The sequence below is a fragment of the Novosphingobium sp. FG137 genome (genome assembly GCF_057809735.1).
On the sequence record NZ_JBMDKN010000005.1, the window covers coordinates 112330 to 339061 of the forward strand.

Annotated in this window: 206 protein-coding genes and 1 riboswitch (2 of these 207 running past the window's edge); of the genes, 79 read left to right on the top strand and 127 right to left on the bottom strand. The window is 65.0% G+C overall.

Features of this window, described 5'->3' with window-relative positions; genetic code table 11:
- The 12 genes from ACODS2_RS15175 to ACODS2_RS15230 all read right to left on the bottom strand — a co-directional run.
- A protein-coding gene (locus ACODS2_RS15175) for a tRNA-binding protein (RefSeq protein ID WP_488999594.1) crosses the window boundary here: on the bottom strand, positions 1-152 show its beginning. The gene continues 220 nt to the left of window position 1, outside the view; only the first 152 of its 372 coding nucleotides appear in the window; its start codon is at positions 150-152; its stop codon lies beyond the left edge, outside the window.
- Positions 152-934 carry an enoyl-CoA hydratase-related protein gene (locus ACODS2_RS15180; RefSeq protein ID WP_488999595.1) on the bottom strand — a complete coding sequence of 261 codons (783 nt, stop codon included), beginning with the start codon at positions 932-934 and terminating at the stop codon, positions 152-154. The genes ACODS2_RS15175 and ACODS2_RS15180 overlap by 1 nt, the downstream gene beginning before the upstream one ends.
- Before the next feature lie 96 nt (positions 935-1030).
- Positions 1031-1996 (bottom strand): glucokinase, encoded by a 966-nt coding sequence (locus tag ACODS2_RS15185; protein WP_488999596.1) that lies wholly within the window; start codon positions 1994-1996, stop codon positions 1031-1033.
- 53 nt (positions 1997-2049) lie between these two features.
- Positions 2050-3870, bottom strand: a complete 1821-nt coding sequence (gene edd, locus ACODS2_RS15190) for a phosphogluconate dehydratase (RefSeq protein ID WP_488999597.1) — start codon at positions 3868-3870, stop codon at positions 2050-2052.
- The gene (locus tag ACODS2_RS15195; RefSeq protein WP_488999598.1) at positions 3870-4481 is read right to left on the bottom strand and encodes a 6-phosphogluconolactonase; all 612 of its coding nucleotides are present in this window, start codon (positions 4479-4481) and stop codon (positions 3870-3872) included. The genes edd and ACODS2_RS15195 overlap by 1 nt, the downstream gene beginning before the upstream one ends.
- Positions 4474-5922 carry a glucose-6-phosphate dehydrogenase gene (zwf, locus tag ACODS2_RS15200; RefSeq protein WP_488999599.1) on the bottom strand — a complete coding sequence of 483 codons (1449 nt, stop codon included), beginning with the start codon at positions 5920-5922 and terminating at the stop codon, positions 4474-4476. Before zwf ends, ACODS2_RS15195 begins: the two co-directional genes overlap by 8 nt.
- Positions 5923-6034: 112 nt before the next feature.
- Complete coding sequence (locus ACODS2_RS15205) at positions 6035-6913, bottom strand: alpha/beta hydrolase (RefSeq protein ID WP_488999600.1); 879 nt, start codon at positions 6911-6913, stop codon at positions 6035-6037.
- Positions 6914-6939: 26 nt separating this feature from the next.
- Positions 6940-9018 (bottom strand): glycoside hydrolase family 97 protein, encoded by a 2079-nt coding sequence (locus ACODS2_RS15210; RefSeq protein WP_488999601.1) that lies wholly within the window; start codon positions 9016-9018, stop codon positions 6940-6942.
- Positions 9015-10643, bottom strand: coding sequence for an alpha-amylase family glycosyl hydrolase (locus ACODS2_RS15215; RefSeq protein ID WP_488999602.1), 1629 nt, complete (start codon positions 10641-10643; stop codon positions 9015-9017). The genes ACODS2_RS15210 and ACODS2_RS15215 overlap by 4 nt, the downstream gene beginning before the upstream one ends.
- Positions 10640-12487: an alpha-amylase family glycosyl hydrolase gene (locus ACODS2_RS15220; RefSeq protein WP_488999603.1), complete on the bottom strand. Its 1848-nt coding sequence runs from the start codon at positions 12485-12487 to the stop codon at positions 10640-10642. The genes ACODS2_RS15215 and ACODS2_RS15220 overlap by 4 nt, the downstream gene beginning before the upstream one ends.
- On the bottom strand, positions 12484-14034 hold the full coding sequence (locus ACODS2_RS15225; protein ID WP_488999604.1) for a tryptophan halogenase family protein: 1551 nt from the start codon (positions 14032-14034) through the stop codon (positions 12484-12486). The genes ACODS2_RS15220 and ACODS2_RS15225 overlap by 4 nt, the downstream gene beginning before the upstream one ends.
- Before the next feature lie 213 nt (positions 14035-14247).
- A complete protein-coding gene (locus ACODS2_RS15230) occupies positions 14248-17055 on the bottom strand; it encodes a TonB-dependent receptor (RefSeq protein ID WP_488999605.1) in 2808 nt (935 codons plus the stop codon).
- 310 nt (positions 17056-17365) lie between these two features.
- Between ACODS2_RS15230 and ACODS2_RS15235 the strand changes: the two genes are divergently transcribed.
- Both ACODS2_RS15235 and ACODS2_RS15240 read left to right on the top strand, forming a co-directional pair.
- Positions 17366-18400 (top strand): LacI family DNA-binding transcriptional regulator, encoded by a 1035-nt coding sequence (locus ACODS2_RS15235; RefSeq protein ID WP_298172931.1) that lies wholly within the window; start codon positions 17366-17368, stop codon positions 18398-18400.
- A gap of 122 nt (positions 18401-18522) precedes the next feature.
- Positions 18523-20013, top strand: coding sequence for an MFS transporter (locus tag ACODS2_RS15240; RefSeq protein ID WP_488999606.1), 1491 nt, complete (start codon positions 18523-18525; stop codon positions 20011-20013).
- A 20-nt stretch (positions 20014-20033) separates the two neighbouring features.
- Here ACODS2_RS15240 and ACODS2_RS15245 read toward each other — a convergent pair whose 3' ends face one another.
- From ACODS2_RS15245 to ACODS2_RS15330, 18 genes are all read right to left on the bottom strand, one after another.
- The gene (locus ACODS2_RS15245) at positions 20034-20870 is read right to left on the bottom strand and encodes an SDR family NAD(P)-dependent oxidoreductase (RefSeq protein ID WP_488999607.1); all 837 of its coding nucleotides are present in this window, start codon (positions 20868-20870) and stop codon (positions 20034-20036) included.
- A gap of 11 nt (positions 20871-20881) precedes the next feature.
- On the bottom strand, positions 20882-21517 hold the full coding sequence (locus ACODS2_RS15250) for a hypothetical protein (RefSeq protein ID WP_488999608.1): 636 nt from the start codon (positions 21515-21517) through the stop codon (positions 20882-20884).
- 22 nt (positions 21518-21539) lie between these two features.
- Entirely contained in the window at positions 21540-22547 is a 1008-nt protein-coding gene (locus ACODS2_RS15255; RefSeq protein WP_488999609.1) for an alcohol dehydrogenase catalytic domain-containing protein, read from the bottom strand.
- Positions 22548-22559: 12 nt separating this feature from the next.
- Positions 22560-23318: an SDR family NAD(P)-dependent oxidoreductase gene (locus ACODS2_RS15260; RefSeq protein ID WP_488999610.1), complete on the bottom strand. Its 759-nt coding sequence runs from the start codon at positions 23316-23318 to the stop codon at positions 22560-22562.
- The gene (locus ACODS2_RS15265) at positions 23306-24193 is read right to left on the bottom strand and encodes an MBL fold metallo-hydrolase (protein WP_488999611.1); all 888 of its coding nucleotides are present in this window, start codon (positions 24191-24193) and stop codon (positions 23306-23308) included. Before ACODS2_RS15265 ends, ACODS2_RS15260 begins: the two co-directional genes overlap by 13 nt.
- Entirely contained in the window at positions 24190-25809 is a 1620-nt protein-coding gene (locus tag ACODS2_RS15270; protein WP_488999612.1) for an FAD-binding oxidoreductase, read from the bottom strand. Before ACODS2_RS15270 ends, ACODS2_RS15265 begins: the two co-directional genes overlap by 4 nt.
- Positions 25806-26123: a c-type cytochrome gene (locus tag ACODS2_RS15275; protein WP_488999613.1), complete on the bottom strand. Its 318-nt coding sequence runs from the start codon at positions 26121-26123 to the stop codon at positions 25806-25808. The genes ACODS2_RS15270 and ACODS2_RS15275 overlap by 4 nt, the downstream gene beginning before the upstream one ends.
- Positions 26120-26959: an SDR family NAD(P)-dependent oxidoreductase gene (locus ACODS2_RS15280; protein WP_298172956.1), complete on the bottom strand. Its 840-nt coding sequence runs from the start codon at positions 26957-26959 to the stop codon at positions 26120-26122. The genes ACODS2_RS15275 and ACODS2_RS15280 overlap by 4 nt, the downstream gene beginning before the upstream one ends.
- Before the next feature lie 31 nt (positions 26960-26990).
- Complete coding sequence (locus ACODS2_RS15285) at positions 26991-28061, bottom strand: Rieske 2Fe-2S domain-containing protein (protein ID WP_488999614.1); 1071 nt, start codon at positions 28059-28061, stop codon at positions 26991-26993.
- 13 nt (positions 28062-28074) lie between these two features.
- The gene (locus ACODS2_RS15290; RefSeq protein ID WP_488999615.1) at positions 28075-28608 is read right to left on the bottom strand and encodes a 2,4'-dihydroxyacetophenone dioxygenase family protein; all 534 of its coding nucleotides are present in this window, start codon (positions 28606-28608) and stop codon (positions 28075-28077) included.
- A gap of 11 nt (positions 28609-28619) precedes the next feature.
- A complete protein-coding gene (locus ACODS2_RS15295; protein ID WP_298172968.1) occupies positions 28620-29156 on the bottom strand; it encodes a 2,4'-dihydroxyacetophenone dioxygenase family protein in 537 nt (178 codons plus the stop codon).
- 14 nt (positions 29157-29170) lie between these two features.
- Positions 29171-29704 carry a 2,4'-dihydroxyacetophenone dioxygenase family protein gene (locus ACODS2_RS15300; protein WP_298172971.1) on the bottom strand — a complete coding sequence of 178 codons (534 nt, stop codon included), beginning with the start codon at positions 29702-29704 and terminating at the stop codon, positions 29171-29173.
- Between the two features lie 63 nt (positions 29705-29767).
- A complete protein-coding gene (locus ACODS2_RS15305) occupies positions 29768-32293 on the bottom strand; it encodes a TonB-dependent receptor (protein WP_488999616.1) in 2526 nt (841 codons plus the stop codon).
- A 151-nt stretch (positions 32294-32444) separates the two neighbouring features.
- Complete coding sequence (locus tag ACODS2_RS15310) at positions 32445-33377, bottom strand: helix-turn-helix domain-containing protein (protein ID WP_488999617.1); 933 nt, start codon at positions 33375-33377, stop codon at positions 32445-32447.
- Between the two features lie 72 nt (positions 33378-33449).
- Positions 33450-34691 (bottom strand): MFS transporter, encoded by a 1242-nt coding sequence (locus ACODS2_RS15315; RefSeq protein ID WP_488999618.1) that lies wholly within the window; start codon positions 34689-34691, stop codon positions 33450-33452.
- On the bottom strand, positions 34688-35236 hold the full coding sequence (locus ACODS2_RS15320; protein WP_488999619.1) for a VOC family protein: 549 nt from the start codon (positions 35234-35236) through the stop codon (positions 34688-34690). Before ACODS2_RS15320 ends, ACODS2_RS15315 begins: the two co-directional genes overlap by 4 nt.
- 77 nt (positions 35237-35313) lie before the next feature.
- Positions 35314-36327 carry a zinc-dependent alcohol dehydrogenase family protein gene (locus ACODS2_RS15325; RefSeq protein WP_488999620.1) on the bottom strand — a complete coding sequence of 338 codons (1014 nt, stop codon included), beginning with the start codon at positions 36325-36327 and terminating at the stop codon, positions 35314-35316.
- A gap of 121 nt (positions 36328-36448) precedes the next feature.
- Entirely contained in the window at positions 36449-37276 is an 828-nt protein-coding gene (locus ACODS2_RS15330) for an IclR family transcriptional regulator domain-containing protein (RefSeq protein ID WP_488999621.1), read from the bottom strand.
- Between the two features lie 143 nt (positions 37277-37419).
- Between ACODS2_RS15330 and ACODS2_RS15335 the strand changes: the two genes are divergently transcribed.
- Genes ACODS2_RS15335 through ACODS2_RS15355 form a run of 5 tightly spaced genes read left to right on the top strand, consistent with a single transcriptional unit; the run spans position 37420 to position 42770 of the window.
- Positions 37420-38649: a Tm-1-like ATP-binding domain-containing protein gene (locus tag ACODS2_RS15335; RefSeq protein WP_488999622.1), complete on the top strand. Its 1230-nt coding sequence runs from the start codon at positions 37420-37422 to the stop codon at positions 38647-38649.
- 13 nt (positions 38650-38662) lie between these two features.
- Complete coding sequence (locus ACODS2_RS15340; RefSeq protein ID WP_488999623.1) at positions 38663-39109, top strand: acetyl-CoA carboxylase biotin carboxyl carrier protein; 447 nt, start codon at positions 38663-38665, stop codon at positions 39107-39109.
- Positions 39110-39127: 18 nt separating this feature from the next.
- The gene (locus ACODS2_RS15345) at positions 39128-40462 is read left to right on the top strand and encodes an acetyl-CoA carboxylase biotin carboxylase subunit (RefSeq protein ID WP_488999624.1); all 1335 of its coding nucleotides are present in this window, start codon (positions 39128-39130) and stop codon (positions 40460-40462) included.
- On the top strand, positions 40459-41931 hold the full coding sequence (locus tag ACODS2_RS15350) for a biotin carboxyl carrier protein (protein WP_488999625.1): 1473 nt from the start codon (positions 40459-40461) through the stop codon (positions 41929-41931). The genes ACODS2_RS15345 and ACODS2_RS15350 overlap by 4 nt, the downstream gene beginning before the upstream one ends.
- A complete protein-coding gene (locus ACODS2_RS15355; RefSeq protein ID WP_488999626.1) occupies positions 41928-42770 on the top strand; it encodes an HAD-IIA family hydrolase in 843 nt (280 codons plus the stop codon). The genes ACODS2_RS15350 and ACODS2_RS15355 overlap by 4 nt, the downstream gene beginning before the upstream one ends.
- Here the strand turns inward: ACODS2_RS15355 and ACODS2_RS15360 are convergent.
- Both ACODS2_RS15360 and ACODS2_RS15365 read right to left on the bottom strand, forming a co-directional pair.
- Entirely contained in the window at positions 42767-43036 is a 270-nt protein-coding gene (locus ACODS2_RS15360) for an HNH endonuclease (protein ID WP_488999627.1), read from the bottom strand. The two genes, ACODS2_RS15355 and ACODS2_RS15360, sit on opposite strands and share 4 nt — an antisense overlap.
- Positions 43037-43038: 2 nt before the next feature.
- Entirely contained in the window at positions 43039-43941 is a 903-nt protein-coding gene (locus ACODS2_RS15365) for a DMT family transporter (RefSeq protein ID WP_488999628.1), read from the bottom strand.
- Positions 43942-44114: 173 nt separating this feature from the next.
- On the opposite strand from ACODS2_RS15365, the gene ACODS2_RS15370 reads away from it, so the two are divergent.
- The 5 genes from ACODS2_RS15370 to ACODS2_RS15390 all read left to right on the top strand — a co-directional run bounded on the left by ACODS2_RS15370 (position 44115) and on the right by ACODS2_RS15390 (position 50134).
- Positions 44115-45170: a glycosyltransferase family 2 protein gene (locus ACODS2_RS15370; protein ID WP_488999629.1), complete on the top strand. Its 1056-nt coding sequence runs from the start codon at positions 44115-44117 to the stop codon at positions 45168-45170.
- On the top strand, positions 45163-45873 hold the full coding sequence (locus tag ACODS2_RS15375) for a class I SAM-dependent methyltransferase (RefSeq protein ID WP_488999630.1): 711 nt from the start codon (positions 45163-45165) through the stop codon (positions 45871-45873). Before ACODS2_RS15370 ends, ACODS2_RS15375 begins: the two co-directional genes overlap by 8 nt.
- 76 nt (positions 45874-45949) lie before the next feature.
- Positions 45950-47506, top strand: a complete 1557-nt coding sequence (locus tag ACODS2_RS15380; RefSeq protein ID WP_488999631.1) for a hypothetical protein — start codon at positions 45950-45952, stop codon at positions 47504-47506.
- A gap of 154 nt (positions 47507-47660) precedes the next feature.
- Positions 47661-49178 (top strand): TadA family conjugal transfer-associated ATPase, encoded by a 1518-nt coding sequence (locus tag ACODS2_RS15385; protein ID WP_421838347.1) that lies wholly within the window; start codon positions 47661-47663, stop codon positions 49176-49178.
- 53 nt (positions 49179-49231) lie between these two features.
- A complete protein-coding gene (locus tag ACODS2_RS15390; RefSeq protein ID WP_488999632.1) occupies positions 49232-50134 on the top strand; it encodes a DMT family transporter in 903 nt (300 codons plus the stop codon).
- Here the strand turns inward: ACODS2_RS15390 and ACODS2_RS15395 are convergent.
- Positions 50131-51687, bottom strand: coding sequence for a long-chain-fatty-acid--CoA ligase (locus ACODS2_RS15395; RefSeq protein ID WP_488999633.1), 1557 nt, complete (start codon positions 51685-51687; stop codon positions 50131-50133). The two genes, ACODS2_RS15390 and ACODS2_RS15395, sit on opposite strands and share 4 nt — an antisense overlap.
- 128 nt (positions 51688-51815) lie before the next feature.
- Between ACODS2_RS15395 and ACODS2_RS15400 the strand changes: the two genes are divergently transcribed.
- A complete protein-coding gene (locus ACODS2_RS15400; RefSeq protein WP_298170202.1) occupies positions 51816-51950 on the top strand; it encodes an entericidin A/B family lipoprotein in 135 nt (44 codons plus the stop codon).
- Here the strand turns inward: ACODS2_RS15400 and ACODS2_RS15405 are convergent.
- Genes ACODS2_RS15405 through ACODS2_RS15430 form a run of 6 tightly spaced genes read right to left on the bottom strand, consistent with a single transcriptional unit; the run spans position 51947 to position 56482 of the window.
- Positions 51947-53149, bottom strand: coding sequence for a deoxyguanosinetriphosphate triphosphohydrolase (locus tag ACODS2_RS15405; RefSeq protein ID WP_488999855.1), 1203 nt, complete (start codon positions 53147-53149; stop codon positions 51947-51949). The two genes, ACODS2_RS15400 and ACODS2_RS15405, sit on opposite strands and share 4 nt — an antisense overlap.
- Positions 53150-53168: 19 nt before the next feature.
- Positions 53169-53495 carry a hypothetical protein gene (locus ACODS2_RS15410; RefSeq protein WP_421838350.1) on the bottom strand — a complete coding sequence of 109 codons (327 nt, stop codon included), beginning with the start codon at positions 53493-53495 and terminating at the stop codon, positions 53169-53171.
- Entirely contained in the window at positions 53495-54910 is a 1416-nt protein-coding gene (locus ACODS2_RS15415) for an NAD(P)(+) transhydrogenase (Re/Si-specific) subunit beta (RefSeq protein ID WP_488999634.1), read from the bottom strand. Before ACODS2_RS15415 ends, ACODS2_RS15410 begins: the two co-directional genes overlap by 1 nt.
- Positions 54910-55194, bottom strand: a complete 285-nt coding sequence (locus ACODS2_RS15420) for a proton-translocating transhydrogenase family protein (RefSeq protein WP_298170191.1) — start codon at positions 55192-55194, stop codon at positions 54910-54912. Before ACODS2_RS15420 ends, ACODS2_RS15415 begins: the two co-directional genes overlap by 1 nt.
- A 14-nt stretch (positions 55195-55208) precedes the next feature.
- The gene (locus ACODS2_RS15425; RefSeq protein ID WP_298170188.1) at positions 55209-56339 is read right to left on the bottom strand and encodes an NAD(P) transhydrogenase subunit alpha; all 1131 of its coding nucleotides are present in this window, start codon (positions 56337-56339) and stop codon (positions 55209-55211) included.
- A gap of 8 nt (positions 56340-56347) precedes the next feature.
- Positions 56348-56482: an aa3-type cytochrome c oxidase subunit IV gene (locus ACODS2_RS15430; RefSeq protein ID WP_298170130.1), complete on the bottom strand. Its 135-nt coding sequence runs from the start codon at positions 56480-56482 to the stop codon at positions 56348-56350.
- A 157-nt stretch (positions 56483-56639) separates the two neighbouring features.
- Here ACODS2_RS15430 and ACODS2_RS15435 point away from each other — a divergent pair, with 157 nt between their 5' ends.
- From ACODS2_RS15435 to ACODS2_RS15445, 3 genes are read left to right on the top strand one after another with little or no spacing between them, the layout of a single operon-like run.
- Positions 56640-58058 carry a sigma-54-dependent transcriptional regulator gene (locus ACODS2_RS15435; protein ID WP_298170126.1) on the top strand — a complete coding sequence of 473 codons (1419 nt, stop codon included), beginning with the start codon at positions 56640-56642 and terminating at the stop codon, positions 58056-58058.
- Positions 58059-58090: 32 nt separating this feature from the next.
- Positions 58091-58876 carry an SDR family NAD(P)-dependent oxidoreductase gene (locus tag ACODS2_RS15440; RefSeq protein WP_488999635.1) on the top strand — a complete coding sequence of 262 codons (786 nt, stop codon included), beginning with the start codon at positions 58091-58093 and terminating at the stop codon, positions 58874-58876.
- A 58-nt stretch (positions 58877-58934) separates the two neighbouring features.
- Positions 58935-60110 carry a CaiB/BaiF CoA transferase family protein gene (locus ACODS2_RS15445; RefSeq protein ID WP_488999636.1) on the top strand — a complete coding sequence of 392 codons (1176 nt, stop codon included), beginning with the start codon at positions 58935-58937 and terminating at the stop codon, positions 60108-60110.
- Here the strand turns inward: ACODS2_RS15445 and folP are convergent.
- The 3 genes from folP to rnhB all read right to left on the bottom strand — a co-directional run bounded on the left by folP (position 60091) and on the right by rnhB (position 63338).
- On the bottom strand, positions 60091-61203 hold the full coding sequence (folP, locus tag ACODS2_RS15450; protein WP_488999637.1) for a dihydropteroate synthase: 1113 nt from the start codon (positions 61201-61203) through the stop codon (positions 60091-60093). The two genes, ACODS2_RS15445 and folP, sit on opposite strands and share 20 nt — an antisense overlap.
- 127 nt (positions 61204-61330) lie before the next feature.
- The gene (locus ACODS2_RS15455) at positions 61331-62485 is read right to left on the bottom strand and encodes a site-specific DNA-methyltransferase (protein WP_298170113.1); all 1155 of its coding nucleotides are present in this window, start codon (positions 62483-62485) and stop codon (positions 61331-61333) included.
- A gap of 214 nt (positions 62486-62699) precedes the next feature.
- On the bottom strand, positions 62700-63338 hold the full coding sequence (rnhB, locus tag ACODS2_RS15460; protein WP_488999856.1) for a ribonuclease HII: 639 nt from the start codon (positions 63336-63338) through the stop codon (positions 62700-62702).
- Between the two features lie 98 nt (positions 63339-63436).
- On the opposite strand from rnhB, the gene ACODS2_RS15465 reads away from it, so the two are divergent.
- From ACODS2_RS15465 to ACODS2_RS15495, 7 genes are all read left to right on the top strand, one after another.
- Positions 63437-64114 carry a pyrimidine 5'-nucleotidase gene (locus ACODS2_RS15465; protein WP_488999638.1) on the top strand — a complete coding sequence of 226 codons (678 nt, stop codon included), beginning with the start codon at positions 63437-63439 and terminating at the stop codon, positions 64112-64114.
- A gap of 34 nt (positions 64115-64148) precedes the next feature.
- Complete coding sequence (gene dapD / locus ACODS2_RS15470; protein ID WP_298170107.1) at positions 64149-64985, top strand: 2,3,4,5-tetrahydropyridine-2,6-dicarboxylate N-succinyltransferase; 837 nt, start codon at positions 64149-64151, stop codon at positions 64983-64985.
- A 5-nt stretch (positions 64986-64990) separates the two neighbouring features.
- Positions 64991-65389: a DoxX family protein gene (locus ACODS2_RS15475; RefSeq protein ID WP_488999857.1), complete on the top strand. Its 399-nt coding sequence runs from the start codon at positions 64991-64993 to the stop codon at positions 65387-65389.
- Complete coding sequence (locus ACODS2_RS15480) at positions 65386-65691, top strand: alkylphosphonate utilization protein (protein WP_298170105.1); 306 nt, start codon at positions 65386-65388, stop codon at positions 65689-65691. The genes ACODS2_RS15475 and ACODS2_RS15480 overlap by 4 nt, the downstream gene beginning before the upstream one ends.
- A gap of 188 nt (positions 65692-65879) precedes the next feature.
- Positions 65880-66170 carry a hypothetical protein gene (locus ACODS2_RS15485; RefSeq protein ID WP_298170103.1) on the top strand — a complete coding sequence of 97 codons (291 nt, stop codon included), beginning with the start codon at positions 65880-65882 and terminating at the stop codon, positions 66168-66170.
- A gap of 184 nt (positions 66171-66354) precedes the next feature.
- Positions 66355-66492: a hypothetical protein gene (locus ACODS2_RS15490; RefSeq protein ID WP_298170100.1), complete on the top strand. Its 138-nt coding sequence runs from the start codon at positions 66355-66357 to the stop codon at positions 66490-66492.
- 46 nt (positions 66493-66538) lie between these two features.
- Positions 66539-67006 (top strand): YaiI/YqxD family protein, encoded by a 468-nt coding sequence (locus ACODS2_RS15495; protein ID WP_488999639.1) that lies wholly within the window; start codon positions 66539-66541, stop codon positions 67004-67006.
- A gap of 9 nt (positions 67007-67015) precedes the next feature.
- Here the strand turns inward: ACODS2_RS15495 and ACODS2_RS15500 are convergent, their stop codons facing one another.
- The 3 genes from ACODS2_RS15500 to thiC form a co-directional block, all read right to left on the bottom strand.
- Positions 67016-67405 carry a type II toxin-antitoxin system death-on-curing family toxin gene (locus ACODS2_RS15500; protein ID WP_421838363.1) on the bottom strand — a complete coding sequence of 130 codons (390 nt, stop codon included), beginning with the start codon at positions 67403-67405 and terminating at the stop codon, positions 67016-67018.
- 2 nt (positions 67406-67407) lie between these two features.
- Complete coding sequence (locus ACODS2_RS15505; RefSeq protein ID WP_298170092.1) at positions 67408-67635, bottom strand: AbrB/MazE/SpoVT family DNA-binding domain-containing protein; 228 nt, start codon at positions 67633-67635, stop codon at positions 67408-67410.
- A gap of 136 nt (positions 67636-67771) precedes the next feature.
- On the bottom strand, positions 67772-69661 hold the full coding sequence (thiC, locus tag ACODS2_RS15510; protein WP_488999640.1) for a phosphomethylpyrimidine synthase ThiC: 1890 nt from the start codon (positions 69659-69661) through the stop codon (positions 67772-67774).
- A gap of 38 nt (positions 69662-69699) precedes the next feature.
- Positions 69700-69806, bottom strand: a riboswitch (TPP riboswitch).
- Between the two features lie 133 nt (positions 69807-69939).
- Here thiC and ACODS2_RS15515 point away from each other — a divergent pair.
- Both ACODS2_RS15515 and ACODS2_RS15520 read left to right on the top strand, forming a co-directional pair.
- Positions 69940-71175, top strand: a complete 1236-nt coding sequence (locus ACODS2_RS15515) for a cytochrome P450 (protein ID WP_488999641.1) — start codon at positions 69940-69942, stop codon at positions 71173-71175.
- A 6-nt stretch (positions 71176-71181) separates the two neighbouring features.
- Positions 71182-72501, top strand: a complete 1320-nt coding sequence (locus tag ACODS2_RS15520) for a flavin-containing monooxygenase (RefSeq protein WP_488999642.1) — start codon at positions 71182-71184, stop codon at positions 72499-72501.
- A 61-nt stretch (positions 72502-72562) separates the two neighbouring features.
- Here ACODS2_RS15520 and ACODS2_RS15525 read toward each other — a convergent pair whose 3' ends face one another.
- Positions 72563-74074: a flavin-containing monooxygenase gene (locus ACODS2_RS15525; RefSeq protein WP_488999643.1), complete on the bottom strand. Its 1512-nt coding sequence runs from the start codon at positions 74072-74074 to the stop codon at positions 72563-72565.
- A 470-nt stretch (positions 74075-74544) separates the two neighbouring features.
- Between ACODS2_RS15525 and crtY the strand changes: the two genes are divergently transcribed.
- From crtY to ACODS2_RS15545, 4 genes are read left to right on the top strand one after another with little or no spacing between them, the layout of a single operon-like run.
- A complete protein-coding gene (gene crtY, locus ACODS2_RS15530; protein ID WP_488999644.1) occupies positions 74545-75735 on the top strand; it encodes a lycopene beta-cyclase CrtY in 1191 nt (396 codons plus the stop codon).
- Positions 75736-75744: 9 nt separating this feature from the next.
- The gene (locus ACODS2_RS15535; protein WP_488999645.1) at positions 75745-77229 is read left to right on the top strand and encodes a phytoene desaturase; all 1485 of its coding nucleotides are present in this window, start codon (positions 75745-75747) and stop codon (positions 77227-77229) included.
- A gap of 7 nt (positions 77230-77236) precedes the next feature.
- Positions 77237-77818 carry an LOG family protein gene (locus ACODS2_RS15540; RefSeq protein ID WP_421838370.1) on the top strand — a complete coding sequence of 194 codons (582 nt, stop codon included), beginning with the start codon at positions 77237-77239 and terminating at the stop codon, positions 77816-77818.
- 6 nt (positions 77819-77824) lie between these two features.
- The gene (locus ACODS2_RS15545) at positions 77825-78823 is read left to right on the top strand and encodes a phytoene/squalene synthase family protein (RefSeq protein WP_488999646.1); all 999 of its coding nucleotides are present in this window, start codon (positions 77825-77827) and stop codon (positions 78821-78823) included.
- Here the strand turns inward: ACODS2_RS15545 and crtD are convergent.
- Together crtD and ACODS2_RS15555 are read right to left on the bottom strand one after the other, a co-directional pair.
- Positions 78789-80306, bottom strand: coding sequence for a 1-hydroxycarotenoid 3,4-desaturase CrtD (crtD, locus tag ACODS2_RS15550; RefSeq protein WP_488999647.1), 1518 nt, complete (start codon positions 80304-80306; stop codon positions 78789-78791). The two genes, ACODS2_RS15545 and crtD, sit on opposite strands and share 35 nt — an antisense overlap.
- A 1-nt stretch (position 80307) precedes the next feature.
- Positions 80308-81069 (bottom strand): hypothetical protein, encoded by a 762-nt coding sequence (locus tag ACODS2_RS15555; protein WP_488999648.1) that lies wholly within the window; start codon positions 81067-81069, stop codon positions 80308-80310.
- A gap of 91 nt (positions 81070-81160) precedes the next feature.
- On the opposite strand from ACODS2_RS15555, the gene ACODS2_RS15560 reads away from it, so the two are divergent.
- The 4 genes from ACODS2_RS15560 to ACODS2_RS15575 all read left to right on the top strand — a co-directional run bounded on the left by ACODS2_RS15560 (position 81161) and on the right by ACODS2_RS15575 (position 85454).
- Complete coding sequence (locus ACODS2_RS15560; RefSeq protein WP_488999649.1) at positions 81161-82561, top strand: cytochrome P450; 1401 nt, start codon at positions 81161-81163, stop codon at positions 82559-82561.
- Positions 82562-82565: 4 nt separating this feature from the next.
- Positions 82566-83696 (top strand): ATP-grasp domain-containing protein, encoded by a 1131-nt coding sequence (locus ACODS2_RS15565; protein WP_488999650.1) that lies wholly within the window; start codon positions 82566-82568, stop codon positions 83694-83696.
- 124 nt (positions 83697-83820) lie between these two features.
- Positions 83821-84669 (top strand): cytochrome b/b6 domain-containing protein, encoded by an 849-nt coding sequence (locus ACODS2_RS15570; RefSeq protein WP_488999651.1) that lies wholly within the window; start codon positions 83821-83823, stop codon positions 84667-84669.
- Positions 84666-85454 carry a molybdopterin-binding protein gene (locus ACODS2_RS15575; RefSeq protein ID WP_488999652.1) on the top strand — a complete coding sequence of 263 codons (789 nt, stop codon included), beginning with the start codon at positions 84666-84668 and terminating at the stop codon, positions 85452-85454. Before ACODS2_RS15570 ends, ACODS2_RS15575 begins: the two co-directional genes overlap by 4 nt.
- A gap of 22 nt (positions 85455-85476) precedes the next feature.
- Here ACODS2_RS15575 and ACODS2_RS15580 read toward each other — a convergent pair whose 3' ends face one another.
- The 3 genes from ACODS2_RS15580 to gorA are packed head-to-tail and all read right to left on the bottom strand — an operon-like array spanning position 85477 to position 88642.
- Positions 85477-86493 (bottom strand): SDR family oxidoreductase, encoded by a 1017-nt coding sequence (locus tag ACODS2_RS15580; RefSeq protein ID WP_488999653.1) that lies wholly within the window; start codon positions 86491-86493, stop codon positions 85477-85479.
- 11 nt (positions 86494-86504) lie between these two features.
- Positions 86505-87227, bottom strand: a complete 723-nt coding sequence (locus tag ACODS2_RS15585; protein ID WP_488999654.1) for an SDR family oxidoreductase — start codon at positions 87225-87227, stop codon at positions 86505-86507.
- 59 nt (positions 87228-87286) lie between these two features.
- Complete coding sequence (gene gorA / locus ACODS2_RS15590; RefSeq protein ID WP_488999655.1) at positions 87287-88642, bottom strand: glutathione-disulfide reductase; 1356 nt, start codon at positions 88640-88642, stop codon at positions 87287-87289.
- A gap of 166 nt (positions 88643-88808) precedes the next feature.
- On the opposite strand from gorA, the gene ACODS2_RS15595 reads away from it, so the two are divergent.
- A complete protein-coding gene (locus tag ACODS2_RS15595; protein ID WP_488999656.1) occupies positions 88809-89000 on the top strand; it encodes a hypothetical protein in 192 nt (63 codons plus the stop codon).
- A gap of 12 nt (positions 89001-89012) precedes the next feature.
- On the opposite strand, the gene pgi is transcribed toward ACODS2_RS15595, so the two are convergent.
- A complete protein-coding gene (pgi, locus tag ACODS2_RS15600; protein WP_488999657.1) occupies positions 89013-90536 on the bottom strand; it encodes a glucose-6-phosphate isomerase in 1524 nt (507 codons plus the stop codon).
- 154 nt (positions 90537-90690) lie between these two features.
- Between pgi and lepB the strand changes: the two genes are divergently transcribed.
- From lepB to ACODS2_RS15625, 5 genes are all read left to right on the top strand, one after another.
- Positions 90691-91563 (top strand): signal peptidase I, encoded by an 873-nt coding sequence (gene lepB / locus ACODS2_RS15605; RefSeq protein ID WP_298170034.1) that lies wholly within the window; start codon positions 90691-90693, stop codon positions 91561-91563.
- Positions 91518-92237, top strand: coding sequence for a ribonuclease III (gene rnc, locus ACODS2_RS15610; protein ID WP_488999658.1), 720 nt, complete (start codon positions 91518-91520; stop codon positions 92235-92237). Before lepB ends, rnc begins: the two co-directional genes overlap by 46 nt.
- A gap of 7 nt (positions 92238-92244) precedes the next feature.
- A complete protein-coding gene (era, locus tag ACODS2_RS15615) occupies positions 92245-93153 on the top strand; it encodes a GTPase Era (protein WP_488999659.1) in 909 nt (302 codons plus the stop codon).
- Between the two features lie 62 nt (positions 93154-93215).
- A complete protein-coding gene (locus tag ACODS2_RS15620) occupies positions 93216-93923 on the top strand; it encodes a bestrophin-like domain (RefSeq protein WP_488999660.1) in 708 nt (235 codons plus the stop codon).
- A 22-nt stretch (positions 93924-93945) separates the two neighbouring features.
- On the top strand, positions 93946-94617 hold the full coding sequence (locus ACODS2_RS15625) for a spermidine synthase (RefSeq protein WP_488999661.1): 672 nt from the start codon (positions 93946-93948) through the stop codon (positions 94615-94617).
- A gap of 52 nt (positions 94618-94669) precedes the next feature.
- Here ACODS2_RS15625 and topA read toward each other — a convergent pair whose 3' ends face one another.
- The 4 genes from topA to plsY all read right to left on the bottom strand — a co-directional run bounded on the left by topA (position 94670) and on the right by plsY (position 100287).
- The gene (gene topA / locus ACODS2_RS15630) at positions 94670-97264 is read right to left on the bottom strand and encodes a type I DNA topoisomerase (RefSeq protein ID WP_488999662.1); all 2595 of its coding nucleotides are present in this window, start codon (positions 97262-97264) and stop codon (positions 94670-94672) included.
- 119 nt (positions 97265-97383) lie between these two features.
- Positions 97384-98382 carry a hypothetical protein gene (locus ACODS2_RS15635; protein WP_488999663.1) on the bottom strand — a complete coding sequence of 333 codons (999 nt, stop codon included), beginning with the start codon at positions 98380-98382 and terminating at the stop codon, positions 97384-97386.
- 118 nt (positions 98383-98500) lie between these two features.
- On the bottom strand, positions 98501-99640 hold the full coding sequence (gene dprA, locus ACODS2_RS15640; protein ID WP_488999664.1) for a DNA-processing protein DprA: 1140 nt from the start codon (positions 99638-99640) through the stop codon (positions 98501-98503).
- Entirely contained in the window at positions 99637-100287 is a 651-nt protein-coding gene (plsY, locus tag ACODS2_RS15645) for a glycerol-3-phosphate 1-O-acyltransferase PlsY (RefSeq protein WP_488999665.1), read from the bottom strand. The genes dprA and plsY overlap by 4 nt, the downstream gene beginning before the upstream one ends.
- Before the next feature lie 83 nt (positions 100288-100370).
- Between plsY and murI the strand changes: the two genes are divergently transcribed.
- The 4 genes from murI (at position 100371) to ACODS2_RS15665 (ending at position 106692) form a co-directional block, all read left to right on the top strand.
- Positions 100371-101189 carry a glutamate racemase gene (gene murI / locus ACODS2_RS15650; RefSeq protein ID WP_488999666.1) on the top strand — a complete coding sequence of 273 codons (819 nt, stop codon included), beginning with the start codon at positions 100371-100373 and terminating at the stop codon, positions 101187-101189.
- Positions 101161-102156, top strand: a complete 996-nt coding sequence (locus tag ACODS2_RS15655; protein ID WP_488999667.1) for an MBL fold metallo-hydrolase — start codon at positions 101161-101163, stop codon at positions 102154-102156. Before murI ends, ACODS2_RS15655 begins: the two co-directional genes overlap by 29 nt.
- A 183-nt stretch (positions 102157-102339) precedes the next feature.
- The gene (gene hemA, locus ACODS2_RS15660; protein ID WP_488999668.1) at positions 102340-103560 is read left to right on the top strand and encodes a 5-aminolevulinate synthase; all 1221 of its coding nucleotides are present in this window, start codon (positions 102340-102342) and stop codon (positions 103558-103560) included.
- 219 nt (positions 103561-103779) lie between these two features.
- Positions 103780-106692 (top strand): TonB-dependent receptor domain-containing protein, encoded by a 2913-nt coding sequence (locus tag ACODS2_RS15665; protein WP_488999669.1) that lies wholly within the window; start codon positions 103780-103782, stop codon positions 106690-106692.
- Between the two features lie 131 nt (positions 106693-106823).
- Here the strand turns inward: ACODS2_RS15665 and ACODS2_RS15670 are convergent, their stop codons facing one another.
- From ACODS2_RS15670 to ACODS2_RS15690, 5 genes are all read right to left on the bottom strand, one after another.
- Entirely contained in the window at positions 106824-108047 is a 1224-nt protein-coding gene (locus ACODS2_RS15670) for a type III PLP-dependent enzyme (protein WP_488999670.1), read from the bottom strand.
- 173 nt (positions 108048-108220) lie between these two features.
- Positions 108221-109453, bottom strand: coding sequence for a serine hydrolase domain-containing protein (locus ACODS2_RS15675; protein ID WP_488999671.1), 1233 nt, complete (start codon positions 109451-109453; stop codon positions 108221-108223).
- A gap of 49 nt (positions 109454-109502) precedes the next feature.
- Positions 109503-110699, bottom strand: coding sequence for a carboxynorspermidine decarboxylase (locus tag ACODS2_RS15680; protein WP_488999672.1), 1197 nt, complete (start codon positions 110697-110699; stop codon positions 109503-109505).
- 13 nt (positions 110700-110712) lie between these two features.
- On the bottom strand, positions 110713-111063 hold the full coding sequence (locus tag ACODS2_RS15685; protein WP_298169990.1) for a DMT family protein: 351 nt from the start codon (positions 111061-111063) through the stop codon (positions 110713-110715).
- A 4-nt stretch (positions 111064-111067) separates the two neighbouring features.
- Positions 111068-112273, bottom strand: a complete 1206-nt coding sequence (locus ACODS2_RS15690) for a saccharopine dehydrogenase family protein (protein ID WP_488999673.1) — start codon at positions 112271-112273, stop codon at positions 111068-111070.
- A 70-nt stretch (positions 112274-112343) separates the two neighbouring features.
- On the opposite strand from ACODS2_RS15690, the gene ACODS2_RS15695 reads away from it, so the two are divergent.
- Together ACODS2_RS15695 and ACODS2_RS15700 are read left to right on the top strand one after the other, a co-directional pair.
- Complete coding sequence (locus ACODS2_RS15695) at positions 112344-113357, top strand: threonine ammonia-lyase (RefSeq protein WP_488999674.1); 1014 nt, start codon at positions 112344-112346, stop codon at positions 113355-113357.
- Between the two features lie 68 nt (positions 113358-113425).
- Positions 113426-113866 (top strand): MAPEG family protein, encoded by a 441-nt coding sequence (locus ACODS2_RS15700; protein ID WP_488999675.1) that lies wholly within the window; start codon positions 113426-113428, stop codon positions 113864-113866.
- Here the strand turns inward: ACODS2_RS15700 and ACODS2_RS15705 are convergent.
- The 7 genes from ACODS2_RS15705 to ACODS2_RS15735 form a co-directional block, all read right to left on the bottom strand.
- Positions 113856-115067 (bottom strand): class I SAM-dependent RNA methyltransferase, encoded by a 1212-nt coding sequence (locus tag ACODS2_RS15705; RefSeq protein WP_488999858.1) that lies wholly within the window; start codon positions 115065-115067, stop codon positions 113856-113858. The genes ACODS2_RS15700 and ACODS2_RS15705 overlap by 11 nt on opposite strands.
- Entirely contained in the window at positions 115064-116461 is a 1398-nt protein-coding gene (locus ACODS2_RS15710) for an NAD(P)H-hydrate dehydratase (protein ID WP_488999676.1), read from the bottom strand. Before ACODS2_RS15710 ends, ACODS2_RS15705 begins: the two co-directional genes overlap by 4 nt.
- Entirely contained in the window at positions 116451-118319 is a 1869-nt protein-coding gene (ilvD, locus tag ACODS2_RS15715) for a dihydroxy-acid dehydratase (RefSeq protein WP_488999677.1), read from the bottom strand. The genes ACODS2_RS15710 and ilvD overlap by 11 nt, the downstream gene beginning before the upstream one ends.
- Before the next feature lie 112 nt (positions 118320-118431).
- Positions 118432-119163 (bottom strand): N-formylglutamate amidohydrolase, encoded by a 732-nt coding sequence (locus tag ACODS2_RS15720; RefSeq protein ID WP_488999678.1) that lies wholly within the window; start codon positions 119161-119163, stop codon positions 118432-118434.
- 90 nt (positions 119164-119253) lie between these two features.
- Positions 119254-120051, bottom strand: coding sequence for a 4-(cytidine 5'-diphospho)-2-C-methyl-D-erythritol kinase (locus ACODS2_RS15725; protein WP_488999679.1), 798 nt, complete (start codon positions 120049-120051; stop codon positions 119254-119256).
- Entirely contained in the window at positions 120052-120483 is a 432-nt protein-coding gene (locus ACODS2_RS15730; protein ID WP_488999680.1) for an endonuclease domain-containing protein, read from the bottom strand.
- Between the two features lie 72 nt (positions 120484-120555).
- Positions 120556-122202, bottom strand: coding sequence for an electron transfer flavoprotein-ubiquinone oxidoreductase (locus ACODS2_RS15735; protein ID WP_488999681.1), 1647 nt, complete (start codon positions 122200-122202; stop codon positions 120556-120558).
- A 97-nt stretch (positions 122203-122299) separates the two neighbouring features.
- Here ACODS2_RS15735 and ACODS2_RS15740 point away from each other — a divergent pair, with 97 nt between their 5' ends.
- The 3 genes from ACODS2_RS15740 (at position 122300) to moaB (ending at position 125443) form a co-directional block, all read left to right on the top strand.
- The gene (locus ACODS2_RS15740) at positions 122300-123088 is read left to right on the top strand and encodes a uracil-DNA glycosylase family protein (RefSeq protein ID WP_488999682.1); all 789 of its coding nucleotides are present in this window, start codon (positions 122300-122302) and stop codon (positions 123086-123088) included.
- A gap of 89 nt (positions 123089-123177) precedes the next feature.
- Positions 123178-124926: a lytic transglycosylase domain-containing protein gene (locus ACODS2_RS15745; protein ID WP_488999683.1), complete on the top strand. Its 1749-nt coding sequence runs from the start codon at positions 123178-123180 to the stop codon at positions 124924-124926.
- The gene (gene moaB, locus ACODS2_RS15750) at positions 124916-125443 is read left to right on the top strand and encodes a molybdenum cofactor biosynthesis protein B (protein ID WP_488999684.1); all 528 of its coding nucleotides are present in this window, start codon (positions 124916-124918) and stop codon (positions 125441-125443) included. Before ACODS2_RS15745 ends, moaB begins: the two co-directional genes overlap by 11 nt.
- Positions 125444-125486: 43 nt before the next feature.
- Here the strand turns inward: moaB and ACODS2_RS15755 are convergent, their stop codons facing one another.
- Positions 125487-126182 (bottom strand): methyltransferase domain-containing protein, encoded by a 696-nt coding sequence (locus ACODS2_RS15755; protein ID WP_488999685.1) that lies wholly within the window; start codon positions 126180-126182, stop codon positions 125487-125489.
- Positions 126183-126327: 145 nt separating this feature from the next.
- Here ACODS2_RS15755 and ACODS2_RS15760 point away from each other — a divergent pair, with 145 nt between their 5' ends.
- Positions 126328-127410 (top strand): PA0069 family radical SAM protein, encoded by a 1083-nt coding sequence (locus ACODS2_RS15760; protein WP_488999686.1) that lies wholly within the window; start codon positions 126328-126330, stop codon positions 127408-127410.
- Here the strand turns inward: ACODS2_RS15760 and ACODS2_RS15765 are convergent.
- The 9 genes from ACODS2_RS15765 to ACODS2_RS15805 all read right to left on the bottom strand — a co-directional run bounded on the left by ACODS2_RS15765 (position 127407) and on the right by ACODS2_RS15805 (position 137196).
- Positions 127407-127709 (bottom strand): hypothetical protein, encoded by a 303-nt coding sequence (locus tag ACODS2_RS15765; RefSeq protein ID WP_488999687.1) that lies wholly within the window; start codon positions 127707-127709, stop codon positions 127407-127409. The genes ACODS2_RS15760 and ACODS2_RS15765 overlap by 4 nt on opposite strands.
- Positions 127710-127713: 4 nt before the next feature.
- The gene (locus ACODS2_RS15770) at positions 127714-128037 is read right to left on the bottom strand and encodes a YbjQ family protein (RefSeq protein ID WP_298169951.1); all 324 of its coding nucleotides are present in this window, start codon (positions 128035-128037) and stop codon (positions 127714-127716) included.
- Positions 128037-128462 (bottom strand): DUF1330 domain-containing protein, encoded by a 426-nt coding sequence (locus ACODS2_RS15775; protein WP_488999688.1) that lies wholly within the window; start codon positions 128460-128462, stop codon positions 128037-128039. Before ACODS2_RS15775 ends, ACODS2_RS15770 begins: the two co-directional genes overlap by 1 nt.
- A gap of 1 nt (position 128463) precedes the next feature.
- A complete protein-coding gene (locus ACODS2_RS15780; RefSeq protein WP_488999689.1) occupies positions 128464-130068 on the bottom strand; it encodes a long-chain fatty acid--CoA ligase in 1605 nt (534 codons plus the stop codon).
- A 28-nt stretch (positions 130069-130096) separates the two neighbouring features.
- On the bottom strand, positions 130097-133690 hold the full coding sequence (dnaE, locus tag ACODS2_RS15785; RefSeq protein WP_488999690.1) for a DNA polymerase III subunit alpha: 3594 nt from the start codon (positions 133688-133690) through the stop codon (positions 130097-130099).
- A 179-nt stretch (positions 133691-133869) separates the two neighbouring features.
- Positions 133870-134571: a hypothetical protein gene (locus ACODS2_RS15790; protein ID WP_298169941.1), complete on the bottom strand. Its 702-nt coding sequence runs from the start codon at positions 134569-134571 to the stop codon at positions 133870-133872.
- Positions 134572-134728: 157 nt separating this feature from the next.
- Complete coding sequence (locus ACODS2_RS15795) at positions 134729-135217, bottom strand: glutathione peroxidase (protein WP_488999691.1); 489 nt, start codon at positions 135215-135217, stop codon at positions 134729-134731.
- Between the two features lie 70 nt (positions 135218-135287).
- Positions 135288-135962, bottom strand: a complete 675-nt coding sequence (locus tag ACODS2_RS15800) for an ABC transporter ATP-binding protein (RefSeq protein WP_488999692.1) — start codon at positions 135960-135962, stop codon at positions 135288-135290.
- Complete coding sequence (locus ACODS2_RS15805; protein ID WP_488999693.1) at positions 135955-137196, bottom strand: lipoprotein-releasing ABC transporter permease subunit; 1242 nt, start codon at positions 137194-137196, stop codon at positions 135955-135957. The genes ACODS2_RS15800 and ACODS2_RS15805 overlap by 8 nt, the downstream gene beginning before the upstream one ends.
- A 174-nt stretch (positions 137197-137370) precedes the next feature.
- Here ACODS2_RS15805 and purF point away from each other — a divergent pair, with 174 nt between their 5' ends.
- From purF to ACODS2_RS15820, 3 genes are all read left to right on the top strand, one after another.
- Complete coding sequence (gene purF / locus ACODS2_RS15810; RefSeq protein WP_488999694.1) at positions 137371-138861, top strand: amidophosphoribosyltransferase; 1491 nt, start codon at positions 137371-137373, stop codon at positions 138859-138861.
- Entirely contained in the window at positions 138858-139604 is a 747-nt protein-coding gene (locus ACODS2_RS15815) for an SDR family NAD(P)-dependent oxidoreductase (RefSeq protein WP_488999695.1), read from the top strand. The genes purF and ACODS2_RS15815 overlap by 4 nt, the downstream gene beginning before the upstream one ends.
- A 68-nt stretch (positions 139605-139672) precedes the next feature.
- Entirely contained in the window at positions 139673-140035 is a 363-nt protein-coding gene (locus tag ACODS2_RS15820) for a PilZ domain-containing protein (RefSeq protein WP_488999696.1), read from the top strand.
- Positions 140036-140354: 319 nt separating this feature from the next.
- Here ACODS2_RS15820 and ACODS2_RS15825 read toward each other — a convergent pair whose 3' ends face one another.
- From ACODS2_RS15825 to ACODS2_RS15840, 4 genes are read right to left on the bottom strand one after another with little or no spacing between them, the layout of a single operon-like run.
- Entirely contained in the window at positions 140355-141719 is a 1365-nt protein-coding gene (locus ACODS2_RS15825; protein WP_488999697.1) for a cryptochrome/photolyase family protein, read from the bottom strand.
- Positions 141720-141776: 57 nt separating this feature from the next.
- Positions 141777-142706: a metal-dependent hydrolase gene (locus ACODS2_RS15830; protein WP_488999859.1), complete on the bottom strand. Its 930-nt coding sequence runs from the start codon at positions 142704-142706 to the stop codon at positions 141777-141779.
- A 14-nt stretch (positions 142707-142720) separates the two neighbouring features.
- Positions 142721-143746, bottom strand: a complete 1026-nt coding sequence (locus ACODS2_RS15835; protein WP_488999698.1) for a 2-oxoacid:ferredoxin oxidoreductase subunit beta — start codon at positions 143744-143746, stop codon at positions 142721-142723.
- A gap of 13 nt (positions 143747-143759) precedes the next feature.
- Entirely contained in the window at positions 143760-145649 is a 1890-nt protein-coding gene (locus ACODS2_RS15840; RefSeq protein WP_488999699.1) for a 2-oxoacid:acceptor oxidoreductase subunit alpha, read from the bottom strand.
- A 247-nt stretch (positions 145650-145896) separates the two neighbouring features.
- Between ACODS2_RS15840 and ACODS2_RS15845 the strand changes: the two genes are divergently transcribed.
- Both ACODS2_RS15845 and ACODS2_RS15850 read left to right on the top strand, forming a co-directional pair.
- Positions 145897-146850: an alpha/beta hydrolase gene (locus ACODS2_RS15845; protein ID WP_488999700.1), complete on the top strand. Its 954-nt coding sequence runs from the start codon at positions 145897-145899 to the stop codon at positions 146848-146850.
- Positions 146850-147335, top strand: a complete 486-nt coding sequence (locus ACODS2_RS15850; protein ID WP_298169905.1) for an RNA pyrophosphohydrolase — start codon at positions 146850-146852, stop codon at positions 147333-147335. Before ACODS2_RS15845 ends, ACODS2_RS15850 begins: the two co-directional genes overlap by 1 nt.
- Positions 147336-147343: 8 nt before the next feature.
- Here the strand turns inward: ACODS2_RS15850 and ACODS2_RS15855 are convergent, their stop codons facing one another.
- The 4 genes from ACODS2_RS15855 to ACODS2_RS15870 form a co-directional block, all read right to left on the bottom strand.
- Entirely contained in the window at positions 147344-147850 is a 507-nt protein-coding gene (locus ACODS2_RS15855) for a tetratricopeptide repeat protein (protein WP_298169902.1), read from the bottom strand.
- A gap of 65 nt (positions 147851-147915) precedes the next feature.
- A complete protein-coding gene (locus tag ACODS2_RS15860; RefSeq protein WP_488999701.1) occupies positions 147916-149097 on the bottom strand; it encodes an RsmB/NOP family class I SAM-dependent RNA methyltransferase in 1182 nt (393 codons plus the stop codon).
- A gap of 21 nt (positions 149098-149118) precedes the next feature.
- Positions 149119-150576 carry an IMP dehydrogenase gene (guaB, locus tag ACODS2_RS15865; RefSeq protein ID WP_298169896.1) on the bottom strand — a complete coding sequence of 486 codons (1458 nt, stop codon included), beginning with the start codon at positions 150574-150576 and terminating at the stop codon, positions 149119-149121.
- 80 nt (positions 150577-150656) lie between these two features.
- Complete coding sequence (locus ACODS2_RS15870) at positions 150657-152159, bottom strand: M28 family metallopeptidase (protein WP_488999702.1); 1503 nt, start codon at positions 152157-152159, stop codon at positions 150657-150659.
- Between the two features lie 270 nt (positions 152160-152429).
- On the opposite strand from ACODS2_RS15870, the gene ypfJ reads away from it, so the two are divergent.
- Both ypfJ and ACODS2_RS15880 read left to right on the top strand, forming a co-directional pair.
- Positions 152430-153311 (top strand): KPN_02809 family neutral zinc metallopeptidase, encoded by an 882-nt coding sequence (gene ypfJ / locus ACODS2_RS15875; protein WP_488999703.1) that lies wholly within the window; start codon positions 152430-152432, stop codon positions 153309-153311.
- Between the two features lie 37 nt (positions 153312-153348).
- Entirely contained in the window at positions 153349-153957 is a 609-nt protein-coding gene (locus ACODS2_RS15880) for a hypothetical protein (RefSeq protein ID WP_488999704.1), read from the top strand.
- Between the two features lie 3 nt (positions 153958-153960).
- On the opposite strand, the gene ACODS2_RS15885 is transcribed toward ACODS2_RS15880, so the two are convergent.
- The 5 genes from ACODS2_RS15885 to sdhC all read right to left on the bottom strand — a co-directional run bounded on the left by ACODS2_RS15885 (position 153961) and on the right by sdhC (position 157579).
- The gene (locus ACODS2_RS15885) at positions 153961-154359 is read right to left on the bottom strand and encodes a hypothetical protein (protein WP_488999705.1); all 399 of its coding nucleotides are present in this window, start codon (positions 154357-154359) and stop codon (positions 153961-153963) included.
- Positions 154360-154480: 121 nt separating this feature from the next.
- Positions 154481-154891 (bottom strand): cupin domain-containing protein, encoded by a 411-nt coding sequence (locus ACODS2_RS15890; RefSeq protein ID WP_488999706.1) that lies wholly within the window; start codon positions 154889-154891, stop codon positions 154481-154483.
- Positions 154892-154893: 2 nt separating this feature from the next.
- Positions 154894-156720, bottom strand: coding sequence for a succinate dehydrogenase flavoprotein subunit (gene sdhA / locus ACODS2_RS15895; RefSeq protein WP_488999707.1), 1827 nt, complete (start codon positions 156718-156720; stop codon positions 154894-154896).
- Between the two features lie 3 nt (positions 156721-156723).
- Complete coding sequence (sdhD, locus tag ACODS2_RS15900) at positions 156724-157107, bottom strand: succinate dehydrogenase, hydrophobic membrane anchor protein (RefSeq protein ID WP_488999708.1); 384 nt, start codon at positions 157105-157107, stop codon at positions 156724-156726.
- Positions 157108-157153: 46 nt separating this feature from the next.
- Positions 157154-157579: a succinate dehydrogenase, cytochrome b556 subunit gene (gene sdhC, locus ACODS2_RS15905; RefSeq protein ID WP_488999709.1), complete on the bottom strand. Its 426-nt coding sequence runs from the start codon at positions 157577-157579 to the stop codon at positions 157154-157156.
- 157 nt (positions 157580-157736) lie between these two features.
- Here sdhC and ACODS2_RS15910 point away from each other — a divergent pair, with 157 nt between their 5' ends.
- Genes ACODS2_RS15910 through ACODS2_RS15920 form a run of 3 tightly spaced genes read left to right on the top strand, consistent with a single transcriptional unit; the run spans position 157737 to position 160238 of the window.
- Positions 157737-158450, top strand: a complete 714-nt coding sequence (locus ACODS2_RS15910; protein WP_488999710.1) for an SDR family NAD(P)-dependent oxidoreductase — start codon at positions 157737-157739, stop codon at positions 158448-158450.
- 10 nt (positions 158451-158460) lie between these two features.
- A complete protein-coding gene (gene bla, locus ACODS2_RS15915; protein ID WP_488999711.1) occupies positions 158461-159342 on the top strand; it encodes a subclass B3 metallo-beta-lactamase in 882 nt (293 codons plus the stop codon).
- Positions 159339-160238, top strand: a complete 900-nt coding sequence (locus ACODS2_RS15920) for a 50S ribosomal protein L11 methyltransferase (protein ID WP_488999712.1) — start codon at positions 159339-159341, stop codon at positions 160236-160238. Before bla ends, ACODS2_RS15920 begins: the two co-directional genes overlap by 4 nt.
- Here ACODS2_RS15920 and ACODS2_RS15925 read toward each other — a convergent pair.
- Genes ACODS2_RS15925 through recN form a run of 5 tightly spaced genes read right to left on the bottom strand, consistent with a single transcriptional unit; the run spans position 160216 to position 165469 of the window.
- Positions 160216-160710, bottom strand: a complete 495-nt coding sequence (locus ACODS2_RS15925) for a CinA family protein (RefSeq protein WP_488999713.1) — start codon at positions 160708-160710, stop codon at positions 160216-160218. The two genes, ACODS2_RS15920 and ACODS2_RS15925, sit on opposite strands and share 23 nt — an antisense overlap.
- Positions 160707-161027, bottom strand: coding sequence for a hypothetical protein (locus ACODS2_RS15930; protein ID WP_488999714.1), 321 nt, complete (start codon positions 161025-161027; stop codon positions 160707-160709). The genes ACODS2_RS15925 and ACODS2_RS15930 overlap by 4 nt, the downstream gene beginning before the upstream one ends.
- Positions 161028-161031: 4 nt before the next feature.
- Positions 161032-163086, bottom strand: a complete 2055-nt coding sequence (gene ligA / locus ACODS2_RS15935) for an NAD-dependent DNA ligase LigA (protein WP_488999715.1) — start codon at positions 163084-163086, stop codon at positions 161032-161034.
- On the bottom strand, positions 163083-163769 hold the full coding sequence (locus tag ACODS2_RS15940; RefSeq protein ID WP_488999716.1) for a GNAT family N-acetyltransferase: 687 nt from the start codon (positions 163767-163769) through the stop codon (positions 163083-163085). Before ACODS2_RS15940 ends, ligA begins: the two co-directional genes overlap by 4 nt.
- Positions 163770-163780: 11 nt before the next feature.
- A complete protein-coding gene (gene recN / locus ACODS2_RS15945) occupies positions 163781-165469 on the bottom strand; it encodes a DNA repair protein RecN (protein WP_488999717.1) in 1689 nt (562 codons plus the stop codon).
- Between the two features lie 193 nt (positions 165470-165662).
- Here recN and ACODS2_RS15950 point away from each other — a divergent pair, with 193 nt between their 5' ends.
- Positions 165663-166571, top strand: a complete 909-nt coding sequence (locus ACODS2_RS15950; RefSeq protein WP_488999718.1) for a UDP-2,3-diacylglucosamine diphosphatase — start codon at positions 165663-165665, stop codon at positions 166569-166571.
- Positions 166568-167632 carry a glycosyltransferase family 4 protein gene (locus tag ACODS2_RS15955; protein ID WP_488999719.1) on the top strand — a complete coding sequence of 355 codons (1065 nt, stop codon included), beginning with the start codon at positions 166568-166570 and terminating at the stop codon, positions 167630-167632. Before ACODS2_RS15950 ends, ACODS2_RS15955 begins: the two co-directional genes overlap by 4 nt.
- A 15-nt stretch (positions 167633-167647) precedes the next feature.
- On the opposite strand, the gene ACODS2_RS15960 is transcribed toward ACODS2_RS15955, so the two are convergent.
- The 7 genes from ACODS2_RS15960 to ahpC all read right to left on the bottom strand — a co-directional run bounded on the left by ACODS2_RS15960 (position 167648) and on the right by ahpC (position 174026).
- A complete protein-coding gene (locus ACODS2_RS15960) occupies positions 167648-168466 on the bottom strand; it encodes an outer membrane protein assembly factor BamD (protein WP_488999720.1) in 819 nt (272 codons plus the stop codon).
- A gap of 64 nt (positions 168467-168530) precedes the next feature.
- Positions 168531-168971 (bottom strand): RrF2 family transcriptional regulator, encoded by a 441-nt coding sequence (locus ACODS2_RS15965; protein WP_298166968.1) that lies wholly within the window; start codon positions 168969-168971, stop codon positions 168531-168533.
- 64 nt (positions 168972-169035) lie between these two features.
- Positions 169036-170334 (bottom strand): sugar MFS transporter, encoded by a 1299-nt coding sequence (locus ACODS2_RS15970; RefSeq protein WP_488999721.1) that lies wholly within the window; start codon positions 170332-170334, stop codon positions 169036-169038.
- Between the two features lie 215 nt (positions 170335-170549).
- Entirely contained in the window at positions 170550-170954 is a 405-nt protein-coding gene (locus tag ACODS2_RS15975; RefSeq protein ID WP_298166972.1) for a c-type cytochrome, read from the bottom strand.
- Between the two features lie 85 nt (positions 170955-171039).
- The gene (locus ACODS2_RS15980) at positions 171040-171522 is read right to left on the bottom strand and encodes a MarR family winged helix-turn-helix transcriptional regulator (protein WP_298166974.1); all 483 of its coding nucleotides are present in this window, start codon (positions 171520-171522) and stop codon (positions 171040-171042) included.
- Between the two features lie 169 nt (positions 171523-171691).
- Positions 171692-173248 (bottom strand): alkyl hydroperoxide reductase subunit F, encoded by a 1557-nt coding sequence (gene ahpF, locus ACODS2_RS15985; RefSeq protein ID WP_488999722.1) that lies wholly within the window; start codon positions 173246-173248, stop codon positions 171692-171694.
- A 214-nt stretch (positions 173249-173462) separates the two neighbouring features.
- Positions 173463-174026, bottom strand: a complete 564-nt coding sequence (gene ahpC, locus ACODS2_RS15990) for an alkyl hydroperoxide reductase subunit C (RefSeq protein WP_298166977.1) — start codon at positions 174024-174026, stop codon at positions 173463-173465.
- 291 nt (positions 174027-174317) lie between these two features.
- Between ahpC and ACODS2_RS15995 the strand changes: the two genes are divergently transcribed.
- The gene (locus ACODS2_RS15995) at positions 174318-175154 is read left to right on the top strand and encodes an AIM24 family protein (protein WP_488999723.1); all 837 of its coding nucleotides are present in this window, start codon (positions 174318-174320) and stop codon (positions 175152-175154) included.
- 4 nt (positions 175155-175158) lie between these two features.
- Positions 175159-175554, top strand: a complete 396-nt coding sequence (locus ACODS2_RS16000; RefSeq protein ID WP_488999724.1) for a GFA family protein — start codon at positions 175159-175161, stop codon at positions 175552-175554.
- A 50-nt stretch (positions 175555-175604) separates the two neighbouring features.
- Here the strand turns inward: ACODS2_RS16000 and ACODS2_RS16005 are convergent, their stop codons facing one another.
- From ACODS2_RS16005 to ACODS2_RS16030, 6 genes are all read right to left on the bottom strand, one after another.
- Positions 175605-178097, bottom strand: coding sequence for a TonB-dependent receptor (locus ACODS2_RS16005; RefSeq protein ID WP_488999725.1), 2493 nt, complete (start codon positions 178095-178097; stop codon positions 175605-175607).
- Between the two features lie 82 nt (positions 178098-178179).
- Positions 178180-178365: a YezD family protein gene (locus ACODS2_RS16010; RefSeq protein WP_298166984.1), complete on the bottom strand. Its 186-nt coding sequence runs from the start codon at positions 178363-178365 to the stop codon at positions 178180-178182.
- Entirely contained in the window at positions 178362-179366 is a 1005-nt protein-coding gene (locus ACODS2_RS16015) for a sulfate/molybdate ABC transporter ATP-binding protein (RefSeq protein WP_488999726.1), read from the bottom strand. Before ACODS2_RS16015 ends, ACODS2_RS16010 begins: the two co-directional genes overlap by 4 nt.
- Positions 179363-180199: a sulfate ABC transporter permease subunit CysW gene (cysW, locus tag ACODS2_RS16020; protein ID WP_488999727.1), complete on the bottom strand. Its 837-nt coding sequence runs from the start codon at positions 180197-180199 to the stop codon at positions 179363-179365. Before cysW ends, ACODS2_RS16015 begins: the two co-directional genes overlap by 4 nt.
- On the bottom strand, positions 180196-181038 hold the full coding sequence (gene cysT / locus ACODS2_RS16025) for a sulfate ABC transporter permease subunit CysT (protein ID WP_488999728.1): 843 nt from the start codon (positions 181036-181038) through the stop codon (positions 180196-180198). Before cysT ends, cysW begins: the two co-directional genes overlap by 4 nt.
- Positions 181039-181050: 12 nt before the next feature.
- Positions 181051-182106: a sulfate ABC transporter substrate-binding protein gene (locus tag ACODS2_RS16030; protein WP_488999729.1), complete on the bottom strand. Its 1056-nt coding sequence runs from the start codon at positions 182104-182106 to the stop codon at positions 181051-181053.
- 456 nt (positions 182107-182562) lie between these two features.
- On the opposite strand from ACODS2_RS16030, the gene ACODS2_RS16035 reads away from it, so the two are divergent.
- Together ACODS2_RS16035 and ACODS2_RS16040 are read left to right on the top strand one after the other, a co-directional pair.
- The gene (locus tag ACODS2_RS16035; RefSeq protein WP_488999730.1) at positions 182563-184776 is read left to right on the top strand and encodes an RNA degradosome polyphosphate kinase; all 2214 of its coding nucleotides are present in this window, start codon (positions 182563-182565) and stop codon (positions 184774-184776) included.
- Positions 184777-184780: 4 nt separating this feature from the next.
- The gene (locus tag ACODS2_RS16040; RefSeq protein ID WP_488999731.1) at positions 184781-186256 is read left to right on the top strand and encodes a Ppx/GppA phosphatase family protein; all 1476 of its coding nucleotides are present in this window, start codon (positions 184781-184783) and stop codon (positions 186254-186256) included.
- 60 nt (positions 186257-186316) lie between these two features.
- Here the strand turns inward: ACODS2_RS16040 and ACODS2_RS16045 are convergent, their stop codons facing one another.
- Complete coding sequence (locus ACODS2_RS16045; RefSeq protein ID WP_488999732.1) at positions 186317-187555, bottom strand: dipeptidase; 1239 nt, start codon at positions 187553-187555, stop codon at positions 186317-186319.
- Positions 187556-187590: 35 nt separating this feature from the next.
- Positions 187591-188229 carry a maleylacetoacetate isomerase gene (maiA, locus tag ACODS2_RS16050; RefSeq protein WP_488999733.1) on the bottom strand — a complete coding sequence of 213 codons (639 nt, stop codon included), beginning with the start codon at positions 188227-188229 and terminating at the stop codon, positions 187591-187593.
- Positions 188230-188353: 124 nt separating this feature from the next.
- Here maiA and ACODS2_RS16055 point away from each other — a divergent pair, with 124 nt between their 5' ends.
- Positions 188354-188668 (top strand): PilZ domain-containing protein, encoded by a 315-nt coding sequence (locus tag ACODS2_RS16055; protein WP_298173513.1) that lies wholly within the window; start codon positions 188354-188356, stop codon positions 188666-188668.
- A gap of 128 nt (positions 188669-188796) precedes the next feature.
- Positions 188797-190437: an NAD(P)/FAD-dependent oxidoreductase gene (locus tag ACODS2_RS16060; protein ID WP_298173511.1), complete on the top strand. Its 1641-nt coding sequence runs from the start codon at positions 188797-188799 to the stop codon at positions 190435-190437.
- On the opposite strand, the gene ACODS2_RS16065 is transcribed toward ACODS2_RS16060, so the two are convergent.
- On the bottom strand, positions 190413-191684 hold the full coding sequence (locus ACODS2_RS16065; RefSeq protein ID WP_488999734.1) for a cyclic di-GMP phosphodiesterase: 1272 nt from the start codon (positions 191682-191684) through the stop codon (positions 190413-190415). The genes ACODS2_RS16060 and ACODS2_RS16065 overlap by 25 nt on opposite strands.
- A 148-nt stretch (positions 191685-191832) precedes the next feature.
- Between ACODS2_RS16065 and ACODS2_RS16070 the strand changes: the two genes are divergently transcribed.
- A complete protein-coding gene (locus ACODS2_RS16070; RefSeq protein ID WP_488999735.1) occupies positions 191833-193026 on the top strand; it encodes an acyl-CoA dehydrogenase family protein in 1194 nt (397 codons plus the stop codon).
- Between the two features lie 3 nt (positions 193027-193029).
- Here the strand turns inward: ACODS2_RS16070 and ACODS2_RS16075 are convergent, their stop codons facing one another.
- The gene (locus ACODS2_RS16075) at positions 193030-193959 is read right to left on the bottom strand and encodes a LysR family transcriptional regulator (RefSeq protein ID WP_298173505.1); all 930 of its coding nucleotides are present in this window, start codon (positions 193957-193959) and stop codon (positions 193030-193032) included.
- Between the two features lie 129 nt (positions 193960-194088).
- Between ACODS2_RS16075 and ACODS2_RS16080 the strand changes: the two genes are divergently transcribed.
- From ACODS2_RS16080 to ACODS2_RS16090, 3 genes are all read left to right on the top strand, one after another.
- Positions 194089-194787 carry a pirin family protein gene (locus tag ACODS2_RS16080; protein ID WP_488999736.1) on the top strand — a complete coding sequence of 233 codons (699 nt, stop codon included), beginning with the start codon at positions 194089-194091 and terminating at the stop codon, positions 194785-194787.
- A 190-nt stretch (positions 194788-194977) separates the two neighbouring features.
- Entirely contained in the window at positions 194978-195376 is a 399-nt protein-coding gene (locus tag ACODS2_RS16085; RefSeq protein ID WP_298173501.1) for a PilZ domain-containing protein, read from the top strand.
- A gap of 103 nt (positions 195377-195479) precedes the next feature.
- Positions 195480-196844, top strand: a complete 1365-nt coding sequence (locus ACODS2_RS16090) for an FAD-dependent oxidoreductase (RefSeq protein WP_488999737.1) — start codon at positions 195480-195482, stop codon at positions 196842-196844.
- A gap of 118 nt (positions 196845-196962) precedes the next feature.
- Here ACODS2_RS16090 and ACODS2_RS16095 read toward each other — a convergent pair whose 3' ends face one another.
- The 8 genes from ACODS2_RS16095 to ACODS2_RS16130 are packed head-to-tail and all read right to left on the bottom strand — an operon-like array spanning position 196963 to position 206897.
- Positions 196963-197457 (bottom strand): sarcosine oxidase subunit gamma family protein, encoded by a 495-nt coding sequence (locus tag ACODS2_RS16095; RefSeq protein ID WP_488999738.1) that lies wholly within the window; start codon positions 197455-197457, stop codon positions 196963-196965.
- The gene (locus ACODS2_RS16100) at positions 197450-200215 is read right to left on the bottom strand and encodes a 2Fe-2S iron-sulfur cluster-binding protein (RefSeq protein ID WP_488999739.1); all 2766 of its coding nucleotides are present in this window, start codon (positions 200213-200215) and stop codon (positions 197450-197452) included. Before ACODS2_RS16100 ends, ACODS2_RS16095 begins: the two co-directional genes overlap by 8 nt.
- Complete coding sequence (locus ACODS2_RS16105; RefSeq protein WP_488999740.1) at positions 200212-200475, bottom strand: sarcosine oxidase subunit delta; 264 nt, start codon at positions 200473-200475, stop codon at positions 200212-200214. Before ACODS2_RS16105 ends, ACODS2_RS16100 begins: the two co-directional genes overlap by 4 nt.
- A 13-nt stretch (positions 200476-200488) precedes the next feature.
- On the bottom strand, positions 200489-201748 hold the full coding sequence (locus ACODS2_RS16110) for a sarcosine oxidase subunit beta family protein (RefSeq protein ID WP_488999741.1): 1260 nt from the start codon (positions 201746-201748) through the stop codon (positions 200489-200491).
- Complete coding sequence (locus tag ACODS2_RS16115; protein ID WP_488999742.1) at positions 201745-202965, bottom strand: NAD(P)/FAD-dependent oxidoreductase; 1221 nt, start codon at positions 202963-202965, stop codon at positions 201745-201747. The genes ACODS2_RS16110 and ACODS2_RS16115 overlap by 4 nt, the downstream gene beginning before the upstream one ends.
- 1 nt (position 202966) lies before the next feature.
- Positions 202967-204427, bottom strand: coding sequence for an FAD-dependent oxidoreductase (locus ACODS2_RS16120; protein WP_488999743.1), 1461 nt, complete (start codon positions 204425-204427; stop codon positions 202967-202969).
- Positions 204428-204430: 3 nt separating this feature from the next.
- Positions 204431-205696, bottom strand: coding sequence for a cystathionine gamma-synthase family protein (locus ACODS2_RS16125; protein WP_488999744.1), 1266 nt, complete (start codon positions 205694-205696; stop codon positions 204431-204433).
- Positions 205686-206897, bottom strand: coding sequence for an aromatic ring-hydroxylating oxygenase subunit alpha (locus tag ACODS2_RS16130; protein ID WP_488999745.1), 1212 nt, complete (start codon positions 206895-206897; stop codon positions 205686-205688). Before ACODS2_RS16130 ends, ACODS2_RS16125 begins: the two co-directional genes overlap by 11 nt.
- A gap of 559 nt (positions 206898-207456) precedes the next feature.
- Between ACODS2_RS16130 and ACODS2_RS16135 the strand changes: the two genes are divergently transcribed.
- The 6 genes from ACODS2_RS16135 to ACODS2_RS16160 all read left to right on the top strand — a co-directional run bounded on the left by ACODS2_RS16135 (position 207457) and on the right by ACODS2_RS16160 (position 217919).
- On the top strand, positions 207457-210141 hold the full coding sequence (locus ACODS2_RS16135) for a TonB-dependent receptor (RefSeq protein WP_488999746.1): 2685 nt from the start codon (positions 207457-207459) through the stop codon (positions 210139-210141).
- 123 nt (positions 210142-210264) lie between these two features.
- Positions 210265-212355, top strand: coding sequence for a tetratricopeptide repeat-containing sulfotransferase family protein (locus ACODS2_RS16140; protein WP_488999747.1), 2091 nt, complete (start codon positions 210265-210267; stop codon positions 212353-212355).
- 18 nt (positions 212356-212373) lie between these two features.
- Positions 212374-213684: a spinster family MFS transporter gene (locus tag ACODS2_RS16145; RefSeq protein ID WP_488999748.1), complete on the top strand. Its 1311-nt coding sequence runs from the start codon at positions 212374-212376 to the stop codon at positions 213682-213684.
- Positions 213677-215119, top strand: a complete 1443-nt coding sequence (locus ACODS2_RS16150; protein WP_488999749.1) for an aldehyde dehydrogenase family protein — start codon at positions 213677-213679, stop codon at positions 215117-215119. Before ACODS2_RS16145 ends, ACODS2_RS16150 begins: the two co-directional genes overlap by 8 nt.
- A complete protein-coding gene (locus tag ACODS2_RS16155) occupies positions 215116-216303 on the top strand; it encodes a mandelate racemase/muconate lactonizing enzyme family protein (RefSeq protein ID WP_488999750.1) in 1188 nt (395 codons plus the stop codon). The genes ACODS2_RS16150 and ACODS2_RS16155 overlap by 4 nt, the downstream gene beginning before the upstream one ends.
- Positions 216300-217919, top strand: a complete 1620-nt coding sequence (locus tag ACODS2_RS16160) for a GMC family oxidoreductase (RefSeq protein WP_488999751.1) — start codon at positions 216300-216302, stop codon at positions 217917-217919. Before ACODS2_RS16155 ends, ACODS2_RS16160 begins: the two co-directional genes overlap by 4 nt.
- Positions 217920-217975: 56 nt before the next feature.
- Here ACODS2_RS16160 and ACODS2_RS16165 read toward each other — a convergent pair whose 3' ends face one another.
- From ACODS2_RS16165 to ACODS2_RS16185, 5 genes are all read right to left on the bottom strand, one after another.
- Positions 217976-218929: an NAD(P)-dependent oxidoreductase gene (locus ACODS2_RS16165; RefSeq protein WP_421838479.1), complete on the bottom strand. Its 954-nt coding sequence runs from the start codon at positions 218927-218929 to the stop codon at positions 217976-217978.
- Between the two features lie 6 nt (positions 218930-218935).
- Positions 218936-220009, bottom strand: a complete 1074-nt coding sequence (locus ACODS2_RS16170; protein WP_488999752.1) for an alcohol dehydrogenase family protein — start codon at positions 220007-220009, stop codon at positions 218936-218938.
- Between the two features lie 151 nt (positions 220010-220160).
- Positions 220161-220880 (bottom strand): class II aldolase/adducin family protein, encoded by a 720-nt coding sequence (locus ACODS2_RS16175; RefSeq protein WP_488999753.1) that lies wholly within the window; start codon positions 220878-220880, stop codon positions 220161-220163.
- The gene (locus ACODS2_RS16180; RefSeq protein ID WP_488999754.1) at positions 220877-222013 is read right to left on the bottom strand and encodes a TauD/TfdA family dioxygenase; all 1137 of its coding nucleotides are present in this window, start codon (positions 222011-222013) and stop codon (positions 220877-220879) included. Before ACODS2_RS16180 ends, ACODS2_RS16175 begins: the two co-directional genes overlap by 4 nt.
- 132 nt (positions 222014-222145) lie before the next feature.
- On the bottom strand, positions 222146-223102 hold the full coding sequence (locus ACODS2_RS16185) for a LysR family transcriptional regulator (protein WP_488999755.1): 957 nt from the start codon (positions 223100-223102) through the stop codon (positions 222146-222148).
- A 95-nt stretch (positions 223103-223197) separates the two neighbouring features.
- Between ACODS2_RS16185 and ACODS2_RS16190 the strand changes: the two genes are divergently transcribed.
- Positions 223198-224208 (top strand): LysR family transcriptional regulator, encoded by a 1011-nt coding sequence (locus ACODS2_RS16190; RefSeq protein ID WP_298173438.1) that lies wholly within the window; start codon positions 223198-223200, stop codon positions 224206-224208.
- Positions 224209-224417: 209 nt separating this feature from the next.
- Here ACODS2_RS16190 and ACODS2_RS16195 read toward each other — a convergent pair whose 3' ends face one another.
- A complete protein-coding gene (locus ACODS2_RS16195; RefSeq protein ID WP_488999756.1) occupies positions 224418-225722 on the bottom strand; it encodes an alpha/beta hydrolase family protein in 1305 nt (434 codons plus the stop codon).
- A 232-nt stretch (positions 225723-225954) separates the two neighbouring features.
- Here ACODS2_RS16195 and ACODS2_RS16200 point away from each other — a divergent pair, with 232 nt between their 5' ends.
- Positions 225955-226732 carry the 5' portion of a glycerol-3-phosphate dehydrogenase gene (locus ACODS2_RS16200; protein ID WP_488999757.1) on the top strand. 743 nt of this gene lie beyond the right edge of the window, so only the first 778 of its 1521 coding nucleotides appear in the window; the start codon lies at positions 225955-225957; its stop codon lies off the right edge, out of view.

A 226732-nucleotide genomic window follows, 5' to 3' on the forward strand; every position in this document is an offset into this window, starting at 1 on the left:
CCGAAGTCGATCGCCAGCTTGAGACTGGGCTTGCGCGCTTCGGGGTAGGGCTCGGCACTCACGATCGTGCCCACGCGGATATCGACCTTGAGGAAATCGTCAAAGCCGATGAGGTCTGCCGCCGGGGCTGATGGATCGTGTTCGAGATGCATTATCGACCTTTGAATTCTGCTTTGCGCTTTTCGAGGAAGGCGCGGATGCCTTCCTTGGAATCTTCGCTGTCACCGGCCTTCCACTGGCCTTCCGCCTCGATCAGCAGCGCGGCGGGGAGATCGGTTTCAAGCGCGCGCGCGACATTCTGGCGCATCACGCCGAGGGCCACGGTCGGCCCGTTGGCGAGCCGGTCCGCCAGCGCCATGGCTTCGTCGGCCAGCGCGGCATCGTCGACCGCCTTGTAGATCATGCCCCATTCTTCAGCCTTTTCGGCGCCAACGCGTTCGCCAAGCATCATCATCTGCAGCGCGCGCGACTTGCCGATCAGGCGCGGCAGGACCCAGCTGGCACCGCCATCAGGCACGAGGCCGATGTTGACGAAAGCCTGGAGGAAATAGGCGCTTTTCGCCGCAAGCACGAAATCGCCCATCAGCGCGATCGAGCAGCCAACACCGGCGGCGGGGCCGTTGACCGCAGTGACTAGCGGAACGCCGAGGCGCGAGAGCTTGGCGATCATCGGGTTGTAATGCTCGGTCAGAGCCTTGTAGCTGCCCGCGCCGCCCGCAACGCTGCGCTTGCCGGTGGCGGCAAGATCGGCACCGGAGCAAAAGGCGCGCCCTTCGCCCGTGATGACAACCGCGCGCGCGCCTTCGAGATCATAGAGCGCGTCACCGATTTCGACGGCCATGTTGGGCGGGCAGGCATTGAGCCGCTCGGGCCGGTTGAGCACGATGCGGCGGACAAGGCCGACATTTTCGACGCGGATCGTTTCGTAGGACATCGCTCTTTCCCTTAATCGTTCGGTTAAGAGAATGGCTAAGCCAGCCTTGCCAGCTTGGCAAGCGGGTTCAGCCTGTCCTCATAAAAGCGCCAAGGTTCACGAATGAGCCTGTGCAAAGGCGGCCGCCGCCCCGAACAGGCCCGGTTGCGGGTGCGTGATCAGCTTGACCGGCATGGCCGCCATCAAGCCCTCGAAGCGGCCCTTGGCGCTGAAGCGTTCGGCAAAACCGGAACGCACGAGCGTATCCTTGATCCTGAGTCCAAGCCCGCCCGCCATGACGAGCGCGCTGGCGCCGTGCGCAAGCGCGAGATCGCCCGCAACGCTGCCGAGCGAAAGGCAGAACCGGTCGACCGCAGCGGCGGCAAGGCTGTCCTCGCCGCTGGTGCCCATCGCCCAGAGCTCCTTGTCGCTCAATGACGTGATCGCCCTGCCCTCGATGTTGGCCAGCGTTTCGTAGATATCGACGATGCCGGGTCCGGCCACGACGCGCTCGGCCGAAACCCGACGGTGCCGCCCGCGCAGCCGTGCGAGGATGGCATCCTCGATCTTGTCGAGCGGGGCATAGTCGATGTGGCCGCCCTCGGTCGGCTGAACATGGTAAGAGCCGCGCTGGCGCCAAAGCTGCGCCACGCCGAGCCCGGTTCCGGGGCCGACAATGCTGATCGTACCTTCCTCGGGCAGCGGCACATCGGGCCCGCAAAGATGGATGAAATGGGCGTCATCCGCCTGCGCCACGGCATGAGCGACGGCTGCGAAGTCGTTAACGACGACAGAGTCCGGCGCGCCCAGCTTTTCGGGGATCAGCGCCGGACGGATGATCCAGGGGTTGTTGGTGAAGCGGATCAGTTCGCCCCCGACCGGCCCCGCGACCGCGATGGCCACGGCGGGCGGCAGGGTGCCGCCGGAGAGGCGCGCGAATTCTTCCCATGCGAGCTGGAAACTGGGGTGATCGGCAGTCTTCAGCGTGACCGCTTCACCCAGCGAGACGACGCGCCCGGCCTCGACTTCGGCCATCGCAAAGCGGGCGTGCGTTCCGCCGATATCGACCGCGACCAGTTGCATGTCCCACTCCCCCTAGTGTGTGCGCTGCTCTGAGGCAGGCGCTTATCTATGCATCAAAGACCCGCGAGCGCCAGCATCGCCGAACCGCCGCGTTCAGCGGGATCGGCGAAGTGGCGCATCATGGCGAAAAGCTCGCGGCCGACGCCGATGGCTTCGTCCGGCGCCTCGGCGGGTGTGCGGGCGGCCCATTCGGCCTCGTCCACCAGAGCGACAAGTTCGCCGGACTCGGCGCAGACGCGTACCATGTCGCCATCCTTGAGAAGGGCAAGCGCGCCGCCCTTCTTTGCTTCGGGCGAGACGTGGATGGCCGCCGGCACCTTGCCCGATGCGCCCGACATGCGGCCATCGGTAACGAGCGCGACGCGGAAACCGCGGTCCTGCAGCACGCCGAGCGAGGGGGTGAGCTTGTGGAGTTCGGGCATGCCGTTTGCGGCCGGACCCTGGAAGCGCACGACGACGATCACGTCACGCTCAAGTTCGCCCGCCTTGAAGGCCTTCAGCACATCGTTCTGATCGGAGAACACGCGGCACGGTGCCTCGATCGTCCAGCGGCTGCGATCGACCGCGCTGACCTTGATCGTGCCGCGACCAAGATTGCCGTGAACGAGGCGGAGGCCGCCTTCGGGCTGGAACGGCTCCGCCACCGGGCGCAGCATCGCGGGATTGAGGCTTTCGCGCGGGGCAGGATTCCAGCGCAACGTATCGCCATCGAGCACCGGCTGCTGCGCGCCTTCGAGCAACGAACTGCCATAGACGGTGCGGATATCGCCGTGGGCGAGACCGGCCTCGACTAGCTCGCGGATGACATAGGGCATGCCGCCTGCTTCGGCGAAACCGTTCACGTCGCCCGAACCATTCGGATAGATGCTGGCGACGAGCGGAACGGCGCGGGAGAGTTCGTCCATGTCGTCCCAATCGATCTGCACCCCAGCGGCGCGGGCGATGGCCGGGAGGTGGATGACGTGGTTGGTCGAGCCGCCGGTAGCGAGCAGGCCGACGATGGCGTTGACGATGGCCTTTTCATCGACGCAGTGGCCGAGCGGGCGATAGTCGTCGCCATCCCACGTGATCTCGCTGACACGGTGGACGGCGGCGCGGGTCAGTTCTTGGCGCAGCTTGGTGCCGGGATTGACGAAACTGGCGCCGGGCATGTGGAGGCCCATCATTTCCATCATCATCTGGTTGGAATTGGCAGTGCCATAAAAGGTGCAGGTGCCGGCGCTGTGGTAGCTCGCGCTTTCGCTCTCGAGCAGTTCGTCGCGTGTCGCCTTCCCCTCGGCATAGAGCTGGCGGATGCGCTGCTTTTCCTTGTTGGCGAGGCCGGTCTGCATTTGGCCTGCAGGCACGAGGATCGTCGGCAGGTGGCCGAAGCGCAGCGAACCGATCAGGAGGCCCGGCACGATCTTGTCGCAGATGCCGAGCAGCAGCGCCGCCTCGTACATGCCGTGGCTGAGGCCGACTGCGGTGCCCATCGCGATGTTGTCGCGGCTGAAGAGCGAGAGTTCCATCGAGGCCTGACCTTGCGTCACGCCGTCACACATCGCGGGGACGCCGCCCGCAACCTGCGCTGTCGCGCCCACTTCGCGGGCGAAGATCTTGATCTGCTCCGGATAGCGGCCATAGGGCTGATGCGCCGAAAGCATGTCGTTGTAGGCGGTTATCACGCCGATATTGGTGCTCTTGCCGGTCCGCAGCGCAATCTTGTCGTCACCGGCGGCGGCAAAGCCATGCGCGAGATTGCCACAGGAAAGCACATCGCGATTGACGCCGGCATCGCGGGCGCGGGCGATCAGATCGAGATAGGCACTGCGGCTCTGAGCCGAGCGGGCGATGATCCGGTCAGTGACTTTGGCGACAACAGGATTGAGGGGCATCATTCGCTCCAGTAGATCGTGATGGGCGGGCCAAAGCCGCGCAGGAAGTCTGAGACGGGATAGGCGTCGGAACCGGCGAGAACTCGCTCGATCAACGCCTTCTTCGACGCGCCGGTAACGACGAGGATGATCTCGCGAGCGGCCTTCAATGCGCGCTTGTTGAGCGTGAGCCGGTCGAACGGGGCTTCCGGCGGCAGCGGGATCGGGGTGGTGGCGATCACCGTCGGGCCGGGGCGGACGAGCGCATGCATGTGCGGGAAGAGCGAGGCGACATGGCCATCCTCGCCCATGCCGAGCCAGACGAGATCGAAGGGCTGAACCTGCGCACCTTCTTCAAGACGCTCGAACACCGCGCCGGTTCCGGCGAGGGCAGCATGAAGCTTGCCGAAATTGCTCGCCGGATGATCATCGGGCACACGCCGATCATCGGTCAGCGCGATAGTCGCGCCGCTCCAGTCAAGATCTTGCCCGGCCAGAAGCGCGAAGACCTTCAGCGGCGTGGAACCGCCGGTGAAGGCGAGCCGCTTGGGGCCGGGCTGCGCCAGCACGCGTGCGATATGCGCGGCGACTGCAGCGGCATCGCCCGGATTGGCCCAGGTGACGTCAGTCATGCCAGCTGCGCCCGTCGCGCTCGGTCAGCGCGATGCCGGCATTGGGGCCCCAGCTGCCGGCGGCATAGGGCCGCACTTCAAGGCCCGTCTCCGCCCAGACGCGGCGGATCGCATCGACCCAGGTCCACTGCGCCTCGACCTCATCACGCCGCACGAACAGGGTCTGCTCGCCTTCGATGAGATCGAGCAGCAGGCGTTCGTAGGCGATGCGGCGGCGGGCCTTGGCAAAGGCGGTGGTGAGCGAGAGATCGAGGTTGACTTCGCGCAGCACGATCCCGCCGCGATCGAGCCCGGGCTCCTTGGCCATGACCTGAAGGCGCACGTACTCCTCCGGCTGCAGGCGGATGACGAGACGGTTGGCGCCCAGTTTGCCGCCGCGGCCCGAGAAGATGTTGTGCGGCACGCCCTTGAACTGCACGACGATCTCGCTGCGCCGCTCGGCCAGACGCTTGCCATGACGCAGGTAGAAGGGCACGCCCTGCCAGCGCCAGTTATCGACGTGCGCCTTGATCGCGACATAAGTCTCGGTGTCCGAAGGCTTGCCGAGATCCTCGAGGTAGCCCGTGACGGCACTGCCGCCGACCGCACCCGCGCCATATTGGCCGCGTACCATTTCCTCCGCTTTCACCGGGCGCAGCGCGCGCAGGACCTTGACCTTCTCGTCACGGATCGAGGTTGCGTCGAACTCGACCGGCGGCTCCATCGCGGTAAGCGCAACGAGCTGGAGCATATGGTTCTGCACCATGTCGCGTAAGCCGCCGGTATCGTCATAGAAGCCCTTGCGGCCCTCAAGGCCGACCGTTTCGCTCACCGTGATCTGGACATGGTCGATCCCGGCGCTGTTCCACAGCGGCTCGAACATCATGTTGGCAAAGCGCAGCGCAAGGAGGTTCTGGACCGTTTCCTTGCCGAGATAGTGGTCGATCCGGAAGATCTGCTTTTCCGAGAAACCCGCCGCGACCGCGTCGTTGATGCGGCGGCTCGAGGCCAGATCGTTGCCGAGCGGCTTCTCGAGGCCGATGCGCACGCCTTCGTGGGCGAGCCCGGCAAGGCGCAGGCCCTCGATGGTCGGCTCGAACAGTGCGGGCGCGGTGGATAGGAAGATAGAGAGGCCGCAGGAAGTATCGCCGAGCTTTTCGGCAAGACCGGCAAAGCCTTCGGGCTTCGAGGCATCGAGCGTCTGGTACTCGAGCCGCTCGAGGAAGCTGGCCAGCTTGCTGTCATCGCGGCGGTCGGCGGGGAGGAACTCCTCCAGCGCGGCGCAGGCCATTTCGCGAAATTCGCCGTCATCGTGGACCGAGCGCGCGGTGCCGACGATGCGCAAGGTGGGATCGATCAGGCCGTCTTCGTGCAACGCATAGAGCGAGGGCAGCAGCATGCGCCGCGAAAGATCACCGGTTGCGCCGAACAGGAGCAGGGCGGAACAGCTGGTGGCGGCCATGGGCGGCAAACTCCTCATCCGGGCCTTTTGATGCGGGGCCCGCAAGGCTCCCCTAGACCCGAATGCCCGGGGCTTCAGCACGCATAAGTATGCGAGTTGGAATGGACAAGCCTCAGCGCCGGAGGAGCCATGCCAGGATCTCCGGCAGGCGCGCGGCCCAGGCGTTCTCCTCGTGCTCGGCGCCGGGGTACACCCTGCTCTCGAAATCAGTGCCGCGCTGCCAGCCCAGCTTCACGAACTCGGCGTCGATGGGTTCCTGATAGGGCGCGTAGAAGGCATCGAGCGTGCCTGTGCCGTGGTCCATCCAGATGCGCCGGCCAGCGGCCGCGCCCAGCGTACGGTCGAAAAAGCCGGTCCACAGGCCCAGCGTTTCGGGATTGAAGCCCTTCACCGTATCGGGGCCGATGGCAGGCCAGTGCGAACTGACGCAGGCGGCTTGCCCATAGACATCAGGGCGCGCGGCGATGGCATAGCAGCTCATCAGGCCGCCCATGCTGGAGCCGGCGATGGCGGTATCCTCGCGGCCTGGGCGAGTGCGGAAGGAGGCATCGACCCAGCCTTTCAGCGGCCCTGCCAACCACGCAAGATAGGCATCCGAGATCACCGGCCCACCCGCGATCTCATCCATCTTCGCCTTCAGGGCCGGTGACGCGGCATTATAGGCCGGGCGCGGCAGATACTGACGAAAACGGTCCTTCCCGGGGGCCCAGATGCCGACAATGATGCGTGGTTCGATCCCCTGCCCCATGACCTTGAGCATGGCCTTGTCGGCCGCCCAGATCTTGTTGAAGTTGGAGTTCTTGAGGTCGAACAGGTTGTGCCCGTCGTGCATGTAGAGGACGGGATAGCGTTTGGCCGAAGTGTCGTAGCCCGGCGGCAGCCAGATCGTGAGGCGTTGGGGCGGGAGGCCCGCCGCCTGCACTTCGGTATATTCGATGCGGTGCCCCGTATCCTCCTGCGCTGCGGCGAGGCTCGGCACAAGCAGCGCCATGAGCAAGAGGAGGAAGCGCCGCACCATCACTTGCCCGGATGCAGCCGGATCGCCGCGCCGCCGCCGGGGGCGAGCCAGAGCGGGAGCTTGTCACCCTTCTTCACGGTGAGCGTCGCGTGGGCGATCCTGTGGCGGGCGTCGGTGGCGTAGGTCGCCCCTTCCCCATCCTTCCAGATGGTGGCGGTGTAAGTCTTCCCCCCGTCGAGGAAGTCCATCGACAGCGTGAGATCGCGCGCGGTCGCATCGTTGACGCCGCCGACATACCAATCCTCGCTATTGCGATCCTTGCGCGCGAAGATCGCGTAATCGCCCACTTCGCCCGCGATGAGGTGGCTTTCCGACCAGTCGGCCGGCACCTGCCGGATGAACTCCAGCTCCTTGGGATGCGCCGCGAGGCTTTCGATAAAGTCCGAGGCCATCTGGATCGGCGAATAGATCGCCAGATAGAGCCCGAGCTGCTTGGCAAGCGTCGAGGCCAGCGGCACGTGGTTCGCGCCCTCAAGGCTGAGCATACCGGGGGTGAAGTCCATCGGGCCCGAGAGCATGCGGGTATAGACCAGCGTCGGCTCGTGGTCCGGCCCATTGGCGAACTCGCCCCACGCGTTGTATTCCATCCCCCGCGCACCTTCGCGGTCGATCCAGTTGGGGTAGGTGCGGCGAAGGCCCGTGTCCTTGACCGGTTCATGCGCGTCGATTGCAACCTGATACTTCGCAGCAGTCTCGACCACCTTCATGTGGTGCCGAACGTTGCGCTGGCCTTCGTGCCATTCCATGCTGGTCTCACCCGGGACATCGCCGGGGGCCACGATGCCGCCAGCATCCGCAACATAGCCAGTCTTGACCGAATGCATGCCAAGCGACTGGTAGAGCTTCATCGCCGGTTCGAGCTGCACTTCGTAGTTGGCGATGTTGCCGCCGGTCTCGTTGTGGCCGATCAGCTGGACCTTGTTCTTCGCGGCATAAGCCGCCACCGCCTTGAGATCGAAATCGGGCACGGCCTCGGTAAAGCTGAAGTCCTGCCCGTGGCCGAACCAGTCACCGTTCCAGCCCTTGTCCCAGCCTTCGACGAGCAGGCCGCCGAACCCGTTTTTTGCAGCGAAATCGATATACTGCTTGGCGCGCTGCGTGGTGGCGCCGTGGCGCGGACCTTCCGCCCAGGTCCAATCGCCGCGGATCATGCCCCACCAGATGCCGATGTACTTCATCGGCTTGAACCAGCTGACATCACCGATCTTGTTGGGCTCGTTGAGATTGAGCTCGAGATCGTTCTCGACAAGGCCCGCCGCGCTATCGGCGATGCGGATCGTGCGCCAGGGGGTGTTGAACGGCAGATCGCGGATAACCGCCGCCCCGCGCGAGGATGGCGCAAGCGTCGTGCGGAACAACTGGCGTTCGGCGCGCTTGAAATACATCGCCGCGTAATCGACCAGCGCGGCTTCGTGGAACGAAAGGTGCGTGCCGTCGTCAAGCCGCATGGTGATCGGCGTCTGCGCCGTAGCGACGGCATCGATCGGCGTGCGCTGGTAGATCTGTTCCTCGCGGTTCCACTCAAGGCCCGCGACCCAGAACGCAGTGCCGGGCTGCGCGATATCGAACTCGGTCCATTCTTCTCCGATTTTCAACGTCTTGAGGCCGGGCTGCTCGGGCAGTTCGTAGCGGAAACCGAAGCCATTATCGAACAGGCGGAAGCGCACGTTCATCTTGCGGCCGGCGTAGTCCGCGTTCTGCTCCAGATGGACGAGCACCTCGTTATGATGATCACGCACGAAACGGCGTTCACCCCACGGCTGTTCCCATGTGCTGTCGGCACTCGCGGTTTCAGAACCGGTGATGCGGAAGCCGCGCACCAGATTGAGCCCGTCGGTCAGCGTGAAGCCAAGCTTAGACGCGCCGATCAGAAGCTTGCCTTTGCGCGAGAGCGAGTAGACCGGGCGGTCGCTGCCATCGGTGGTGACGGTTAGCACGAGCGTACCATCGGGCGATGCGGCGGTTACCTGAGCCTTTGGCGGCGCGGCCTGCGCCAGTGCGGCGGAAGGAAGCAGCGCAGCGGCGGCGAGCGCCGAAAGAGTGGCCTTGACGGTAAACCGGAGCATGGTCTGGGTCATTCCTCGATCAAAAGCGCGCCAAAGGGCGGCAGTGTTCCGGGTACGGCACCGTTGACGGCGCTCAGCACGCGACCAGCAGGAGAGGCTGCAGCGGGCCAGGGCGCAGCCAGATGCCCCATGTTGAACACGCCCGTCACGCGCGAGCCTTCGGCGCTGCGGCGAATTGCGAGCACATTGCCACCTGCATGAAGCACGGTGAAATCACCGGCGCGCATGGCCATGTTTTCCTTGCGCAGCGCCAGCAGCGCGCGCGTCAGGTTGAGTAGTGAGGCGGGATCGGCGTCCTGCCGGTCTACCGCGCGCGCATGATTCTCGGCACCCAGCGGCAGCCACGGCGTGCCTGTGGTAAAGCCTCCCTGTTCGCCCTGCGCCTGCCACGGCAGCGGAGTGCGCGCGCCATCGCGCGAAAGCGTCAGCGGCCAGTTGGCGATCGCTTCCGGGTCCTGCACCTGCTCGAAGGGGATCTCGACTTGCGTGAGGCCCAGCTCCTCGCCCTGATAAATGATGATGTTGCCGCGCAGCGAGGCGAGCAGCATGGCCTTCATCCGCGCGAAGGCCTCCACATCCTGCGGTGCGCACCAGCGCGACAAGGCACGCGGCGCATCGTGGTTCTCGAAGGCCCAGCTAGGCCAGCCTGTGCCCGGCGCATCAGGCCATTTGGCCTGCGTATCCGCCACGAGCTGCGGTGTCAGGCGGTCGGCGTAGAGGAAATCGAAGCCGTAGGCGCTGTTGAGCCGTTCGTCACCGGCGGTGAATTCCTTCATCTCGGTTTCGGCCAGATCGCCGCCGACTTCAGCCAGCGTGAACACGGCGCCATAGCGGTTGCACAGCGCCCGCAGTCGCTCGATGAAGCCGACAATGCCGGGGTGCGACTGGTTGTAGATCTTGAGTTGGTAATCGAACGGGCGGGTGCGGCGGCGGCCGTCGTAAGGGGCTGGCGGATTGTTGCGCAGTCCCGGGTCGTGCATCAGGAAATTGAGCGCATCGATGCGGAAGCCGTCGACGCCCCGGTCCAGCCAGAACTTCATGACCCCCAGCAGCGCATCCTGCACGGCGGGATTGTGCGCGTTGACCTGGGGCTGGCTGCTCAGGAAATTGTGCATGTAGTACTGGCAGCGGCGCGCGTCCCACGTCCATGCGGGGCCTCCGAACACCGACTGCCAGTTGGATGGCGGCGAGCCGTCTTCTTGAGGATCGGCCCAGACGTACCAATCGGCGCGCGGGTTGTCGCGGCTCTGGCGGCTCTCCTCGAACCACGGATGCTGATCGGAGGTATGGGCATAGACCTGATCGATGGTGACCTTGAGGCCAAGTTCGTGCGCGCGCGCGACCATCTTGTCGAAATCGGCGAGCGTGCCGAAGATCGGATCGACGTCGCAGTAATCCGCGACGTCGTAGCCGAAATCGCGCATCGGCGAGGTGAAGAAGGGCGAGACCCAGATCGCATCGACCCCGAGCGCGGCGACATGATCGAGCTGCTGGGTGATCCCCGGCAGATCGCCGATCCCGTCCCCGTTCGCATCGCAGAAGCTGCGCGGATAGATCTGGTAGATGGCAGCGCCCCGCCACCACGGCAGATCGGCCGGTGCGGGGTTTGGCTGAGCAAGGCGTTTTGCTTGAGTCATCGGGTAGTCTGTGTCCCTGGGGAGGAAGGGAGAAGGCGGCATACCGCGCTGCCGAACGCGGGAAGATCGAGCGTGACGCTGCCCGGTGCAGCAACGCGCGCCGGGCAGGCGCCGAACAGCGTTTCAATCGCTTCAGCCGAAGTACCGACGACGCTGGCGGCATGGATCGGAGCGTCCGAGGTGTTGAAGGCGATGAGATACTCCTCGCCGGTATCGGGATCGAAGCGCGAGACGCTGAACAGACCCGGCTTCTCTTCATAGCCGCGCACCACCTGCCGTCCGCGCGCCAGCGCCGGATGCGCGGCGCGCAGGGCGGCGAGATCGCGGATCAGGCGGTAGAACGGGTGCGCGGGATCGAAGTGGTCCGCGCTGGCCGGGCGGGTTGTGTCAAGCACGGGATTGTCGAGGTAGCTCGCCGTTCTGCTCGGGAACATATCCTCGCGCGAATCCGTGTCGTTGCCATCACCGATAAAGCCCTGTTCGTCGCCATAGTAGATCACCGGCGAGCCGCGCAGCATGAGCAGCATGACATGGGCGAGGCGGACGCGTGCTTCGAGTTCAGCCTGGCTGATCCCGGGCCGGTCATGGCGGATGAGCGAGGAAAAGCGGCCCATGTCGTGATTGCCAAGGAACGTCGGCATGGCGAGCGCCGCCTGCTCGCCCCCTTCGTAGAGCACGTCGCCATCGAACAGTTCGGCCAGCACGCTGGTGCCCTTGCCCTGCCCCAGCACCGCGCGGACCGAGCCTTCGAAGGCGAAATCGAGCACAGCCGGGTAGCCGTCGCGCCGGGTATACTGCGCGATATAGCCGTTGCTCGGCTCCTCCCGCGCGACTTCGCCGAAGATCGTGAAGTTGGGAATGCCTTTGGCTTTGGCGGTCTCAAGCATGGCCGGGATGAACGCCTGCCAGAAGCCAGGGTCGACATGGCGCGCGGTGTCGATGCGGTAGCCGTCTATGCCGAAGTCTTCTATCCATTGCCGGTAGATAGCGATCATGCCCTCGCGAACGCGGGGATGTTCGGTGAACAGATCATCCAGACCGACGAAATCACCGAAACGGGCACTCTCACCAGTGAAGGTGGTGTCGCCGCGGTTGTGATAGAAAGCCGGATCGTTGAGCCATTCAGGCACTTTGACGTGCGCTTCACCGGCAGGAACGAAGGGCGTGTAAGCGAAGGCGGGATCGATGAGTATTGCAAAGTTGGCGGGCGAGGAATCCTGATCGCCTGCGAAACCTGCATTGATCGCCGGCCCGTTCACGCCGGCCTTGCGCGAATAGGGGTAGTCCGCGCGGGACCGATAGGGGAAGCCGCCAGCGGCATCCGGCTCGCGGAACTGGATCACATCAGCCGTATGGTTGGCGATAATGTCCATGTAGACCTTGAGCCCGCGCGCATGGGCGGCATCGACCAGCGCCTTGAAATCGGCGTTTGTGCCGAAGTGCGGATCGACGCGGGTAAAGTCGGTGATCCAGTAGCCGTGATAACCGGCACTCTCCAGCCCCGGCACCCCTTGCACCGGCTTGTTCTTGAACACCGGACCGACCCAGACCGCGGTCGCGCCGAGGCCCTTGATATAGTCGAGCCGCTGGATCAGGCCCTTGAGATCACCGCCATGATAGAAGCTCTTCGAAGCAGGATCGAAGCCGGTCTTGAGCCGGTCGCCCTTGAGGCCGCCGCGATCGTTGGCGGGATCGCCGTTCTCGAACCGGTCGGGCAGAAGGAAGTAGATCACCTCGCCCGCCGCCGGGCGCGCACGCACGGCATCGAGCGGCACATCGGCGCGGGCAGGCGCGCTTGCTGCAGCGAGCACGGCCAATGCGGCAAGGCTTGCCCAGCGCTTCACGCGGTGGCCCCGAGATTGAGCGGCGGCGCGGCGCAATGGCGGGCGATGAAATCGGCATGGCCGGGATAGCGCTCCACCTCGCGGACGTAGAGCCCGTTCAGCGTTTCGAGGTAGGATTTGAGATCGGCCTCGTCGATTGTCTCGGCCAGCGCGTGGCTGCGCTGCGGGACGATCCCCTGCCCCGCCATGACTTGAAACCAGCCCACTTCGCCGAACAGCTCGTCACCGTGGCGGAAGATATGGCCGTTGGCGCGGAACAACTCGATGCGGTCGCTCAGCGTGTCAGGCAGCGCGATCTCGCGCATCGCCTGCCAGAACGGTTCGGGCCGCTGGTTCACGTGGTAGTGTAGCACGATGAAATCGCGGATGCGCTCCATCTCGAAGGTAAACTGGCGGTTGTATTCATTGCGCGCGGCCTGGGTCTGGTCCTTGCCGGGCAGGAACTTGAGGATGCGCGAGATCGCGGTCTGGATCAGGTGGATGCTGGTCGATTCCAGCGGTTCAAGGAAGCCGCTGGCAAGCCCGACCGCGATCACATTGCCGCGCCACGCCTCGGTGCGGCGACCCGTAGTGAAGCGGATGGGCCTGGGATCCGCTAGCGCAGGGCCATCGAGGTGGGCGAGCAGGCTGTCCGCCGCCTCGTCGTCCGAGGTAAAGGCGCTGCAATAGACGCGGCCATTGCCGGTGCGGTGCTGGAGCGGAATGCGCCACTGCCACCCTGCGGTGTGCGCGGTGGCGCGGGTATAAGGGGTGAAGTCCGGGGCACGGCCGCTCGGCACGGCCAGTGCGCGGTCGCAGGGCAGCCAATGGCTCCAGTCGACATAACCGCTGCCCATGGTGCCACCGATCAGGAGGCCGCGAAAACCGGTGCAATCAATGAAGAGGTCGCCGGAAATCTCCTCGCCAGAGGCAAGGACAAGCGTTGTGATATCGCCGCTCAGCGGATCCTGCCGGACTTCGGAAATCCGGCCTTCGCGCCGGGTGACGCCCCGGCCTTCCGCGAATTGACGCAGGAAGGCGGCATAGAGCCCCGCGTCGAAGTGGAACGCGTGCGGCATTTCGGGGATGTTGCGACTGGTCAGCGGAGCGCCGCGATGCATGCGGCCCGCGCGTGCGGCGACATCGTTGATGGCATAAGCGCCATGCGGTCCGGCAATGCCAAGGCGGCGGCCCCGCGACCAATAGTGGTGGAACGCGCAGAGCCCCACATCGCGGCCGACATCGCCGAATGCATGCATGTAGCGTTCGCCCGGCGCGCCCCAGCCCACGAATTCGATCGCGAGCTTGAAAGTGGCCTGCGTGGCACGGATGAAAGCGTCCTCGTCGATCCCGAGCGCCTGATTGAACATGCGGATTTGGGGGATCGTCGCCTCGCCCACGCCGACGGTGCCGATCTCTTCGGATTCGACGAGCGTGACGGTGAAGCCGGTATCAAGGAAATGGCCGAGGGCAGCAGCCGTCATCCAGCCCGCCGTGCCGCCACCGGCCACGACGATACGAACGGGGTCGGTGTTACCTCCGCTGCCGCTAGTCTCGGTGCTGCGCATCGCAGTCTCCCTGGGGCCCGACTGACGGGGCGGTCCGGATTGTGAAATCGGGCGCCGGACGGCCATCGACAGACATGGCAGGCGCGGCGGTTCTGTCGCGGCTGCCCGGTGACCGGGCAGCCAGGCGACAACTCTTCATCGTTTCAGGCATGGGCGGAAGGTACCGGGCGGATGGACTTGCAGCAAGCCATCCGCCCGAACCCCGCATAGGTATTAGAACTTGTAGCTGAGCCCGATGTAGAAGTCCCGGCCGTAGCGCTGGTAGTCGATCACCTGGCGCGGATCGTTGTTCTGGTAGGTGATGAACGGACGATCGGTGAGGTTGCGCGCCTGGAACAGGATCGAGAGGCCTTCGAGCGCCGTACCGGGCTGGAAGTCATACCCGATCTGGGCGTCGAGGATGCCTTCCGCCTTCGCCGTGCGGTAGGTCGGGTTGGCCGAAAGACCAGCGACCTCGGCGAGGAACTTCGAGCGGTAGCGATACGAAGCGCGGACCTGGAGGCCGTGCTTTTCGTAGTAGACCGAGGCGTTGCCGACCCAGTCCGACAGGCCCGGCAGGGTGATCGGGTTGGTCGGATCGCTGTTCAGGCGGATCGTGCTGTCGGTGTACGAGCCGCTGCCATAGAAGCCGAAGCCGTCAAGCGAAGGCGTGAGCAGCGAGAACGGCAGCGAGAGCGTGAACTCTGCGCCCTTGAGCGAGCCGCCGCCATCGTTGAGCGGCTGCGAGACAACGCCAACCGTGGTTGCGAGCTGGTTGCGGATAGCTGCCGGCAGCGAGGCCGCGACGGTCGCGAAGTCGAACGGCAGGTTGCGCTGCGGATTCACGAAGTCGGTCAGCTTCTTGTAGTAGCCGGCCAGCGACACGTAGCCGCCCTTCGGGAAGTAGTGTTCGACCGAGACGTCGACGTTAGCCGCACGGTAGGGACGCAGCTGCGCGTTACCACCGTTCGACTGGAAGAACGGCCGGGTCGGATCGCTCGAGCCAAGGTTCTGGAAGTTGAAGCTCAACTCCTGGTTGACCCGCTCCTGATCGAGACGCGGACGAACCATGCTGAGCGAACCGGCCAGCTTGACGTAGGTCGCATCGGCAACTTCAAGCGAGAAGTTCGCGCTCGGCAGGACGCGCCAGAACTTGTCGCCGCCCGTGGCAGGCACGACGAGCACGGTTCCGGTGGCCGAGTCGAAGTTCGAGATCGAACCGGTCGAGCTCTGGTCGGTGTAGACCGCCTGCACGCCGATCGAGCCGGTGAGCTTCTTGCCGCCGACGTCGCCGTCAAGCTTCACCATGGCGTAACCGGTCCACACCTTCTCGGTAACGCTGTTGTCGCGCACCAGCGAGACCGGACGGTTGTCGTAGACCGAGGCCAGCGAGTTGTTGAGGAGGTAGACAGGATTGAGCGCGAGCATCTGCGGCACGCCGAGGTAGGCGAGCGGCACGGTGCCGACGACAGCCTGATCCGGAATGGCGGCAAACTTCGGAGTCCCGCTGTCCACCGAGCAGTCGCTGCCGGCGCCCTTGGGGCACAGGAAGAACGAGGTGAACGCCGAGGTCTTCTTGCGGCGGCTGAAGTTCGCACCGATCTGCCAGCCCGCGAGCGGGCCCGCGCCTTCGATCGAACCGTCGAGGTCGGCCCGCAGCGAAAGCAGATCGTCCTTGAACTTCGGACGGTTGAGGAAGCCCGCCTGCACAACGGCCTTGGTGCCGTTGTAGCCCCAACCGCGCGGGTCGGTCAGGCCGAACAGCGACTTGTCGGCATAGTTGAGGGTCGGGACGATATCGAACGTTCCGTTGGGATTGGCCGAAATCTTGAGCGTGTCCGAAGCACCCGTCGCGCCGTAGCCGGTGCCGGTGTAGGTCTCGAGCAGATCGTCGGTGCGCTTGGCAGTGCTGTAGGACGCGTCGACGGTCAGGTGCATCGTGTCGCTGAGACCGATGACGTTGTTCCAGCCAATCGAGAAGTTGTCGGCCTCACGCTTGTTGCGGTCGTTGCGCTGCACGGCGTGAACGCCGGAAACAGTGGCCTGCGTGACGAGGCCGTTGTCGACCGTGTAGCCGGGCTGCACCGTGGCGCCCGAACCCCATGCCGGCGCGATCGGGAATTCGATGCCGCGCAGGATCTGGGTTTCCTTGAAGTGCGAATAGAGCACGTCGAGGGTCGAGTGGAAGTTGTCGCTCGGCTGGTATTCCAGCGTGGCGACGGCGCCGTAGCGCTGCAGTTTGTTCGACTGGACGTAGGGCTTGGCGCCGCCAAGGAACAGGTTGCCGCCGGCTGCGCCTTCGTTCGGGAAGCCCCAGGCGTTGTAGCGCTCGTTCTGCGAGGGCGCGTCGGTGGCCGAGACGCCGATGGCGATGCCGAAGGTGTCGTTTGCGAACTTGTCGACGTAGGCTGCCGAAGCGCGGTAGCCATAGCGGCTGCCATCGGGGTTGAGCTTCTTCTGGCCGTTCATCTGGCCGCGCAGCTGCACCGAGACGATGCGGTCCTTCTGCGCGAGAGGGCGCAGCATGCGCAGATCGACCGTGCCGGCGATGCCGGCGGCGACCAGCGACGGGGTCGGGGCCTTGTAGACGACGACGTTCTTGAAGAATTCGGCCGGGTACTGGTCGTACTCGACGCCGCGGTTGTCACCGACAGTGACCTGCTCGCGGCCGTTCAGCAGGGTGGTGCCGAAATCGGGGCCGAGGCCGCGGATCGAAAGGCGCTGATCGCGGCCTTCAAGACGCTGCGAGGTGACGCCGGGCAGACGAGCGAGCGAATCCGCGATCGACACGTCGGGCAGCTTGCCGATGTCTTCGGCCGAGAGCGCTTCCACGATGGTCGGCGCGCCGCGCTTGATCGAGGCCGAGGCATTGAGCGAGGCGCGGTAGCCGGTGACGACAATCGCGCCATCATCGGCGGCGGGCGCTTCGGCAGCGGCCTGCGGCGCGGCATCCTGCGCGAAGGCAGGTGCAGCAAGAGCGGCAGCGGTCAGCGCAATCGCCGAACTGCCCAGACGGATAGCAAAAAGGGTGTGCTTAGCCATGGAAATCAGATCTCCCCCATGCGGCCAGATCGTGGCCTCGACGTTGTCGGAACGCGGTTTTTCCGGGTTCAGTACGAGGCGCTGGGTAGGCCCGGCATGGCAAGGAACGAATATGGCATACGTATACCATCGGAATTCCGGGGGTTTAGAGCACTTCGGTGAGGCCGATTTGTCACGCATGGCGCCTGCACAATGCGTTGAACGCCATGAGTCCTCCGGGGCAATTGCTTCCATGCATTTCCATGCGTAGACTGCAGCCTTGCCGACCATGCGGGGGAAAACCGCGGCGGTGCGGAGGAGGTTGCACGCGATGGGCCGCAGGCCTTCCAACAAGCCGACCAGTTTCGACATCGCCTATCTGGCGGGGGTCTCGCAGCCGACGGTGAGCCGGGCGCTGCGGGGCAGCAAGTCGGTCAGCCTCGCCACGCGCCAGAAGATCGAGGCGATTGCGCGCCAGCTTGGCTACACGGTCGACAAGAACGCCTCCTCGCTCCGCTCGCAGCGCTCCAACACGCTGGCGCTGCTGTTTTTCGAGGATCCGACGCCGGACGAATCCGGCATCAATCCGTTCTTTCTCGCCATGTTGGGGTCGATTACGCGGCATTGCGCGGCGCGCGGGCTCGATCTGCTGATCTCGTTCCAGCGGCTCGATGATGATTGGCACAAACGCTATCAGGACAGCCACCGGGCCGATGGGCTGATCCTGCTCGGCTATGGCGATTACACGCTTTACGAAAGCCGGCTACGCCAGCTCGTGCGTAGCGGCGCGCATTTCGTGCGCTGGGGCGCCGTGGAGCCAGATGCGCTCGGCGCGACGGTCGGCTCGGACAATTTCGGCGCCGGGCGCCTCGCGGGCGAGCATCTGCTCGCGCGCGGCCGGCGCAAGATCGCGTTTCTGGGGCAGGCAGACAGCCACTATCCCGAGTTCAAGAACCGCTATGAAGGGCTTGTCCGCGCGGTGGAAACCGCGGGCCTGACTCATGATCCCGACCTCGTTGCCCCGGCCGTTTCCTCCGAGGAACTGGGCTATCAGGCGGCGCGCAAGCTCTTGAGGAACGGCAAGCCCTTCGACGCGATCTTCGCCGCAAGTGACCTCATTGCTATCGGCGCGATGCGCGCGCTGGCCGAGGCGGGGCTCAGCGTCCCCGGCGATGTTGCGGTGGTGGGCTTCGACGATATCCCGGCAGCCAGCCTCACTTCCCCGCCTTTGACGACGGTGATGCAGGACATGCGCCACGCTGGCGTCGCGTTGGTCGAGACGGTCATGGCGCAAGTCGAGGACAAGCCCCCGCCCTCGCCCTTCCTGCCCACCCGGCTCGTGGTGCGCGGCAGCACCGGCGGGTAGTCCAGAGCGGAATAATCATGCAGGCATATGGATGACATTCGTATGCATTGCTGCCGAGGGCGCTGCGCTGGCCTAGGGATCAGGCAGAGATAACAAAGCAGATGCATCCGCTATGCGGGCGCATGGGGGAGCCGAACGGCGTGACAACTCGTCAGAAACCGAAGCAGTCCTTCTGGGGACTGTGGAATGTGAGCTTCGGCTTTTTCGGCATCCAGCTCGCGTTCGGGCTGCAGAACGCCAATGTCAGCCGCATTTTCCAGTCGCTCGGCAGCAGTGTCGACGATCTTGCGTTCCTGTGGATCGCGGGGCCGGTGACAGGCCTGATCGTGCAGCCCCTGATCGGGCATTATTCTGACCGCACATGGGGGCGTTTCGGACGGCGGCGGCCCTACTTCGTGGCAGGCGCGGTGCTTGCGGCGCTGGCGCTGCTGGGCTTGCCGCAAGCAGGCGTGCTGCTGGTGGCCGCCGGGTTCCTCTGGCTGCTCGACGCATCGCTCAATATTGCAATGGAACCCTTCCGCGCCTTTGTGGGCGACATGACGCCCGATGACCAGCGCGCACAGGGTTTTGCGCTGCAGACCTGGTTTATCGGCGCGGGTGCAGTGATCGGCAGCCTGCTGCCGGCAGTCTTCGCGCATCTCGGGATCGCCAATACTGCGCCAGAGGGCGTGGTGCCGGATTCGGTACGGCTGAGCTTCATGATTGGCGCGGCGGCGATGGTGCTGGCGGTGGCGTGGACGGCCTTGCGTGTGCGCGAATACAGTCCCGAGGAAATGGCGGCGTTCAACAGCGATCATGCCATTGCCGCGCAGCATGGGCAGCCGCTGGTCTATTCGCCGCGCGGGCCGATGTGGCTGCTGATCGGTGCCGGTCTGCTGGCGATCGTGAACGAAATGGGGCTCGACAAGCAGCTCTATGTGCTGGGCGGCGGCCTCGCTCTCTTCGGCCTTGCGCAGATCGTGCTGCGCGCCACCAAAGCCAGAGGCGCACTGGCAGAAATCATGAGTGACCTTGCGCAGATGCCCGCGCAGATGCGCCAGCTGGCGGTGGCGCAGTTCTTCACCTGGACCGCGCTGTTCATCCTGTTCATCTACACGACCCCGGTCGTCACCCGGAACGCCTTCGGGGCGACTGACACGACAGGCGCGGCCTATAACGCGGGCGCAGACTGGGTGGGCGTGATGTTCGCATTCTACAACGGCGTCGCCGCGCTCGCGGCGTTCCTGCTGCCGGTGCTTGCGAAGCGGATCGGGAATGCGCCCACGCATGCGCTGTGCCTGCTTGGCGGCGGAGTGGGCTTTCTGCTGCTGCTCGTGCTGCGCGACGCATGGCTGCTGCTGCTGCCGATGGTGTTCGTCGGCATTGCCTGGGCCTCGATCCTGGCGATGCCCTACGTGATCCTCACGCGCGTGCTGCCGCCGCACAAGTTCGGCATCTATATTGGCGTGTTCAACATCTTCATCGTCGTTCCGCAGCTGATGGTCGCGACGATCATGGGCGGAGTGATCCGCAGCTTCTTCCCGACCGACCCCAAGTGGACCATGTTGGTCGGCGCGGTGGTGATGGCGGCCGCAGCGCTTGCGATGCTGCGCGTGCGCGAGGATCAAGCCTAACACTGGGCCCAATACTGGGCCTAATACTGAAACGCCGCCTCAGGCACGGCGTCCATCAACGCCTCGTTCCGTTCGCGCATCTTGTCGCGGAATTCGCCATGGGTGACGATATAGAGCCGATTGGCGAGAATGCCGTCGGCGACGATCTCGCCCACGGTGGCGGGGTCCATCCAGTCATTGCCGGGCGGGCGTTCCAGCAGGCTGGCCTCGCTTTGCCTAAAGCCGCTGCCCTCGCGCAAATGCGCCGGGCGGTTGAGCGCAGCCTCATAGATATTCGAGCGTACGAAGGCGGGGCACAGCACCGACATGCCGATGCCCTTGTCGGCAAGTTCCTCGCGCATGTTTTCCGTTAGATTGAGCACCGCCGCCTTGCCCGCAGCATAGATCGCAAAGTTCGACGGCATGCGGACCGCAGCGGCGAGTGAGGACACGTTCACCACATGCCCGCCCCGCCCGTGCGCGATCATGCGCGGCAGGAAGCTCTGCAGGCCATTGACCACACCGCCGAGATTGACGCCGAGGCCATAGTCCCAATCGGCATAGCCCGCTTCGAGCAAAGGCCCTTCGACGCCGACACCGGCATTGTTGACGAGAATGTCGATGCCGCCGAGTTCGATATCCATGCGTTCAGCGACGGCGGCAATGGCGGCGCGGTCGGTGACGTCAAGCGTCAGCGCAGCAACGCTGCTGGCGAAGCCGGCTTCCCGGATTTCCACCAGCGCGCGGTCGATGTGATCGGGCCGCAGGTCTGCAATGACGACGAAGGCGCCGCGCTCTGCCAGTGCCTTGACGATCCCGAACCCGATGCCGCTGGCACCGCCGGTGACAAAGGCCCGCTTGTCATGGAAGCTGCGCATGGGGCCTCCGCTCAGCCCTGATAGACCCAGTAGCGCGGGCCGAAGCGTGCTTCGAGCTCGGCGAGCTTGGCCTTGTGGATTGCCTGGATTGCAGCTGGGGTGGTCGCTTGTTCGGCGGGAACTTCCTCGAGCCGGATGCTGGTCGGGTCCTCGTAGAGGTGCTCCCCGGCAAGGCGAGCCTTGTCGTCATAGGGCCAGATGAACGCCTGTCGGCTGGAGACATGGTAGAGCGCATCGGCCTTGGGCGCATCATAGCCCATCGCCTGCAAGTCCGCGCCGCGCGCAAGCTGGTGGAAGGTGATCTCGTCACAGATGCCCCAGTCGTTCACCGCGAGGCGGTCGTCGGAATGCCACAGGACCGCCTGCCCGACGCTGTTGTAGAAGCCCTTCACGCCTTCCTTGCCTTCGATCACTGCCGGGTTCGCGCCCCAGGTGACGCGGTAGACCGGGTGATCGACCATCATGTCGCTGGCGGTGATATCGTCATAGAGGCCGGCCCCTTCGAGATGCACGTGGCGCCAGAAATTGAGCAGTATGGCCTTGTGCAGCGGGTTCGAGGTTGCGCCAAAGAGCGCCTCGGTTGGGTCCATGCATTCGAATACAGCGCGCTCGATGGCGTTCGTTGGCAGGGTCGTCGCGATGTTCATCGGCCTCTCCTTTTAGGTCTGGTCATGTTCCCGGCGCGATCAGCACCTTGCACTGCTGCGTGCGGCGGCGCAGCGCCTCGAACACGGTGGGGGTGCTGGCCAGCGGGATGGTTTCGGTGACAAGGAGGCGCGGTTCAGCAGCGCCCCGGTCCAGCGCATCGAGTGCGGCCTGGTACTCGTGCGTGGTGAAGAAGGCCGAGGTGACAAGGCGCACTTCCTTCGAGAGCATGGCGAAACTGTTGAAGGTATCGGGCACGGTGCAGAGCCCCAGCAACACGATGGTCCCACGCGCGCGGACTTGCTCGACGGCTTGTGCGATGAGGCCGGGAACGCCGACGCATTCGAATACAACATCGGCCTTGCCGCCCAGCGCACGCTCCGCTGCGCCGATCGGATCGGTGCGATCCGCGACGAAATCGTGCGCGCCCATGGCCAGCGCTCGGTCCTGCTGCCAGGTGGCGACATCCTGCACCACGACGCGCCCGGCCCCCATGCGCCGTGCCCAGAAGGCGGCGGCGAGGCCGATGGGTCCGGCGCCGAGGATCAGCACCTTGTCGCCGATATGCATGCCCGCCATGGCAACCCCGTGGAGCGCGACGGCGAGCGGTTCGATGATTGCGCCATCGGCCAGACTGGCGGATTTCGGCAGCTTCACGCACTGGTTGGGCTTGGTGAGGGCATATTCGGCATAGCCGCCGCCTTGCAGGCCGAAACCTTCGCACCATGAGACATTGCCCGCGAGGCAGGCGGGACAACTGCCGCAGCTCTTGAGCGGGCTGACCGCCACGAGATCGCCCTTGGCAAGGCCTTCTACGCCTTTGCCGAGTTCGACGATTTCGCCCGCGAATTCATGCCCGAGGATCGAACCTGCGCCCTGCCCGTAGGCCGGGTCCTCGGTCATGTGCAGATCGGAGCCGCAGATGCCGCAGCGGCCGACCTTCACCACGACCTCGCCTTCGCCGGGCTCCGGATCGGGAACGGTCTCGACGCTCAGCGGCTTTTGCAGGCCCTGCATGACGGCGGCGCGCATGGGCGTGGTTCCTCAGTGCGCTGTCTGGCCGCCATCGATGGCGATGGTGGCACCGTTGATGAAGCTGGCCGCATCCGAGAGGAGGTGCAGCACGGTTCCGGCGATTTCCTCCGGCTGCGCGGCGCGGCCGCTGACATTGCCGGCGAAGAAGGCGGCGCGGAAGTTCGGGTCATCCGCCCAGTGCTGTGTCATCGGGGTGACGACAAAGCCGGGGGCGATGGCATTCACGCGGATGTTTTGCTGCGCATATTCCACAGCGGCTGCCTTGGTCAGGCCCGAAACCGCATGTTTCATTGCGCAATAGACGCTCATGTTCGGGTCCGCGATCAACGCGCCGACCGAGGCGGTGTTGACGATGGCGCCGCCGCCCACCTTCAGGAAATGGCGGATTTCGGCTTGCATCGCGAAAAACACGCCCTTGAAATCGACGTCGATGGCGAGGTTCATTTCCTCCGGCGTCACTTCATGGATCGGGCGCTGTGGGGGCAGGATGCCGGCGTTGTTGAAGGCGGCGTCGAGCCGGCCGTAGCGCACGAGGCAGGCCGCCACGAGCGCCTCCATCGCGGCGGGATCGGTGACATTGGCGTGCATGAACGATGCCTCGCCGCCCGCCTGCTTGATGATGGCCACGGTTTCTTCGGCACGGGAATCGATATCGCCGATGATGACCTTGGCACCAGCGCCGGCAAGCGCAACGCAGGCGGCGCGGCCGATTCCAGTGGCGCCGCCGGTGACGAGGACGGCCTTATCGGCGAAGGTCATTCGGTCCATGCGGCCTGCTCCCCCTTGGCAACGCGCGCGGAATTGCCGAGCAGGAAATCGCCCAGCACATCGACCGCATCCGGGAAGGCCTTCTTCACGCGGGCGCTGAGGTCGGCGCTGTCCTTCGAGGCGGCGACCAGCTTGGGCCACTCCGCAATATAGCGGCGGGTGAATTCAAGGCCCGATGCGTCGTTCGGCGTGCCCGGCTTGTCATGCCCGGCAACCACGATCTCGGGCTTCAGCGCGATGAAGCTGTCGTTCGCCTTGCCCCAGGCGGCAATGGCAGCGGCGTCATGCTCGCCCATCCAGAGGTACATCTGGTTGTAGACGAGATCGCCGGCGAACAGCGCCTTGATCGAAGGTGCCCAGAGGGCCGTCGCGTGGACATGGTCGCCCTGCACGGGGCCGAGGACCTTCAGCTCCTTGCCCTCCAGCATGATCGTGTCACCCTCCAGCGCTGCAGGCGCGGTAGGATGGCGCGGGGCGTTGACGCCGAGGACCGGATACCAGCGCTTCACCTTGAAGGGCAGCGAGCGCCAGATGTCTGCGGCCACCACCGGGTGCGCGACGATCTTCGCGTCCGGGAACGCATCCTGCAGCACTTCCATCGCGAAGAAGTGATCGGGGTGATCATGCGTGATGAAGATCGTGGTGAGGTGCTTGCCGCTATCGAGCACCATGGCGACGACGCGGTGAGCATCCGCGCGGGTGAACGGCGCATCGACCAGCACCGCATCCTTCTCACCCTTGATCAGCGCGATATTGGCAAAGAGCGAGCCGCCACTTGTGCGCAGGGTTTCAACCGTGAGCGGCTTTTCCTGCGCATGCGCGGTGGTGGAGAGCAACACGGCGGCGAGCGCCAGAAGCGTTTTCCTGATCATCATGCGATCCCTGATTTGCCGGGGGCGAGGATGTGGTTTGGATCGAGCGCATGCTTGAGCTTGGCATTGAACGCGCGGTTCACGGTGCCGAACTGCTGCGCAACAAGGTCCATGGCATGAACGCCGGTGCGGTAGCTCGCCCAGCCCTTTTCGCCGAAGCCGATGACGAGTTCGCGGTAGCAATCGTCCGCGCGCTTCTCTTCGGCGGGGTCAGACTTGTCGTAAAGCAGCGCGATGATGTGGTGGAGTTCGCGGCTGCCGATGGCAAAGGCGGCGGTATAGTCGAAGCCGTGCTTGCCCAGGATTTGCTTGGCAAGCGCGACCTGTCCCTGCGTTTCGCTGCCTTTGGCTGGTGCAACCGGCGCGAACCACGCAAGGCCGCCACCATTGCCACGCCAGCGCGCGAGGCCGATTTCATCGAGATTGAGGCCGCCCTGCATCAGGGTAGCGTGGTGGTGAAACCACGGGTTGTCCGCCATTTCGGCCTCGGTCAGCACTTCGCCGTCGATGGCGGCGAAGGCGGCGCGGATGATCTTCTCGCTTTCGGCGATCATTCCTTCCGTGCCGTATAGCGCGATATAGGTGTTCCACATGCCGAGGTTGTTGGCCGTGGCAGCCTTGGAAACGGCCTCGTCGGTGATCGGGCCGGCGCCGTCCCACACTTCGCCGCGCCGCTTGAACATGGCCAGCTGATAGGCACCGCCCATCATCAGCACCACGTTGGGCACGATGTTGGCAATGCGCAGCGGGCGCATCGCCTCGACAATGCGGGCGACGTCCTCCATCTTCTTGTGGCGAATGACAAAGGGCTTGTAGACCGGCGGCGCGGGCATCAGCCACATGCCCATCTTCGTCACGATGCCGAAGTTCGATTGGGTGAACAGGCCATCGAGATAGGGCCCGTAGCCCCATTTGAACGCCTGCCATGCGGACGGGTTCTTCGTCGAGCCCATCCCGGTGCGCAAGATCTCGCCATCCGCGAGGACGACTTCCATGCCGCACTGGACCATGAAATGCTCGCCATAAGGCGTATACCCCACGCCGCGATCGAGCGTGTTGCCGACCGGACTGGCGATGGGGCCAACCGTGGGTACGTCGATCCACAGCGGAAGGTTGTTCTCGACCAGATAGTCCTTGAGCTGGCGGTAGGTTACGCCGGGCTCCACGAGCGCGGTGCACAACACAGGATCAACATCGATGATCCGGTTCATGCGCTTGAGATCGATAATCATCTGCCCCGGCATGGCCGTGGTCGTCATGCCGTAGCCCATGTTCTTGCCGGTGGAGACCGGCCAGATCGGCTGGCGGAACTGGTTGGCGATCTTGACGATGGCCTGCACCTGCTCGACGTTTTCCGGGCAAACCGCGCCGACAGGGACATGCTTGCCGAAGGGATCGGGCGTGTAGGACTTCTTCCACGGCGCAACGGCATCGGGATCGGCGAAGACCCAATCATCGCCGACGACCTTGCGCATGGCGGCAACTGCGCCCTTGAAATCGGCCTTCTTCACGCCGGGCGCGAGGACCGCCTTCGCCTTGGCGCCGGTGCCAAGGCCAACAGCGGCGGCGGAGGCCGCGCCTGCACCGAGCAGGCTGCGGCGATCGAGATTGACGGTCATTGGCCGTGCTCCTTGGGGTCTGCGGCGCTGGTCTGGACCCAGGCGGCCAGTACCTTGAGCTCGGCGGGCGTCACTTCGGTGGGGCGGAAGGCGGGCATCGCGTTCTGACCGTGGCGGACCATGTATTCGACCGTTTCCGCGGGCAGGCCCCTGCCCCGGATCACCGGGCCGACGTTCTTGCCGTGGCAATAACCGCAGACTGCTGCGTAGACCTGTTCGGGGCTCCGCTGCGCCTGCACTTCGCCCAGCTTCTGCGCCGCCTGAGCAGTTCCCGCGAGCACAAGGCCCGCCACGAGGACCAGCACCCGCTTCACTGGAATTTCCCCAGCATCATGCCGCCATCGATCACGACGTGGCTCCCGGTCATATAGTCCGAGGCATCGGAGGCGAGCAGCAAGGCCAACGGCTTGAGCTGTTCGGTTTCCGCAACCGCGCCCAGCGGCACGATGGCATCCCACGCCTTGCGCGCGACAGGGTCCTTCTTGAGCCAGCCCCCGCCGATGTTCGTCACGAACGGCCCCGGCGCGATGGCATTGATGCGGATGCGGAACTCGGCAAGTTCCAGCCCCAACGCGCGCACCATGTGCAGTACGCCCGCCTTGGCGGGCATGTAGGGCAGGCCGACGATGGGTTCGGTGACGAGCCCGGCGTTGGAGGCGGTGCAGATGATCGAGCCGCCGCTGCGGCCATTGGCGCGGCCAGCTTGCTTCATCACCCGAACGGCATTGCTAACGGTGTAGAACACGCCCGAAAGGTTGACCGAGATCGACTTGTCCCAGCGCTTCGGGTCGTACGTATCGACCTGGCCATCGGGATTGCGGTGCCCGGCGGGGTTCCAGAAACCGGCACCCGTATCGATCCCGGCATTGGCGAAGGCGATGTCGAGCCCGCCATAGGCCTTGGCATGGGCATCGAACGCGGCGGTGACCGCATCGAAATCCGACACATCGAGGCGGTCCGCGCGGGCTTCGTATCCAGCCTCACGCAGGCGGGCGGCTTCCCGCTCGGCGCCTTCGCCGTCGATATCCGTGATCGTGACCATGGCACCCGCTTCCGCCATCGCCTCGGCATAGGCGAGGCCGATGCCCGACGCCGCGCCCGTGACAAGCGCGGAGCGGCCCTTGATGTCGAAACGGTCCAGAATTGCCATTGTCGTTGTATCCTCTCCTTCCGCAGCGGCCCTATTCGGCGGCTTGCGGTTGTCGTTCCCGGTCTATCAGGCGTTGCAACATGCGGCGCGCGCGCACCCCGCCGCCATCGCCGTTCAGGATGAGCGGGCGCAGATCCCAGAAATCGGTGCCGCGCATCAGGCGGTGGCTGTCGCGGATCAGCGGCATGTCCTCCTGCTCGAACGCGAATTCGAGCGCACCGCGCATACCGGCAGTGAACTCCGCGTCGCCCAGCGCGAAATCGCGTGCGGTCGCCCAGAAGTAGTGCGTGGTGTCAGGCGTTTCGGGGGTGAATGCGTGCAGCGAGGGCAACAGCGTGCAGTCCTCGCGCGGCGTGCCCGGAGGTCCGGCGCGAAAATCGAAATAGAGCACAGCGGGGGCGTGCCAGACGACCCAGCCATAGAAATCCTGCTTGACCCCAACGCGCCCCAGCATCCCGCCGATGCCCTCGGAGAGGTAGTCATCGAGACGGATGTATTCCGCGTGGACCGTCTCGCCGTCCTGCCAGAACTTGCGGGTCCCCTCGGTGAAGGCTGCGGCCACCAGCGCGGGATGGACAAAGTTGGCGTGGCTCAGGTCGAGGATATTGTCGCTGTAGAGTTCGTAGTGCCCTTCCGCCACGGTTGCTCCGCGAACGGCTTCCCACTTTGGATCGGAGAGCCAGCTGAAATCAGGGATCAGTGCGGGGTCCGCCTTGTCCGCCTCACCCATCCAGATCCACAGCAGCGCGTGGCGCTCCACGAGCGGATAGACCTGAAGCTTGCTTTCCGGCAGCTGCCCGCCGGGATGCGGATTGTGGACGCAGGCGCCGCTGCCATCGAAACGAAGGCCGTGATAGGGGCACATGAGCGCGCCTTCCACCACCTTGCCCTGCCCCAACGGCGCAAACCGGTGCGGGCAACGCCCCGTTACGGCGTTCGCCTTGCCCTCCCCATCGCGAAACAGCGCAACCGGTTCTTCAAGGAAGACGCGCTGCTGGGGCGCCGCGCCCAAATCCGTGGCCCAGCCCGCCACGTACCACGTGTTGCGCAGATACGTGCCGACCGGCTCCGCACCGAGTTTGGGGACCCCAGCGTCGCTCATGTCAGCCGCTCCCTCAGAGATAGAGCTGCTTGTTGATCGGGATGTTGTTTTCCCGGCAGTAGGTCTCGTAGTGGTTCATGAACCACCAGACATCGAGCGTCTCGACGTGGTTGCCGTGCTCGTCGAAGAACTCGTTGGCGCCCTGCATGTGGAACAGGGCCTTCATGCCGTTCGGATCATCGGTGACGAGCGTGTGCGCGGTGCCGGGGGTTTCGGTGATGAACTCGCCCGGCTTGCACACCCAGTCGTACTCGAGGTAGCGGAACGAGCCTTCAAGCCCGATCGCCCAGACCCGGCCGCGGTGCTTGTGTGTGCCGATCACCCCGGGGCCCTTGATCCACAGGATGTTGACGTAGACGTTATCACGCACGTCAAAAGCGAGGTGCCGGATCGCGGCGTTATCGCCGAAGGGAATCCACGGGCTTTCGGCTTCCGAGGCGCCGACGTAAGTGCCTTCGACGCCCTTGGACTTGATCAGCGCACCGTAAAGCTCGGGCACATCGACGATCTTGTAGGCCCCGGACGGCGGGGCAGTCATGGTGGCCATCGGGCGATCCCTCAGAGGTAGAGCTTGGGGTTGATGGGAATGTCGTTTTCCCGGCAGTAGGTCTCGTAGTGGTTGATGAACCACCAGACGTCCGAGGTATCGACGTAGCCGCCGTTCTCGTCGAAAAAGTCGATCGGCCCCTGCATCCACCCGAACAGCTTCACGCCTTCGGGATGCTCGGTGACGAGGGTGTGGCTTTCACCGGGGACTTCGAGGATCAGCCCGCCGGGCGAGGCGACCCAATCATACTCCAGATAGCGCACGCTGCCTTCGAGGCAGACCATCACGATCGTGCCGCGATGAAGGTGCGTGCCGATCGTTCCGGGGCTCTTCACCCAGAGGATGTTCGAGAAGATGCCCTGCCGCACGTCGAAGGCAAGGTGCTTGATTGCGGCGTTGTCGCCGAAGGGAACCCAGGGGCTGTCGACGTCGGTCTGGGCGTCGATGTAGCGCCCGCCCGGGCTCAGGCGCGCAACCAGCTCTTTGTGCGCGAAGCCGACATCGACGATGGCCTTCTTGGATGAAGGCGGTGCAGTCATGGCATTCATTGGGAAGCGCTCCTTCAGCGGATCAGCGTATCGACATAGTCGGCACCGATGCCGACCCGGTCATAATGCTCGCGCGCGTTCTTGATGTAGTCAAATACATCGAAGTGCCCGGTGGTGTTGCCATCATCATCCAGCCACATCAGCGGACCGGAGACGACGAAGAAGACTTTCATCGGGTCCTCGTGCTCGTAGCAGACCAGCGTGTGGCTCTCGCCCGGGGTCTCGTAGACGAAGTCGCCCGCAGTCGCGGTCCACTCGTGCTCGAGATAGGCCCACTTGCCGCTGATCGTGTAGGCCCAGATCGGGTGCGGGTGATAGTGCCGGTTCACCAGCCCCGCCGATTTCGACATGAGCACATCGGCCCACATGTTCTTGCTAGGGCTGATCCAGACGGGCTTGGAGCTCACCGTCTCGCTGATCGGCACCCAGTAGCGCTCATCGCCCTCGGCGATCTTCGACAGATAAACTTCGGGAAGGCTGCCTTCGCGGAACACCTTGTCGACCGGCTTGATGCCTTTCCAAAACTCGGAGTGGGCGGTTTCAGGCACGTTTGACTCTCCCTAGGTGAGAAGGGCGGGCGCATACGGCGCCCGCCCCCTGTTTTGTATGCCTCAGAACTTGAGACCGAGCTTGACGTACCATTCGCGCGGACGGCTGTAGGTGCCGTAGATCTGACCACCCGCGATCTGCGCCTGCCCGGTCACCAGATAGCGTGTATCGGTCAGGTTGGTCCCGCCCACCGTGAGGTCCCAGTGATCGCCCGGCTCCTTGTAGGTAACCGAGCCGTTGAGGATGTCCGTGCCCGGACGCTGCAGCAGATACGCGCGCTCGGTGTCGTTCCACAGCGACGAGGAGTGCGTGTAGTCGGCGATGAAGATCAGCTTGCCGCCGTTCTTGAACGCCGCTTCGTAGCGCGGGCTGATGTTGAACTTCCACTTCGGCGTCTTGGGCAGATCGGCGCCCGGGAACACACCGGCCTGGAACGGGTTGGCCGCAACCTGCGCCGGCGCCAGAACCGAGGTGTACTTGGCATCGAGATGGCCGATCGACGCGTTGATGGTGAAGCCATCGACCGGCGCCGCGGTCACTTCGACCTCGAAGCCCTTGATCTTGGCATCGCCCGCGTTCTGGATGGTCGGCGAGACGCCCTGCTGGAAGTTCAGCTGGATGCCCTTGTAGTCGGTCTGGAAGACCGCCGCGTTCACCTGCAAGCGGCGGTCGATCAGGGTCGACTTGACGCCCAGTTCATAGGTCGTGGCCTTTTCCTCGCCGAAGCCCGGAGCATAGGGCAGCGGGTTGGACAAGCGGGTGGTCCAGCCACCGGTCTTGTAGCCCTTCGACCAGCTGGCATAGACCATCACGTCGTCGTTGGGATGGAACTGCACGCCCACCTTCGGCGCGAAGTTGTTGAACTTCTTCTGCTGCGTTCCCGCAATGTAGTAGCGCAGCGGCTGTCCGGCATTCGGGAACCCTGCGGCGATGCGGCAAGCATCGCTGATCGGGTTGATGTTCGCGCAGGCCGGCGGGCCGGCGTCGATCCCGGCAAGGAAGTTCAGGATCTTGTAGGTCAGGCCGTTGGCGTCCGACTGGAAGCCCTCGAAGGTCTTGTCTTCGTGCGTGTAACGGCCGCCCACAGTGATGCCGAACATGTCGCTGAACTTGTAATCGACCTGACCGAAGAAAGCGTAGTTCTTGGTCGCCAGATCGTTGGGTCCATCGACCTGCAGCAGGCCTTCGGCGAAGGTCACGTAGTCATGCAGGTTGCCCGCTTCCTTGAAGTAGTAGGCGCCCAGCACGTAGTTCAGCTTCTTGTCCATGGCATTGCCGAGGAGCTGCAGCTCCTGGCTGAACTGCCACTGCTCGGTGGTGAAGCTGGTGTGGAGGAAGTTGAGCGGCGACCCGTCAAGATCGGTGCCCACGTTCCAGTGCAGCTCGCGGTAACCGGTGATCGACTTGATCGTGAGCGAATCGCTCAGATCGTAGGCCATCGTGAGCGAGCCGCCGTAGGACTTCAGCTTCGAGTAGTTGTTGCCGTTGGCGTAGCTCGTGTCGATGTTGCCGGTCACGAAGCGGTTGTCATAGGGCAAACGGTTGTTGCGCGGATCCGCATCGACATTCACGCCGTAGACGCTGGGATTGTCGAAGATCGAATTGAGGCCGCCGATGCCGCCGATGTAGGCGAACGCGGGCGGGCCGCCGCCGCAATCGGTGCTCGAGGCGATGATCGCGCAGTTGTAGGTGCCGGCGAAGACCGCGGGGGTCGTCGTGATCAGCGTGTTGGCGATCTGGCTCTGGTCGACGTTGGTGTAGTCTGCCGACAGCGTGGCGGTGAACGGACCCCTGTCGAACTTCAGCTTGCCGCGCAGGTTCCAGTTGCCGTCGCCGCCTTCGGTGCCGAGCCCGATGTTGTTGAAGCCCGCAGCCTTGTAGTTCTGGATGTTGGTCGAGGCGTAGTTGCCCGCGCCCGGATAGGCGATGCGCTTGAGGTAGCCGGTGCGGTTCTTGGTCGAGAAGCTCACCGAGGCGCCGAGGCCGTCCGTGATCGGCAGGTCAACCGTGCCGCGCGTCTGCACGAGGCTGAAGCGGCCGACGGTGACATCGCCCTTGAAGCGGAATTCCTTGCCCGGATCGTGTGTGACGATCGAGATCGCGCCGCCGATGGTGTTGCGGCCGAAAAGCGTGCCCTGCGGTCCCTTGAGCACTTCGATACGCTCGACATCGGGCAGGTCCTGGTTCGCGCCGACCGAGCGGGCGAGATAGACGCCGTCGAGATAGATGCCGACGCCCGGATCGATGTTGAAGGCGAAGTCATTGGCGCCGATGCCGCGGATATAGGCCGAAAGCACAGCCGTCGAACCCGAGAACGGCGTACCGGCATCGAGCGTGACGTTAGGCGCGATGTTCGAAAGCGCCGCGACGCTCGTCACCGAGCGTTCCTGCAGCGTATCAGCGGTGAAGGCGGAAATCGCGATCGGCACGTCCTGAACGTTTTCCGCACGCTTCTGCGCGGTCACGACGATTTCCGCGATGCCGCCTTCAGGGGCGGCCTCAGCCTGGGCCTGCGGTGCACTCTGCGCGAAAGCCGGACCGGCCAGCACGGCTGCGAGCACGGCAAGTGATACCGTTGTTCGTCTCATGTTGCTCTCCCTATCAAAATGTCACTGCCCGCTTCGCCCCCTGGCGGCCGGACATGCGCATTCGAATTCATACGCCGCTTCGGACCTATCGGCTTGGACTGGAGCGCAAGCTGATCAGGACTGGAGCGCAAGGTCGTACTGTTTCCGGCACCTATTTGCGCCGCCATTCACGTGGTGAAACGCCAAAGCGCTGCCGAAACGCACGGGCGAAGTAGGCGCTGTCGTTGAAACCCAGTTCGAAGGCGACTTCAGTGATGCTGGCATCGGGCGCGGCGCCGAGCCGCTCGGCGGCGCGTGCAAGGCGGCGATCGAGGATATAGGCGCTGGGGGTCGTGCCCATGCTGGCGAACAGGTTCTGGATGGTGCGGACGGATGCGCCGCAAGCGGCGGCGAGGCTGAGCGTGCGCAGCGCCGGGTCGGCCAGCTGAGCCTCGACAATCCCCAGCACGCGGCGGCGCAGCGCGCTGTCTGCCGAAGGAGCTGCGGCATCGGGCTTGGTCGCCCCGCGCATCGCCAGCGCAACGAGATCATAGAAGACCTGGCTGACGCCCTCCTGCCAATCCGGATCGGCGAAACCCTGCTGGCTCTGCCGCCAGAGCGACAGCAGGAAATCGTGAAATACGCGCGCACCCGGGCTGCCCCCGCTCATGCGCTGGCGCAATGCATCGTCAAGGCCGGGGAAACGTTCGGCAAGCGGCGCGCGCGGGAACTCGACGACCAGCAATTCGTGCGCGGCGAGATCGATCGCATAAGCCTCGTGCGGCGAGGCGATCACGAAATCGCCCGCACCCAGCATGGTCTCGGTGCCGCTCTGGCGGTGGCTGCTGGATCCCCGGCACTGCAGGTGGAGGATCAGCCGTTCCTCAGGCGTGTAGCGCGGATCGCGGCCAACGAACGAGGCGGTCGAGCGGGGGCGGATCATCGCAAGATCGCCGACCTGCCAGGTCCACATCTCGCCGGTGAAATCCTCGCTCGCGCTTTTCACGTAAGTGCCGCTGTACACTCGGTCGACCAGCGCGTTCCAGAACGCGAGCCGTTCGGGCGGGGCGATGCCATCGGTGGCGAACTTCTGCACTGCGGTCATGGCGGGCACATCCTTGGCAGAGAGGATCAGGGGCAGAGAGGATCAGGCCAGAAAGGATCAGGCCAGAAAGGATCAGGCTGGAGCGAGATTGCGGCGGGCGACAACGCGCGGTGCGGATTCAACGAGGCCGAGCGCGCAAATTCCGGCGAGAATGCACAGCACCAGCATAAGCCAGAGCGCGGCGGAGAGGCCGTAGACGTCGGCCAGCGCGCCGGCGAGGAAGGGGCTGAGCACGCCGCCCAGCACCTCGCCGGTGCCCATCACGACGCCGGTGAGCGTAGCCGTCAGGCGCGGATCGACCGATTCCGACGGGATCGTCGCCATGAACATCGGGAACAGGCCGTTAAGCCCCCACCCGAAGAAGAAGATCGCAGCCAGAACCCAGGGCGAACCGGTGTAGTAGAGCCCGCCCAGCGGCAGGATCACGCCAAGGAAGGCGAAGCCGATCATCACCGGGCGGCGCCCGATCGCGTCTGAAATGGCCGGGACGACAAAGCTGCCGAGGCCCGCTGAAAGGCCCAGTGTCGCCATGAGCCAGCCCATTGTCTCGGGCGCGAAGCCGCGCACCTTGGTGAGGTAGAGCGGCATGAAGGCCCAGCAGACGACAAGGTAGGAGACCAGCAGCACAGAGATGATCGCGCAAAGCACAACGTTGCGGTGGCGAAAGGCCTCGCCCAGAGGGACCTTGGGCTGTGCTTCGTCATGAACTTCGGCAGGCGGCTCTCGCAGGGTGAACCAGATCAGGATCGCTGTGATGAGGCCGGGCGCGGCAGCGAGATAGAACCCCTCGCGCCAGCCATAGGCGGCGGCAACCGGCACGAGCAGCAACGGCGCCAGCCCCGAGCCGAGCAGGTTCGAGCCGAGGTTCTGCGCCACGCCCATCGCCAGCCCCCGCCGCTCGGGCGCGACTTCGCTGACGATCATCGAGTGGCTGACCGGCATGACGCCGCCTTCCGCCGCACCCATCAGGAGCCGCGCGCCGAGGAGCATGAAGAACGAGGAGGCTAGGCCGGAGGCAAACGAGCACAGGCAGAACGCAATCGTCGCGACAACGACCACCGGCTTCTTCGAACCAAGCTTGTCCGAAATGCGCCCGACGGCGAGGCCGGACAGCGCCCACGTGAGCGAAAGTGCGGAGCTGAACATGCCCACTTGCGTGTTGCTGAGGTGCAGATCGGGCTGCACGAACGGCATGAGGAAATTGAGCGCGTTGCGGTCGAAGAACAGGATACCGAAGTTGAGGCTGAGGAGCCCGACAACCCACGCCTGATAGCCGCCGCTAGCGCGCTGCGAAGAGACCGAGGCGCCGCTCACAGGAACGACCTCACGGGGTCGGTCTGGCCGTCCCAGCCCTGCGCGGCCTGCCACTGCGCGGTGAACAGGGTGTTCATGCCCTCGGTCGCGGGGATCAGTTCGAGGAAACCGGGCGCGGCGGGATCGGCGCTTTCGAGATAGGCGACCGAGCCGCCCGTCGGCACCGGCGCCCGGAAAGCGAGCGTGTGGCCACGGTCAAGATAGTCGGGAAGCGCAGCATCGACATCGGTGAACGCGATGCCGAAGTGGTGAAAGCCATAGCCGCGCGCCTCGATGGTTTCGCGGTAGACGCTGGGATGATCATCGAGCGGCTGGATCAGTTCGATTTGCATGTGCCCGGCAAAGCCCATTGCGATGGCGACATCGGCCTCGGACACCTGCCCGCGATAAATCTGCCCCTCACCCAGAAAATGTTCGAGCAGGAAGAAAGGCCCTGCCCCGCAATCGCGCTGGAAATGGGAGATGGCGGCATGGATATCCGCAACCACGAACGCGGTCTGCACCACACCGCCGATGCGCTGTCCAAAGCCCAGAGCCAATTCCATGCCTTGTCTTCCCCTACCCTCGTGCCCGCCGTTTACCCGGCTTGGCTGTTATGGCTTGGGCCCTGCGGCCCCGATGTTCAGAGCGTGATCACGACCTTGCCGAACAAGGCGCTGGAGGACTGGTAGCAATAGGCCTCGACCGCATCTTCGATCCCGAAGGTGCGGTCGATCACCGGCTTGATGCCATGCGTATCGATGAAGGCGTTGAGCCGGCTCGCCATGCCGCGCGAGCCCACAAAGATGCCGCGGATCGAGCCGCCCTTGAACATCAGCGGATGCGGGTTGGTATCGCCTTCGCGGGTCAGCACGCCGATCAGCGCAATCTCGCCGCCGTAGCCGACCGCGGTGATGCTCTGCTTGAGCGTGCCCGCTCCGCCAACTTCGACGACATGGTCCACGCCGCCGCCCGAAAGATCGGCCGCAGCAGCACCCCAGGCGGGCACTTCGCGGTAGTTGATCGTGCTATCGGCGCCGAGTGCGGTCACGCGGGCGAGCTTTTCGTCCGAGGAACTGGTTGCAATCACTTGCGCACCTGCCGCCTTGGCGATCTGCAGCGCGAGGAGCGAAACGCCGCCAGTGCCAAGCACCAGCACGCTTTCGCCGGGGCGGACCGGGTGCGGCCCCTCCATCAGCGCGTTCCACGCCGTCACCCCGGCGCAGGGCAGGCACGCCGCTTCCTCGAACGAGAGGCTTTGCGCCAGCGGCACGACGCCGTGTTCCGGCAGGACGACGAGGTCCTGCAACATGCCGGTTGCCGGCGGCGCACCCAGCGCAGGGCCCGCGCCGGGGTTTGGCGGGCCATCGATCCAGTTCTGGAAGAAGGTTCCGGCCACGCGGTCGCCCGGTTTGACCGAGGTGACCCCTGCCCCCACCGCAACAACTTCGCCCGCGCCATCGGACAGCGGCACGGTATCGACCGGCACGGTGCCGCCCATGTAGAGACCCTGCGGAATGATCTGGTCGCGGTAGTTGAGCGAGCAGGCGCGCACGCGCACCAGCACTTCGCCCGGGCCCGCCTGCGGCTCGGGCACATCGAGCAGCGCCATATCGTCCAAGGACGAAGCGCCCGCCCGGATTACCCACTGCCGCATGCTTTCTGCCTCCCTCTATCCCGTGGTGGGATAGTCGCACAGGAGGCCGCCGATTTAATCAGCAACACAAACAGATTTCACAGGATGCAACGAAGTTCCATCGCGCCGCGCAAGTGCCGGATCAGGCGGGATTTCCTTGAGGGGCGAGGCCAGCCGATTGCGCGGCGACGGCGTATCCTATCGCTTGTGCCGTCTGGTGGAGGGCATCGAGGTGCCGGTGCATCACGGCTTCGTCGGTTCCCCGCTTGGCCGGCCAGGTCAGGTTGATCGTGGCAATCGGCGCGCCGCTCGCCACGATAGCAACAGCCATCGAACGGCGCCCATCGCGCAGCACGAGCTGCTTCGAACGGTCCGGCCAGGGGTGCAGCGGTTCGCGCAAGGCATAGCCGCGCTCGCGGGTTTCCTTGAGGATCGCGCGGAGGTCGTCCTCGCTGCCGGGTGCGGCATCCTTGGGGCGCAGCCGCGCAATGATCGCCTCGCGTTCGCTCTCGTCGCAAGCGGCGAGATAGGCGCGGCCGGTGGCGGTGTGGATATAGGAAAGCTTCACCCCAACCGGCCCGAGAATGGCGGAATCGAGCCGGAACAGCGGGCTGTTCGTCTCGAGGATTTCCATGTGATCGAGACGCGGCACGCCCAGTACAGATGGCCATGCCACCTTGGTCGATAGCGCCTTCATATAGGGCGAGGCGATCTCGGCAATATGCTCTACCGCGCTGCCCGTGCCGCGCGCTGCCGCGCCAATGTGCGGAAGATAGGCGCCATCGGCAAGGCGCTGCCAGACAAGGCCCTTGCGCCCGAGCGTGAGCAGCATGCGCAGCAAAGTGGCCTTGGGAAGCTTCAGCGCCTGATGCAGTTCATGCAGGCTCACCGCACGACGCGCCTGCACTTCGAGCAACACATCGAGCCCCCGCTCCAGCGCGCGCACCGTCTTTACCTTGCGTTCCAGCATCGTCTCTTCCCGGTGTCATTGTCGCCGGAAGAGGCCCTGCGGCCCATCAGCGTGTTTCACCTTATGCAACGCGCACATTGCATACCGTGGTGCAATGTCAACCGCGATGTCGCACTCTTGGGACAGGGAGACGAGGGATAGCCATGGCTGAAACGACGAAGCCGAGCGTCATGCTGATCGTGACGCAGGATACCAAGGAAGAGGAAGCAGGCTTCGTTCGCGCCGTGCTGGAAGCAGCGGGCGTGCGCGTGGTGCATCTCGATCCCAGCGTGCGGCGCACAGTTGGCGGCGCGGAAATTTCGCCGGAGGAGGTGGCGGCAGCGGCCGGCATGACCATAGAGCAGGTCCGCGCGCTTGGCCATGAAGGCAAGTGCCAGGACGCGATGATCCGCGGCTCCATCGCCGCTGCCCATGCGTGGAACGCCAGGGATCCGATTTCCGGCATTCTTGCGGTCGGCGGATCGATGGGTTCGGCGCTGGCGGGCGCGCTGATGCAGAGCTTCCCCTATGGCCTGCCGCGCATGATCGTCTCGACGATGGCCTCCGGGTTCACCAAGCCCTACATGGGCGTGCAGGACATCGCGATGATGAACGCGGTGACCGATATCTCCGGCCTCAATTCGATCAGCCGCGACGTGTTCCGCAATGCCGCCAACGCGGTCGCGGGCATGGCGAAGGGCTATGATCCCAAGGCCGCAGCAGAGAAACCGCTGGTGCTGATCACGACGCTCGGCACGACCGAGGCGAGTGTGAAGCGCATCCGCGAGGCGCTGGAAAGCGATGGCTGCGAGGTCATGGTGTTCCACTCCTCGGGCGCGGGCGGACCGACGCTCGATGGCCTCGCGGCGGGCAAGGATGTCGCGCTGGTACTCGATCTTTCGCAGACCGAGATCATCGACCACATCTTCGGCGGGCTTGCCGATACCGGGCCGGATCGCGGACGACCGGCGCTGCTCAAGGGCATCCCGACGATCCTTGCGCCGGGCAATGCGGACTTCATCATCGGAGGGCCAATCGACGCGGCGCGCGAGCAATTCCCCGGTCGGCGCTATCACGAACACAACCCGCAGCTGACCGCCGTGCGCACAACGTTCGAGGATCTCAAGAAGCTCGCCGACCACCTCGCCGCCAATGTGCGTGATGCGAAGGGGCCAGTGCGAGTGTTCACCCCGCTCCACGGCTTCTCTAACCACGACAGCCCCGCCGGTCACCTGATGGACCCCAGCGTGCCACCGCCTTTTGCCGAATACCTGCGCGCAGTCATGCCTGCCGAGGTGCCGGTGACGGCCATCGACGCACACTTCAATGACACCGCCTTTTCCGACGCGATCATCGCCGCCTCGCGCGAGATGCTGGCCGCGGCCAAGGCCTGATGCGGACATTCCGATGAACGAGGATCTGCCCCTTACCGCCGAAGATGTTGCCGAGATCGCGGCAATCATCGAGGCCTCGCCTTACCGCGAGCTGGATCTATCCACCCGCCGGTTCCGCCTCCGCCTCGCGCGCGGAGACGGCGCGGAAGCCGGGCTGACGCAGGAGTGGCAATGGGCCGGCAGCGCGCCCGAAGCGGCCGCCGCCGTGGCTGAACACGCCTCCGATCCCGACGCTGTCCCGGCGCCGCTTCCCGGCACGTTCTACCACGCTCCGCAGCCCGGTGCGCCGCCGTTCGTGACGGTGGGTGATGAAGTATGGCCCGAAACCGTGGTCGGCATTGTCGAGACGATGAAGCTGATGAACCCGGTCCACGCCGGGCGCGCTGGCACGGTCGCCGAAGTCCTCGCCCCCAATGCGACAATGGTCGCCAAGGGCCAGCCCCTCTTCCGGCTCGTCTGAGCAAAAAGGGCAGGAACCATGATCCGCCGACTGTTCATAGCCAATCGCGGCGAAATCGCGCTGCGTGTGATCCGCACGGCCAGGGCGATGGGGATTACCACTGTGTTGGGCGTTTCCAGCGCCGACGCCGCCTCGCTTCCCGCGCTGATGGCGGACGAGACGGTGCTGCTGGGCCCCGGGCCGTCTTCTCAGAGCTACCTTGCGATCGAGAAGGTCGTCGCCGCAATGGTCGCAGCAAAGTGCGATGCGGTGCATCCGGGTTACGGCTTCCTTTCGGAAAACGCAGCCTTTGCGCGTGCGGTGGCGGAGGCGGGCATCCGCTTTGTCGGGCCCGATATCAGGACGCTCGAAGGCATGGGTGACAAGCTTGCCGCGCGTGCGCTGGCGGTCGAGGCGGGCCTCCCCGTGCTCCCCGGCGGCGAGGCGGCGACGCGCGAGGCAATTCACGCCCGCGCGGCCGAGACGGGCTATCCGCTGCTCCTCAAGGCGGTCGCGGGCGGCGGCGGCAAGGGCATGCGCCGGGTGGACAAGGCCGAAGAACTCGATGCTGCGCTCGATATGGCGCAGGCCGAAGCGCAAGCCGCGTTCGGCAACAGCGCGGTCTATGTCGAGCGGTTCGTGGCCAAAGGACGACACGTGGAAGTGCAGTTGCTCGGCGATGGCAGCAGCGCGATACACCTCGGCACCCGCGATTGTTCGATCCAGCGGCGGTTCCAGAAGCTGGTCGAGGAGGCCCCTGCCCCTGCCATGCCTGAGGAAGCACGCGCCGGGATCGAGGATGCTGCGGTCCGCCTTGCGCAGCATATCGGCTATCGCGGCGCGGGAACCGCCGAGTTTCTTGTCGATGCGACCGACTTCTCGTTCTACTTCCTCGAACTCAACGCGCGCATCCAGGTCGAGCATCCGGTGACCGAGGCGATCACCGGGGTCGATCTCGTCGAGCAGCAACTGCTGGTGGCAGCAGGCAAAAAGCTGACGCTCACGCAAGCGATGGTGCGCCCTGTCGGCCATGCCATCGAAGTGCGCATCAACGCCGAAGACCCCGAGGCCGATTTCCGCCCCGCGCCGGGCCGGATCGCGCGCGCGGCATGGCCCGCTGGCCCGGGCATCCGCGTCGATACCCACATTGCGGCCGGCGGCGAGGTGCCACCGTTCTACGATTCGCTGCTCGGCAAGCTGATCGTCCATGCGCCGAGCCGCAAGGAAGCGGTCGCGCGGCTCAAGGCGGCGCTGGCGAGCATTCGCATCGAAGGCGTGCCGACAACTGCCGGGCTCCACGCCCGCATCGCCGCCGATCCGCGCTTTGCGGCAGGGGGCGTCGACACCGGATTTCTGACGGGGCTAGCACAATGACAACGCTCAGGCTGGTCGACGTGACCATGCGCGATGGCAACCAGAGCCTGTGGGGCGCCACCGGGCTCAACACGGCGCATATGCTGCAAGCCGCAGCGCTGACCGAGGCCTGCGGTTTTCGCGCGATCGATTTCACCTCGTCGAGCCATATGGCGGTTGCGGTCCGCTACTTCCGCAACAACCCGTGGGAGCGGCTGCGGCGCATGGCAGCGGCCATGCCGACGACACCGTTGCAGTTCATCACCACCGGCCTGCGCTTCATTGCCTGGCAGCAGGCGGACCCGGAGTTCATGCGGCTCGTCTACCGCGCGCTGCAGGTGAACGGCGTCGGGCGCTTCGTGCTGCTCGATCCGATGCACGAAGTGCCCGCCGTGATCGAGGCCGCGCGGCTGGTGAAGGAGGAAGGCAGCGCCGAAGTGATGTGCGCCCTCACTTTCACACTCTCCGAAGTCCACACCGACAAGTTCTACGCCGATTTCGCCCGCGCGGTGGGCCAGAGCCCGGATATCGACCTGTTCTATATCAAGGACCCGTCCGGCCTGCTCTCGCTGGACCGGGTGCGCACGTTGGTGCCGGCGGTGAAGGCCGCGATCGGCAATCGCCCGCTCGAGATCCACGCCCACACCACGATCGGCCAAGGCATGCTCTCCAGCCTCGAGGCTGCCAAGCTCGGCATTTCGGCCATCCATGTTGGAATCGGCGCGGCGGGCGATGGGTCCTCGCTGCCAGAAGCGAACCGCATGCTCGCCAATCTCGATGAGGCGGGCCACACGGTCGAAATCGACCGCGCGGCGCTCGCGAAGCTGACCTCGTACTGGAACCGCCTCGCGCTTGCGGAAAACCTGCCGTTCGGTCAGCCGCAGAACTTCGACGCAAGTTTCCTGCGCCACCAGATCGCCGGCGGCGTGATGACGACGACCGCGCGCCAGCTTGCCGAGCTAGGCCTCGCAGACCGCCTGCCCGCCGTGATCGCCGAAACCGAACAGGTCCGCGCGGAGCTCGGCTATCCGATCATGGTTACGCCCTTCCCGCAAATGGTCATGAGCCAGGCGCTGTTCAACGTGATCGGGGATCGCCGCTATGCGCAGGTTTCCGATCAGGTCATCCGCTACTGCCTCGGCAAGTTCGGCAAGCCGACCTCGCCGATCGACCGCGATGTGCTGGCCGCGATCATGGACCGGCCCCGCGCCCGCGAACTGGAAAACGAACCCACATTTCCCGCACTCGGCGATCTGCGCCGCCAGTTCGGCCATGCCATGCCCGACGAGGAATTCCTCCTTCGCGCGGTCATGCCGCCGGAGCAGGTCGATGCCATGCTCGCCGCAGGCCCCTCGCGATCGACCTACACCCCCGAGGCCGCGCCGGTCATCGCGTTGCTGCGCAAGCTGGCCGCCAAACCCACCGCGCGCGACCTCGTGATCGAGCGCGGGTCCTTCCGCCTTGCCCTTCATGCCGGAGCCAGCCTGTGACCATTTCCCCCGAGAACGCCGCGCGGCTGAAGGATGCCGCCGGGTTCGTGTTCGACATGGACGGCACCATCGCGCTGGGCGACGCGCAAAGCGGCGGGCACAATGCCCTGCCCTATGCGGTGGCGCTGCTCGAAGCACTGAAGGCGCGCGGCACGCCCTTCGTGGTCTTCACCAATGGCACGGCCAAGCCGCCTGCCGCCTATGCCGCATCGCTGCGCAACGCCGGCTTCCCCGTGGACGACGGGCAGATGCTGACGCCTTCGTCCTCGACCGCCGATTGGCTCAAGCGCTCTGGCGTGGGCAAGGTGCGTGTACTGGGCAATGCCGGATGCCGCGCGCCGCTCGATGATGCGGGCCTCGATGTGGTGGGGCCGGACGAGGCCGCCGAAGGTGTCGAGGCGGTCTACACTGGCTGGTTCCGCGAGTTCGATTTTCCGGCGCTGGAGGCTGCCTGCGATTCGCTCTGGAAAGGCGCCAAGTTGCTGACTGCGAGCAATGTGCCCTTCTTCGCGACGGCGAATGGCCGCGCCATCGGTGCGAGCTATCCGATCAACGCGATGCTGACGGCAATGACCGGCAAGCGGCCGCGCATCCTCGGCAAGCCTTCCCGCGTGGCATTCGATACTGCGCGCCTGCTGATGGGCTTGCCGCGTGGTGCTGCAAAGCAGATGGTCGTGGTGGGCGATGACCCTGCGCTGGAGATGCGCATGGCCAATGCCGTGGGCGCGCTCTCCGTGGGGATGGCAACCGGGATCATGGCCAAGGGGGCAGAGCTTCCCGAGCGAGATCGTTCTGCGGTCCTGCTCGACAGCCTGCAGCCGCTGCTCGACCTGCTCTAACGCCGGCGCGCGGTAGGCGCGTGGAAATCGGCCGGCTTGCTCGCGACCCAGGCAACGAATTTCGCGATCACGGGCTGCGCGCGCAAGGCATCTGGATCAGCCCCGATCCGGGCCAGTTCGCCATTGCTGAACTGGGCATGGAGCGTGCGGTGGCAGATCGGATGGACCGCCACCGTATCGCGCCCGCCACGGCTTTTCGGCACGGGGTGGTGCCATTCCACTTTGCGGCCAAGTGGCCTTTCGCAAAGCCAGCAGGTCTCTGGCATCGCTATTCGGTGCCCTGCGGCTCGTCGGTCATGCGGCCTGCGCGCCAGAGAAAAAGGCCCGCGCCGATGATGATCGCGGCGCCCAGCAGCGCGGTCGCATCGGGGTGTTCGCGAAACAGCAGCCAGCCATAGAAGCCGGCCATGATCAGCTGGAAATAGGTCATCGGCGCGACCGTGGCGGCGCCCGCGCGCGAGGTTGCCATGTAGATCAGGGCATGCGCGCTGCTGCCGGTGACCGCGATGGCCGCGCTCTTGCCGATCACACTCCACGGCGGTGCGCCGACATGCAGCATGGCAATGCCGCTCAAATGGCCGATCAGCGTGAACACCAGCAGGAACAACGTTGCGAAAATCGCGACATTGACCTGCATGGCAAGCGCCGAGCCGCGCCCGAGCACCGCGCGGTTGCCGATGATCAGCAATGCCATGCCGCAGGCCGCAAACAGCGGCAGCACGGCCGCCGGGCCGATCGCGGCGAAATTGGGCCTGAGCACGATCAGCACCCCAGCAAAGGCGACAAGGCTGGCGATCCACGTCTCGCGCCGCATCGGCTCGCCGATGAGCGCTGCGGCGAGCAGCGCTGTCACCATCGGACTGGTGAACGAAATCGCAGTCGCCTCGGCAATCGGCATGATCTGCACGGCGGTGAAGAAGGTCGTGGCCGAAAACGCAACGCCAAACCCGCGCGCGGCATGCCAGCCCAGATGGTCCATGCGGAAGCCCGCCCAACCCTCTCGCCAGAGCAGGATCGTGCCAAGGCCGATGGTGCCGATGATGTAGCGCAGCGCTGCAATGGCCGGCCCCGGCCAGAGCCCGGCCATGGATTTGACCAGCGTATCGCCCGTGGAAAGCAACGCAAACCCGCCCAGAGCCAGCAGCAGTCCGTCTCTTGTCCGATTGCGCAATGGCCCCTCCGTCACCCAGCCTCATTGCTGGACTTGGCCCCGGCTGCAACCCTCGATACTGGTCTTGTTCCACAATCGGTGCCATGGGGTTGCATCACAGGCCCGTTAAGGCTTCTTTACGGCTTGTTTACCAAGCTTTGCGTATGGTTCGGCGCATCGCAGGAGACATTTTGATGGTGGATCAGCCCGGGCGGGATACCGCAGCCGCGCTGCACGGGTCGGCCCCTTCTTCCGCGCTGGCCCCCGCGCTGTCTGTCGTCGTGCCATGCTATAACGAAGCCGAAGGGCTTCAGGAACTGCACCGCCGGCTGGTGGCCGCGATCGAACCCATCTTCGCACAGGATTTCGAGATTGTTCTCGTCAACGATGGCTCACGCGATGCGACCTGGGCGGGCATGGTCGCGCTCTCGGATGCCGATCCGCGCGTGCTCTGCGTCAATCTGGCGCGCAATCACGGGCATCAGCTCGCGCTGACGGCTGGCCTCGCGCAGGCGGCCGGCGAGCTTGTCTTCGTTCTCGATGCCGATCTGCAAGACCCGCCCGAACTGATCGGCCCGATGCTCGAGCTGATCCGCGCCGGCAACGATGTAGTCTATGGCCAGCGCCGCAAACGTGACGGCGAGACCGCGTTCAAGCGCGCGACCGCCGCGGCGTTCTACCGCGTGCTCGACCGGCTCGTCGATGTCGATATCCCGCGCGATACCGGCGATTTCCGGCTGATGACGCGCCGGGTCCTCAATGTGCTGCAGGCCATGCCGGAGCGCTACCGGTTCGTGCGCGGCATGGTCAGCTGGGTCGGTTTCAAGCAGGTAGCCCTGCCCTATGACCGCGATGCGCGCTTTGCGGGCGAGACCAAGTATCCGCTGCACAAGATGATTTCCTTCGCGATCGACGCAATCACCAGCTTCTCGGTCGCACCCTTGCGCATCGCTTCGTGGATGGGTGTCTGCGCCGGAATCGGGGCGATGCTCATGCTGACTTACGTACTCGGCGCGTGGGTCATGGGCTATGCGATCAGCGGCTGGACCTCGACGCTGGCGGTCATCCTCGTGCTGGGGTCCACCCAGCTGATGATCCTCGGTATCATGGGCGAGTACCTCGGCCGCATGTACATGGAAGCCAAGCGCCGCCCGCTCTATGTCATCGACGAAGTGCATGGGGTGCGCGGCGTGCGCGGCAATGCCGTCCACCAGCTTCACGACACCATCAGGGAGCGAGTCCATGGGTGAAGCCATGCCGCTGCACGCAGATGCAGAATTCGACAGGGTTGCGCAGGATTACCGCGCCCAGCACGCCCAATCGACCGGCGTTTCCGAAGACGCGCTGGACTACTTCGCCAGCTACAAGATCGAGTATGTGCAGCAACTGTGGCGCGAACGGGGCCGCAGTCCGCGCACGATCATGGATTTTGGCGCCGGGATCGGCAACGCGCTCGCCCCGATGCACGAGGCCTTTCCGGAGGCCGAGATCATCGCCCTCGACGTCTCGCGCGCCAGCCTCGATCTCGTCGACGCGCAGGTGATCCCCAACGTGCGCACCCTCGCCTATGATGGGCTCAAGGTTCCGTTGCCCGATGCGAGCCTCGACTGCATTTTCATCGCCTGCGTGTTCCACCACATTCCGGCTGAACATCACGTCGCGCTGCTGGCCGAACTGCGCCGCGTGCTGCGGCCCGATGGGGTGCTCGTGCTGTTCGAGCACAACCCGCTCAACCCCCTCACCCGCCTTGCCGTTGCGCGCTGCGAGTTCGACCGCGATGCCGTGCTGATCGGCGCGCGCGAAATGCGGCGGCGGCTGGTGGCGGGCGGCTTCGTCCGCGCGGCGAGCAAGTTCTGCCTGTTCTTTCCACCAGCGCTCGGGTTGTTTCGCCCGCTGGAGCGCTTTCTCGGCTGGCTCCCGCTTGGCGCGCAGTACCACCTCGTCGGCAGCTGAGCGCAAGTTCCCATCATTTCTGCCCAGCGGGATTGCGTTAACCATACCTTGAGGGGTGCTGCGTATCCTGTCCGGGATGCTCAACCCACCCTTGCCCGCAATCGGTGCCGAGGCACCCGCTGAACTAACCCGCGCGCGCACCGTGCTGCTGGAAAGCAGGACCTTGGCGCTGGGCCTGGTCGGCTTCCTGCTGCTCGATCAGGTCCTGCTGCTGGCCTTGCTCGGGCTTTCCCCGCTTGTGGTCATTGGAGCTGCGGCCGGTTCGGCCGCACTGTGCGCCGCGCTCTGGCGGCTGCGCGGATGGGGCGAGGGGGCTGCGGTACAACCGCGCACCTTTGGCCTGCTGTTTGCGGGCGCGCTTGTCCTGTTCATCCTTGGCGGTGAAGGGAGCTTTGTCTACGCGAACACCGATTGGCAGGTTCGCTACGCCGTCCTCAACGATCTTGTCTCCCACCCATGGCCCTGGGTCTACGAGACCGCCGGGGGGCTGACGATGCTGCGCTGCCCGGTGGGCATCTATCTGGTTCCCGCGCTGGTCGGAAAGCTTGCCGGACCATGGGCGGCGCAGCTCGCGCTGCTGGTGCAGGATGCCGCGCTGCTGACCGGCCTCGTCGCGCTTGCCGCACCCATCTTCTCGGGCATCAGGCGCCCGTGGATCACCCTGCTGCTGGTACTGGGCTCCAGCGGCCTCGATGTCATCGGGCAGCGCCTTTATGGCGGCAGCGTGCTGGTCCATCTCGAGCAGTGGGACGAGATGCAGTATACGGCGGTGGTGACGCTGGCCTATTGGGTCCCGCAGCACGCGCTGGCCGGATGGATCGGGGCCGCGTTCTACCTCAGCTGGCGCGCTGGCAAGCTGCCGCTCGCTGCGCTGCTGTGCCTCGTTCCCGCACTCGCGCTGATGTCGCCGCTTGGCGGGCTGGGCATCGTGCCGTTCGTGATCGCGGCGTCCTTGTCCGAACTTGTGGCCCGGCGCATCGGCATCGCCGAGATCGCCTTGCCCGCGGTTTCGGTCGCGCTCGCCCTGCCCTCCCTGCTCTATCTGGCCAGCGGCCTTGGCGGGGTCTCGACCGGGACCTCGCATTATGCGGTGGAAGTCTACGTCCTGTTCTATCTGGTCGAGGTCGTGCCGTTCCTGTGCGTGGTGTGGCTCTCGCGCGGATCGTGGAATCTTGACCGGGTCACCGTGCTGCTGAGCGTCGCGATGCTGCTGGTGCTGCCGTTCGGCCGGGTCGGCGAGAAGATCGACTTCATGATGCGAGTCTCGATTCCCTCGCTCGTCTTCATCGCCATTGTCATGGCCGGCGTGCTTCGGTCGGCCCCCGCCGCGCAGGACAAGGACGGACAAGCCGCCCGCCGGATCGCGATCTGCCTGTTCCTGATCGGCCTTGCGGTGCCCATCGGCGAAACGGCGCGCGCCATCTTGCTGCCGCGCGCGCCGGAAGTGCGCTGCGGCTACTATGGCGTCGTGCCGAAAGGTTACGCCACCTATATCGCGCCTTATGACCGGATGATCGGCGCGATTCGCCCCGAACACCCCGCGATTGTGCCGATCCGGGAACCATCGAAGTGCTGGGATATCGCCTGGCCGGACGCCGCAAGGCCCGGTTTTCCGGAGTATGTGCCGCTATGATGGGCCTCCACCGCCCTCGGCTTTCGCAGCGTCTGTGCGAAATCGGGATCAGTTTAGGAAATCCTGAAGGTTTCGGCGGTATTCACCACGCATCGGAAGATCGTGCTGACCATTGTCGGCGCAAACCTACCGTTACGAGAACAGGGAAATCTGCATGAGCGCATTTGGCCGCAAGTCCGGAGTCAGTGGGGGCAGCACTGCCATGCGCCCCTCGTTCGGCGTGGCGCGTCCGATGAAATCGGGCGAAGGTTCGGCAGCACCTATTCCGGTGCCGATGGGGGGCGAGCAGTTCCCGCCGCTTCCCAACATGGACGCCGCCGATTCCGGGGCAAACAACAAGTCCGACGCGCTGACGCGGCTTGCTGACCGCGCCAACGGGGTCAACGAGCCGGGCTATCAGGCAGAGGGCTTCGAGGCGTCGGTCCACAAGATCAAGGAACAGGTGCTCCCGCGCCTGCTCGAGCGCGTCGATCCCGAAGCGGCGGCAACGCTGACCAAGGAAGAGCTTTCCGAGGAATTCCGCCCGATCATCATGGAAGTGCTGGCCGAGCTCAAGGTCACGCTCAACCGGCGCGAACAGTTCGCGCTGGAAAAGGTGCTGATCGACGAGCTCCTCGGCTTCGGCCCGCTCGAGGAACTGCTCAACGACCCTGAAATCTCCGATATCATGGTCAATGGTCCCGAACAGACCTACATCGAAAAGAAGGGTAAGCTGGTCATCGCGCCGATCCGGTTCCGCGATGAAAGCCACCTGTTCCAGATCGCCCAGCGCATCGTGAACCAGGTCGGCCGCCGCGTCGACCAGACCACGCCGCTCGCCGACGCCCGCCTCAAGGACGGCAGCCGCGTCAACGTGATCGTGCCGCCGCTCAGCTTGCGCGGTACCGCGATCTCTATTCGTAAGTTTTCCGAAAAGCCGATCACGCTCGACATGCTGCGCGACTTCGGTTCGATGTCGGACAAGATGTGCACCGCGCTCAAGATCGCGGGCGCGTGCCGCATGAACGTCGTCATCTCGGGCGGTACGGGTTCGGGTAAAACCACCATGCTCAATGCCCTTTCGAAGATGATCGATCCGGGCGAGCGCGTGCTGACCATCGAAGACGCGGCGGAACTTCGCCTGCAGCAGCCGCATTGGCTGCCGCTCGAAACCCGCCCGCCCAACCTTGAAGGCCAGGGCGCGATCACCATCGGCGATCTTGTGAAGAACGCCCTGCGTATGCGTCCTGACCGCATCATCCTGGGCGAAATTCGCGGCGCGGAGTGCTTCGATCTGCTCGCCGCGATGAACACCGGCCACGATGGTTCGATGTGTACGCTCCACGCCAACAGCCCGCGCGAATGCCTTGGCCGTATGGAAAACATGATCCTGATGGGCGACATCAAGATCCCCAAGGAAGCCATCAGCCGCCAGATCGCCGAATCGGTCGATCTCATCGTGCAGGTCAAGCGTCTGCGCGATGGTTCGCGCCGCACGACCAACATCACCGAGGTGATCGGGATGGAAGGCGATGTGATCGTGACGCAGGAGCTGTTCAAGTTCGAGTATCTCGACGAGAACGAGGACGGCAAGATCATCGGCGAGTTCCGCCCCTCGGGCCTGCGTCCCTATACGCTTGAAAAGGCCCGCCAGTTCGGGTTCGATCAGGCCTACCTCGAGGCCTGCCTCTAACTTGGCATCGTAAACGCTTGATCCGCGTAGCCCCTGCCTTATGGGCGGGGGCCATGCCGCCCACGCAACGCCCGATCTATGCGCTCGCCCTGCGCCTTATGGCCATGGCGGCAATTTCGGTGATGCTGCTGCTGGTCAAGCTGAGCGGCGAACATGGCATCTGGCTGCCGGAAACGCTGTTCTGGCGCCAATTCTTCCCCGGTATTGTGCTGCTGGGCTGGCTCGCGGTGCGGGGACAGGTCGGCCGTTTGGCCACGAAGCGCCCCTGGATTCACGCGCGGCGCGCGCTGATCGGCGGGCTTGGCATGTTCCTCACGCTTGGCGTGGTGCAGATCCTGCCGCTGGCGGAAGCAACTGTACTGGGCTTTACCGCACCGATCTTCGCAGTCTTGCTGGCAGTCGTGCTGCTGCGCGAAAAGGTGGGCATCTGGCGCTGGACTGCCGTGCTCCTCGGGCTCGCCGGTGTTGTGATCATCGCCGGCCCCGACCGCGCGCACCTGCCGTTGCTGGGCCTTGCAACGGGGATCGGCGCGGCCTTCATGGTGGCACTCATCTCGATCCAACTGCGCGATCTTGGCCGCACCGAAGAGCCGGTCAGCGTGGTGTTCTGGTTTTCCGCCTTCTGCACCCCGCCGTTCGCGCTGTTCATGCTACGCACTGGCTTGCCGCATCACGACCTTGCGGGCTGGGCCATGCTTGCCGGTATCGGCGCGACGGGGCTCATGGCACAGCTGCTGATGACGGCGGCGCTGCGCTATGGCAGCGTCTCCAGCGTCATCGTCATGGACTATTCGCAGTTTGGCTGGGCGACGCTGTGGGGCTGGCTGTTTTTCGCGCACCTGCCCCCGGCGCAGACCTGGATCGGCGCCCCCGCGATCATCGCGGCGGGGCTGATCATCGCCTGGCGCGAACAGGTGCGCGGCAGCCGCGCCGGGGAGCGCTCCCCGGCAGCTTAGTTGACTTGGCGCTCCATGCCTTCCCAGTAGGGTTCGCGCAGATTGCGCCGCAGGATTTTGCCCGAAGGATTGCGGGGGAGCGCGGGGATCACGTCGACCGACTTGGGCACCTTGAACCCGGCTATGCGCTCGCGCGCCCAGGCGATCACGCTCGCCTCATCGACCTCGCAGCCCTCGCGCGGAACGACGCAGGCCTTCACCGCCTCGCCCCAGCGCGCATCGGGCACGCCGATCACCGCGACTTCGGCAACTTGCGGGTGGCCGTAGATCGCGCTTTCGACCTCGGCCGGGTAGACGTTCTCGCCGCCCGAGATGATCATGTCCTTGATGCGGTCCTGAATGAAGACATAGCCGTCCTCGTCCATGTAGGCGGCATCGCCGGTGCAGACCCAGCCATCCGGCGTCAGCGTCTTCGCAGTCGCTTCGGGCAGCTGCCAGTAGTGCAGCATGTTGGCACTCGAGCGCGTCTGGATCTCGCCCACGGTGTGGCGGGGAACTTCCTTGCCCTCGCCATCGACGATGCGGATCTCGACGCCGGGCGAGGCTTTGCCCGCCGAGCGCATGCGGGCATTTCCGGAAAGTTCGTGGTCCGAGGGTGGCAGGATTGCGATCGTGCCCGTCGTCTCGGTCATGCCGTAGCACTGCATGAAGGCGGCGTTGGGGATCGTCGTAACCGCCTGGCGCAGCAGTTCGAGGGGAATCGGGGCGGCTCCGTACATGACGTACTTGAGGCGCGTGAAATCGGTCTCGGTCGCCTTGGGATGCTGGATCAGCATCTGCAGCGCGGCGGGCACGATGAAGAAGCGGGTTATCCCCTGCCCGATCGCATCAAGCGCGCCTTCGGCGGTGAATTCAGCCTGCACGATGGCGCGCACGCCGCCGCAGAAAGCCATCGTGCCAAGCCCGGTGCCGCCGATATGCGCGCAGGGCATGCAGACAAGGATCGCCTCGTCATCCTCCCATTCGGCCCAGGGCAGCCCGGCATCGAGCGCCGGTGCGCGCAGGCCCATGAAATTGCGCTGGCACAGCACCGCGCCCTTGGGCTTGCCAGTGGTGCCGGAGGTATAGAGCTGCAGGAAGGCAGCCTCGGGCTCTGCCGCCACGATCGGATCGGCAGGCGCTGCAGGGATCGCAGCGCGGGCTTCGCCTTCTTCGATAACGCCTGGTTTCTGCGGTGCAACGGCGGCGAGTTCATGTGCCACCGCTTCGAACCCCTCGCCTGCAAACACCAGCTTCGCGCGCGTGTCCTCAAGGATATAGGCCATCTCGGCAGGTGCGAGCCGCCAGCCAATCGGCACCATGACCACGCCGATCCGCCCACAGGTCAGCAGCATCTGGAAATAGAGATCGCAGTTCTTGCCGATCCACGCGATCCGGTCCCCCTTCGCCACGCCGTGTTCGCGCAGGAACGCTGCATACCGGCGTGAGAACAGTTCGAGCTGCGCAAAGGTCGTTTTGCGGCCATCCTGCTCGTGCGAGACCGCGTCCGGCCTCTGCTCGCTCCAATATCGGAAGAACGCGTCGAAAGTCTCGAAGCCTGCTGTCTCGCGCATATACCGGTCCTCACCCTCATGCCGCGTCGGAACCTTGCAGGTTTCCGCACGTTATCCTGCCTCATGCAGGGCACATGCAGCCCTGCTTGGGCGCGCGGCTTAATCAGCCGATTAAGGGGATAACGAACATGGTACGCAAGGTGATTTTTTCCGTGGCACTTGCCAGCCTGCTACTGGGCACGGCCGCCTGCAACACCGTCAAAGGCGCGGGACGAGATATCGAATCGGTGGGTAAGGCCGGTTCCGATGCAATCCACAACTAGACGTTGCTGAGGCCTTCGGGTCGCTCTCCAAAGAGCCTCGCGTAGCAATCCATGGCGTACTTGTCGGTCATCCCGGCCATGAAGTCTGCGATATGGCGGCTGCGCGCAGGCTCAATCTCCGGCAGGCTCGCACGCCAGCTATCGGGGAGGTTTTCCGGCGCGGCGCGATAGGTCGCAAAGAGGCGCGCGATGACCGCCCGCGCGCGGTCGGCCGTGCCGACCTGCTCGGGATGCAAATAGAGCGACTTGTACATGAAGGCCTTCAAGGTGCGCTCTTCCACCGCCATCGCTGGTGAGAAGCCTGCAAGCGTGCGGCCTGCGGCGCGCACTTCGTCGCAAGTCTGCGCGCCGCTGTCCTTAAGGCGGCGCTGCGTTTCGCCGATGACGTCATTGACCATGCGCCCGATCTGCCCGCGCACCAATTCGCGCAGCAGTCGGTCGCGCGGGGCGCCGGGGAATCGGGCCTCGATATCGCGCCACTGGGCTTCGAGCGACGGCAACATCAGCAGCGTATCGAGTGTAAGGAACCCTGCGCGCAGGCCATCGTCGATATCGTGGTTGTCATAGGCGATATCGTCGGAAATCGCCGCGACTTGCGCTTCGAGCGAGGCGTGTTGCGCCAGATCGAGCGGGAAGGCGGCGTCTAGTTCGGCGAGCGCCCATGTCGGCTGGTAGACCGGGCCATTGTGCTTCGCGAGGCCTTCGAGCAGTTCCCAGGTGAGATTGAGGCCATCGTGGCGGGGATAGGGGCTTTCGAGCCGCATCAGCACGCGCAGCGTGTTCGCGTTGTGATCGAAGCCGCCGTGCTCGGCCATGGCTTCTTCCAGCGCATCCTCGCCTGCATGGCCGAACGGCGGATGGCCGATATCGTGCGCAAGGCAGAGCGCTTCGGTGAGATCCTCGTCCAGCCCCAGCGCGCGGGCAATCACGCGGCCGATCTGCGCGACTTCGAGGCTATGAGTGAGGCGCACGCGGTAGTGATCGCCATCGGGCGCGATGAACACTTGCGTCTTGTGGCGCAGGCGGCGGAACGCGATCGAGTGAATGATGCGGTCCCGGTCGCGCTGGAACACGCTGCGGGGGCCGCGCACAGTCTCTCCGGCCAACGTGAATTCGCGGCCGCGCGAGCGTTCGGGATCACAGGCCCAGGGTGCGCGCTCCGTCACGACGTGACCTGCATGTTTGAGATGGACCTCCAGGCTGAGCGGATGTCGCGCCCTAGCCCGGCTTCCTTTCGGGCGCCAGACCACTGGCGCACAGCAGCGCGGAACTGACGGTGACTTCGACCAGCTGCCGGTCGCCCACGCGGCGGACGGTTATCACGTAGTCCGCGATCGAGCGCTTGGGGCTTTGCAGCGCCTGCAGCTTGCGCAACTGACCGAGCGTGAGGCGGTCTGTCATCCGCTCCGCCATGCAGGCGGCGTTGGGCTGCGAGAGGCCAGCGTCCATCAAGGCCGAGCGCACGCGCCCTTCGGCCAGCTTGGCCGGGGTGCAGCCTGCCAGCGCAATTGCCAGCACGGCTGCGATCCCCGACCAGCACCGCATCAGTGTGCAAGCGCCTTGTTGATGTCTTCGACCATCTTCTTGGCATCGGCGAGGAGCATCATGGTCTGGTCCATGTAGAACACGTCGTTGTCGACACCGGCATAGCCGACGCCGCCCATCGAGCGCTTGATGAACATGACCGTCTTGGCCTTGTCGACGTCGAACACGGGCATGCCGTAGATTGGCGAGGACTTGTCGGTCTTGGCCGCCGGGTTGACCACGTCGTTGGCGCCGATGATGAACGCGACGTCGGCCTGCGCGAACTCGCCGTTGATGTCCTCGAGTTCGAAGACTTCATCATACGGCACGTTCGCCTCGGCGAGCAGCACGTTCATATGGCCGGGCATGCGGCCGGCGACCGGGTGGATGGCGTACTTGACGTTGACGCCTTCCTTCTTGAGCAGATCGCCCATCTCGCGCAGCACGTGCTGGGCCTGCGCCACCGCCATGCCGTAGCCCGGGATGATGATGACGTTTTCGGCTTCCTTCATCAGGTAGGCCGCGTCTTCTGCCGCGCCGCGCTTCCACGGACGCTGCACCTTGGCCGCGCCGCCGCTGCTCGCTTCCGGTGCTGCGCCGAAGCCGCCCGCGATCACCGAGATGAAGCTGCGGTTCATCGCCTTGCACATGATGTACGAGAGGATCGCGCCCGACGAGCCCACCAGCGCGCCGGTGATGATCATCGCGGTGTTGTGGAGCGTGAAGCCCATCGCCGCCGCGGCCCAGCCCGAATAGGAGTTGAGCATCGAGACGACCACCGGCATGTCTGCGCCGCCGATCGGAATGATCAGCAGGAAGCCGATGGCGAAGCTGAGCGCGGTAATCACCGCGATCACCCACGGGCTCTGGTCCACAGTGAAATAGCCGACGAGGCCAATGATCCCGATCAGGGTGCCCAGATTGATGGCGTGACGACCGGGCAGCATGATCGGCGAGCCGCTCATGTTGCCGTTGAGCTTGAGGAACGCGATGACCGAGCCCGAGAAGGTGATCGCACCGATGGCGATGCCGAGGCCCATCTCGATGCGGCTCTGCACCTCGATCACCCCGTCCGGCCCGGCAATGCCGAACGCGATCGGGTTGAGGTAGGCAGCAAGGCCGACGAGCACGGCGGCCATGCCGACGAGGCTGTGGAACGCCGCCACGAGCTGCGGCATGTCGGTCATCTTGATCTTGCGCGCCGTGACGAAGCCAAGGCCGCCGCCGACCGCAATCGCGCCTGCGATTTCAGGCAGGCTGGCGAGGCCGTGCGTGGCCAACGTGGTGACCATCGCAATGGTCATGCCGATCATGCCATAGCGGTTGCCCGCGCGCGACGTGGCGGGGCTCGAAAGCCCGCGCAGCGCCATGATGAACAGGACGCCCGCAACCAGATAGGCGAGCATGGCCCAGGGAGGAGTGGTGATGTGCTCCATCACTTCTTCTCCTTCTTCTTGTACATCGCCAGCATGCGCTCGGTGACAGCAAAGCCGCCGAAGATGTTGACGCTAGCCAGCACCACGGCCAGCAGCCCCAGCCACTTGGAAACGACCGATCCCTCAGCCGCGCCGGCAACCAGCGCGCCGACGACGATGACCGAGGAGATGGCGTTGGTAACCGCCATCAGCGGCGTGTGGAGCGCGGGCGTGACCGACCACACCACGTAATAGCCCACGAAGCAGGCCATCACGAACACGCTCAGGATTGAAATGAAGTCCATGTTCTAAAGCCCCCTCACCCGAGCAGTCGTTCGTTGACGACCTTGCCGCCTTGTGTCAGCCGGATCGCATTGCCGATTTCCTCATCGAGCACGGGCTTGCCCTGCTCCTTGTCCCAGAAGGCGGACAGGAAATTGAACAGGTTCCGGCTGAACAGCGCCGAGGCGTCTGCGGCAAGATGCGTGGCGGTGTTGGAATAGCCGATGATCTTGACGCCGTGCTTTTCGACCACCTCGTCCGCGACCGATCCCTCGACATTGCCGCCCGACGCGACGGCGAGGTCGAAGATCACCGAGCCGGGCTTCATCGTTGCGATCTGGGCATCGGTGATCAGGCGCGGTGCCGGGCGGCCCGGAATCAGCGCGGTGGTGATCACGATGTCCTGCTTGGCAATGTGGCTGGAAACCAGTTCGGCCTGCGCCGCCTGGTATTCCGGGCTCATCTCGGTGGCATAGCCGCCTGCGCCCTCGCCCTCGATCCCCGCGACGTTCTCCACGAAGATCGGCTTGGCGCCGAGCGACTGGATCTGCTCCTTGGTGGCCGAGCGCACGTCCGTGGCGGAAACCTGCCCGCCAAGGCGGCGCGCGGTGGCGATTGCCTGAAGGCCGGCCACGCCGACGCCCATCACGAAGACCTTGGCCGCCGAAACGGTGCCTGCCGCGGTCATCATCATCGGGAACGCGCGGCCATAAAGGTCCGCCGCCACGATCACCGCCTTGTAACCGGCAAGGTTCGATTGCGAGGAGAGGATATCCATCGACTGCGCGCGTGTGATGCGCGGCATGAACTCCATCGCCAGCGCCTCGTACCCGGCAGCGGCATAGGCATCGACGCGCTCGCGCTTGGCGAAGGGTTCGAGCCCGGCGACGATCCACGCCCCGGGATTGGCCCCGGCGAGAAGATCGACTTCCGGCCCCTGCACGCCCAGCACGATATCCGCGCCGGCTGCCGCCCCGCTCGCCACGATCTCGGCGCCAGCGGCCTGATAGGCCTCATCGCTGATCGAGGCGGTCATGCCTGCACCCGTTTCCACGCGCACGGCAGCACCGAGACCGATGAATTTCTTCACCGTCTCGGGCGTCGCCGACACCCGGTTCTCACCGCTGGCCCGCTCGCGCAGGACCGCGATCGTTGTTGTCGCCCCCATGCGCGAGCTCAGGCGATCAGGTACATGACGAAGAGCACGATCACTGCGATCACCGGCGTGGCAATCTTGACCATGCCAACGAAGCCTTCGTAGGTGGCCGTCGCTGCCTTCATGTTGTTCCCGGCATTGTTCGTGGCGCCCATGACAAACCCTTCCTGATTGCGTTTTAAACGACCAATTGACCGCATCCTCTAGCGGCGGCGCAACCCCGGCTCAAGCGGAACCGGTGGGTTTGCACTTAATCTGGTCTTTACCCAATTGGGCTAGACCCCGGCACTATGCAAAAGGACCGGGAAAGCCATGGCAGAGCCCACTGATCGGCTGCTCATGCTGATTGACGACGAACCAGCGCAGTGCCGCCTCATCTCGGCACTGGCCGCGCGTGAAGGCTGGCGCACGATCATCGCTCGCGATTCCGAGACGGCGATTGCCACGCTCGGCACGCGGCAGGGCATGCAGCTCGATGCAATCATTCTGGATCAATGGGTTCCGGGTGACAGCGCGTGCGCCCTGATCGCCGAGCTCAAGGCGCGTCGGCCCGCGCTGCCCATCCTCATGATCACCACCAGCGCTTCGCCGCTGCTCGCGGTGGAGGCGATGCGTGCGGGTGCTTCGGACTATCTGATCAAGCCGGTTGCGCCCGACCGGCTGCTCCAGGCTCTGCGCACGGCGACCCGGCGCGAGGAATCGCCCGAAGAGCTGCAACCGCTCACCGAAAAGTTCACCGGCACGCTCGATTTCGATTCGATGATCGGTGCTGCCCCCAGCTTCCGCGCCGCGCTGGCCGTCGCGGCAAAGGCCGCGCGGACCCAGAACACCGTGCTGATCGAGGGCGAAAGCGGCACCGGCAAGGAAATGCTGGTGCGCGCGATGCATGCGGCCAGCCCGCGCGCCAAGGCACCCCTGCGCATCGTCAATGCCGGCGGGATTCCCGCCAACCAGATCGAATCGGTGCTGTTCGGCCACGAGAAAGGCGCCTTCCCCGGCGCGTTCGAGCGCCATGTCGGCACGCTGCAACATGCCGATGGCGGCACGCTGGTGATCGACGAGATCGATCGGCTCTGTCTTTCGGCGCAGGCCCGGCTCGCCCAGTTCCTCCAACGCGGCGATATCCAGCCCATCGGCGCGCGCCACAGCTTCCGGCTCGACGTACGGGTTATCGTGTGCAGCAACGCCGCGCTGGATGATCTGGTCGAAGCACAGTTGTTCGATCCGGCTCTGCTCGAAGCGTTGAGCACGGTTCACGTGCACCTTCCGGCCCTGCGTGAGCGTGCGGCGGACATTCCGGCGCTTGCCCGCCACTTCCTGACACGTATCGGCGAACAGCCTGGCCTGAGGCCGCTTGGCATTACCGATGGCGCGCTGGCGCTGCTTGCGGCCTACGACTGGCCGGGCAATGTCCGCCAGCTGCAAGCGACCCTGTTCCGCGCCGCCGTGTTCTGCGACGGCGAGGCCCTGACAGCTCAGGACTTCCCCAACCTGTCGAACATGATCGGCGAAACGCCGCGATCCGCGCCCGCCCAGAGCGAAGGCGCGGGGGTCACGCTCTATGCCGCGGACGGCAACTTGCGCCCGCTGGAAGAGATCGAGGCCGATGTGATCCGCCTCGCCATCGGCCACTATCGCGGGCGCATGACCGAAGTCGCCCGGCGGCTCGGGATCGGACGCTCGACGCTCTATCGCAAGCTTTCGGAGCTCGGGATCGACAACGTCGCTTGATGCGGATGCGTCCCGGAGGTTAGCTTGCCGTCATGGCAGGCGACTTCGACTTTTCGGGCAAGACGATCCTCATCACCGGCGCCGCGTCCGGCATCGGCGCGGCCTGCGCCCGCTGGCTTGATGCGCGCGGCGCGGCCGAACTGGTGCTGGTCGATCTCGACCGGCCCGGCCTCGAGGCTCTTGGCCTCTCCTGCAAGGTGCGGCCATACGGCGGGAATGTGAGCGATCCGGCGCTGTGGGCACTGATCTCCAGCGAGATCGTGCGGCTCGACCACGCCGTGATCAACGCCGGCGTGCCCGGCCCCGGCAAGCCCATCGTGGATCTCGACTTCACCGATTGGCGCGACACCATGTCGGTCAACCTCGATGGCGCGTTCCTCGCCTTGCGCTGTGCCATGCAGAGCATGATGCACGCCTCGCCGGACGAAGCCGCGTGTGCAGGCTCGATCGTGCTGACCAGCTCGGTATCGGGCATCAGCGGGAAAGCCCCCATCGATTACGGCGCGTCCAAGGCCGCGATGGCCCAGATGGCGCGGATTGCTGCCAACGAAGGCGCACCCCATGGCATCCGCGTCAACGCGATCGCGCCTGGCGGGGTGGACACGCCGATCTGGGACAAGATGGAGTTCATTCGCCAGGAAAGCGAGCGTCTCGGCAGCCGTGAAGCGGTGCTTGCTGCCCTGGCGCAGCAGACTTCGCCGCTCGGCAGGTTTGCGAGCGCGGAGGAAATTGCCGGCCAGATCGGCTTCCTCCTCTCCAATATGGCAGCCTCCACCACCGGCGCAGTGCTGGTAAGCGATGGAGGATTCTCGCTCTGAGGATCGATCCCTAATGGCCAGAGCCCGGCATGGAACCGGGTCATCCCGAGGAGAGAGCATGATGGCTGGGCAGAAGCTGCTGGAAGGCATTCGCATCGTTGACCTGACCAGCGTGGTGTTCGGCCCCTACGCCACCGAAACGCTAGCCGACCTCGGCGCGGATGTGATCAAGGTCGAGGTACCGGGGGGCGATATCTTCCGCCATGCCGGCAAGCCTGGCGCGACGCCCGGCATGGGACCATGCACGCTCAATCTCAACAAGGGCAAGCGCAGCCTCGCGCTCGATCTGAAGAGCGAGGACGGCAAGGCAGCGCTTGCCGCGCAACTCGCCGAGGCAGACGTGTTCATCCACAATGTGCGCGGCAAGGCGATCGAGCGGCTGGGCTTCGGGTATGAAGCGGTCAAGGCCATCAAGCCCGACATTATCTACGTGCACTGCACCGGCTTCGGCTCGGGCGGACCCTATAGCGATCTGCAGGCCTACGACGACGTGATCCAGGCCGCGACTGGCACTGCCAATCTGCTTGGGCGGGTCGACGGCAATCCGGTTCCGCGCTTTCTGCCCTCCCTCATCGCCGACAAGGTATCAGGCCTGCACGGCGCCTACGCCGTGATGGCGGCAGTGATCCACAAGCTGCGCTTTGGCGAAGGGCAGTTCGTTGAAGTGCCGATGTTCGAAGCCTTCACGCACTTCATGATGCAGGAGCACCTCTACGGGCAGACGCTGGTGCCACCAAAGGAACCCGCCGGTTATCCGCGTCAGCTCGATCCGTTCCGCCAGCCTTTCCCCGCCAAGGACGGCTATGTGGTGATCGTGCCCTATACGCCCGATGCGATCGATACCGTGATCGAACTGCTCGAAGCGCCCGAACTCGCCGTGGACCCGCGCTTCATCGATTACCCCTCGCGTATGCGCAATATCAGCGAATTCTACGAGGAAATGGCCAAGCGCACGCCCAAGCTCACCATGGCCGAATGGGCCGCGAAAATGGCCGAGCACCAGATTCCCTGCATGCCGGTGCGCGATCTCGATGATGTGATTGATGATCCGCACTTGAAGGCGGTCGACTTCTTCCAGCAGCGCACCCACCCGACCGAGGGCGAATACCTCAAGATGCGCAGCCCGGTGACCTTCTCGGTGGGGAGCTTCGAGGTGAAGCCCGCACCGCGGATCGGCGAGGACAACGAGGCGCTTGGCGCGCCGCCGCTGCCGGTCAAGCGCCGAGTTGGCTGAAGTCCGTCAGCGCTGCATCGCGCAGGCCGCGCCAGACGCGCAGGGCCTGCACCGTCTCCGCCACATCGTGGACACGAACCATCTGTGCGCCCGCATCGAACCCTTTCGCCGCCAGCAGCAGCGAGCCGCCAAGCCGCTGGTGCGCAGGTGCTTCGCCCGACAGCGCGCCGATCATCCGTTTGCGGCTGGCCCCCAGCAGCAGTGGCTGGCCGAGCGCATGGAACAGCGGCAGCGCGTTGATCAGCGCCAGATTCTCGGCAAGCGACTTTCCGAAACCGATGCCGGGATCGAGCAGGATCTTCTCGCGCGCGATGCCCCCTGCCACCGCTGCATCGCGCCGTTCGCGCAGGGCATCGAACACATCGAGGACCACGTCGGTATAGTGGCCATCGGCATGAAGGTCCTTTTCCGCGCCCGGCGCGTGCATCAGCACAACCGGCACGCCGCTGGCCGCCACAACTTCCATCGAGCGCGAATCGTGGCGCAGCGCGGAGACATCGTTGACGATATGCGCACCCGCCGCGAGCGCCTCGGCGATTACGGTCGAGCGGCGACTGTCGATGGAAATGGCAGCGCCGCTTGCGGCCAGCTTGGCGATGACCGGGACGACGCGCTTGACCTCGTCGCCTTCCCAGACGGCCGGGGCGCCGGGACGGGTTGATTCGCCGCCGACGTCGATGATCGCCGCGCCTGCCTCCAGCATGCCTGCGGCATGTTCCAGCGCGGCCTCCGGCTTGTCGAGGAACTTGCCGCCATCGGAAAAGCTGTCGGGCGTGACGTTGAGGATGCCCATGACCTGCGGCTGATCGAGCCGCAGCGTGCGCGCGCCGCAGATGAGGGGGCCGTGTTGGGCCTTGAGATTGGCCCACTGCGCTGCGGCTTCGGCCGCCAAGGCATTGGGAAGCGCTCCCAGCACGGCGTTCGCCTCGTCAGCACTGAAGCGGCGCCGCGAGACGACCTTGCCGCCATCGCGCACGATCAGAGCAAAGCGCGACACATAGACAAGCCCGCCGGCAAGGCGGATCGCTCCGCCCTCCTCGCTCTGCGGACTCTCGGCAAAGGCGATCGGGCGAAGGTAGAGTTTTTGCGCCATGGCAGCGGTCTAGCGCGCGCGGCGGCGCGCGGCGAGGCGAACCGCAAGCAGGACCATCCCCTTGGTCCAGCGCGCATGGCAGCGCAGCACCAGCGGATCGGGCATCATGCCCAGCAGCAGCAGCATGTCAGTCCTCGACCGCAAGCAGATAGAGCTGGCGCAGCGCATCGAGCGGCTTGACCTCGCCCTCGTGCTCGATGTGCCAGAAGGTCCAGCCATTGCAGGCCGGCGCGCCTTGCACCGCCGAGCCCACCCCGTGAATCGAGCCGGACGCGGCCTCGGAGAGGATCGAACCATCGGCGCGTACATTCGCGGTCCAGCGGCGCTTGCGATCGAACAGCTGTGCGCCTGGCGCGATCATGCCGCTTTCGACAAGCTGGCCGAACGCGACGCGCGGTGCGCTGCGCTTGCTCATCATCGTGGTGAGCGCGCTCTCATCGAGCGGGAGCGCAGCCGCGATGCGTTCTTCGGCCACCGCGATGTAGCTTTCTTCGCGCTCGCAGCCGATCCATTCGCGGCCGAGGCGGCGGGCGACCGCACCGGTGGTGCCGGTGCCGAAGAAGGGATCGAGCACGACATCGCCGGGCTTGGTCGTCGCCAGCATGACACGGTAGAGCAGCGCTTCGGGCTTCTGCGTCGGGTGCGCCTTCACGCCGTCCTTGCGGATTCGCTCCGGGCCGCCGCAGATGGGTAGTACCCAGTCAGACCGCATCTGCAGTTCGTCGTTGAGCGTCTTCATCGCCCGGTAGTTGAAGGTGTACTTCGCCTTCTCGCTGCGCGAGGCCCAGATCAGCGTTTCGTGCGCGTTGGTGAAGCGGGTGCCCTTGAAATTGGGCATCGGATTGGCCTTGCGCCAGACGATGTCGTTAAGGATCCAGAAGCCGAGATCCTGCAGCAGCGCGCCGACGCGGAAGATGTTGTGATACGATCCGATCACCCAGATCGCGCCATCGGGCTTCAGAAGACGGCGCGCCTCGGTCAGCCATTCGCGGGTGAAGGTGTCGTAGCGCTCGAAGCTGTCGAACTTGTCCCAATCGTCGGTAACGGCATCGACATGGCTGCCATCGGGCCGCGCGAGATCGCCGCCAAGTTGCAGATTGTAGGGCGGATCGGCGAAGATCAGGTCGATCGAGCCGGAAGGCAGTTCGCGCATCCGTTCGATGCAGTCACCGCGCAGGATCTGCCCGAGCGGAAGCGCCAGTTTGCTGACCGCTGCCGCTGCATTGCTGCGCAGCGCACGCGCTGCCGCCTTCGCCTGACGTTCCTTTGCCAGAACCACCATCGCTGCCTTGTCCCCTGCTGATGCCGCCCGACTGGTGAATCATCCGGGACTCGCCGTCAAGCGGCGACTCGCCGGATTTTGGCGAGTCGCGACACCTTGCAGGGTGAGAACGGAACGAGTCCGCGTCTATATCTGGAGTCCGCCGGATCCGCCGCACGCCATATCTGGTGGGTGTGGCTGGCCGGATTCACCGGCGAAAAAAGTTTCGGCGGGCTCAGCCGATGACCGCCGCCACCGGGGCAAAGCTGCGGCGATGATGGGGGCTCGCACCGTGGAGGCGCAGGGCGGACAGGTGCTCCGCGGTTCCATACCCCGCGTTGCGCTCCCAGCCATAGTGCGGAAACGCCTCGGCTGCGGCGCGCATCAAGCGGTCCCGGTGCTCTTTGGCAAGGATCGATGCGGCGGAAATGCAAGGTTCGCTAGCATCACCCTTCACGATCGCCCGCGCGGGCCAGACCCAGTCCGCGCAGCGCTTCGCCGGTGTCATGTTTCCATCGACCAGCACGATGCCGATCCCGCTTTCGCCCAGTTGCGAGGCAAGCGCGGCCATGGCGCGGGTCATCGCGAGCATCGTCGCGGCGAAGATGTTGAGCCGGTCGATCTCCTCCACCTCGGCGATGCCGAGGGCCCAGTGGCAGGTCTCCCGGATCGCAGGCTCGAGCCTGGCTCGGCGCGCGGCGCTAAGCACCTTGGAATCGGCCAGTCCCTTCGGCGGCGCGGCCCCAAGCACGACGGCGGCGGCCACAACGGGCCCCGCGAGCGGCCCGCGCCCCGCTTCGTCGACGCCCACGATCAACCCGGATTGCAAAGCCGGTCCGTTTCCGGCGCTGACAGCGATCCCGTTCGCTGGCATGGTGGCCGGCATGAAAAGATCAGTCTCTACGGGTTTGGCCATGACCGCCCTCTTCTCCGAAAAGCCCGTCAATCTCAAGCTGGCCGGGAGCTTGTCCCTTGCCCTTTGACCCCGGCCGCGTCGATTGCTGGATCTTCGACCTCGATTACACGCTCTATCCCCCGGCCTGCGGCCTGTTCGGCCAGATCGACCAGAGGATGGGCCAGTTCATCGCCAATCTGCTCGGCTGCGATGCAACCGAGGCGCGCCGGGTGCAGAAGATGTATTTCCACGATCACGGCACCACGCTGGCCGGACTGATGCACTACCACGCTATCGACCCGCGCGAGTTCCTCGATTTCGTGCACGATGTCGACATGTCGGTGCTGGCGCAGGCCCCGCGCCTTGCCGAGCGTATTGCGGCCCTGCCCGGGCGGCGGCTGATCTTCACGAATGGCGACAAACCCTATGCCGAACGGGTGCTGTCCGCGCTCGGCCTCGACGGTCTGTTCGAGGGCATGTGGGATGTCATCGCGATGGACTACAAACCAAAGCCCGAACCGTCCGCCTACCACGGGCTGATCGAGGCGTTCGGCTTTGATCCCGAGCGTGCGGTGTTCGTCGAGGATTCGGCGCGCAACCTGCCGCCGGCCAAGGCGCTGGGCATGCAGACCGTTTGGATAGATTGCGCCAGCGAATGGGGCGACCGGGCCAAGGACGACGCCGCGATCGACCTCGTCATCGACGATCTGCCGCAATGGCTCGATTCGCTTGCCCGCGAGCGTGCGCTCGGTTAGGCCGCGCGCTCTGATTTCCCCGGGAGCCCCGATCATGACCGCAGAGCTGCAGGCCGCCATCGAAACCGCGTGGGAGGACCGCGCCAACGTCACGCCCGCGAGTGCTGCGGTGCGCGAAGTGGTGGATGCCGCGCTCGAACTGCTGGATAGCGGCAAGGTCCGCGTGGCCGAAAAGGTAGACGGGGAATGGACCGTCAACCAATGGCTCAAGAAGGCAGTACTGCTCTCGTTCCGCCTCAATGACAACGCGGTGATCGAGCATGGTGCAGGCGGCGCGCCGGCCTACGACAAAGTTCCCTCGAAGTTCGCAGGCTGGGGCGAGAACCGCTTCCGCGAGGCGGGTTTCCGCGTGGTTCCCGGTGCGGTCGCGCGGCGCGGGGCGCATATCGCCAAGGGCGTGGTCTTGATGCCGAGCTTCGTGAACATCGGCGCCCGCGTGGATGAAGGCACGATGGTCGATACCTGGGCGACGGTCGGCTCCTGCGCGCAGATCGGCAAGAACGTGCATATCTCCGGCGGCGCCGGGATCGGCGGGGTGCTCGAACCGCTGCAGGCTGGCCCGGTGATCATCGAGGACGGCGCCTTCATCGGCGCGCGCTCCGAAGTCGCCGAAGGCGTGATCGTGGGCGAAGGAGCTGTTCTTTCGATGGGCGTGTACCTTGGTGCCTCGACCAAGATCGTCGACCGGGCGACGGGCGAAGTCCACATGGGCCGCGTGCCGCCCTATGCCGTGGTCGTGCCCGGCGCCATGCCCGGCAAGCCCCTGCCCGATGGTACGCCCGGGCCGTCACTCTACTGCGCCGTGATCGTGAAGACGGTCGATGCGCAGACCCGCAGCAAGACCGGCATCAACGAATTGCTGCGCGACTGAGCCGCATCCGCACCCTGACGCGCTGGGTTCTGGCGCTGCTCTATGCGCTTGCCGGGGTGCTGCATCTGCTTGCCCCCCGCCCGTTCCTCGGCATCATGCCGACATGGGTGCCGCAGCCCGAACTGGTGATCGCGCTGACCGGCGTGGCCGAACTGGCGGGCGCGGCGGGCTTGCTTCAACCGTGGTCTCCGGCGCTGCGCCGGGCTGCAGGCTGGGGCCTAGCGGCTTATGCCGTCTGCGTATTCCCGGCCAACATCGTTCACTTCATCCGCGACATGGCGCGGCCCGATCACGGACTGGGCCTTGGCTATCATGTGCCGCGGATGTTTCTGCAGCCGGTCCTCGTGTGGCTGGCCTTATGGGTTTCGGGCGTCCTGCCCTTTCGGGAAGCAAACAAGTCATGAGCGGCGATGAAGACTACGTCTACGACGAAGACAGCGGTGAGTGGCTGCCGGCATCCGAGCTTGCTGCGAAGCGCGCGGCGGAAGGCACTGTCGAGGTGCGCGATGCGGTGGGGAACCTTCTTGCGGACGGTGACCAAGTCACACTGATCAAGGATCTTGAAGTCAAGGGTGCGGGGCAAACGCTGAAGCGCGGGACGCTGATCAAGTCGATCCGCCTGACCGGCGACGCACAGGAAATCGACTGCCGGTTCGACGGGATCAAAGGCCTCGTCCTGCGCGCCGAGTTCGTGAAAAAGCGCTGATCTTCGCTGCCGTTGTTCGGCCTCGGTGCGCGCGTAGATCGGAGGACGGAACAGGCTAGTTGCGTGTTTTGCAACTGGAGCGGCGTTCATTACATTTGCGGGCAATTGTGCGCTGCACCATATCGCTCTCAACAAGAAAACAGGGGTGCTCGAAGGCAAATTCTTCCGATTTCCAAGGAGATTTTGCCATGTTTCTCAAGTCCTTCCAGATCGCTGCCGCTGCTGCCCTGATCGCGGCTCCGGCCCTCGCTCATGCTGACGAGACTGCTGCGAAGTTCACCCACGAGGGTGTCACCTACACCTACACCACGCAGGTGGCTGGCGGCGAGCGCGTGATCCGCGGCACCGCTTTCAACGGCAAGGCCCCGTTCGAACTGCACGTGCGTGGCCGCTACGTGACCGGCACGTTCAACAACCAGGCGGTCGAATTCACGCAGGCCGAAGCCCGCGCGCTCGGCATCCAGGTCGCTTCGAACTGATCCTGACGGGGCAGTAGCTGCCCTGATGGCGAAGACGCTGACAAAGCCCCCGACGAACGCCATTCCGGCGCTCTGCGGGGGCTTTTTCGTGCCCGCTCGCCATGGCCCGCCGGGATTGCTGGCCAAGCAAGCCCCAAAGGCCTAGGGCTGATCCCCGGCCATACCGTCCGGACGGAGAGCGAGCATGGCCAAGAGCCAGAAAAAATCGAACCGCGAAGTGCGCAAGCCCAAGGCGGAAGCACCCAAGAAGCAGAACGCCTCCAATCCCAGCCAGAAGCCGGGTGTGGTCGCCGGGCTCGACAACATGAAGCGCAGCACCTGAACGATCGTGCCTGTCACCAGCGGAAATGCTGTGGCAAGGGCCGACGATGAGCGAGCCCCCTGCCCCGCTGCGTATTCTGGTCGATGGCGATGCCTGCCCGGTCAAAGACGAGATCTACAAGGTCGCGTGGCGGCATGAAGTCGCCGTCGTGGTGGTGAGCAATGCCCCCTTCCGCGTTCCGGTGCATCCCCTGGTGCGGCGCGTGGTGGTGAGCGACGGATTCGATGCGGCAGATGACTGGATCGCGGCGGAAGCCACCCCAAGCTGCGTGGTGGTGACCGCCGATATCCTGCTGGCGGATCGCTGCCTCAAGGCCGGGGCGCAAGTGCTGTCTTCCACCGGAAAACCCTTCACCGCAAATTCCATCGGCGGCCAGATCGCCACCCGCGCGATCATGGCGGACCTGCGCGCGGGGGGTGATGTGATCGGTGGGCCGGCCCCGTTCTCCAAGGCCGACCGCTCGCGCTTTCTCTCCGCACTCGATGCGGCACTGGTGCGGCTGAAGCGCCTGTAATTTGCGTGTTCAGGCTTCGCGGACGTGCTGGCGGAACCAGTCGGCGAGTTCTTCCTCGGTGAGTTCGCCGGCGGCGAGGGCGAGAATGGCGATGACCAATTCGGCGTCGGTCGCGGTAAGCACAAAGCCGTTGAGCATGAGAAAGGTTTCCGCAACGACCGCTGCGGTGCGCTTGTTACCATCAACAAAGGGATGGTTACGAGCAATGCCGTAAGCATAGGACGCGGCTAGCGCGGTGACATCGGGATTGCCGTAATCGGCCAGATTGCGTGGTCGGGCGAAAGCGCTTTCAAGCAGGCCATCATCGCGCACACCCTCTGCCCCGCCATGTTCGGCAAGCTGTTCGGCATGCGCCGCACGCGCCACTTCGGGCGCAACCCAGATCCAGCCTGTCGGCATGGTTACTTGGCGAGTTCGCGCAAGGCCCGCTTGCGGCGCGCCATGACTTCGCGCGCCGCTGCCATCTGCGCTTCGAAGTCTGGCTCTTCGGCACGCAGTTCGATACCGCCCGGCGTGGTCACGACCGAGAGCGTCTCACCCACCTCTGCGCCGAGGTGCGTGAGCACCTCACGAGGGAGGATGATCCCGGCGGAGTTGCCGATCTTGGTGATCTTGAGGGTCGCGTTCATACGGAGGTTATAACGCCAGGGGGATGAATTGGCAATAAGGACCGCTGCGTAGGCGCGTGTGCCCCAGCAGCCCCAGCCCCTCCGTCAGCCCTGCGGGCTGCCACCTCCCCGAGACAAGCCCGGGGAGGGATTGAGGTTATTCCGCAGCCGGCAGGTAAAGCTCGCTACCAGCCTCGCGGTACTTTTCGCTCATTTCAGCCATGCCGGCTTCGGCTTCGGCCTCGTTCGCCACGAACGTCGCGATCTCCGCGTTTTGCTTGGCGGCAAACTCCCGCACTTCCTGCGTGATCTTCATCGAGCAGAACTTGGGGCCGCACATCGAACAGAAGTGCGCGGTTTTGGCGCCTTCGGCCGGGAGCGTCTGGTCGTGGTACTGCTCGGCGGTGTCCGGATCGAGGCTGAGGTTGAACTGGTCGCGCCAGCGGAACTCGAAGCGGGCGCGGCTGAGGGCATCATCGCGCAGCTTGGCCGCCGGGTGGCCCTTGGCAAGGTCCGCCGCGTGGGCGGCAAGCTTGTAGGTGACGACGCCGACCTTGACGTCATCGCGGTCGGGAAGGCCGAGGTGCTCCTTGGGCGTGACGTAGCAGAGCATCGCCGTGCCGAACCACCCGATCATCGCGGCGCCGATGCCGCTGGTGATGTGGTCATAGCCCGGCGCAATGTCGGTCACGAGCGGCCCGAGCGTGTAGAACGGGGCTTCGCCGCAGGCCGCCAGCTGCTTGTCCATGTTCTCCTTGATCTTGTGCATCGGCACGTGGCCGGGGCCTTCGATCATCACCTGAACGTCCTGCTCCCAGGCGCGCTTGGTAAGCTCGCCCAGGGTGTAGAGCTCGGCGAACTGGGCTTCGTCGTTGGCGTCCGCCACCGAGCCCGGGCGCAGGCCATCGCCCAGCGAATAGGCGATGTCGTAGGCCTTCATGATCTCGGTGATCTCGTCGAAGTGCTCGTAGAGGAACGATTCCTTGTGATGCGCGAGGCACCACTTGGCCATGATCGAGCCGCCGCGGCTGACGATGCCCGTCACGCGCTTGGCGGTGAGCGGGATGTAAGGCAGGCGCACGCCGGCGTGGATGGTGAAGTAATCAACGCCCTGCTCGGCCTGCTCGATCAGCGTATCGCGGAAGATTTCCCAGGTGAGGTCTTCGGCAATGCCGCCAACCTTTTCGAGCGCCTGGTAGATCGGCACCGTGCCGATCGGCACGGGGCTGTTGCGCAGGATCCATTCGCGGGTGTCGTGGATATTGCGGCCGGTCGAGAGGTCCATGACGGTGTCCGCGCCCCAGCGGACCGACCAGACCATCTTCTCGACTTCGTTCGCAACGTCGGAAGCGACGGCCGAGTTGCCGATATTGGCGTTGATCTTGACGAGGAAGTTGCGACCGATGGCCATCGGCTCGGATTCAGGGTGGTTGATGTTGCTGGGGATGATGGCGCGGCCGCGGGCGACTTCGTCGCGCACGAATTCGGCTGTGACGTAGTCGGGGATCGCGGCGCCCCAATCCTGCCCATCGCGAACGAGGGCTTCCTTCAATTGGCGGCGGCCGAGGTTTTCGCGGATGGCGACATATTCCATCTCGCGGGTGATGATGCCCTGGCGGGCGTAGTGCATCTGGCTGACATTGCCGCCAGCCTTGGCGCGCAGCGGCTTCTGGACGACATTGGGGAAGCCGGGGACGCCGCCGGAGCGATCAGGGCCGAGCTGGCCGTTGTCCTCGGGCTTCACTTCCCGCGCGCTGTATTCCTCGACATCGCCGCGGCCCATGATCCATTCGCGGCGCAGCTGCGGCAGGCCCTTGGCGATATCGATCACGGCATTGCTGTCGGTATAGGGGCCGGAGGTGTCGTAGACACGCAAGGGGGGCTCGCCCGACGAAGGTTCGAGCGAGATTTCGCGCATGGCAACGGTGAGGCCGGGGAAGCGCGGGCTTTCGACATGGATCTTGCGGCTGCCGCGGATCGGGCCGGTGGTGACACCGATCGGCGTGGCCTGCGGGCCATTTTCGAGACGGGAATTGATATCGGCCATCTTTCACGCTCCTTGAGCGGGCGGAAAGCGGGCGCTTGGCCTCAAGGCCGACCGCTCCCTCCGCCCGTGCTAACGGGTTCAGGTTCGACGGGTCGGGCTGCGTGACCAGCCCCTCTCAGCCGCACTGGCTCCCCGGGGATGGCAGCGGTTTAGAACCAAATCCACCGTGCGTCCACTGCCAAGGCCGGGCGCAATCGGGGCTGGACTTTAATCAGGCGATTAAACATACTTGCGCACAACATCCCGCCACGCAAGCGAGCGGGCCCAAGGAGCAGGACATGGCGAGCCAGACCCTCACGCGTGAACGGGCGATCAACCCTTATGACGTGAGCGCCGATGCGCTCTACACGCAGGACACGTGGCGCGAGCCGTTTGCGTTCCTGCGGCGAGAAATGCCGATCAGCTGGCGGCCGGAAAGCCCGTTCGGCGGGTACTGGTCGGCGGTGACGCTGGAGCACATCCAGGAAATCGAGTTGATGCCGGACGTGTTCTCCTCCTCGTGGAAGCGGGGGAACATCACGATTGCCGAATCGATCAACGAAAGCGAGTTCCCGAATTTCATCGCGCAGGATCCACCGATCCACACCGCGCAGCGCAAGGTGATCGCGCCTGCCTTCAGCCCGGGGCAGATGATCAAGCTGGAAGCCCAAGTCCGCGAGCGGGCAAAGATGCTGTTCGATGCGCTGCCCCTTGGCGAAACGTTCGACTGGGTGGAGCAACTGGCGATCCCGCAGACGCTGGGCATGCTGTGCAGCCTGTTCGATTTCCCGTTCGAGGAGTGGCGCGATCTCAAGCGCTGGTCTGACTATGGAAGCGGGGTTTCGGCGGACAACCTGACGCCGGAGTACCGCGCGGAATGGATGAAGCAGATGGGCGAGATGCTGCAGCGCTTCGACCGCGAACTCGATGCGCGGCGCGCGTTGCCGCCGACGGACGATCTGCTGAGCCGGATGGTGCATTCCGAAGCGATGGGGCAACTGCCGGCGCTGGAGCGGCTGGCCAATATCGCGCTACTGATCGTGGCGGGGAATGATACGACACGTAATTCGATCAGTGGTTTGGTCGAGGCTCTTCATCTTTATCCCGAGGAGCTGGAAAGGCTGCGCACGGACCCGACGCTGAGCACCAATGCCGCGCAGGAAATCATCCGCTGGCAATCGCCGGTGACGCATATGCGCCGTACCGCGACGCGCGATGTGGAAGTGGGCGGGCAGCTCATCCGCGAGGGCGAGAAGATCGTGATGTGGTACATTTCAGGCAACCGCGATGAGAGCGTGTTCCCGGATGCCGAGCGGTTTGATGTGACCCGCGAGAACGCGCGGCGGCATATCGCCTTTGGCCATGGCATCCACCGCTGCGTGGGCGCGCGGCTGGCCGAAGTGCAGATCGCGGCGGTGATCGACGAGATCGTGACGCGGCGGCTGAGGGTCGTGCCCACGGGCGCGCCGACGCGGCTGGCGAGCCCATTCCTGCATGGCTTCAGCGCAATGCCGGTGCGCCTCGAGCAGGATTGAGCCGCCATGACCAATGCACGGGTCTGCATCATCGGGGCGGGCTGCTCGGGGATAACGGTCGCCAAGCGGCTGAAGGACTATGGCATCGCGTACGAGGAGTTCGATGCCTCCGACGATATCGGCGGGAACTGGTACTACAACAATCCCAATGGCTTATCGGCCTGTTATCAGACCCTGCATATCGATACCTCGAAGTGGCGGCTGGCCTTCGAGGACTATCCTGTGCCGGCGGACTGGCCGGACTTTCCACACCACTCGCAGCTCCTGAAGTACTTCCGCGACTACGCCGATCATTTCGGGCTGCGCGAGGCGATCACCTTCAACACGCGGGTCGAGAAGGCGACGCGGCTGGCGGGCGGCGGCTGGGAGGTGCGGCTTTCCAGCGGCGAGACGCGGACGTACGAGGCGCTGGTGGTGGCGAACGGGCACCACTGGGCGGCCCGGATTCCGGAGTATCCGGGCACGTTCGATGGTGAGCAGCTCCACAGCCATTCCTATCGCAGCGCGTTCGAGCCGGTGGACTGCCGGGGCAAGCGCGTGCTGGTCGTCGGCATGGGCAATTCGGCGATGGATATCGCCTCCGAGCTTTCGCAACGCGCCATCGCTTCGCGGCTCTTCGTTTCGACCCGGCGCGGGGTCTGGGTGCTGCCCAAGTATTACAAGGGCCAGCCGATCGACAAGAACCCCGCCCCGGCGTGGATGCCGCGCAAGGTGCGCAACGCGATCGGTGCACGGCTGATCAAGGGTCTGGTGGGCAAGATGAGCGACTACGGTCTGCCCGAGCCCGAGATCGGCCCGTTTGACGCCCACGCCACGGTTTCGGGCGAGTTCCTGCTGCGCGCGGGATCGGGCGATGTGGTGATGAAGAGCGGGATCGAGCGGCTGGACGGCGACGGCGTGGTGTTTCAGGACGGCAGCCGGGAGCAGATCGACGTCATCGTCTGGGCGACCGGCTATGACATCCGTTTCCCTTTCTTCGACGACCCCGCGCTCTGCGCCGATAGCGACAACCGGCCGCCGCCGCTGTTCAAGCGGATCATGAAGCCCGAGGTGCCGGACCTGTTCTATGCGGGGCTTGGCCAGCCGCTGCCGACGCTGGTGAACTTTGCAGAACAGCAATCGAAGCTTATCGCGGCCACGTTGGCGGGCGCCTACGCCCCTCCGCCGGCGGACGAGATGCACCGGATCATCAAGGCCGATGAGGCATACCACACCGGGCATTACTACGCGGCGCGGCGGCACACGATCCAGCTCGATTTCGATGCCTATGTGCGAGATCTGAAGAAGGAAATCGCGCGCGGGATGGGGCGGAAGAAGGCGGCCTGAGGGTACAACCTCGATCACCCCAAACCCCCTCCTCCGAAGAGGAGGGGGGGGTAGCGCACTGCTATTCGGCGGCTTCGAGGGCAGCCGCTTCTGCCCGAACACCGTCATACATGAACTCGCTCGCGGCAGGATCGATGTAGGGAATCTCTTCCTTCTCGCTCCAGTAATCCTGGTTGTGCTGCCATTCGGGCTTGTCGCCGCGCTTAGGCATGCGGTCGAGATCGCGCATGAGGTAGGTGGGATTGAAGTTGTCGGCATCGATCCATGGCAGGATCTTCATGTCCTTATCTTCTTCCCGCAGCGCTACCTCGACCTTGTGGACACCTGCAGAATCCATGTGATTGAGGAGCTTGCAGACGAAATCTCCGACGATATCGACCCGCAGCGTCCACGAGGCGCGGAAGTAGCCGAAGACCCAGACGAGATTGGGTACGCCGGTGAACATCATGCCGCGGTAATTGACGGTATCGGCCCAGTTGACCGCCGCGCCATCGACCTCGAAGGGGATTTCGCCCAGCACGGACAGGCGGAAGCCGGTGCAGGCGACGACGATATCGCCTTCGATTTCCTGCCCGGAGCTGACGCGCAGGCCCTTTTCGGTGAAAGTCTCGATCGTGTCCGTCACCACAGAAGCATTGCCCGCGACGACCTGCTTGAACATGTCGCCATCGGGAAGCTGGGCAAGCCGCTGCTGCCAGGGGCGATACTTCGGCGTAAAGTGCGGCTCGAAATTGAAATCCTCACCCACATAGCCGCGAATCAGTGCGCGCAGGTCTTCGGCCATGGCCTCGGGCTCCTCGCGGCTGCGGCGGTCCATCTCGTAGAAATTGTAGATGTAGTCCTGCCGCACGACGCGGTGGATCGTCGGCTCGTCAACGCCGATCGTACGCAACCGGTCGGCCAGTTCGCTGACATTGGGCGCGCAGTAGAACCATGTCGGCGAGCGCTGGACCATGGTGACCTTGGCACCGGCTTCGCAGAGCGCCGGGACGATTGTCGCCGCGGTGGCGCCGGAACCGATGACGATGACGTGCTTGCCGGCAACGTCGGTCTGCGGGTCCCACAGCTGGGCGTGGACGAACTGACCCTTGTAGCTCGCCCTGTTCGGCCAGTCCGGAATGTAAGGCGTCTTGTGATCGTAGTAGCCCTGACACATCCACAGGAAGCCGGCGGTGAAGACCACTTCGCTGCCATCCTTGCGGCGGGCATGTACCGTCCACAGGCTGTCCGCGCTCGACCAGCTGCACGACGTGATCGTGTGGCCGTAACGAATGTGCGGGGTGATGCCGTTTTCCTCGATCACTTCGCCCATGTAGGTGAGGATGGCTTCGGCCGAAGCGATCGGAGCACCGGTCCACGGCTTGAAGCGGTAGCCGAAGGTGTAGAGATCGGAATCGGAGCGGATGCCGGGATACTTGTGAGTTTCCCAGGTGCCGCCGAATGTGTCCTTGCTTTCCAGGATGGCGTAGGTCTTGCCCGGGCATTGGTCTTGCAGATGCTTGGCGGACCCGATGCCGGAAATGCCGGCTCCGACGATCAGGACGTCGACATGCTGTGCAACCTGCTCTGCCATCACACTCTCCTTGTTGGCGGCCTTGACCCTTCTTGCGCCGCCCGCGTGCCTGCCGCGTGCGTTCGTGGGGCCAACTGGACCGATTGCGGCGCTTCTCGCCATCTGACGGCAAGGAGGCCTTGATCCGCATCAAAACGCAACAGGATTCTCGCTTGAGTCCTTCCGGTGAAAGCGAAAGATTGCCGATTGTTCACGTGGCGGTTTGGTCGCCGAAATCTGCAAAACGGCAGATAGGCATTGTCTTGCCGGCCTGCCTTCTACTCCACACGTTCAGGGCAGACCGCCGGGACAATCCCTGGGAGAGGGGCAACTCCCCCGGTTGCCCTTTGCAAGATCCCGGGGATGGCCACCTCCACTGCCATCCCCGGGACCCCACCTGCCTCGCGGCGCTTCGTCTATCCCCCATCTTCACGAACGGGCAGGGCCGCGCAGGTTGCACCGTTGCAGCCCAGCGCCTATCGCCCGAGGTGATGAATGCACGGCGCTGCGATATCGCGATCCTGGGCGGGGGCCTCGCAGGTGGCCTGATTGCGCTTGCGCTTGCTCGCTATCGTCCCGATCTTTCGCTGCTGGTCGTGGAGCAAGGCACCTGCCTTGGCGGCAATCATGTGTGGTCGTTCTTTGCGACCGATACCGATCACGAAGCGACCGAACTGCTCGCACCGATGATCGAGGCGACCTGGGCGGACTACAACGTCCATTTCCCGCGCCACAGCCGCCACCTGCACACCAGTTACAGCGCCATGACCTCGGAGAAGTTCGACGCGGCGCTGCGTGCGGCGCTCCCTGAGGATGCCATCCTCACGGCGCAGGCAGTGAAGAGTTGCAGCGAGACTGAAGTCATGCTGGGCGATGGCACGCTGGTCGAGGCCGGCGGGGTAATCGACACGCGGGGGCTGCGCGATGTTTCGCACTTCACCGGCGGCTGGCAGAAATTCGTCGGCCGCAAGTTCAAGCTGAAGGCGCCGCACGGCCTTGAACGGCCGATCGTGATGGACGCGACGGTCGAGCAGATCGACGGCTATCGCTTCATGTACGCCCTGCCCTTTGCGCCTGACGTGGTGTTTCTGGAGGACACCTACTACTCGGACAGCAGCGTGCTGGACCGGCCGCTGCTCGAGCAGCGGATCGACGCCTACCTCGCCGCGCGAGGTTGGGAAGTCGAAGCGCTGGTTAGCGAGGAGCACGGCGTGCTGCCGGTGGTGGCAGGCGGCGATTTTGCCGGTTTCTGGCGCGATGGCGGCGAGGATACGGCGCGGGCCGGATCGCGCGCGGGGCTGTTTCATTCGCTGACGAGCTACTCGGTGCCCGATGCGGTGCGCTTCGCGCTCGCGCTGGCGCACCATGATGTGCTCGATGGTGCGGGCCTCAAGGCATTCTCTGCCAAGTGGGCTAAAGGGCACTGGGAAAACCAGTCTTACTACCGCATGCTTTCGGCCTTGTTGTTCGGCGGGGCTTATCCGCAGGAACGTCTTCGCATCCTGGAGCGTTTCTACACGATGAAGCCGCAGCTCATCGAGCGGTTCTATTCGGGGCGATCAACCTCGTACGACAAGTTTCGCATTCTGGCGGGCATTCCGCCAATCCCCATCCCGCGGGCGCTCGGCACCATCACGGGGCTGGGCCGGCAGCCAGCCCCGCTCAAGTTTTCAGGAGCCTAGAGTCTCATCATGAAGAAAGTAGCCGTCATCGGTGCCGGTTTCGGCGGACTGGCGCTGGCAATTCGCCTGCAGTCGGCAGGGATCCAGACCACCGTGATCGAAGCGCGCGACAAGCCGGGCGGGCGCGCCTACTACTGGGAGCGCGACGGGTTCACCTTCGATGCCGGGCCGACAGTGGTGACTGATCCGCCGTGCCTCAAGGAGTTGTGGGCGCTTTCAGGCCACGACATTTCCGAGGATGTCGAGCTGGTGCCGGTCAAGCCGTTCTACCGGCTTAACTGGGCCGACGGGACCAACTTCGACTACACCAACGACGAGGCCGTGCTGAACGCCGAGATCGCGAAGCTGAGCCCGCGCGACGTGGCCGGCTACGCCGAATTCCTGAAGTTCTCCGCAGGGGTGTTCGAGGAAGGCTACGTGAAGCTCGGCTCGGTGCCGTTCCTCGACTTTGCCTCGATGATCAAATCCGCACCGCCGCTGATCCGCTATCAGGCCTGGCGCTCGGTCTACTCAATCGTCTCGAGCTATATCGAAAACGAGAAGCTGCGTGAGGCGTTCAGCTTCCACTCGCTGCTGGTCGGCGGCAACCCGATGACCGCGAGCGCGATGTATGCGCTTATCCATAAGCTGGAGAAGGACGGCGGCGTTTGGTGGGCCAAGGGCGGCACCAACAAGCTGATCGCCGGCATGGTCAAGCACTTCGAGCGCCTCGGTGGCACGGTGCGACTGGGCGATCCGGTCGTGCACATCCATTCGCTGGGCGACCGGGTGACGGCGGTGGAGACGAAGAGCGGGTGGCGCGAGAGCGTGGATGCGGTCGCTTCCAACGGCGATATCGTCCATTCCTATGCCGATCTCATGCCCGATAACGGACATGCGCAGCGGCGGGCCAAGTCGCTGAAGAAGAAGAAGTTCTCGCCTAGCCTGTTCGTCGTCCACTTCGGCGTCGAAGGCACCTGGCCGGGGATCGCGCACCACATGATCCTGTTCGGGCCGCGCTACAAGGGGCTGCTCGACGACATCTACAAGCACGGCGTGCTGCCCGAGGATTTCTCGATCTATCTTCACCACCCCTCGGTCAGCGATCCAAGCATGGCGCCGCCGGGGATGAGCACTTTCTACGCGCTCGTGCCGGTGGCCAACATGGGCAAGCTGCCGATCGATTGGGACGAGATCGGGCCGCAGTTCGAAAAGCGCGTGCTCGACGAGGTGGGCCGCCGCCTGATCCCGGATATCCACAGCCGGATCGTGACGAAGTTCTCCTATACGCCCAAGGATTTCTCGATCGATCTTTCGGCGCATCAGGGCAGCGCGTTCAGTCTTGAGCCGCTGCTCACGCAATCCGCGTATTTCCGCGCGCACAACCGTGACGACGCGATCAAGAACTTCTATCTGGTCGGCGCGGGCACTCATCCGGGTGCAGGCATACCCGGCGTGGTCGGCAGCGCGAAGGCGACCGCAGGGCTGATGATCGAGGATTTGCTGGGGGCGTGAGAGCAGCGTGAAACGGCTGGCAGTCTATTGCGGTTCGGCATCGCCGGCAGATGCGCGCTATGTTGCGCTGGCGCGCGATGTGGGGGCCGAACTGGCCTCGCGCGGGATCGGCGTGGTCTACGGCGGCGGACGGCTGGGCCTGATGGGCGCGGTGGCTGCAGGTGCGCTGGAGGCGGGCGGCGAGGTGATCGGCGTGATCCCGCGTGCGCTGGCCGAGGCCGAGGTTGCCAATCCCGATTGCACGAGCCTGACCATCGTGGAGACCATGCACGAGCGCAAGCAGGCCTTCACTGATCTTTCGGACGGGTTTCTGACCCTGCCCGGCGGTGTGGGCACGATGGACGAGTTGTGGGAAGCGGTGAGCTGGTCGCAGCTCGGCTATCACAGCAAGCCGGTAGGCCTGCTCAATGCCTTCGGGTTTTACGACAAGCTGCTCGCTTTCCAGACGCACATGATCGAGGTCGGCTTCATCCGGCCGGTGCATGGCGGGATCATTCTGGCCGAGCATGCGCTCGATGTCCTGCTGGCGCGGATGGCGGCGCATGTGCCGCACACGCCGATCATCCAGATGTCCGCGAAGGACTTGTGAGGCGGCGTGGCTGAACCCGCTGCAGCGCTGCCGAGACCGGATCGCGCTGCCCTCGTTGCCCATGCCCGTGAGACCATTGCGCGGGGTTCGAAGAGCTTTGCGGCGGCCTCGCAGCTGTTTGACCGGACGACGCGGGAGCGGGTCTGGCTGCTCTATGCCTGGTGCCGCGCCTGCGACGACATTGCTGACGAGCAGGACCTCGGCGGCGAACTGGGGTCGACGCCGGGGGGCGATGCCGCAGAGCGGCTCGCGCAGATCCGGAGGCTGACCGATCTTGCCATGGCGGGGCTGCCGACTGGCAATCCCAACTTCGATGCGCTGGGCGTGGTCGCGCGCGAATGCGGGCTGACGCGGGGCATGGCGGAGGACGTGATCGACGGCTTTGCGCTGGATGCCGAGGACTGGACCCCGCGCAGCGAGGCGGACCTCCTGCGCTATTGCTTCCATGTCGCGGGTGCTGTCGGCGTGATGATGGCGGTTGTCATGGGCGTGGCGCCCGATGATGACGACACGCTCGACCGCGCCTGCGATCTGGGGCTGGCCTTCCAGCTCGGCAATATCGCGCGCGATGTGGCGGAGGATGACCGCGGCGGGCGCTGCTATCTGCCCGCCGAGTGGCTGGCGGAGGCCGACATTCCACCGGGCGAGCAGTTGCGCCCGTGCTACCGCGCTGCGCTGGTGAATGTGGCCAAGAGGTTGGCGGCACTGGCGGCGGACTACGAGGCCTCGGCGCGGGTCGGCGCTGCGCGGCTAGGGTATCGCCAGCGTTGGGCGATCCTTGCGGCGGCGGGCATCTATGGCGCGATTGCGCGCAAGGTGGCGGCGGGCGGCCCGCGGGTGTGGGATGCCCGCGTGTTCACGTCGCGCGGCGAGAAGATCCGATGGGTGCTGCGTGCGGGGCTTCAAGCTCTGGGGAGGCCGGACACCGTGCCACATCCGAAGTGGTCGCGCATGAGCCTCAAGGCCCTGGTCAACGCAAAGGGGGCTGGTCGGCCGGCAGCATGACCGTGCGCCGGTCACCGGCGAGATCGGCGATAAGGCGCGCAGCGGCGATGCGGCCAGACATCGTGGCCATCGGAATACCCGGCCCCGGGTGTACGCTGCCGCCTGCGAGGTAGAGCCCCGGGACGTTCCCCCGCGCCCCGGCGCGCGCGAAGCTGCCCATCATGCCGTGGTTGGCGCGGCCATAGAGCGCGCCGCCGCTGGCCGGGAAGAGCGCGTGGAAGCCGGACGGGTCGGTAATGACGGGTTCGTCGGTTGCCGTAAGTTCGAGCCCGCAATCCTTCATGAGGCCGACACAGCGGCTGGCGAGATCGGCGATCCGGGTATCGGGCAGCGGGCCGCTGTCACCATCAGCAGGCGCATTGATCAGCGCAAGCAGGCGCTCGGGCGTGCCAGCGGGGTGGTCGCTCCCCTCCCCCCGGTCCTGCGCACAGAGATAGACCGTCGGGGTTTGCGTAATGCGGCGATCCTTGAAGATGGCGTCGAACTCCGCGCCATAATCGTCCGCGAAAAAGACGTTGTGATGCGCAAGATCGAAGCCCGAAGTCCGTGCCGACAAGCACCATGTGACTGCAGACAGCGAGCGCTTGTGCGGCGCCGTCGCGGGAACCGGGCGGACCTCGTCGGTCAGCGCGGAGATATCGCCGTTGAACACCACGGCATCGGCGGCGATGCGCTCACCGCCCGCCAGTTCCACCCCGGCAACGCGGCCGCCTTCGACGATAATCCGGTCCATCTGCGCACCGAAGCGGAAGGTCGCCCCGTGCTTTGCGGCAAGCCCGGCAATCACGCGCGCGACTTCGTGGATCCCGCCGCGCACCAGCCAGACGCCTTGCTGCTCGACATGGGCGATCAGCATCAGGGTGGCTGGCGCGGCCCAGGGTGAGGAGCCGACATAGGTGGAATAGCGCCCGAACAGCTGGCGCAGCCGCGGATCCTTGAAGTGATCGCCCAGCGCGCCCCACAATGTGCGCATGGGCACGGTGCGCATCAGTGCGGGGATGCCGAAGGGGCCGAGCCGCGCGACGAGGCCGGGGATCGAGGGGCGCTCGGCCGCGATGAACGAGGCGGCGAGCGTCTTGTAGATATCCGCGCTGCGGGCGCAGAAATCGAGATAGGCGCGGGCTTCCCCAGCCCCGGCAAAGTCTCCGATGGCATCGGCGGACCGGTTCACATCGGCAAAGAGATCGAGGTTGCCGCCGTTTTGCCAGGCGTGGCGGGCGAGGGTTTCGGCCGGGATCAGGCCGAGATGGTCCTCCAGCCGCTCACCTGCATCGCCGAACAGGCCGTCGAAGATCCAGCGCATGGTGAAGACGGTGGGGCCGGCATCGATCGACAGACCGCCGCTTTCCACCCGGCGCATCTTGCCGCCGACGTTCGCGGCGCGTTCGACGACGGTGACATCGAGACCTTGCCGGGCAAGATCGGCAGCAGCGGCAAGGCCGCCCATGCCGGCGCCGACAACAACGACCTTTCTCGCCGCCACGTCAGTCCGAAGCCGCGACGCGGCGCGAGCGCAGCCCCGGGATCACGCTGATACCCGCCTTCTGATCGATGCGGATGCGGTGGTAAATGAGGATAATCAGGCCGGTGACGAGCGGGACCGACCACATCGCCGGATGGAGCGCGAGCGCGGGGAACAAGCGCACCGAGCCGAACGCGAGGAAGGCGGTGTAGACCGAGATGCCAGCGCCCACGAGCGCCTTCACATGTTCCTTGAGCCACATCACCGGCGAGGGATTGCGCGAATAGAGGAACACGAGGTTGGTAATACCCGTCGCCATGCCGACGACCGAAATGAGCATCATCAGCGGCTGATGGATGCGCGCGCCGTCCCAAGCGCAGACGACGGCGGCGATCATCACGAGGACCTGCAGCGCCACGTTGAGCGGGGTGCGGTTGGCCGCGACATTGCGGCGATTCTGCACGCAAAGCCAGCCATACCAGGCGAGATTGAGCGTGAGGATGGCATTGTGGAGCATCATCACGCCGAAAATGCCGCGCACGAAATCGGCATCGAACTTGCCGACAAGGTGCGGGTGGACGGCCATCGGATCGTAGAGTGTGAAAAGGCTCATCACGAGCGCAAGGCAGCCGGTGATGAGGATCGCCTTGGTGAAAATGCGGCCCCACTTGCGGTGGTTCACATCGCCCTTGCGGCCGACGACCGGAACCCAGAAGGCGATGGCCCCGGTCGCCCCGGCAGCGATATGGGCCGCTATCAGGCAGCGGAACAGCAGCAGTTCCATCACATCCCCCGGTTTGTCTTGTCGCGACTATTCCACTGGACAGGGCCGGTGTAAACATAAGATGACACCGGGAGATAATCCGGGGAGTCCTGTGAGCCAGACTGCCAGTTCCGTTCGTTATCGGCCGCCGCGCCCGACTTCACTGGGCGCGGTGACCGCGCTGCTGCGCGTGGCGCTGCGCGGGGATGGCGATCTGCTGAGCCTGCTTCCGGCCAGCGCCTATCGCTGCGATGTCGGCCCGCTGGGCTATTCGCGGCGCTCGATCCTGATCGTGAACCGGCCTGACGAAGTACGGCGGGTACTCTCCGATCCCGAGGGCATCTTTCCCAAGAGCGACCTGATGGTGGACGCCCTCGCACCGCTGATCGGTGATTCGATCTTCGTTTCTTCGGGGGACGTCTGGCAGCGGCAGCGGCGGATGATCGATCCGGCCTTCACGATGATGCGGGTGAACCGCGCGTTTCCGGCGATGCAGGAAGGCGCGCAGGCCTGCGAGGAGACGCTGGCGACGCGGGCGGCGGACGGCGCAGCGTTCTCGCTCGACCTTACCATGAGCCACCTGACGGCGGACATCATCTGCCGCACGGTGTTCAGTACCGGGCTGGAAACCGGGGCGGCGCACGATGTGTTCGATGCCTTCACCGTGTTCGAGCATAGCGTCGCGCAAGTCGAGATCCGGCGGCTGATCATGGCGCCGGCTTGGACTCCGGTGCCGCAAAAGGACTTCGTGCTCGAGGCCTGCCGCCGCATCCGGGGGCATCTGGGCGATCTGCTCGATACCCATGTGGGGCCGAATGGCGAGCATTTCGACGATATCGCCGCAGCCGTCATCGCGGCTCGCGATGATTTCACGCGTACCGCGTTTACCCGCGAGGAGCTGATCGACCAGCTGGGCGTGCTGTTTCTGGCAGGGCACGAGACGAGCGCGAGCGCGCTGACATGGGCCTTCTATCTGCTGGCGATGCAGCCCGAACTTGTCGCGCGGGTGCGGCAGGAAATCCGCGAGGTTGCGGGCGAGAATGGCCCCATCGGCTTCGAGGAAACCAAGCACCTGCCCACGATCCGCAACGTGTTTCGCGAAACGCTGCGCCTCTATCCGCCGATCACCTTCCTGCCGAGAGTGGCGACCGAGGCGACGACAATCGGCGGCAGGCGCGTGAAGCGCGGGGCCTTGGTGATGGTGGCGCCGTGGGTGCTGCACCGGCATCGGCGTTTCTGGAAGGACCCGGATGTATTCGATCCCGACCGGTTCCTGCCCGCGCGCGAGAGCGAGCTGACGCCGGGGGCCTATATTCCCTTCGGACAGGGCCCGCGCGTCTGCGCCGGGGCAGCATTCGCGCTGACCGAGGCAGTGCTGCTGATCGCGCGGCTGTTTCGCCGGTTTGATTTCCATATCGAGGACGCAGGCGCCGTGCGTCCGGCGGCGCGGCTGACGACGCGGCCGGCCAAGCAGATCATGGTGCGGGTGGCGCCAGTGACCAAGCGGGCGTGAGGTCATGACCACAGTGCTGCTCACGCTGGGACGGCTGCCCAAGGCGCTCGATCTGGCTCGGGGTTTCAGCAAGGCCGGGTGCCGGGTGCTGGTGGCCGAGCCTTATGGCTGGACCTTGGCGGGGGCTTCGCGGCACGTAGCGCGCGAATTCAAGGTGCCGCCACCAGGCGGCGGAAAGACGGCTTATCTCGCGGCGCTCGCTCAGATCGCGGAGCGCGAGGGGGTGGACCTTGTCGTGCCTGTCTCGGAAGAGACCATGCATGTGGCGCATCTGGCGGGCATGCTGCCGGAGGGCACACGGCTGTTCACGATGCCGCCGCGCGAAGTGCTGGCGCTGCATGACAAGGCGAGCTTTGTGCAAAAGGCGGCGGCGATGGGGCTGGCGGTGCCCGAAAGCGCGCCGTTGGGGAGCGCGCAAGCCGAGGCGCTAGCGCGGTCAGGTCCGGTGGTAGTGAAGCCGGTCTACTCGTGTTCGGGCAATGGCCTCAGCATCCTGCGCGGTGGAGAGCCCCTGCCCCCGGCCAATCAGGCGCAGCCGATGGTGGTGCAGCGGTTTGTCGAGGGGCAGGAGCACAGCACCTGCACGATTGCTCAAGGCGGCCGCGTGGTGGCTACCATGGTCTACCGGGGGGCACTGATGTCCGGCTCGGTCGCGGTGGCGTTCGAGCGGGTGGACGTGCCGGCAATCGAAGCATGGGTCACGCGCTTTGTGGCGGAAACGGGGTGGAGCGGGTTCATCTCCTTCGATTTCATCATCGACGCGGCGGGTGTGCCCTACGCCATCGAGTGCAATCCGCGCGCGACGAGCGGGGTGCATTTCTGGGAAGGCGCGGACATTGCCCGCGCAGTGCTGGAGCCCGGCTGGACTGGGCCGGTGCGGGTGCGTCGAGAGCGGACCTTGCAGCAGTTCTATGCCTGCCTGACCGAGACGCAGGGGGCGATGCTGCGGCGCAAGGGGTTCCTCCCCGCGCTCAAAACCCTCGTTACCACACGCGATGTGAGCTGGGACAAGCGGGACCCCTGGCCATTCCTGAGCATGATCGGGACCTCGTGGCCGATCATCTGGCAATCGATCACCAAAGGCGCCCGGTTCGGCGAGGTGGCGACGGTCGATGTAGGGTGGTACGATGACTGACGTGATTTTTTCCGCGTGATGTAACGTTTTGCGAGGCCGGACCGAACCGGTCTGTGCGGCGCTTGCTCTTCCATCCCGGTAGGGCATGCTTGACGCCTGCGCGCGGCTTGGCGGGAGCGGGAACTTGGCGACACACACTGCTGACAGCGAGGCTGGCAGACCGGCAAGCCGGGCGGAGGCGGGCGCTTCGCCGCTGATCTACCGCACGAAACTGCCGGTGCGGATCTGGCACTGGATCAATGCCCTCTCCATCTTCGTGATGCTGATGAGCGGGATGATGATCTTCAATGCACATCCCCGGCTCTATTGGGGCGAGTACGGCGCGAACCTCGATACGCCGTGGCTGGTGATCGGCAACCGCGGCACCAGCGGTTTCCTCTATGTGTTGGGGATCGAGATTCCGACGACGGGCTTGCTGGGTTATGCGCAGCACACCGCTAACGCCTTCCCGCCGCTGGTGACGATCCCTTCGACCTACAGCCTTGCCGATGCGCGCCAGTGGCACTTCGCGTTTGCCTGGGTGCTGCTGATCAGCGGGACGCTGTTCATGACATACAACATTGTTTCCGGGCACTTGCGGCGTGACCTTGCCTTGAAGCGTGAAGAACGCAGCTTCTCGCACCTGTGGCACGACATCAAGGAACATGCCCGGTTGCGCTTTCCCACCGGTGATGCGGCGCGGGCCTACAATCCGCTCCAGAAGATCGCTTATCTGGGCGTGCTCTTCGTACTGATCCCGGTGGTGATCCTGACCGGCTGCACGATGTCGCCTACCCTCAACGCGGCGTTTCCGTGGCTGGCGGAGCTTTTCGGCGGGCGGCCATCGGCGCGCTCGATCCACTTCCTCTGCGCGACCGGGTTCGCGCTGTTCATCGTGGTGCATTTGCTGGCGGTGGTGCTGGCGGGGCCGTTGAACGAGCTGCGTTCGATCATCACGGGCTGGTATCGTTTGCCGAAGGAGCGTTCGAAATGAGCGACGACAAGTCAGGGATCATGATGCCCGCGCCCTCCTCGCTGATAACCCGGCGCAACGCGCTGATGGGCGGCGCAGGGCTGCTGCTGGCGGGCTGCGACCAGATCAACGCCTCCCCCACGGTGAAAGCGGCGCTGAGCCTCGGCGAGAAGGCCACCCATGGCGCGCAGCGTCTCGTAACGGACCGCAATGCCTTGGCGAAGGAGTTCAGCCGAGCCGAGATGTCGCCGGTATTCCGCCAAAACGGCAATCAGAACCCGGGCACGAGCGAGTACAACGCGCTTGCCGCCAACAAGTTCGCCGACTGGACGCTGAGCGTAGACGGCATGGTGGCACATCCGCTGCGCATCAGCCTGGCGCAGATGATGGCGGCGCCGCGCCGCACGCAGATCACCCGGCACGATTGCGTGGAAGGCTGGAGCGCGATCGGCGAATGGTCGGGCGTGCCGCTCGGCCTGATCCTGAAGCGCGCGGGAATGTCGTCCAACGCGAAGTATGTGGTGTTCCATTGCGCGGACAGCACCGGGGGCATTCCGTACTACGAGAGCATCGACATGATCGATGCCTTCCATCCGCAAACGATCCTGGCGACGCACATGAACGGCGAACTGCTCACCGTGGGCCACGGCGCGCCGCTGCGCCTCAGGGTCGAGCGGCAGCTGGGCTACAAGCAGGCCAAGTATGTCATGCGCGTGGAAGCGGTTGCCTCGCTTGACGGCATCCACGGTGGCGGCGGTGGCTATTGGGAGGATCACCGCGGCTATCAGTGGTTTGCAGGGATCTGAGGGGCGAGCCCCCTACCCCCCGTCAGACCTTCACGATACCGCGTTCGATCAGGCTCTTTGCGCAATCGATGATCGATTCCTCTGCCGGGCGGGTCTTCCAGCCGAGGCGTTCGAGCGCGTGGGCGGCGCTGGCATCGCGCACGTTGCCAAGCTCACCGACGACCTGACGGATCAGCGGATTGAACTTTGCGGCGAAGCGGACGAGCCAATCAGGCAGACGCCGGGTTGGCACCCTGCGCGCCTCCAGCGGCATCCCAGCGCGCAGGATCTGCGCAACCTCGATCATTTTGAGGAACGGGCCCGAGGCAATGAAGCGCTCGCCGTCCAGCCCCGGTTCGGTGAGCACGCGGACGTGGAGATCGGCCAGATCGCGTACATCGACAATGCCGAAGCCGAGATCGGGGCAGCCGGGCAGCGCACCCGAAAGCAGCTGGTTGACCATCTCGATCGAGGCGGAGAAATCATGGCTCCAGACCGGGCCGAGCACGGCGGCGGGGTTGATGGAGAGGAACTCCATGCCGGCTCCTTCCTTCGCCATCCACTCACGCGCGGCGCGTTCGGCGACGGTCTTGGATTTGACGTAGGCATAGGCATCGCGGCTGTGGATGTTGGTCCAGTCGGCTTCGGTGAAGTGGTGGTGACCCTTGCCGTGGCCATAGGCGATCGCGGCGACCGATGACGTCTGGACGAAACGCGTAACACCGGCAGCCTTGGCGATGCGCAGCGTGCGCACAGTGCCCTCGCGAGCGGGGATGATGAGTTCATCGGGATTGCGCGGCGGTTTGCTGCTGAACGGCGAGGCGACGTGCAACACATGGCTACAGCCCTCCATCGCTTCGGCCCAGCCCGCATCGGCGGTAAGGTCGGCAGCGAAGAACTTCAGTGTTTCCGCCGTGCCGCCGAGCAGCGGGCGCAACTCCGCCTCGCGCTTCAGGCTGCGCACGGTGGCGTGGACCGTCCAGCCTTCGGCCAGCAACTGCTGGATGATGAACCCTGCAATGTAGCCACTGCCACCGGAAACGAGGACTGTCTTGCTCATGGCTGTTTCCTTCAGAAGCGGAGCATGATGGAGCGGGCGAGCGCGGGCGATACCGAATAGACCGCGCGCAGCACTTTCACCATGCCGACATTGGCCTCATCCTTGCCGCTTTCCATCGCGGCGATGATCTGGCGGGCGCATTCCTCCGGGCTGAGCTTGTTGCTGCCGCGCCCTGCGGTCATCGCAGTATCGACGAGCGGGGGCATCGCCTCGAGCACATGCACGCCGGTGCCCTTGAGCTGGGCGCGCAGAGCCATCGTGTAGCTGCGCAGCGCGGCCTTGGTGGCGCAGTAGAGCGGCGAGCCCGCGTTGGGCGCGATGGCGAGCCCGGACGTGACGTTGACGATCATCGCCTCGGGACGGGCGCGCAAGGTGTCCATCAGCCTACCGATCAGGCGGATCGGCGCATGCACATTGAGCCACAGCGTACGCTCGTCGTCCGCTTCGAGCGGCGGCGCCTCACGGAAATCATGCGCTGCGCCCATGCCGGCGTTGTTGATGAGGACATCGATCGGCCGGCTGGCGAGACCAGCAATCACCGCCTCCACCCCTTCCGGCCCGGCGAGATCGGCTGCGATGACTTCAAAGCCCTCTGCCTGGGCGGCCGCGATCCGCTCTGGTGTCCGTCCCGTAACGATCAGGAGCGCGCCTTTGCCCCGCAATTGGCTGGCAAGGCGCAGGCCGATGCCATCGGTGCCGCCTGTCAGCAGGATGGTCTTGCCTTGAAGGTTCACGCAGTGCTCCCCGGATATCTTTCCGGGAAGACTAGCGGGTCGGTTGCAATATGCAACCTTCACTTCATCAACACGAGTTCCTCTGCCATCGACGGGTGCAGCGCGACCGTGGCATCGAAATCGGCCTTGGTCAGCCCGGCCTTCACCGCGATGGCGGCAGCCTGCAGGATCTCCGGCGCTTCGGGGCCGATCATGTGGATCGCCAGCACCTGATCGGTCGCGGCATCGACGATCATCTTGTAGAGCCCGCGCTCGGCTCGGTGGCCGAAGATGTTCTTCATCGGGCGGAAATCCGACGAATAGACCTTGATCGAACCGTACTTGTTGCGCGCCTGCCCCTCGGTCGGGCCAACCCCGGCAAGCGGGGGCTGCGAGAACACGGCGCTCGGGATGCAGCTGTAATCGATCGTTACGTGCTTGCCGCCGAACACGCGGTCGGCAAAGGCCTGGCCTTCGCGGATGGCGACAGGAGTGAGCTGCACGCGGTCCGTTACGTCACCCACTGCATAGATGCTGGGGCAACTGGTCTGGGCCCGCTCATCGACGAGGATCTCACCGTTCTCGCCCAGCTTGACGCCCGCCATTTCAAGACCGAGCCCGTCCGTCTTGGGGCGGCGACCGGTGGCGACGAGGACCTGATCGGCCAGGATCGGATCGATCTGGCCCTTGAGCCAGACTTCGAGCAGGCCATCCTCACGCTTGACGACCCTCTCGAACGGGCAGTTGAAGCGGTACTGGATGCCGCGTGCCATGGTGATCTGGAGCAGCCGGTCGCGCAGGGCTTCGTCATAGGTGCGCAGCAGCGTCTCCGAGCGATTGACCACCGTTACGTGACTGCCGAGCGCGTTGAAGATACCGGCAAACTCAATGGCGATATAGCCCGCGCCGGAAATCACCACGCGCTGGGGAAACTGTTCGAGATGGAAGACCTCGTTCGAGGTGATGCAGTGCTCGGACCCTTCGAATTCAGGCATGACCGGCCAGGCGCCTGTCGCCACGAGGATGTGCTTCGCGGTGATCTCATGCCCCGAGGCAAGCCGGACTGAATGGGGGCCGGTGATCACGGCGCGTTCGAGAAAGCGCTCGACCTTGTGGGTTTCGAGAGTGGAGGTGTAGGCGGCGTTAAGCCGGTCGACATCGCGCAGGACAGCATCGCGCAGGGTCGGCCAGTCGAACGTGGTGTTTTCGACCGTCCAGCCGTAGTTGGCCGCGTCCTGCAGTTCCTCGGCAAAGTGCGAGCCGTAAACGAGCAGCTTCTTGGGCACGCAGCCACGGATCACACAGGTGCCACCGACGCGGAACTCCTCGGCCACCGCGACGCGCGCGCCGTGGCTGGCGGCAACGCGGCTGGCGCGCACGCCGCCAGACCCGGCACCGATGACAAAGAGATCATAATCGTACTGGGTGTCAGTCATGCAAAAGGCTCCTCAGGCGTGCGCCCATATGGGGTATCGGGGGGCGCTGCGACAATGCCCCATTGCCAAGGTTTCGCAGCCCGCAAGGCATGGGCGCGGAACCTCGGCGGCGGCTGGCGCGTTATTGCGCCACGCGGCCAGTCCGGCCGCTCCGGGAAGGCCTGTCATGCAACACGAAGGCGAAGAGGTGCATATCGACACCGAGGAAGTCAGCGGCGGCGACAAGGACAGGAGCCTCATCAAGATGGTAGTGATCGGCACGCTGCTGGCGATCGGTTTGATGTCGGCGGTCTGGATCACAGGTGCAGTGCGGTTCGATCAGGCGCATCCGACAGCCGAAGCGACCGCCGCGCCCTGATCAGCCCAAGACCTAACCCTCGATGCCCGCCGCCGCCAGCAGCGCCGTGGTCGAGGCATCGAAGGTGGCATCGCCAGCCTCGATCGACTTGGCGATGGCCTTGCCGAGCTCTACGCCGAATTGGTCGAACGGATTGATGCCGAGCATCATGGCCGAGACGAACGTGCGATGCTCGTGAAAGGCGATCAGGCTTCCTAGCGTAGCGGCACCAAGCTCGTCGCACAGGATCGTGGCCGAGGGGCGGTCGCCCGGATAGTCGCGCGCCAGATCGTCGCCGCCCGCCTTGCCGGCCATCAGCGCGGCACCCTGCGCAAAACAGTTGGCGAGAAGCGTGCGATGGTGCGCCGGGTCGAAATCGTGGCCCGGTACGCTGACGGCGAGGAAATCGACCGGGATCAGGTGCGTGCCCTGATGGAGCAGCTGGAACACGGCGTGCTGGGCATCCGTGCCGACGCCGCCCCAGGTGACGGGGGCGCTGGGCCGCGCGAGCGGGGTGCCGTCAGCCGTCACGCGCTTGCCGTTCGATTCCATTTCGAGCTGCTGGAGGTAGCTGGGGAGCAGCGCGAGGCGCTCGTCATAAGCAAAGACCGCGCGGCTGCCGCAGTGGCGTGCCTGCGTGTAGTAGAGATCGGCGAAAGCGGCGCGGATAACGACGTTCTCAGCGGGAGCGGCATCGAGGAAGTGGCGATCGATCGCGGCGGCACCGGCAAGGAACGCCGCAAACCCGTCCCAGCCCAGCGCGAGGGCGATGGGAAAGCCGATCGAGGACCACAGCGAATAGCGCCCGCCGACCGTTTCGGCGAAGGGCAGGACGCGCGTTTCGTCGACGCCCCAGGCCACGGCCTTGTCGGGCGCGGCAGTGAGCGCGACGACGCGGCCATAGGGGTCTTCCACCCTGCCCTCACGCAGCCAGTCGAGCGCGCTGGTGGCGTTCATCAGGGTTTCGGTGGTGGTGAAAGTTTTGGAGGCGACCGCGATCAAGGTGGTGGCGGGATCGCACTGGGCGACGGCCGCCGCAAGCGCCGCGCCATCGACGTTGGAGACGACGTGGACCGCGACCTTCGCATCCTCGCGCGCCAGCGCATCGATGGCCAGCGCGGGGCCGAGGGCGGAACCGCCGATGCCGATGTGGATGAGGCTCTTCACTTCGCCCAGCAGACCTTCGTGGATTGCCTCGACCAGCGCAGCCATGCGCTCATGAAAGCGCTCGGCTTCCTCGGCGGCGGCGGGATTGCCGACGCCGCGTTCGGCCGTGTGGGTGGCGGCGCGGCCTTCGGTGTTGTTGATGAGCGCGCCGGCAAACAGAGCCTCGCGGCTGGCTCCAAGATCGACCGCTTCCACGATCTGTACGAGCACGGTTTCGACTTCGGGCGATAGGTGCGTCTTCGACCAGTCGAAGCGAATCGGGCCGCCGGGGAGATCTAGCACAGTCGCGTAACGATCGAGGCGCGCAGGATCCGCGAAAAGCTCGGTCAACGTGGGGCGAGGCAGGCTTTCAAGCGCGGTCCAGAGCGGGGCGGTATCGGTGGCGGCCATATTGTGTCGTCTCCAGGGGATATGCGGGCGTACCCCGCCCATTCGACCAAGCGCAAGGTATCGCCGACCGGCGCGGCTGCTAAATTCGTCTGCGTGGCCCTATCCGTGCACTCTGCGCTTGACGGATGCGAGGCCCCTCCACATGACCGCTGCGATGACTGAACCCTCCGAAAACACGCCTGAGAGCACGGCAACCGTGGCGCCTGCGGTGCAGGATGCGCCGCCGCCGGCTGCGAACAAGAAGAAGGAACGCAAGGAAGACAGCTTCCCGGTGTTCGTGATCAAGCTGGTGCTGATCGTGGCGTTCTTCCGCAGCTTCGTGTTCTCGCCCTTCAACATCCCTTCGGAATCGATGCTGCCACGGCTGGAGAACGGCGATTACTTGCTGGCGGCAAAGTGGCCCTACGGCTTTTCGTCCTACTCGCTGCCCTTCAGCCTGCCGCTGCTCCCGAAGCGTATACTGGCGAACCAGCCTCTGCGCGGCGACGTGGTGATCTTCAAGGCACCGCCGGGCAATGACGTTGACTATATCAAGCGCGTCATCGGGCTGCCGGGGGATACGGTGCAAATGATCGGCGGGCAGCTGCACCTCAACGGCGTTCCGGTGCCCAAGGTGAAGGTTGCGGATTTCGTGATCCGGCAATCGCCCAACACCAGCTGCATCGCGCCCGAGTTCGAGGCGGTGGAGCCGAACGGAATCCAGAGCTGCCACTATCCGCAGTTCCGCGAGACCCTGCCGGGCGGCAAGTCGTACAACGTGCTCGATCTGGGCTACCGGCCGCAGGATGATACGCCGCCGGTGGTGGTGCCTGCGGGGCACGTGTTCCTGATGGGCGACAACCGCGACAACTCGATGGACAGCCGCTTCCCGGCCGTCGAGGGCGGCGGGATCGGGCTCGTGCCGCAGGATAACCTGATCGGCCGCGCCACCATCGTGATGTGGTCGACCGACGGCAGCGCCAACTGGTTCCTGCCTTGGACATGGTTCACCGCGCTGCGCGCGGACCGCATCGGGGGCACGTTCTGATCGCCAACCTTACGGAGGAGACCGCGGGCTTCATCGCCGCGCTGACCGGCAAGGCCCCTGCCCGGCCCGACCTGTGGCACGAAGCGCTGACACACGGATCGATGGGCGAAGTGCGCGATTACCAGCGGCTTGAGTTCCTTGGCGACCGCGTATTGGGCCTTGCTATCGCGGAATGGCTGCACGAACTGAGCGACGCGGCGGAAGGCAAGCTTTCGCAGCGTTTGAACGTGCTCGTCAGCCGCGAGACTTGTGCCGAGGTCGCGCGCGCACTTGGCGTGGTTCCGCATATCCGGCTCGGCAAGCAGGCACGCGGCGATGGAGCTGGGCAGAGCGACAATGTGCTGGGCGATGTGATGGAAGCGCTTATCGGAGCCTTGTTCCTCGAACGCGGCTTCGATGCCGCGCGCGCTTTTGTGCGCAAGTCGTGGGAACCGGCGATGGCGGGCGGCGCAGGGCAGCGCAAGCACCCCAAGGCGGCGCTGCAAGAATGGGCGGCGGGCAATCGCCGCAAGCCGCCGGTTTACACGCTGCTGGAGCGCAGCGGACCGGATCACGCGGCGGTGTTTACCGTGCGGGTCGAAGTGGCCGGCGTCGGCGCCGAACAGGCAACAGGTTCAAGCAAGCAGGAAGCAGAGCGCGGCGCAGCAGCGGCGTTCATGGCGCGCTATGGGTGATACGAACATGACGGAACATTGCGGACTCGTGGCGGTGATCGGCGCGCCCAATGCGGGTAAATCAACACTGGTCAACGCGCTTGTCGGCCAGAAAGTGGCAATCGTCTCGGCTAAGGCGCAGACGACGCGCGCGCGGCTGATGGGGATCGCGCTGCAGGATCTGCCGGGCGGCGAGCGGGTGCAGCTCATTCTGGCCGACACGCCGGGCCTGTTCGAGCCGCGTCGGCGGCTGGACCGCGCCATGGTGCACGCCGCGTGGGAAGGCGCAGACAGTGCGGATGCGATCCTGCTGGTGGTCGATGGCCGCAAGAAGAAGCGCGACTATCTGGAACCGATCCTCGAGAGCCTGAAGGATCGCACTGAGCGCAAGATCCTCGTGCTCAACAAGGTCGATGCGATTGCCAAGGAGCCGCTGCTGGAAATGGCAGCGGAGCTGGCGCCGCAGGGCGGGTTCGATGAGGTGTTCTTCGTCTCGGCGCTGAGCGGTGACGGGGTGCCGGAGCTGAAGATGAAGCTGGCCGAACGGATGCCGGTGGGCGCCTGGCACTATCCCGAGGATCAGGTCTCCGATGCGAGCGAGCGTCTGCTCGCCGCGGAAATCACCCGCGAGCAGCTTTACCGCCAGCTGCACGATGAACTGCCGTATGACAGCGTGGTGCGGCCCGAAAGCTACGCGACGCGGCGCGATGGCTCGATCGAGATCCACCAGCAGATCGTGATCGCGCGCGACAGCCAGAAGGCGATCGTGCTCGGCAAGGGCGGCTCGAAATTGAAGGCCATCGGCGAGGCATCACGCAAGGAACTAGCCGAATTGCTCGGCGTCAAGGTCCACTTGTTCCTCCATGTGAAGGTGGAGGAAGGCTGGGCCGAGGCCAAGGAAATCTACGAGGAAATCGGGCTCGACTGGGTGAAGTAAGGGAGGCGGCGATGGGGGCGGCGTTTGCACTGGTACTTCCGGGCGTAGGGCTACTTCTCGCCATGATCGCCCTGTGGCGTCTGGGCGTGGCGCTGCACCGGCGGGCGGGAACGGGCACCGAGACAGCTGGCGAAAGCTATGTGCTCTCGGGCGCATTCGGACTGCTTGCGCTGCTCATGGCCTTTGCTTTCAGCCTTGCCATCGGCCGTTACGAGACGCGGCGGCTGCTGGTGATCGAGGAGGCCAATGCCATCGGCACGATGTCGACCCGGCTGGCGCTGCTTGAGGAGCGCCAGCGCGTGCCACTTGCTGCAGAACTGGCGCACTACGCCAGAACGCGTGCGGCAGTCGGTCGGAATGCGCCCGACGATGCGTGGCAGGCGGCACACTCGGCCAGTGCGCGCGAATGCGGTACGTTTGGCGATGCGCTGTTTACCGCACTGCGCTCGATGCCGCCTGATACGCGCGGGCCGGTGCTGGTGCAGGCCTACAACGCGATGTGCGACATCACGACCGAGCGCCATGCCGCGCGATCGGCTAGGCTTCCCAGCGAAGTGTTGGCGCTGCTGGCGCTTTACTGCTGTGCCTGCACGGCGCTGCTGGGCTTCACCACCGGACGCGCGGACTGGCGCAGCGGGATCAGCTCTGTGCTGTTCTTCACGCTGCTGGCGGCAGCCTACGTAACGATCCTCGATCTCGACAGCCCGCGCAGCGGCGCGATCATCGTGCCGCAGGAAGAGCTGGATACTGTGGCGCAAAGCCTGCGCTGAGGCGCCCTGGAAGGACTACTACATGATACAGCGTGAACTGCTCGGTACGGCTGAAGTGCCGGGCGGCACCGAACTCAGGCTCTTTCGCCACGACCGCGATTTCATGATCGTGATGGGTCAGAACGAGTTGATGAGCAGCCGGATGAGCGGATCGGAAATCGCGCTCGCCACAGAGACGATTCGTCGGCTGAAAGGACGCCCTGCTCCGGCGCTGCTGATCGGCGGCTATGGCATGGGCTTTACCTTGCGCGCCGCGCTGGAGGTGCTGGGGCCAAAGGCAGAGCTGGTGGTGGCCGAATTGGTGCCCGAGATCATCGACTGGGCGCGCGGGCCGATGGCGGAAGTGGCAGCTGGATGCCTCGACGATCCCCGCGTGCGGCTGATCATGGGCGATGTGGGCAGCGTGATCGACGGGGCGCAAGGCGATTACGATGCGATCCTGCTCGATGTCGACAATGGCCCGGACGGCGTGGTGCGCGATGGCAATGGCGCGCTTTACAGCAGCTCAGGGCTGCGGGCAGCGCGGCGGGCGCTCACGGCCGGCGGGGTGCTGGCGGTCTGGTCGGCGGGTCCGGACCCGGCGTTCACGCGGCGGCTGGAGAAGAACGGTTTTGCGGTCGAGGACATCCGCGTGGCAGCCCGCTCGAACGGCAAGGGGCCGAAGCACACGATCTGGTTTGCTACGCCGCGCTGAAATCCCCTTCATCCCAGCCCTCTCCCGCTTAAGGAGAGAGGGCTGGATGGCGTTACGTTGCGGATTTCTTCGCTGCGGCTTTCTTGGCAGGTGCCTTCTTGGCGGCAGGCTTCTTGGCCGGAGCCATGGCGGCGGCCTTCTTCGGCGCAGCTTTCTTCTTCTTGCCCTTGGCGGGCGCGGCAGCAGCGCGGGCGTCGATGAGGGCGATGGCCTGTTCGAGGGTCAGGTCCTCGGGCTTGACGTCCTTGGGCAAGGTGGCGTTGGTAGTGCCATCGGTGACATAGGCACCATAGCGACCGGCCAGCAGCTTCATCTCACCGCCGGAGGTCGGGTGCGGGCCGAAGGTGTTGATCGGTTCTACCGGCGTGCGGTTGCCCCGCGCCCCTGCCCCTGCGGCGGCTTCGGCAAGCTTGACCACGGCGGCGTTCATGCCGGTCTCGAACACTTCAGACGTCGACTTAAGTCGGCCATACTTTCCATCATGCGCGAGGTATGGGCCATAACGCCCTATACTTGCAGTGATTATCTTGCCCGTTTCCGGATGCACGCCAATCTCGCGCGGGAGCGATAGCAGCTTGAGCGCCCATTCAAGATCGAGCTCGGGGATATCCTTGGGGATCGAAGCGCGCTTGGCTTCCTTGCCATCGCCGAGCTGGATGTAGGGCCCGAAGCGGCCGGTGCGACGGGAGACTTCAAGGCCGCTGACCGGATCCTTGCCGAGCCCGGAATCTTCGCCTTCGCCGCCCTCACCCTCGCTGCCGCCCTGGGCAAACTTGCGGGTGAACTTGCACCCGGGATAGTTCGAGCAGGCAACGAAGGCGCCATAGCGCCCGCCGCGCAGCGAGAGGCGGCCGGCCTGGCACTTGGGGCACAGGCGCGGATCGCTGCCGTCTTCCCGCTTGGGGAAGAGATAGTCCTCAAGGAAAGTATCGAGCTCGGCGGTCACCTCGCTCGGCTTCTTCTCCATCACCTCGTCGGACTTGGGCTTGAAGTCGCGCCAGAAGGCTTCGAGCACGGCTTTCCACGCGGCGCGTCCACCTGAGACGTCGTCGAGCTCGTCTTCCATGCCGGCGGTGAACTGGTACGCAACGTAACGCTCGAAAAAGCGTTCGAGGAAGGCGGTCAGCAGGCGGCCGCTTTCCTCCGCGAAGAAGCGGTTCTTCTCGGTACGGACATAGTTGCGGTCCTTGAGGACCTGCAGCGTTGCAGCATAGGTCGAGGGACGGCCGATGCCGAGTTCCTCAAGCCGCTTGACGAGGCTGGCCTCCGAATAGCGCGGCGGCGGCTGGGTGAAGTGCTGGGCCGCCTCCACCCCGCGCTTGGCGGGCGTATCGCCGGGGTTCATGATCGGCAGCAGGCTGCTCTCATCCTCACCGTCGTCCGGGCCGTCGGCCTTCTGGTCGCGGCCTTCCTCGTAAACCGCGAGGAAGCCGGGGAACTTCACGACCTGGCCGGTAGCGCGCAGCTCGTGCTTGCCGGTGCCTTCGCGCAAGGTAACGCTGGTGCGTTCGATCAGCGCCGAGGCCATTTGGCTGGCCATCGCGCGCTTGTAGATGAGGTCGTAGAGCCGTGCCTCATCCCCGTTACCGTAACGGTCGTGGCTGAAATCGGTCGGGCGGATCGCCTCATGCGCTTCCTGCGCGTTCTTGGCCTTGGTTTCGTAGATGCGCGGCTTTTCGGGGAGGTAGTGCCCGGAATAGCGCGTGCTGATCGCCGCCCGCGCGGCTTGAATCGCGCTGGAATCCATCTGCACGCCGTCGGTCCGCATGTAGGTGATCGCGCCCGCCTCGTAGAGCGTCTGGGCGACGCGCATGGTGTGGCTTGCCGAGAAGCCGAGCTTGCGCGCGGCTTCCTGCTGGAGCGTGGAGGTGGTGAACGGCGGATAAGGATTGCGGCGAGTCGGCCGGGTATCAACTTCCTCGACACGGAAGGTCGCGGCCTCAACGAGGGCCTTGGCGCGCAGGGCAATCCCTTCGTTACCTAACGAGAGGCGCTCCAGCTTCTCGCCCTCGAAGCGCACGAGGCGCGCCTTGAACGGGGTGCCGCCCTGCTCGAGTGTGGCGACGACCGACCAGTATTCCTGGGTCTTGAAAGTCTCGATCTCGCGCTCGCGCTCAACGATCAGGCGCAGCGCGACCGACTGGACGCGGCCAGCTGACTTGGCGCCGGGGAGCTTGCGCCAAAGCACGGGCGAAAGCGTGAAGCCGAACAGGTAATCCAGCGCGCGGCGGGCAAGGTACGCGTCGATCAGGTCCTGATCGAGCTCACGCGGGTGCTTCATCGCCTCGGTGACGGTGGCCTTGGTGATCGCGTTGAACGTGACGCGTTCGACTTCCTTGGGCAGCGCCTTGCGCTTGGCCAGCAGCTCGCGCACGTGCCACGAGATCGCTTCGCCCTCGCGGTCAGGGTCGGTGGCGAGGATCAGGCGATCGGCGGCCTTGGCCGAATCGACGATGGCCTTCACCCGCGCCGCCTTGTCGCCATAGAGCTCCCAATCCATCGCGAAGTCCTCGTCCGGGCGCACCGAACCGTCCTTCGCGGGGAGATCGCGGACGTGGCCATAGGACGCGAGGACCTTGAAGCCGGGGCCGAGATACTTCTCGATGGTCTTGGCCTTGGCCGGGGATTCGACGATGACAAGCTGCATGGGGTGTGGCTGAACTTTCCTGCTTCACGTACGCGCGAGGGTGGAGACCCTAAGTGCCCCGCGTCAAGCGCCGCGTTCTGCGCAGCTTTTCAGGAAAGTCCAGTCCGGAACGCCCGCTGTCACTTCAAGGCGTTGATCTGGCCTATCAGCACATCATTGGCGAGGCCGGCTGCCTTGCCCGCGCCGTCCTCGTAATTGCCGGGCTTGGCCTTGAATTCGAACTTGCGGGTCTTGCCGAACATCATCCCGCCATGGCCCATCGCCGCCATGAGTCCGCCCGCAACGTTGGCGGCGGCCTGCGTGGTCTTGGCCGTGCCGCTGGAGGCATCGCGCTTGTCGATGAAATCGCCATCGACCGAGACCGGCTGATTGAGCGTGACTGTCGTCGTCTTGCCGTTGGCGCCGAACACGGTCATCCGGCTGTAGCCCGGCACCACCGAGAGATTGGCGTTGACCTCAAGCCCGCCGAAGCTGAACGCACCGGGGCGCTTCTGGTCCGAGAAATCGATCAAGTAGGTGACGTCGACCACCGGCACCCCTGCCGCCTTGGCGTATTGCGAAAGGGCATAGCCGGCCTGGCCGGCATCCATCGCAAGGCCCATGCTGGAAAGGCCGCTGCCCTGGAAATCGCCTGCAACCATGATCAGCGTGGGCAGCACGGCGGGCTTCACGTAGGTCGCCTTGCCCTTGCTATTCTTTTCGAGCGCGATTCCAACATCGAGTGGCGAAGTCTGGCCATGGGGCTTGGCCATTTCGGGCGCCGCGAACACGGTGCCGGGATCCTTGACCACAAGGCCCGCCGCAGCAAGCTTGGCGGTGAAATCGGCGTAGGCGGCATCGGCGATCTTCTGCATCATTTCAGGCGTAACGCCGACGAGCGAAGACTTGGCTTTGGTGGTGCCGCCGAACGCGCCCATCAGGCCGCCGGTCGCCTTGGTCTGATCGGTCGATTCGAAAATGAAACCCACGTTGAAAGCCGCGACGGCGACGCCCGTGGCGCCCTTCACGGCTTCCTTGCCGGAAATCTTTACCGGCGCATTGTCTCCCGCATAGGCGATACCGGGCAGCGTGAGCGAAGTGAACGCAAGCGCCAAGGCAATGGAATTGCGGCTTTTCATGATCCTGTCCCCCTGTCCTCGCCGTCCGGCAAGGTCCGAATCGGATCATAATAGGTAAAAATCTGTAGCGTCAATTGTTGCCGGACCATTGCCGTTCGGCGGCGCAGGTTTTGCCGCTTCAGGCGAGCGAGACGCGTCCGCCGGCATGGCGTATCAGGCGGCCGGCGAGTTCCAGTTCGATCAGCGCCATCTGCACGGCGCCTGCGCTGGCACCGCTCTGGCGGATGAGCTCATCCGTGGCGACAGGAGCTATGCCGAGGAGATGGGCGATCTCGGCAGGGCCGTCGTCGTCGTCCGGTTCAGGGGCGAAATGCGCGGAATGCTCGTTCATACTTGCCCAGACCGGCTCGCGCAGCTTGAGCTGCGACGGTCCGTCAAAGCGTTCGAGTAGCTCGGCGATATCGCCAGCGGACTGCACGAGGATTGCCCCGTCGCGGATCAGTTCGTTGCACCCGCGCGAGCGGCTGTCGAGCGGGGAGCCAGGGACGGCCATGACTTCGCGCCCAGCTTCGGCGGCGAGGCGGGCGGTGATCAGCGAGCCTGAGCGCGGCGCGGCTTCCACGACAACCGTGCCTGCGGAGAGCCCGGCGATGATGCGGTTGCGGAAGGGGAAATGACGGGCGAGCGGCTCGGTGCCCGGAGGCATTTCCGCAAGCAGCAGCCCGCGCCGCGCGACGTCTTCCTGCAGTTCGGCATGTTCGGGCGGGTAGGTCACATCGATCCCGCTGGCGATGACGCCAATCGTGCCGCCGCCTTGGCCCATGGCAGCGAGCGCGCCGCGATGGGCGGCGGCATCGATCCCGCGCGCAAGGCCGGAGACGACGGCATAGCCCCGCGCCGCCAGCGCAGCGCCATAGTCCCGCGCCAGGCGGCACGCCCCGGCAGAGGCGTTGCGCGCACCGACGAGGGCGACCGCGCCCTGCCCCAGCAGCGAGAGGTCGCCGCGCCAGGTCAGCACCGGCGGCGGCGTTTCCAGCGCGGAAAGAAGCCGCGGATAGGCGGGGGAATCGTGGAAGAGATAGCCTCCACCAGCGGCGTGCAGGCGGGCAATCTCGGCTTCGACCCGGTCGGCGGGGATCGGACGGTAGGGCGCCCCGCCCCGCGCGGCGAGATCGGGCAGCGCGGCGAGCGCAGCGGCGGCATCGCCGAAGCGGCGCAGGAGCTGGAAATAGCTGACGGGGCCAATGCCGGGCGAGCGCAGCAGGCGGATGCGCGCAAAGACGTCAGCGGCAGACAGCTCAGGCCCGGGGAGGTTCATCCCTTTTGCCCGATGCGCGGCTCGGTCCCGGCGCGCAGGCGGGCGATGTTGGCGCGGTGCCGCCACAGCACGATGGCCGCCATGCTCGAAAGGCCAACCATCGCATAAAACAAACCCAGACCAACCTTGAAATCGCTGACATCGGTGCCGGGGATGCGGAGAAGCAAAAAGGCGCTTACAGGCGCGGCAAATGCGGCGCTCATCCCTCCAACCGATGAGATCCGTGTCAGCAGCGTCATCACCAGCCATGTTGCGGCGGCGGCGGCCCCGATCCGCAAGTCTAGCGCAAAGCTGATGCCCAGCAGAGTGGCAACGCCCTTCCCGCCCTTGAATCCGAGCCATACCGGGAAGCAGTGACCGATCATTGCCCCAACACCAGCCAAGGTGGCGAATAAGGAACTATCCGCGAACCACCAGTCCGCCAGGACCACCGCCAGCGCCCCTTTGCCAGCGTCAAGCAGCAAGGTGGCGGCAGCCAGCCCCTTGCGGCCAGTGCGCAGCACGTTGGTGGCGCCGATGTTGCCCGAGCCAATGGCGCGGATGTCTCCCCCGCCCGCAAGGCGCGTGAGCAGCAGACCAAACGGCACCGAGCCGAGGAGATAGCCAGCGAGAAACACGGCTGCGATCAAGAGAAATGGAGAGTTCATGCGCCCGGTCTTAACCGCCACCGGGCACAAAGGGGAGAGGCATGCTTTCCTTTTTGCCGCCGTTCCCGATAGAAGGGTGCCCGATGACCGTTGCCCCCGCATCCGCAGATCCAGCCTCACCGATCCTGCTCTTCGATTCCGGTGTCGGCGGCCTCTCGGTGCTCGGCAAGGTGCGCAAGCTGCTGCCGCAGGCGCCGGTGATGTATGTCTCCGACAATGCCGGCCTGCCCTATGGCAACAAGACCGAGGCGCAGATCGCGGCGCGGGTTTCGGGGCTGCTGGGGCGGCTGACCGAGCGATATCGCCCGCGCCTCGTCTGCATTGCCTGCAACACCGCCTCGACCATTGCGCTCGCTTCGGTGCGAGAAGTGCTCGAAGTACCGATCGTCGGCACCGTGCCAGCCATCAAGCCCGCAGCCGCGATGACGCAAACCGGAGTGATCGGCCTGCTCGGCACCGAAGCGACGATCCGGCAGGGATATGTAGACCGGCTGGAGGCCGAGTTCGCCGCCGACAAGCGCTTGCTGCGCCACGGCGCGCCCGAACTTGTCGCGGCAGCGGAGGCCAAGCTGCGCGGTGAGCGGGTAGAACCTGCCGTGTTCGCCCGCGCCGCCGCTGCGCTGCGCGCCATGCCGGACGGCAAACGAATCGACACGGTGGTGCTGGCCTGCACGCACTTCCCGTTGCTCGAAGCAGAGCTGGCCGCGGCATTCGGACCCGGCGTACGCTTTATCGATGGCTCCGATGGGATCGCGCGGCGGATCGCGTTTCTGACCCAAGGTCAGGCCTGGGCACCGAGCAAAACCGGAGACCTAGCGCTGTTCACCAGGGATGACCCCGAGGATGAGCGGCTCATGCCCGCATTGGCACACTATGGCATCGCCCGGCGACTGGCGTTCTGACCGCATCAGGGATATCGGACTGACCATGTTTACCCGCATTGCCCTGCTGCTGATCCTGCTTGTCGCGGTGCCCTATTACTGGCTGCTGATGGACCCCGGCCCGACCTCGGTTGCGCCGCGCACGATCGACATCGCGCGATTGCGCAGCCTCGCCGAGAGCCAGCAGGGGCAGCGGCCGGTGGGAATCCAGTATGCCGCAGTGGCGACGGACAACGAGCCCGGCACGTTGCTGGTTGCAGGCGGCGGCCTGAGGACCGACGAAACGGCAGTCTTCATCTGGCGCCTGATTACGCCCGGCGGCGATACCGTCATCAATTCGGGTCTGACCGAAGACCAGTCACTTGCGACCGGCTACGATGGCTATCACCCCGAAATGCAGCAAACCGCAAACGGCTGGCTGCGCTCGGCACGGCGGATCATTTTCACGAGCGAGGATATCGATCACATCGGCGGACTGGTTTCGCTCGTGCTCGCGGACCGGAAGATCGCCGGAAAGCTGATCGGCAATCCCCGGCAGATCGATGCGCTGCGAGCGCTGGCGCCGGTGCTCATGGATTCGCTCAGTCCCCCGCCCGCAGCTCTGGCCGATCCGGCCGGTTATGCCGCAATCGCCCCAGGCATCGCGGTCATGCGCACGCCCGGCTATCTTGACGGGACGCAGATGATCTACGTCCGCCTCCAGAATGGCCGGGAGTTTCTGTTTGCCGGAGATTCCGCGCCGATGCGCCGGAATGTCACCTGGCAGCGCCCCCGTTCGCGGTATGTGGCGGAATGGCTCGGCAGTGAGGACCGCGCCGCCACCCTCGGCTGGATCAAGGGACTCGCCTCGCTCAAGCAGCGCGAGCCCGGCCTGACGGTGGTCTACGGGCATGACTTCGGCTGGCTGAAGGACAACGCGCAGCAGTTGCAATTTGCCGCAGCGCCTGCCGGCCCGCTACCCGCACCGGCGCGAAAGGCCGCGCGGTAAGCCGCTTTCCCACGCGGGAATATGACCCAAATGCCGCTGGTATTGGCGTTGCAAGCGGCGTAAAGCGCCGCTCGCCGCTTCGGCCCGACATGGTCTGGCGGTCGTTCTGGCGCACCATGGAGACAGGTTTCAGGGCGCGCATGGCGCAGATGTGCGTGACAACTGGTTCATAGGGAGCCGTGGGTGAATTACGATCAGGTTTTCGATTCCGCGATCGAGCGTCTGCATACGGAAGGTCGTTACCGCGTCTTTATCGACATTCTGCGCAACAAGGGTGCCTACCCGAATGCCCGCTGCTTTGCCGGGCACAATGGCCCCAAGCCGATCACCGTGTGGTGCTCGAACGATTACCTTGCGATGGGCCAGCACCCCAAGGTCATCGGCGCAATGGAGGAAGCGCTGCACGATGTGGGCGCAGGCTCCGGCGGTACGCGCAACATCGGCGGCAACACCCATTATCACGTCGATCTTGAGGCCGAACTCGCCGATCTGCACGGCAAGCAGGGCGCGCTGCTGTTCACCAGCGGCTATGTCTCGAACGACGCCACGCTTTCGACGCTTGCCAAGATACTGCCCGGCTGCGTGATCTTTTCCGATGAGCTCAACCACGCCAGCATGATCGCCGGCATCCGCAATTCGGGCGCAGAGAAGCGCGTGTTCCGCCACAACGACGTGGCGCATCTGGAAGAACTGCTGGCCGAGTGCGATCCAGCGATTCCCAAGCTGATCGCGTTTGAAAGCGTCTATTCGATGGACGGCGACGTCGCCCCGATCCACGCGATCTGCGACCTGGCCGAGAAGTACAACGCCCTCACCTACATCGACGAAGTCCACGCGGTCGGAATGTACGGTGCGCGCGGCGGCGGCATTTCCGAGCGCGACGAGGCCGCGCACCGCATCGACATCATCGAGGGCACGCTGGGCAAGGCCTTCGGCGTGATGGGTGGCTATATCGCGGCGGATTCGCGGATCATCGACGTGATCAGGAGCTATGCTCCGGGCTTCATCTTCACCACCTCGCTTTCGCCCGTGCTGGCGGCGGGCGTGCTGGCGGCGGTGCGCCACCTCAAGGCCTCAAGCGTCGAGCGCGAAGGCCAGCAGGCCGCCGCCGCGTTCCTCAAGCAGGCCTTTGCCGATGCGGGCCTGCCGGTCATGCCTTCGACCACGCATATCGTGCCGCTGATGGTCGGCGATCCCGTGCGCGCCAAGAAGGTGAGTGATATCCTGCTCGCTGAATACGGCGTCTACGTGCAGCCGATCAACTATCCCACCGTGCCGCGCGGGACCGAGCGCCTGCGCTTCACGCCGGGGCCGGCGCACACCGAAGCGATGATGATCGAACTGACCGATGCGCTGGTCGAAATCTGGCAGCGCCTTGAACTGGAGAAGCGCAAGGCCGCCTGAACCCGCCTTGCCTGCGCCGCCAGGCCGATAGGTAAATGCACCTAAGGCCGGGTGGCTGGAGAAATTTCCCACTGCGACAAACTGTTGCTGCGTTCGTGCAGTACCCTTGCCATGTGGCAGGGATGCATCACTTACGTAAGTTAAAGCAGTTGATAAGATTCAATGACTTGAACGACCGTCACGTTCCAGCCATTTTGGATCTTCTGCATGGGGGAAGTCATGTTCCGCAATCGTTCGTCACGCACCGCGCTCAATCTTGCCGTTTCCACGCTAGCTCTCGTCGGCGTCCTACCCACCCTTGCCTATGCACAGGCAGAGCCGCAGCCCGATGCTGCTGCGGCCGCCGATGCCCCGCCACCTGAGAGCATCGTGGTGACCGGCACGCGCCTGCGCCGCCCGGATTACCAGACCGCGAGCCCGACGGTTTCGTTCGGGAAAGACCTGCTCGAAAAGCAAGGTGTCACCAATGTCACGACCTTCCTGACCACTGCGCTGCCCGCGCTTGTCGGTTCATCAACTTCGCGTGACAACTCAGGTGACCGGGCCGGCATCGGCTACACCGGCCTGAATCTGCTCAATCTGCGCAATTTGGGTGTCGATCGCACGCTGGTGCTGATCAATGGCCGCCGCCAGGTTGCCGGTGTCGAAGGCTCGCAGGCAGTCGACATCAACACGATCCCCGTCAGCCTGATCGAGCGCGTGGACGTGCTGACCGGCGGCGCCTCGGCCATTTATGGTGCGGACGGCGTGACCGGGGTGGTCAACTTCGTTCTCAAGCAGAACTTCGAGGGCGTGAGCGCGCAAGCACAGGCCGGGATCAGCAGGTACGGCGATTCTGGCGACCGGTTCGCAGCCATCACCGCCGGGCACAATTTCGACGGCGGGCGAGGCAACGTGACGCTGGCGTATGAATTCGGCGACAGCGACCGGCTGCAGACGCGGGATCGCCCGCAGTACACGGGATCGCGTTCGATCGGCTTCTACCGCAACCCGGACTACACGCCCAATACCCCGGGCGTTTACAGCCGCATCCCGCTGAACGACGTGCGCTACGAATGGTCGTCGCGCATGGGCGCGGTCGATGTCAACTTCGACGGCGTGCCGGACTACCGCGGCGACGGCAAGCCCTACAACCTCGGCCAATCGATCCCCGGCGGCTATTCGCGCGGGAGCGACGACACGCTCGTCTCTGACTATGGCAACGATCTGTTGCCCGCGATTACGCGCCATGTGGTCAATCTCAATGCGCGCTACGAAGTGTCGAGCGCCTTCAAGCTCTTTGCCGAAGCCAAGTACGCAGCGACCAAGTCGTATTCGCTCGGTCAGCCGACGTTCGACTATTACATCTATGTGCCGGAAGATAACCCCTACATCCCGGCGAGCATTCGTTCAGCGATCGATCCCGAGCTCGGCGGCGTGCTGGTCACGCGGGATAACTTCGACCTTGGCCAGCGCGGCGAAAACATCAAGCGCGATACCTTCCGCTCGGTAATCGGGGCCGAGGGCGATCTCTCATCCTCGCTGCACTATGAAGTGTCCTATGTGTTCGGTCGCACGACCGTGACCAACCGCTTCGTCAACGACCGCTACACCGACCGCTTCAACGCCGCGCTCGATGCGGTACGCGATCCGGCGACCGGTCAGGTGACCTGCCGGATCAACCTCGATCCCACCGCCGGAAGCGCGGTGACGTTCCAACCGGGTGAATGCCGGCCCATCAATCTTTTTGGTGAGGGCGTAAGCGACCCGGCCGGTGTCGATTTTGTCCGTGCCAACACCACCGAGCGTTCGCGCATCACCCAGCACGTTGTGAACGCTTCGTTGTCTGGAGACACGCGCGGCTTCTTCTCGCTTCCCGGCGGTCCGGTGGGCTTCGTGGTTGGCGGTGAATACCGCAAGGAAAGCTCGCGGTTCGTTCCCGACGAGTTGGAGCAACAGGGCCTGACATTCTCCAACAAGCTGGGGATCAGTCAAGGCAAGTTCGATGTGAAGGAAGTGTTCGGCGAACTCGACCTTCCGCTTCTCAAGGACAAGCCGTTGGCCTATGTCCTCGATATCAGCGGCGCGGTGCGTTATGCGGACTACTCGTCGACCGGTGGCGCCACGACCTGGAAGGTCGACGCAGCTTGGGCGCCGGTGCGTGATATCCGCTTCCGTGGCACGATCTCGCAGGCCGTCCGTGCGCCCAATATTGGCGAACTTTATGGCGCGGCCGGGCAGACCTTCACCTTCTTCGACGATCCGTGCCTGCCCTCGAACCAAGGGCTGGGCAAATCGACCCGTCCAGCCAACTGTCAGGCGGTCCTGACCGCTGCAGGCCTTACCCCAGCGCAGATCGCCGGGTTCGAGGACACCCGCACGGTGAACGTCCCGGGCATCAGCAGCGGCAATGCCAATCTGCAACCCGAGAAGGCGCGGACCTGGACGGCCGGTGTGGTGCTGCAGCCGAGCTTCATCCGCGGCCTCGCCATCGCGATCGACTGGTATGACATCAAGCTCAAGCAGGCGATCAACACGGTCGACGCCCAGAAGCTGGCGGAGCTCTGCGTTGATCAGGCAACGATCGACAACCCTTTCTGCGCTGCGATCAAGCGGCAGCCGGGGACCGGTCTGATCGTCGATTACACGGTTTCCCCGCAGAACGTTGCCGCGTTCCGGACCTCGGGCCTGGAACTCAACATCAACTACAACTTCTCGATCGAGAAGTTGGGCGAGTTCCAGCTCAAGCTCGTCGGCAACTATTTGAACAAGCTTACCTTCGTGGATTCGCCGGGAGCCGAGCCGCGCAGCACGCTGGGCGAGACCTATCAGCCGCAGTACCAGGCCTTTGTCAGCGCGAGCTACCAGCGCGGGGCGTTCGGCTTCAACTACAGCCTTTCGTGGTGGGACAAGACCCTGCGCTACTCGGCCGACCGCCTGGCGGGCAATCCGACCTACGTAGATCCCAAGTACGCCTGGTACAAGCAGCGCTGGGTACACAACATCTCGGCCAACTTCACCGTCAACAAGAAGATGGAGTTCTACGGCGGCGTGAACAACCTGTTCAACCAGCAGCCCGATCTCGGTTCGACCACCTATCCGACCGAAACGAGCGGGACGTCGTTCTACGCGGGCTTCCGCGCCAAGTTCTGATACTCTGACCTTACGGGGGAGCGGACCACAAGTCCGCTCCCCGCACGGCACAACCCCAAACGAGAAAGGCCCCGCGAGTGATCGCGGGGCCTTTCCTTTGCGACCCGGACTTCAACCGGTGTTCTTGCTTGTCAGCGCAGCGAGACGACGTTGTCCGATACGCGCGGATCGCGGCGATCACCGCGGTACTGGCTGGCCATCGGCTCGTCCGAGACTTCGAAGACCTCGGTCGCGCCGAAGCCGTTGAACGCGGTCTTCATGGCTGCGCCGTAGGCTCCGAGCATGCCGATCTCGATGAAATCGCCAGCCTTGATGTCCGTCGGAAGCGCGAAGGGCCCTTCCATGTGGTCCATGTCGTCGCAGGTCGGACCCCAGAAGCTGAAGTCAGCCTGTTCGGTCTCTTCGTCCTCGTTCGCCGCGCTCTCACGCAGCAGCCGGACGGGGAAGCGCCAGCCCACGTGTGCGGCATCGAACAGCGCGCCATAGGCGCCGTCGTTGATGAACAGTTCGGTGCCCCGGCGCCGTTCGACGCGCACGATCATCGAGTTGTACTCCGCACAAAGCGCGCGGCCCGGCTCGCACCACAGCTCGGCCGAGTAGGACACCGGCAGCGATTCATAGGTGCGGTCGATCACGCCGAAGTAATCTTCCAGCGGGGGCGGTTCCATGCCCGGGTAGATCGACGGGAAGCCGCCGCCGACATCGATGATGTCGACCGTGACCGATGCATCGACGATCGCCGCGCGGACGCGCTCGAGCGCCTGGACATAGGCGTGGGGGCTCATCGACTGGCTGCCGACATGGAAGCACACACCGAGCGAATCGGCGACCTGACGCGTGGCCTGCAAAAGTTCGCCAGCGCCAGTGAGATCGCAGCCGAACTTCGAGGCGAGGCTGAGCTCGGAGCCTTCAGACGAGACACGCAGGCGCACGCACAGCGTCAGATCCTCAGGCAGCACGCCGCCATTGGCCGTCGTGGTCGCTTCGCGGATCTTTTCCAGTTCCTCGATCGAATCGAGGCTGAACACGCGCACACCGTGGTCACGGTAAGCCTCGACGATCGCGCTCGGCGTCTTGACCGGATGCATGAAACACAGCGTGGCATCGGGCAGCGCCGCGCGCGCCATGCGCACCTCGGCAACCGAAGCCACGTCGTAATGCGTGATCCCGGCATCCCACAGCACGCGGAGCAATTCCGGTGAGGGATTGGCCTTGACCGCATAGAGCGAGCGCCCCGGAAACTTCTCGACGAAGAAACGGGCAGCGCGCGCCGCAGCGTGCGGACGGTTCAGAATGGCAGGTTGGTCGGGCGCGGCTGCGCCGACTACAGCCAATGCATCAGGATGGATGTGCAACTCAAGGGACCCCCAAACGGAAAAATGCGACAAAGCTGCCTTGCGGTTTGGAAGTCCCCATGGGGCAGCGAGGGGGTAAATAGCCCCCCCGCCCTGAACATCAAGTGAAAAAATGGGCACCTCACGTTGATGTCACAAAGGTGAAACAGTTTCGGGGCGAGGCGCGGAAAACCTTAAGCCATCAAGGCTTGCGCGAGCGCACGCCATGCCGGCAGCGAGTGCGGGTCGTTCGCACCGTTTGCTGCCGTGGGGTGCGAGGCGAATCGCGCGACCACCATTTCTGCCACAGGGTCGATCCACAGGGTCTGCCCGTGAATCCCGCGCGCGCTGAAACAGCCGTGGTTATCGTGTGCATGCCACCACTGGCTGCCATAGCTCCACCCGCCCAGCAGCGGATAGGCTGCCTTGTGGAAGCGCTCCGGATCGCCGCCCTTCCGGATGCGTTCGACATCCGCCGCCGGGATCACGCCGAGCCCGCCGAGGCGCAGCGCCTCACCAAAGCGGGCGAGATCCTCGAGCCGCAGATTGAGGCCCCCGCCGGCGAAAGGCGCGCCGGCTTCATCAACAATGAGGTCTGCATCGCCGAGCATGCCGAGCGGCTGCCACAGGCGCTCTGATAGGACCTGCGTGAAGGGTTTGCCGGTGACTCGGGTGATGATCCAGGCCAGCACATCGGTGTTGGGCGTGCGGTAGACGAAACCTGCCCCGTGGGTGCCCTGCCCGGGGACGGTGGTGAGATAGTCCCACAAGTTGTGCGGCCCGCTGTAGCTCGCCGGTCGCGGGGTGAGGCCGAGCGCGGCGCTGTAGGCCCCGATCCCGGAGTTGGGATTGCCGTACTCCTCGGAGAAATCGAGCGCCGTCGTCATGTCGAGGACCTGGCCGATGGTGGCGCTGCCGAAGCCGCTGGGGGCGAGTTCGGGGATCACGCTGTCCACCCGCGCGGCAAGGTCGATCCGCCCTTCGCCGACCAGCATCTGGACCAGCGTGCCGACAAAGCTCTTGGTGACCGAGAAGGCGATATGGCGCGTTTCCGGGCCGGTGACGCCGAACCAGCGTTCGAACACGACTTCACCCCTGTGAAGCACGAGAATGCCATCGGTGAAAGCTGAGAGCAGCGAATCTTCGAAGCTGATTTCTGCGTCCAGACCAAGCGGGGTGAAGCGCACAGTGCCCAGCTCTTTGCGCAGCCCGCGCGGGAACGGCGTACCTTCCCCGCTCGCTGCGACGCGCGCGGTGGGGCAGAAGCTGCGCATGTTGGAATAGGACCAGCGGATCATCGGGAAGCGCATGTGATCGGCGCGCGCGCCAAGGATGCGCTTTTCAGGCGGCGGCGGGGCGCCGACCATCCAGCCCATGATAACAGGGTCGCTGGTCACGCCGTCCAGCTGCACATCCGCCATTTTCATCTCTCCGCCTTGTTTTTTCGTGGCGGAGACGATGCCTCAGGAAACGGGTTCAGGAAAGACGGGCGCGGAAGTCCTCCCACGAAAAACGCTTCACGCATTCGAGCGCGTCGGTCTCGCTGTCCCACAGCCAGATCGAGGGGAGCGGCACGCCGTTGAAGGTCGTGGTCTTGACCATCGAATAGTGCGCCTGATCAAGGAAGGCGAAGCGCGTGCCGGGCTCGGCTAGGCCCGGCTTGCGGTAATCGCCGATGACGTCACCCGCGAGGCACGAGGGGCCGCCGAGGCGGACGGGGGCGTCACCTTCCCCATCCTCGTATTCATCAATAGGCAGCTCACCGAGCATGGCCGGGCGATAGGGCGCCTCAATGACATCGGGCATGTGGCAGGTGGCGGAAATGTCCGTCACGCCAAGTTGCATGCCGTTGACGTGGGTATCAAGCACGGTGCCGACGAGAATGCCCGCATCGAGCGCGACGGCCTCGCCGGGCTCAAGGTAGATCTCGCAGCCGGTTTCGGCCCTAACTGCTTGCAGGAACGCGACAAGTTCGTCGCGCTGATAGTCGGCGCGGGTGATGTGATGGCCGCCGCCGAAGTTCAGCCATTTGAGCTGGCCGAAGTATGGCGCGAGATAGGGCTTCAGCGCGGCCCAGGTGCGTACGAGCGGCTCGAAATCCTGCTCGCACAGGGTGTGGAAATGGATGCCGCTGACGCCTTCGAGGTGCTCCGGGCACAACTGGTCGACCGGGAACCCGAGGCGCGAATGCGGCGCGCAAGGATCATAACGCGGCACTTCACCTTCCGCGTGCAAGGGATTGATACGCAAGCCGATATCGAATGGCTCACCCGCAGCACGTGCGGCCGCGATTTCAGCGGCAAAGCGGGCATGCTGGCCGGGCGAATTGAAGATCACATGATCCGAATGCTGAAGGATTTCGGGCAAGTCCTCCGCCTTGTAGGCTGCGCAGTAGGTGGCAATCTCACCGGCATAGTAGTCTGCAGCAAGCCGCGATTCCCACAGGCCAGAGGTGCACACGCCGTCAAGGTATTCCCCGATCAGCGGCGCGACCCGCCACATCGAGAAAGCCTTGAGCGCGGCAAGGACCTTAATGCCAGCCCGATCACGCACATCAGCGAGAATGCTCAGATTCTGCCTGAGGCGCGCGGCATCGACCACGAAGGCCGGGCTATCGACGCGCGTCAGGTCGAAATGGGCAAAGGCGCCCGGATCACCGGCTCTGGTTTCCATCGGTCCTGTCCCTTCATCCAAACGGCGAGCGGAACACGAGCGCCGCGCCGGCCACGATCAACACGAAACCTGCCAGCTGCGACAGATTTGGCCGCGTGCCGAACAGGAAATAGGCAACACCCACGAAGGTCACGAGGGTGATCGCTTCCTGCATCGTCTTCAACTGCGCCAGCGAGTACCGGCTCGCCCCGATCCGGTTGGCCGGCACGGCGAGCATGTACTCAAACAGCGCCAGCGCCCAACTGGAGAGGACCGCGATCCACAGCGCCCGGTGCGGCGCCTTGAGATGCGCGTACCAGGCAATGTTCATCACGATGTTGGAGCCGACCAGCATCAACGGCGGAAGCCAGAGCGAAGTCGGCATGCCCTCAGAACTCCAGCGGCCCCTCAAGCTCCTTCACCTGCCATGGCAGGCCGTGCTTGTTCAGCATGTCCATATAGGGATCGGGATCGAACTGTTCGATGTTGAACACACCTGCCCCGCCCCACACGCCTTGCACCAACATGGCCGCACCGATCATGGCGGGGACGCCCGTGGTGTAGCTGATCGCCTGGTTGCCGGTTTCGGCATAGGCCTCTTCGTGATCGCAGATGTTGTAGATGTAGAAGGTCTTTTCCACCCCGTCCTTCAGGCCCGTCGCGATATCACCGATATTGGTCTTGCCCTTGGTGAGCGCGCCGAGGCTGGCGGGTTCGGGCAGGACGGCCTTGAGGAACTGGAGCGGCACGATCTCCTTGCCCTCGTACAGGACGGGGTCGATCCGCGTCATGCCAACGTTCTGCAGCACGGTGAGGTGTGTGATATAGGCATCGCCGAAGGTCATCCAGAAGCGGATGCGCTCGATTTCGGGCAGGTGATGCGCGAGGCTTTCGAGCTCCTCGTGGTACATCAGGTACATATTCTTCGGGCCGACCGCTTCGAAATCGAAGGTCTGGCGGATGGTGAGCGCCGGCGTTTCCACCCACGCGCCCTTTTCCCAGCGGCGCGCCGGGGCAGTGATTTCGCGGATGTTGATTTCCGGGTTGAAGTTGGTCGCAAACGGCTGGCCGTGATCGCCGCCGTTGCAATCGAGGATATCAAGCGTGCGGATCGAATCGAGCTTGTGCTTCTTGAGCCAGGTCGCGAAGACCGAGGTCACGCCCGGATCGAAGCCCGAGCCGAGCAGCGCGGTGAGGCCGGCAGCCTTGAAGCGCTCCTGATAGGCCCACTGCCACTTGTATTCGAACTTGGCCTCGTCGATCGGCTCGTAGTTCGCGGTGTCCATGTAGTTGACCCCGGCGGCGAGGCAGGCCTCCATGATGTTGAGGTCCTGATAGGGCAGCGCGAGGTTGACGACGAGCGCGGGCTTGAGTTCGTTCAGCAGCGCGGTGGTGGCGGCGACGTCGTCGGCGTCGAGCTGGTAGGTCGCGACATCGCGGCCGGTGCGCTCTTTCACCGAAGCGGCGATGGCGTCGCACTTCGCAAGAGTGCGGCTGGCGAGCGCAACTTCGCTGAAGATATCAGGGTTCATCGCCATCTTGTGAACGGCAACCGAGCCGACGCCGCCTGCGCCGATGACAAGGACCTTGGCCATAGGGAAACTCCAATCCGGATCGGCACAGCGTCTGCTGGCGCTTCGAAAGCGGTGCCTTTAGGGTATGGGCATGACAAACCCAAGTCCCGAAATGAACCCTGCCCCCTTGGTCCGCGAACCGACGCGCGCCCCAACTCGAGAAGGCGTGCTGCGCGCGGCTGTCAAAGTGAGCGCGCTGGTCCCGCATACGCCCCTGCTGGCGCTGGAGTTGCCGAATGGCGGTCCAACCATCTGGTGCAAGGCCGAATGCCTTCAGCCGATGGGGGCTTTCAAGATCCGCGGCGCGTGGCACCGGATGACCGACCTGACCGAGGAAGAGCGCACGCGCGGCGTGGTCGCGGTTTCGAGCGGCAACCATGCGCAGGGCGTAGCCTGGTCGGCGCGGCGGCTGGGGATTGCCGCGACGATCGTGATGCCCGCCGATGCACCTGCGGTGAAGCTGAACGAGACGCGGCGGTTGGGGGCTGAGGTCGTGCAATACGAACGGCTGACCCAATCGCGCGATGCCATTGCCGCCGCGATTTGCGCCGAGCGGGGCTCGGTGCTGGTCCACGCTTATGGCGATCCCTGGGTGATCGAGGGTCAGGGATCGACCGGGATCGAGCTTGCAGGCCAGATGGAATGCTTTGCCGGCGGCGCGCCTACAAGAATTGTCGCTCCGTGTGGCGGCGGCGGGCTCGCATCGGGGCTGGCGCTGGCGTGCCCCGATGCCGAGGTCGTGCCGGTAGAACCCGAAGGCTGGGATGACGTCACCCGCAGTCTGGCGGGAGGCGCCATTGTAGGTGTCGGCAGCGCGCCGCCGCCGACGGCCTGCGATGCCCTCCAAACCATGGAGACGTTCCCAATCAACTTTGCCGTCATGACCGCGCACGGGATGCGCGGCGTGGCGGTGAGCGAGGCTGAAGTGCGCGCGGCGCAGCGCTATGCCTTCAGCAAGCTCCGTCTCGTGGTGGAGCCGGGCGGCGCGGCGGCGCTGGCGGCGGTGCTGGCAGGCAAAGTCCCGGCGGACGGGCGGACGGCGGTGATCCTTTCCGGCGGGAACGTTGATCCGGCTGCGTTTGCCAAAATGATCGCGGAGGGATGATCGGTTGCAATTGACAATCGAATCGGGCCTATTCACCACAGTGTCAGCAATACTGTGGGGAGCAAAACATGACGGGAATGGAAATCCTGAAGCCGGTGGTCGCGCTTGCGATCTGGACGATGGTGATGTGGTTCTGGATGTATGCCACCCGCATCCCCGCGATCACGGCACTGCCGAAGACGGATGATCCCAACGCCGATGTGGGCTGGACGGGTGCCAAACTGGAAGGCCTGCTATCGCCAAGCATCCAGTGGAAAGCGCACAATTACAATCATCTGCATGAAGCACCTACAGTGTTCTATGCAGTGGCGCTGGTGCTGGCGCTGATTCAGCAGGGCGATGGGGTCAATCTGATGATCGCCTGGGCCTATGTGGGCCTGCGTGTGGTCCACTCGATCTTCCAGTCGACCGTGAACAAGGTGGCGTCGCGCTTTGCGCTGTTCGCGCTTTCGAGCTTGGCGCTGATGGCGCTGATCCTGCACGCCGCGATGGCGGTATTTACGGCCTGACGAACAGGCTCGCCAGCTCGACGTGGGTGGACCAGCGGAACTGGCCCACCGGCACGAGCCCGGCGAGCCGATACCCGCCCTCGATCAGAGTGACGGCATCCTTGGCCCAGCTGGCCGGGTTGCAGCTGATATAAACGATGCGCGGGACCACCGACGTGGCGAGTTGCACCACCTGATCGCGCGCACCGGCGCGGGGGGGATCGAGCAGGACGGCAGCGAACCGGTCCAGCTCGGCCTTCTGAAGCGGATTGCGGAACAGATCGCGGTGAAGCGCGTGGACCGGCCTTCCGTGCATTCGGGCGGCAGCCTGGCAGGCCATATGCGCATCGCGCGCAGCCTCGACCGCGAGGACTTTGGTGCCTGCCCCCTGCCCCGCCAGCGCGAAGGCGAAAGTGCCAAGGCCGGAGAACAGATCGGCGATGGTGGGCGCATTCGCTAGCCACACACAGGCGGCGGCAATGAGCGCCTCTTCGCCATCATGCGTGGCCTGCAGGAACGCACCGGGCGGCAGGCCGACAGGCACGCCTCCGAGCGTTACGGTAACGGGATCGGGCTCCCAAACCGTCTCGGGCCCATCACCCTGATCGAGCGTGAGGCGGGCGACGCCGTTGTCGCGCGCGAAATCGAGCAAGCCTTCGGTCTGCGCGAGCCCTTCCATCTTGAGGCCGGCCATATCGACGGTCGGTCCCTGATCGGCCAAAGTCAGCGCGATATCGACGGAAAGGCTACGCTCGCTGCGCGTCTCGAGCAGGCGGCGCAAGGGGCCGATCAGTGCGGCGAGCTCGGGCGCAAGGACCGGGCATTCCTTACAATCGACGATCTTGTGCGAACCCTGCTCGCGAAAACCCAGCACGACGCGCTTGCCGATGGCCTGCGCATGGAGCGTGGCGCGGCGGCGTGTGGCTGGCGGGGACAAGTGCGGCGGCGCGACTTCGCCCGGATCGAGGCCCTGCCCCCGTGCAGCGCCCTCAACCCGGCCACCGACATAAGCGGCGAGCGCGCTTTCCGAGAGGTGCTGGAGTTGGCAACCCCCGCAGGTCGGAAAGTGCCGGCATGAAGGCGCGGCATGGTCCGGACCGGGCGTCAGCGTGCCGTCCGCCTCGAGCACATCACCTGGCGCGGCAAGCGCAACGTAACGGCCGTCAACCGTCTGGCCTTCGCCCTTGGCGGCGACGCGAATGATAAGGCCGGGGTTGTTCATGGACACGCGGCGCTTAGGGCATAACCCGTGGCGGCCGCAAGGTCTCCGGCAGTAAAGGCAGGCCCGCACCGCCGCGCGGCTTCTCCATGGAGCCACAGGCCTTGCTGCGCGGCGAGGAAGGCGTCCCCGTGGACGGCCAAGCGGCTGGCTATAATCCCGGCAAGGACGTCGCCGCTGCCCGCGACCGAAAGCCAGGCGGAAGCGCGGGGGCTGACGATGACGTCACCGCCGGGGCTGGCGATCAGGCTGTCTGGGCCTTTGAGCAGGACAACGGCCTTCGCGGCCTTTGCCAAGGCCAGCGCGCGGGCGCGGCGGGTGCCGGTGGCGGCAAGGCCGAAAGCAGCTTCAAGCGCAGCCATTTCGCCTTCGTGCGGGGTGAGGACGCGTGGTGCCAAGCCTGGGATTTCCGGGCGCAGCAGCACCAGCGCGTCCGCGTCGATCACGATGGGACGATTTGCGGAAAGAGCAGCGGCAAGACGGGCCGCGGCCTCGGCGCTCCTCCCCAGCCCCGGACCGACGAGCAGCGCAGCAATGCGCGGATCGGCGAGCGCGGTAAGATCGCTGACGTCGCAGACCAGCGTAGGCGGGACGCCTTCGGGCCGCGCGGGTGCGAGCAGCTTGACGTAGCCCGCACCGGAGCGCTGCGCGGCCTCGGCGGAGAGCAGCGCCGCGCCGGGCATCATGCCGGCGACAACCGCGAGCAGGCCGCGCTTGTACTTGTGCGCATCCGGCGCAGGCGGCACGATGCGAGGCTTGGCGAGTACCCGCGCTGCGCCCGGCACCGCCGCCACGCCGATATCGACAAGCCGCAGCGCACCCATCAGCGGAGCGGCGGGCATGGCATAGTGCGCGTGCTTCCAGGCGCCGAGCGCAACCGTTACGTTATAGGTCGGAAGGCCGGGATTGAGCACAGCGCCGCTATCCGCTTCGATCCCGCTGGGGAGATCGGCGGCGATGCGCAGAGTGTGGGTATCCGCAAGACCGGTGAGCAGCGCAAACAAGTCGTCCGGCAGGGGACGCGAGAGGCCGCTGCCGAAAAGGCAATCGAGCAGCACCGCGCCTGCTGGGAACGCGCCGGGCGCATGGACTTCGCCCAAGAAGAGCGCGCGCGCCGAGCGGGCCTCCGGCGTCAGGGGTTCACGCGCGGCGATCACGGTGACGGGAACGCCCTGTTCCATCAGGTAGCGCGCCGCAACGTAACCATCGCCGCCGTTGTTGCCGGGACCGCAGAGCACCGTGACCAGACGCCCGCTCCCGAGTCGCCGCGCCCACTCCCCGAGCGCGCGGCCCGCCACTTCCATCAGCGTCTGCGCAGGTATGCCGCCGTCGATGAGGGCCGCTTCGGCGGCGCGCATCGCGGCGACATCGAGGACCTGGTCTAGGTCAGCCGGCATCCTGCGTGCCGCTCGTGCGGACAATGCCGGAGAGATCGCGCACACCGCCGCGCGCGGCGCTGGTCGTCATCAGGGCATAGGCCTGAAGCGCGAGGCTGACCTTGCGCGGGCGCGGCTTCACCGGCTGCCATCCGCGCGCTTCGGCGGCCTTGCGGCGCTCGGCGAGCGTGGCGTCATCGACCATGAGATTGATCGAGCGGGCGGGAATATCGATCTCGATGCGGTCGCCCGTTTCGACAAGGCCGATCGTGCCGCCCTCAGCCGCTTCGGGCGAGCAATGGCCAATGGAGAGGCCCGAGGTGCCGCCCGAGAAGCGTCCATCCGTAACGAGCGCGCAGGCCGCGCCGAGGCCCTTGGACTTGAGGTAGCTCGTGGGATAGAGCATTTCCTGCATGCCCGGGCCGCCGCGTGGGCCTTCGTAGCGGATGAGGACGACGTCCCCTGCTTCGACCTGCCCGGTGAGGATCGCGGTGACGGCAGCGTCCTGGCTTTCGTAAACCTTGGCGGGACCGCTGAACTTGAGGATATTCTCGTCGACGCCCGCCGTCTTCACGATGCAGCCATCCTTAGCGAGGTTGCCGAAGAGGACGGCAAGCCCGCCATCCTGGCTGAAGGCATGCTCGGCTGAACGGATCACGCCAGTCTCGCGGTCGAGATCGAGTTCCTTCCAGCGGCGCGATTGGCTAAAGGCGACCTGTGTCGGCACGCCGCCGGGTGCCGCCTTAAAGAATTCATGCACTTGCGGGTCATTGCTACGAGAAATGTCCCACTTCTCGATCGCCGCCGCCATGGTCGGGCTGTGGACGGTGGGCAAGTCGGTGTGGAGCAGCCCTGCCCGCTCCAATTGGCCTAGGATTGCCATGATCCCGCCTGCGCGATGAACGTCTTCCATGTGGACGTCGGACTTGGCCGGCGCGACCTTGGAGAGGCAGGGCACGCGGCGCGAAAGGCGGTCGATATCGGCCATGGTGAAGTCGACGCCGGCCTCGTGCGCAGCCGCTAGCAGATGGAGCACGGTGTTGGTCGACCCGCCCATCGCGATATCGAGGCTCATCGCGTTCTCGAACGCGCGGAAGCTGGCGATCTGGCGCGGGAGCACGCTCTCGTCGTTCTCTTCGTAGTAGCTGCGGCACAGCGCGACCGCGCGGCGACCCGCTTCGCGGAACAGCCGCTCGCGGTCGGCGTGCGTTGCCAGCACCGAGCCGTTGCCGGGGAGCGAGAGGCCGAGCGCCTCCGTCAGGCAGTTCATCGAGTTGGCCGTGAACATGCCCGAGCACGAACCGCAGGTCGGGCACGCCGAACGCTCGATCGCCGTGACTTCTTCGTCGGTATACTTGTCGTCCGCAGCCGCGACCATCGCGTCCACGAGATCGAGCGCGACTTCCTTACCGTTGAGGACAACCTTGCCCGCCTCCATCGGCCCGCCCGAAACAAACACCGCGGGCACATTGATGCGCATCGCGGCCATCAGCATGCCGGGGGTGATCTTGTCGCAGTTCGAGATGCAGACCATGGCATCGGCGCAGTGCGCGTTGACCATGTACTCCACGCTGTCGGCAATGAGATCGCGGCTGGGGAGCGAATAGAGCATCCCGTCGTGGCCCATGGCGATGCCATCATCGACCGCGATCGTGTTGAATTCCTTGGCGACGCCGCCTGCCGCCTCGATCTCGCGCGCGACGAGTTGGCCGAGGTCCTTGAGGTGGACGTGGCCGGGCACGAACTGGGTGAAGCTGTTGACGACAGCGATGATCGGCTTGCCGAAGTCGCTGTCCTTCATGCCCGTAGCGCGCCACAGGCCGCGCGCGCCCGCCATGTTGCGGCCGTGGGTGGTGGTTCTGGAACGATAGACCGGCATTGGCATTCTCTCTCGAAGATTGGGATTCGCCCGCAGGCGATCATGCAGCGCACCTACCGCAAGCGGGCTTTCGGGTCGAAAGTAATCTCCGCAACCATCCTGCGGATCACCCTTATGTGCCGAGCGCGATGGCAACCTGATTGGCGATGCGGGCGAGGCGTTCGGCCCACAAGGCGTGGTTGGCAGGGTCCGCAATCTGGTCCTGCCGCACCTCGATGCCGAAATAGGGCCGCCCTTCGGCCTCGGCGTGGCGGTTCATCGTCGCGTTGAGAAGGCGGCCCGAATAGGGTTCCTGATCGCCGACGACGAGGCCTTCGGCTTCTAGCAACGGAATCGCGAGGCGCGCGGCGCGGTCGTCTTCGTTGTAGAGCACGCCGACCTGCCAGGGCCGCTGCTGCGCGGGATCGCTGGCAAGCTGCGGCGTAAAACTGTGGAGCGAGAGGATCAGCGCGGGCGGTGCCGAGTCGAGCAGCGCCGCGAGCGCTTCATGGTAGGGCCGGTAGAAGCGCGCGAGGCGGGCTTCGTGGCCGGCATGATCAAGCGCATTGCCGGGAATGGCATGGCCGTCACTGGCAATGGGGCAGACGGTGGGGCCGTGCTCGTCGCGGTTGAAATCGCATACGAGACGGCTGACCCCGCCCAGGAACGCGGCGATTCCGGGGCGCTGGGCCATATGGGCAGCCACACCGGCAACGCCGATATCGACGGCAATGTGCTGATCCAGCAGCGCGAGATCGATGCCGAGATCGATATCGGCCGGAACCCGGTTCGAGGCGTGATCGGACACGACGAGAATGCCGCCGAAACGCGGGGTGCCGAGGATTTCGTAGGCTTCAGACTTCATGATTTCCCTTAGCCTTTCGTGTCGAACGAAGTCGAGACACCACCCACGGCGTATAGTGCCTCGACTTGGCTCGACACGAACGGGATGGGGTTAGCGAAGCCTGCCAGCAAGATGCCACCATGCCGCTGGCATTGTCTTGGCAGCAGCGTCGCGCGCCTCCGGCGTGTCGTAGAGCGCAAAGCAGGTAGCGCCCGAGCCGGACATGCGGGCAAGCCATGCGCCGCTCGCGGCAAGCGCATCAATGACGTCAGCGATTTCGGGAACGAGCGCGATGGCGCTGGGTTCCAGATCGTTGCGGCCTTCGTGCGCGATTGTGCGCAGATCGCCTGATGGCATGGGGCCGCGGTCGATCCCGTCCCAGCCCTGGAACACCGGCCTTGTGGCGAGCGGGATGCGCGGATTGACGAGAAGGACCGGGGTTCCGGCGAGATCGTTGGGAACGGGTTCAAGCTCGGTGCCGGTGCCGCGCCCGATGCAGGCCGTGCTGAGCACGCATGCAGGCACATCTGCCCCAAGCTTCGCAGCGCGGGCGTGCCAATCATCCGGCAGCCCGTGCTCCCGCTCGACCATGCGGAAAACCGCGCCGGCATCGGCCGAACCGCCGCCGAGACCTGCCGCGACGGGTAGCCGCTTCTCGAGCGTCACGGCCCAACCCTTGACGTGGGGCAAGGAATTCAAGGCTTTGGCGACGATATTGCCGAAAGGATCGGAGAGTCCGGTGGCAAACTCGCCCACCACATGAAGGCTGTCTGCGCCCGCAGGTTCCGCTGCCAGTTCATCGCCCGCATCGACGAACGCGAACAGCGTCTCGAGCTCGTGATAGCCATCCTCGCGCCGCCGCCTGATGTGGAGCGCAAGGTTGATCTTGGCGTAGGCGGTTTCGCGCACTTATTCCTCCCCCATCGGGGGAGGGGGACCATCCGCAGGATGGTGGAGGGGCACGGCGCGGTTGGGCGCGAGCTTTGCCGCACGTTCGGCACAAACTTCGTTTATTCGGCGAATGGCTAGGTTCAGGTCTTCGAGAATCACTTTAGCTGGGACCCTTAGCGTCGCCACGCCCTGCGACCGGAGAAAATGGGAGCGTGCCGCATCACGCTTGGCGGCATCGACTGAGTCATGGGCGAAGCCATCAACCTCGATGGCCAGCTTTGCCGCCGCACAGTAAAAATCGAGCACGTACACACTCGCCGGGTGTTGTCGGCGAAACTTGAAATCGCCGGGCCGTTCCCTGAGCGCCCGCCAAAGTATGCCTTCGGGAAGGCTCATCTCGCTGCGCAGCTTGCGGGCCCGTTTAACCGTGTCACAAGGTCCGGTGATCACGCTGGGTGCCCCTCCACCACCTTCGGTGGTCCCCCTCCCCGTTCCGGGGAGGAATGAGACCGCGCCGCTCCATCACATGTTCGGATAGTTCGGGCCGCCGCCGCCTTCGGGCGTCACCCATTCGATGTTCTGCGTCGTGTCCTTGATGTCGCAGGTCTTGCAGTGGACGCAGTTCTGCGCGTTGATCTGGAGGCGCGGGTTGCCGTCCTCGCCGGTGAGGAATTCATAGACACCAGCGGGGCAGAAGCGTGCTTCAGGCCCGGCGTAAAGCGGCAGATTGATCGCGGTCGGAACGCTCGGGTCCTTGAGCACGAGGTGGCACGGTTGGTCCTCCTCGTGGTTTGTGTAGGAGAACGAGACCGAGGTCAGGCGGTCGAAGCTGATCACGCCGTCGGGCTTGGGATATTCGATCGGCTTGAACAGGTCGGCGCGCATCGTGTGCTCGCTGTCCTTGTGGTGCTTCATCGCGCCGATCGGATTCACCTTGAGCACGCGCGCCCACATGTCCGCACCGGCCAGCACGGTGCCGAGCGAGCCGCCGAATTTGGCAACCAGCGGCTGCGCGTTCTGGACGAGCTTCAATTCCTTGGCGATCCAGCTTTCCCGCACGGCGCTGTCATATTCGCCAAGCTCATCCTGTTCGCGGCCATTGGCCATGGCAGCAGCAATCGCTTCGGCGGCGAGCATGCCGCTCTTCATCGCGGTGTGGCTGCCCTTGATGCGCGGCACGTTGACGAAGCCTGCCGAGCACCCGATGAGCGCACCGCCCGGGAAAGCAAGGCGCGGCACCGACTGCCAGCCACCTTCGTTGATCGCCCGCGCGCCGTAGGAAACGCGGCGGCCACCTTCGAGGATTGCGCGGATCGCCGGATGCTGCTTCCAGCGCTGGAATTCCTCGTAAGGGTAGACGTAAGGGTTCGCGTAATCGAGCGCGGTAACAAAGCCCAAGGCGACTTGGTTGTTCGCCTGATGATAGAGGAAGCCGCCGCCCCACGCATTGCTTTCCGAAAGCGGCCAGCCCTGCGTGTGGATCACGCGGCCGGGCACATGCTTTTCAGGATCGATGTCCCACAGTTCCTTGATGCCGATGCCGTAGACTTGCGGCTGGCAATCGCGCTCAAGGTCGTACTTGCCCTTGAGCTGCTTTGTGAGGTGTCCGCGCGCACCCTCTGCAAACAGGGTATATTTCGCAAGCAGTTCCATGCCCGGCTGATAGTCCGGCTTCTTGCTGCCATCCTTGGCGATGCCCATGTCGCCAGTGGCGACGCCGCGCACCGCGCCCTTGTCGTCGTAGAGAATTTCGGCGGCGGGGAAGCCCGGGAAGATCTCGACACCGAGCTCGGTCGCCTGATCGGCCAGCCAGCGGCAGAGGCTGCCAAGGCTGCCAGTGTAGTTGCCGTGGTTCGACATGAAGGGAGGCATCGGCCAGTGCGGCAGCGCCGTCTTGCCGGAGCGGGTCAGCACCCAGTGCCAGTTGTCGGTGACAGGGGTTTCCGCCATCGGGCAGCCCGCCTCTCGCCATTCGGGCAGCAGTTCATCCAGCGCCTTGGGATCGACCACCGCGCCCGAGAGGATGTGGGCGCCGATTTCCGAGCCTTTTTCGAGGATACAGACCGATATCTCGGAATTGACCTGCTTGAGGCGGATCGCCGCTGCGAGGCCGGCAGGCCCGCCGCCGACAATCACGACGTCATACGGCATCGATTCCCGTTCGCTCATTCTCTCTCGCTCCGACCCCATATTGGGCACGCTGTGCCCCGAAAGCTCTAGCGCCTGCCTTGAAAGCTGCGGCCAGCAAGGTCAAGACCGCTTGGTGATGGGACTGCTAGACACAAGTGACAGGTCGTTGGGGAAGGCGCTCGAAGCCGCGCTCGGCTGGTGGGCCGAGGCCGGGGTCGACATGGCCTTTGTCGATGCGCCGCAGGATTGGCTGGCGGCTGAGGCTCCAGCGCCTGCGGCCAAAGCGGCGCCAGCCCTTCCGCCGACCGAGAAGCGGCCGCCGCGCGTCTCCGCGCAGGTAGCAGAACCTGGGCCAATTGCTGAAGATCGCAGCGGATGGCCCGAAAAAATAGAGGATTTTGCCACCTGGTGGCTCTCCGAACCATCGCTTGCGCCGCGCGGTGCAAAGCGGCTCGCACCGGTTGGGCGACATGGGGCTAAACTCATGGTTCTGGTGCCGATGCCGGCCGAGGACGATGGCGAGGCGCTGCTTTCGGGCCGGTGCGGCAAACTGCTAGATGCGATGCTATCCGCCATGGGTATCGATCCGGGCGAAGTCTACCGCGCCTCGGCCCTGCCCAGCCGAATCGCCTTGCCCGATTGGGCAGGACTGGGCAGCGCTGGCCTTGGTGAAGTGCTCAAACGACATGTCGCACTCGTCGCACCGCAGCGTATGCTGGTATTCGGCCGCGGCGACATCTCGGCGCTATTGGGGCACGGCTCAGCGCATAATGCTCACCATTTACGCGCACTTAACCATGAGACTGGCACAGTTATGGCGGGTTTCGAATACGATCTCGAGACTTTGCTGGCCAAGCCGAGCTGGAAGGCGGGGGTCTGGCAGCGCTGGTTGGACGGGGCAGCAACGGACGCTGCTGCGGCATGACGACAAGGGCTGGCAGACTGAAACGGGAAGAGATCCGGAGTGGGATATTCGTGCGGGGCCAATCATTAATGAAAGTGAGCCGCACCGCCATGCTTGCTGTGGCCGCCGTGCTTGCGATCGGTACGGCCGCCCCGGCTGCCGCCAATAGCGCTGCCGCCGAGTATTTCCGTTCGCGCGCTGACCGCACGTCGGTCCCTGCCCTGCTCAGCCAGGAAGACCGCGCCTACTACAAGCAGATGTTCGGCGCGATCGAGCGCGAGGATTGGACCACGGTGCAGACGCTGCTCACGCAGCGCGCCGATGGCCCGCTCCACGCCGTGGCGCGGGCACAATACTACCTCGCGGCGAGTTCGCCGCGTGCCGAACTGGCGCCGCTGACGCAGGTTCTGTCCACCGCACCCGAATTGCCCTGGGCAGAGCAGCTGGGCCGCCTTGCCCTCAAGCGCGGCGCGACCGAGCTACCCGCCTTCCCCAGCGCACAGCCGATGGTCTCGCTCCCCGGCCTTCCTAAGCGCATCAAGCCGCGCCCCGTGGCGGATGGCACGATGCCCGACAGCGTGGCGCTGGCGATCCAGGACCGCATCAAGAACGACGATCCACTCGGCGCGCGCGTGCTGCTCGATGGTATCGAGTCCAGCCTCTCGGTCGAGGCACGGGCCGAATGGCATCAGCGCGTGGGCTGGGCCTTCTACATTGAGAACGACGACGCTAATGCGCGCAATGTCTCGCTCGGCGCGCTGCAAGGGGCAAACGGGCCGTGGGTAGCCGAAGCGCTGTGGACGGCCGGGCTTGCCGCCTGGCGGCAGGGCGATTGCCAGAACGCAGCGGCAAGCTTCGAACAGGCGGCCAGCGCCGCGCAGAACGATGAACTGAACGCCGCCGCCAACTATTGGGCCGGGCGCGCTTGGATGCGGTGCCGGGCGCCCGAAAAGGTTGCCACCGCGCTGCGCAGCGCGGCGCGGCTGCGCGATACGCTTTATGGCATGATCGCCAGCGAAGCGCTCGGCCTCAAGGAAACCACCCTCGCCTCGGCGCCGGACTTCACCTCGGAAGACTGGCAGCAACTCCGTCAGGTCAGCAACGTGCGCCTTGCGGTGGAACTGGCCGAGATCGGCGAAGATGGCCTTGCCGACGAATTGCTGCGTTATCAGGCCCGGATCGGCGATCCCTCGCTATACGCGCCGCTTTCGCGCCTTGCGCGCGATCTCGGCCTGCCTGCAACGCAGCTGTGGATGGCTTACAACGCGCCGTCCGGTGCCAAGGCTGATGCCGCCGCGCGCTTCCCTGCGCCGCGCTGGGTGCCGGCGACGGGCTGGAAGGTCGATCCGGCGCTGCTGTTTGCCCATTCGCTGCAGGAATCGAACTTCCGCACGGCAGTCGTCAGCCCTGCCGGCGCGCGCGGGCTGATGCAGGTCCTCCCCGGCACGGCCCGCGGCCTTACCCGCAATGAACCGGCCATGGTCGGCCGCGAGAAGCAGCTCGACCTGCCAGACGTCAACATGGCGTTCGGCCAGGGGTATCTGGTGCAGCTAAAGGATTCGGGCGCGACCGGCGGCCTGCTGCCCAAGGTGATCGCGGCCTACAACGCCGGACCGATGCCGATCGCGCGCTGGAACAGCGAGATCCGCGACAATGGCGATCCATTGCTGTGGATGGAATCGATCCCCTATTGGGAAACGCGCGGTTACGTATCGATCGTGATTCGCAATTACTGGATGTACGAGCGCCAGGCCGGTGGCCCTTCGGAAAGCCGCATCGGACTTGCACAGGGCATGTGGCCGAAGTTTCCGGGCCTGACCGGCGCGGAAAGCGTGAGGATGGCTTCGCGTGGCAATTGACCCTTCGCGCACCTTCAAACCGATCAACATCGCGGTCCTGACCGTTTCGGACACGCGAGGGCCGGAGGACGATACCTCCGGCGATATCCTCGCCGAACGGGTAAGGGGCGCAGGCCACCATCTCGTCGCGCGGGCGATCGAGAAGGACGATGCCGGCCGCATCGCGAGCCGGCTCAACAACTGGATCGATGATCGCAGCGTGGATGCGGTGGTGATCACCGGCGGCACCGGCCTGACCGGCCGCGATGTTACGCCGGAAGCTCTCGACCGCGTGAAGACCCGCGATATTCCGGGCTTTGGCGAGCTGTTTCGCTGGCTCAGCTTCAAGACTATCGGCACCAGTACCATCCAGTCGCGCGCCTGCGCGGTGGTGGCGCGGGGCACATATATCTTCGCGCTCCCCGGTTCCAACGGGGCGGTGAAGGACGGCTGGGACGGTATCCTTGCCGAGCAGCTCGACAGCCGCAACCGGCCCTGCAACTTCGTCGAGCTCATGCCCCGCCTGCTCGAGAAGTAGGTTCACTCCATAAAGGAATGTTGCGAGCCCTCGCAGCAAAACGTCACGTCCGGCGCAGCACCATGACCGTGTTGGCATGCATCGGCAGCGGTCCGTAGACCATGCGGATTGCGCGGTCGCATCCGCTGCGCACAACATCTTGCGCCTTGCGTGCGATGCGGCCGGGGAGGCCACCGGCATACGGCCGGAATGGCCGCCCGGCATAGACCACCTCGAGCGCGAGGCCCTGCGCCATCTGTTCGACAATCGGGGCCGACAGCACTGAAACGTGCGTCTGGTCGCCATGCTGGATTGGCAGCGAAAGCGGGCTCTGCCCGTTCGGGAACCGGGCGAACAGCAATCCGCCCGGCTCCAGCAGGCGCGCGGCGGCGGCGAGCAGTTCGCTGCTCTGAGCGCGCGTCAGGTGTTCCATCACATCGATTGCGGCGATCACCCGAAGGCGGCCCGGGAGGACGTCCTTCCACGCGGTGAAGTCCAGCGGAAGGAGCCCCACGCCGGCAGCCACGGCCTTTTCCCGCGCGGCGGCCTGGACTTCCGATCCGAAGACCCGCGCACCCTGAGCCGCTGCCCAGCCGAGGAAATTGCCATTGCCAAAGCCGACTTCGGCCACCAGCGCGCCCGCCGCCACCGAACCGCCTAGATAGTGCGCGAAGAACTGTGCATCGGTCGGCGATGGCTGCATGAACGGTGCGTCATCCCAGCCCTTGAGCGCCTGATAGTGAAGATAACCGTCTTCCATTGCATGCTCCGTCCACGTGCGCGCAGAATGATGCCGGCTGGACCCGTTGCCACAACCTCAGTCGGCCCCGAAATGGAGCTAGAGCGGCAGCGCGGGCGCTTGAAAACTGCTGGAAATCGCCAATTGTTCTATATATGTTCCGTTCATGGGCAGATCCGATTTCATTGTTCGCGGGCGCGGGGCGCAATCGGCACGGGTTCCCACGCGCTTCGGATTGAACACGCGGGAGGCTGACGGCGACTGGCTCGATGCCGCGGCCAGCGTCGATGGACCGGGCCCCAAGCTACGCACGACGGTGACCGAGGAGTTTCCCAAGACGGCAATCGCCTGGAACACTTCGCCCGACATCCCATTCGATCGCTCGCTCAATCCCTATCGCGGGTGTGAACATGGCTGCGTCTATTGCTATGCGCGGCCGACACATGCCTGGCACGATCTCTCGCCGGGCCTCGATTTCGAGACGAAGCTGTTTGCCAAGCCTTCCGCGCCCGATCTGCTGCGCAAGGCCTTCGCGGCGCGCGGATACCGCCCTGCCCCGCTGGCGCTCGGCACGAATACCGATCCCTACCAGCCAATCGAAGCGCGCTACCGCATCACCCGGCGCGTGCTGGAGCTGTGCCTAGAAACCGGGCATCCGGTGACCGTCACCACCAAATCAGCGCGGGTCCTCGATGATCTCGATCTGCTGACTGCGCTGGCGCAGCGCGGCCTCACCGCAGTTTCGATTTCGGTCACCAGCCTCGACCCAAAGCTCTCAGGCATTCTGGAACCGCGCGCTTCGGCCCCGGCAAAGCGCCTCGCCGCGCTCGAAGCGCTGGCGAAGGCTGGCGTGCATGCCAATGTCTCCGTCTCCCCGATCATTCCGGCGATAACGGACAGCTTTATCGAGGAGATCCTTGCCGAAGCGGGTGCGCGCGGGGTCCAGTCGGCGAGTTGGATCATGCTGCGCTTGCCGCACGAAGTAGCGCCGCTGTTTCGCGAGTGGCTCGACCTGCATTTTCCGGACCGTGCCGCCAAGGTCATGGGAATTGTGCAATCGGTGCGCGAGGGCAAGGACAACGATGCGCGCTTCTTCAGCCGGATGAAGCCGACGGGCGTCTGGGCCGATCTGGTGCGGGGCCGCTTCCGGCTGGGGATGAAGCGCGCCGGTATCCCGCAGGCCAAGCCAGTGCTCGATTGCAGCCAGTTCCGCGCCCCCAGCCGCGACGGACAGCTGGACCTGTTCTAATCCGGTCGCTCGCCCGTGGGGAGATAGCGCCGCTCACCGGAGATAGGATCGTACCAGACTTCGAGAATCTGGCCGGACTGGTGATCAATCTCGCGCTCGGCCGTCAGCTGCCAGGTGCCGCGCGAGCGGCGTCTACGCTCGAGGTAACCCGCGTCGAACACGGTGCCGACCGCGATCAGCGCTGCAAGCACGAACAGCGGGAAACCGCCGCCATCCTTGCCGGCCGCCTGCATCAACACGCCGCCGATCGCGGCAAGCCCGGCAAGAACCAGCGCGACGATGCGGCCACTCGGCGTCACGCCATCACCCTTGGGGCTTCAGCTTGACCGCCGTGCCATAGGCGACGACTTCGTTCATCGTCTGACCGATGGAGCCTGAATCGAAGCGCATCATCACGACAGCGTCCGCGCCCATCAGCGCCGCGTTCATCACAAGGCGGTCGATGGCATGGCGGCGCGTGTCTTCCACCAGCGCCGAGTATTCCTTGATCTCGCCGCCGATGATCGAGCGAAGCCCGGCGACGATGTTGCCGCCAAGGCCCCGGCTGCGCACCACCACGCCGAAGACCTGCCCGAGGCATTCGGTCACCTCACGGCCAGCGACGTTTTCAGTGGTGGCGATGATCATCAGGCGAGGCTTTCCCTTGGAGCAAAACGCACAAGCCGCGATGTGGCGACGGCTGCCTGTCGGTGGACGACGACCGGAGCATAGTCCGGATCCTTGACCATGCCCATGAAGGATGCAGCATCGGGATAGGCCATGACGAAGGTCTCGTCCCACTCCCATTCGGCAGGCCCGGTCACCATCGCCTCGAACCCGCCGGCCCAGACGATATGTCCGCCGGAACGGGCCAGCACTGGCTGGATCGTCCGCATGTACTCGCGGTAGGCCTCCGCACCCGTCAGCCCCTTGTCGGCCAACGGATGGCCTTCGGGATAGGCGGCAAGCTCGCGGAAGCGGACGAGGTTGAGCATATGGATCGGCGTGTCGCGAGGCAGGGCCTTGAACTTCGCGAAGTTCTCGCGGCTGGGATCGATATAGACTTCGGTCATATCAGGCGCTCCACTGCCAGTCGCGGAACTGGTCCCGCAGGTCTTTCTTGCTGATCTTGCCGGTGCCGGTGTGGGGGATTTCATCCACGAAGGCGACCGCATCGGGCAGCCACCACTTGGCGACCTGGGTGCCAAGATACTCGCGCAGACCATCCGGGCAGACATCCACGCCGGGCTTCTTTACCACCACCAGCAATGGCCGCTCGTCCCAGCGCGGGTGGTAGACACCGATGGCGGCGGCCTCAGCCACGCCGGGGAAGCCGATGGCCGCGTTTTCGAGCTCGACCGAGCTGATCCATTCGCCGCCCGATTTGATCACGTCCTTGGTGCGGTCGGTCAGTTGCAGCGTGCCGTCGGGGTGGATCACCGCGACATCGCCGGTGTCGAACCAGTTCTCGGCGTCAGTCGCAGGGCCCTCCGCCTTGAAGTAGCGACCGACCACCCAGGGCCCCCGCACCTGCAGCGCGCCGGAGGCCTTGCCATCGCGGGGCAGGACCTTGCTGTAATCATCGAGATCGACACAGCGCAGCTCGACGCCGAAGGGCACACGGCCCTGCATCGCCTTGACCGTGACCTGCTCGTCGAACGAGAGCTCGTCCCAGTTCGAGGTTTCGGTTCCGGTCGTGCCGATGGGCGAGGTTTCGGTCATACCCCAGGCATGGGCAACGCGCAGGCCCTTCTTCATGAAGCGCTCGATCATCGCGCGCGGCATCGCTGAGCCGCCGCAAACGACGGTGTGAAGCGAGGCCGGGATGTCCTTGCTGTTGGCGTCGATGTACTGGAGCAGACTGAGCCAGACCGTGGGCACACCCGCCGAGGTGGTAACCTTCTCGCGCTCCATCAGTTCGCAGAGCACCGATGCCTCGTTGACCGCGCTGTAGACGAACTTGGCGCCCGCCGCCGCCCCGGCCCAGGGCAGGCCCCAGCTCGCGGCATGGAACATCGGCACGATCGGCAGCGCGACAGTGCGGCAATCCATGCCGAAGACCTGCGGGGTCATCGCGGTCATGGCGTGGAGCACGGTCGAGCGGTGCTCATAGAGCACGCCCTTCGGATTGCCGGTGGTGCCGCTGGTGTAGCAGAGCATGCAAGGATCGCGCTCGTCGCCATCGGCCCATTCGCCCTCGCCGTCTTCGCTGGCGATCCAGTCCTCGAAGTGCTCGGCCGGGCCGCTGCTGTCGAAGCAGATGTAGTGCTCGATCGTCTTCCAGCGCGGCTTCATCCGTTCGATAATCGGCGCGAAGGCAGCATCAAACAGCAGGACGCGGTCTTCGGCGTGGTTGGCGATGTAATCGAGCTGATCATCGAACAGGCGGGGATTGATCGTGTGCAGAACCCCTCCGACGCCGACTGCGCCGTACCACGTCACGAGGTGGCGGTGGTGGTTCATGGCGAGGGTCGCCACGCGGTCGCCCGGCTTGATCCCCAGCTTTGCGAGCTTTTGCGCCATCCGCATCGCATCGTGGCGAATGCCGGCCCAGGTAGTGCGGGTCTCGCTGCCATCGGCCCAGCGCGAGACAATCTCGCGGCCACCATGTTCACGCGCGGCATGGTCGATGAAACGCGTCACGCGCAGCGACCAATCCTGCATGGCGCCCAGCTGCATGCCTTACTCCCCTTTTACGTTGATTGTTCTATTCGACGAGCCGCAGATGCCGGTCCGGCCTTGCGGTGAGGGCCACATTGGCAAGCCCTTCCACCGGAATCAATCGCTCGATTACATCCGAATCAAGTGAGAAATCATTGCCGAGCCGCATGACCGGTTCGCGCGACGTACCAGTGCGCAGGCGGGCGATCACTTCACCCCTTGCGCCCTCGGCGCGCGGCAGCAGCAGCGCGAGTTCGGACATGGCTTCGGGCCTGGTCACATCAAGCTTCAAAAGCATGCGCGCGGCGCTGCTGACCGAGGCCAGCGGGCGCGCGCCGCGCACGGTGATGCGCGGTGGCTCATCCGGGTTCGGGCGGTCCAGCTCGACATTGAGGAGGACGCAGGTCCCCTCGCGCGCCCATTGCTGGAAGGGCTCGACAAGGCTTTCCTCGAAGCATGAGGCGGAGAACTGCCCGGTGCTGTCCGAGAAATCGGCTGCAATAAAATCATTGCCCTTCTTCGTCTTGCGCCGGTTCACGTTCTCGACGAGCGCGGCCATGACGGCACCGGTGCGGGAGCCCCCGGCGTCCCCGTCGCCGCTCATCAGGCTGCCATAGCTGCGTGCGCCATTGGCGGAGGCAACGGCGCGGTATTCGGTGACGGGGTGCGCGGCGAAATAGAACCCGAAGGTATCACGTTCGGCTGCCATCTGATCGGCGCGCGACCAAGGTGCGGCCTCCGAAAGCCGCGTTGCCGGGACGGCATGGTCCTCTGCGCCGAACAGCCCAGCCTGCCCCGATGTGCGCGAACGGACGGCTTCGTCGGCCACGGCCATGAGCAGCTCCGCGTTGGCCGTGATCTGCGCACGGTTGGGCTCCAGCGCATCGAACGCCCCCGCGGCGGCGAGCGCTTCGAGCCCGCGCCGGTTCATCGCGCCCGCAGGCAAGCGGCGAAAAAGGTCATCAAGGCTGGTGTAAGGCCCGGAGGCCTCGCGCTCCGCGACGATGGCGTCCATCGCCTTTTCGCCGACATTGCGCAGCCCGGCGAGCGCATAGCGCACGGCATAGCCGTCTTCGGTGCGTTCGACGGTGAACTCGGCCTCCGACCGGTTGATGTCCGGCCCATGGAGCGCGATCCCCGAGCGGCGCATGTCGTCGACAAACACGGCCAGCTTTTCCGACTGGTGCATATCGAAGCACATCGAGGCGGCGTAGAATTCGTGCGGATAGTGCGTCTTGAGCCAGGCCGTCTGATAGGCGAGCAGCGCGTAAGCAGCGGCGTGGGACTTGTTGAAACCGTAGCCCGCGAACTTGTCGATCAAGTCGAACAGCTCGTTGGCCTTCTTGGCGTCGATCCCTGAAACGGTCAGGCAGCCATCCACGAAGCGCTGGCGCTGCGCGTCCATTTCGGCCTGCACCTTCTTGCCCATGGCGCGGCGCAGCAAGTCGGCGTCGCCCAGCGAGTAGCCCGCAAGGATCTGCGCGGCCTGCATGACCTGTTCCTGATAGACGAAAATCCCGTAGGTTTCGGCGAGGATGACCGAGAGCTTTTCGTGCGGGTACTCGATCGCTTCCAGACCGTTCTTGCGGCGGCCGAAGAGCGGGATGTTGTCCATCGGGCCTGGGCGGTAGAGCGAAACGAGCGCGATGATGTCGCCGAAATTGGTGGGTTTCACCGCCGCCAGCGTGCGGCGCATGCCTTCCGATTCCAGCTGGAACACGCCGACGGTATCGCCCGACTGGAGCAGCTTGTAGACCTGTGCGTCATCCCACGCGAGCCGGTCGAGATCGATCTGGATACCGCGCTTGGCCATAAGATCGACCGCTTTACGCAGCACCGAGAGCGTCTTCAGGCCAAGGAAGTCGAACTTCACGAGGCCCGCTTCCTCGACGAACTTCATGTCGAACTGCGTGACCGGCATGTCCGAGCGCGGATCGCGATAGAGCGGGACGAGCTGCGCAAGGGGCCGATCACCGATCACGACGCCTGCAGCGTGGGTCGAACTGTTGCGCGGCAGGCCTTCCAGTTGCATCGCAAGGTCGATGAGGCGGCGCACTTCGGGATCGCGGTCGTATTCGCGCTTGAGGTCCGCGATGCCATTGAGCGCGCGGGGCAGCGGCCAGGGGTCGGTCGGATGGTTGGGCACCATCTTGCACAGGCGGTCGACCTGCCCGTAGCTCATCTGGAGGATGCGCCCCGTATCGCGCAGCACAGCGCGGGCCTTGAGCTTGCCGAAGGTGATGATCTGCGCAACGTGATCGTCGCCATATTTGCGCTGGACATAGCGGATCACTTCGCCGCGCCGGGTTTCGCAGAAGTCGATATCGAAGTCCGGCATCGAGACGCGTTCCGGGTTGAGAAAGCGTTCGAACAGCAGGCCCAATTTGATCGGATCGAGATCGGTGATGGTGAGCGCCCAGGCGACGAGCGAACCCGCACCGGAACCACGCCCCGGCCCCACCGGAATGCCCTGTTCCTTGGCCCACTTGATGAAGTCGGCCACGATCAGGAAGTAGCCGCCGAAGCCCATGCGGTTGATGATGCCGATCTCGAATTCGAGCCGGTCGCGGTACTGTTTCACCTCGTCCCAGTGCCCCTCGGCGCGCAGGACTTCGGCAGGCAGGTTGTCCATCTCCTCGACCGGACAGGTGAGCGCTGCGGTGAGTTCCTCGGCGGCGGCATCGGGGTAGTAGGGCCTGAGGCGCACGACGAGACCGGTGCGCGAATCCTCGGCCATCATCCGCGCCTCGCCTTCCTTGTCGCCGGCGAGGCTGGGGAGGATCGGCTTGCGGTAGGGCGGCTTGTAGGCGGTGCGCTGCGCGACGACGAGGGTGTTGGCGAGCGCTTCGGGAAGATCGGCGAAGATCTCTTCCATCATCGGCGCGGGCTTGATCCACCATTCCTTGGAGGAGCGCGGACGATCGGTGGAATCGACGTGGGTGGAGCTGGCGATGCAGAGCATCGCATCGTGGGCATCGTAGAATGCACGCTCGGCAAAGCAGGCCGGATTGGTCGCGACAAGCGGAAGATCGCGGGCGTAGGCGAGATCGATCAGCGCGTCCTCGGCGGCCATTTCGGCGGGATCATTGCGGCGGGCGAGCTCGATATAGAGACGCTGCGGGAACAGCGCTTCGATCTCGGCGAGATAGGTCTCGGCGGCGGTTTGCTGGCCATCGGCGAGCAGACGGGTGAGTGCCCCCTCCCCCGCCGCCGTCAGGCAGAGCAGGCCGTCGGTATGACCCGCGAGTTCGGCCAGCGGCACATGCGGCGCGAATTCCAGCGGGCGCGCAAGGTGCGCCTGGCTGACGAGGTGGCAGAGGTTGTCATACCCCGCCGCATCCTGCGCATAGAGCGCGAGCCAGTCGATAGTGGGCGCAGAGGCCCCGAAGCCGGTATTCGCTGCCCCTTCCCGCGCCGGACGGGCCACCGCGAGCATGGTGCCGATGACGGGCTGGACGCCCGCATCGAAGCAGGCCTTGGCAAAGGCAACACTGCCATAAAGCCCGTTGCGGTCGGTGATCGCCGCCGCCGGAAACCCCCGCTCCGCCGCCGTCTTGGCGATCGCCTTGGGATCGATCGCGCCATCGAGCATCGTGTAGGAAGAGAAGACACGAAGGGGAACGAAGGAGGCGTGGGGCATTAGGAGACGCTAGGGCGTGGAGAGCGATTCTACGAGGGACATAGGGGCAGCTTGCCCACAAAACCTGTCGAGAAAATTCCGCAGTAGCAGTTGAGGCTTTAGATCAAAAAATCAAATAACTCGCCCGCTTCTCAGAAATATAAGATAGCTCTTATCAGAAAAATTTGCCAAACTCACGGTCAATATTTATATATTCTATACATTGTCGCAAATAATGGTTCTGATGACGCAATGTATGAAGGCGAAAATTCAAAAACCACCTGACACTTATCATCAATAAGATGGCGTTTATCATCAGATGTGACCGCTATGAACCTACTGCCTATTGGTGTTAGAACAGTAAATTTATCACAACTCACTCTATTATAACTCAGACTTTTATATGGCGCATGCCTATCCAAAAAACCTTGATCCAAAGATAATCCAAACACACTTATCGAAAATACCAACATGCACCATAATAGTTCAGTGATAAAATTTGATAAACTTAATTGAACAGCAATTTTCCACCATCTAGAAGAAAAAGCAAAAAACACAAAAATAAAAGTCAATTGATACCAAGGTGGAACTTTAAAGTATAGACAGAGTATAAGAATAATAAGATTATATATCGCAAAAATATCTATAAATAAACTTGGATTTATATAAAAAATTTCCAAAATTTTTCCCAAACGATCACTGCCGCACTCATCATCTAAATCTATATTCTTAGCACTCTCCGGCGCACTCTCGCGAAAGTTTCGTATAGAGATAACTATAAAGGGAAGTCCCAATCCAAAAAAATAAACCGATAATAGGTTTCTGATTGTGATTGTAAAAAAATCACCTGCCGTAAAAAATCCGCTAATGTGATCTCCGAAACCTAGTGAATATCCAGCCATGTATAGAGCGCATGAATATACGTGTAGAACCGGAATGAAAACTCCCGTTCGAGCAATTATCTCTTCAGTAATCTTCACATTATTACCCACATAGCGAAAAATTGTCCGCAACTATTTCTGAACAATGAAATCTATGAATCCATCACTGGCATCCGTTTTAAAGCAAAGCCTCGATATCCGCCGCCAGCTTCTCCGGCTTATCCGTGGGGGCATAGCGGCGCACGACCTTGCCATCCCGCCCGATCAGAAATTTGGTGAAGTTCCACTTGATGCCCTTGGTGCCAAGCACGCCCGGCGCCTCGGCCTTGAGCCAGTTGTAGAGCGGATCGGCACCGTCGCCGTTGACTTCGATCTTGGCCATGAGCGGAAAACTCACGCCGAAATTGACCTTGCAGAAGCTTTCGATCTCGTCCGCCGTGCCCGGCTCCTGCCCGCCGAACTGGTTGCAGGGAAAGGCCAGCACTTCGAAGCCGCGATCCCCATACTTGCGCCAGAGCGCTTCCAGCCCATCGTATTGCGGGGTGAAGCCGCACTTGGAAGCCGTGTTGACGACGAGGAGGACCTTGCCAGCCTTGTCGGCAAGGCTGAGGTCCTTGCCGCCGGGAACCTTGACGGTGAAATCGGCGATGGTCTGCGGGCTGGTCATGCTGCGGGCTCCCCTTGTGTGCTTTGCATGCAGGCTGGCACGGGGCCGCGCGCGGATCAAGCGGAGAGCGTTACGCGAGCAAACCCTCGTGCAGCCGCACCACGCGGTCCATGCGCAGAGCAAGCCGCTCATTGTGTGTGGCGACGAGGGCGGAGCTGCCCTCACCGCGCACCAGCTTGAGGAACTCGGCGAGCACCTTGTCGGCAGTCGCCTCATCCAGATTGCCGGTGGGCTCGTCCGCCAGCACGAGGCCGGGGCGGTTGGCGAGCGCGCGGGCGACAGCGACGCGCTGCTGCTCGCCGCCCGAAAGCTGGCTGGGCCGGTGCGTGAGGCGGTGGCCGAGGCCGAGCGCGGTGAGCAGCTCTTCCGCCCGCGCCTTCGCCTCACCAGCGCTCTTGCCTGCGATCAGCTGCGGCAGGATGACGTTTTCGGTCGCGTTGAAATCGGGCAGCAGGTGGTGGAACTGGTAGACGAAACCAAGGTGATCGCGGCGCAGCGCGGTGCGCGCATCCGCCGAAAGCGCGCTGGCTTCGACGCCCGCGATCTCGATCTGCCCGGTAAAGCCGCCTTCAAGGAGGCCAACGGCCTGCAGCATGGTCGATTTGCCCGAGCCCGAGGGCCCAAGCAGCGCGACGATCTCACCGGGGCGGATGGCCAGATCGATGCCCCGCAGGACTTCGATGGTCTCATCGCCCTGGCTGAAGCTGCGGCGCAGATTGACGAGGCGCACGAATGGCTCACTCATAGCGCAGCACCTGCACGGGATCGGTGCTCGCCGCCGTGAGCGCCGGATAGAGCGTCGCGAGGAAGCTGAGCACGAGCGCCATCACGCAGATCACCGTTATTTCGACCGGATCGCTGCGGCTGGGCAACTCGGTGAGGAAGCGGATCTGCGGATCCCACAGCGGCTGGCCGGTAAGGTATTGGACGCCGTTGACCACACTCTGGCGGAAATAGAGAAAGACGAGACCAAGGCCGAGGCCCACCGCCGTCCCCAGCGCGCCAATGATGAAGCCGATGGTGACGAAGACCTTGAGCAGGCTTCTCCGCGTCGCCCCCATGGTTCTCAGGATCGCGATATCGCGCGTCTTGGCGCGCACCAGCATGATCAGCGACGAGAGGATGTTGAACACCGCCACCAGCACGATGATCGAAAGCACCACGAACATCGCCACCCGCTCGACCGCCAGCGCCTCGAACAGGCTGGCGTTGATCGTCTTCCAGTCGGTCACTTGCGCGCGGCCCGCCAGCGCCTGCCTGATGGGCGCGAGCGTCTGCGCGGCGGTATCGGCGTTGGTCGTGGTCACCTCGATCATGCCGATGGTATCGCCCGTCAGCAGCAGGGTCTGCGCATCCGCAATCGGCATCACAACATAGGCGTTGTCGTAATCATAGACGCCGATCTCGAAGATCGCGGCGACGCGGTAGCCGATCTGGCGCGGCACGGTGCCGAAGGGGGTGGAGCGGCCCTGCGGATTGATGATCGTGATCGTATCGCCGATCTGCGCGCCAAGACTTTCGGCAAGGCGTGAGCCGATGGCGACATTGGTCGAACCGGCACGGAGTTCGGCGAAATTGCCGACCACGCGCTTGGCGGCAAGCCGCTTGAGATCGGCGGCGGTATTGCCGCGCACCAGAATCGCCTCGACCCGCCCATTGAAGGTGGCCAGCAGCGGCTGCTCGATCAGCGGGCTCGCGCGGGTGACTCCCGGCGTTGCCTCGACCCGCTTCAGGATATCCTGCCAGTCATCGAGCCGCCCGCCATAGGCCTGGATGATCGCATGCCCGTTCAGCCCGACGATCTTGTCGAGGAGTTCGGCGCGGAAGCCGTTCATCACGCTCATCACGATAACCAGCGCGGCAACGCCAAGCATGACCGCAACGAGGCTGATGCCGGCCACCATGGCGATGAAAGCTTCGCCCCGGCCCGGCAGCATGTAGCGCTTGGCGATCGTCCATTCGAAGGGCGAGAGGATCAAGTGCAGGCTCGCTTCAGCATGTGTGCCGCCATCTAGGCGCAAGCGCGGGGCGTGGCAACCGTGTCCACGAGGCGGTGCTGCGGTTTGGAGACACTTGCGTTACGCCCCAAAGCTCGCCACATGGCGCGCTGAAGGCGTCGGTACGGGCGCCGCAGCGCAGAATCCGGAACGCCCATGAACCACACCGATCCCCTTTGCGGCGCGGCCCATCCTTTTTACGACGAGAACGGCGACAAACTCCGCGAAGAATGCGGGATTTTCGGCGTTCTGGGCGCGCGTGACGCAGCTGCCATCGCGGCGCTCGGGCTCCATGCCCTGCAGCATCGCGGGCAGGAAGCTGTCGGCATCACCAGCTTCGACGGGCAGGAATTCTACTCCCGCCGCGGCCTTGGGCACGTCGCGCAGAATTTTTCGAGCGGACAGGCCATCGCCGAACTGCCCGGCAACATGGCCGCTGGGCATGTGCGTTATTCGACGACGGGCGGCTCGGGCCTGCGCAATGTGCAGCCGCTGTTCGCCGATCTGGCCACCGGCGGCTTTGCCATCGCGCACAACGGCAACATCTCGAACGCGATGACGCTGAAGCGCGATCTTGTCGCCAAGGGCGCGATCTTCCAGTCGACTTCGGACACCGAGGTGATCATCCACCTCGTCGCGACGAGCCGCTATCCGACGCTGCTTGACCGCTTTATCGACGCCCTGCGGCTGGTCGAAGGCGCCTATTCGCTGATCTGCCTCACCAATGAGGGCATGATCGCCTGCCGCGATCCGCTCGGCATCCGTCCGCTCGTCATGGGCAAACTGGGCGATGCGGTGGTCTTCGCGAGCGAGACGGTCGCTCTCGACGTGATCGGCGCGGACTTCGTGCGCGAGGTCGAGCCGGGCGAGATGGTCCAGGTGGATCATGACGGCGCAATCCGCTGCCACCGCCCGTTCGGCCATCCCAGCCCCCGCCCCTGCATTTTCGAACACGTCTATTTCAGCCGCCCGGATTCGCTGATGGGCGGCCGTTCGGTCTATGAAGTGCGCAAGGCGATCGGCGCGGAGCTCGCACGGGAATCGGCGGTCGATGCCGATCTCGTGATCCCGGTGCCGGATAGCGGCGTTCCTGCCGCGCTCGGCTTTGCCAACCAGTCGGGCATTCCCTTCGAGCTTGGCATAATCCGCTCGCACTATGTCGGCCGCACGTTCATCCAGCCATCGGACGGCGCGCGCCATGCCGATGTGAAGCGCAAGCACAATGCCAACCGCGCGCTGGTCGCGGGCAAGCGCATCGTGCTGATCGACGATTCGATCGTGCGCGGCACCACCTCGATGAAGATCGTGCAGATGATGCGCGATGCCGGCGCCAGCGAAGTCCATTTCCGCGTGGCGAGCCCGCCGACCGAGCATTCGTGCTTCTACGGCGTCGACACGCCCGAGCGTTCCAAGTTGCTGGCCGCGCGCATGGATGTGGAAGCCATGGCGAAGTTCATCCACGCCGATAGCCTCGCCTTTGTTTCGATTGACGGGCTCTACCGCGCTGTCGGCGAAGCTTCGCGCAACAAGGCCTGCCCGCAGTACTGCGACGCTTGCTTTAGCGGGGAATATCCCACGCGCCTGACCGATCTTGTCGGCCGTGACGGAGCCGACCAGTTGCCGCTGCCAGTGGGCAAGGTGGCATGAGCGTGACCGGACCGCTCTCGGGCCAGCTAGCGCTGGTGACCGGTGCAAGCCGGGGCATCGGCGCAGCCACCGCCAAGGCGCTGGCTGCAGCGGGCGCGCATGTGATCCTCACCGCGCGTGCGGGCAAGGACCTCGAGGCGACCGAGCAGGCGATCTACGAGATGGGCGGCAACGCCACGATCGCGCCCGTCGATCTTGCCGAGCCTGACGGCATCGCCCGCCTCGCCGCCGCGATCGGCCGACGCTGGGAGGCGCTCGACATTCTGGTGATCAACGCGGCTGTGCTGCCCACGCTGACCCCGGTATGGCAGATCGAGCCCAAGGACCTCAGCCGCGCGATGACGCTCAATGTGCTGGCGACCCAGTCGCTGATCGCGGGCTTCGATCCCATGCTCAAGAAGAGCCCCGATGCGCGCGTGATAGGCGTGACCTCCAGCGTCGGTTCCGCCCCGCGCGCCTATTGGGGCGCTTATGGCGCGACCAAGGCCGCGTTCGAGAACCTGCTCGATGCCTATGCGCAGGAAGTGCGCAACCTTTCGGCGATCCGCGTCGCGATCCTCGATCCGGGCGCGACCCGCACTGCGATGCGCGCCAAGGCCTATCCGGGCGAAGATCCGGCGAGCGTGAAAGCACCCGAAGTGGTCGGCGATTTCATCACCCAGCTTGTTGGTGAATCGTTTGCCAGCCCGAGCCGCGTTTCGGTTAACCAGCCCAGGGAACCACAAGTCCTAACAAACGGTTAAGCGCGTCTGGCGATAGTCTGCTCACGACTTCCCGCAGGGGAAGCGCGACTCGGCTCAGGATAATCGCCATGCACATGGAATGGGATCCTTACGCGAACGAAGCCTATTTCCACGCGACTCAGGAAGACCGCTGCGCGGCGCGCAACAAGGTCAACATTCCCGCGAGCCTGCGCGCTTCAGGCTCGAAAAGCTTTCATACCGTGGTGCACGATCTGTCGCTGGGCGGTTTCTCCGCCACCGCGCTCAACCGCATGCATGTCGGAACGACCTGCTGGCTCACACTGCCCGGGCTGGAATCCCAACAGGCCGAGGTCATCTGGTGGCTGCGCGGGCAGGTCGGCTGTGCCTTTGCCCACCTTCTGAGCCCGATTGTCTACGACAACATTATCCTGCGCTACCGCGGAGACGGGGTCTATCGGCCGGTTGCCTGACACGGGATGGTAAAACTTTTCTTAATACTTTTCAACGAACCTCAAGTTCGCTTGAGGAGGGTCAACTGGCTGACTGTGATGCCGCCCCCGCAAAGCCGGTCCCGCCCTAAATGAGGTAAAAGCACCAGAGACGCACGAAACCTTCGACGATCCGTTCAAGGATGCGGCCAAGCGAGGCGGTCCGGCGCGCACAGGCGCGTGAAGGCTCGGCCCGTGCCGGAAAGGGACCTGCCGCCCGCAATGAGTTGCCCGCCCAGCCCGGGCATTCGTGCATTCATGGGCGGCGGAATGGTGCCGGATGACGTCACTTGTCCCAAGCTCAGCTGCGATCGTTCCATTCGGCATAGGCCGCCAGCGCCCGCGCGCGGGCTTCAGCATGGCCGACGATGCGCGGCGGATAGGCGCGCGGGCGGACTTCGGGATCGTGGATCGCGCTGTCGCCAAGATGCGCAATCTCGGGCACCCACTGGCGAATATAGGCGGCCGCATCGAACTTGGGGCTCTGGGTGAGCGGTGCCATGATCCGCACGAACATGTTGGAATCGACGCCCGTCCCCGCGCTCCACTGCCAGTTGACCGCGTTCGAGCCGTAGTCGGCATCGACGAGCGTATCCCAGAACCAGCGTTCGCCCTCGCGCCAGTCGATCAGCAGATGCTTGATCAGGAAGCTGGCCGCGATCATCCGCACGCGGTTGTGCATCCAGCCCGTCGCCCAGAGCTCGCGCATCCCGGCATCGACGATGGGGTAGCCGGTTCTCCCCTGCTGCCAGGCCTTGAGGCCTGCGGCATCCTCGCGCCACGGGAAGCTGGCGAAAGGCTCGCGCGCGGGCTTGCCGGCATAGTCAGGCAGCTGGAAAATGACATTCTGCGCATAATCGCGCCAGCCCAGTTCGCCGAGGAAGGTGCCGACCGAGCCGCCCCGATCCATCGCCGCGTGCCAGATCGTCGCCGGCGATATCTCACCGAAATGCAGATGCGGCGAAAGGCGCGAGGTGCCGGGGACGGAGGGCAGGTTGCGGCGCTCGGCATAAGCGCGGGCGCGAGGCAGGAAGGCCTCGAGCCGCGCGGCGGCCCCTGCTTCGCCCGGTGTCCACTCGGCGCGCATGCCGCCTGCCCAATCCGGCGTCTTCGGCAGAAGGTGCCATTCGGCGAGGCTGTCGGAGGCGGGCCACACTTCCGGTGCGGGGATATGGCTCGGCGCGGGGCTCGGCGCTATCGGCGGCATGCGGGCTTCGAGCGCGCGCCAGAACGGCGTGTATATCTTGTAGGGTTGGCCGCTGCCCGAGGTGACCGAACCCGGCGGGGCGAGATAGTTGCCGTCATGGCGCCGCAGGTGGAGAACTTCGCCCACCGCGCGCTCGGCGTTGCGCCACCACGGTTCGTAGTGGCGCAAGCAGTGGACGGTCTTCGCCCCCGTTTCGCGCGCGAGGTCTGCCAGCACTTCCTCGCAGCGTCCGCGCCGCAGGATCAGCCGTGAGCCCTTGGCCCGGAGGTCGGCGTCGAGACTGGCAAGGCTGTGATGCAGCCACCAGCGTGAAGCAGCGCCCATGCGGCGGTGCTTGGGCGTCTCGTCATCTAGCACATAGACCGGGATCACCGGCCCAGCAGCGGCGGCAGCGACAAAGGCGGCCTGATCGGCAAGGCGCAGATCGCGGCGAAGCCAGACGATAGAGGGTTCGGTCATCAGCGCGCTCTGCACCTTGCAGGGCTCCGGGGGGCACCTGCACCTTGGGGCACACGATCAATCGCCCCCGCAGGGATCGACGACAGCGCGGAAGTTGCGACTGAGCGCCGGGCCGGTGAAGCGGGCATCGCCGAAGCTGATCCTTGTACAGCGCCTCTCGGTCTCGATTCTGGCCATGGGCATTTGCGACCATGCGAGGAACTTGCGCGCCTGTGCGGTCTCCTGCGCTGCCCTTATGGCGCGCGGATCCGCCATATTGTCCGGCACCGGCCTGCCAAATTCCCTCAGCCCAGCCCTGCCTTGAAGCGGATCAAAGGTGCCGAAGGTGATCGCCCCGCCCTCACGCCAAACCACATCGCGGCGCCAGAAGGCCAGCGGTTCGGGCGAGGCGAACACGCGGTCCGGATTGGCATAGGGCGCATTGGCCTTGGGAGCGTCCCACGCCAGCGCCGAGATGCCGATGTTGAGCGCGATGAATGCAGCGCTGCCGGCCAGCGCGGCCATGGCCGGCTTTCCCGAACCCTTACGCCGGGCGGCCCAGACACCAAGGCCCAGCAGGCCCAGCAACCACGGCGAGATGATGAACAGGCCATCTGTGTGAAACCAGCGCTCGCTGAACGGCGAGAGCAGTTGCACCGCATAGATGTTCTGCAGATCGAGCAACGGATGGGTGAGTGCGGCGATCCATGTCAGCACGAGCAGCCAGCCAAGGTGCAGTGGCGGCGCATCTGCGGGCTCGGGCCTGCGCTTGCCCCAAGCCCAGAGCGACAAGGCCAGCAGCGGCGGCATGACAAGCACGCCGCCGAGCAGCCCATGCGTGAAGCCGCGGTGCGTCGCGAGCGGCTCCCACGGCACCCACCCGAACAGGACGTCGATATCGGGCAGATTCGCCGCGAGGACCAGCGCCGCCGTGCCGAACCGGGTGCGGCGCTTCAGGCCGGTTTCAGCCAGCGCCCACCCGACGAGGCTGTGCGTTATGTTGTCCAGCGGCGGCTACCTTCTCAGGCCTGATCGGCGGAGACCGTCCAGGTCTGGCCCTTGCTGAGGAGGGCGGCGAGGTTGGCGGTCTTGCCGGCCGATGCGCGGGCGCGTTCCTCGATGACGGCCGCCTCGAAAGTCGGGCGCGGATCGTCGTAGATCACGCCGAGCGCCATCGGGAACGGGCCGAACGGCATTTCGACTAGGAGATGCGCCATGGCGCGGTTCTTCACGTCGTGAACGCGCACGCCAGCGGTCTCCCAATCACCGTCCACCACATCGACGACTTTGAGCGACAAGGTATCGGTATCGAGCGCGATGCCTTTGGTGCCCTTGTTGAACAGCATCGGCTCACCGTGCTTCAGCCAGAGCTGGCCCGTGGCGGCACCAGCCTTCTCAGTGAAATCGGCGAAGACGTCCTTGTTGTAGACGATGCAATTCTGGAAGATTTCGACGAACGCCGCGCCCTGATGGGCGTGCGCCGCCTTGAGCACCGCAGGCAGTTCCTTGCTGACGTCGTAGGCGCGCGCAATGAAGCGCCCGCCTGCACCCAGCGCGAAGGCACAGGGGCTGGCCGGACGGTCCACCGAACCCAGCGGTGTGGTGGGCGAGACTGTGCCCATGCGGCTGGTGGGCGAATACTGGCCCTTGGTGAGCCCGTAGATCTCGTTGTTGAACAACAGGATTTGCGTGTTCAGATTGCGGCGCAGCACGTGCATCGTGTGGTTGCCGCCGATCGACATGCCGTCGCCGTCACCCGTCACCAGCCACACATCGAGCTCGGGATTGGCGAGCTTGAGGCCGGTTGCGAAGGCGGGGGCGCGGCCGTGGATCGTGTGGAAGCCATAGCTTTCGACGTAGTAGGGGAACCGGCTCGAGCAGCCGATGCCCGAGACAAACACGGTCTTGGCCGGATCGGCACCGATTTCCGGCAGCGTGCGCTGCACCGCTTTCAGGATCGCATAGTCGCCGCAGCCCGGGCACCAGCGGACTTCCTGATCGGTTTCCCAGTCCTTGAGCGTGGTCTTGATGGGGGTCATGTCGTTCATGGCTTCGCTTCCCTCAGGCCAGCGCCGCGGCAATCGCCGCTTCGATTTCGGCAATGGTGAACGGCTGCCCGCTCGTCTTGTTGAGCGGCTTGGCGTCGATCAGGAACTGGTCGCGCAGAACCGTCTTGAACTGGCCAGTGTTCATTTCAGGCACCAGCACCTGCTCATAGCTCTTAAGCAGCTCACCAAGGTTTTCCGGTAGCGGCCAGACGTGGCGCACATGGATGTGGCTCACATCGAGGCCCTTGCGGCGGGCGCGGCGCACGGCCTGATGGATCGGGCCGTATGTAGAGCCCCAACCCACCAGCGCGAGCTTGCCGCCGGCTTCGCCAATGGTGATGTCCTGCGCCGGGATACCGGCGGCAATGCCGTCGATCTTGCCCTTGCGCGCATCGGTCATTGTCTGGTGGCTGGCGGGCGAATAGTCGATGTTGCCGGTGCCGGGGTTCTTCTCGATCCCGCCGATGCGGTGCATCAGGCCCGGCGTGCCGGGTTTGATCCACGGCCGCGCGCCCTTCGCGTCGCGCGCATAGGGAAGCACTGCGCCATCGGGGCCGTTGGGTTCCTCAAGGAACGTGACCGGAAACGGCTCGAAACCGGCGGGATCTGGGACTTTCCATGGCTCGGCGGCATTGGCGATATAGCCGTCGGTCAGCAACATGACCGGGGTCATGTACTGCACAGCGAGGCGGCAAGCCTCGATGGCGCACTCGAAGGCATCTGAAGGGCTGCGCGCGGCGACCACCGGCATGGGCGCGTCACCGTTGCGGCCATAGACGGCTTGATAAAGGTCGGACTGCTCGGTCTTGGTCGGCAGGCCAGTCGAAGGCCCGCCGCGCTGCGAATTGACGATGACGAGCGGCAGCTCGGTCATGATCGCAAGCCCCATCGCCTCACCCTTCAAGGCGATGCCGGGGCCGGAGGACGAGGTCACGCCAAGGTGCCCGCCATAGGACGCGCCGATTGCGGCGGCGATCGCGGCGATCTCGTCCTCGGCCTGGAAGGTGGTGACGCCGAACTCCTTGAGCCGCGCGAGGTTGTGCAAGATCGCCGAGGCCGGGGTGATCGGATAGCCGCCGAAAAACAGCTCAAGCCCGGCAAGCTGCGCGCCCGCAACAAGGCCGTAGCTGATCGCCTCGGCACCCGTCACCGTGCGGTAGAGGCCCGGCTCGCTGGCGGCAGGCGCCAGGTGATATTGCTTGAGCGGGCCGGAAAGCTCCGCCGTTTCGCCATAAGCGTGGCCGGCGTTGAGCGCCGCGATATTGGCATCCGCCAGCACCGGCGCATTGGCGAACTTGCCCTTGAGCCAGTCGATCAGCGGCTGCCGGTCACGGTCGAACATCCACAGCGCAAGGCCGAGCGTCCACATGTTCTTGCAGCGCAGCGCCTCCTTGTTGCCGAGGCCGAAGGGCTTCACCGCTTCCAGCGTCAGCGCGGAAATGTCGAACGCGAGGACCTGCCACTTTTCGAGGCTGCCATCCTCGAGCGGGCTGACATCGTACTTCGCCTTTTCGAGGTTGCGCTTGTTGAACTCGCCAGTGTCGGCGATGATCAGGCCGCCAACCTTGAGCGCGCCAACGTTGGTTTTGAGCGCCGCGGGGTTCATCGCGACGAGGACGTCGGGTGCATCCCCTGCGGTATCGATCTCGGTCGAGCCGAAGTTGATCTGGAACGCCGAGACGCCGAACAGCGTGCCCTGCGGTGCGCGGATTTCGGCGGGGAAATCGGGGAAGGTCGCCAGATCGTTGCCGGCCAGCGCGGTCGAGAGCGTGAACTGGCCGCCGGTGAGCTGCATGCCGTCACCCGAGTCGCCCGCAAAACGCACCACCACCGCATCGGGCGCGGCGGAACGCTCGCTCCCGCCGGTGTGGCCTTCGGGTTCGCTCTCAAGAACTGTCGCCATATGATCCTCTGCTATCCGCGCTGGCCGGTCTCAGGCCTGCCGCGTCCTCTTGCGCACCTTGCTTCGCCTTGGGGCGCCTATGCCCTCATCTAACGGTGCGCAAAGAAGAAAAACTGATGCACCGCAAATCTTGCACTCGTTCATGAATCCGGTTGCCCCCGCCCGTCAAGCTCGCAAATAACAGTCTTGTCAGTTGGCAGCCTTGCCGACTCAAGCGAACAAGACCGCCACGAGGAAGAGGAATCCAATGTCAGACACTGCCAGCAGCCCGTATGTCCGGCCCGATGTGAAGGGCTTCCTCGATTTCATGGCCTCGGTGCCCGGCCCCACCATGTCGCAGATGGGCCCGGAAGGCGCGCGGGCGAGCTATGTGCAGATGGGCGTGCTGGCAGAAGCCGAACCGCGCGAGTTGGCAGTGATCAAGGACCTCACCTGCCCCGGACCTGCGGGCGATATTCCGCTGCGTTTCTACGATGCGCGCGAAACACGCGAGCCTGGCCCGGCGGTGATGTTCTTCCACGGCGGCGGTTTCGTGATCGGCGATCTCGATAGCCACCACTCGCTCTGCACCGAAATCGCGGCGGAGCTCGATCTGCCGGTGATCGCGGTGCATTATCGACTTGCGCCCGAGCATCCCTTCCCCGCCGCGCCGGACGATTGCGAAGCCGCATCGCGCTGGGTTGCGACCAGCCCCGAAGCGCTTGGCCGCACCATTACCGGCCTCATCCCCATGGGCGATTCGGCGGGCGGTAACCTCACGATCGTGATCACGCAGGCGCTCGCTGAAAGCCCCGCAGCGGTGCCGGTGGTGCTGCAGGTGCCGATCTATCCCCTCAGTGACGACAAGCCCGACCACGCCTCGTTCCAGCAGTTCGCAGACGGCTTCGTACTGACTGCCGAGACGATGGCATGGTTTTCGGACGCCTATAAGGCGGAACTCGGCAACCCGCGTGCCTATCCGATCTATGGCAACCATGCCGATAACCCGCCGACGGTGCTCGTCACCGCCAGCCTCGATCCGATCCGCGACAGCGGCCGGGTTTATGGCGCAGAGCTGATCCGCGCAGGCGCCGAAGTGGTGTTTCTCGAGATGAAGGGCACGACCCACGCCTTTGCCCAGCTGCGCAAGGCGTACCCCAGCGCCAATAGCGACATGCAGCGCATCTTTGCCGCTGTCCGCCTGCTGCTGGGCCGGGCCTGATGAGCAAGGATCCTGCCGGGCTCCCCTATCGCCCCTGCGTCGGGGTGATGCTGGTCAATGCCGAAGGCCGAGTCTTCGTCGGCCAGCGTATCGACAGCAAGGAAGGGGACGCCTGGCAGATGCCGCAAGGCGGGATCGACGAGGGTGAGGAACTCCATCCCGCAGCCTTGCGCGAACTGGAGGAAGAGACCGGCGTCACCGCCGACCTCGTCACGATCCTTGCCGAGAGCCGCGAAGAATATCTCTACGACTTGCCGGACCACCTGATCGGCAAGCTATGGGGCGGACGCTACCGGGGCCAGCGCCAATACTGGCTACTGCTGCGCTTCAACGGTACGGACGAGCAGATCCGGCTCGATGCGCACAAGCACCCGGAATTCCTCGCCTGGCGCTGGGTCGAGCCCGAGCAGCTGCCCGACCTCATCGTCCCGTTCAAGAAGCGGGTCTACCGGCAGGTCGTCGAGGAATTCCGCGCGCTGATCTAAGCCGCGCCTCAGTTATCCTCGACAGTCGGATCGGGTTTCACTGCATCGGCAGAGACCACCCGCGCGATCGGGCCCTTGGCGATGACATTGGCGAGATTCTGCGCTTCGGGGCAGGTCCGCCCGCACAGGCCCTCGAGCCGCGCGAGATTGCCCTTGGCCTTGTCGAGCGCGCCCTTCTCGGCCATCGCGCCGCCTTCGCCGGACAGCGCGGCGAGGTTGTTCGGATCGCGCTCCAGCGCTTCGCGGTAGTAGTGGATCGCCTTGCCCTGCATGCCGGCCGCGCGTGCAGCGTCACCGAGGGCGAGGAAGGTGGTAGGATTGCCCGGATCGACTGCGAGGGCGGCTTCGAAGCTATCGGTGGCGGCTTCGATATCGCCGCGCCCGAGAAGGTCACGTCCGGTTTCGACGAGGGCCTTAGCGCGGGGGTCTGTCGGCAGCGAGACACCGGCCGTTCCGGCGCTTCCCGTAACCAGCACGAGAAGGGACAAGGCAACCCCCAAAGGCATGTAACGCATCAACAACTCCCAGAGCCGGCCATGCGGCGCGCGTGGTCCCCCGGCGTCCATGATCCTGTTGCCTATCATAGCCGGTGGAGTGTTGCGAAGAAAAACCCGTCCGTCGAATCGTCCCAAGGGGTAAGCCTCAGGCCGGCGCCGCGCGGGATTCCCGCACCCACATTCTGGTCGGCTGCACGCCACCCGGAATTACGGCCGAGGAACGCGGCGACTACATCCGGCCCTTCGGCATCGAGCAGCGAACAGACGACATAGGTCAGCCGCCCGCCGGGCCGCACCAGTTCGGCGCCAATCTGCAGCACTTCGGCTTGCACGCGGGCATAGCGGACAAGGCTCTGCGGGGTGAGCCGCCAGCGCGCTTCGGGGCCGCGCCGCCAGGTGCCGGTGCCTGAACAGGGCGCATCGACCATCACTGCATCGACCCGGCCCTGCCACTCAGCCAGCGCCGCCGCCTCCTTGCCCGGATCGAGGAGGCGCGTCTCCACCTGCGCACCGGCCCGGTGGGCGCGCGGTCCCAGGCGCGAAAGGCGGGTGCGGTCGATATCGCAAGCGATGAGGTGGCCTTCGCCCTGCATGGCGGCGGCGAGTGCAAGGGTCTTGCCCCCTGCCCCGGCGCAAAGATCCACGACGGTCTCACCCGGAAGAACCTCAAGTGCGCTGCAGGTCAGCTGGCTGCCGGTGTCCTGCACCTCGAACAGCCCTTCGGCGAAGGCGGACCAGGTCTCGACCGGGGTGCCGCCGGGAAGTCGCAGCGCGTCGGGCGCCTGTGTCGTGGTCGCCGGAATTGGCAGCGTTGCCATCAGCCGGTCGCGCGTGGTCTTGAGCCGGTTGGCGCGCAGATCGAGCGGCGCGCGGCCCAGCAGGGCAGCGCCCTGCTCAGGCGGGATGCCCGAGGCCAGAAGCCGTGCCTCCAGCCACGCCGGGGCCAGCCCGGTTGTCGCGACAGGCTCGCCGGATATGATGGGCGCGGGGCCGTAGCGCGAACCATCAAACAGCGCAGCTAGCACCGGATCGTCCTTGGCGAGCGCGAGCATGGCGGCGCGGCCGGTCTCGGGCACTTCGCCGCACAAGCGGATCGCGTTCCACGCCAGATCGCGAATCGCGCGGCGGTCCTTCGAGCCGATGAAGCGGCGCGTCTTGAGCCATTCGGCGGCGACACGCTCGGCCGAGGCGCCTTCGCGCCGCACCGAGGCGATCACCGCATCGAGCACTTCGATCGCCGATTGCACCCGCGCTGCGGGGGTCATGGCTGAGCCTTCAGCAGCAGGTCAGCGCGAGGGATAGTTCGGCGCCTCACGCGTGATCGCCACATCGTGGACATGGCTTTCGCGCAGGCCCGCATTTGTGATGCGCACAAACTGCGCATTGGTGCGCAGATCCTCCAGCGTCGGGCTGCCGGTGTAGCCCATCGCCGCCTTGATGCCGCCGACGAGCTGGTGGACAACATCCTTGGCAGGGCCCTTGTAGGGCACCTGGCCTTCGATGCCTTCGGGCACCAGCTTCATCGAATCCTTGATGTCCTGCTGGAAATACCGATCCGCCGAACCGCGCGCCATCGCGCCGACCGAGCCCATGCCGCGGTACGACTTGTAGGCGCGGCCCTGATAGAGGAACGTCTCTCCGGGCGCTTCCTCGGTACCCGCCAGCATCGAGCCGACCATGATCGTGCTGGCGCCCGCCGCTAGGGCCTTGGCCGCATCACCCGAAGTGCGCAGACCACCATCGGCAATCACCGGCACGCCCGATTTGGCCGCTTCGGCAGCGCATTCGAGCACGGCGGTGAGTTGCGGCACGCCGACACCGGCGACGATACGTGTGGTGCAGATCGAGCCCGGCCCGATGCCGATCTTCACGCCGTCCGCACCCGCATCGATCAGCGCACGCGTCGCTTCAGCGGTGGCAACGTTGCCGGCAATCACCTGAACGGTGTTCGACATGGCCTTCACCGCCTCGACCGCGCGGGCAACGTCGCGATTATGGCCGTGCGCGGTATCGATGATGATCACATCGCATTCGGCCTCGACCAGCGCGCGGGTGCGCTCGAGGCCCTTTTCGCCGACCGTGGTGGCAGCCGCCACGCGCAGGCGGCCGCTCGCATCCTTGGTCGCGTCGGGATAAGTGACCGCCTTCTCGATGTCCTTGACGGTGATCAGCCCAATGCAGCGGAAGGCATCGTCGACCACCAGCAGCTTCTCGATCCGGCGCTGATGCAGCAGACGGCGCGCTTCATCTCCCGAGGTGCCGAGCTTGACCGTGGCAAGGTTCTCGCGCGTCATCAGTTCGTGCACCGGCTGCAGGGGATTGTCGGCAAAGCGCACATCGCGGTTGGTGAGAATGCCGACGAGCTTGCCGCTCGCTTCCACCACCGGAATACCGCTGATCTTGTTGGCGCGCATGATCGCCTGTGCATCACCCAGCGTGGCATCGGGGGTTACGGTGATGGGGTTGACCACCATACCGCTTTCGAAGCGCTTGACCGCACGGACGGCAGCGGCCTGCTGTTCGACCGTAAGGTTGCGGTGAAGCACCCCGATGCCGCCGAGCTGCGCCATGACGATCGCCATGTCGGCTTCCGTCACCGTGTCCATCGCGGCGGAAATCACCGGGATGTTGAGCGTGATCGAGCTGGTCAGGCGCGTGCGGGTATCGGCCTGCGTCGGCACCAGGTCCGATGCGCCGGGGCGCAGGAGGACGTCGTCGAAGGTAAGGCCGAGAGGGATATCCATGGGGTGCGCCACTTGCCGTTAGGGGAGAATCGTGGCGGCCCATGTAATCAAGCAGGGCGGGTTAGGCTAGCCCCGGGGGCCTACTTTGCACTTGGGGCCGGTCCGGTGCCTGGCCCGACACCCGGCCACGCCTTTGCATCGGCGAAAAAGCGCACCAGCTCGGTCTGGATCAGCACATCGTCGACCATCCCGCCATAGATGACGCGCGAGGCATCATCGGCGGGGCGATGATAGATATTGTCCATGAAGGCCTCGAGCCGCACCGGGTCCGAATAGCTGGTGCTGACCATGACCGAGGGGACATCATGCTGCATCAGCGCCCAGCTGTCCTGCCGCCGCGCAAACGCATTGGCCGCGTCTCCTGACGCAAGCTTGCGCTTCATTGTCTTGAGCACTTTGGCGATGCCCGGATCAAGGGGGCTCATGCCCTGCCCCACCACGCTGACCGGCAGCCCGGCCGGAACCAGCCCGGTGCTGTCGACGTTGAACGCCGCGACGACGTTGCCGAGTGGCAGCGGCGGATTCTCGGCAAAGGCCTGCGCGCCGAGCAGGCCAAGCTCTTCGCCGGTCGTTGCGACAAGGTAGACGTCGCGGTCCAGCGGCTTGCCGGCAGAAAGCTGGCGCGCGACTTCGGTGATGACCGCAAGGCCAGAGGCATTGTCCACCGCACCAGGACAGATCAGCTTTTCGGCCGGCGGCGCCGCGCATTTGCCGAAGTGGTCCCAGTGCGCCATCAACACGATCGCGCCTGAGCCCGGGCGGCGGCCTTCCAGCTTGCCGATCAGGTTGTGCGTCTTGATCCGCGTTTCGCGGCTGGTGGCCTCGAACGATCCGATGATGCCAAGCGGCCTGGCGCTGAAGCCCGGCGCGGCACCGGCGGCATGGAGCGCGGCAAGATCGGGCGCTCCGGATGCGGCGAGGACCTGGCTCGCGGTGTCGGCCGAAAGAAACACTTCGATATCGCCGCCAAGGCGTTCGCCGGCCAGCGCATAACCGGCCCGGCGGCGGAGGGCCATCACGTCTTCAAGCGTGCGTTCGCCATCGAGCACGGTGAGCACCGCCGCCGCGCCGCTCTCCAGCAGCTTGCCCGCGCGGTCCACCGGACGTGCCGCCGCGCCGCCGGGGCCGGGCTTTGCAGGTTCGGGCGGCGGGGCTTCGCTATCAAGAATCACCGCCACGCGCCCCGCCAGTTCGGTCCGGGCGCCGTCCCCGCCGGTGGTCTTGCCGACATAGACGAGCGGGGCGTTCTCGATCAGGCTGCGCAGGCCCGAGGTCACGACGAAGTAGCCGCTCTCGGCAACCGCAACCCGCCGCTTGCCACGCATGAACTGCGCGCGCGAACCCTGCGGCACGCGCTCGACCAGCTCGACCGGGGCGAACCAGGCATTGCCGGGATCGTTCGTGCCCGATTCCAGCCCGATATCGAACCACTGGCGGGCAAGGTAGCGCAGGGTCAGCGTCTCACCGGGCGTACCCGGCTCGCGGCCGCCAAATTCGTCACTGGACAGAGTGGTGACATGCTGGCGCAGCTGCGCCTCGATCTGCTGGAGCTGGCGCTTGGTGGGTGCCGCAGCGCTGGCCATGAGGGGCAGGATCGATAGCGCCGCGAGGCAAATCCCCGCCAAACGCCTGCGCTGCCGGAGCCGTACATCGGTGGGGGTAGAGGGGATCATGGCAAGCGGTTCACCCACAACGACTCATCGCTATCCCCGAACGGCCTAACGTAGTCACCTTGCTGGCAAAAGCGGCGGACCTGCGCAAGTTCCCTCTGCCGCGAAGGCAATCTGGCGCTACCCTCTTGCAGGCCGGGCCAGGTTGTGGGCAATCCTTTGCAGGGAACAGGAGACCAGACAATGCGGCTCGATGATTTCGACAATTCGATCGAGGTCGAGGACCAGCGCGGCGGTGGCGGCGGATTTGGCGGACCGGGTGGCAAGATCGGCTGCGGCAGCCTGATCATCGCGCTGGTGGGCGCGTTGGTGTTCGGGATCAATCCGCTGCAGACGCTGGGCACCTTGCAGAGCATGCAAGGGTCTGCGCCCCCGCAGGCCCTGCCCGGCAAGCCCGGAAGCCTTGCCGAAAGCTGCACGGTCAACGCCTTCAGCCGCGAGAGTTGCAATGCGCTCGCCTCGCTCAACAAGACGTGGAGCCCGCTGTTCGCCAAGGCAGGGATCGATTTCAAGGCGCCCAAGCTGGTGTTCTATTCGCGCGAAGGGCAATCGGGCTGCGGCGAAGCGCAGAGTGCGATGGGGCCGTTCTATTGCCCGGCGGACCAGGGCATCTACATCGACACCGATTTCTACACCGAGATGGACAAGCAGCTTGGCGCGGGCGGCGATTTCGCGCGGGCCTATGTCATGGCGCACGAGTATGGCCACCACGTGCAGAACCTTGTCGGCACCTCGGAGCAGGTGACCGAGGCGCAGCGGCGCAATCCGCCGATGGCAAACCGCTTGTCCGTAAAACTCGAACTGCAAGCAGATTGCTATGCAGGCGTCTGGGCCGCGCGCAACGAGGACAAGATCGAGCCCGGCGATATCGAGGAAGGCCTGCGCGCTGCGCACCAGATCGGCGACGATACATTGATGGCCTCGGCCGGGCGCTCCCCGGTGGAATCGGCCTTTACCCACGGCAGCAGCGCCCAGCGCATGGCGTGGCTGCGCAAGGGGCTGGAAACCGGCAACGAGGATGCCTGCGATACGTTCAGCACAGGGTCAGCGCAGGGAACACAATAAGGCCTCAGCCATTGTGATGGCGAAGCGGGGACCAATCATGAAATTCAGCCATCTAGCCATCGCCCTCCTGTTCGGAACGGCGGCCAACACGGCCTCCGCGCAAACGGTGGTCGCACCGTCGAACGTCACCGCCGGCGATGTCGCGGCGTCGCCGCTCGAAAACCTCAACCTCAGGAAGGAAGAGATTCCGCCCATCCTGATCGCGGCGCGCGAGGACACCTACGGCGTTTCCGGCATGCGCACCTGCCGCGCGATCGCAGCCGAAGTCGGGCGGCTCGACGCCGTGCTCGGACCCGATATCGATGTCGTCACCGACAAGACGCGCGGCGAAAAGCGTGGCAATGCCGTAGGTCAGGTGGCGAAATCGGTGATAAGCAGCTTCATCCCGTTCGGCGGGGTCTTGCGCGAGGTGACGGGTGCCGCCTCGCGCGAGCGGTTGTGGCAGGTGGCGCTCTATGCTGGGGCAAGCCGCCGGGCCTTCCTGAAGGGCTATGGCCAGGCACGCGGCTGCCGTTATCCGGCGCGCGCGGCAACCGCAGCGCAGCTTGCAGCGCTCCAGGCGGCAGAGGCGACGGGAACCGCCGCGCCTGCGCCCGAGCCAAAGGCCAAGCCCGCCAAGCGCACGAAAGCCCGCCGCCGCCGCTGAAGATCAGTCGCGCGCGCTGGAAAGAGCGTTAGCAACGTCGCGTTCGGCCTTGTCGAGCGCGGCGAGCGCCTGCGCGCGGGCGCCTGCGGGCATGTCCTTCTCGCGCATGACTTCCCTGCGCGCTTCGGCGATCTCTTTCCTCGCCTCGGCCATGCTGGCGCGTGCTTCGGCCATGCCTTCGGCGACTTCGCGGTCGATTTCGGCGCGATCCACATAAGGCGCTTCGGGCGGAGTCGGTGCTTCGGGAGGAGCCGGCGGCGCAGGGGGTGCAGGTGGTGACGGGGGGGCGGGCGGTGACGGCGGGCTCATGCCGCTGTTCGTAGACGATTGCGCCGCGGCCACGCCGCCGAGCGCGAGCAGCGCAGTGCCTGCTGCGATCAGGGTCCATTTGCGAAGATGCATCGGGCAGATCCTCTCGGGGTTTGTTGTCTGATGCCCCCGGTATGCCCAGCCCTGCCGCCCGCGTCTGCCGCGCTTCGTCAAACGGCAGACAGGAACCGGACGAACAGCGGGCGATCTCCCGTCAGGGCTTGGGCTCGACGATCAGATAAACCCCGGTGGTCTTCCCGATATTGAGGCCCTCGTGCCAGTCGATCCCGTCACTCCACCAGCTGTCGCCGGCCTTGAGCTCGCGCACCACGGTGCCGCTCGCCGTTGTGATACGCATGGTCGAGCCCTGGAGGATATAGCCCCAATGCGGCGCATGATGGTGCCGTTCATGCCCCCAGCCCGGCGGGAACGTGCAGCGTAGGGTGCGCAGGCGCTCGTTTTCCTTGAGCACGACGCAGACATGCTGGCCCTTCCAGCCCGCCTCAAGCGGATCGGGCAAGGCACCCGGTTGCGGCGGAGAAACGGCAATGGCCGGACCTGCCACAAGGGCAAGCCCGGCCATCAGAAGCCATGTCCCACGCCCCATCGCAAACAGGGCGGGCATGATCAGTATACGCGCTTCTTCGGCTTGATGTACGCAACATCGTCGGTCAGCGTGTATTCGTGGACCGGGCGGTAATCGAGTTTCACCGTGCCGCCCTTGCCGCCCCAGCCATCGAACCAGCTGGCGGTGTGCTTCATCCACTCGGCATCGTTGCGCTCGGGGTAATCCTCGTGCGCATGCGCGCCGCGGCTTTCCTTGCGGTTCGAGGCCGAATGCATCGTCACGGCCGCCTGCGAGATCAGGTTGTCGAGCTCGAGCGTTTCGATGAGGTCCGAGTTCCAGATCAGCGAGCGGTCCGAAACCTTGATGTCTTGCATCCGCTCGTAGGTCGCAGCGAGCTTAACCTTGCCTTCGTCCATCAGCTCATCGGTGCGGAACACCGCCGCATGAGCCGACATCGTGCGCTGCATCTCGATCCGCACTTGCGCAGTGGGCGAGCCGCCATTGGCGTGGCGGAAGGTATCGAGCCGGGTGAGCGCAAGGTCGGCGCTGTCCTTGGGCAAGGCCTTGTGCGACGAACCCGGCTTGATGATCTCCTTGAGCCGCAGACCCGTGGCGCGGCCGAAGACGACGAGATCGATCAGCGAGTTGGAGCCAAGACGGTTCGCGCCGTGGACCGAAACGCAGGCCGCCTCGCCCACTGCGAAGAGGCCGGGGATTACCGTTTCCGGATTGCCGTCTGCGCCGATGGTCACCACTTCGCCATGGTAGTTACAGGGGATGCCGCCCATGTTGTAGTGCACAGTCGGCACGACCGGCAGCGGCTGGCGCGTCAGGTCGACGCCCGCAAAGATCTTGCCACTTTCGGTGATGCCCGGAAGCCGCTCGGCCAGCACGCCCGCATCGATATGATCGAGGTGCAGGTAGATGTGGTCCTTGTGAGGGCCAACGCCCCGCCCTTCGCGGATTTCGAGCGCCATCGAGCGCGACACGACGTCGCGGCTGGCGAGGTCCTTCGCGGAAGGCGCATAGCGCTCCATGAAGCGCTCGCCTTCGGAGTTGGTGAGATACCCGCCCTCGCCGCGCGCGCCTTCGGTGATGAGCACGCCCGCGCCGTAGATGCCGGTGGGGTGGAACTGGACGAATTCCATGTCCTGCAGCGGGAGCCCCGCGCGCAGCACCATGCCGCCGCCGTCGCCGGTGCAGGTGTGCGCAGACGTCGCGGTGAAATAGCTGCGGCCATAGCCGCCCGTGGCAAGCACGACCGCATGGCTGCGGAAGCGGTGGATCGACCCATCATCCATGCACATGGCGATCACGCCGCGGCATTCGGGCACGCCGTTCGCGCCCGCTTCCATGATCAGATCAATGGCGAAGTATTCGATGAAGAAGTCCGCGTCGTACTTCAGGCTCTGCTGGTAGAGCGCGTGGAGCATGGCATGGCCGGTGCGGTCCGCCGCAGCGCAAGTGCGCTGCACCGGCGGGCCTTCACCCATGTTCTGCATGTGGCCGCCGAACGGGCGCTGGTAGATCGTGCCTTCCGCATTGCGGCTGAACGGCACGCCCGCGTGTTCGAGTTCGTAGACCGCAGCAGGGGCTTCGCGCACCATGTATTCGATGGCGTCCTGATCGCCGAGCCAGTCGGAACCCTTGACGGTATCGTACATGTGCCAGGTCCAGTGGTCCGGGCTGTTGTTGCCGAGGCTGGCGGCGATGCCGCCCTGTGCCGCAACAGTGTGCGAACGCGTGGGGAAGACCTTGGTGATGCAGGCGGTGCGCAGGCCGGCCTGAGCCGAACCCATCGTGGCGCGCAGGCCCGAACCGCCGGCGCCGACGACGACGGTGTCATAGGTATGGTCGATGATCTTGTAGGCAGAATTGGAAGCCATGGCTCAAGCGCCCCCGAGAGCGATGCGCACGACCGAGACGATACCGAAGGCAGCGCCCGCGAACGGCACGATGTTGACGAGAAGCCAGGCCGCGATCTTGCCGCCCTCTTCGTGGATGTAGTCTTCGAGCATGACCTGCACACCAAGACGCGCGTGGTGGAACGTGTTGATCATGATCAGGATCAGCGCGGTCGCCGGCAGGGGCTTGGCCGCCCAGGCATGGACCGTGGCGTAATCGTGGCTGGGCATGAGCGCGAGGCTGATAATCAGGAACGGGATCAGCACGAGATTGCCGACAGCCGTCAGCCGCGACGACAGGAAGTGGTGCGTGCCGTGGTGGCTGGAGCCGAGACCGCGCACGCGGCCGATGGAAGTACCGTTACCCATGAAATATCCTTGAGAAGGGTATGGATCGCAGGATCAGAAGAAAGGATCAGTGCAGCAGCACGACAGCCCAGAATACGCTGGTTGCCGCCACCGAGAACAGGATCGTGAGCGAGGACCAGCGCGCATTCGCTTCGAGTTCATAACCCGCGCCGATATCGAGCACGAAGTGGCGGATACCCGTCGCCATGTGCTGGAAAAAGGCCCAGGTCAGGCCGACCAGAACGACCTTGCCGAGAATGGCCGTAACGGTCTGCAGGCCGCCGGTTGGTGCGAGCCACACCCAGTCGAGAAACGTCTGATAACTCGCCGGGCCGCCTGCCAACGCACCGATCCACCAGAGCAACAGTGCGAGGCCCACGAAGGCAAGACCGTTGCCCGTGATGCGGTGCAGGATCGAGACCAACATGGCCGGACCCCAGCGCCAGATTTCGAGATGCGGCGAAAGTGGCCTTTTGCCGGGCGCCTGCGCCATAGAACCCCCTAAAATGATTAGCCAAACCTGCCATGCCCTTCGAGCACAGCGCGATGCCGATTCGTATTAGCCCAAATGCCAGTGCGTGCAACTATCGCGGTAGGGCAATCGCGCTGCCCCTGTTGCAGCGGCCCCATTCACTGGTAGAGCGCTCCGCATGGAAACACCTGCAATTCTCGTGACCGGCTCGACGCGGGGCATCGGCGCCGCACTGGCCGAAGCACTTGCCGCCCGCGGCGGCGCTGTCATCCGCCATGGTCGCAGCAGCGCCCCCGGCGTCGTCGGTGCCGATCTCGGCGCGCCGGCAGCAGCGGAAATGCTGTGGGAACAAGCGCTCGACATGGCTGGCGGCGCGATCGACGTGCTGGTCAACAATGCCGGGCTTTTCGCGGCCAACCCCATCGATGCATCCGATATCGCCTGGCTCGATGGCTGGGAAGAGACGCTGCGGATCAACCTGACGTCCGCCGCGCAGCTTTCCCGCCTCGCAGTGCGCCACTGGCAGGCGCGCGGTGTGGCGGGGCGCATCGTCCATATCGCCAGCCGCGCCGCCTATCGCGGAGATTCGCCCGCACACTGGCATTATGCGGCGGCCAAGGGCGGGATGATCGCCATGCACAAGACCATCGCGCGGGGCTATGCCGCGCAAGGGATCCTGAGCTTTGCGGTCACCCCCGGCTTCACCAATACGGATATGGCGGGTGATTATCTCGCCAGCAGGGGCGGCGCCGGCCTCCTCGCCGATATTCCGCTGGGCCGCGTCGCCACGCCGGAGGAAATCGCCGCCATCGGCGTGTTCTGCGCGCTCGATGCGCCGCCGAGCATGACCGGCGCGGTGATCGATGCCAATGGAGCCAGCTTTGTTCGCTAGGGCGCTCGCCATGGCAGTGCTGGCGCTGGCCCCCGGCCTTGCGCTCGCCAAACCCGCCCAGGCAGGGCCGGACCGCGCCGCGACGAAGGCTCTCATGCAGCAGTGCGAAGGCAAGGACGACTTTTCCGCCCCCGCCCCGCCCGCCCGGCTTTACGGCAACACGTATTACGTCGGCACCTGCACCGTCAGCGCGCTGCTGATCACCTCGCCGCAAGGCCATGTCCTCGTCGATGCGGTGACCGAGCAGGCCGCACCCGCGATCCTCGCCAATATCCGCGCACTGGGCTTCAAGCCCGAGGATGTGCGCTGGATCGTGACCAGCCATGAACACTTCGACCATGTCGGCGGGCTTGCGGCGCTGAAGCAGGCGACCGGCGCAAAGGTCGCGCTCAGCGCAGCGGCGGCGGCCGTGCTGGCCGCAGGCAAAGTCGATCCGGCGGATTCGCAGGCCGGCTGGCTCAAGGAACACGATTTCGCGCCCGTGAAGGCGGATCGGATTGTCGCACCGGGCGCGGTGGTAGCGGTTGGCCCGCTGCGCCTGACCATGACGGCAACGCCCGGCCACACGGCCGGCTCCAGCAGCTGGACCTGGCAAAGTTGCGCCGGGAAACAGTGCCGCACGGTTAGCTATATCGACAGCATTTCCGCGCTGGCCGCCCCGCCCTATCGCTTCAGCGACCACCCGGAAGCTGTCGCCCGTTTTCGCCGCACGTTTGCAGCCATAGCGGCGCGGCGCTGCGGCATTCTCGTCACGCCTCACCCCTCGGTCAGCCATTTGTTCGAGCGGATGCTGGGCGATGAACCGCTTGCTTCTCCCGATGCTTGCCGCAGTTATGCGGCGATGGGCCGCAAGGGGCTCGATGCCCAGCTCGCCAAGGAAACAACCAAGTGAGCTGGAAAATCACCGTCCGCGCCGCAGCCGAAATCGTGCGCGCAGCCCTCGTCGCGCATGAGGATGCCGAGGATTGGGACTACGCCATCGTGCTGGGCGGCGGGCAGATCGCTCCCGACGAGCCGGATGCCTGGCAACTTGAAGCCTGGCTCGAACGCAAGCCGACCTTGGCGGACAAGGCCGCCATCGGCGCGCTGTTTGCCGATGAAACACCGGAACTGATCATCGAGGAACTGGCCGACGCCGACTGGGTCACGCTCAGCCAGCAGAATGTGGAGCCGATCCACGAGGGGCCATTCCACGTCCGCACCCCGGACCATCCGCCGGTTCCGGACCTGCGGGACTTCGTCATTCCGGCCAGTCAGGCGTTCGGCACCGGCCACCACGAGACGACTTCGGGTTGCCTTGCCATGCTCGCGCATATCAAGACGCAGGGCCTGATGGTCCGCAACCTTGCCGATATCGGCACGGGCACCGGCCTGCTGGCCTTTGCCGCGCTGCATCTGTGGCCGCGCGCGCGGGCGACGGCGAGCGATATCGATGCGGTGTGCGGGCCGGTCGTGGCGGAGAATGCCGCGCTCAACGGGATCGCGCTAGGCGATGGCCCCGGAAAGCTTGCGATGGTGATCGCGCCGGGCATGGAGCATCCCCTTCTGCGCGCCGCTGCGCCCTACGATCTGCTGATCGCCAATATCCTCGCCGGGCCGCTTGCCGAACTGGCACCCGATTTCCGCAAGGTCGTTGCGCCCGGTGGCAGCGTGCTGCTGGCGGGGCTGCTGACCGCGCAGGAGACGACGGTGCGCGCCGCCTATACCCGCGCGGGCTTTTCGCTGCGTGCGCGCATGCAACGCGGCAACTGGTCGATCCTGTGGCTCAGGCGGCGGACAGCGCGCTGAGCAGCAGCGCCAGGGCATTGCTGGTGAATGCAATCATGTTGGCGAGCCGGTCGTCGTGCCCGGTCTCGACAATCATCGCCGCCTCGTAGTCCGGCCCCACTACCGCAGCGGCACTGGTGCCCGAAGCCACGCCCAGCGGATGGACGCCGGGCCCTGCCGCACCGGTTTCCGCCACACCCCAATCGCTGTCATAGCGCGCCCGGATCAGCCGCGCCTGCGCCAGTGCATAGGCCTCGGTGGCCGAAGTCAGCCCGCGCAGGGAGCCCGGCTCGTGCCCCAGCACGAGGCGCCGGGCCTTCAGCGTGTAGATCACCCCGCCGCCGCGATAATAGGCCGAAGCACCCGGCATCGCGAGCAGCGCAGCGGAAATGAGCCCGCCGGTCGCGCCATCGACCACGGCAATGGACTGGCCGCGCGCCTTGAGCAGCTTGCCCACTTCGGTGCCGATAGGTGTGAGGTCTTCGAAGGTCATGGCAGATTGTCCCAATCCCGCGTGGTGGCAAGCAGCCAGCGCACGCGGCGCGACATGGCATACCGGCGCTTGATGCGCTTCTCGTCGGCTTCGATCTGGCGGCAGCGCAGCTTGCGCGCCGCATCAGCAATCTGGGCAGCGCGCTCGGCATCATAGCCTTCCTCACCGCCCCAGTGATTGCACCCGGTTCGGCGTTCGAGAAAATCGCGCACCGCAAACGGCACGGCCTTGATCTCGCGTTGCACCCGCTGTTCGACCGGATTTGCAGCCGGTGTCGATGAAGCCATCGCGGCTGCCATGAGAAATAGCATTGCCATGGCCCTACCCCGCTGCCTTGACGATCTCGGCCCAGGCCGCCTCGTCGATCACTTCGATGCCGAGCGCCGCAGCCTGCTTGAGCTTCGAGCCCGCGCCTGGCCCTGCCACGACCAGATCGGTCTTGGCCGAAACCGATCCCGCCGCCCGAGCGCCAAGCGCCTCGGCCTGCGCCTTGGCCTCGTCTCGGCTCATCGTCTCGAGCTTGCCGGTGAACACCACGGTCTTGCCCGCAACCGCGCTGGCCTTGGTCTCGACGATATAGTCCGGCGGCGAGACTTCGCTGAGCAGGTCGTCCCACACGGCCACATTGTGCGGCTCGTGGAAGAAATCGCCCAGCGCCTCGACCACGACAGGGCCGACACCTTCGATCCCCAGCAGCTCCGCGACTGCTTCGGCATCCTCTGCCTTCGCCCGCACCGCCACATCGCGCAGCGCTGGGAGCGTGGTGAAGCGCTTCATCAGATCGCGTGCCGTCACCGCGCCGACATGGCGGATGCCGAGCCCGAACAGCAGCCGAGCTGCATCGGGCGCACGCTTCACCTCGATGGCAGCGAGCAGGTTGTCCACAGACTTGTCCTTCCACCCCTCGCGCCCGACGATATCAGAGCGGCGCTGACGAAGGCGGAAGATATCGGCGGGGCTTTCCAGCCAGCCAAGCCCGAAGAACTCGATGATCGTCTTCTCGCCCAACCCCTCGATATCGAGCGCGCCCCGGCTCACGAAGTGCCGCAGTCGCTCCACCCGCTGCGCCGGGCAGATCAGCCCGCCGGTGCAGCGCACGTCGACTTCGCCCTCCTCGGCCACGGCTTCGGACTGGCATTCCGGGCAGTGATCAGGGAAGTGATAGGCCTCGCGCGGTTCCTCGCGCGTCAGGTTATCGACGACTTGCGGGATCACGTCACCCGCGCGCTGAAGGACAATGCGGTCGCCGACGCGAAGGCCCAGCCGCCCGATCTCGTCACGGTTGTGGAGCGTCACATTGGTGACGGTGACGCCGCCCACCAGCACCGGGCGCAGGCGACCGACAGGCGTCAGCTTGCCCGTGCGGCCCACCTGGATATCGATTGCCTCGATCACCGTCTCGGCGCGCTCCGCCGGGAACTTGCGGGCAAGGCCCCAGCGCGGAGCCTTGGCCACAAAGCCGAGCCGCTCCTGCCAATCCAGCCGGTCCACCTTGTAGACCACCCCGTCGATATCATAGGGCAGCCCCGGCCGCTGCGTGCCGATGGCGCCGAAGTGTTCGACCATCGCCGCGACCGAACCACAGCGCACCAGCAGCGGCGAAACGGGGACGCCCCAGGCCGCGATCTGCTGCATGACCGCGAACTGCGTCTCACCCGGAACCGCGCTCGCCGCACCCCAGCCATGGGCGAGAAAGCGCAAGGGCCGGTTCGCGGTGACACTGGCGTCCTTCTGGCGAAGCGACCCCGCAGCGGCATTGCGCGGATTGGCGAAGAGCTTTTCGCCCTTCTCCTCTTGCGCTGCGTTCAGCGCCGCAAAATCGGCCTTGGCCATATAGACCTCGCCGCGGATCTCGAACACGGCGGGTGCATCGCCCGCAAGCACCTGCGGAATATCGCGGATATGCACCACGTTGGCCGTCACATCCTCGCCCACCTGCCCGTCGCCGCGCGTGGCGGCGCGAACCAACCTGCCGTCTTCATAGCGCAGCGAGCAGGAGAGGCCGTCGATCTTGTCCTCTGCGGTCATCACAACGTCTGCATCGGGCAAAAGCGCGAGGAATCGCCGGACGCGCGCCACGAATTCTTCGACTTCCTCGTCCGAGAAGGCGTTATCGAGGCTCATCATGCGAACTTCGTGGGTCACCTTGCCGAGCGGCGAGGCGACCACTTCATGCCCTACCTTGCGGCTGGGGCTGTCTTCGCGGATCAGGTGCGGGAATGCCGCTTCAAGCTCGGCATTGCGGCGCACGAGCGCATCGTATTCGGCGTCGCTGATCTCGGGCGCGTCCTGCGCATGATAGAGCCGGTCATGATGTGCGATCTGGCGCGCAAGGCGCATCAGTTCGTTGGCGGCATCAGCTTCGGACATGGTCATGGCTCGGCCCTCCCCAGCACTGTCACCACCAGCGAAATCCGTGCGCGAAAGCCGAGCGATTCGTAAAGCCGGATCGCGTGGGTATTGTAGGCATAGCTGTGCAGGAACGGCGTATCTCCGCGCTCGGCAAAGCCTGCCAGCACGCGGCGGATCATTCGGCCGGCGAGGCCCCTGCCCTGCCGGTCCGGCGCGGTGCAGACGCCGCTCAGTTCGGCCAGGCCCGGCGCGGGACGCATGCGTTCGCCTGCCATCGCGATAAGGCGGCTATCCTCGCGCAGACCGTAGTAGGGGCCATAGCGGTGGGTGTGCGAGCGCCATGGGCCGGGCTGCGTTTCCAGCGCCAGCGCAGTCATCTCGGGCGCATCCGCTTCGCCGAGCAGCCGCAGTTCAGGATCAACGGCGAAGGTCTCAAGCGGCCCATCGGCGATCATCTGCAGCAGCGGCGCGGTGCGCAGCACGCGGGTTCCGGGCGGGGCGACTTGCTCCGCGCTTTCCAGCAGCCAGATTTCGTCATCATTGCTGGTCAGGAGCCCTGCGAGCTCCGCGTCGTGCCCCGGCGCGGCGGCAGCGAAGGGGCCATAGGTCGGGTCGATCCGGCAGACCGTGCCGCGCGCCACGGCAAGCGCGGCCTGCGGGCCATTGAGCAGCGACCAGATCGGGCGGTCAAGCGGATGCGCGTCCATGGGGAGGCGGCTCAGGCCTGTTCGAGCAAGCGTTCGGCCTGCGCGCGCGCTTCGGGCGTGATCTCCGCGCCGGAGAGCATGCGGGCGATCTCCTCCTGCCGCCCACCCGCATCGAGCTGGACGACGGAAGTGCGCGTGACAGTGCCTTCGGAAGACTTGGCGATCAGGTAATGCGCCGTGCCGCGCGCGGCCACTTGCGGGCTGTGCGTGACCGCGAGCAGCTGCCCGCCCGCCGCAAGCCGCGCAAGGCGCTCGCCGATCGCGCTGGCAACCGCGCCGCCGACGCCGCGGTCGATCTCGTCGAAAATCACTGTCGCCGCGCCGCCTTCTTCGGCCAGCGCGACCTTGAGCGCTAGGATGAAGCGCGAAAGCTCGCCGCCAGAGGCGATCTTGGCGAGCGGCGCGAAGTCTGCGCCGGGGTTGGTCGAGATCAGGAACTCGGCCGCATCGACGCCTTGCGCGCCCCAGCGGTCCTCCGGCAGCCGCACGACCGCCGTGCGGAAACGCGCCGCATCAAGCTTGAGCGGGGCCAGTTCGGCCGCCACCGCCGCATCGAGCCGCCGCGCCGCCTCGGCCCGCGCGACCGACAGGCTTTCCGCCTTGGCACGGTAATCGAGGCCTGCGTCCTGCGCGGCGCGGGCGAGACCGGCTATCGATGCCTCACCACCCTCGATCTGATCAAGCGCGGCGCGCATTTCGGCCATGCGGGCGGGAAGCTCATCGACGCTGCAACCATGCTTGCGGCCTGCGGCGCGCAGATCGAACAGCCGCGTTTCGATCCGGTCGAGCAGCAGCGGATCGTGCGAGAGGGCTTCGGCAGCTTTCTCCAGCTTGTCCTCCGCCTCGCTCGCCTCGATCACCGCGCGGTCGAGCGCTTCCATCGCCTCGGTCAGCAAGGGGTGTTCGTGCGCGATCCGGTCAAGCCGGCGCGAGGCGCTGCGCAGGGTCGCGAGCGCCGAATCGGAACCGGTCCACAGGTGCTGCAGCTCGGCAAGATCGCCCGAAAGCCGCTCGCCCTTCTGCATCGACGCACGCTGCTCCGCGAGTTCGGCTTCCTCGCCAACTTCGGGCGCAAGCTGCGCGAGCTCCGCGAGATGGGCGACCAGCAGGTCCTGCTCGGCCGAAGCCGCAGCAAGGCGGGCCTGCGCTGCGGCCAGCGCATTCTCCGCCGCGCGCCACTTTTCCCACGCCGCGCCGACTTCGTTGACGTCGGCGCGCGCATAGCGATCCAGCAGCGCACGGTGCCCCCGCGCGTTGACGAGGCCGCGATCATCGTGCTGGCCGTGGAGCTCGACCAGACTGCGCGCGAGCTCTCGCAGTAGCGCGACGCTGACCGCCTGATCGTTGACAAAGGCGCGGCTGCCGACCGCCCCTGTACCGCTCGCCCCGCCTTCTGCGCGGAGACGGCGGCGGATGATCAGCGGTTCGCCCGGCTCAATCGCGATCTCGGCTTCGGCCAGCGCCGAGCCCAGCGCATCGGGCAACCGTGCGAACTCGAACGTCGCGGTCACGCTCGCCTCATCCGTCCCGGCGCGGATCAGCCCGCCATCGGCACGATCACCGAGCACGAGCCCCAGCGAATCCAGCAGGATCGACTTGCCCGCACCCGTCTCACCGGTGAGCACGCCGAGCCCGCGCCCGAACGCAAGGTCGAGCGCTTCGATCAGGACAACATTGCGAATGGACAGACCCGTAAGCATCGCCGCCGATCCTTACCCAGTCCGCCGCCCCGCGTCACCCTGCTCGCGAGGAGAACGCACCATGTTGGCAAAGCTGTGGATAAACCCGGGCATTGGGGCGTTGTAAGACAGTGGCATGACAGGGTGCAACGTGGACGACACGCGATCGTGACAGGGATTCGGCTCAGTTAGCAAACTGATAGGGAACTCACCGATGACGCGCCGCGCACAGGCCTGGGGATTTTCCCCCGCTGCCACCGAACTTGTCAGGTCCATACCCGCCTGGCTCGATCTGCCAGAGCCGCGTGGATTCCGCCCCAAGCGCAAGGTGCGCACGGTGTGGGTTTCCGACATTCACCTCGGCACGCGCGGCTGCAATGCCGAAATGCTGCTCGATTTCCTCGCCTCGATCGAATGCGAGACGCTCTATCTGGTGGGCGACATCGTCGATGGCTGGCGCCTCTCGCGCGGGTGGTACTGGCCGGATGCGCACAACGAAGTGGTGCGCCGCGTGCTCAAGATGGCGCATCGCGGCACCCGTGTGGTGCTGATCGCGGGCAATCACGACGAGATGCTGCGGCCTTACGCGGGCATGAGCTTCGGCGGGGTGGAAATCGCGTTGGAGGCGGTCCACGTGACGGCGGACGGGCGCCGCCTGCTGGTGACGCATGGCGACAAGTTCGATGGCGTGGTGCTCTATGCCCGCTGGCTCGCCTTCCTCGGGGATCAGGCCTATTCCGTGCTTCTGCGCGCCAACCGCTGGTTCAACGCGGTGCGCCGCCAGTTCAAGCTGCCCTACTGGTCGCTTTCCGCCTACCTCAAGAAGCGGGTGAAGAACGCGGTGCAGTTCGTCTGCGCGTTCGAGGAAGCCGTGGCCCACGCCGCGCGTGACATGGAAGTCGATGGCGTCATCTGCGGGCACATCCATTGCGCCGAGATCCGCCAGATCGGCGACGTGACCTACTATAATGACGGCGACTGGGTCGAAAGCTGCACCGCGCTGGTCGAGGATCACGCCGGGGTGATCACGATCGTCGATTGGGCGGCGATCTGCTTTGAAGAAGCCTTCGCCAAGAGCACCCAGGACACGGCCGAACCCGCGCGCATCAAGGAAGACGCATGAAAATCGCACTGTGCACTGATGCCTGGCACCCGCAAGTCAACGGAGTTGTCCGCACGCTGGCCACCACCATCGAGCGGGTGACGGCGCGCGGACACGAGGTCATGCTGGTCACGCCGAACCAGTTTTTCACCTTCGGCCTGCCCGGCTACCGCGAGATTCGGCTTGCCATGCTGCCCCGCTTTCGCACCCGGCGAATGCTGCGTGATTTCGATCCCGATATCGTCCATATCGCCACCGAAGGTCCCATCGGCTGGGCCGCGCGCGGCTGGTGCAAGGCGAACGGGGTGCCTTTCACCAGCGCCTTCCACACGCGCTTTCCCGATTATGCCGCCGTCCGCACGGGGCTCAGCGCTGACCGGTTCTGGCCGATCATGCGGCGTTTCCATGCGGCGAGCCACGCCGTGCTGGTGTCGACGCCGACGCTTGCGGCCGAACTTGCCGGCCATGGCCTTTCGCAGGCGACGCCGTGGTCGCGCGGGATCGATGCGAACCTCTTTCACCCCGGCCATGCCCCGCTGGAGGTACTGGCCGATCTGCCGCGCCCCATCATGCTCAACGTCGGCCGGGTTGCGGTGGAAAAGAACCTCGGTGCGTTCCTCGATGCCGATGTGCCAGGCACCAAGGTGGTGGTCGGCCATGGCCCCGATCTTGCGCAATTGCGGGCGCGATATCCGCAGGTGCGCTTCCTCGGCGCGCTTTCGGGCACGCCGCTGGCACAGGCTTATTGTTCGGCCGATGTCTTCGTTTTCCCGAGCCGGACCGATACCTTCGGCCTCGTGATGATCGAGGCCATGGCCTGCGGTCTGCCGGTGGCTGCCTATCCGGTGCCGGGCCCGATCGACGTGGTCGGCGTGAACGGCCTCGGACCGGACGGCAATCTCGCGCAATCAGTCGGCGCGCTGGAGGAGGATCTCACCAAAGCCATCACAGCCGCGCTGGCCTGCAGCCGCGAAGCGGCAGCAGCGCATGGCGGCAGCTATAGCTGGGACCACGCAACCGACCAGTTCCTCGGCGCCCTCGGCAGTGCCGTGCGGACCCGCACAATCAGCAGAGCGGCGTGATCCGCTGCTCTGCGATCAACTGGCAGTGGTGCCCGGCGCCTTCTCGTTCATGAGCTTGTAGGCGCGCTCGTACCATTCGTTGCCCGGATAGTTGCTGCCGAGCACAGCCGCCGCCTTCTGCGCCTGCTCGGGAATGCCCAGCACGAGGTAGCTTTCGACGAGGCGGTAGAGCGCCTCAGGCGTGTGGCTCGTCTGCTGGTACTTCTCGACCACGGTGCGGAAGCGCAAGGTGCCCGCGAGCCACTTGCCGCTGCGCTGATAGAAGCGGCCGATCTCCATTTCCTTGCCGGCAAGGTGATCGTTGACGAGATCGAGCTTGAGCCGCGCATCGATGGCGTAAGTCGTGTTGGGATAGCGGCGCGAGACTTCGGTCAGCGCGGTCAGCGCCTGCTGGGTGATCTTCTGGTCGCGCGTAACATCGCTGATCTGCTCGTAATAGCACAGGGCGACGAGGTAGTAGGCGTAAGGCGCGTCCTTGTTGCCGGGATGGATCGAAAGGAAGCGCTGCGCAGACTGCACCGACTTCGGATAGTCGCGCGCGGCATAGTAGCTGAAGGCGCTCATCAACTGGGCGCGGCGGGCCCAGGGCGAATAGGGATGCTGGCGCTCCACTTCGTCGAACAGCGCCGCGGCCTGCTTGGCATCGCCGCGATCGAGCCGGTCCTTCGCCGCAGCATAGAGCGTATCGACGTCGCGCGCGACGTAGGCGACGTCCTTCTTCGCCTTGGTGCCCGCACAGCCGGCGGTGAGCCCGAGCAAGGCGGTGGCGGCGGCGAGTGCGAGGAGGCGCAGCGGGCTGCGACCATGGGCGACGGCTGAGACTGGGGCGATCATGGCGGGTGCTATAGCCAGCAGGCGACTGAACGCCAAGTGAAGTTCGCCGCTTTTGCCGCTTCCCTTACGCGGCCTGTTCCTCGAACGGCGGCTCCAGCGTTATCGGATCGGCGAGCGTGATCCGGTCGAGCATCGCGGCCATCTCGTCACGCAGCTGCAGCATCAGGCCGCGCAGGCGGCAATCGGCTTCGGGCAGGCAGTTGTTGCAGGATTCGTGCGCGTTGCGGCTGGCACAAGGCGTGAGCGCCAGGCTGCCGCGCGTGAGCCGGATAATATCGCCATAGCGGACATCAACCGGCGGCAACGCGAGTTCGTAGCCCCCTTCCCGGCCGCGATGCGAGATCACGATGCCCTCGCGCGCCATCTCTGACAGGATGACGGTGAGGAACTTGCGCGGGATGTTCTGCGCCTCGGCAATCGCGTCAAGCCGCACCGGCCCCTGCCCGAACGTATCGGACAAGTGCTGGAGGGCGCGGATCGTGTAACGCGTCTTCTGCGATAGCATGGCCCCAATGTGAGCCGAGGCGAGCGAAAGTCAACTCCGGGAGTAGAAATACCCCCATCCGCCTTTATCTTTCGATAGGCGGAACAGGACGGACAGCGAAGATGCCGAAAGCGACAATCACGCCATAGCAGAGCGCTGGAAGCACGAGCGCCGTGGTGAGGCTGCCGGTTGCATCGGCCAGCGCGCCGGTGGCGAGGGGGACAACCGCGCCGCCGAAGATCGCGACGTTGATGATGCCCGAGCCATCCGCCGCGCGCTTGCCCAGGCCTTCGCAGGCCAGCGTGAAGATCGTCGGGAACATGATCGAGTTCGTGAGACCGATGGCAAGCAGGCTGTAGGCCGCGACGAGGCCCGAGGTGTGGGTCGAAACCGCAAGCAAGGCGATCGCTCCCGCAGCGCAGCCGGCCAGCGTCTTTGCCGGGCTGACCACGCGCAGCAGCGCCGAGCCGATGAAGCGGCCGACCATCGCGCCGAACCAGTACTTCCAGATCTCGCCGCCCGCCGCTTCATGATCGATGCCCATGACGGTGGGGAGTGCAAGGTAGTTGACGATGAGCGAGCCGATCGAAACCTCGGCGCCGACATAGAGGAAGATGCACAAGGCGCCGAAGCCGAAGCGCGGGCGTGACAGCAGCGCAAGGCTGGCGGCGAGCGAGCTTTCCTCGTGGCGTTCGCCCTTCAGGCGGTTGCGGTTGGCCCAGACGACTGCAGCGACCAGCGCGAGGCTGATGGCGAGGCCGATGTAGGTATTGACCACAAGGCGGCTCTCGGTGACGCGGTAGGCATCGAGCGCAGGGCCGACCAGCTGATCGACCTTCACGTCCTTGATCTTGCCGAGGATCACGCTGGCGCCGATCAGCGGAAAGATCACGGTGCCGAGCGAGTTGAAGGCCTGCGCGAACGTAAGCCGGCTGCTGGCGGTGCGTGCGGGGCCGAGCAGCGAGATCAGCGGGTTCGAGACGACCTGAACCAGCACCACACCGCTTGCCAGGATGAACAGCGCGAAGAGGAACAGCACGTAGAGCGCGCTTTGCGAGGCCGGGATGAACAGTAGGCAGCCCGCCATCATGGTAAGGAGGCCCACCGCCGCGCCGCGCATGTAGCCGATGCGCTTGACCAGCCAGGCCCCCGGCACGCCGATCACGGCATAGGCGGTGAAGAAGCAGAACTGCACCAGCATGGCCTGGGTGTAGTTGAGCGTGAAAAGGTCCTTGAGCTTCGGGATGATCACATCGTTGAGCGAGGTGATACCGCCGAAGAGGAAGAACAGTGCCATGACGAAGATGCGCAGTTCGGGCGCATCGATATTGCCGGCATCGGTTGCGGAAGCGGAATCAGCGGCGGCTGTCGGGGCCATGGCCATGGGGTCTAACTCTCCTTGCGGCCGATTATCCGCCGGCCCTGCCGCATCGTTTGTGCCAAGGCGCGTGGGAAAGTCCACCGGCTCTTGCGGCGCATACGTATCGCCGTCGTGGACAAAATCACAGGAAGATCGCGCGATTTCCGCAGCTTCATACGACAAGCCCCGCTCCGACATAGTCGAAACGGGGCTTAAAAGTGAACGTTATCAGCGATGTCTTACTTCGCGGCAACCTTGAGGTAGGCGATGACATCGGCGCGGTCCTGCGCGTTGCTTAGGCCCGGGAAAGCCATGCGCGTGCCGGGGACGTACTTCATCGGAGCGGTAAGGAACGCATCCAGCGTGTCCGGACCCCAGGTAACGCCCTTGCCCTTCATGCCCGCCGAGTAGCTGAAGTTGGCGAACGTGCCCGCCTTGCGACCGACAACGCCCTTGAGGCTGGGCCCCATGCGGATGGCGCCGGTGTTGAGATCGTGGCAGGCTGCACAGCGGGCGAAGACCGTCTTGCCGCGCGCCGCATCGCCCGCCGGACCCGCCGCCTGTGCTGCACTGGCCGCAGTGAGAGCGGCAAGCGTTGCTGCGCCGAGCGCGATGAAACCAAGACCCGTCTTCGAAATCGTCATGAGAAACTCCCCTGTCTGACCTTCATCCGTTTAGGACAAGCGGCCTGTATCCGAGCTTAATGTCCTGTTTGTCTGCGTGAAAGGCTCAGGTCCGGTTCGGTGCCGAAAGGTAGACCTTGATGATGAGCCGATAGAGCTCCGACCGTTCGTCCGCCGTGAGCGGGCTGAGCAGTTCGGCCTCGTCCGTAAAGATGATCTCGCGCGCAGCGGTGAGCGTTGCGGTGCCGGTTTCAGTGATCCACAGCCCACCAGCGCGGCGATCGAGCTTCGAGGGTTCGGACACAAGATGCCCGTTCATCGTCAACTGGCGCACGAACTGGTGCACGGTGGGCCGTTCGATCTTGAAGAAGCGTGAGAGATCGGACTGCTTGACCCCCGGGTTGGCGTTGACAAGCCAGAGGATCGCGACCTGCTTCGGCGTGACCTTGAACGATTCCAGCTGGCGTTCGAGCCGCGAGAGGAGCAGCGTGTTGATCGTGCCGACGTGGATGCCAAGCACTTGATCCAGCCCGTCAAGATCCAGACCGGGCGTGACGGCCTGCCGGCTGAGAGGCGCTGGGCGCGTCACTGTTTCGGTGGACCTCGTTGTCTCGATCGACAAAAGCGGGCCTTTCTGTCTCGCTGCGGCTGTCTGCGGACATTTCCTTAAGGTGCGACGCAGCCTGACGCAAATCTTTGTCGCAGTGCAGCGTGAAACGATTGCGATTGTCGGCAGAGCCCCAGCGAGCAGGCGCGCTTCAGTGCCTGATAAGGTAATCGAAGGCCGAGAGCGCGGCCTTGGAGCCTTCACCCATCGCGATCACGATCTGCTTGAAGGGCACGGTGGTGACGTCACCCGCCGCGAACACGCCAGGCAGGCTGGTCGCCAGGTGGCTGTCGATCTCGATCTCGCCCCGGTTCGTCATGGCAAGCGCGCCATGCAGCCATTCTGTGTTGGGGACGAGGCCGATCTGCACGAAAATCCCTTCGAGTTCGACCGTGTGGACTTCGTCGGTCTTGCGGTCGCGGTAGACGAGCCCGGTCACCTTCTCGCCGTCGCCGGTCACTTCGGTGGTGAGCGCCGAGGTGATCACGGCGACATTGGGCAGGCTGCGCAGCTTCTTCTGCAGCACCGCATCGGCGCGCAGTTCGCTGTCGAACTCGATCAGCGTGACATGGGCGACAATGCCAGCAAGGTCGATCGCCGCTTCGACACCCGAATTGCCGCCACCGATCACGGCGGTGCGCTTGCCCTTGTAGAGCGGGCCATCGCAGTGCGGGCAATAAGCGACGCCCTTGTTGCGATACTCGTCCTCGCCCGGCACGCCGATCTGCCGCCAGCGTGCGCCGGTGGAGAGGATGACGGTCTTCGCGCGCAGGCTCGCGCCGCTTTCCAGCTCGACTGTTGCCAGGCCATCGCCGTTGGCTGCTTTCAGGCCGACCGCCTTCTGCAGGTTCATGACGTCGACATCGTAGTCCTTCACGTGGCTCTCCAGCTGCGCGACAAGACGCGGGCCTTCGGTGTGCTGGACCGAGATGAAGTTCTCGATGCCCATGGTATCGAGCACCTGCCCGCCGAAGCGCTCGGTGACGACACCGGTGCGGATGCCCTTGCGCGCGGCGTAGATCGCCGCCGCAGCCCCGGCCGGGCCGCCGCCGACGATCAGCACATCAAACGGATCCTTGGCAGCGATCTTCTCCGCCGCGCGGGCGACGGCGCCGGTATCGAGCTTGGCGACGATCTGGGCGAGGTCCATGCGGCCCTGACCGAACAGTTCGCCGTTAAGGAATACCTGCGGCACGGCCATGATCTTGCGCCGCTCCACTTCGTCCTGGAACAGCGCGCCATCGATGGCGACATGCGTGACGGCCGGATTGAGCGCAGCCATGATGTTGAGCGCCTGCACGACATCGGGGCAGTTCTGGCAGGTCAGCGAGAAGAACGTCTCGAAGTGCAGCGGGCCTTCAAGGCCGCGCACAGTTTCCAGCAGGTCCGCTTCTTCCTTGGGCGGGTGGCCGCCAACGTGCAGCAGCGCGAGGATCAGCGAGGTGAACTCGTGCCCGAGCGGCAGGCCCGCGAAGGTGACGCGCGGTGCTTCACCCACGGCTCCGATGGCAAAGCTGGGGCGGCGGACATCTGTGCCGTCGAAGCGCGCGGTGACCTTGTCCGAAAGGACGGCGATTTCCTCGACGAGGCCGCGCATCTCGTCGCTCTTTGCACCCTCGCCAAGGCTGGCGACGAGCTCGATCGGGCGGCGCAGGTTGCCGAGATAGGTCTTGAGCTGGGCGGTGGTGGCGGTGTCGAGCAGCGACATGGGCGCAGGTTCCTTGAAATCAGCAGGGCAATCAGGGGGGCAATCAGCAGGCAGGCGGGTTCGTTCGCGCCGGAGCGAATACCGGCGCGCGGGGAAGACTTGTGCGAGCAAAACGAGGCCGGGCGGCGGCGGAGGGGGAGGGAAAGACCGCCGCCCGGCGGGTTGCGAGAGGCCGTGCGGGGGGAGTGCCGGCGCTCTCGCGAAGGGTCATCAGTTAGATCTTGCCGACGAGATCAATCGACGGAGCGAGGGTCTCGCCGCCTTCTTCCCACTTGGCCGGGCAGACCTGGCCGGGGTGCTCGCGCCAGTACTTGGCAGCCTTGATCTTGCGCACGAGCTCAGCCGCGTTGCGGCCCACGCCCTCAGGCGTGATCTCGATCAGCTGGATCACGCCGTCCGGATCGACAACGAAGGTGCCGCGGTCAGCCAGGCCGACGCCGGGGCGCAGGTTGTCGAACGCGTTGGTCAGCGCGTGGTTCTGGTCACCCACGAGGTAGTAGGTGATCTTGCCGATGGCCGGCGAGCTGTCCGCCCAGGCCTTGTGGCTGAAGTGCGTGTCGGTCGAGACGCCGAACACTTCGACGCCCATGCCCTGCAGCTCGGCATAGTTGTCCTGCAGGTCTTCCAGCTCGGTCGGGCAGACGAAGGTGAAATCGGCAGGGTAGAAGAAGAACACCGCCCACTTGCCGGCGATGTCTGCCTCGGTGATGTCGACGAACTTGCCTTCCTTGTAGGCCGTGTTGGCGAAGGGCTTGATCGGGGTGTTGATCAGGGACATCAGCTTTCCTCTTTCTGGCGGGCCGGGATGGTCCGCGTGAATGGCAGGGGCGCATTTAGCGCGAGTCGGTACGCGGCGCTAATGATCAATCCTGAGCAGATTGATTGACTGGATCGATCAATGAGGCGCGCGCTGCTCCCTGCCCAAGATGGTTACCGGTGCCGTCGCCATCAATAGGCATTGGGGGCCGCTCGATGAGCCGAGCGTGCGTAAGAATAAAGCCTGCTGCACCCGCGCGCTGATCGGCTAAGGTGCGATATCTTGCAGTAACCGGATGAGGGAACCACCACGATGGCATCGAACAATCCCTGGCACCACATGCGTAGCGCCGGTGTGGCCGACGATATCGATTTCGAGATCAAGGGGCAGGAACTGCAATTCGTCGAGATCGAACTCGACCCCGGCGAAAGTGCCGTGGCCGAAGCGGGTGCCTTCGTGTGGAAAGACAGCTCGATCGAGATGACCACCGTATTCGGAGATGGCAGCGCGGATCAGGGCGGCGGCTTCATGGGCAAGCTGCTGGGCGCAGGCAAGCGCCTGATCACCGGGGAAAGCCTGTTCACCACAGTGTTCACCCACACTGGCCATGGCAAGGCGCGCGTCGCGTTTGCGTCCCCCACTCCCGGTGCGATCCTGCCGCTGAAGCTTTCGGATCTGGGCGGCACGCTGATTTGCCAGAAGGACAGCTTCCTCTGCGCCGCGCGCGGGGTGAGCATCGGCGTTGCCTTCCAGCGCCGGATCATGACAGGCCTGTTCGGCGGTGAAGGCTTCATCATGCAGAAGCTGGACGGTGATGGCTGGGTCTTTGTGCAGATGGGCGGCACGCTCACCGAGCGGACGCTGGCACCGGGCGAGGAACTCCACGTCGATACCGGCTGCCTTGCGGCCTATACGCCGGGCGTCACCTTCGACCTGATCGGTGCGGGCGGGGTGAAAAGCGTGCTGTTCGGCGGCGAGGGCCTGTTCTTCGCGCGGCTGACCGGGCCGGGCAAGGTCTGGATCCAGTCCCTGCCCTTCGCCCGCCTTGCTGGACGGATGCTGGCAGCGGCCATGCCCGGCGGAGGTCAGAACCGCGGCGAAGGCTCCGCGCTCGGCGTGCTGGGGGATTTTATACAGGGGAACAATTGAGCCGATGCGCAGCACACAGGGCACTTGCCATTGCCGAGCCGCACGCTGGTCGCTGACCGGCGATGTCGGTTCGATCACGGCGTGCAACTGCACCGTCTGCCGCCGGTATGGCGCACTATGGGCCTATGACTACGAAGGTGGGCGCATCAGCACCGAGGGCGAGACCCGCGTATATGTGCGGGGCAAGGCGATCGAATTTCATTTCTGCGCAAGCTGCGGGTGCGTTGTCTGGTGGCGCGGCCTGCAGCAAGACGACGAAGGGCGGCACCGTCTGGCCGTGAATGTCCGCATGGCCGAGCCGGGCGATGTTGCCGATCAGGCGATCGATCATTTCGATGGGCTCGACAGTTTCGAGGACCTGCCACCTTCCGGCAAGCAAGTCCGCGACCTGTGGGCATGAACGGGTAAATCGCGAAGGACCGGCGCTCGCACCGGCCCTTCCCGCTTGACTCAGAACGTGACCTTCACCGTGCCGCCGAAGGTGCGCGGATCACCGATATTGCCCACAATCAGGCCGGTACTGCCCGGCGCGACCGCAAGCTGATCGTAGTAGTTCACGTCGAACGCGTTGCGGACCCAGCCAAACACGTCGATCCCCTGCTCGGTGCGGAAACCGAGGCGGAAGTTGGAAAGCGCATAGCCATCGACATTGGTATAGGCTGAAGGGCTGGCGTTGGACGACCACGACGAGCGGTAGCTGCCATCAAAGCCCAGATAGACCTGGCCTTCCTTGCCCAGCAGCGTGACCGGCACATTGCCTTCAGCGCCATAGGAAAACGCCCACTTCGAGACGCCCGGAAGGCGCGAGCCCGAAATGTCGCACTGCGCGGGGCTGACGCCTGGCGTGCCCGCAGGCGCGGTCGGGCCGGTCGGCACGCCGTTCGCATCGAGCGGCTGGGCAGTGCCGCCGGAAAGCTCGGGCGAGCACGGCGCATTGGTGAACTTCACGAACTTGGCATCCGTGTAGGCACCGTTACCGTAGATGTTGAAGCGCTCGCTGGGGCGGAAAGAAGCGTCGAACTCGAAGCCCTGCGACCGGGCCTTGTCGGCATTGGCGAGATAGCCCCGGATCAGGCCGACCGCGAAGTTCGAGACCTGAGCCTGATAGTTGCTCACATCGGTGCGGAAGGCGGAGAGGTTGAAAGTCACCTTGCGATCAAGGAACTGGGTCTTGATGCCCACTTCGTAGTGATTCACCGATTCCGGCTTGATCGTGGCCAGATCGAGCAGCGGCACGCCAGTCACGGCATCGGCCGGCACGCCATTGAGGTTGATGCCGCCCGTCTTGAAGCTCTTCGCGTAGGTTGCGTAGAGGTGGACATCACGCGTGATATCCCAGGCAGCGGTCACGTCGCCCGAGAAGTTCCAGTCGCTGAAGTCGGCAAGGAACGACTGCGGGGCCAGCACCGCCAGCTGCGCTCGTTCGCGCGCGGTGTTGAGGCTCCTGCCCGCCGCGTCGGACTTGAACAGGAGCGTGTTGCCCGCACCATCCGTCACGACCGAGTTATAGCTGCCTTCTTTCTTGTCGTAGTTGAGCCGGAAGCCTGGCTGGATCGAGACCGTATCGGTCAGCTTGTAGATGAACTTGCCGAAGATCGCGGCACTGGTGTTCTTGAAGCTGATGTCGTTGTTCGCAGTCAGTCCGTCGAGCACGGTCGGATCACGCGACAGGGCATTGCTGGGGGCAATCAGCCACCGGCTGGCAGCGGCGCCCTGCTGCTGGATGCCGCGCGTGCGGATCTTCTGGTAGAACCCGAAGGCACCCAGCGTATAGCCCAGCTTGCCGGTTTCGCCGGACAGCCGCAGCTCCTGCGAATACTGGTCCTGATGCGAAGGATTGTTCGATTTCGAGGTGATCGGGAGCCCCAGGAAATCGCGGTCGTTCGACGGATCCCAATCCCAGTAGCGCCAGGCGGTGACCGAGGTGATCGTGCCGATGCCGGTATCGATCTTCGCACGCAGCGAAACCCCGCCGATGTCGTTCCTAGCACGCAGTGGGCTGTCGACGTCGGTCACGCGGTCGAATGCGTTGGTACTCGGTACGGCGTAGTTGAACGCGGCGGCGAGCGCATCATACTGGCGGTTGAGCGGACGCTGGGTGGCGCCGGTGCGCACATAGACCTGCGTGCAGCAAATGGGGTTCTGGTGGCTGTAGTCACCCGCCAGCGTGATCTCGACGCCATTCGACGGCTTCCACAACAGCTGGCCGCGCAGGCCGAGGTTGTCCTGCGAATTGACCTTGAGGTTCGAGGTCACGTTGAAGATCGTGCCGCGGCGATCGGTGAGCGAGCCGGCGATGCGCAGCGCGACTGTGTCGGACAGCGGCGCGGAGAGGGCGGCCTTGGCCTGGAAGAAACCGAGATTGCCAGCGCTCAGCTCGATGCGGCCTTCGGGTTCGAATGAGGGCTGGCGGCTGGTGATGTTGATCGCGCCCGCCGTGGTGTTCTTGCCATAAAGCGTGCCCTGCGGCCCGCGCAGCACTTCTATCTGCTTCACATCAAGGAAATCGAACGTGCTGCTGGCGACGCGGGCCATGTAGACGTCGTCGACATAGATGCCCACGCCCTGCTCGATGCCATCATTGGTGAGGCCGAGCGGCGCGCCGAGGCCGCGGATATTGACCGAGGTGTTGCGCGGGTTGGACGAGGTGAACTGCAGCGTCGGGGTGAGCTGCTGGAGACGGCCGACATTGAACGCGCCGGTTGCGTCGATGTGATCGCCGCCGACGACCGAGATCGCGAGCGGCACATCCTGCGCGGTTTCGGCGCGGCGGCGCGCGGTGACCACGATGGTATCGTTGTCGGACTGGCCGGTGCCAACCGAAGTGGCCTGGTCAGCTGGCGCGGCAGTATCGGTTTCGGGAGCAGGAGCAACAGCAAGTGCCGGAGAGGCGGCAAGCGGCAGAATTGCCGCCCCCGCGAGGAGAAGAACACGCAAAGTCATCGTCGATCCTTTGTCTGGGTCTCACGATGCCTCCGGTGGTCCGGTGGGCGGTGTGATGGGTCTTGGTGGTTGGTTGATCAGGTCAGCTGGGCTTGAGACGCTTCTTTTCGGTCACGTCGATCTGGACGACGCGGCCTTCGTGCACGGTCAGGGCGACCGTGCCGAAACGCAGGCCGGTGAGCGCCTCGCGTACGCTGGCGAGGCTTTCCTCGAGGTGGCGCTGGGCATCGCCATTGCTGGTGCCGGGCGCCTGGTTGGGTGTGGTCATCGGGCTTCTCCTTGGATCTGGTCTCCATCAGCGGTGAACATGCGCGCGCGGTGGGGGTTGAAGCGGATCGTTTCGCCGAGCCGGGGTGCATCGCCGCTGCTCGGCAGATCGAGCTCGACGAACAGGCCGCTTCCGGCGAGCAGCCCTTCGGCCCGCCACACCGCGCCCTTGCGAAACACGTTGTCGACGAGGAGCGCCTCGGCGCCGTCTGTCGCGAGCGTGATTTCGTGCGGGCGGAAGTGAATTTCCCCGCCCCCAGAGAGACCTTGGGCGGGCAAGCGGTTGGTTTCGCCCACGAAGTGCGAAACGAAGGGCGTCTCGGGGTTCATGTAGACCGCGTCGGGCGCGCCGATCTGTTCGATGCGGCCCTTGTTCATGACAACGACGCGGTCGGCGAGTTCAAGCGCCTCCTCTTGATCGTGCGTCACGAAGATCGAGGTGAGCCCCACCTGCTTGTGCAGATCGCGCAGCCAGCGGCGCAGGTCCTTGCGCACCTTGGCATCGAGCGCGCCGAAGGGTTCGTCAAGCAGCAGCAGGCGCGGTTCGATCGCGAGCGCGCGGGCAAGCGCGACGCGCTGGCGCTGGCCGCCGGAAAGCTGGCCGGGATAACGGCTGCCGAGGCCTTCAAGCTGAACGAGGCGCAGCAGTTCCTCGGCGCGCGCCTGCCGGGCGGCCTTGGCCATGCGGTGCTTGCCGCGCCGCACGCTGAGCCCGAAGGCGACGTTGTCGGCCACCGTCATGTGGCGAAACAGCGCGTAGTGCTGGAACACGAAGCCGACATGCCGGTCCGCAACCGGCATGCGCGAGACATCCTCACCGCCGAGCTGGACCGTACCGCCGTCCTGAAACTCGAGCCCCGCGATGATGCGCAGAAGCGTCGTCTTGCCCGAGCCCGAGGGTCCGAGCAGCGCGATGAACTCGCCCGGCGCGACATCGAGATCGATGCCGTGGAGCGCCGGATATTCGCCGAAGCGCTTGGTTATGCCGCGAAGGTGGATCAATGCCGTGCTCCTGCATGGAGGCCGAAGCGCCATTCGAGCACCGTCTTGGCGACGAGCGTCACCAGGGCGAGCAGCGCGAGAAGGGAGGCGACCGCGAAGGCGCCGACGAAATCGTACTCGTTGTAGAGAATCTCGACATGGAGCGGCATCGTGTTGGTCTCGCCCCGGATATGCCCCGAAACGACCGAGACCGCGCCAAACTCGCCCATGGCCCGCGCGTTGCAGAGCAGCACGCCGTAGAGCAGGCCCCAGCGGATGTTGGGCAAGGTGACATGCCAGAACGTCTGCCAGCCCGAAGCGCCCAAGGAGATCGCGGCTTCCTCATCGTCCTTGCCCTGTTCGAGCATCAGCGGGATGAGCTCGCGCGCGACGAACGGGAACGTGATGAACACCGTCGCCAGAACGATGCCGGGGACCGCGAAGATGATCTTGAGGTCGTGCTCGGCGAGCCATGCGCCGAACAGGCCGTTGGCGCCGAACAGCAGCACGAAGATCAGGCCCGAAACGACCGGCGAGACCGAGAACGGCAGGTCGATCAGTGTGATCAGCAGAGCCTTGCCGGGGAACTGGAACTTGGTGATCGCCCAGCTCGCAGCCACGCCGAACACCATGTTGAGCGGGACCGCGATGGCCGCGATGATAAAGGTCAGCCGGATCGCGGCAAGCGCGTCGGGCGTATGCAGCGCATCGAGGAACGGTCCAACGCCCTGCTCCAGCGCCTCGCTGAAAACCGCAAGCAGCGGCAGCAGCAGGAAGAAGCCGAGGAAGACGAGCGCTACGGTGATGAGCGCAGCGCGCGCCAGCGGGCTTTCGGTGGTGGGTGCCGTGCTCATGCGCCCATCCTCCGCCGGCTGGCGGCCTGAATCAGGTTGATCAGCAGCAGCACCGCGAACGAGGCGAGCATCATCACCACGGCAATCGCGGTGGCGCCGGCATAGGCATATTGCTCAAGCTGGGTAACGATCAGCAGCGGCGCGATCTCGGTGCGGCCAGGCATATTGCCCGAAATGAAGATCACCGAGCCATACTCCCCCACCCCGCGCGCGAAGGCGAGCGCGAAGCCGGTGAGCAGCGCGGGGCCGATGGCGGGGAAGATCACGTGGCGGAAGGTCTGCCAGCGCGTGGCGCCCAGCGTTGCGGCGGCTTCTTCGACCTCGCGGCCAAGATCGGCGAGCACAGGCTCGACCGAGCGGACGACGAACGGCAGACCAATGAAAACAAGCGCGATCGAAATGCCGACCCAGGTGAAGGCAACCTTGATGCCGAGCGGCTCCAGATACTGGCCGATCCAGCCTTCAGGCGTATAGAGCGCGGTAAGCGCGATGCCGGCGACGGCGGTCGGCAGCGCGAAGGGCAGATCGACCAGTGCGCTCACCACCTGCTTGCCGGGAAAGCTGTAGCGCACGAGCACCCAGGCAACGACGAGGCCGAACACCGCGTTGACCAGCCCCGCCATCGCCGCCGTGCCGAAGCTCAGCTGATAGGCGGCCATCGCGCGGGGGCTGAAGCCGACGGCGACGAACTCCGCCCAGCCCATGCCGGCGGCCTTGAGGAAGATCGTGGCGAGCGGGATCAGCACGATCAACGTCAGCCACGCGAGCGTGAAGCCGAAGCTGAGGCCGAAGCCGGGCAGCACGGACGGCTGCCTCCAGCGCTGGATCGATGCGGGCATGGAGCGGCGCGCCTACTTCTTGGCGTAGATGCGGTCGAACACGCCGCCATCGTCGAAGAACGTCTTCTGCGCCTTGGCCCAGCCGCCGAAGTCCTTGTCGATGGTGACCATCTGGATTTCGGGGAACTGCGCCTTGAACTGCTGCGCGATGGCCGGATCGCGCGGGCGATAGAAGTTGTGCGCAATCGCGGTCTGCGCCTCGGGCGTGTAGAGATAGCGCAGATAGGCTTCGGCGACTTCGCTCGTGCCGTGCTTCTTGGCATTGGTGCTGATCACCGCAACCGGCGGTTCGGCGAGGATCGAGAGCGAGGGCGTGACGATCTCGAACTTGCCCTTGCCGAGCTTCTTCTCAGCGAGGAAGGCCTCGTTTTCCCATGAGATCAGAACATCGCCGATGCCGCGTTCGACGAAGGTCGTGGTCGAGCCGCGCGCGCCGCTATCGAGCACGGGCACGTGCTGGAAGAGCTGCTTCACATAGGCTTCGGCGGCTGCGTCCGTGCCGCCCGCCTTGCGGCCATAGGCCCAGGCCGCGAGGAAGTTCCAGCGCGCGCCGCCGCCCGTCTTGGGATTGGCGGTGATCACTTCGACACCGGGCTTCACCAGGTCGCCCCAGTCCTTGATGCCCTTGGGATTGCCCTTGCGCACGAGGAACACGATCGTCGAAGTATAGGGCGCGCTGTTGTCAGGCAGCGCCTTCTGCCAATCGGCCGGGAGCAGCTTGCCCTTCTCCGAAATGGCGTCGATATCGTAGGCGAGCGCGAGCGTGGCAACATCCGCCTCCAGCCCGTCGATGATCGCGCGGCTCTGCTTGCCCGAGCCGCCATGGCTCATCCGGAAGGTAACGTCCTTGCCGGTCTTCTGCTTCCAGAACGCGGCAAAGGCCGGGTTGATCGCCTGATAGAGCTCGCGCGTTGGATCGTAGGAGACGTTGGTCAACTCGATTGCGCCGTTCTTGCTGCCCCCGCCCGAGCAGCCGGCCAGCATGAGGCCGAGGCCCAACGCGCCCGCAAAGACCGCGCGGCGGCGAAGGGGGCGGCCAAAGGGAAAGGTTGTGTCGCGAATGGTCATGCTTCGTACTCCCGTTGGCGTCAGCCCCGGGGTGGCCCCCAGCGCGTCGGGTCGTCACTAAACTCAATAAATAAGATAGACATTAGAGTTCTGCTTGGGGGCGACAAAGAGAAGCTTTTGGCTGCGCCGACAGACCTGTTGGCGCGTCCTTACCCTTCGATTCGCCCCCGAATTCCAGCATCAGGTTATCTCAACTCATAAAGTAGAGAATAGGCACGCGCCCAAGCGAGGCAAAATGTCGATGAAATGAGTAGACATTCATTCCTACAACGCACCCACGCCCGCGCGGTTCCTCCGCGGGGCAATGCAAAGGTCCGGCAAAACACCCGCGCGCCCCTTGCCTGTCCCGCCCTGCCTCGTGCTATGCCCTGCGCATGTCATCGCACTGTCGCAATCGGCAACCATGCCGCGCCGCGATCCGCCGCACTGCGGCGGACATCGGGGGGAGCATGGACCATGGATGATCCGCAGACAGCGGTACCCGGCATCGCAGCAGCGACCAGCCCGGTCGTTGCCAGCCCGGTCGTTGAGGGTGCAGCAAATGCCTCTGCCCCGCCGGCCTATCGCTACTTCAACCGCGAGCTGAGCTGGCTGGCGTTCAACCGCCGCGTGCTCGCCGAAGCGCAGAATCCCAATTATCCAGTGCTGGAGCGGCTGCGCTTCCTCTCGATCTCGGGCAGCAATCTCGACGAATTCATGATGGTCCGCGTCGCCGGCCTCGCCGCGCAAGTGCGGCAGGGAATCGACGAGCTTTCGATCGACGGCCTCACCCCGACCCAACAGCTGCACGCAGCCTATCGCGGGGTCGAGGAACTGGTGCGCGCGCAGCAGGCGATCCTGGCTGATCTGACCGGCCAGCTGGACGCGGCGGGCATCCGCATCGTCGGGAACCGCAAGCTCGACAAGGGACAGTCCGACTGGCTGGCGCACTACTTCGAGGAACATGTTTTCCCGGCCTTGACGCCGCAGGCGATCGATCCGGCGCACCCCTTCCCCTTCATCAACAATCAGGGCACCGGCATCCTCTTCACGCTTTCGCGGCTGGCGGATGGCGAAGCGGTGACCGAGATGATCCTCGTGCCCCCCGCGCTGCCGCGCTTCGTGCGCATGCCGGGCGAACCGGCCTGCTGGATCAGCATCGAGGAGCTGATCCTGCGCGGCGCGGGCAAGCTCTTCCCCGGTTTCCGCATACAGGGCCACGGCACCTTCCGCGTGCTGCGCGACAGCGATATCGAGGTCGAGGAAGACGCCGAGGATCTCGTCCGCTATTTCCGCACCGCGATCCAGCGGAGGCGGCGCGGCAAGGTGATCCTGCTGCAGGTGCAGGAAAACTTCGATCCCGAAGCCGAAGCCCTGCTGCGCGACAAGCTGCGGCTCGATCATGCCATGGTGATCAAGGCGGGTGGGCTGCTGGCGATGAACGGGCTTTCGGTGATCGTCGATACCGACCGGCCCGAATTGAAGTTCGAGCCCTACATCCCCCGCTATCCCGAGCGCGTGCGCGAGCATGACGGCGATTGCTTTGCCGCGATCCGCACCAAGGATCTGGTGATCCATCACCCGTTCGAAAGCTTCGACGTGGTGGTCGATTTCCTGCGGCAGGCGGCCTCCGACCCTGATGTCGTGGCGATCAAGCAGACGCTCTACCGCGCCGGCAAGCAATCGGCGGTGATCGCGGCGCTGATAGCCGCGGCGGAAGCTGGCAAGTCGGTAACGGCGGTCGTCGAACTCAAGGCGCGCTTTGACGAGGAGCAGAACCTCCACTGGGCGAGCCAGCTCGAACGCGCGGGCGTGCAGGTGATCTACGGCTTCGTCGATTGGAAGACCCACGCCAAGGTCTCGATGGTCGTGCGCCGCGAGGGTGATGGCTACCGCACCTACTGCCACTTCGGCACGGGCAACTATCACCCGGTGACGGCGCGCATCTACACCGACCTCAGCTTCTTCACCGCAGACCCCAAGTTCGGGCGCGATGCCGGGCTGCTGTTCAACTTCATCACCGGCTATATCGAGCCCAAGGCGACCGAAATGCTGGCGATTGCGCCCATCGGGGTGCGCCGCAAGCTTTATGAATGCATCGACCGCGAGATCGCGCTGGCCGAGGCTGGCAAGCCCGCATCCATCTGGGCCAAGCTCAATGCGCTGACCGACAGCCAGCTGATCAACCGGCTCTATGCGGCGAGCGCCGCCGGGGTGGAGATCAACCTGATCGTGCGCGGCATCTGCTGCCTGCGGCCCGGCGTGCCGGGGCTTTCGGAGAAGATCAGGGTCAAGTCGGTGATCGGCCGTTTCCTTGAGCACAGCCGCATCTGGGCCTTCGGCAACGGCGCGCCGCTGCCGAACCGGCGGGCGCGGGTGTTCATTTCCTCGGCCGACGGGATGACCCGCAATCTCGACCGCCGGGTCGAAGTGCTGGTGCCGATCAGGAACCCCACGGTGCACGATCAGGTGCTCGATCAGGTCATGCTCGCCAATCTGCTTGATACCGAGCAAAGCTGGATCCTCGATGCGGACGGCACCTACCACCGTGCCGATCCGGGACCGACGCCGTTCAACGTGCATCGCTATTTCATGACCAACCCCTCGCTCTCCGGGCGCGGCGCGGCGCTGAGCAAGGGCCGCAAGGTGCCCAAGCTGGCGCTGCGGCGCGGCGGAATGCCGCCCCAGTAACACCATGACCCGCTTCACCCGCACCTCTGCCTATGTGCCCACCCGGGCGATCATCGACATCGGTTCCAACACCGTACGTCTCGTCATCTATGGCGGACCGGCGCGCGCGCCCGATGTGCTGCACAACGAGAAAGTGACCGCGCGGCTGGGCAAGGGTGTGGCCGAAAACGGCAAGCTGGGCCAACGCGCGATGGGCGCGGCGCTGGCAAGTCTGGCGCGCTATCGCACGCTGCTCGATCTGAAGGGCATCACCGAGGTCGATGTGGTGGCGACGGCGGCGGCACGCGATGCGGTGAATGGCGGCCAGTTCCTCGACCAGATCCGCGCGCTCGGCCTTTCACCCCGGCTGCTGAGCGGCGAGGAGGAAGCGATCACCAGCGCGCACGGCGTGATGGGGGCGTTTCCGGGCGCGCAGGGCGTGGTGGGCGATCTCGGTGGGGGCAGCCTCGAACTTGTCGATGTCGATGCAGACGGCTGCCGGCACGGCACGTCGCTGCCGCTGGGCACGCTGCGCCTGCCCGGGCTGCGCGCCGGAGGCGAGCGCGCATTCGGGCAAACCATCGCCAGAATGCTCAAGCGCGCGGACTGGCGGGCGGCGCCGGGTTCGACGCTCTATCTCGTCGGCGGATCGCTGCGCGCCTTTGCGCGCCATGCCATGACCATGTCCGGCTGGCCAATCGACGATCCACATGGCTTCGAGATTGCCGCACCGCAGGCACAGGCGCTCGCCAAGGCGCTTGGGAAGCGCAAGCCGGAAACGCTGCTGCCGGTGCCCGGGCTTTCAAGCGCGCGCCTTGCCGCGCTGCCGGATACGGCCGCGCTGCTCTTCGTGCTGATCCGCGCGCTGCAGCCGGGGCGGCTGGTGTTTTCATCCTGGGGCCTGCGCGAAGGTGTGCTGTGGGACCGCATGGCACCGGCTGTGCGGATGCAGGATCCGCTGGTCGCGGGTGCGGCCGCCTTTGCGACCGACTACGGCATCTCCGCGGGTACTGGCGCGATGGTGACCGGCTGGACCGCAGCGGCAAGGCTGCCTGATGCAGCGTCCGGCACGGAGCACCTGCGCCTCACCGCTACGATGCTGTGCCTCGCCACCGCCATGGTCGAGCCGAACCTGCGCGGCGACCTTGCGCGCGAATGGGCGCTGCGCAAGCGCTGGATCGGGGCGTCGCCTGCGGACCGGGCGATGCTGGCAGCCGCGATGATCGCCAATACCGGGCGCTCGGACCTGCCGGCAGATCTTGGCCTGCTGGCATCCCCCGAGCAGCTGCGCGAGGCGCAGGCCTGGGGCCTCGCAACGCGGCTGTGCCGGCGTTTCAGCGGCAATACCGCGCAAGGGATCAGCGGCAGCGCGCTGCGCGTGGAAGGCAGCGCGCTGGTACTCGCCGTGCAGCCCCAAATTGCGGTGCTGGTGAACGAAGGCGTGGAGCGTGATCTCAAGACGCTCGCCGCGCATCTCGGGCTGAAGGCGCAGGTGCGCTAGCGCACCAGGTTCGCCAGCACCCTTCGGCAAGCCCAGGGTGAGCGGGGTTTGGTCGTCAACTCACGTTCCGGCAGCCTGCTCCTTCGCCGCCTCAACCTCAGCGGCTGCAAGAACGCGCAAGACATTGCCCGACCAGATCTTGGCGATATCGGCCTCGCTGTACCCGGCGGCGAGCAGCGCTTTGGTGATCTTCGGCAGATCGGCGATATCCTCCAGCTCCGTCACGCCGCCGCCGCCGTCCCAATCGAGGCCGATGCCGACATGATCGACACCCGCGACCTGCAAAGCGTGGAGGAGATTGGCCATCACGTCCTCGAAGGTGGCGCGCAGCTCCGGGTACTTCGCGTCGATCGCATGGCGCTCGGCGAGCATGGACTGGCGCTCGGCGGCGGTGAGCTTGCGGTCTTCGGGGTACTTTTCCTCGAGCGCCTTCATCGCGGCCTCGCGCTCCGCGCTTTGCTTGAGGCCCTTCACATAGACCGAGTTGATCTGGATGACCCCGCCGGCCGCAGCGAGCGCCTTGAGATGCGCGTCATCGATGTTGCGCGGGTGATCGAACACCGCCTTGCAGCCCGAATGCGTAAGCACCAGCGGCGTCTTCGATAGGCGCAGCGCATCATCGAGCGTGCGGTCGGAGCTGTGTGAGAGATCGGGGACGACACCGAGGCGGTTCATTTCGGCAAGCAGCTGGACGCCGAGCGGGCTCAGGCCATCCCATTTGGGCTTGTCCGTCGAGCTATCAGCGAACTGGTTGGTGCGGAAATGCGCAAAGCCTGCAATGCGCACGCCCATGGCGTAGAAGCTGCGCAAAAGCGTGGGATCATCGCCGAGCGGCCAGGCATTCTCGATCGAGAGGTAGACCACGCGCTTGCCGCTCGCCTTGATCGCGGCGGCATCGGCGGCCTTGCTGGCAAGCGCGAAGCTTTCGGGGTGTGCGGCGACCATCTCGCGGATGGCAACGCCGCGCATCAGCGCAAAATCGCGCGCCTTGCGAGTGGATTCCGCGTCGAGCGGCCCTTGCGGGGTGTAGATCGCCCAGAACCCGCCATCGAGCCCGCCCTGCTTCATGCGCGGCAGATCGACCTGCGTGTAATCCTGCGCCACCGTGTGCGCATCGATGATCGACCAGCCGGGCAGCGCGAGGGAGGCGGGCGTATCGAGGTGGGTGTCAAGCGTCAGCAGCCGCTGCTGGAGCGCGCCGGCAGGGTCCGCAGCCTTTTTCGGCGCGCTGTTGGCGGGGCCGGCGGCGATGAGTGCCAATGCGGCGGAAGCGGCGAGCAGGAGCGTTCGGGTTTGCATGCCCGCAACCTTCGCGCTGCCGCCGCGAATGTCAATCAGGCGGGATCGGCATCACCCTGCGCATCGGGCCGCGCGGTGGCAAAGGCGGGATGCGCAAGCGCGGCGGCTTCGATCGCTTCCAGCCGGGGATAGTCGGTCCGCGCGCCGAAGCGGCGGGCATTGGCCATCTGCGGGATCAGGACGACATCGGCCAGCGTGATCGCCGCGCCGAAGCAGAACGGGCCGCTGCGGTCCTCGATCAGGCGCGAGCAGGCCGCAAGTCCGCTTTCCATCACTTCGCGCGCCCAACCATCGACCGCCGCAGACTCAAGCCCGCGCGCGCGCAGCATGCGCAGCACGCGCAAGTTCTGCACCGGGTGGATATCGCAGGCTATGGCCATCGCGAACGCACGGACGCGGGCGCGGTCCAGCGGGTCTGACGGCAGGACCGGCGGCTCGGGATAGCGTTCCTCGAGGTATTCGATGATCGCAAGGCTCTGCGTGAGCACCGCGCCATCCACTTCGAGCGCCGGCACCAGACCCTGCGGATTGCGCGCGACATAATCGGGCGCGGTCTGTTCGTTGATGCGCAGATCGTGCGGGGCAGCTTCCCATGCAAGCCCCTTGAGCGCGAGCACGGTGCGCACGCGCCATGCGGCAGAAGAGCGCCAGTAGGTGTGGAGGACAAGTTCCATGCCCGCGGCAAATAGCGCGGAATTCCGCCGCTTGTCATCATTTCCATCGGGTTAAAGGAAAAGTAGTCATTGTGGACATATATCAAGGGCGTCCGTCATTCCGGACAGACCACCGGGAGCACGCATGGCCGCCGAACTGCCCGAACAACGTCCACAGCAGGAGCGCCAGTCAGAGCGCCGCCCGCTGATGGTGCGCGTGCAGTATCGGCGCTCGATCGTGCGGCTCGCAGCGCAGATCCTTGATCTTTCGTGCCACGGCCTGCGCCTTGCCGGCATGGAGCGGCTGCGTGTGGGCGAAAGCGTGTGGATCACCCTCCCCGGCCTGCCACCGCGCCAGGCCAAGGTTGTCTGGGTCGACCGCTTCGAGGCAGGCTGCGCCTTCATCGAGCCGCTGCACGAGGCTGTGTTTGACGCGATTGTCGCCGGGCACATGCACTGATTTATAATCCGAACCTGCGGTTCGGATGAGGCGGCACCAGCCCGCTCCCCCGCCTCGAAATCCGCTCTTTCGCGGATTTCGCGAATGGACTGCTTTCAAGCCGCCCCCGCAGTGAGTAGGGGACGGGAATGCTTCGCCTCACCGAACTCAAGCTGCCCCTCGATCACACGACTGCCGATCTCGAAGCCGCGATTGCCGAGCGGCTGGAGATCGAGCCTGCCGCCTTGCTGCGCTACACCGTGGCGAAGCGTGGCAACGATGCACGGCGTAAGTCGGCGATCAAGCTGGTCTATGCGATCGACGCGAGTGTGACCGACGAAGCCGCCGTGCTCGCGCGCCATGCCGGTGACGCGCAAGTCCGCCCTACCCCCGATACCGCCTACCGCTTCCCCGTCATGGCGCCGCAAGGCTGGCATGGGCCGCGCCCGGTCGTCATCGGTGCGGGCCCTTGCGGCCTGCTCGCCGCGCTGATCCTTGCGCAGATGGGGCTGAAGCCGATCATCATCGAGCGCGGCAAGGCGGTACGCGCGCGGACCAAGGACACCTGGGGCCTTTGGCGGCGGAGTGAACTGACGCCGGAATCGAACGTCCAGTTCGGCGAAGGCGGCGCGGGCACGTTCTCGGACGGCAAGCTCTATAGCCGGATCAAGGACCCGCGCCATCTCGGTCGCAAGGTGCTGACCGAGTTCGTCAAGGCGGGTGCACCGCCGGAAATCCTCACCGAAGCGCACCCGCATGTCGGCACCTTCCGGCTTGTCACGATGGTCATGTCGATCCGCGAGACGATCGAGGCGCTGGGCGGCGAGTACCGCTTCGAGACGCGGGTCGAGGATTTCGTGATCGGCAAGGACGAGCGCGGCGAACGGCAGCTGGAAGGCCTCGTCCTCTCTACCGGCGAAGTCCTGCCTGCACGGCGCGTGATCATGGCGGTGGGCCATTCCGCACGCGATACCTTTGCCGTGCTGCATAGCGCGGGCGTTCACATCGAAGCCAAGCCCTTTGCAGTGGGCGTGCGGATCGAGCACCCGCAGCGACTGGTAGACGTGGCGCGCTATGGGCCGGGCGCGGGGCATCCGATCCTGGGCCCGGCGGCCTATTCGCTGGCGCATCAGGCGAGCAACGGCCGCTCGGTCTACAGCTTCTGCATGTGTCCGGGCGGGCGCGTGGTGGCAGCGGCTTCCGAACCGGGCCGCGTGGTGACCAATGGCATGAGCCAGTATTCGCGCGCCGAGTTCAACGCCAATTCCGGCCTCGTCGTCGATATCAATCCCGAGCGTGACTATCCCGGCGGGCCGCTCGCGGGCGTGGCGTTCCAGCGCAAGTGGGAGGAGCTCGCCTATGTGGCAGGCGGCAGCAACTACAGCGCGCCGGGACAGAAACTGGGCGATTTCCTTGCCGGGCGGCCATCGACCAGCTTCGGCTCGATCACCCCGTCATACCAGCCGGGGGTCACGCCGACCGACCTTGCGCAGTGCCTCCCCGATTTCGCGATTGCCGCGATGCGTGAGGCGCTGCCGGTGTTCGGCCGTCAGATGCCGGGCTACGACCATCCCGACGTGGTGCTGACGGGGGTGGAAACGCGCACCTCGTCACCGGTAAGGATCACGCGCGGGGCTGATCTGCAGAGCCTCAATACCCCCGGCCTCTACCCTGCGGGCGAAGGCGCGGGCTATGCGGGGGGCATTCTTTCAGCAGCGGTGGATGGCATTCGTGTCGCCGAGGCGCTGGCGCTCGAACTTCTGGGTCAGGCGCCTGCCGCCCGCGCATAAGCGCCGAGCAGCGACTCGCGCAGCGCGCCAAGCGGGGGCACATCGAGCCCGCCAAGCTGCGCGATGCCGACGATCCCGTCCGCGCCGTAGCACTGCGAGAGGACGATGGCTTCGCCCTTCACCTTCTTGTCGAGCGGCCTCGACCAGAAGGTGTAGACCGTAGGCAGCGCGCGTTCGGTGGGATCTTCGTCGACCACCATGGCCAGGCGGCCCGAGCGCAGTTCCACGAAAGCGCCAATCGGATAGATGCCGACCATCTCGATAAAATCGACCATGATCACGGGATCGAGGCCCTCGCAATGCTCGCCCATATGGCGGATCGCTTCGGCCGGATCGAGCCCGGGCCGACCTTGCTTGCCCGCAACAAGCAGATCGTAGGTGTCGCAGATCGCCGCCATGCGCGAAAGTTGGTCGATGTCGTTCCCGGCAAGGCGGTGCGGATAGCCGCTGCCATCTAGCCGCTCATGATGGCGCAGGCAGACCTTGAGCACTGTATCGGGAATATCACCCGCCGCTTTCAGCAAGGCATGGCCCGCCAGCACATGCTGGCAATGCGCATCAGTTTCGAGATCGGTAGTGCCACCGGCCCAGACATCCTCCGGGTGCGGCGGACCACCGGTTTCCTGATTGGCTCCGATATCCATGAGAAGGCCGGCCATGCCCGCATCGCGTGTCTCTGCGGCGGAGAGGTTCATCTGGCGGGCCAGCGCGATCATCAGCGCGCTGGTGGCGAGCGCGTGGCGGTAGGTTTCCTCGCTGTCCTCTCGGCAGCGCAGGAGGCCGTTGAAGGCATAGAGATTGCGCTGCACCGAGGCGTAGATATCGTCGATCAACGGATCGACCGTGCGCGCGCTGATCCCGCGGCCGAGGCGCGCTTCGATGAACACGCGGCTGACCAGCTTGGAATGGCGCTCGGCGATCTTGCGCGCGGTGCCGAATTCCTTCGCTGTGGCAACGCGGGCGGCCGCAAATTTGTTGGCAGTTGGGCGCGGCGGCACCAGTGGCATCCCGCGCTGGGGCGGTGGTGCCGCTCCTGCCGTGGCCACCTCGCGCTCGGGCACATTGTTCAGCCCGCGCTCGGTATCGATGATCACGGCTTCGACCGCGCTTCCCTGCAGCGCTTCGAGCATCCACATCTCTTCGAGCAAGAACCTGCTCTTCCAGAAGGGATGCTTGAACCAGCTCCCCTCCAGCTTCTGAATGAACATGCCGAGCCGCAGCTCGGAGGTTTCGACGCGTTTCAGCATGGTCTGATGTTCATGCCACTGGTGTGGCTGAAAGCGGCTGACTGCGCAGCTACGCAGTAACCCTGATTGGTGCGTGCAAAGGGCAATTCCCCCGCCGCGAATTCTTGGCTAGCGTTGGAGAGACAAGCAGAATGACGAGGATGGCCAGATGAGCAGTGCGCATGGCGCGACCCACAATCCCGGAATGGACGCAGAGGTTTTCGCCCAGTTCCTGGAGCAATTGCAGCGCTATGTGCGTGAGCGGCTGATTCCGGCCGAGGCGCAGGTCATCGCGGGCGATGCGATCCCCGAGGACCTTCTGGCCGAAATGCGCGAGATGGGCCTGTTCGGCCTGACGATGCCCGAGGAATACGGCGGCGCAGGCATGAACATCAGCCAGTACATCGAGACGATCCACGCGATCAGCTATGCCATGCCGGCGTTCCGCTCGATCATCTCGATCAATATCGGCATGGTCTGTTCGGCGATCAAGAACGCCGGCACGGCAGAGCAGAAGGCCGAATGGTTGCCAAGGCTGGCGGCGGGCGAGATCGCGGCATTCGGGCTGACCGAGCCGGGTTCGGGTTCGGATTCGGCTGGGCTTGCGACCATGGCGGTGCGTTCGGGCAATGGCTATGTGCTCAACGGCACCAAGCGGTACATCACCAATGCGCCCTACGCCAAAGTGGGGCTGATCATGGCGCGCACGAGCAAGGAGAACCTGCCGCGCAACGCGCATGTTTCGGCGTTTCTCGTGCCGCTCGAGACGGCGGGTATCACGCGCGGCAAGTCCGACAGAAAGATGGGCCAGCAGGGCAGCCATATCGGCGATATCATTCTGGAAGACGTCTTCGTGCCCGGCGATGCACTGCTCGGCGGCGAGGAAGGCAAGGGTTTCGCCACCGCGATGCAGAGCCTCGACAACGGGCGGCTATCGGTGGGGGCAGCCGCGACGGCGCAGGCGCGGCGCTTCCTCGATACCGCGATCCGCTATGCCAATGAACGCAAAGCCTTCGGTGAGCCGATCGCGCAGTTCCAGCTGATCCAGGCCATGCTGGCGGACAGCCAGGCCGAAATCTACGCCGCGCAATGCATGATGCGCGACGCAATCGCCAAGGCAGACGCGGGGCAGAAGATCCTGATGGAAGCCGCCGCGTTCAAGATGTTTGCCTCCGAAATGTGCGGGCGCGTGGCAGACCGCTGCGTGCAGATCCACGGCGGCGCGGGCTATCTCGCCGAATATGAGGCAGAACGCTTCTTCCGCGATGCGCGCATCTATCGCATCTACGAAGGCACCACGCAGATCATGCAGCTGGTGATCGCCAAGCAGATGCTGAAGGACTTTGCGGCAGGCGTCCGCTGAGTCCTACACGTCCGGCGTGTTGCAGGCCTCGGCATCCGGCACGCCCAGCGCCACGAACTGATCCAGCAGCCAGCGCGCGGCAGGACCCGGTGGCGTGTCGCGCCGCCAGATCGCGGTGAAGCGATAAGCGCCGCCAGGGTGATCGGGCATCGCGAGGCGGACCAGCGTGCCCGCCGCCAGATCGCCCTCGATCATCGGCAGCGGCATGTTGCCCCAGCCGATCCCTTCGCGCAGCAGCGCGTGCTTGGCGCCCAAATCGGCCAGCCGCCAGGTCTTGGGGCTGACGACGCCAAAATCGCGGCCCGCCGTCGTGCCGGAACGGTCCGACAGCACGAGCTGGATATAGTCTCGCCCCGCGCCGGGGAGGATTTCGGTCATGCGGCCGAGAGGATGGTCGGGCGCGGCCACAGGGACGAGCAGCGTGGCACCCGCAACTTTGCCATCTATTTCTGGAACTTCGGTTGCCAGCGGGCCCGAAACGCCAATGGTGGCGGTTCCGGCCAGGACCATGGCACTGATCGCGCCGAGCGCCTCGACATGGAGCCTGAGCTGCACGGTCGGGAACTCGGCAGCAAACCCGCGCAGCACCGCTGCAAGCCGCTCGGGCGGGACCATGACATCGACCGCAAGATCGACTTCGGCCTCCAACCCGTCGAGCAGGCCCTTGACCTTGGCGCGCAGGCCGTCAACCCCTTGCGCAATGGCGCGTGCTTCCGCCAGCAGCGCGCGGCCGGCCATGGTGAGCTGCGGCTTGCGCGTCCCTTCGCGGTCGAATAGCGAGACACCGAGCTGGGCTTCGAGATTGGCCACGCCGTAGCTGATTACCGAGACCGCACGGCCCAGATTGCGTGCAGCGCCGGCGAAGCTGCCGGTATCGACGATCGTCAGGAAGATGCGCAGCTGATCGAGCGTGGGGGTGCCGGGATTGGCCATCGTTCGGCTCCATAGAACAAATCAGTTCAATTTATCCCACTGATCAGGAAAGCGGGCAAGGGCTATATCGGCTCCAACGAAAGCGCCCCTCCCCTTCCCGGCAGGCGGCGCCGGACAGGAGACAAGACCATGATCGAACTGCGCCCCTTCGCCAGCCTTGGCGGTGAGAACCACGGCTGGCTTGATGCCAAGCACCACTTCTCGTTTGCAGGATACCATGATCCGGCGCGGATGCACTGGGGCAACCTGCGTGTGTGGAACGACGATACCATCGCACCCCGCACCGGCTTCCCGCCCCATCCCCATCGCGACATGGAAATCATCACTTACGTGCGCGAAGGCGCGATCACCCATGAGGACAGCCTGGGCAACAAGGGCCGGACCGAAGCGGGCGATGTGCAGGTGATGAGCGCGGGCACCGGCATCCGCCATTCGGAAAACAACATGGAGGACGTGACGACCCGCATCTTCCAGATCTGGATCATGCCCACCCGCAGCGGCGAGGCCCCCGGTTGGGGCGCACGGCCCTTCCCCAAGGGTGAACGCGCCGGGCAGTTCGTGACGCTGGCCTCGGGCTATGAAGGCGACGGCGATGCCCTGCCGATCCGCACCGATGCTCGCGTGCTGGGCCTCACCCTGCGGGCCGGCGAAACCGCGAGCTACCCGCTCGGAAGCGACCGCAAGGCCTATCTCGTGCCGGCGACCGGTGCGGTGAAGATCGCGGATGTCACCGTGAATGCCCGCGACGGCGCGGCGATTCGCGACCTTGACGTGCTGACCCTGACCGCGCTCGAAGACAGCGAAATCGTGATGGTCGACGCGGCCTGACGTGCAAGCGGGGAGTTTCGGACCTCATCCGGGCTCCCCGCAAGCTGCATGACCAGAATTATTGCTCAGATCGCATCAATGAAAGACCATCCATAACGGATCGTTTACCGCCTTTGGTCCACTATGACATGACGGCGCAGGATCGGCGCCGAGTGGCTCGTTCAAGGTGATGGTGCGGTAGATGTCCTTCATGGCTCCCATTCCACCGACTGACCAGGTTGTGCGCGAGCAGCGCCAGCCCCGCATCATCCGCGCGCGCCTGGTGCATCGGGATGGCGAAGTGCAGGATATCGTCATCCGCAATGTTTCGGCCAGCGGGCTCGGCGCCAGTGCCCGCGGCCCTGCGCCAGTGCGCGGCGAACGCGTGCTGGTGGTGCTGCCCGGCGAGCAGGAAGTGAACGGTATCGTCCGCTGGTTCGGCGGCCACACCTTCGGCATGCAGCTCGACGCACCGCTCGATCTCGAAGCGCTGGGCCGTGCGCTCCAGCGGCAGGCGCATGTCGCGCAGGTCTCGGGCGAATGGAAGGTCGAGAACCGCCACCGGGTGATCACCCCGATGACCGATCCTTCGCGCATTCGCCGCGTCTGATCGCCATCACCCAGGCTGAACCTCTACATCAGACTTGCTTAATGGCAGGCGGCACCCCCCGCGCCGGTTGACCGCCCCCGTGCTTGCGCCATGCTGCGCCGCCATGACCAGACAGATCGAAGAACCCGCCCGCCAGATCGACGTGATCCATGAGACCGACGTGCTCGTGGTGGGATCGGGCCCGGGCGGCCTCGCCGCCGCGCTCGCCTCGGCACGTGCAGGGGTGAAGACCACGCTGGTTGAGCGTTATGGCTGCTTCGGCGGGAACATCACGCAAGTCGGCGTTGAAGGCTTCGCCTGGTACCGCCATCCCGAGACCATCGATAGCGAAGGCATCGGCCGCGAGTTCGAAGACCGCGCGGTGGCAATGGATGCGGCGCTGCCCGAACCGCAATCGATCAGCCACGCGCTCGATGCCGAAGCATTCAAGCACGTGGCGGACGTGCTGGTGGAAGAAGCCGGGGTGATCCCGATGCTGCACCGGCTGGTCGTCGCGCCGATCATGGAAGGCAATGTGATCCGCGGCGTGATCGTCGAAAGCAAGGCGGGGCGCGAGGCGATTCTCGCGCAGCGCGTCATCGACGCGACCGGCGATGCCGATCTGGCTTTCCGTGGCGGCGCACCCACGATCAAGCATCCGGTGGACGAGATGATGTCCGTCTCTGTCATGTTCTCGATGAGCGGGGTGAACAAACAGCGCTTCATCGATGCAGTGAAGGCCGATCCGCAGACTTATGGCGACTGGTCGGGCGGCGGCGAGTGGGACATCACCACCACCGGCAAGGAAGACGCGATGTTCTCGCCCTTCCTCAGGAAACCCTTCCGGCAGGCGCTGGCCGCCGGGCTGCTGCCACCCAACCTCGCCACAATCGCGGGCACATGGGGCACGGTTTCGGATCAGGGTGACCTCACCTACCTCAACCTCGTCCACCACTATCTCGACGGCACCGATCCGGACAGCCTGACGCGCGGCGAAATGCACGGGCGGCGCGATGCGATGCATGCGATTGCCGCGCTGCGGGCCTTCATGCCAGGGTGCGAGGGGGCCAAGCTGCGCAACTTCGGCATGACGTTGGGGGTGCGTGATACGCGCAAGATCGACGCAGCCTACAACATGACCGGCGAGGATGTGCGCGGCGAAGGCCGCTTCGAGGATTCGATCGGGATATTCCCCGAATTCATCGATGGCTACGGCCTGCTGATCCTGCCGACCACCGGGCGCTATTTCCACGTGCCCTATCGCTCGCTGCTGCCCAAGGGGATCACGAACCTGCTGGTTGCGGGCCGCGTGATCGGCGGGGACAAAGTGAGCCACGCTGCGGTGCGCAACATGATGTGCTGCGCGGTTTCCGGCCAAGGCGCAGGCGTGGCAGCGGCGATTGCAGTGAAGACCGGGCGGGATTTTGCCGGCGTGGACATCGGCGCGGTGCAGGCGGAACTTCGGCGGCAGGGCGCGCGCATTCACTGAGGCGGTGGCGCTTGGCCGCTCGCGAACCCCGCGTGCGCGGGGATGACGATGTCCGTGTGTTGTTCTTCATCCCCGCGCAGGCGGGGATCCAGAGCAGCAATCCTGATCTCTCGCGGAACTACACCCCGATCAGCGGCAGCGCCTCATCCCAGAAGTGGTGTAGGCTCTGCGCAAAGCTTGCAGGCACATAGACCACGCAGGCATGCTCGCTCTCCACGAACAGCCGCACGCCGACGTGGTCGATAATCGTGGCAGCAGTCGCGCCCACGGGGAACGCGGCTGCGCCCGTGTCGAACACCCCGCCTTCCAGCAGAAGCTCGCGCCAGCCCGGCCCGGCGATGCGGAAGCGGACGATTCCGCCGCCGATGGCCGTCAGCGCGCCATCATCACCCAGCGTATCGGCGAGCACGGAAACATCGCCCTCGGCCAGCCAGACCGTTGGCTCGAAACGCATGAGCGTGATCGCGGCATTGGCCGCGCTGCGGTTCGCCACAGGCAGCGCGAAACCAAGTGCCTTATGCACACGCGTCGCGACAGCAGCGGGGTTGCTCCAGATCTCCAGCGCATGGAGCGGCGCCGCCGGCAGGGCAGTGATCGAGGTGGGATCAGTCACGATAGCGTTCCCCGGCAGGATCGTAGAAGTGCGGCGCGGTCACGCGCACGCGGGCCTTTTCGCCGCGCGTTGGAGAGGTGACGGTCAATTCCTCGCCGTGGCGGTGTTGGCCGCCCTGCAGAAGCGCGAGCGCAATGGCACCGCCTTCAAGGATGCGGCGAGCGGCGGCGGTGACAAAGCCTTGAGGCGACGTACCCGCTCGGCCGATCAGCATGCCGCCCTCGGGAATCGCGCCCTCTAGGCTGACGAGGCCGACAAGCTGCTGGCGGTTCGGATCGGACAGCGCCGGACGCGTCAGGCCCGCCGCGCCGACAAAGCCGCCCGCCTTGTTGAGCATGCCGCCAAGGCCGAGATCGTGCGGGGTGCTGCGGCCATCGACTTCGCCGCCGACAACCACGTGGCCCTTTTCTATGCGAAGAAGTTCCATGGCTTCAAGGCCATAGGGCGCGCCGCCTTCGGCGCGGGTCGCCGTTTCGATGGCCCGCCAGACGGCAGCGGCATGGCTTGCTTCGACATGGATTTCGAACGCACGCTCGCCGCTGTAGCTGGCGGCGAGCACATGGACCGGAACGCCCGCCAGCACAGCGGGTGCATAGCCCATATGGCGCGGCGGTTCGGCACCCGTCAGCGCGGCAAGGATCGCGCGGGCACGCGGGCCGGCAAGCGCGATGCCGGCGTAGTGCTCCTGCACATTGACCACCGAGCACTTGAGATCGGGCCGCAGCGAATTGCGCACGTAGGAAAGGTGGCCGGCCATGCGATCCGCTCCGCCGGTGGAGCTGGTCAGCAGGTAGCGGTTTTCGGCGAGACGCCAGACCGTGCCGTCATCGAAGACGAAACCGTCTTCACGGCACATGAAGGTATAGCGCCCGCGCCCGACCGCCAGCTTGCCGACCGTGGTGGCGCAGACGAGTTCGAGGAGATTCGCGGCATCCAGGCCGCTGACTTCGAACTTGCCGAGCGTGGAAACATCGCTGAGGCCCGCGACCGTTCGCACCGTGCGGGCTTCGCGCAAAGAGGCTTCGGCAAGGCCCTCGCCGTCCACCGGGTAGGCGCGCGGGCGGAACCAGTAGCCCAGGGGCTGCCAGATCGGATCGTGGGCATCGTGCAGCGCGTGCAAGGGGATCCGGCGCACGTGTGCCCCCGCATTGCGTGCGCCGGCGCCCGCCAGCAGGCCCATCGTGACGGGCGTGAACGGCGGACGAAACGTGGTGAGGCCAGCCTGCGGCACCGTCACGCCCTGCTTTTCGGCAAGGCGCGAGAGCGCGACCATGTTGCTGGTCTTGCCCTGATCGGTCGCCATGCCCAGCGTGGTATAGCGCTTGAGATGCTCGACCGAGCGGTAGCCTTCCTGCCAGGCCAGATCGATATCGGCGAGGCTGACGTCGTTCTGGAAATCGACGAAGCTCTTCTTCGCCTTGCCCGCGGGCGCGACGGCAGGCGCCGCGGGCGGCGCAAGCACGCTGCCCACGCTCTCGCAGACCTGCGGAGTTTCGCCAGGGATGAAGGCCTGCGCCTCCTCGTTCCAGACGAGCTTGCCGCCCGCCTGCATGTGGAGGTGCGAGACGGGCACGAAGCCGCCGGAGACGGCAATCAGGTCCGCTTCGAAGCTCTGCTCGCTGCCACCGATAACGGCCGTGACCTTGCGCAGCGCGTGCTTGCGGCCGGTGACGCTGGAGGGGCGCGCATCGTAATGGACGCTAACGCCAGCAGGTGCGGCGGGGCCAGAAGCGCGGGCATCGAGCAGGGCAACGACTTCTGCGCCTGCTTCGACAAGGGCCTGCGCCGTGAGATAGGCATCATCGTTATTGGTGGCGACAACAACACGCTTGCCCGGAAGCACCCCCCAGCGGCGCACATAGCTCCGCACGGCCTGCGAAAGCATGACGCCGGGGTGGTCGTTGTTGGCAAAGGGCACTGGCCGCTCAATCAGGCCAGTGGCGAGCACCACCCGCCCTGCCCGCACGTGCCAGAGTCGCTGGGCGAAGCCATGCGGCGGGACTTCGCCGGGTTCGACAAGGCGCTGGGTGAGCGTGAGGAAGTTGTGGTCCCAGTAGCCCGAGGCCGTAGTGCGCAGGAGGACTTCACCGCCCAGAGCCTTGATCCGCTCGACCATCGCGGCGGGATCGATGGCGGGATCAGGATCGCGAAGGAGCGAGCCGCCTGGGGCAGCGTCCTGCTCGACCAGCATGACGCGCTTGCCTGCCTCGGCGGCTTCGAGCGCGGCCTTGAGGCCTGCCGGACCGGAGCCGACCACCAGCACATCGCAGAAGCCTGCGCGCTGGGAGAAGTTGTCCGGATCCGGCTCGGTCGGCGCATTGCCGAGGCCGGCGGCGCGGCGGATGAAGCCCTCATAAAGCATCCAGTGCTTCGCCGGGCCGAAGAAGGTCTTGTAATAGAACCCGGCACCGAGTGCGGGCGCAGCGAGGCCGAAGATCGACGCGATGTCGAACGACAGGCTCGGCCAGCGGTTCTGGCTCATGGCGACCATGCCGGGATAGACAAACACATCGGTCGCGCGGGTATTGGGTTCGGTGCGGCCACCTTTCCCCACCGTGACGAGCGCGTTGGGCTCCTCGATTCCGGCGGACATGATCCCGCGTGGGCGGTGATACTTGAAGCTGCGCGCGACGAGGCCGACGGCGTTGGCCAGCAGCGCGGCGGCGAGCGTATCGCCCGGGCGCGCGTGGTAGGTCTTGCCGTCGAAGGTAAACGGGATCGTCTCTTCGCCCGAGGGCGCGCGTGCGGGGCCGCTCATGCCAGCGCCTCCGGACCGATGGCCTTCACCGCTTCGATCACATGGGTGACGCGGTGGCGGGTGAGCACCATCCACGCGCGGCAGCCATAGGTATGGCGCCAGATTTCTTCATCGAGGCCCATCGGATTAGTGCGTGTGTAGAGCGCCTGCATCGCGGTGTGCGCATCGGCGGCGGGATCGACGACGGAATCGGTGGTGCGCTCGTAAGTGAACTCGGTCTGGGCACGCGGGCCGCAGTGGGGACAGGTGATCTGGTACATCTTGCAGCCTGTCTCAGCGATGGTTCGGCATGGGGCCGACCGCAGTTTCGTCGATGGTTGCCCCGGTCATGAAGCGTTCGAGGCTGAAGGGTGCGTTGAGCGCGTGCGGCTTGCCGGTGGCGAGCGCGTGGGCATAAGTCCACCCCGAGGCGGGCGTCGCCTTGAAGCCGCCGTAGCACCAACCCGCGTTGAGGTAGAGGCCGTCGATCGGCGTTGTCCCGATGATTGGCGCGCCGTCGAAGCTCATGTCCGTCACACCCGACCAGGTGCGCAGCATCCTCAGGCGTGAGAGCGCGGGCATGCAGGTCACCGCCTGCGCGATGGCATGTTCCTTGATCGTCGGCTGGCCGCGGCGGGCATAGCTCGGCCAGTTGTCCGGATCACCGCCCATGACGATGCCGCCCTTGTCGGACTGGCTGATATAGAAGTGGAGCGACTGCGACATAACGACGGACTGGACCATCGGCTTGACGCCTTCGGTAACGAGCGCCTGCAGGGTCTGCGATTCAATCGGTAGCTTGAGGCCCGCGAGCCCCGCGACATGGCCGCTGTGGCCCGCGACGCAGATGCCGGTGCGGCCCGCGAGGATGCGGCCGCGCGTGGTCTCGACGCCGGTGATCTTGTTGCCATCGCGCACGAAGCCGGTCACTTCGCACTTCTGAATGATATCAACGCCCAGCGCATCGGCGGCGCGGGCATAACCCCAGGCGACAGCATCGTGCCGCGCGGTGCCAGCGCGCCACTGGATCAGCGCGCCGTCGATGGGGAAGCGAGCATTGCGGGAAAGGTCCAGCAGCGGCTCGATCTTGGCGATCTGCTTGGGGCTCAGGAGTTCGGCGTCGATCCCGTCGCAGCGCATGGCATCGCCGCGTTCGGCGAGCTTGATCATGTCACCATCGTTGTGGCCGAGGAACATCGCCCCGCGCGGGCTGAACATGACGTTGTAGTTGAGATCGTCGCTGAGATTGTGCCACAGCTTGAGCCCGAACTCGAAGAAGTTGTGCAGCTGCGGCAGACGGTAGTTCGAACGCACCAGCGTGGTGTTGCGGCCAACATTGCCGCCGCCGATCCAGCTCTTTTCCAGCACCGCGACATTGCGGATGCCGTGGACCTTGGCGAGGTAATAGGCGGTGGCAAGCCCGTGCCCGCCGCCGCCGATAATGATGACATCATAGCTCGCGCGCGGCTCCGGATCGCGCCACGCCGGTTCCCAGTGCTTTTGCCCGTTGAACGCACCGCGCAGCAGACTGAAGGCGGAATAGGGCGTCTTCATGCCGCGATTTCGGCTTTCGCAGGCTGCCAGCCGCGCTGGTCGCGCCAGTCTGCGCCTATGCCGTCGAAGCGGGCGAGGCTAAGCTTGGCGATATCGGTGAAGCTGCACTGCCCATCGACCACCAGATCGCGCACCGCGTGGCCCGAAGCGGGCGAAAGGCCGAAACCGACGCCCGACATGGTGACGACGGTGACGTTCTCTGGATCCTTCATGCGGTCGATGATCGGACGGCCATCGGGCGTATTCTCGACAATGCCCGCCCAGGAGCGGATCACGTTGAGATGCGCAGCCTTGGGGAACAGTTCCGCCACGCGCCGCGCCAGATTGCGGGTGAGCGGCGAGGAAGGCCGCGCCGGGGGGCCGGCCTCGAAGGTCTCCAGCCATTCGTGCGGGCCGCCGCCATAGGCAAGATTGCCGCGCAAGGTCTGGCGGCCATAGAGCCCGTTCCCGTCGACGCCGCCGATGGGCATCATCGGCGCGGGTTCGGTGACGATCATTTCGGCGCGTGCGGCGGCGAGCGGAACCTCAACCCCAAGCTTGGCCATGAGCGCCTGAATCTGTGGGCCAGCTGCGACCACCACGGCATCGCATTCATGCCTGCCGCTGGTGGAATGGACCGCGATGACCTTGCCGCCCTCGGTTTCGAAGCCTGTCACGGGGCTGTGCTGGACGATGCGCCCGCCCAGATCCTGCAGCGCCCAGGCATAGGCCTGAACCGAGCGTTGCGGATTGGCGTGGCCGCCAAAGCGGTAGTGCATGCCGCCAAGGCAGTTGTCGCCCGCAAGCGGCACCATCGCACGCACCTGATCGCCAGTCAGCAGATCGACACGGTAGCCCATGTCGTTGTTCATCTTGGCGAGGTAATGGTACTGATTCAGCTGCTTGGGGCTGATCGCGATGACGAGGCGTTCCTGCTGGTGCTCGGTCGGGTAGCCGAGCAGTTCGTCCATGTGCGGCCACATGCGCTGCTCTTCCTCGAACAGCGGGCTTTGATAGTGAGAGGCGCCGCCGCCATTGCGGCCCGAGGCTTCCCAGCCGACAATGCCCTTGTCGAGCACCGTGACCTGAGCACCCGAACGCGCGAGCCACCAGCCTGCGCTGAGCCCGGAGACGCCGCCGCCGACGATGACGACTTTCATCTTCGCCGCGGTGCCGGCGATCTTCGCCATGGTTTCCTGCGGCGTTTCGCTAGGGGTGGGCATACCGACGTAAGACATTTTAGAGGCTCCACCCTTCGGCGATGGCTTGCTGGTGCTCACGCTCGCGCGGCGTGTCGATATCCCGGTAAGGCACCCATTGCGTCGGGATGCCGAACCAGACGTCCCACCCGGCGCGCATATCTTCGCTCTCTTCCCAATCGGCCAGAATGCGCAAGGGTAGCGGGCGGACGGGCGCGCGGTGCGTGGCGAGCGGGACCGTGCCGAACGGGCCGTTCGCGGCCGTGGCCAGCATCATCGCCACCTGATCGCGGCAGCGGCGGCCCTGACACACGCCCATGCCTGCGCGGGTAAGGCGCTTGATCTGGTCAGGGTTGGGCGGGCCGTCCTTGATCAGCGTATCGAGCGAACGCGCCTGCATCGGCGCGGGGCGCTCCAGATAGCGCGGGGGCTGCACGCCGAGCAGATCGGCGCGGGTCACTTCCTCGCACTGGCACACGATGGTATCCGGCGCGGAGAGCTTGCCGAGCTCGCGCGCCCATTCCATGCGGTATTCGACATGGTCGAAGCCGGTGTCGGCAAGCCCGGCACAATCGCCGACGCAAGTGACGCCCGCGTTATCGCCCGGAATATAGCCGCCGCGCGTGCCATCGAGCACGCGCTTGCCGCCCATCGCGTCGACCAATTCGATCGAGGGGACAAGGCCGATGGCGAGGACCACGGTATCGACCGCGATCTCGGCGCCCGAACGCAGGCGGACGCGCTCCACCCCGTCGATGCCGCCGATCGCTTCGGCTGGGGCGTCGTCCAGATAGAACGGGATCTGCGCGGCGCGGACGGCTTCGGCCAGCGCGGCATCGCCTTGCGGCGCGTTGCGTACTTCGACCACACCCGCGACATCGACGCCCTTCTCGCGGGCGAGGAGCGCGGTGCTGAGTGCAAGATCGTGGCTACCGACGATCAGCACGCGCTTGCCTGCGAAGGCTTCGTAGCGGGTGAGCAGACGCTCAAGCGCAGCGGCGCCCATCACGCCCGGCTGGTTCCAACCCGGGAACCCGATGGCCAGATCGCGCGCGCCGGTGGCAAGTACGAGTTCCCCGTAGCCGGCGATCCAGCCGCGATCCTTGTCGGCAAGCGCGACGACGTTTTCCGGAAGGCCGGTAATGCCGGGGCCGTTGCGATAAACGCCCCACGCACTGGTGCCGAGAAGCACTTCGACGCCAGCTTCCATGGCGGCTTCGAGCATCGGCTCGCTGATGAACACGGTTTCGAGCATGCGCTCGGCGTTCTGCGTCGCGGCAGTCATGCGGCCGCCGAACAGTAGCGGCACATCGTTGCCCATCGCCGCGCCGGGGATGGGGTTCTCGTCGACGAGGAGGACCGACTTGCCCTCACCTGCCCCAGCGATGGCGGCGGCAAGCCCTGAGGGTCCGGCGCCAACCACGACCATGTCGTAGCGCGCCTCGGGCGCAGGAAGCTTGGTGCCGATCGCGTGGGGATCGGTTCCGTTATTCAGGTGCATGATTCAGACAGCCTCTAGTGCCTGGGAAAGGTCGGCGATGATATCGTCGGCGTGTTCGAGCCCGACGGAAAGGCGCATGGTCCCGTCGGTAATGCCGCCGGCAAGGCGCCCCTCGCGCGGGACGGCATAGTGGGTGGTGGTCGCCGAATGGCAGATCAGCGTTTCCGATCCGCCGAGACTGACCGCGAGCTTGAGCAGCTTCAGGGCATCGAGCATGCGGAACGATTCCGCCTCGCCGCCATGGAGGTGGAACGAGAATGTGGAACCCGCCCCCTTGCACTGACGATCATAGACCGCGCGCGCCGGAGTGCCTTCAGCAAGGAAGCCGAGATAGGTGACCCCGGCGACCTTGGGATGATCGCGCAGGAATTCGGCGACCAGCCGCGCGTTCGACATCGCTCGCTCGATCCGCACCGAGGCGGATTCGAGGCTGCGCACCACGAGCCAGGCGGTAAACGGATCGAGGTGATTGCCCCAGGTGGTGCGCAAGGTGCGCAGTTGGTGGATCAGCTCCAGCTTGCCGCTCACCCCGCCCGCCAGCAGATCGCTGTGCCCGGCACAGTACTTAGTGAGCGAGGTCATGCACAGGTCCACGCCCTGCTCGATCGGACGCTGGGCGAAGGGCCCAAGCAGGGTGTTGTCCACCACCACGAGCGGGCGGCGACCGGTTTCGCGGCCGATCTCGTCCGCCACCGCGACCATGAGATCGAGATCGACCATGGCGGCGGTCGGGTTGGCCGGCGTTTCGGCCACGATCAGCGCCAGCGGCCCCTTCGCGAGCGCGGCACGCGCGGCGGCGCGCACGGCGTCGGGATCGCAGCCGTCGGTATAAGTTTCGACGTGCGTGCCAAAGCCCGGCATGACCGAACCATAGAGCATGTCCACCCCGCCATAGATCGGGCGGCCATGGAGCACGCTTTCCCCTGGCTTCACGAAAGTCAGCGCGATCGAGGAATGCGCCGCCATGCCCGAAGAGAACGCGGCGGCAGCCTCCGCGCCATCAATGGCGGCGAGGCGCGATTCCAGAATGTCGAGCCCCGGATGGCCGAGGCGCGAGTAGATATGCCCCTCACCCTTCTTCCCCGCCAGCGGCCCCGTGCCATCAAAGAACGCCTCGTGGACGTCCTTCGCGTGCTGGGCGCTGGGGTAGATGAAGGTCGAGGTGAGATAGACCGGTGGCTTGACCGCGCCAAGCGCCCCGGCCGGATCATAGCCGAAGGCGACAGCGAGCGTTTCGGGCCTCAAGCCCTTGGAAGAATCAGCTACCATGCGTCTCGACATACTTGCGGGCGGTGTCGCAGTACCAGTCCGTAAAACGCAACGCGAGCATCTCGGCCTCTTGCGAGTAGGGTCCGGGCAAATAGCCGGGGCTGTTCACGCCGAGCTGGTTGTTCTCCGCCAGTTCCTTGTCCTGCAGATTGGTGCGCGTCCACAGGTCGGCAAGGTCCTCGACCGAGTAGTCCACGCCTTCGACCGCATCCTTGTGGACGAGCCACTTGCCGGTCACCGCGGTTTCATGCGGCCCAACCGGCATCGCGCTGAACATGAAGGTGTGGTCGGCGGTCGAGTGGGTGAAGCAGTGCGGATCAATGGCCAGGCGCATCGAGCCGATGTCGCCGCCGTTGAGCTCGCACATCAGCTTCTTGACGAGGTGCTTGCCGTCCATCGAGAGCGAGACGACCTCAGGGTTGAGCGCAAAGCGCGCGAGCTGCCACCAGTCGCCCTCGATTGCCTCGGTGGTGAGGCCCACGGCCGCCATCTGCTCGTGGAAGCTGGCTAGCCGCGTATCGCCATCGACATCGAAGTGCCGCTTGAGGCCGACCGGGAAGGTTCGCGCCAGTTCCGGATGGCCGGTGGCACAGTGGTAGCACTCGCGCCCGTTTTCCATCACGAGCTTCCAGTTGGCATACTCGGTGATCGTGCTCTCGAACGCGAGCTTGGCGTTGCGAAGATCATGCGGCGCGAGGTATTCCTCGAGCCGAAGTGCGAATTCGTTGAACGGCGGCGGGTTGTCGTCAAAGCAGATGAAGAGGCAGCCGGCGACGCGCTCGAGCTGGATAGGACGCAGGCTGTGGGCGGCCTTGTCGAACCCGTCTTCCATCCGCATCGCCGAAAGCAGCGAGCCATCCAGTTCATAGGTCCAGCGGTGATAAGGGCAAACGATCTTGGGCGCAGAGCCGCTGCCCGCCGCGCAGAGCAGCGAACCGCGGTGACGGCAGGAATTGTGGAACGCGCGGATCTCGCCGTCGCGGCCCTTTACGATGAGCACCGGCCACTTGCCGACCATCTGCGAGATATAGCTGCCTGCCTTGGGCAGCTCGCACTCGAACCCAGCCATGAGCCAGCTGGTGCCGTAGATGGCAGTCATGTCGAAGTCGAAGACTTCAGGCTCGTTGTAGAGCGCCTGGGGGAGGCAGTGCCCTTCCGGCCGCTGGGCCAATAGCGAGCCGATCCGGCTGAGGTCGATCATTACGTGAAGTTTCCCGAAGTCGCGAGGTACGGATAAGGAACCGGGTGGACCAACCGCGCGAATGCAGCCAATCGGATTTCCTTATGCCGCCATGGAAAATTGACAAAATGGCATGAGCCATGGCCGCTTGATGCGTCGCCGCGCCCTTTGCGGATGGTTCCAGATTCGTCCAATCTGGAATAATTGTGTTTTATATCAATATTTTGTTGAAATGCACCTAGCCACACGCGGCAAGGAGGACCAAAAAGCCACAATCCCCCACGACGTTGGGTCGGCGCAATCTGGGGGTGGATTTAGGCCCTGCTTTGACCTAGGCTCGCCCAAACGCGGTAAAGCGCGAGCTAAAACGGGGAGTAAAATCAGGGAATTGCCAGCATGAGGGGGATCGGACCAGGATGGTCGATCCGGATTGAAGCGGCAGACACCATGCCCTTGCACCCTTTTTGGCTATCTCCTGACGACTGCCTCCGTTTTTGTTCGGCCCGCTGCGCTTTGACGGGATGCGGCTTTGTGCCGACAGGGAATGGAAACGATGGGGGTATCAATGAAATCTCGGTTTATGTTGTCGTGCGCAGCCGCGGCCGTCGCGCTGGGCTCGGGCGATTTCGCGCTGGCGCAGAATGCCGAACCGCAGGCAGACGCCGCCGCTAGCAGCAGCGATGTGATCATCGTTACGGCACAGCGCCGTGACCAGTCGATCCAGGACGTGCCGCTGACCCTGCAGGCCTTCAGCACCGACACGCTGAGCAAGCTCAACGTCACCTCGATCGAAGGCCTGCTCAAGTACACGCCGAACGTCACCTTCTCGAACAACGGTCCGGGCCAGGGCGCGATCTTCCTGCGCGGCCTTTCGGCCGGTTTCGCCGGTCAGCAGTCCTCGGCGACCATCGGCGGCTTCCCCAACGTGGCGCTGTATCTCGATGACCAGTCGATGCAGTTCCCGGCGCGCAACGCCGACGTCTATCTGGCCGACATGGAGCGCGTCGAAGTGCTCGAAGGTCCGCAGGGCACGCTCTTTGGTGGCGGCGCGCAGGCCGGTGTGGTTCGCTACATCACCAACAAGCCCAAGCTGAGCAAGTTCGAGGGCCGCTTCGAAGGCAGCTTCGGCGGCACCGCCGGCGGCACGACCAACGGCTCGTTCAACGCGATGATCAACGTTCCGATCGTCGAGGACAAGCTGGCGATCCGCGTGGTGGCCTACACCGACCACCGCGGCGGCTACATCGACAACAAGCTCTCGACCTTCACCCGTCTGCCGAGCGACCTTGGCTCGTACTACCTCGCCTATCAGGGCAACGGCAACAAGCTGACGCCTGACCAGCAGAGCCGCCAGGGCAAGTACAGCAACGCCGCGCTGGTCGAAGACAACTTCAACCCGGTCGACTACACCGGCGGCCGTCTGGCGCTTGCTTGGCAGATCGCGCCGGATTGGGACCTGCTCGTTACGCAGGCCTACCAGAAGCTGGAATCGAAGGGCACCTTCGCGGTCCAGACCTACACCTACGATTACCAGCCGCTGACGGGCCTCTCGGCCACGCTGTTCTCGCCCCAGTACAACAAGGACGACTACTGGAACACGGCCTGGACGCTGAACGGCAAGATCGGCGACAACATCAAGGTGATCTACACCGGCGCCTACCTCAAGCGTCACATTTCGCAGCAGGGTGACTACACCAACTACGCCCGCGCGACTTACGGCATCTTCTACCAGTGCACCGGCGGTGCGAACTACTACTGGAACGTCGGCGCGGCGCCCTATTGCTACGAGCCGAACAGCCGCTGGAACGACAAGGTTCGCAACACCCACGAGAGCCACGAAGTGCGCCTTTCGTATGACAGCAGCCGGTTGCATGCGATCGTCGGTGGGTACTACGAGAACTTCAAGATCCAGGACAACATGGACTGGTCGTACACGACCATTCCGAATTGCGGTCTCGACTTTGTTAAGGCGCCATCCGGTGGTGAATCGCCTGCGGTGAACCCGGTTTGCCTTGGCCAGGTCGCGCCCAACCCGAATGCAACGCTCAACGTGCCCGGTCCCCGCGCACCCGGCGTGTCGTTCGGTCAGGACATCACCCGCGGCTACAAGCAGTATGCGGCATTCGGCTCGATCGATTTCGATATCACCGACAATCTGACGATCACCGCCGGCACCCGCTACTACTACTACGACAACTTCCAGAAGGGCTCGGTCTACTCGTCGTTCAACGGCGGGTGCTATCAGGTTGCGGTCTGCACCACGGGTTCGAACCTCGATGCGCTCGGCCTCAAGTCGACGTACAAGGGCTTCCGCAGCAAGGGCACGATCACCTGGAAGCCGCAGCAGGGCACGATGCTGTACTTCACCTACAGCGAAGGCTTCCGTCCGGGCGCATTCAACCGCGGTCCTTCGGCCCGTGTGCGCGATCCGATCGCACCGCACGCACCCCAGCTTCTCGTTCCGGCCGCCTATTCGCCGGATAACCTGATCAACTGGGAAACCGGCCTGAAGACCGATCTGTTTGACGGCAAGATGACCTTCAACCTGTCGGGCTACTACATGGAGTGGAAGAACATCCAGATCGGGTTCTTCAACCCCGCGGCAGGCTTCGGCAACACCGCCTTCGCGACGAACGGCCCGACCTATCACATCAAGGGTCTTGAGGCTCAGCTCTTCGCGCGTCCGATGGAAGGTCTGACCATCAACGGTTCGGCGACCTACAACGAAAGCAAGCAGGCCAACGCGCCTTGCTTCATCGCCAACAACCCCGGTGTGTCGAGCTTCGGCCAGTGCATCACGCAGGTGTTCGTGGGCGGACAGGTCAAGCCGGTGCAGAGCCCGTTCGGCAACGTCGGCAGCATCACGCCGTTCAGCCCCAAGTTCCAGGGCAACATCCGCGCCCGCTACGAATGGTCGGGCAAGGGCGGCATGGACTGGTTCATCGGTGCCGGCGTGAACTACATCAGCACGCAGTACAACCAGCCTTCGACCTATCCTGACGGTAACGTCCCGGGCAACGGCAACGGCCTGAGCCCGAACGGGATCATCGTTCCGGCCACGACCGTGCTGCGCTACAAGATGCCGGGCTATGCGCTGACCGATGCGCAGATCGGCTTCACGCGTGACAATTGGACGGTGACGATCTTCGGTGACAACCTGTTCAACAGCCATGCTTCGACGTTCACCAACTCGTCGCAGTACATCAAGACGTCGACGATCGTGCGTCCGCTGACCTACGGCATCAAGATCGCAACCCGGATGTGATCGAAGGCTGATGAATGGAAGGGGTGGCGTGGCAAACGCCACCCCTTGCTTCTGGCGGCACACGGAACTGGATGGGCGAGTTTGATGGACACGCGCGGCGATGGCCGACAGGAAAGTGCGTAGATGGCCACGCAAGCAGACCTGACCCATTCTGAGAATACCCACCCTGCCGCGTCTACTGCGGCTCCGCCGGAGGCAGAACTGAGGGCGCTTCATGCGCTTCAGGCCAAGGGTGACTATGCGGCAGCGGCAAGCGGAGCAAAGCGCCTCCTTGCGTCCGCGCCGGCCAACCGCGATCTCCTGCTGATCGAGGCGCATTCGCTGCGCATGATGCAGCAGACCGATGCGGCGCTTGCCGCGCTTGATCGACTCGCGGCGCATCATCCCAATTTCAGCCAGTTGTACCTCGAACGCGGGCTCTGCCATGTCGCCCGGCGCGATGCGCCCGCGGCAATCTTCGATCTGCGCACGGCGGTCACTGCCAATCCGGCGCTGGCGATGGGCTGGCGCATGCTCGACGGGCTCTACCGGATGACCGGGGACACGCGCAGCGCTGGGCTTGCCGCACGGCACTTTGCCCATCTCGCCAGCCTCCCGCCACCGATCGTCCAGGCCAAGGTGCTGTTTGGCGACGGGGAGATCGATGTCGCTGAAACGCTGATCCGGCGGTTCCTGATGGAGGCGGGCAACCACCCCGAAGCCATGCGCCTGCTGGGCCAGATCGGCCACCGGCGCAATGTGCTCGATGATGCCGAGGCGCTTTACGAGGGCGTCCTCGCGATGGTGCCGGACCATGACGAGGCGCGGCACGAATACGTGCAAGTGCTGATCGCCCGGCACAAGTTCCCGCAGGCGCGCGAGGCGCTGGAGCCGCTGCTGAAGCGCGATCCACGCGGGCACGCGCACCGCATCCAGGCCGCGACGATCCGGGTCGGGCTTGGCGATTTCGAAAGCGTGATCCCCGAATATCGCGCGATGATCAGCGAGATTTCGGGCGAGACGCTCGAAACCCGCGTCCGCCGCGCCGATCTCAACCTGTGGCTCGGCCATGCGCTCAAGACCGAAGCCCGCACGGCCGAAGCCATCGATGCCTATATGGCCGCGACCGCCGACCGGCCTGATTTCGGCGATGCGTGGTGGAGCCTCGCCAATCTCAAGACCTATCGGTTCTCCGCCGAATCCATCGCGGTGATGCAGGCGCGGCTCGATGATCCGGCGACGGCGGATGTCGACCGCATCCACATCGCCTTCGCTCTGGGCAAGGCGCTGGAGGATGCCGGGGACTATGAGGCCTCGTGGGCTGCCTACGCACGCGGCAATGCCATGCACCGCGCGGGCAATGGCTATCTCCCCGAAGTGTTCGAGACCAACACGCGCGAGCAAAAGCGTGTGTGCACGCCCGCTTTCTTCGCCGCGCGCGAAGGTTGGGGGCTGGACGATCCCTCCCCCATCTTCGTGCTCGGCCTGCCGCGTTCGGGTTCGACCTTGCTCGAACAGATCCTCGCCTCGCACTCGATGGTCGAAGGCACGCAGGAACTGCCCGATATCCAGCGGATCGTCCACGAATTGCAGGGCCGCGAACTCAATTTCGACAAGCCGCTCTATCCCGGATCGCTGCTCGATCTGGATGCGGACGCGGTGCGCCGGTTCGGCGAGCAGTATATCACCGACACCATGCCCAATCGCATCCTCGGCCGGCCCTTCTTCATCGACAAGATGCCGAACAATTTCCGGCACGTGGGCCTGATCCATCTGATCCTGCCGAACGCGAAGATCATCGATGCGCGCCGCGATGCGATGTCGTGCTGCTTCAGCAACCTCAAGCAACTGTTCGCGCAGGGGCAGGAATTCACCTACGGCATCGAGGACATCGCCCGCTACTACAAGACCTATCTCGAGCTGATGGACCACTGGGATGCTGTCCTGCCGGGCCGGGTCCTGCGCGTGCAGCACGAAGACGTGGTCGAAGACCTTGAAGGCAGCGTGCGGCGCATCCTCGATTACTGCGGCCTCCCCTTCGAAGACGCCTGCGTCGAATTCCACAAGACCAAGCGCTCCGTCCGCACGCCAAGCTCGGAACAGGTGCGCCAGCCCATCTTCCGTGACGGGCTCGATCAGTGGAAGAAGTTCGAGCCCTGGTTGGAGCCGCTGCGCGAGGCACTCGGGCCAGAGCTGGCGCCAAAACCGCACTACGACGATCAACAACAAGCCTAATCGGGACAGGACAAGCTAATGGCAGCAATAGGCGCAACATCAGCCCCCGCAGGCGAGGAAAATGCCTCGGTAGCCCTGCGCTGGTACGTGCTGTTCGTGATGATGCTGGCCTATACGATCAACATCGCGGACCGCTACGTGATGTCGACCGTGCTCGAACAGATCCGGCTCGACCTGCACCTCAGCGATGGCGGCGTGGCTTTCCTGACCGGTGTTTCGCTGGCGCTGTTCTATGTCAGCATGGGCATTCCGCTTTCCTGGATCGCAGACCGCTACAACCGGCGCAACCTTCTCGCGATCTCGATCACCTTGTGGTCGGTGATGACCACGATGTGCGGGCTTTCGCGCGGCTATGTCCAGCTTCTGCTGGCGCGCATGGGTGTGGGCATCGGCGAAGCGGGCGGCACGCCTTCGTGCAACTCGATCATCTGCGACTATTTTCCCGCTGCCCGCCGCCCGATGGCGCTGACGATCTTCTGCCTCGGCGCGCCCATCGGCGCGTGGATCGGCGCGGACATGGCAGGCGCCGTGGCCCATGCCTATGGCTGGCGCGCGGCGTTCCTCGTGCTCGGCATTCCGGGCGTGCTGCTTGCCCTGCTCATCATGGCGACGATCCGCGAGCCCAAGCGCGGCTGCCTCGACGTGGTGCAGAGCGACGACAACCCGACCCTGATGGAAACGATGCGCTTCTGCCTGCAGCAGCGCTCGGCGGTTCACGTTATGATGGGCAGCGGGCTTTCCGCCCTTTGGGGCTGGGGCCTGATGTGGTTCATCCCGACCTTCCTGCAGCGGACCTACGGCCTCGACGTGGGCGCAGCCGGCGCCATCGTCGGGCCGATCCACCTTGTGATGGGCATCGGAGCCTCGCTGCTGACAGCGTGGATGCTGGCGCGCCCGTCCTACACCGATCCGCGCAAGATCGTGTACCTGCTGGGCGCGGTGACGGCGGTGGCGACGGTGCCCTCGATCCTCGCGATCTACACACACAACCTCGCGCTCGCGACCGTTTCGCTGTGGCTGTTCATTCCGGGCATCTACTTCTACATCGGCCCCGCCTTCGCGCTCGGCCAGAACCTGGCGCCGCCGAAGATGCGCGCGATGTTCAGCGCGATTGCCCTGCTGATCGCCAACGTGTTCAACTTGATCGTCGCGCCGCAGGGCGTTGGCTTGCTGAGCGACTATTTTGCCGGCCCCGCTGGCCCCGATGCGGCATCACTGCGCTCGGCGCTGCTGATCCTTGCCCCCACGGGCTTCTGGGCCGCGTTCCACTATTTCATGGCGGCCAAAACGATCGTCGAAGACCAAAAGCGAGCAATCGGATATGTCTGAACTGAACCCCCTCCCCTCCTATATCAACGGCGCGTGGGCCCTTCCCGCCACCTCGACCGCTGTTTTCGAGGCGATCAATCCGGCGACTGAAGAGCCCTGCGCGCAGGTAGCGCTGTGCGGCCCGGACGATGTGGACCGCGCGATGGCGGCAGCGCGCGCCGCGTTCGACGGCTATTCGTCGCTCAGCCTCGACGAGCGGCTGGCGCTGGTCGAAAAGCTCATCGCCGTGTTCGAAGCGCGCTATGACGAGATGGTCACCGCGATCAGCACCGAAATGGGCGCGCCCTACGACCTTTCTTTCAATGCGCAGGCCGAATGCGGGCCCGGCCACCTCAAGGAAACCGTGAAGGCTGCGCGCGAGATGGTGTGGGAGCGGCCGCTCGGTGGGCGCGGTCGGCAGGTGCATGAAGCCGTCGGCGTCTGCGCGCTGATCACGCCGTGGAACTGGCCGATCAATCAGCTCGCCGCCAAGATTGGCCCGGCGCTGGTCGCGGGCTGCACGATGGTACTGAAGCCGAGCGAGATCGCGCCGCTCTCTGCGCAGCTCTTCGCCGAATTCATCCACGAAGCGGGTTTTCCGGCGGGCGTGTTCAACATGGTCCACGGCACCGGCCCTGGCATCGGTGACGCGCTGACGAGCCATCCGGAAGCGGACATGGTCTCGTTCACCGGGTCTACCCGCGCGGGCATTCAGGTCGCCAAATCAGCGGCCGAGACGGTCAAGCGCGTCAGCCAGGAGTTGGGTGGCAAATCGGCCAACGTGGTGTTTGCCGATGCGGGGCTGGAAGCGGCCGTTGCGCGCGGCGTACGCCACTGCTTCAACAATTCGGGCCAATCCTGCAACGCGCCGACCCGCATGCTGGTCGAAGCTTCGGTCTATGAAGAGGCCGTCGCCATCGCAAAGAAGGTGGCCGAAAGCGTCAAGCTTGGCGATCCGATGGAGAAGGGTCCGCATCTCGGGCCGGTCGTCAGCAAAGTGCACTACGACAAGATACAGCGCCTGATCGAGGCCGGGATCGCCGAAGGCGCGACGCTGGTGACGGGCGGTCCTGGCCGTGCTGATGGGTTCGACCGTGGCTACTATGTGAAGCCGACAATCTTCGCTGATGTGAACAACGAAATGACCATCGCGCGCGAGGAGATCTTCGGTCCGGTCCTCACAATGATCCCGTTCGAAGATGAAGCGGAGGCCATCCGCATCGCCAACGATACGCCCTATGGCCTTGCTGGCTATGTGCAGAGCGGCGACGTTGAGCGCGCCCGGCGCGTGGCCCGCAAGATCCGAGCCGGTAGCGTCTATGTGAATGGCGCGGGTCAGGACTATTGCTCGCCCTTCGGCGGCTACAAGCAATCGGGCAACGGGCGTGAATGGGGCGAATTCGGCCTCCACGATTACCTCGAAATCAAGGTGATCAACGGCTTCGAGGCCGCATGAAGCTCGCCGATATCGAGACATTCGTCGTCGGCAATCCGCCGCCGCATTTCGGCGGGCGCTACTTCGTGTTCGTGAAACTGACCACGGCCTGCGGGATCAGCGGGATCGGGGAGGCATATTGCGTCCCCTTCTCGCCGCATCTCGTGGCGAAGATGATCGAGGACGTCTTCGCGCGCTACGCGGCGGGGCGCGATCCGCACGATATCGAAAACCTGTGGCGGCGCGTCTATTCAAGCGGGTTTACCCAGCACAGCGACCTATCGCTGATGGGCGTGCTGAGCGCGCTGGAAATGGCGTGCTGGGATATCATCGGCAAGGCAGCGGGGCAGCCGGTCTACAAGCTGCTGGGCGGTCAGGTGCATGAGCGGCTGCGCGCCTACACCTATATCTACCCGCGCCCGGGCGATCAGACCGACGTCTATCACGATCCCGATCTCGCGGCGGAGCGTTCGGCGGAATATCTCGCCATGGGCTTCACCGCGCTGAAGTTCGATCCGGCGGGGCCCTATTCGGCGTTCGACGGACGGCAGCTGTCGCTGGAGGCGTTGGACCTCAGCGAGCGCTTTGCCAACACGCTGCGCGAGGCTGTGGGGAGCCGCGCGGACTTGCTGTTCGGCACGCATGGACAGATGACGGCGGCAGGCGCGATCCGGCTGGCGAAGCGGCTGGAAGCGGCCGATCCGCTGTGGCTCGAAGAACCGATACCGCCCGATGCGCCCGAGGAAATGGCCAAAGTCGCGCGCGCGACCTCCATTCCCATCGCGACCGGTGAGCGGCTGGCGACGAAGTATGATTTCGCGCGCCTGCTCGATGCCGGCAGTGCGGCGATCCTGCAGATGAATCTGGGCCGCGTCGGCGGACTGCTGGAGGCGAAGAAGATCGCCGGCATGGCCGAAGTGCGCCACGTGCAGATCGCGCCGCACCTCTATTGCGGGCCAGTTGTGGGCGCAGCCAATATCCAGCTGGCAACCGCGACACCCAACTTCCTGATACTCGAGAGCATCGAAGAATGGAGAGGTTTCCATTCGGAAATCCTCAAGACGCCGATCCGCTTCGAAGAAGGCCATGTGATCCCGCCGACAGCGCCAGGCCTGGGCGTGGAACTGAACGAGGACGTGGCGCGCGCGCATCCCTATACCGGGGATATGCTGCACCTGGAAATGACGCAGCATCCAGTAAGATGACCGAAACCTTCGATTATATCGTGGTGGGCGCAGGCACCGCCGGGTGCGTGCTGGCCAATCGGCTGACCGAAGACGGCAAGTTCACCGTTCTGCTGCTGGAGGCAGGCGGCAGCGACCTTTCGATCTGGATCCAGATGCCGATCGGCTATGGCCGCACCTTTTTCGACAAGCGCATCAACTGGATGTACGATACCGAACCGGTGGAAGGCCTCGGCGGTCGGAGCAGCTACTGGCCGCGCGGCAAGGTTATCGGCGGATCGGGCTCGATCAACGCGATGGTTTACGTGCGCGGGCAGCCGCGCGATTTTGATGACTGGCGCGCGGCCGGCAATCCCGGCTGGGGTTGGGCTGATGTGCTGCCGTTCTTCACCAAGTCCGAGGATTTCGACCGCTACAGCGCGCACCACGGGCGCGGCGGGCTGCAGCACGTGACGGAGATCACCCCGCACGTTCATCCCGTCTGCCATAGTTTTATCGAGACGGCAGAGGGCCTCGGTTTTCCGGTGACGAGCGATTTCAACGGTAGCAATCCGGAAGGCGTGGGGTTCTACCAGATCAACACGCGCGGCGGCTGGCGTGCCTCGACTGCCAATGCCTTCCTGCACCCGGCGCTGAAGCGCAAGAACCTCATGCTGCGCACAAAGTCGCAGGCGACGCGGGTCCTGTTTGAAGGCGCACGCGCTGTCGGCATCGAGTACCGGCGCGGCGGAAAGCTGCAACAGGTGCGGGCGCGGCGCGAGGTCATCCTCTCGGGCGGCGCGATCAATTCGCCGCAATTGCTGATGCTGTCGGGCATTGGTGATGGCGCGGCGCTGGCGCAGCATGGCATCAGCGTGCAATGCGATTTGCCCGCCGTGGGGCGCAATTTGCAAGACCATCTGGCGGTCTCGTATTTCTACAAGGTGCGCACAGCGACCTTGAACGATGAGCTCCATCCGCTGCTCGGCAAGGCCCAGGCGGCGCTGCGCTTCGCATTCGACCGGCGCGGGCCGCTGTCGCTCAGCGTGAACCAGAGCGGCGGGTTTGTGCGCAGCGCGCCGGATGCGGCGAAGGTCGATTTGCAGCTCTATTTCAGCCCGGTGAGCTATACCAAGACGCCGCTCGCCGCGCGCAAGCTGCTCAATCCCGATCCGTTCTCGGCGTTCCTGCTTTCGTTCAATCCCTGCCGTCCGACGAGCCGGGGCCATCTGGCGCTGCGCTCAGCCGATCCGCTGGCCTATCCGGTGATCCAGCCCAACTACCTTTCGACCGAAACCGACATCGCGGAAGTGCTGGCGGGCAACCGCCTGCTGCGCCAGATCGCCGCGAGCCGTCCGCTGGCTGACATGATCACCGAGGAACTGATCCCCGGCCCGGCAGTGCAAACCGAGGAAGACCAGCTTGCCGATTTCCGCGCCCGCGCGGATACGGTCTATCACCCCACCGGCACCTGCGCGATGGGGCCGGACCCGCTGACATCGGTGGTCGATGCACGGCTACGAGTGCACGGCACCGAGGGCCTGCGCGTGATCGATGCCTCGATCTTCCCCAACATCACCAGCGGCAACACCAATGCGCCGACGGTGATGGTGGCGGAAAAGGGCGCGGCAATGATCCTTGAGGATGCGCGAAATTAGGGCTGCGCGAGAATAGGGACAGTCCGAAAAAAATGGGGACCGTCCCTATTTTTGCCTCAGCGGCGCGGAACCACTTCGTAGCCCTGCTCTTCCGGCTCATCATCGACCATCTGATCGGGAAAGCCCGTGCCCAGCACCTTGATGCCGACCGGTTCTTCATAGCGGCGGATGATGTTGGGCGAGAACTCGCGCGGGCCGAAGGCGGCTTCGCCTTCCTTGAACAGCCGAACGATCAGCGGGGACATTTCCACCGGCACCCCGGTTTCCTGCGCGATCTTGTCGAACAGGCCGACGTCCTTGGAGACGAGGTCCATCGTGAAGTTGATATCGCGGCTGCCGTTGAGGATCACCTGCGATTCCGTCTCGTGGACGAAGCTGTTGCCCGAGGAAATGCGGATCGCCTCATAGGTCGTGTTCATGTCGAGCCCGACCGCCTTGCACACCGTCAGTGCCTCGGCGAGCGCGACGAGGTGTGCGGTGCAGAGGAAGTTCGTCATCACCTTGAGCTGCGAGGCGGTGCCCCAATCGCCGGTGTGCAGCACGCGCCGTCCAAGGGTGGTGAGCACGGGCAGCACGCGTTCGAAACCTTCGCGCGGGCCAGCAGCGAAGATCGAGATATTGCCGGTATCCGCCCGGTGACATCCGCCCGAGACGGGGCATTCCATGAACAGCCCGCCGCGCGCTTCGACCAGCGGGCCAAGGCGCAGGACCTCGGCATAATCGGTGGTGCTCATTTCCATCCACACCTGCCCCGGGCGCATCACGGCGAGGAAGCCGTCTTCGCCCTCGGCCACGGCGGCGCTGGCGGCCGGCGACGGCAGGCAGGTGATGATGACATCGACCGCTTCGCCCAACGCGGCAGGGCTCACCGCTTCCTTGGCACCGCGCGCGACATATTCGGCGACGAGTTCGGGATTGAGATCGCGCACGGTGACGTCGTGGCCGTTGCGGATCAGGCTGCCCGCGAGCTTGCCGCCGACATTGCCGAGGCCGATGAAACCGATCTTCATGAGGAATTACACTCCGGGTATCAGCACGATCTTGCCGACGTGCTTCTTTTCAAGAAAGGCGCGCTGCGCCGCGACGATTTCGGAAAGCGGATATGTGGCGGCAACCACCGGCCTGATCTCGCCGCGCTCGATATAGCCTACGAGATTGGGAAACACCTCCGGATCGAGGATCGTGCAGCCGTAAAGCGTCAGGTCCTTGAGGTAGAGCGTACGCAGATCAAGCTCGGCAATCGGGCCGGAAATCGCGCCCGCCACGCCGTAGCGGCCGCCGCGCTTGAGTGCATCGAGCAGGGCGGGAAAGCCCTCGCCGCCGGCAACATCGATCACCACGTCGAACGTTTCGCTCTCGAACCGGCACCCGCGTGGTTCGACTTGGGTCGCGCCCAGTTCGCGCACGCCGTCCGCCTTTTCCGGGCTGGCGAGCGCCGTCACCTCCGCCCCCCGGCGTTTGGCAAGCTGCACCGCAGCCGAGCCGACACCGCCTGAAGCGCCGGTGATCAGCACGCGTTCGCCCGCAGCCAGCGCAGTGCGGGTCAGCATGTTTTCCGCAGCCGAATAGGCGCAGGGGAACGAGGCGAGTTCGACATCGGTCAGTGCAGTTTCGATGGCGTGCGCATGCGCCGACGGAACACGCGCAAACTGTGCAAATCCGCCATCGACTTCGGAGCCGAAATAGGTGGCCTCAAACCGGCTCGCACCGCGAAACACGGGTTCTACCAGCACGCGCTGGCCCACTCGGGCGGGATCGACGCCCTCGCCTACTGCGACAATGCGCCCGGCAGCATCGGCCCCTTGAATGCGCGGGAACTGCGGGACAGCCCCGGTCCAACCCGAATCTTCGGTCTTCGCCTCGGCAAAACCGTCGCCCCCGCCCGCTTCGGTGGCGACAGTGACCGCCTTGGAATACCACGCGGTGCGGGTGTTGATATCGGTGTTGTTTACCCCGGCACCGCCGACGCGGATCAGAACTTCACCGGGCCCCGGCTGTGGGACCGGCACATCAGAGCGGTAAGCCAGGCATTCAAAGCCGCCGTTGGCGGTGAGCAGAACGGCGGACATCTCCGAAGGAATCTCAGTCATTGCGCCCTCCACCCCCCGTTCGTGTCGAGCGAAGTCGAGACACCATGCGCCGCGCTTTGTGTCTCGACTTCCGGCCCTTCAGGCCGGAAGTTTATCCCGAGCGAAGACGAGGGGCTCGACACGAACGGGTTTTGGCTTGCGCACATGGCCGTTAATCCAGCGCCGGAAGCTGGGACTTCAGCCAACCAAAATGCGCATAAGACATGCCGCGATAATCGTCCCACCCACGCGCGGTTTTCTCCGCCACCTCGTCGGACAGCACATTCAAAGGCTGCCCGCTGGCATAGGCAAGCAGCAGGGTCTGCGCTGCCTTTTCGAAGAAATAGAGGTCCTCGAAAGCTTCGGCCACCGTTGCGCCGGTGCAGGTGATCCCGTGGTTGCCCATCAGCAGCGTCTTCTTGTTTCCCAGCGCGGCGGCGAGGCGCAGGCCCTCTTCCGCCTCGTCGGCAATGCCTCCGAAGCCCTGATCGATGGCTAGACGATTGAAGAAGCGCGCCGTGTTGTTGTCGAGCGGCAGCATGCGCGGATCGGCCAGAGTGGCAAGCGCGGTAGCGTGCGGCGGGTGGCAGTGGATGATGACGCGCGCGGCGGGGCACTGGCGGTGCACGGTGCCGTGGATCGTCCAGGCCGAAGCGTCGGGCGCGTCGGGGCGGTTCATCACGTCCGGATCGTCGGCATCGAGAAGCAGCAGGTGATCGGGCTTGATGCTGGCGAAGTGCTGCCACTTGCGGTTGAGCAGGAACTGCTTGCCGTCCGCCGAAACCGCAGCGCTGAAGTGATTGCCGACTGATTCCGACCACCCCATCTGCGCGGTGATGCGGAACGCGGCAGCAAGATCCTCGCGCAGCGCCGCCACTTCGGCCTCGGTCACTTGAAGCGGCCCTCGCTCGTCAGCGCGCGGTAGGTGCTGCGCATCTCCCCGCGATCAGCATAAGTTCCGCGCAGATAGCGCGCGCCGCTGGTGGCGGAATAGGCCTCGCGCCCGTGGACGATGCGATGGTTGTCGAACACGATGCATTCGCCCGCATTGATGCGGAAGCGCATAAGGTACTTGTCCGACTGGAGCATGCGACCGAAGCGGCAGAAGGCGGGGTAATAGCGGTCGAGCACGTCCTGCGGCAGATCGAACACATCGGCCATGTGCTGGCTGATGGTGACGCCCGAAACTTCGCCATGCGCGTCGAGTTCGATCACCCGCTGGCGCGAGCGAACGTCGTAGGTGTCGTGCTCGCAGTAGAAGGGCACTTCGGTTTCGGCGAGGAGCTTGAAGTCCTCGGGGTACAGTTCGCGGAAATCGTTCGCCACCGCCACGCCGTCGAGGAACAGGTTGGCCCCGCCCTCCACGCTGTTGGCGCGGCAGTGGAGGAACTGGACGCCGGGAGCCATGTCCTCGGCCGGCGTATCGGTGTGAAGCTCCAGCGCCTTGGCGGTGTAGGCAAGGTTGGTCGGTTCGATATGGGTCATCACATCAAAGTATTCGCCGAAGAAGGTGGGGCGCACATGGCCCATCAACTTGACGAGATCAGTCAAACCATCGTCGCTGTCGGGCATGTCCGTCACCAGCGCGACGCCTTCGACGATCAGCGCCTGGAGCCATTCGGCAACCTTGGCCTTGTCTGCCATCAACTCCACTTGCGGGAAACGGGCGACGTTTGGATAGTGATCGGCATACCAGGCGCGGCGCGGCAGATCGGACGGATCATGGCGGCGCTTGCCCTCGGCATAGCTGGCGAGCCAGTTCAGCGGATAGCGGCTCGTGTGGTTTTCGCCGTCCCATGCGATTTCCAGCGCATCACCCACCACTTCGGCCCGGCGCGGGCGCGGCGCGGCATCCAGATGGAAGATATCGAACACACGCTCGCGCGTCTGGCTGTCGAACGAGGTGGGGCAGTTGTCGCGCAGCCAATAGTTGTTGAAATAGGCCGACTTTCCGCCGGGGAGCATGACTTCGAGCCCGGTTTCGGTCAGCGTTACCGGTGCTGCGGACGAGGTGGTGGTGGTCATGTATGCCCCCGCTGGGATGTATGGCGGCCTGCCTGCCGCTCTCTTGCACTGCGACTTTAACCCGGAATGGACCGGCCAAGCAGTGCATCATCAACAATCATATATCGGATCAATGAAGGTAATGCACTCGCATCAGTTGCTGCCGAGGAGGTCTTCCGCCCACGGAAGCTGCGCGAGGACGGGCGGCAGGCTTTCCTTGCGGATCGTCTCCCCGGCGAGCTTGGCGGTCTCCATGGCAAGATCACCCAGTTCGCCCGCGCGGCTGACGACCTGGATGCGGCGGGCGAAGCGCGCGCGGGGCAGCGGCTCGACGCGCAGCTCAGGGATCAGCGCGGGCATCGCGGCAAGGCACAGCAGCGAGGTGATGCTCCAGCCGATCCCGAGCGCGACCGCGTTCAGCTGCTGCGGCACGATATCGACCTCGATCACGTTGGGCAGGCGCAGCCGCATGCGGGTCAGCTGGCTTTCGATCCGCTGGCCCATGCCGGTATCGAGCGAATAGCGTACGAACGGCAGCCCTTCCGCCGCCGCGATGGGATCGGCCACGCCGCGAAAGCTCGGCGGAAACACGAGCACGAAGGGATCATCGAGCACATCGTGGTGGACGACGCCTTCCTGTTTTTCGAGCACGCTGCTGCCGGTGATCAGCAGGTCGACGCGCCGCGCGAGGAAATCCTGCTGCTGGTTGAGCGAAATGCCCGAACGCACCCGCCAGCGCGCGACGCGGGGCCCCAGGCGATTGAGCAGCGGCCCGGTGAGCAGGATCGCCAGCGATTCCGCCATCGCCACGGTCACCTTGTCGATCGGCTGGTTGGCGCCTTCGCGCACCTCATCGACCATCGTGCGCGCGGTGGCGAGCAAGTGCGTTGCACGTTCATATAGCGCGCGTCCTGCGGGCGTGAGGCCAAGCGGGCGCAGGGCGCGATCAAACAGAGTTGCACCGATGCCCTGTTCCAGCCGGGCGATGGTCTGCGAGACGGCGGACTGGGTGATGCGCAGCTGCTGGGCGCTCGCGGTCATCCCGCCCAGTTCGACGGTGAGGACGAAGACTTCCAACGCGTGGAAATCGAACTCGGCAGGGAGCAGCATCGGACCTCACAATAAAATTGCGTGAACCCTCATATTATAAACTGTTATCCTGCGGCAAGAACGTTCGCGCAGGCAACGCGGATTGACGTAGATCAATGCGGGGAGCAAAATGCCAATGTCGCAAGGGAGTAGCCGAGATCGCGCCTGATCGCCTCATCAACCGCCGCTGGCTGCCGCTGAACGCGCTGCGTGCGTTCGAGGCGGTGGGACGGCACATGAGCTTCACCGCGGGCGCGCAGGCGCTCACCGTGTCGCAGAGCGCGATGAGCCGCCATGTCTCCAGCCTGGAGGATCTTATCGGCCGCCCGCTGTTCGAGCGCGGCCCGACCGGGCTCAAGCTGACTCCGGCGGGCTCGATCTTGCTTCCGGTCGTGAGCAAGTGCCTCGACCGGATGGAGCAGACGATCAACACGATCCGCAACAAGGATCTCGAAAGCCGGCCGATCCGGCTGCACATTCCGCCTTCGCTGCTCTACCAGAACGCGCTGCCGCTGCTGGCGCAGTTCCACAAGGAACACCCCGAGATCCGCATCGACGTGGTGACCTCCAATGTCACCGGCGCGCCGCGCGACAACGTGGACATGGCGGTGGTGTTCGACCGGCCCAATGTCGATGACAGCGTGGCGGACCTCTTGTGGATGGTGCGCGTTGCACCGCTGTGCTCGCCCGAAACGGCCGTCACGCACAAGGGCAAGAGCCTCGAGCAGTTCCTCCACGACAACGAATTGCTGCATGTGAAGCTGGAAGGCGAACCGCGCGGTCTGCTGTGGTCGAGCTATGCGGCGCAGCAGCGCCTCGCGATCGAAGCGGGCGACGGGCTCGCGTTTGATACAGCGTTTTCGGCGGTGCGCTATGCCATCGGGGCTTCGGGCGTGGTGCTGGCAGATATCGACATGTTCGCGCAGGAAATCGCCAGCGGGCAACTCGTGATGCCCTATGACCGCGTTTCAGCGGATGGCTTTGGCTATTATCTCAAGACCCACGCCGAAGACCTCGGCGATCCGGCAATCTACCTGCTGCGCGAGTGGATCATCCGGCACTTCTCGAACAGCATGGGCCGTGAAGCTCCTGCCCCGACCGAGATGGTGCCGGAAATGCGCGGCTGAGGGCTAACCTTCGTCGATGCGTTGACAGCGATCCAGAGCCGTCGCGCCTTGCTCCCCTGGATCCCCGCCTTCGCGGGAATGACGAGGCTTGTGTCTCGTCTTGTCCAGCTATCCTTCGTCATCCCCGCGAAGGCGGGGATCCAGAGCGGCCTGGCATAGCGCTTCGGATCGTGCGGCAATGCCATGCCGACGAAGCTCGTGTAACAGGCTTAAGGTGACGGCGGCAAATGCTTCAGCAACAGCCCATCCTGATGGTCCTTGACGAAGCCCTTCCACGTAGGGTTCGTGCCGCCTTCGCTCACCGCATCGTAGCGCTTGTCGTCGCTCGTCCACTTGGCGCCATCGGATTCCTCTGACGGCACGGAGAGATACTCGGCCTTGGCCGCCTCACCCTTCAGTTGCAGATCGAGGAACGCGGTGATGAAGTGGAGCGCGATGCTGTTGACGCGCGGCTTGCGCCACATGCGGTCCTCGAACCAATCGAAATCCCACACGGTGCCGCGCATTTCAGCCGGCGCGGGATTGGTGCCGATGGCGTGTCCAGCGCCCTTGAGCGCGAGCAGCCAGCGGTCCGAACCCTTGGCATCGCGGAAGATCGCGGCGGGGCCGGGATCGTAGCCGACAGTGCGGTCCGCCGTGCCGGCCACGATGAGCAGCGGTGCCTTGATGCCAGACAGACCGTTTGCGCCCCAGGCCGCCCAAGGCGCGCCGCCTGCGGGCGCGATGGCGACAACCGCCTTGATTGCTGGGTCATGCAATGTGGCCGCTTCCGCGCCGCTTCCGGTATAGCGCTCGACCAGCGCGGAGGGCAGCCGCTTGACCGCAGGGCTGCCCGCATCAAGCTCTGCCCCGGCCACGGTCAATGCGCCATAGCCGCCAAACGAATAGCCCGCGAGCGCGATACGCTTGGTATCGCCGAGGTTCCCAAGCAGCCCATTGCGGATGCGGCGCAGCACGTAAGTAATATCGAGCGGGCGGCGGATCAGCGTAGCGGGCGTCTTCGCCGTGTCCGTGATCGCCGGATCATGGTGACGGATCGCGACGACGACATAACCCTTGGTCGCGAGGTTCTCGCCCAGCCACGAGAGCATGACCGGATCATTGTTGTAGCCATGCGAGAGCAGCACGATCGGATAGCCCTGCCCTGCCGGCCTCGCATCGGTCACCGCCAGCGCGGGGACCGTGAAATAGGCCGGCGGCTTGGGCGGCTCCGAAACGAGGCTCGCCCGGTAGGTCGCGCGCCGGTCCTTCGGGCCAACGCGGGCAGGATACCAGATCACCAGCGGCATCGTCCGATCGGCGCGGACCAGCGCGCCCTTGGCAAGGCTGCCGAGCGGATCGACCGCGTCCTTGTCGACCACGGTCTTCTCGATCACGCCAACGCCGTTGGGGCCAAGCGCCGCAAGTGCGGGCGCGCCGACTTCGGGAATGCTGGGTGGGGGCGCTGCTTCGGCGGGAGCCGCAGCGACGGAAGAGGCGGTGAGCATCGCCGCGAAAACGGAGAGCGGCCTCAAGCGCGAATCGTCCAAAATGCCGGACAGCAGGCATCGCAGGGCCCGCATCCGGCGGGAATCGATGGGTTCTCCCGGTCAATCGCCGGGTATGGCCTTGCCTCTCGCATAGCCCCTGTTACCGCATTTACCTGCAGTTACGCCATCTTGTATTCGCATCCCCGGTTGCGTTAGCTGCATTTGTCCGACCACGCGCGCGTGGCTAAGGAGCGGACGCCACCACATCAGTGCCCCAATGGCAGGCAGGAGCAACCACGTGCCGGATCCGGAAACCTATGACCTGCTGATCGTTGGCGGGGGGATCAATGGCGCCGGGATTGCCCGTGATGCCGCCGGGCGCGGACTTTCGGTGCTGCTGGTCGAGCAGGAAGACCTTGCCAGCCACACCTCATCGGCCAGCACCAAGCTGATCCACGGGGGCTTGCGCTATCTCGAATACTACGAGTTCCGCCTTGTGCGCGAAGCCCTGATCGAGCGCGAGCGGCTGCTGGGCATGGCCCCGCACATCATTTGGCCGCTGGCTTTCGTGCTGCCACAGATGAATTCGCCCCGCCCCGCTTGGCTCGTGCGGCTGGGTCTGTTCCTTTACGACCACCTCGGCGGCCGCAAGAAGTTGCCGGCAACGCGGACGGTGAACCTCGCCCGCTCGGCGCTGGGCAATGGCCTGAAGCCGGGTGCAAAAACGGCGTTCGTCTATTCCGATTGCTGGGTCGAGGACAGCCGCCTCGTCGTACTCAACGCTCGCGATGCGGCGGAGCGCGGCGCGCGGATCGAGACGCGCACCAAGCTGGTTTCCGCGGTGCGCGAGGGCGCGCTGTGGAAGGCAGAGATCGCCAGCGGCAGCGGAACCCGCACGGTGCTGGCGCGCGGCCTTGTCAACGCGGCGGGCCCGTGGGTCGAGGATGTGCTCCAGCGCGCCGCCAGCGCCAGCCAGGATCGCGGTGTACGGCTGATCAAGGGCAGCCACATCATAGTGCCCAAGCTCTACGAAGGCGAGCACGCGTTCCTGCTCC

Coding starts and splice junctions, on each gene's coding strand:
- ACODS2_RS15520 (WP_488999642.1), top strand. CDS start 71,182: ATGACCAATGCACGGGTCTGCATCATCGGGGCGGGCTGCTCGGGGATA.
- pgi (WP_488999657.1), bottom strand. CDS start 90,536: ATGGCCGCCACCGATACCGCCCCGCTCTGGACCGCGCTTGAAAGCCTG.
- ACODS2_RS16115 (WP_488999742.1), bottom strand. CDS start 202,965: ATGTCTTACGTCGGTATGCCCACCCCTAGCGAAACGCCGCAGGAAACC.
- ACODS2_RS15445 (WP_488999636.1), top strand. CDS start 58,935: ATGATGGCTGGGCAGAAGCTGCTGGAAGGCATTCGCATCGTTGACCTG.
- ACODS2_RS16100 (WP_488999739.1), bottom strand. CDS start 200,215: ATGAGCGGCCCCGCACGCGCGCCCTCGGGCGAAGAGACGATCCCGTTT.
- ACODS2_RS15235 (WP_298172931.1), top strand. CDS start 17,366: ATGGGCCGCAGGCCTTCCAACAAGCCGACCAGTTTCGACATCGCCTAT.
- ACODS2_RS15375 (WP_488999630.1), top strand. CDS start 45,163: ATGGGTGAAGCCATGCCGCTGCACGCAGATGCAGAATTCGACAGGGTT.
- ACODS2_RS15825 (WP_488999697.1), bottom strand. CDS start 141,719: ATGACCGAACCCTCTATCGTCTGGCTTCGCCGCGATCTGCGCCTTGCC.
- ACODS2_RS16185 (WP_488999755.1), bottom strand. CDS start 223,102: ATGCTGCTCCCTGCCGAGTTCGATTTCCACGCGTTGGAAGTCTTCGTC.
- ACODS2_RS16040 (WP_488999731.1), top strand. CDS start 184,781: ATGACCCGCTTCACCCGCACCTCTGCCTATGTGCCCACCCGGGCGATC.
- ACODS2_RS15500 (WP_421838363.1), bottom strand. CDS start 67,405: ATGCCGACAGGCTGGATCTGGGTTGCGCCCGAAGTGGCGCGTGCGGCG.
- ACODS2_RS15320 (WP_488999619.1), bottom strand. CDS start 35,236: ATGGAATTGGCTCTGGGCTTTGGACAGCGCATCGGCGGTGTGGTGCAG.
- ACODS2_RS15620 (WP_488999660.1), top strand. CDS start 93,216: ATGATCGCCCTGTGGCGTCTGGGCGTGGCGCTGCACCGGCGGGCGGGA.
- ACODS2_RS15260 (WP_488999610.1), bottom strand. CDS start 23,318: ATGGACCGAATGACCTTCGCCGATAAGGCCGTCCTCGTCACCGGCGGC.
- ACODS2_RS16130 (WP_488999745.1), bottom strand. CDS start 206,897: ATGATCGACCTCAGCCGGATCGGCTCGCTATTGGCCCAGCGGCCGGAA.
- ACODS2_RS15430 (WP_298170130.1), bottom strand. CDS start 56,482: ATGGGCGCCACGAACAATGCCGGGAACAACATGAAGGCAGCGACGGCC.
- rnhB (WP_488999856.1), bottom strand. CDS start 63,338: ATGCCAGCGAACGGGATCGCTGTCAGCGCCGGAAACGGACCGGCTTTG.
- ACODS2_RS15925 (WP_488999713.1), bottom strand. CDS start 160,710: ATGACCTTCGAAGACCTCACACCTATCGGCACCGAAGTGGGCAAGCTG.
- sdhC (WP_488999709.1), bottom strand. CDS start 157,579: ATGGCGCAGGCGCCCGGCAAAAGGCCACTTTCGCCGCATCTCGAAATC.
- ACODS2_RS15595 (WP_488999656.1), top strand. CDS start 88,809: ATGCAACACGAAGGCGAAGAGGTGCATATCGACACCGAGGAAGTCAGC.
- ACODS2_RS15735 (WP_488999681.1), bottom strand. CDS start 122,202: ATGAGCGAACGGGAATCGATGCCGTATGACGTCGTGATTGTCGGCGGC.
- edd (WP_488999597.1), bottom strand. CDS start 3,870: ATGCCCCTCAATCCTGTTGTCGCCAAAGTCACTGACCGGATCATCGCC.
- ACODS2_RS15485 (WP_298170103.1), top strand. CDS start 65,880: ATGTTTCTCAAGTCCTTCCAGATCGCTGCCGCTGCTGCCCTGATCGCG.
- ACODS2_RS16075 (WP_298173505.1), bottom strand. CDS start 193,959: ATGGCCAATCCCGGCACCCCCACGCTCGATCAGCTGCGCATCTTCCTG.
- ACODS2_RS15700 (WP_488999675.1), top strand. CDS start 113,426: ATGACGGGAATGGAAATCCTGAAGCCGGTGGTCGCGCTTGCGATCTGG.
- ACODS2_RS15760 (WP_488999686.1), top strand. CDS start 126,328: ATGGGCAGATCCGATTTCATTGTTCGCGGGCGCGGGGCGCAATCGGCA.
- cysT (WP_488999728.1), bottom strand. CDS start 181,038: ATGCCCGCATCGATCCAGCGCTGGAGGCAGCCGTCCGTGCTGCCCGGC.
- ACODS2_RS15775 (WP_488999688.1), bottom strand. CDS start 128,462: ATGACCGAAGTCTATATCGATCCCAGCCGCGAGAACTTCGCGAAGTTC.
- crtY (WP_488999644.1), top strand. CDS start 74,545: ATGAATGCACGGCGCTGCGATATCGCGATCCTGGGCGGGGGCCTCGCA.
- ACODS2_RS15930 (WP_488999714.1), bottom strand. CDS start 161,027: ATGGCAATGCTATTTCTCATGGCAGCCGCGATGGCTTCATCGACACCG.
- ACODS2_RS15345 (WP_488999624.1), top strand. CDS start 39,128: ATGATCCGCCGACTGTTCATAGCCAATCGCGGCGAAATCGCGCTGCGT.
- ACODS2_RS15265 (WP_488999611.1), bottom strand. CDS start 24,193: ATGATGATCAGGAAAACGCTTCTGGCGCTCGCCGCCGTGTTGCTCTCC.
- ACODS2_RS16155 (WP_488999750.1), top strand. CDS start 215,116: ATGAAGCTCGCCGATATCGAGACATTCGTCGTCGGCAATCCGCCGCCG.
- ACODS2_RS15415 (WP_488999634.1), bottom strand. CDS start 54,910: ATGGAGCACATCACCACTCCTCCCTGGGCCATGCTCGCCTATCTGGTT.
- ACODS2_RS15955 (WP_488999719.1), top strand. CDS start 166,568: ATGAAAATCGCACTGTGCACTGATGCCTGGCACCCGCAAGTCAACGGA.
- ACODS2_RS15420 (WP_298170191.1), bottom strand. CDS start 55,194: ATGGACTTCATTTCAATCCTGAGCGTGTTCGTGATGGCCTGCTTCGTG.
- ACODS2_RS15360 (WP_488999627.1), bottom strand. CDS start 43,036: ATGCCAGAGACCTGCTGGCTTTGCGAAAGGCCACTTGGCCGCAAAGTG.
- plsY (WP_488999665.1), bottom strand. CDS start 100,287: ATGAACTCTCCATTTCTCTTGATCGCAGCCGTGTTTCTCGCTGGCTAT.
- ACODS2_RS16080 (WP_488999736.1), top strand. CDS start 194,089: ATGATCGAACTGCGCCCCTTCGCCAGCCTTGGCGGTGAGAACCACGGC.
- ACODS2_RS15515 (WP_488999641.1), top strand. CDS start 69,940: ATGGCGAGCCAGACCCTCACGCGTGAACGGGCGATCAACCCTTATGAC.
- ACODS2_RS15390 (WP_488999632.1), top strand. CDS start 49,232: ATGCCGCCCACGCAACGCCCGATCTATGCGCTCGCCCTGCGCCTTATG.
- recN (WP_488999717.1), bottom strand. CDS start 165,469: ATGCTTACGGGTCTGTCCATTCGCAATGTTGTCCTGATCGAAGCGCTC.
- ACODS2_RS15880 (WP_488999704.1), top strand. CDS start 153,349: ATGAAATTCAGCCATCTAGCCATCGCCCTCCTGTTCGGAACGGCGGCC.
- ACODS2_RS15250 (WP_488999608.1), bottom strand. CDS start 21,517: ATGAACATCGCGACGACCCTGCCAACGAACGCCATCGAGCGCGCTGTA.
- ACODS2_RS16145 (WP_488999748.1), top strand. CDS start 212,374: ATGGCAGCAATAGGCGCAACATCAGCCCCCGCAGGCGAGGAAAATGCC.
- ACODS2_RS15710 (WP_488999676.1), bottom strand. CDS start 116,461: ATGCCGGCTGACCTAGACCAGGTCCTCGATGTCGCCGCGATGCGCGCC.
- ACODS2_RS16030 (WP_488999729.1), bottom strand. CDS start 182,106: ATGACCATTCGCGACACAACCTTTCCCTTTGGCCGCCCCCTTCGCCGC.
- sdhD (WP_488999708.1), bottom strand. CDS start 157,107: ATGGGTAACGGTACTTCCATCGGCCGCGTGCGCGGTCTCGGCTCCAGC.
- ACODS2_RS15490 (WP_298170100.1), top strand. CDS start 66,355: ATGGCCAAGAGCCAGAAAAAATCGAACCGCGAAGTGCGCAAGCCCAAG.
- ACODS2_RS16005 (WP_488999725.1), bottom strand. CDS start 178,097: ATGACTTTGCGTGTTCTTCTCCTCGCGGGGGCGGCAATTCTGCCGCTT.
- ACODS2_RS15525 (WP_488999643.1), bottom strand. CDS start 74,074: ATGGCAGAGCAGGTTGCACAGCATGTCGACGTCCTGATCGTCGGAGCC.
- ACODS2_RS16070 (WP_488999735.1), top strand. CDS start 191,833: ATGAGCAGTGCGCATGGCGCGACCCACAATCCCGGAATGGACGCAGAG.
- ACODS2_RS15815 (WP_488999695.1), top strand. CDS start 138,858: ATGAGCGTGACCGGACCGCTCTCGGGCCAGCTAGCGCTGGTGACCGGT.
- ACODS2_RS16120 (WP_488999743.1), bottom strand. CDS start 204,427: ATGCACCTGAATAACGGAACCGATCCCCACGCGATCGGCACCAAGCTT.
- ACODS2_RS15295 (WP_298172968.1), bottom strand. CDS start 29,156: ATGAATGCCATGACTGCACCGCCTTCATCCAAGAAGGCCATCGTCGAT.
- ACODS2_RS15325 (WP_488999620.1), bottom strand. CDS start 36,327: ATGCGGCAGTGGGTAATCCGGGCGGGCGCTTCGTCCTTGGACGATATG.
- sdhA (WP_488999707.1), bottom strand. CDS start 156,720: ATGGCTTCCAATTCTGCCTACAAGATCATCGACCATACCTATGACACC.
- ACODS2_RS15580 (WP_488999653.1), bottom strand. CDS start 86,493: ATGAGCAAGACAGTCCTCGTTTCCGGTGGCAGTGGCTACATTGCAGGG.
- ahpF (WP_488999722.1), bottom strand. CDS start 173,248: ATGTCGCTGCTCGACACCGCCACCACCGCCCAGCTCAAGACCTATCTC.
- ACODS2_RS15370 (WP_488999629.1), top strand. CDS start 44,115: ATGGTGGATCAGCCCGGGCGGGATACCGCAGCCGCGCTGCACGGGTCG.
- ACODS2_RS15665 (WP_488999669.1), top strand. CDS start 103,780: ATGTTCCGCAATCGTTCGTCACGCACCGCGCTCAATCTTGCCGTTTCC.
- ACODS2_RS16000 (WP_488999724.1), top strand. CDS start 175,159: ATGCGCAGCACACAGGGCACTTGCCATTGCCGAGCCGCACGCTGGTCG.
- ACODS2_RS15225 (WP_488999604.1), bottom strand. CDS start 14,034: ATGCGCAGCACCGAGACTAGCGGCAGCGGAGGTAACACCGACCCCGTT.
- ACODS2_RS15695 (WP_488999674.1), top strand. CDS start 112,344: ATGACAAACCCAAGTCCCGAAATGAACCCTGCCCCCTTGGTCCGCGAA.
- ACODS2_RS16165 (WP_421838479.1), bottom strand. CDS start 218,929: ATGAAGATCGGTTTCATCGGCCTCGGCAATGTCGGCGGCAAGCTCGCG.
- ACODS2_RS15425 (WP_298170188.1), bottom strand. CDS start 56,339: ATGGGGGCGACAACAACGATCGCGGTCCTGCGCGAGCGGGCCAGCGGT.
- ACODS2_RS16035 (WP_488999730.1), top strand. CDS start 182,563: ATGGATGATCCGCAGACAGCGGTACCCGGCATCGCAGCAGCGACCAGC.
- dnaE (WP_488999690.1), bottom strand. CDS start 133,690: ATGCCCCACGCCTCCTTCGTTCCCCTTCGTGTCTTCTCTTCCTACACG.
- ACODS2_RS15885 (WP_488999705.1), bottom strand. CDS start 154,359: ATGCATCTTCGCAAATGGACCCTGATCGCAGCAGGCACTGCGCTGCTC.
- ACODS2_RS15965 (WP_298166968.1), bottom strand. CDS start 168,971: ATGCTATCGCAGAAGACGCGTTACACGATCCGCGCCCTCCAGCACTTG.
- ACODS2_RS15795 (WP_488999691.1), bottom strand. CDS start 135,217: ATGACCAGCCCGCAGACCATCGCCGATTTCACCGTCAAGGTTCCCGGC.
- cysW (WP_488999727.1), bottom strand. CDS start 180,199: ATGAGCACGGCACCCACCACCGAAAGCCCGCTGGCGCGCGCTGCGCTC.
- ACODS2_RS16190 (WP_298173438.1), top strand. CDS start 223,198: ATGCGGGGAGCAAAATGCCAATGTCGCAAGGGAGTAGCCGAGATCGCG.
- ACODS2_RS15555 (WP_488999648.1), bottom strand. CDS start 81,069: ATGGAACTGCTGCTGTTCCGCTGCCTGATAGCGGCCCATATCGCTGCC.
- guaB (WP_298169896.1), bottom strand. CDS start 150,576: ATGGATATCCCTCTCGGCCTTACCTTCGACGACGTCCTCCTGCGCCCC.
- ACODS2_RS15240 (WP_488999606.1), top strand. CDS start 18,523: ATGGGGGAGCCGAACGGCGTGACAACTCGTCAGAAACCGAAGCAGTCC.
- ACODS2_RS15995 (WP_488999723.1), top strand. CDS start 174,318: ATGGCATCGAACAATCCCTGGCACCACATGCGTAGCGCCGGTGTGGCC.
- ACODS2_RS16125 (WP_488999744.1), bottom strand. CDS start 205,696: ATGGTAGCTGATTCTTCCAAGGGCTTGAGGCCCGAAACGCTCGCTGTC.
- ACODS2_RS16150 (WP_488999749.1), top strand. CDS start 213,677: ATGTCTGAACTGAACCCCCTCCCCTCCTATATCAACGGCGCGTGGGCC.
- ACODS2_RS15340 (WP_488999623.1), top strand. CDS start 38,663: ATGAACGAGGATCTGCCCCTTACCGCCGAAGATGTTGCCGAGATCGCG.
- ACODS2_RS15680 (WP_488999672.1), bottom strand. CDS start 110,699: ATGGAAACCAGAGCCGGTGATCCGGGCGCCTTTGCCCATTTCGACCTG.
- bla (WP_488999711.1), top strand. CDS start 158,461: ATGGCAGTGCTGGCGCTGGCCCCCGGCCTTGCGCTCGCCAAACCCGCC.
- ACODS2_RS15280 (WP_298172956.1), bottom strand. CDS start 26,959: ATGGCAATTCTGGACCGTTTCGACATCAAGGGCCGCTCCGCGCTTGTC.
- murI (WP_488999666.1), top strand. CDS start 100,371: ATGACCGTTGCCCCCGCATCCGCAGATCCAGCCTCACCGATCCTGCTC.
- zwf (WP_488999599.1), bottom strand. CDS start 5,922: ATGGCCGCCACCAGCTGTTCCGCCCTGCTCCTGTTCGGCGCAACCGGT.
- ACODS2_RS15310 (WP_488999617.1), bottom strand. CDS start 33,377: ATGACCGCAGTGCAGAAGTTCGCCACCGATGGCATCGCCCCGCCCGAA.
- ACODS2_RS15940 (WP_488999716.1), bottom strand. CDS start 163,769: ATGGACGCGCATCCGCTTGACCGCCCGATCTGGTCGCTGCTCAATGGC.
- ahpC (WP_298166977.1), bottom strand. CDS start 174,026: ATGTCCCTGATCAACACCCCGATCAAGCCCTTCGCCAACACGGCCTAC.
- ACODS2_RS16140 (WP_488999747.1), top strand. CDS start 210,265: ATGGCCACGCAAGCAGACCTGACCCATTCTGAGAATACCCACCCTGCC.
- ACODS2_RS15335 (WP_488999622.1), top strand. CDS start 37,420: ATGGCTGAAACGACGAAGCCGAGCGTCATGCTGATCGTGACGCAGGAT.
- ACODS2_RS15635 (WP_488999663.1), bottom strand. CDS start 98,382: ATGAAAAGCCGCAATTCCATTGCCTTGGCGCTTGCGTTCACTTCGCTC.
- ACODS2_RS15535 (WP_488999645.1), top strand. CDS start 75,745: ATGAAGAAAGTAGCCGTCATCGGTGCCGGTTTCGGCGGACTGGCGCTG.
- ACODS2_RS15890 (WP_488999706.1), bottom strand. CDS start 154,891: ATGCCCGCCCTGTTTGCGATGGGGCGTGGGACATGGCTTCTGATGGCC.
- ACODS2_RS15400 (WP_298170202.1), top strand. CDS start 51,816: ATGGTACGCAAGGTGATTTTTTCCGTGGCACTTGCCAGCCTGCTACTG.
- ACODS2_RS15745 (WP_488999683.1), top strand. CDS start 123,178: ATGCTTGCTGTGGCCGCCGTGCTTGCGATCGGTACGGCCGCCCCGGCT.
- ACODS2_RS15505 (WP_298170092.1), bottom strand. CDS start 67,635: ATGAACGCGACCCTCAAGATCACCAAGATCGGCAACTCCGCCGGGATC.
- era (WP_488999659.1), top strand. CDS start 92,245: ATGACGGAACATTGCGGACTCGTGGCGGTGATCGGCGCGCCCAATGCG.
- gorA (WP_488999655.1), bottom strand. CDS start 88,642: ATGACTGACACCCAGTACGATTATGATCTCTTTGTCATCGGTGCCGGG.
- ACODS2_RS15575 (WP_488999652.1), top strand. CDS start 84,666: ATGAGCGACGACAAGTCAGGGATCATGATGCCCGCGCCCTCCTCGCTG.
- ACODS2_RS15395 (WP_488999633.1), bottom strand. CDS start 51,687: ATGCGCGAGACAGCAGGCTTCGAGACTTTCGACGCGTTCTTCCGATAT.
- ACODS2_RS16060 (WP_298173511.1), top strand. CDS start 188,797: ATGCTTCGCCTCACCGAACTCAAGCTGCCCCTCGATCACACGACTGCC.
- ACODS2_RS15185 (WP_488999596.1), bottom strand. CDS start 1,996: ATGCAACTGGTCGCGGTCGATATCGGCGGAACGCACGCCCGCTTTGCG.
- ACODS2_RS15625 (WP_488999661.1), top strand. CDS start 93,946: ATGATACAGCGTGAACTGCTCGGTACGGCTGAAGTGCCGGGCGGCACC.
- ilvD (WP_488999677.1), bottom strand. CDS start 118,319: ATGCCGGTCTATCGTTCCAGAACCACCACCCACGGCCGCAACATGGCG.
- ACODS2_RS15705 (WP_488999858.1), bottom strand. CDS start 115,067: ATGAACAACCCCGGCCTTATCATTCGCGTCGCCGCCAAGGGCGAAGGC.
- ACODS2_RS15410 (WP_421838350.1), bottom strand. CDS start 53,495: ATGCGGTGCTGGTCGGGGATCGCAGCCGTGCTGGCAATTGCGCTGGCA.
- ACODS2_RS16170 (WP_488999752.1), bottom strand. CDS start 220,009: ATGACTGAGATTCCTTCGGAGATGTCCGCCGTTCTGCTCACCGCCAAC.
- ACODS2_RS16090 (WP_488999737.1), top strand. CDS start 195,480: ATGACCAGACAGATCGAAGAACCCGCCCGCCAGATCGACGTGATCCAT.
- ACODS2_RS15385 (WP_421838347.1), top strand. CDS start 47,661: ATGAGCGCATTTGGCCGCAAGTCCGGAGTCAGTGGGGGCAGCACTGCC.
- ACODS2_RS15380 (WP_488999631.1), top strand. CDS start 45,950: ATGCTCAACCCACCCTTGCCCGCAATCGGTGCCGAGGCACCCGCTGAA.
- ACODS2_RS15455 (WP_298170113.1), bottom strand. CDS start 62,485: ATGGTGGTTCTGGCAAAGGAACGTCAGGCGAAGGCGGCAGCGCGTGCG.
- ACODS2_RS15790 (WP_298169941.1), bottom strand. CDS start 134,571: ATGGCTGGATATTCACTAGGTTTCGGAGATCACATTAGCGGATTTTTT.
- ACODS2_RS15195 (WP_488999598.1), bottom strand. CDS start 4,481: ATGACTGACGTCACCTGGGCCAATCCGGGCGATGCCGCTGCAGTCGCC.
- lepB (WP_298170034.1), top strand. CDS start 90,691: ATGACTGAACCCTCCGAAAACACGCCTGAGAGCACGGCAACCGTGGCG.
- ACODS2_RS15495 (WP_488999639.1), top strand. CDS start 66,539: ATGAGCGAGCCCCCTGCCCCGCTGCGTATTCTGGTCGATGGCGATGCC.
- ACODS2_RS15845 (WP_488999700.1), top strand. CDS start 145,897: ATGTCAGACACTGCCAGCAGCCCGTATGTCCGGCCCGATGTGAAGGGC.
- ACODS2_RS15855 (WP_298169902.1), bottom strand. CDS start 147,850: ATGCGTTACATGCCTTTGGGGGTTGCCTTGTCCCTTCTCGTGCTGGTT.
- ACODS2_RS15950 (WP_488999718.1), top strand. CDS start 165,663: ATGACGCGCCGCGCACAGGCCTGGGGATTTTCCCCCGCTGCCACCGAA.
- rnc (WP_488999658.1), top strand. CDS start 91,518: ATGGTTCACCGCGCTGCGCGCGGACCGCATCGGGGGCACGTTCTGATC.
- ACODS2_RS15960 (WP_488999720.1), bottom strand. CDS start 168,466: ATGATCGCCCCAGTCTCAGCCGTCGCCCATGGTCGCAGCCCGCTGCGC.
- ACODS2_RS15215 (WP_488999602.1), bottom strand. CDS start 10,643: ATGACTCAAGCAAAACGCCTTGCTCAGCCAAACCCCGCACCGGCCGAT.
- ACODS2_RS15755 (WP_488999685.1), bottom strand. CDS start 126,182: ATGGAAGACGGTTATCTTCACTATCAGGCGCTCAAGGGCTGGGATGAC.
- ACODS2_RS15690 (WP_488999673.1), bottom strand. CDS start 112,273: ATGGCCAAGGTCCTTGTCATCGGCGCAGGCGGCGTCGGCTCGGTTGCC.
- dprA (WP_488999664.1), bottom strand. CDS start 99,640: ATGAACCTCCCCGGGCCTGAGCTGTCTGCCGCTGACGTCTTTGCGCGC.
- ACODS2_RS15435 (WP_298170126.1), top strand. CDS start 56,640: ATGGCAGAGCCCACTGATCGGCTGCTCATGCTGATTGACGACGAACCA.
- ACODS2_RS15970 (WP_488999721.1), bottom strand. CDS start 170,334: ATGGCCATGGCCCCGACAGCCGCCGCTGATTCCGCTTCCGCAACCGAT.
- ACODS2_RS15440 (WP_488999635.1), top strand. CDS start 58,091: ATGGCAGGCGACTTCGACTTTTCGGGCAAGACGATCCTCATCACCGGC.
- ACODS2_RS15740 (WP_488999682.1), top strand. CDS start 122,300: ATGGGACTGCTAGACACAAGTGACAGGTCGTTGGGGAAGGCGCTCGAA.
- ACODS2_RS15770 (WP_298169951.1), bottom strand. CDS start 128,037: ATGATCATCGCCACCACTGAAAACGTCGCTGGCCGTGAGGTGACCGAA.
- dapD (WP_298170107.1), top strand. CDS start 64,149: ATGACCGCAGAGCTGCAGGCCGCCATCGAAACCGCGTGGGAGGACCGC.
- ACODS2_RS15800 (WP_488999692.1), bottom strand. CDS start 135,962: ATGAGTGAGCCATTCGTGCGCCTCGTCAATCTGCGCCGCAGCTTCAGC.
- ACODS2_RS16160 (WP_488999751.1), top strand. CDS start 216,300: ATGACCGAAACCTTCGATTATATCGTGGTGGGCGCAGGCACCGCCGGG.
- ACODS2_RS15655 (WP_488999667.1), top strand. CDS start 101,161: ATGGCATCGCCCGGCGACTGGCGTTCTGACCGCATCAGGGATATCGGA.
- ACODS2_RS15210 (WP_488999601.1), bottom strand. CDS start 9,018: ATGACCCAGACCATGCTCCGGTTTACCGTCAAGGCCACTCTTTCGGCG.
- purF (WP_488999694.1), top strand. CDS start 137,371: ATGAACCACACCGATCCCCTTTGCGGCGCGGCCCATCCTTTTTACGAC.
- ypfJ (WP_488999703.1), top strand. CDS start 152,430: ATGCGGCTCGATGATTTCGACAATTCGATCGAGGTCGAGGACCAGCGC.
- ACODS2_RS15675 (WP_488999671.1), bottom strand. CDS start 109,453: ATGAAAATGGCGGATGTGCAGCTGGACGGCGTGACCAGCGACCCTGTT.
- ACODS2_RS16055 (WP_298173513.1), top strand. CDS start 188,354: ATGGCCGCCGAACTGCCCGAACAACGTCCACAGCAGGAGCGCCAGTCA.
- folP (WP_488999637.1), bottom strand. CDS start 61,203: ATGGCGCAAAAACTCTACCTTCGCCCGATCGCCTTTGCCGAGAGTCCG.
- ACODS2_RS15205 (WP_488999600.1), bottom strand. CDS start 6,913: ATGGCGCTGCTTGTGCCGAGCCTCGCCGCAGCGCAGGAGGATACGGGG.
- ligA (WP_488999715.1), bottom strand. CDS start 163,086: ATGACCATGTCCGAAGCTGATGCCGCCAACGAACTGATGCGCCTTGCG.
- ACODS2_RS16065 (WP_488999734.1), bottom strand. CDS start 191,684: ATGCTGAAACGCGTCGAAACCTCCGAGCTGCGGCTCGGCATGTTCATT.
- ACODS2_RS15330 (WP_488999621.1), bottom strand. CDS start 37,276: ATGCTGGAACGCAAGGTAAAGACGGTGCGCGCGCTGGAGCGGGGGCTC.
- ACODS2_RS15975 (WP_298166972.1), bottom strand. CDS start 170,954: ATGACGATTTCGAAGACGGGTCTTGGTTTCATCGCGCTCGGCGCAGCA.
- ACODS2_RS16045 (WP_488999732.1), bottom strand. CDS start 187,555: ATGCAAACCCGAACGCTCCTGCTCGCCGCTTCCGCCGCATTGGCACTC.
- ACODS2_RS15305 (WP_488999616.1), bottom strand. CDS start 32,293: ATGAGACGAACAACGGTATCACTTGCCGTGCTCGCAGCCGTGCTGGCC.
- ACODS2_RS15255 (WP_488999609.1), bottom strand. CDS start 22,547: ATGCGCGCCGCCGTCATGCAGGGCCTGCAAAAGCCGCTGAGCGTCGAG.
- ACODS2_RS15270 (WP_488999612.1), bottom strand. CDS start 25,809: ATGACCGTCAATCTCGATCGCCGCAGCCTGCTCGGTGCAGGCGCGGCC.
- maiA (WP_488999733.1), bottom strand. CDS start 188,229: ATGGAACTTGTCCTCCACACCTACTGGCGCTCTTCTGCCGCATGGCGC.
- ACODS2_RS15720 (WP_488999678.1), bottom strand. CDS start 119,163: ATGAAGTCTGAAGCCTACGAAATCCTCGGCACCCCGCGTTTCGGCGGC.
- ACODS2_RS16105 (WP_488999740.1), bottom strand. CDS start 200,475: ATGTACCAGATCACCTGTCCCCACTGCGGCCCGCGTGCCCAGACCGAG.
- ACODS2_RS16135 (WP_488999746.1), top strand. CDS start 207,457: ATGTTGTCGTGCGCAGCCGCGGCCGTCGCGCTGGGCTCGGGCGATTTC.
- ACODS2_RS15820 (WP_488999696.1), top strand. CDS start 139,673: ATGCACATGGAATGGGATCCTTACGCGAACGAAGCCTATTTCCACGCG.
- ACODS2_RS15180 (WP_488999595.1), bottom strand. CDS start 934: ATGTCCTACGAAACGATCCGCGTCGAAAATGTCGGCCTTGTCCGCCGC.
- ACODS2_RS15285 (WP_488999614.1), bottom strand. CDS start 28,061: ATGAGCGACGCTGGGGTCCCCAAACTCGGTGCGGAGCCGGTCGGCACG.
- ACODS2_RS15780 (WP_488999689.1), bottom strand. CDS start 130,068: ATGCAGCTGGGCGCCATGCAGGATTGGTCGCTGCGCGTGACGCGTTTC.
- ACODS2_RS16110 (WP_488999741.1), bottom strand. CDS start 201,748: ATGAAGACGCCCTATTCCGCCTTCAGTCTGCTGCGCGGTGCGTTCAAC.
- ACODS2_RS15480 (WP_298170105.1), top strand. CDS start 65,386: ATGAGCGGCGATGAAGACTACGTCTACGACGAAGACAGCGGTGAGTGG.
- ACODS2_RS15840 (WP_488999699.1), bottom strand. CDS start 145,649: ATGGCGACAGTTCTTGAGAGCGAACCCGAAGGCCACACCGGCGGGAGC.
- ACODS2_RS15245 (WP_488999607.1), bottom strand. CDS start 20,870: ATGCGCAGCTTCCATGACAAGCGGGCCTTTGTCACCGGCGGTGCCAGC.
- topA (WP_488999662.1), bottom strand. CDS start 97,264: ATGCAGCTTGTCATCGTCGAATCCCCGGCCAAGGCCAAGACCATCGAG.
- ACODS2_RS15860 (WP_488999701.1), bottom strand. CDS start 149,097: ATGACCCCCGCAGCGCGGGTGCAATCGGCGATCGAAGTGCTCGATGCG.
- ACODS2_RS15230 (WP_488999605.1), bottom strand. CDS start 17,055: ATGGCTAAGCACACCCTTTTTGCTATCCGTCTGGGCAGTTCGGCGATT.
- ACODS2_RS15350 (WP_488999625.1), top strand. CDS start 40,459: ATGACAACGCTCAGGCTGGTCGACGTGACCATGCGCGATGGCAACCAG.
- ACODS2_RS16085 (WP_298173501.1), top strand. CDS start 194,978: ATGGCTCCCATTCCACCGACTGACCAGGTTGTGCGCGAGCAGCGCCAG.
- ACODS2_RS16010 (WP_298166984.1), bottom strand. CDS start 178,365: ATGACCACACCCAACCAGGCGCCCGGCACCAGCAATGGCGATGCCCAG.
- ACODS2_RS15685 (WP_298169990.1), bottom strand. CDS start 111,063: ATGCCGACTTCGCTCTGGCTTCCGCCGTTGATGCTGGTCGGCTCCAAC.
- thiC (WP_488999640.1), bottom strand. CDS start 69,661: ATGGCCGATATCAATTCCCGTCTCGAAAATGGCCCGCAGGCCACGCCG.
- ACODS2_RS15910 (WP_488999710.1), top strand. CDS start 157,737: ATGGAAACACCTGCAATTCTCGTGACCGGCTCGACGCGGGGCATCGGC.
- ACODS2_RS15850 (WP_298169905.1), top strand. CDS start 146,850: ATGAGCAAGGATCCTGCCGGGCTCCCCTATCGCCCCTGCGTCGGGGTG.
- ACODS2_RS15290 (WP_488999615.1), bottom strand. CDS start 28,608: ATGGCCACCATGACTGCCCCGCCGTCCGGGGCCTACAAGATCGTCGAT.
- ACODS2_RS15565 (WP_488999650.1), top strand. CDS start 82,566: ATGACCACAGTGCTGCTCACGCTGGGACGGCTGCCCAAGGCGCTCGAT.
- ACODS2_RS15835 (WP_488999698.1), bottom strand. CDS start 143,746: ATGAACGACATGACCCCCATCAAGACCACGCTCAAGGACTGGGAAACC.
- ACODS2_RS15870 (WP_488999702.1), bottom strand. CDS start 152,159: ATGGCCAGCGCTGCGGCACCCACCAAGCGCCAGCTCCAGCAGATCGAG.
- ACODS2_RS16180 (WP_488999754.1), bottom strand. CDS start 222,013: ATGACCACCACCACCTCGTCCGCAGCACCGGTAACGCTGACCGAAACC.